The organism is Peribacillus sp. FSL R5-0717, assembly GCF_038002945.1.
Lineage (GTDB): Bacteria > Bacillota > Bacilli > Bacillales > DSM-1321 > Peribacillus > Peribacillus frigoritolerans.
In genome coordinates this window covers 1,499,458-1,730,143 of record NZ_JBBOOF010000001.1, presented here as the reverse complement: position 1 = coordinate 1,730,143, position 230,686 = coordinate 1,499,458, and the positions used below count along the sequence as shown (strand labels likewise).

The window sequence follows — 230,686 nt, the reverse complement described above, 5'->3', positions numbered from 1 at the left end:
TTTTCAAAAGCTGGACGGTCTTTTGTTGATACTGAGTTAAATTAGTAGTTTTCCAGTGACTTATCCAGGCCTCTTTCTAATGTTAAAATATGATTACTATAATTAAACATTAATTCCTTTTATTTGAAGGGTAATCATGCTATAATGAAAGTCCAATAGCTTTATATAATATAGAAGCGCTTCCTTATTCAAGGAAGTGCCCTTTTTATGTTTTCACTTACTTATTAACATAACAATGCTAGAAACACCTGAAATAGAAATAAGTATACGTGTAAACTCCTGAAATCCGTCATCTCAGCTCCTGCCACTTCAATTTCTTGATGATACAACAAACAGCCCCTGCAATGATATTTTCTACATCAGCGAATGGCAAAATCTATCGAGGGTACTATTTTCTTTTTAAAAAACTCTTCTGGTCATATCCATTCCCACTTAAGAATGATCAGTGGTTTAATAAATAAAAGTTAAAAAGCCCTTGCCTTCTTTTATTTCTTGTTGAAGGTGAGAGCCTTTCATTGTTCCCATATCAATTTATCAATGTAAGCATCTTTAGTACATGTATCATAATACTCTACAAAAATCCCTTCAGAACAAAACCTGAAGGGATTTTCATGTCATATAACCTAGATTATTAGAAGTTGAGGATTTTAAACTAATATCCTCATCAACAGATGAATATAATAATCGTGAATTTAGCATGTGGAAAATTTTTTTTTGAAAGGGGATTTTTCATGAGTTCGGAAAAACGAAGAAGATTATGTCAGGAATTTGCAAGAATATTAGGCGGAGACGGAATGATTACTCCAGAAGGAGTATGCTTGGTGCAAAAGTTTCGTAATATTAGATTCACAATACTTGATCGCAGAACGCAATCTCCACTAGTCAATCCGCAATTTTTTACGTTTGAAAATGTTGATAGTAGGGGGAATGCGTTAAATTTAGGGGAAACAGTTCTTTTACAAGAAGAAGTTAACCCGTTATTAACTGAACTTAGAAAAAGGGACCTTTTAGTTACTTCTCTTCATAATCACTGGTTATTTGAAGAACCTCGGGCAATGTATATGCACTTTGAATCGATTGAACCACCACTAGATTTTGCTAAAAAAGTTAGAGATGCATTTAGAGTATTAAAAGTGTAGTCAGACTATAAGAGGCAAGCCTTACATCAGTGAGATTATCAATCCCACTGATGTTTTCTTTTTTGTATATCATGTCTTTTATTTTTCCTTGGAGCAGGCCGCATGGCATCTTGTGTAGTTTCTAAGTTACCGGATTAGGGATATCAAAAGTACATATTAGAACATCATTACTAGCATGTCTGAGCCTTTTTAGCTTAATTTGAAGAATTTCCAAATTTTCAAAGGTATTCAATTTATTATGTCCTGAAATAATAAGAAAAAATGCAGGAGAGGCCAAATGAAAAACAATACATTATATCAAGTAATTATCGCTATTTTTATATTTGTCTTAATGGTCGATCAGTCGGTCTATGCAATGGAATGGGAAGATGAAGAAGGACCTATAAGTTTTAAAATTGAGATGTTACCTTGGGAGATTGTAAATAACATTATTCCTGATAAAACAAATTTTACCATAATCGATATTGAAACTGGTTTATCATTTAAGGTACAACGAAGGGCAGGCAGCCATCATGCCGATGTACAGCCATTAACCAAAGAAGATACTCAAATCATGAAGAAAATTTATAATAATAAATGGAGTTGGAACAGAAGAGCCATTATTGTATTAATCAATAATCAAATGATTGCTGCATCCATGCACGGAATGCCACATGGTGCTGGTGCACTCCCAAATGGTTTTTCAGGTCATTTTTGTGTTCATTTCTCTGGAAGTATTACGCATCGTTTGAAAAACGAAGATCTTTCTCATAAATTAATGATATTGAAAGCCGCTGGTAAGCTTGATGATTATATACAAACCGTGAATCCTTATGAACTTATACGTATTTTTACCATTGCCATTAATCAAGGAAATCAGGAATTATTAGCAATGACCTTATCAAATCCGAGTCACCCTAACCGTGTCAATAAACTTGTTAAAGATATTACATATTTTGGTGTAATTGACCCTTTAAGACAACCGCCTGAACAGCTAAATGGTCTATTTCTCGTGGATGTACCCGTTCAAGTAGCTATTTATAAGAAGAAAGATGGCAAAGAAAAAAAGGTTATGCATTTTATGATCCGTAAGGAGAGTTTGCCTGATCGTTGGTTTATTGATCAAGATGCAATTTATGAAGACTTGAGGTGAAAATTAACCAACCCAGGAGGTGCATTAAATGAGATTAACATGGATTGCCGGACTTTTGCTATTCGTTCAACCAGTGAATATTTCAGAAAGCTTATTGATAACCCACCAAGGACAAACGATTTCCAGTGTCAACCATCCGGATATTACGATGCCCTATCTGGATGTTCCTATGGTGGACGAGGATAAATACAATCAATTTGTCAAAAAAATAGACCGGCAAGTTTACCAAAAACCTGTAAATGCCACAATGGACAAACAAGGTAATATTCTACCTGGGCGGGTAGGTTACAAGCTATACCATCAAGCCTTTAAAGAACAATTTCATTCCTTTTTGTACAGTAGTAGATCATACAAACTAGAAGTACCTTTGCTTGCTATTCATCCAAAGGTTGACAGCGAAATGCTTGCGGAAATTCGTGAAAAAAAGATAGGTGAATATAGAACCTATTTTAATGTGAACAATAAAAATCGTTCAAATAATATCTCACTTGCTACTGAAGCCATTAATAATTATGTCGTGTTTCCAGGAGAGGTCTTTTCTTTTAACCAAGTTGTTGGCAAGAGGTCAGTAGAAAAAGGATATTTGCTCGCTCGGGTTATCGTTAAAGGAGAGTTTTCTGAAGGGATTGGCGGAGGGATTTGCCAGGTTTCATCCACCTTGTTTAATGCTATCGACAATGCAGGGTTGCAAACGGTTCAACGCTATTCCCATACAAGGAGCGTTCCGTATGTTCCATCTGGCCGCGATGCTACAGTAAGCTGGTATGGGCCTGATTTTAGTTTTAAAAACAAATACAATCAACCGATCTTGATCCGGGCTACAATCCAAGGAGGAATGGTGAGTATCAAGGTTTACTCTTCAGATATGATCAATTATAAAATACGAAAGATTCCCGATGCTTCAAAGCAGATATCCAAAGAACAAATTATTCGTTCGTAAAAGTACACGTATACGACTGGGGGCACCTTAGGCAAATTTGGTTTATATTATAGAAGAAACTCGTAAAAACGGCCTTTGCTCATTGGAGCAAAGGCTTGTTTAGAGATGGGGGAGGAAACAGCTTTTTCTTTTTCGGGACAGATTACTTGAACAAGCCAATTCATGTCCATGCTACAATCATTACAAGCATGACCATAATATAAGTTGATGTTTAGGAGATCACTATGGGGAAAATAAAAATAGCTTTACTGCACCTATTGCCCATCGCTGGTGATGTGGAGCATAACCAAAAACTAATTGAACAAGCCATTTATAGTGCATCAAATAAAAATGCCGAATGGATTATAACACCCGAACTATGTGTCAGCGGACTTCAATTCAATCATAAGATTGGGACTGGATGGATTAACAAGCAACCTGATGCTTGGATGAATAATTTGGGCAGTAAACTAAAGAATTTGAAAAGCACTGTATTTTTGGGCTGCCCTGAAAAAGGCAGTGACGGAGAGTTGTATAATTCTGTGTTTGTCATAGATAAAAAAGGTCATTTAATAGGTAGACAGAGAAAAATCAGTGTTATTGATGATTGGTCAGCATCAGGGGAAGTATTGGAGCCAATAAAAACAGACAATGTTGAGGTTGGTATTATGATTTGTGCAGACGCATATAACAAAGATATTGCTTGCACCTTATCTGAAAAAGGAGCAGAAATATTACTTGCACCGTCTTCTTGGGGTCCCGGATTTCATGGTCCGGAGGGAGAATGGGAACAAAGGTCACTAGAAACAGGGCTGCCCGTAATAGTCTGTAATCGTACTGGCGAAGACGAAACGGTCCGTTTTTGGGATGCAGAAAGCATGATCATAAAAAATGGTGTACCCCTCCTGACTCATAAATCAAAACAATCAGCCATACTTACCTTTGAATGGGATTTACAAAGCATGGATTTACTATCGACTCATTTCGAGATCGATTACATATAATGAGAACTACACGAACTCTTGTTGAAAGATAGGGTGCGCCAGCTGAAGAAACGGAGCTGTCATTAAGGCAGCTTTTTCTTATTGCTAGAGGCAGGTTAGTCCAACAGTGCGTTTGAACTTTGTTCAACAATTGGGACATTTTCTTGAATAAGAGAAGGGTTTATTCGTAAGTAAATCGAAGTTAATCAAAGGAATAAATGTTCAACCACTTTTGATGAAATATCCACCTGCACTGACATACTGTTGTCAGCATAGACGCTATCGGAACAGCAAATAGGAAATCACCCGGTGACCCTAAATATTGAAGTATAGTTACTTACTCAACATTGAGGAGGAAATCGATTATGAGCGAAACAAAGACATTAAGAGGACTCACCACCGTCAGTTTTTGGGCGGCTGATCTAGTGGCGGCAAAGAAGTGGTACGCAGAGCTGCTGGGTATCGACCCATACTTCGAACGCCCGGGATATGCCGAGTTTCGCCTCGGGGACTACCAGCACGAGCTGGGCCTAATCGATAGCCGCTACGCGCCTGGTGGTTCGTCGACCGGCTCGGCCGGTGGTGCTGTCGTGTACTGGCACGTCGACGATGTGACAGCAACTTTCGAGAAGCTGCTGTCCATGGGAGCGAAAGAACACGAGGCACCCACAGTTCGCGGTCAGGGGTTCATTACTGCATCCGTGATTGATCCCTTTGGGAATATCCTAGGAATTATGTACAATCAGCATTATTTGGAGGTTCTGGATTCGAACAGAAAAGCGTGATCCGCGCTCCCGGCATCCAAAGCATGTCCAGTTTGTACTATTCGAATGACTAGTTTGTTTATACAATTTATAGAATCGTTTACTGATCGGAGCTGTCATTTAAGGCAGCTTTTTCTCATGGAAATATACATAAGGAGATAATAAATGGATGGTACTCTTGCGTTATCTCCATCGAAAAAAAGTATCTCTTGTGAGGGGCTTTTTGATTTGTAAAAGGAATATAAAGCTAAATAAATGTAAGCCGCATTCCTCCGATGAAAAATGCGGCTGTTTGAAATATTATTTAAGGGTTTAATACCCTCGATTCCGATCTACCATTCCACTTAAAGGTTGTTCACTTGAAAATCGCCTTAAATTTTCTATGAAAAAGCTGCTCACTTCGTTAATCGTACTTGGTCCTGACAGGTGGGAAGTGACAAACACATTCGGCATGGACCAGAAGGCATGTTCTTTTGGCAGCGGTTCTTTCTCAAATACATCGAGGACTGCTCCCTGTAGATGTCCTGCTCGCATGACAGATAGTAAATCCCCTTCATCTATCAATGCTCCGCGGCCAACGTTGATAAGGTAAGCGTTGGGCTTCATCGCTAAAAGAAGGTCCTGGTTAATGATATGATAAGTGGAATCCGTTAAAGGAAGCGTCAGGACCAAATAATCCAGATCTTTTACAAATTCATCCCATTGATCTGGAGTAAAGTGGAGATCCACGAGTGTTGCTTGTTTTCCACTAAAGCTTAACCCATGCACATTCATATCAAATGCCCGGGCTTTACGAACAAGTTCAGCGCCAATCGATCCAAGTCCAGCCACCCCGATTGTTTTCCCCTTTAGAGTTTCAGAAATGAAAGGATCCCATCTCCGCTCCAATTGCGATTGTCTCATCCGAGGACCGTCTTTCACTATGTCCAAGAGAAACGAAAATACATATTCAGAGATGTAAGCACCAAATTGGTCAATAATTCGAGTTATTGTAATGTTTTGAGGTATCGATTTGTCTGCAATCAAATCATTGACCCCGGCTCCCATTGATTGAAACCAGCGAACAGATGAGGCAACTGGTTTACTTAGTAATTGCGTCGGGAAATTCCATCCCAAAATAACTTCAGTGCCGGGTAAATATTTTTCTGCTTCCTCCAAAGTTTTCGCTGTCTTTACCGATATAAACCCACTATTTCGGATATGATCAGCATAAGCATCGACCTCTGACTGAATAGAACTAAATACAAGAATGTTTGGTTTGTGTGTACCCCCCATTGGCTCTCTCCTTATTGATTCTTTAAATATAGTATAAATTCTTTCTCCTGAGTCATACATGGATAAAAAAACAGTGCATTTCTTTCGAGTATGCACTGCTTTTTAAAATTTCTCCAGAATCATTAGTTTTATTTATTTAATAAAATGGCTTCTGCGTTACTAGGCTGTAGAACTATTTGCAGTGCTCTTTCTTCTTCATCGTTTAAAGGGATCAATGGTAAACGGACACCTCCAACATGTACCCCCCGCATATTTAATGCAGATTTTACTGGTCCCGGGCTTGGTGCAGCAAATAATGCTTTCATGATTGGAAGAAGTGTACGATGTGCAGCGGCAGCGCCAAGGACATCACCATTTTTAAAGCTATTGATCATTTCTTGCATTTCATTACCAATTATGTGTGAAGAAACCGAAACAACGCCTGTTCCACCGATGGCTAAAACTGGTAATGTCAACCCATCATCGCCGCTGTACAAAGTAAAATCACTAGTTGTTTTGCTTATGATTTGTGCCATGGCATCCAAGTCACCGCTTGCTTCTTTTACTGCCACGATATTCTTGATTTTTGAGAGGCTGACAATCGTCTCCACTGACATGTTTACAACACTTCGTCCTGGAATATTATAAAGCATTACCGGTAATGATGTTGAATGGGCTATAGCGCTAAAGTGCTGAAATAATCCTTCTTGAGAAGGCTTGTTATAGTAGGGGGTGACGAGCATGATTCCGTCGACTCCTGCTGCCTCTGCTTGCTTTGTTAAGCTGATGGAAGCTCTCGTGTTATTTGAGCCGGTTCCAGCTATGACTGGAACTCTTCCATCAACAACATCTACAACAAATTTGAATAAATCTATTTTCTCTTCTTGAGTTAAGGTAGGGGATTCTCCAGTTGTACCAGCTATTACTAATCCATCAGAACCATTAGCAATCAAATGGTTTACTAAAGTTCTCGTAGCATTAAAATCAACCTCTTCATTATGATTGAACGGGGTAACCATTGCGGTTAAAACTTGGCCAAAATTCATAACTTCACACCCTTTTGTATAATTTTTAAAAATATTCAGAGGTGGTTAGGGCCATTCAGGAGTAAACGCAAAAAAGCAACAACGAGGATTCGCTGCTGCAGTAGAAACAATATTTACCAAAAAATGTTTCCGCGCATAAGATAGCCCTCCATATAGTTTCCTATATGACAGTCCTGTATTTATTCAATAGCAGAACCAGCTTCAAGAACATGAGATTCTTTCCGCTTCGGCAAATTCCCCTTTCCACAATAGTCATAGGATCTCATTCTCCTCAAAATGTGTACTAATGGTCTTTGCTCCTCTATCCTCACTTCAAAAAATTTCGAAGTAAGAAAATATTTAATTGATTGTAATATAACAGGGAATCCATTCTGTTGCAAGCCTAATTATGAAGTTTTTTAAGAATGCTAGAAATCTATGGGGATGGCTAGAGTATTGGGGTGGATTCATCTTTATTCGTTATAGGCTGAACAAATATTCAATGGACGAGGGAGTAGTAGACAATACAACTCCCTTTAATGATTCTTTTTCATTTATCCGATTAAAACTCACTAATAAATATATTGAAAAATTACAGTTGGCCGCTAATTTTAATCAGTTATTTCAACTAAGTATTCGTGCGTATAAAATCCTACCATTCGTTAATAATATCCATATCTTACAATCAAAGGAGTGGAGTCTATTGAAAAGATATTCATTCTTTAAAAAGCAAGAAAATCATAAATCTACAGACTTCACTGATGTACTCGAACATCTGCAAAAGTCCAAGGACTTCACAAGCTTTACACTCAATTTTGAAAATGAAATATACTGTGTATCTTTTTTCGATACATTAATTGATAAAGATATAATGCATAGAGACCTCCTTCCTTTTTTACATACAAATTCTTCAACTCTGGAGGAGCTTGTACACAACTTGCCAATAGAGGGGCTTGTTTTTACAAAAAATCCTGCTGAACTACAAAGTCAGCTGTTAATGGGTTATATAGCCATAACATTAAATAAATCTGATCAGGCAGTTTTAGTTAAAGCAGCAAATAACACTTCGAGGCAAGTTACACTGCCAGAGGTAGAGTTCAGTGTTGTCGGTCCGAAAGAGGCACTGGTCGAATCACTTGATACGAATTTATATTTAATCCGAAAACGGCTTCCAATTGCAGAACTTGCTGTTGAAGAAATTATTGTTGGGAAGTTATCCAAAACAAGAGTAGCTGTGCTTCATATAGAAGGAATTGCAAATAGCGAGAATGTAGAAACCGTCATACAGCGCATATCTGATTTAAGGGTTAACCAAATAATTGATAGCTCCTATATTTCACAAATGATTGAAGATAATAAAAATTCTCCTTTTCCTCAATTTATCGATACGGAACGACCTGATCGATTGGCTGCGGTACTAGGAGAAGGCAAAGTAGTGATCTTGGTGGATGGAGCTCCACATGGCTTACTTGGGCCCTCCACATTCTTTGAATACTTTGCGGCATTCGAAGATTATTTTCTCAACTGGACGATTGCCTCATTCTTTAGGCTTATTCGTTTTTTTGCTGTATTGTTTTCCATCCTAATGACCCCCATATATGTCGCAGTTCTCACTTATCATTATGAGTTGATCCCAAAGGATTTAGTCAGTACGCTTGTGATTTCTCGTAGCGGAATTCCATTTCCACCGATTTTAGAAGCATTAATCTTGGAATTAGCCATCGAACTTCTCAGGGAGGCAGGAGCTAGACTGCCGACTAAAGTAGGTCAAACAATAGGTATCGTAGGTGGTATTGTAATTGGGACGGCATCTGTTGAAGCAGGGCTAACGAGTAATGTATTATTAATTCTTGTTGCATTGTCGGCTCTTGGTTCTTTTACTACACCTGTTTATCAAATGGGTAATACCATTCGCTTAATTCGATTTCCTCTCCTACTCATGGCTTATTTTTTAGGATTATTGGGTATAGCTATCAGTTTTTGTTTTTTGCTTGTGCATTTACTGAGGATAAGTTCCTTAGGGAGGCCATTTCTTGAACCATTATATCCGCCAAGGATTTATGATATGCGGGATGCCTTGATTCGTTTACCATTTTTTCTTCAGGCTAAACGTCCAATTGAGGTTCAGACGGAAGACACTGTTCGGTTAGAACCCAAGGAAGATTCTAAAGACTAAGTGAGAGTGGGGGTTTCTTACATGAACGATAAAAGTGATCAAATCTCACCATTTCTAGTCTATTTTTTAATCGTTAAAATTCAGATAGGTGTAGGGGTCCTGGGATTTCAAAGGATAATTATTCAATCTGCTGGCCATGATGCTTGGATGGCGGTCATTATAAGTGGTGTAGTCTTTTCTTTGGGTATTTGGGGTATGTACAAGCTATTAAATCGCCACGATATGGACTTAATAGGCATACAGAAACGACTTTTTGGAAAGTGGCTTGGCGGTTTACTAAATATCATCTGGATACTGTATTGGCTGATGGTGGGTATTTCTGTTTTAAGATCCTATCTTGAAATCGTTCAATCATGGGTATTCCCCCAAATTAACACATGGATGGTGACCTCCATATTTGCTTTATTAATTTATTATGTGGTTTTAGGTGGGTTTAGAGTGGTCGCCGGTATTTGCTTTTTAGGGATCAGTATCCCTTCTTATTTAATTCTAACTTTTTATTTCCCGCTGGAATTCACACATTTTCGCAACCTATTACCCATTTGGAATCATTCTCTTAAAGACATGGCCCTTGCATCTAAGCAAATGTCATATAGCTATTTAGGCGTTTCCACTTTAATGATGTATTATCCATTAGTTAAGCATCGTAAAAGTACACAAAAGTGGGCGCAACTAGGAAATCTTACTTCTGTTTTCCTTTATTTATGCCTAACGATCCTGACAATAGGGTATTACAGTGAAGACCAAATCAGTAGATATATTTGGGCAACTTTGTCCTTTTGGGGAATCGTACAAATGCCTTTCGTTGAACGGTTTGAGTACATAGGAATCGCTACATGGGTCTTAGTTTTAGTACCTAGTGTATGTCTCTATATGTGGGTTTCGGCAAGGGGGATTTCACAATACTTTAAAATGAAGCAGAAAACAATTTATGCTCTACTATTAATTTTATTGGTTGTGATGACAAATCTGATTAAAGGCAGGGGAATGATTAATCAATATGTGGATTACATTTCAAATTTAGGATTCGTTTTGGAAATTCCTTATGTCTTATTTCTGGTTTGTTTATCCACTGTCATGTCAAATAAAAAGGAAGATAAGAAATGAGAGTTTTATTCGCGAAATTGGCCCTGATACTTCTTTTAATTAGTGTTCTCTCAGGCTGCATGGGGGTGGATAGCAAAGTTCTCGATGAAATAAATTTGGCAACAGCCATCGGATATGATTATGTCGATAAGACTCATTTCGAAGCTATCGCTGTAACACCTCTTTATTATCCTGATAAAACCATTAAAAATATTACCTATAGTTCGAAATCATCACTTAGTAAAGACGTGCGAGATGAGATGAATCAGCAATCTGAAAGACCCATCTTTAGTGGGAAATTAGAGGTGGTCTTATACGAAAAAAGGCTTGCGAAACAAGGGATATTCTATCTAATCGATACATTAATCAGAGACCCTTCAATTGGAACCACTTTAAAACTCGGCATTGTCGAAGGAAGTTCAAAGGATGTGTTAAGCCCCCAGTTTGGCAACATAGATAAAGGAATTTATTTATCTAATACAATTGAGCAAAATATAAAAATGGGTATGCTGCCTAGAACTAACCTCCATCTTTTTTTGTATGCTCATTACTCTGAAGGAATGGACCCATTCTTACCTATCGTAAAAGCATTGGATGGGAAAGTTTATATTAAAGGAAATGCCATGTTTAATAGTAAAGGGGAATACGTGTATCAGACTACGAGCCGTGAAAATGTTATTTTCAAAATGCTATATGAAAATACAACAAGCAAGGAAGGGTTCTCTACAAAAATTGAAGGGAGAGAATTTGCTTCCGTCAACAATATAAAAACAAAAAGGTCTTATAAGATTTCAAAGCCGATGACAGATACTCCTATAACGATCGATCTCGAGATAAAGGCAATATTGCGAGAATATACCGGTGATGAAGTAACTCCTAAAATGATTAAAATTATAGAAGATAAAATGTCCAAAGATGTGAAGGAACGCTCGGAAAAATTAGTGAGGAATTTTCAAAAACTACATGTTGATCCCCTGGGGATTGGCGAACAAGTACGAACGAGGACTAGAAGCTGGGATAAGAAAAAATGGGATGAAATTTATACTTCTATCCCGATAAATGTGAATGCTAAAGTTGAAATTTTAGAATCGGGCGTTGTGGAATAGGAGTAAACGGAGTTGCGGTTTAATAGGGAAAATAAAGCGGCAGGAGTTCTTCTTAATAGGGAGTTGATTTTTAAAATATCAACATCATTTACAGAATGCTTTTTTTTGTGCTGAAAATTATTTTATAAATTTCCATCTGCAGTCTATGTATCTAATTATTCTAAAAATCCCTTGAACCACCACTAGATTTTGCTGAAAAAGTAAGACGCAAATAGAGTATTAAAAGTGAAGTCAATGGCAGCCTCCATGTTACGAACCAAATGATTCGGTGGCACCAGTTGGTCTAAAGTAATCCTTTCAAGTTGATCTCGCTGAATAGAATCATGTTTAGAAAGCATCCTCATCACCCCAAGTTTTAATACTTCTATTTTAAAACAAAAATGACTCAAGGCAAAAGTGTTCTATCTAAAAGGTAAGACAAAGTTGATTGGAGCGGGTGTACGAGACTCCTGCTTAGAAAAGCGCGTCTAGGGGAGACCCCGCGGGCGAAAGCCGAGGGCCGACCGCCCGCGGAAAGCGAGTGCCCTACGTTCCAATCAACGTCCAAATTGTACAAGCCATAAAAATAGACAAACTCGATTTTCATCGGGTTTGTCTACAGTCTGAGACAATTAATAAATTAATTGCCTTTTTATACCCTGCTTGGAATAGAGAAGAATATGAAGGAGTCATTCAGAACTTCATGACCCCCGTCTCCCTTAGGGGAGGTTTAAATTCTTTTCCCAATCCTTTAAAAAGTCTTAAGCATTAAACATCGGTTGCGTTGTAACGGGGCAAATAGTTTTAACGGAACAAATAGATGAAAGGCTAATAGTGAAATTACCCATTGCTCTGTCAGTAACTATCACTTGTCCTGTAACAGGATCAAAACTTCGTAACTCTACAAATATAGGTTTAAATGGTTCAGCGGTTGTAGTGAATCCAATGATTGAACCTATGGTAGAAGCCCTTAAAAACTCACTTATTTGTTGTCGGGTCTGACATGCTTGTCCGATTGACGGGAATCTTTTTTGTTTATGCCCTTTGTCCTTTGCTTTATCACAGCAGGATGACTTATCACAGCAAGATGACTTATCACAGCAGGATGACTTATCACAGCAAGATGATTTATCATGGCTGGATGAATTATGACCGCAGAATGGATTATGACGGCATAAAAAATCATTACTTAAATTCATAAATATCACTCCTTTTTCTACTATATATATGAGGTAAAACAAAACATGCTTGTACAAATTTACTAAATTCCCTGCCTTTATCGTATCCGTCCTTGAATATTTCTAAGTAATGTTTCGTAAGTCGTAAAGAGTTAAGAATGTCATTAAAAATCGGTGCGTAAGCTGAAGGTCGGAACTGACAGTTTAGTTGAACAAACAGGAATTGTTGTACGTGTTATAGAAAGTCATATTAGGGAGGGATCCATGGATGTCAAACCTTGATAATGAAGAAATGCTAACAGGAGGGAATGTTTCTGAAGTTTATCGTTCAGGAGATACTGTTCGACGGGAATTAAAGCCTGATAGTCCCAAAATTCATAAGCTATTAAAGCATTTGGAGAATAAAGGTTTCAGTTATGCACCAAAGTTTTTAGGTATTGATGAAAAAAGAAGAGAAATATTATCATTTATTGAAGGAGAAGCTGGTAATTATCCTTTAAAGGAATACATGTGGTCAGATGATGTCTTAATGGAAATAGCGAAAATGCTCCGTCTTTATCATGATTCTGTCAGTGATTTTTCATTTGGTGACAGCTGGCAACCGATAGATAACACCCCCCAACAACCTGAGGTGCTATGCCATAATGATTTTGCGATGTACAACATTATTTTTAACCATAAAAAACCAATGGGTATTATTGATTTTGATGTTGCTGGACCCGGTCCAAGACTTTGGGACATAGCTTACACACTTTATACTTGCGTTCCCTTAAGCAGATTTCATCTTTCTGAAGCAGGTGAGAAAGTTTATTACCATTCATTACAGCATGGTACCCGTATAAAACAAAGAATCAGATTGTTTCTTGAATCTTACGGTGAGGGAATAGAAGCAGACTATTTGGAAATGGTATTACTGCGGTTAGAAGGGTTATGTAAAACAATCACAAGAAAAGCCAGTGAAGGGGAGATTGCTTTTCAAAAGATGATAGAGGAAGGGCATCTTGAACATTATCAAAACGATATTAACTTCATTCGGGAACATGGAAAGGATTGGATGTAAGGGTGGGTTTTTGGTTTCAAACCTACAGCATAGGCGAATAAAACCCCTTGGCCGCCAAGGGGTTTTATTTTTGATGGTTTTTTAAAGAGTGATTATACCAATAATATTATGGATCAAGAATCCTTTTTTACAATAAAATAAAAAAAACAAGATATGGAAAAGATTAAAAGTAAAAGAAGAAAATTTACTATAGTCAATTTATATTCACCTGTTTCTTAATTTTTTTAGGTTGCATCGACTCTTTACCGATAACTGGATTTGCTAAAAAGATCATTCTAAGCTTTTTATATTCAAATAATAGAAGGGAAATACTCATAAGTGTCAGTACAGAACTAATGCCGAGCGCTGGTATGCCAAAACAGTAATTAAGGATAGTGATATTTACTGTTATAGGCAGGTAAATAATATTCCCTAATGTTGCTGTTCTTGGAATTAATAATAACAAGGCTGCTGTTAACTCTCCGAATGCTATAAATAAATTATAAGTATGGGAGTAACCAAAGAAATGCCAAGCTAATAGCATAGCAGAATCCTTGGTGGAATCAAAAATAAAATCCCCAGTGGGAAATTGTCCTGGATATATCTTGGCCGTCCCATAGATGAAAAAGGTTAAAGCTAAATACCATCTAAACGCAGTAATCGTACTCATTTTAAGTTTCTTAAGGGAACTTTTCTTATTCATTATTTATCTATCCTACTTTCCATTTTAGTTATTCAATAAATCTGTTTTTTATATCTTGTGTCGGTATCATACAAGCACTTTTTTTACCAAACCAGGTATAACGGTTTTTTGCAATGAAACGGTAACCTTTATCCCGAATCAATTTAGGTATCACCCATAATGGAATGAGGCATTTTATAGGTCCTTTAAGTTTATTTAGAATGTGTAAGATAGCCGTAGATTCAGTGAATATTTGATCCTTATCCATTAAGATAATAGAATCCAACTCTTTATTAGTTAGATTGTGGCTTTCCATAATTGAGCGTGCTAACTCTGATTGAAGTGACAAAAATTTAAATATGCCATTTGGATCCCTTTTTATCACAAATTGAATCCAATGATTACACAAGTTACAAATACCATCAAACATAATTATGGGATGATTGTCTTTTTGGGCTCTCATAACATTTCCTCTCTTTAAGTATTTGTAAATATTATCTATAAAAATTATAATGTGGAAGTTAATAAAGTTCACCTAACAATATTGTGAGATATGCTAACAATTTTGTTAGGTGAACTTCAAATGTTTTAAGAAGAGTACCTAAATAAAGTCTAATCGCTTATAAACATGATAAACCGAAAATCACTACTTTCTTGAATAGGAGAGAAGGGATTATTTGTAAGTGGGTCGAAGTTAATAACATTAAAGAGAAAGAAAAATTATAAAGAAAGTGGGAGATCTATTGGATACAAAAGAGGTATTGAAGCGATTCGAACAGGTGGCTGCATACTATATTGAAGAGTTAAGTAAATATTCGCTGGATGAGTTTACGAGGAAGCCTTCTGAGGATGAATGGTCATTAGGACAAATGTACAATCATTTAATAAAGAGTACCCTTAGTCTCCATTTGAAAGCCATTGAGCAATGTGTTAATGGCACTACTTCCGATGGCGGTGAAAAAACAGAAATAGGCGAATCGATTTTCAAAGAAGGGACGTTTCCTCCAATCAGGTTAAAAGGTCCGGATACACCGGATTTCACACCGCCAAATCCTACAGGAAAAGAAGAAGTAAAGGAAGGACTGCTTCAAATCGTTGAGAAAATGCAAGAGATCGAGAGAAAGCTCTCTGACATTCCGGCCAGTCAGAAAGTTCAGCACCGGAGAATGGGATATTTAAATGCAAAGGAATATTTTCAGCTAATCGAAATGCACTTCCGTCACCACTTCCGGCAAAAAGAACGTATTGATCAGTTTCTTTTAAAAGTAAGTAAGTAATCTTTATTGTTGAAGCATTTATTGACCGTCGAGATATCAGCAGGAGCCCAGTGAGGGAGTTCCAAAGAGCTGAGAGGGTGCCATTCAAGTTAAACCAAGCAGTTTACAACGAACGAAGGTTGATTATGAAACTGTTGAATGACGAATAGAATTATTCCGTTAAGAGTAACGAAAAAAGCCAATTTCTCAATTTTAATGCTGAGAAATTGGCTTTTTAATATCGGAATTTTCCTTAACGTTATAAATACCTCTTATAGAACTAAAGGGGTAGGATAGTTCAAGAAAAATACGGAATGTGAAATGAATTATTTTTTTAGCTTTTAGGAAAACTAATTTAAAGGAATTTCATCATTAATTATTTTTTGCTTTATAGCCATTGGAGTAACTTCAAATGTAGTTGCAGAGTCAGACGAGCACTTTAAACCTCCTACTAACATATTGCAATCTGGTCAATGGAAAATCGAAATAACAAAGGGGAAAGAAACGACAAAAACTACTAAGACGTATAACGTTGTTATCAAAAATATTGGTAAAGATCTAGATAATGTAGAATTCAACACTTACAGGAATGAACCAAATACAGAAACAAAATACGGATTAAGTCTTAATGACTTTCAATATGAAAAATTTAAACAGGGACAGGTCTTTGAATTTCCAAATTTCCCTATGTCGGTTAAAGCCAATGAACTTGAATTTGAATTAAGTTGGCACGGAAAACCACACAGTAAAGAAGTTCAGGGCAGAAAATACAAGGAAACCTTTTACTTATACACTGACTAAATGAAAGATGTGAATCTTGGGCACTTTTTAGTGCCTTTTTTACCGTACAGTTTGTGTCAACTCTAAAATAAGTCTTAATGAACTATAGTTCATTAAGCGTAGGCCGGATTGAGTTGCATTCCATAATATTATTAATCTTGAACAATCGGGCGCAATTTTAAAGTAACGAAAGCTGAATTTCTCAGTGAGAAAATCGGCTTTTAATCAGCATTAAGATAATTTAACTGGCTTCTTTGCGAGGAACTAGCAGTCCTGAATCTTCTAAGATATAGATACGTAAATAATCACCAAAGAGATCGGAATAAAGCTCAATCTTAGAGGTAACTATATAACTAAAAGAAGAAAAGAGGCTAAATGATGATTAACATGCCACATCAAATTATGATCAACACGTCACCTGAGAAAGTATACAAAGCTATTACTACAACAGAAGGATTTAAGGGTTGGTGGACAACAGATGCTAAAGCTGAACCTCAAGTAGGAAGCATTGCTGAATTTGGCTTTTACAATCGTCAAGCTGTATTCCAAATGCATATTGATCAGCTAGTACCAGGTAGGCTGGTGGAATGGACGGCTCAGCATGATATGCCAGGATGGAAAGGTACCAAAATTCGTTTCGAGTTGAATTCTAATGAAAACGGAGCGACGATAGTCAACTTTAATCATTCAGGATTGGAGTCTATGGAGGGTCCATATGCGATGATTAATACAACTTGGGGTACACTTATGTACTTTCTGAAGCAATATGTGGAAGGCAACAACCCAGATGTATGGCATCAGGGATAATTAAGATATGGTTAACGTTTTAACGGATATAAAAATAAAATGTACCCGTAACAGAGTTGCAGAGTACGCTGCAAACCCTGATAATGCTCCAGAATGGTATGTAAATATCGATTCGGCAGAATGGCAAACTCAAAAACCTTTATCAATCGGTTCTCGAATCGCATTCAAAGCACAATTTTTAGGACGACAACTTGCGTATATATACGAAATCGTAGAATTTATTCCAGAACAAAAACTTGTAATGAGAACAGCTAATGGACCTTTCCCAATGGAAACAACCTACACATGGGAAACTATTGACAACAATTTAACAAGAATGACACTGCAAAACAAAGGTATTCCAAGTGGATTTTCAAAGTTGCTTACTCCGTTAATGTCTTTATTGATGAAAAGAGCAAACAAGAAAGACCTGAAAAAAATAAAAGATATATTAGAGAAACGATCACAAAGTCCAAGGAGTATAACTTAATAATAAAAGGAGACTCTATTGAAACATTTATCTAATGCTGGTCGGTGTTCAAAGTGCATTCGCAGTGAGCTTAGGTAAGAAGGACGTTTTGTGTAAAGGAAACACACAAAAAAAGAGATTAAGACATGAAGAATTGAAAAGCAATCCAACGGGGAATATGAACGATGCTTTTAATAGAGTGGAACAGGGAAATCTCGCTGATTTAGTTGGCAGCTTAGGTTTAAAAGGGGCGGGAATTCTTATTCTTGTAATCATAATTGGTTTTATTTTTGTATCACTCTTCTTCAAGTAACAGGTGCAATAGTTCTTTAATGAGTTGTGACGATCAGCTCTTTTTTTTATTCAACTATCTGGGCAGGATAGTTGAATAAGAAAACTCAAGCATTGCATAATGATGTACATGTGGGAACTTCACTGAAACTAACGGGTGCGTTAGCTGAAAATCGGAGCTGTCTTTAAGGCAGCTTTTTCTGCATTTAAAGTGGGAAGATAATTCGATAATAAAAAAATACATATATAACGAGATTTGGTAAAATTAATTGGAGGAGAAGGGTGCTTTAATCATCTTGGTTATTTGTTTCTTTTCTGGAAATATAGAACAAGTGATTGACCCTGGAATAACACCTTTTCGTGTATTGCTGATATGTGGAATCATTATATCTTTCTCTTAGTGAGTAAGGACTTTGGAGAAAATTAGCTTTAGGTCTTAATATATTTAATGGTTTAGTTTACTTTATGGCTGTTGAATTAATGAGAATAATATTCCAGGGTAATGGATTTTAAATTGTTTATTCAACAAACAGGTGCGTACTTCATTACCAGGAGCTGATCAACAGCTCCTTTTTCTTATGGGGGTACCCTATAGTTTTCACATGTCACTGCAAAATTCTATATACTAAAATTAATTAAACTAGAATACACGAAGAAACTTTAAAAAGAAGTGTAATACGAGGGGGATCATATATGCTTATTACGGAACGGCATCAATTAATATTAAAGCTATTAAAAGAAAAGGGGAATGTTAAGATTCATGAGCTAGTAGAATTAACAAATACTTCAGAATCTACTTTGCGTCGTGATCTAGATCAATTAGAAAAGCAGAACTACTTAAAACGTGTACATGGTGGAGCTTCACTTTTACATAGTAAACGAGACGAACCAAGTGTGTTTGAGAAAATAACGCAGAACCTTGAGGAAAAAGCTAAGATAGCAAAATATGCGGCAGAACTAATTTTGGACGGCGACTGTGTTTATCTTGATGCTGGAACAACAACGTATCAGATGATCAAACATTTAAGACAAAAAGATATCGTTGTCATTACAAACGGAATTGATCATTTAGATGCATTACTTGAAAATGAAATATGTACATATTTTATTGGTGGGTTTGTTAAAAGGATTACCAAAGCAACAGTTGGACGATATGCATACGAAAGTATAAAAAAATACAGATTTGATAAGTGTTTTATGGGTGCGAACGCTATTCATTATAATTTTGGATTGACTACCCCAGATCCTGAAGAGGCGCAAATAAAAGAAAGAGCCATCTTTTTGTCACGTGAGGCATTTGTATTAGCAGATCATACAAAATTTGGAGAAGTATCATTTTCTAAGTTTGCAGATTTAAACCAGACGAAAGTTATTACGAATGAAGAAGGTACAATAACGCTAGGAAAATATAAGGAGAAAACGGAGATAATTATTGTGAGGAACTAAAAACTAAATTTGCTATCGTTGAAGGAAAGCTGGTATTCAAAATGTCTGATTCAGACATTTTGAATACCAGCTTTTTTGAAAATTCTGAAATTATTTTATTGAAAATTTTCCTCCTTGTTTTATCAATATAATAAAGAATGCTTGATTTATTGTTATGTGGCCAATTAACAATGAGGGAAAATCTGCTCCATGTATTAAATATTCCATTTAAAACGTTTAATATTTTATGTTATCAATATATTTTTTGTAATAATTGGAACCGTTGACAATTACAAACAGCTCTAATATAATCAAAATCAATCAAAAACAACCAAAATCAATCAATTATAATTCTAATGTGTAAAGGGGAATCATATTGTTTTACAAAGTATGAAAGCGTTGTCAATAAATAGTCAATGTGAAAAACTATCAAAATCAACCATATTTCCATTATTTCAACCAAAAATATTCATTTAAGGAGGTGATCTAGTTTAAGAGATTGAGAGCGTTAACAATTTCTCGTTCTGCAGCTAATTATTTTCATCTTCAAAAACTAGGGGGGACTAATATGGTGAAATATTTAAAAGTAATAGGAATGCTAGTTTTGGCGTTTGTAATTGCCGCGATGACGGCATGTAGTGGGGCTAGTGAATCATCAAATGGATCAACAGACGGTAACGAAGGACAAAAAGGTAACAAACAATTAACGATCGGTGTAGCGGTAGGTAGTTTAGCAAACCCTTTCTTCGTCTCCATGGCTAAAGGTGCTGAAGAAGCAGGAAAAGAATTAGGTGCTGAAGTTCTAGTTGAAAGCGCTGAATATGATTTAGCCAAACAAGCAGCTCAAATTGAAAACTTTATTACGAAAAAGGTAGATATCATTCTTTTAAATGCTGTTGATACAAAAGGAATTGCGGCAGCTGTTCAACAGGCCAAAGCTGCTGATATTCCAGTAGTTGCTGTAGATACCAATGCTGAAGGTGGTGTCGATGCCACTGTTACTTCAGACAACTATCAAGCTGGTAAACTGGCCGGAGAATATGTGATTGAAAAATTAGATGGAAAAGGAAAAATAGTCATTATTGATGGACCTCCTGTTTCGGCTGTATCTGATCGTATTCAAGGATTTGAAGATGCAATAAAGGATTCCGAAATTAAAGTTATTGCGAAGCAAAATGGAGAAGGGAATCGCGAGAAGGCATTAACGGTGATGGAAAGCATTTTACAAGCTAATTCATCAGGCTCTATTGACGCTGTATTTGCGATTAATGATCCAGAAGCAATTGGTGTTGAAATTGCTCAAGAGCAAGCGAATCGTAAAGATGAATTTTTCATTGTTGGAGTGGACGGTGCTCCTGAAGCCACAGAAGCAATGGCAAAGGAAGGAAGTACAATTGCCGCAACTTCAGCTCAGTCACCTAGTAACATGATCAAAAAAGCTGTTGAAATCGGAATGAAAGTGAAAACTGGTGAAGAGGTTGAGGAGCTTATTAAAGTTCCAGTTGAGATTGTAACTCAAGATACATTAGATTCTTACCAAGGTTGGTAAGAATCTTTCAATAAATAGGCTGATAAGGATTCCTCCTTTAATCAGCCTATTCAAATCAATATAAGGGGTGAGATAAAGGTATGGCTGTGAATGAAATGTCCCTTAAAAGCCAACAAAGTCTAAAAAAGCCAGTGTTGTATATGGAAGGGATTGGTAAGACGTTCTCGAGTGTAACCGTATTGAACAATGTGAGAATTGAACTTTATCCAGGTGAAGTACATGCATTAATGGGAGAGAATGGCGCTGGAAAGTCAACTTTCATGAAAATCCTCGCAGGCATTCATACACCTGATGACAATGGTGGGAAAATCTACTTGAAAGGTCAACCAATTTTATGGAAGGACCCTACTGATGCAAGGAACAAAGGAATTAGTGTTATTCATCAGGAGTTAAACCTTTCTCCTAATTTAACAATAAGTGAAAATATCTTAATGGGCTCAACCTTTCCTAGAAATGGTTTAGGAATGGTGAAATGGGATAAGGTCCATGAACGTGCCCAAGAGGTGTTAGATTCAATGGGGTCGAATCTAAATCCACGCCAATTGGTTTCGACCTTAAGTGTTGCTCAACAACAAATAGTCGAGATCGCCCGAGCATTATCCTTTAATGCAGAGGTACTCATAATGGATGAACCCACCGCCTCTTTAACAGATAAAGAAATAAAAAAGCTGTTTGAAATTATTGATGATTTGAAAAAGCAGGGAGTTGCCATTGTATATATCTCTCACAGAATGGAAGAAATCTTTAAAATTTCTAATAGGTTCACTGTATTACGTGACGGCGAATGGATTGCAAGTGGGCCGATTGAAGAGACAAATCCTGATCATCTCGTAAAGCTGATGGTAGGACGGGATTTAAAGGACTTGTTTAATCGGTCAAAAGCCTTTGGCACAAAAAATCCAAAGGAAGTTTCACCTGTACTTGAATTGAAAAATGTTTCTGATAACACAATTGTAAAGAATGTATCTTTAAAAATTTACCCAGGTGAAATTGTTGGTTTAGCGGGGCTTGTTGGTGCTGGCAGAACAGAATTGGTTAGGGCCATTTTCGGTTTGTCCGAGTTGAAAAGTGGCGAAATATTGGTTGATGGTCAATCTGTTAGAATCAAATCCTCAATAGATGCTATTGCTAATAGGATTGCACATGTACCTGAAAGCAGGAAAGAACAAGGGTTATTTTTATCAATGTCCGTAAAAGAGAACATCATAATGGCTGAATTGAAAAAACACGCTAAAGCAGGAATTGTTAGTTGGAAGCAAGCAAATGAAAGCGCTAACCAATATATTGAAGACTTAAATATAAAAATAGCTTCCCCAGAACAGCAAGTATCAAACTTAAGTGGTGGGAATCAACAAAAGGTAGTGATCGCTAGGTGGCTATCAATTGCACCAAAGGTATTACTACTTGATGAGCCAACACGAGGGGTTGATATAGGTGCCAAGACTGAAATCCACAAGATTGTTTCAAAGCTTGCAGATGAAGGATTGGCCGTTTTAATGATATCATCTGAACTTCCTGAAGTATTGGGGGTAAGTGATCGAATACTTGTCATGAGTGAAGGAAGGTTAACAGGCGAGCTTTCGAAGGAAGAAGCTACACAGGAAACTATTATGCGTTTAGCTACCATAGGGGGGAGAGAGAAATGAGAGGGAATACGCAAACTATTACACATTCACAACGCCTAAATATAGGAAATGTCCTTTATTCTTTATGGAATAGGCTTGGCATGATCATGATTTTATTATTATTGTGTGTAGTACTTTCATTTACAGCACCAAATTTTTTAGATACAGCCAATTTATTGAATGTATTAAAACAAGTTTCCATTATTGCTATTTTAGCTGCTGGGATGACAATCGTTATTTTAACTGGTGGTATTGATTTATCAGTTGGTGCAACAGTTGCTCTATCTGGCGTTATCTCAGTCATGGTCTCTTCTGCAGGAGTTAATCCTATAATTGCGATGTTATCAGGCGTACTAGTAGGGTATGCAGTAGGACTGATTAATGGGTTTCTTACAGCCAAAGCAAAGTTACCAGCATTTATTGTTACACTAGGCAGCTTCACATATGTTCGTGGACTCGCTTATGTCATTAGTGGCGGTTATCCAATTGTTTTACAAAACGAAACATTTAAATTCATCGGTGGTGGAAGTATTTTCGGAATTCCCACTCCTATTTATATCATGTCTTTAGTATATGTTGTGATGTTTTTTGTTCTTAAATATACGATGTTCGGTCGTCATATTTATGCGATTGGTGGCAATGAAGAGGCAGCTCGGTTAACTGGAATTAAGGTTGAAAAGTCTTTAATCAATGTGTATTCGATTAGTGGCTTACTAGCTGGTTTAGGAGGAGTCGTTTTAGCGGGAAGGTTGTTTTCTGGACAGCCAACTGCTGGTCAAATGTATGAATTAGACGCAATTGCTGCTGTTATTCTAGGAGGAACAAGTTTAACAGGTGGAAAAGGGAAAATAATAGGAACAATTATTGGGGTTTTAATTATGGGGGTAATCAGTAATGGGTTAACTCTAATGGATGTCAACTATTATTGGCAGTTAGTTGTAAAAGGTGGAGTCATTGTAGCAGCCGTTCTATTAGATCGATTGCGCGGAAATAGTCCAGCATAACGATCACATGTCATTTTAGATTTTAAAAAAGGGATGTGAAATAAAGGTGAAGAGGATAATTAGTACTTTACTAATATGTTCAACTGTCACTTGTTTACCATTTAATAGTGCATATGCAGAAGATCCTGGGTATTATAATGAACCATACCGTAATCAATTTCACTTTTCTCCTGAAGCTAACTGGATGAATGACCCGAATGGTATGGTTTTTTATAAAGGTGAATATCATTTGTTTTATCAATATCATCCGTATGGAACGACATGGGGACCGATGCATTGGGGGCATGCTGTCAGTAAAGATCTTGTTAATTGGGAGCATTTGCCGATTGCTTTATCGCCGGATGAAAACGGCCAGATTTTCTCGGGGAGTGCTGTTATTGATTGGAACAATACAGCCGGCTTTGGAAAAGAAGCAATGGTCGCCATCTTTACGCATTCAGGGGATAAGCAAGTCCAAAGTATAGCGTATAGCTTAGATAAAGGTAGAACTTGGGAAAAGTATAAAGGGAATCCCGTAATGCCAGACCCTCCTTTACAAGATTGGCGCGATCCTAAAGTATTTTGGCATGAAGAATCAAACCAATGGGTTATGTCGTTAGCGGCTAAGGATAAGATCATGTTTTATACCTCACCTAATTTAAAAGAGTGGGAGTATGCAAGTGAATTCGGCGAAGATGGTGGAATACAAGCAAATAGCTTAGACAGAACTTCTTATACCATGTCATCCCAGACAGGTGAATCATTTAGCTATGAGGGAGATATTACCCTTAATGAAAAGAATGGGAGAGAAGGGGCAGGCGGTTTAGTTTTTCGGTCAGATAGGCGTGCAAAGAACGGCTATGTTGCGAGCTTAGATGCCAAAAACGATGTCATAACATTAAGTAAGAATGTAGATGGAACAAACGAGGAAATTGCGAGAAAACCTTTTACCCTCAAAACCTCAACTACCTACCATGTGAAGGTGGAAACAGATGGGGATCAAATTCAAGTCTCTGTAAACGATCAATCCGTTATAAAAAAAACAGATATAGAATTCGATTATGGATACTATGGATTGTCAGCGTGGAATTCAACGGCTGCCTTTCGAAATGTGGAGTTCAAGAATACATCTAACTTTGAAACCAATTTATCAAAATGGACAGATGTAAACGGTAGCTGGGAGAACACAATGGATGGAAAAAGTGGAACCTCTACGGAGGATGCGTTTGTAATGAGCGGTCAAACAGGGGATAACTTTTTTTATGAAGCAAACATTGAGATATCTGGGGAAAAAGGTGGCAATGGAGCAGGCTCGCTCGTTTTTCGTGCAGATCCTAATGCAACAAACGGTTATATGGCGAATATCGATGCTTTAAACGATACAATAAAAATCATGAAAATCGAAAATGGAGACATATCCATTCTAGCTGAAAAAACAATAAATCTAGATACAGATAAAAGGTACCATTTAAAAGCAAGCACCCATGGAAAAAATATTAAAATTTCTTTAGATGGTAATCTCATTCATGATGTAAATGATTCAACTTTTTCATCAGGGCATTTTGGCTTAAATGTTTGGAAGTCATCCACGTTATTCCAAGATGTTCAAGTTGGTAAGAACATCATGACAGATGAGAAGGAAATTATTAATCATGATTTTGAGACAGGTGATCTAACTGGGTGGAGTACAATCGAAGGTAATGCTTTCACAAAAGATCATGTGACAAATGTACCATCATACTGGGGAGGGGATTTCGGCCACCAAGGAAACTACCACTTATGGGGGTTTACTGATCTACAAAAGGGAGATGACGCAACAGGTGAACTGCACTCCTCATATTTTAAACTAGGTGGCTCTGGAGAAATCAACTTTCTGTTGGGTGGTGGTAATGATATCAACACCCGCTATGTTTCGTTAGTGAGAGCCTCTGATGATCAAGAATTAATTCGACAAGCCAATACCAAATTTAAAGATGAAAAATATCAAAAATACGTCTGGGATGCGTCTAAATACATTGGAGAAGTGTTATATATTAAAGCTGTAGACCAAGCTACAGGTGGTTGGGGTCATATAAACATGGATGATGTTAATGTTTATAATGAAGGGGCCATGCCAAATGAAGTAGACCAAGTTGCCAAAGAGCCTGAGAAAGGCGATTCGAAAGAAAGCGGCATCCTTACAGACTGGTCTGCTGTTTCTGGAGAGTGGATACCTTCTACTCATGGCAGTAACGGAGGGATTTGGGAATGTCCTACTCTCATCGAATTACCAATTGATGGTGACCCTTCAAAAACAAAATGGGTACTACAGGTAAGCATTAATGATGGCGCTCCTGCAGGCGGATCAGGTATGCAATATTTTGTAGGTACCTTTGACGGGAAAACGTTTAAAAATGAAAACCCTTCCAATCAAGTGTTATGGACTGACTACGGGGCAGATTATTATGCCGCAGTTGATTGGAGCGGAATTGAAGGGAAGAATGGCGAAAAATATTGGATTGGCTGGATGAGTAATTGGCAATATGCAAATCATACACCAACTTCGACTTGGAGAAGTTCAACGACATTGCCAAGAAAGATGGAGCTAACTCAGACAGAAGAAGGTTTACGTTTAAAACAAACACCAGTTTCTTTAAAAACCATTCGAGATAAGAGTGAAAAAATTTCATATAAAAATAAAGTCATATCTGGTGAAAGTAATCTCCTATCTAAACTATCAGAAGATACATTTGAAATGATAGCTGAGTTTGATGTAGATGATATAAAAGCAACTGAATTCGGCTTTCAAGTTCGTAAAGGAGCAACTGAATATACGACTATTGGCTATGATGTTGCCACCAAACAATTATTCGTAGACCGTTCAAATTCAGGAAGCTTTGATTATGGGAACAATGTAGTCGGTAAGCATGACGGACCGTTAAATACATTAAATGGGACTGTGAAAATGCATATTTTCATTGACCGATCTGCTGTAGAAGTGTTTGGAAACAAAGGTGAAACGGTTATTTCTGATCAAATTTTCCCGGATCCATCAAGTAAAGGATTACAAATTTATAGCAAGGGTGGAGAAGTTACATTAAAGTCTTTGAAAATATACCCTTTAAAGAGTATATGGAAAAGATAAAGACTAAATTTCAATCCTATTAAAGATGGGTTGATAGTGAGAGTTTATGAAGGCTATCGAAAATGATCGATAGCCTTTCATTTTACCTAAATCACAAGAATGGAGATGTAATGTAAATGAATAAAACAAACCGCGCAGTCATATGCGTTGGGGAGCTTTTGATCGATTTTTATTGTACAGATATTGATGTTAATTTAATGGAAGGTAATCATTTTCTAAAGAAAGCCGGGGGTGCACCAGCGAATGTCGCAGCTGCTATTTCAAGGCTAGGTGGGGAAGCAAGTCTTATTGGAAAAGTAGGAAATGACCCATTTGGATTATTTTTAATAGAAACGATAAAAGAGGTGGGGGTTGATACATCGATGATTGTTACTGATGATTTAGCACCAACTACTTTAGCATTTGTTTCTTTACAAGCAAATGGTGAAAGGGATTTTGTATTCAATAGAGGAGCGGATCGAAATTTAACAGAGGATAACTTATACCTAGATAGATTAAGTGGTGCAAAGATCATTCACTTTGGATCTGCAACTGCATTTCTGGAAGACCCTTTTAAAACAACTTATTTAAAGGCAATGGAATTTGCACAAAATAGGGGGATATTTCTTTCGTTTGACCCTAACTTCCGACATGATTTATGGAAAAATAGAGTGGCTGAATTTATTAGTTTAGCCAGAAAGGGTATATCAATGGCTGACTTTGTAAAAGTAAGCGAAGTAGAGCTTGAAATAATCACGGGAAAAATGGATAAATATGATGGAATAGCAATGCTCCATCATTTAGGGGCAAGAATAGTGGCTGTTACCCTTGGATGGGAAGGTACTCTTCTTTCAAATGGAAGTGGAATGAGTGTAATAAACAGTGTCGAAGTAAATTCAATTGACTCAACTGGTGCTGGTGATGCATTTGTCGGTGCTGCTTTATTTCAATTTGCAAACCTTGAGTCCTATGACACAATTCTTAGTGATTTTAATAAACTTAAAGAGATCATTCTTTTTGCAAATAAAGTGGGTGCTGCCGTGTGTACAAAGGTAGGAGCGATTTCTTCTCTACCAAACGAAGAAGATATATATAAGATTTAGTCTACATCGTATTGTTTCGGATTGTGAAAAAATTGCGGTAGGAGGTCTAGGTGCATCGCGATTTTTAGAAGTATTCGGAGAGGAACTGCTGCTCATTACAGATACAGTTCATCCTCCAATAGCTTCTTCTATCAAAGAAATTCAAATAAGGACGTTGCTTGTATTTCATTCAGGATGTGCTTATCGTGAAAAGTTTGAACAATGGCTATCAGAGGAGATGATACCCAATAAGATAATGGAATATGGCATATAGATGGAATCATCGGTTGTGTGCAGCTGGTCTAGGTATAAGTATGCTTCCACAAAGTGTGATTACAAAGCATTACAAGACGGAATCATTAGACAGCATTCAATACCGAATCTATTGCAGCATCAATAAGGTAATACACAAAATAAGTAAAAGGAATATCCTCTAATGTTTTAGTGCCAGCTGATTGCGAAGTATACGCATTTTAAGATAAAATCGGACAGAATAAAAATTATTTCTGTCCGTTTTTATCTTACTTAGGAACTTAAAGTTTTTACCAAAACCCAATTTGAATGCAATATTCACTCGTTTAATTTATTAAGTATCTTTATACCAACTTCTGTAATCTCTGTTCCCTGTTTTCTAATTCCGACTTTAATGCAATTAGCTTTATTTAATATTGATAATCGATGGCGCAATTTGGAATCTGACAAAAAATAAGGGAGCATTTCTTGTATCACACCTCTACCCACGTTCTTTCCTCTCTTTTTACAATTCCATAGTATTTGTAATATCGATTTATAATCTTCTAAAAAACTTCCCGTTTTTAAGAAGAGGAGTGTCTCATCAATCTCTGATAATGAATTATCAGAGGAGCTAACAGTCTCTTGTGATAGTAAAATCTGATCTGGTAGATGAATTTTAGTGACTACATTCCCTTCAACAGTGACCATTAAATAATGGAAAAAATTTTCAAGTTCTCGTATATTACCTGGCCAATTATAATTCATTAAAAGTTTTTTTACATTTGATTCAAACATTAGATTTTTCTTATTTGATTTTAAAAAGAAATCTATAAATACAAATAAATCCTGCTTCCTTTCTCTAAGTGAAGGGATTTGCAATGGTAGAACATTTAGACGATAATATAAATCTTCTCGAAACGCACCTTCTCGAATCATTTGATGTAAGTTTTGATTGGTAGCTGCAATAACTCGTACATTTATCGGTATTATTTTATTGCCACCTACACGCATAACTTGACGTTCTTGAAGAACGCGTAGAAGGGATGCTTGAAGACTTAGGGAAGCATCCCCAATTTCATCCATGAAAATAGTTCCATTATGGGCTAATTCAAATAAGCCCATTTTTCCTTCTTTTCTAGCTCCTGTAAATGCCCCACCTTCATATCCAAATAATTCACTTTCTATTAGCGTTTCGCTTAGTCCTGCAAAATTAACAGCCACAAATGGACCATCTTTTCTTTCGGAACTATTATGTATAGCTTGAGCAAAGACTTCTTTTCCAGTACCATTCTCTCCAGTAATTAACACTGTATAATCACTTTTAGCTAATTGAACTGATTTTTGTTTTGCAGATAAAATCAAAGAACTTTCCCCAATAATATTGTCAAATGAATATTTTGTGGTTAAACCTAACTCTGTACTTTTCCGTCTAATTTCTTGCTCCATTCTTTGAACCCTTGTAACATCTTGAAATGTGATGACAAGGCCTACTAGTTGTTTGTTCAAGATTAAAGGAACTTTCGATACTAGCAAAGAGCGATTGTTTATTTGAAATAAGTTATCAAGTTGTTCTTTTTGATCTAAATATGTCTCATTAATCTGAAAATCAGGTAGAATTTCTCTATAATGCTTTCCAATAAAATTTATAGAAGGGAGTTGTAGAATTTGATATGCATCTTCATTTATCAATGTAATAATGCCTTTTTCATCTAGCCCTATAATCCCTTCATGTACTGCATTTAAAATCGATTCTAATTTTTGTGTTAATTGTTTTTCATTTTGAATGGCTAATGATAAATTCCTTCCCATATTCACAAAATCTTTAAAGAATTCTGCCGTATAGAAATGCGCCTTTTCTAAGGAAAGGTTTAAAAGACGAGCAATATCAAGCATAGTTGTTAAATCAATTGGTCGGTTTTCTAAATTGATAGTGCTTTTGATATGTTTCGGCACTAGTTCAGCTTGTCCAAACGTAATAGCCAAGTCTAGGTTCTCTGTCTGCTCGACGCTTGTAAGACCAGGAATATAAGGAATTAACATTAAATGTCCAAATCCAAAGGCGTGTAGAACATCAATAGAGTCTCTAGCCCCTTCCATAGAGGTAGTAACTAATAAAATTTTTGTTTTAGCAGGCAAATCCAAAAGCTGTTCTAACTTTGCAATTTGAACAGAACGTCGAGCAACCATAAGAGGAATATGTAAATTCAATTCTCTAAAAGCTTCTTCTAGCACTGGGCTAGACAGTAAAATTAAATCAGCTTTATGGATAACCTTCTCATTTAATGGCAATGTTTCATAACATGTATCAATGTCAATTTTTGAACCAAAAAACATTTGAAGATTTTCTTCAAATGTTTTGATTACTGTTTTAGTGCTAGTTACAAGAAGTATAGTAGGCTTTTTCATCTTCTTCTCCTTACCACACAATTACATTTTTGCTCTTATTCTAATAAATTTTAAGGTAACTTAAAAAGGCCCCCATTTAATTAATACACCAATTGTTAAGAAAATGGCTGCTAAGATTGCCCATAAGATCGTTAAAGGAATCATAAATTTAAGCCATTTGCCATATGAAATACCACTAGTAGCCAATATTGCCATTAACACACCTGAGGTTGGATTAATACAGTTCACTACGCCTTCCCCAAATAAAACAGATTGTACAGCTACTTGACGAGTAATATGCAACAAATCAGCAAGTGGCACCAATATGGGCATTAACATAGCTGATTCTCCTGAACCAGAAGAAATTAAAAAATGAAGAGCTGCACTTCCTAAAAACATACCTAAGGTTCCTGTAACAGGAGAAAGTGGAGCCAAAAGAGTCGCAAGGTGGTATATAATGGTATCGAGAAGTTGGCCGTGTTCAAGCACAACAATTACAGCTCGGGCCATTCCTACAATTAATGCACCGTATACAAGTTTCTGACATCCGGCCATAAATGTTTTAGCGATATCATTCACATTCATTCGAGAGATAAGCCCAGCACCTATAGCTATAAAAATAAATAAACCTGCCATTTCGCTTTCAGTCCATTTTAAAATGAGTGTGCAAATAATAAATGTTAGTAAAGATCCACCTGAAAATAATAAAACAAGCTTATGTTGTAATGTTAATTTCTGTGTTTGTATTTTGTCCTCGCTGACACCTAAAGAATTAGGAAATCTTTCTAAACCTAAAATACTTTGCCCAGTGTTCTGAACTTTACGTGCATATCGATATATATATAATATTGTACATAGTAAGAAAGTTAGATAAATGACAATACGGAAACCCATTCCAGATAATAATGGAAGCTCAGCAATACGCTGTGATAAGCCTAATGTTTGTGGGCTTATCACAGAAACATTCCACCCTGCATAAGTACCTAGATAAGTGATAGCTACTCCAAAAATAGCGTCTAATTTTAATTTGCGAGCAATCATTACACCTATAGGGATAAAGGCAATAACGGAGTTCACGATAATTCCGGTAGTACCAAGTATAGAAAACATGAAACAAATAGGAATAATGAGTAGAAGTACCTTCCCCTTACATAAATTAATAATACTCCGAATGAAAGTATCAATCGCTCCCGTTTTATCAATAACTGCCAATGCACCACCAGTAAATAAAATAAGAAAAATTAAAGGAGCACCGGCGACCATTCCACTTTGAATTGCAGTAAAAATTTCAAGAAAATTAACAGGAGTGGATTTTACTACATGATAACTTCCAGGGACAGTCATCGTAATATCACCTTTTTTAATTCGATCGAATACTCCGGCCGGTACAAGATATGTCGCAATGGTGCAGGCAATTAAAATATAAAACAAAAGAACATAAGCATCAGGTTGTTTAAATGTTTTACTTTTAATAGGTTTAGGAACCAGTTTTCGAGCCGTAGATTGCATAAATATATTTCCCCCTTATTATTATAGCATTTCAATGATAAAGCTTGAAAGTCTCTCCTCCTCTGCTTGTATTTCCTTTATTTTGAACTAAGATTCGAGTACGAATACTCACAATTAAACATAATGCAAAAAGCATGCCAATTCTGTGAGGAAAGGAATAGCTTCTACAAAGCGGCTTATATTAAATAAGCGGATCATTTATAGGCTGTTTTATAGGTATTAACAACTTAAAAAATAACCTATAAATAACACTAAGAAACAAAGGTAGTTGATTTTATAAAGAAAAAAAATGGCATAATTCTTGCAAATACATTAATTGAAAGATAAAAATGTACAGAAGTGTTTTAGGGGAGGAATTATTTTGAGTAAGTTACTAATCGAAAATGACGTTTCTAGCTATCTCGAAGTTCATAAACAAGATATGTTGGATGATTTGATTGAATTTGTAAAAAAAGAATCACCTTCATACAATAAAGAATTAGTTGATGAGTGCGGTACATATTTAAGCCAGCTCTTTCAAAAGCGATTGGATGTAGAATACGAATTAATAGAAGAAAAAAAAGTGGGGAATCACCTGAAATTTACAATCGGAGAAGGTAAACCACAAATTTTGATCATAGGTCATTTCGATACAGTTTGGAAAGAAGGCAGACTTAGCCTTAGAAAGGAAGGAAATAAACTGTATGGCCCTGGTATTTTAGATATGAAAGGTGGTATTATCCAATCTTTATGGGCAATCAAAGCCATTCAAGAGCTAAATCTTCCGTTAAATAAAAAAGTCGTTTTTCTTTGCAATTCAGATGAAGAAATTGGTTCAGGCGCTTCTAAGAAATACATTGAAGAAGAAGCACAAAAAAGTGAGGCTGTATTAGTGGCTGAACCTGCTGTAGCTGGATCAGGAGCTTTAAAAACAGCTCGCAAAGGAACAGGATCTTTCGTTATAAAAATATGGGGACGGGCTGCCCATGCTGGTAATCATCATGAAGAAGGCATCAATGCTATTGAAGAACTAGCTCGGCAAGTAATTGTACTGCAAGAATTGACCAATTACGAAAAAGGAACAACTGTCAATGTAGGAACGTTTACTGGAGGAAGTGGGAGAAACGTGGTTCCCGAATACGCAGAAGCTCATGTTGACTTACGTGTCTCAACAGAAGAAGAAGCAAGACGAGTGACGAATATTATTTTGAATTTAAAACCAGTTATAAAAGGAATCAAATTAGAAATAACCGGTGGCTTGAATCGACCACCAATGGTGAAATCTGAGCAAACAAGAGAACTGTTTGAATGTGCTCAATCTATTGCATCCGAACTTGGCATGAAATTAGAAGAAGCATCTGTTGGTGGAGGAAGTGATGGGAATTTTACAGCAGCTATTGGTGTTCCAACTCTTGACGGTTTAGGTTCGTGTGGAAAAGGAATTCATGCAGAATATGAACATATTCAAATTGATACACTCCCTGAACGGGCTTCTTTATTTGCTAATTTGTTATTGAGACTGTAGCTGATTAAAGCTTTAGCGCTAGTTAAAAAAGCTACGGCTCTCGCCAATATGGATCTGAAACGTTCATATGAAGGACTTGGGGATGTAATTATTGAAGCTACAGATGAGATCATTGTCGATCCTATCCAAGGGGGGCTGGTACATCAATAAATATGAATAAATTATAAATGAAATCATTGCTAACCGTGCTCTGGAGTTACTTGGACATGAAAAAGGCTGCAGATCCGCAGCCTTTGATAATCCACTTTCTTTAAAATCTTGGATGTGAGCTTCCCATTCTTTCTTTATAAGACGTTTTTTCATAAAAAAACCAACACATGTATGATGTAAGGAGATTATCTCACCGAGCAGTAAGTTAGTTAAATGTATAACTGAAATAAAAGAAAGCCCCTTCCTTACATAACAAGGATCGTAGGCTTTCTTCATTCTTATAGGTGTTTAATTTCCATATCGACTTTTTTAATAGGATTACTTTTTAGGTTTTTTATTTAAAATAGTGCGCAGTTCATTGATATCATCATCAGATAGGGTATCTTCGTGAATGAATTGGACAAGCATGGATTTCATGGTCCCTCCATAGATACGTTTGATAAATGATTCGGTCTCGGCACGCTGGCACTCTTCCTGTGAATAAAGCGGGTAAAAGGTGTAAACTCTTTGATCTTTATTGACACCTACTACATCTTTTTGAACCAATCGATCGAGAAGGGTCCGTATGGTTTTCGGTTTCCAATCGGTACTTTCCTGTAAGGAAAGTATGATGTCATTCGCTGTTTGAGGGGCTTTATCCCAAAGTACGTTCATGATTTCCCATTCTGATTCTGATATACTAGGAATGTTTTTCTCCATATTTCTCCCCTTCATTTTCATTTATAGATTCCTAAATCTTTTAAAATTGATAAAGTGATTTCTCCCGCTTTGCTTCCGGATGAATCATCTTCATTTTGTATATTGGTAGCAAAGAAATAAGTGTTGTTCTTCGTCTCTACATACCCGATAAACCAACCATTGATGTTTTTTCCATTCACTGCTCCTGTGCCTGTTTTTCCTGATAGGCGAGCTTCTTCATTCTTTTCTAAGAGTAGTGCTTCCTTCACGGCTTGGATATGCCTTTCCTTATATCCAAATTGATTGTTATAAAAGGCTTGCAGCAGTTGGACTTGTTCGACAGGAGAAATTTTTAATGAGGATTCGTTCCAGAATTCACTAAATTCCCCAGATACATCGGAATTCCCATAGTTTATCTCTTGTAGATTGGATTGAATTGTTTCAAATCCTGTTCGACGATCTAATTCTTGAAAATACCAGTTTACAGATTTTTGTAAAGCAGATGAGACATCCTGATCCATATTCCAAGCTTCATAGGGTTGCTCCGTCCCATCCCATGAAAGTTTGGATTCTTCGGGTGATATCACATTTGATTCTAGAGCAAATAAGGCACTATAGATTTTGTATGTGGAATCAGGTGATACTCGCAAAGTGCTTTTCTCTTCATTAAAAATGCGATATTGCTGTGCGTTATGATCAAATAAAACAAAGCTTCCATCATACCCTTTAAAGAATTGCTGTAAATCCTCATAAACTACTCCGTCATTTTTAAAATAGTATCGGTCGTTTTCCGTCGCAAATGCGGAAACGAAAGGTAATTGGATTGTCAAAATGATACTGGCCAACACATAAATGAAGACGCTTTTTCTTAATGATTTTTTTGCGGAATGCTTATAGGCAGAAATTTGTTCAATTCGTTTTTTGATTTGAAGCTTCGAACCGTTTAATTGTGTCACCAACTGTAGATTACTTGACCGTTTTGAAAGATCCAAAAAATTAATGATAGTATTTCCATATTCACTAATGGAATGATCATCCAGTAACTGTAAAACAGATGTATCACATGCGATTTCCCGATCCAATCTCATTTCTCTAAAAGCAAGCCAAACAAGGGGATTAAACCAATAAATGATTTGATAGAACAATATCACGTAATTTGTCAGCAAATCCTTGTTTTTATAGTGATTCAGTTCATGAAGAAAGATATACTCGTAATTTTTCAAGCTAAGCCAGTTTTCATGCTGAGAAGGTAAGACGATATATGTTTGAAAAAGCCCGAATATCATTGGAGATTGGACTCTATTCGAAATAACAATCTCTATTGGTTTTTTTATCTGCAGTCTTTTCTTGCATTCTTCGAAAAGCACGAGAACTTCTTGATTGGAAAACGGAGAAGAATAATTCTTTATCCTTCTGATTGTGAGCCATCCACGAACCATGGTAAAGGTAAATAAAAGCATCCCTGACATCCATAAACCCATCACTCCCCTATTAAGTAAGGACAGGTCCGGCCGATTGACCGATACAGAAAAGTCTTGTATGAGGTGTAGGCCCTGCATCATATCGGTCCCGTTTTTTTCCATATTAGAGCTGGGTACATTAATCTGATTTATATCCCCGCTGCTAAAGAGAGAACTAAAATTATATAAATCAGTAGGTATGAAAGGAAGTGCTAAAGCCATAAAAAGAAACATCCACAAATGATAGTGCCATTTTGCTGTTAATTGTCTTCCAAACCATCTTCGTATAAGGAGGATAACAGTAACGGAAAATGAAGACACCAATAGACCTATTATAAAGTAGCTTAAAAACATGTCCTTCAATACCACCTCTCTTGACTTTTAAATTTATAAAACAGGTTTATAGCAAATTTATAGTGGCTTGATGGTAAAAAAATAAAGAATTGACTTTCTTTGATTACATATGTAATACTATACTACAGATGTAATCAGACTACAAACGTAATCTGTTAAAATTCCTTGCATGAGGTTGTTTTTTCAATTCGTACATAAGAGTCTAATCAAATAATTAGGAGGTTTACATGATGAACAAAAGATGGTTTTATCAAATACTGGCACCAATAGGCTTGGTGCTTATGGTTGCAGGCTGCTCAGATGAGGAAAAACAGGTTGTACAACAGTCGGAAACAGAACAAACCGGGGGAACTAACCAAACATCGGAAAATAATACGGCAAAAGAAGCCACAATCAAGAAATTTGAACAACTTGAGAAGGAATATGATGCAAAGCTTGGGGTCTATGCCATTGATACAGGAACGAAAAAAACCGTGGAATTTCATGAGAACGAACGATTTGCGTTTACATCTACCCATAAGGCTCTGGCTGTAGGGGCACTTCTACACCAGAAATCAATAGAAGACCTTAATCAAAGAATTACCTATACAAGTGAGGATCTTGTTAATTATAATCCGATTACCGAAAAGCATGTTGATACGGGGATGACCCTAAAGGAGCTTTCTGATGCTTCGCTTCGATACAGTGACAATACTGCTGGAAACCTTATCCTTGAACAACTGGGGGGACCGGCTGGATTTAAAAAAGTACTGGAGGGAATTGGAGATAATGTTACCAACCCTGAGCGAATTGAGCCAGATTTAAATGTAGTTAATCCTGGTGAAACGCATGATACGAGTACACCAATAGCACTTGCTACTAGTCTTCAGGCTTTTACATTGGGAGATGCACTTCCAACTGAGAAACGTGAACTTTTAATAGATTGGATGAAGAGAAATACTACTGGAGATGCGTTAATTCGTGCTGGAGTGCCGAAAGGTTGGGTAGTGGCTGATAAGACTGGAGCGGGATCATATGGTACGCGGAATGATATTGCGATCATTTGGCCATCAAAAGGAGATCCTATTGTTCTTGCTGTACTTTCAAGTCGTGATGAAAAAGATGCTGATTATAACGACGAGCTTATTGCTGAGGCAACAGAAGAAGTAATTAAGGCCCTTAAAGTCAAAGGTAAATAGAAAATGATTGTGCTAAAAAAGGTTACGTTAAGTAGCCTTTTTTAGTAGATTAATTCCTATAATGATCGTTATGGTGACCCTTCTTCAAAGCCCATTAACGAAAGCCTTTCATCATCTGTATTGCTATGAAGACATAACGAAGCGACGCTTTTTTTATAGAGCCAAAGGGGCAGGATGGTGGAGGGAAATAATGGTATGATATGGTATGTAGACTAAGGAGGTTATTATATGAGTTATAAGAACACACTTATTACCATTTCAGAGGATTCAAAAGTTTCTTCAGCAAAGGTCCCTGTCATCAGAAACGAAAAACCGACCATTGCTTATATTGAGCATGATTTGATTAACAATAACCCCTATAAATTTACACAAGAAGACGTAAAATTCAAAACATATTTAATCAAAAATCAAATGGAAGCGGAAAATGCAGCTGAACTTCGAGAACAGTTCTTTTCAAAATCCAAGGCTTGTTTCAGGGCTTCTCCTTTAGTGAAAAATTATGGTTGGGGAATTCATTATAATAATCAAGGGAAAATTGCCATATATGATGTTAACAGTGAAATGTATAACCTGTTGCTTAAGCAAGATGACATTACAAAACTTAAAGGCATGCGCTCCAAAAGAAAATAAATGCAGGATTTTTCAAAACGTAGTGACTGGAACTGTAAAGCGATGAAGATGACGAAACGAAAACATGTTTGAAGCTAAGAAGGTATAGTCATTTTTAATCATTTTAATAATCAGTTTATTCTGATATTATAAAAGGGATAAAATGGGAGGAGGAAATAACATTAAAAACTTATTTGCAATCTTAAGTACCTTTGTGTTAGTTCTGGTAGGTGGGATGGTATTAGGCAATTCTTCCGCACAAGCAAGTGTTCCTCAGTATTCTTTTCAAACAGAAGATGGAAAATGGGATGGTGAAATTGGAAATCCTAACAGAGGTAGTGACTTACAGGTAGAACTGGTTTCCCCAATCTATTTAAAGACTTCTTCTGGAAGTAAGTTGTTGACTAATTATAGTAACATATGGACCCGTCTCTGCAATGCCAGTACTGGAAAGTGCACAGGCTATCATAGCTTAGCTGGTGGAAAGACCTTATTCACAGATATGAGAATAGGTAAATTTTATGTAGATGTTAAAGATGGATACTCTTCCGGAAGTGTATCTGGAAAACTGCAAATTGTTTTCAAATAACATGTAATACTAGCTACCCACTCTTAATGGGTAGCTTTTTATCATGAAAAAAAATCGAGATCGGACTGGAAAGGCTTTTGTGGATTGTTTGGTGGCAATATACAAAAAGGTACACTTTAAACTGAGTGCACCTTTTTGTTTTATGAATTATATATTTCTCTGTTCATATACACGATATCTTTATTTGCGAGGGGGAAGTTAGAAGCTGATAGCTTCTCTATTACCTTATCCCGCAGGAATGGGGCTTTTTCTTTATTTGCTTTTTCCAATGCTTTTGTTAGTTCTTCTTTTGTTAGTTCTGTGCAGTATGCAGGAGTTCCCGGCTGTTGTCTCCACGAATCACTTAAAGAACCACTATCCACTGTGTCGAAGCCTAGCTGGTTTACTACGTCCATGATTATTTGTTTTTGTGATACGTCATTACCAGCAATCGCCATGGCAATGCGTCCACTAGTACCTTCGGGGGTTCCCTCATTTTCTAAAGTATAGGCTAACAAGTTGTTGAAAGCTTTGATGATAGGTTTACCTAATTGATTGGAAACCCAATCACTTTCAACCATCCCGTTCTCAATTTCTGCAATTTTATTGTCTCTGCTAGGGTAATAATTTGAAGTATCTACGACGATTACTTCCTCCCCAACTTGCTCGATAATGTTCCGAATGCTTGGCAGTGCTGTTAAAGGGAGAGATATTATAAGAACTTCAATATTGGTCATTACATCTTCTATAAGGACAGGTGTTCCAGCAAGCTCTTTTCCTTCTAAATGTTCAATTCCTCGTGCATCTGCAATTTTTACATCATGTCCATTCTTAACTAATTTTTTAGAAATGATCGACCCGATTGTTCCAGCACCTATAATTCCAAATTTCATCATTTCTCCTCCTAAAGAATTTGTATATCAAAGAGTTGTTCTGCTTAAAGTTAACATTGATATTTTTATCTGAATGAATATCACCACTTTATCAATCCGTAAACATATCTCATTAGATATTAAAAATATTGAGTGTTTTTATTACATATACTAGAATATAACCAATTCTCATTTCTTTGAAGAAGGCAATAAAAATTGCCATAGTACATTTTTTTGTACCTAACAGTAGAAAGCAGGTGAATGGGTGTCTAGAATATGTAAGGATGGATTTGACAAAAAGTGTATAAAGGAACAGAGAGAAGTATATGGCATTGCCTATACCCAAAATATACTATCTGGACGTTGGAAATATCTCATTCTTTGGTTTATAAAGTCCAAAGAGCGCCGTTATAGTGAAATCAAAGCTTTTTTAGGGGATATTTCACAAGGTTCTCTTACAAAACAACTTCGAGAACTAGAAACAGCTGGTTTAATTAATCGCAAAATTTATCCAGAGGTTCCTCCTCGTGTTGAGTATTCATTATCCTCAAAAGGGGAAGAACTCATTCCTATTATTGATTTAATGGAAGAATTCGGGAAGAAGTTTGGGGAGCAGGTAAACTAACCAAAGCTAACACATCCATCGTTAACCCCAGAATTCAAAAACTAAATGGTAGATAAAGTAAAAGTTGCGGGAGAGAAAACGTTCTAACGCAGCTTTTTCTTTTACCATAAAAATTTGACTAAAAGTAATCAAGAGCTGATCAGAAGCTCTTTTTCTTATGGCACTAACGGGGCAGGATATTGAAGAGTGCTCTTTGCCTTTCTTCAACAAGAAGGTTATTTTCTGTTTTTAGAGAATTAGAATGTAAGAATACAGGATATTGCAAAATAACAGGAACAAAGGAGGTATGAAATATGAAGATCCACAGAATAGATCATGTAGGTGTAATCGTAAATGATCTCTCTGCTGCTAAAGAGTTTTTTCTCGATTTTGGACTTGAAGTGCAAGGGGAATGGGAAATGGAAGGAGATTTGATGGATCGGATGAGTGGGCTTAATGACGTTAAAGTAGCATGTGTAGGATTGGGGAAGCCAGACGGTCAGGCATGGATAGAGCTAATTAAATTTTATACGCCGTCAGATGAAAAAGATAGTCAGCAACCTTTTGCAAATACCCTGGGCATCCGGCATATTGCATTTGCTGTTGAAGATATAGAAGCTCTTGTTGCCAAATTGAAAAAGAAAGGTACGGAAATCTTTAGTGAGATACAACAATATGAAGATAGTTATAAGTTATGCTACTGTCGTGGACCAGAGGGAATTATTTTAGAGTTGGCGGAGCAAATCAAATAAATTAAGGGTAATTAATGGTTTTTGTACTTATAAAATCATGCATAAATGGTAAAAAACGAACAGATGCCAAACCTTTTATCTGGATATATATGGCTATACATCACCCGGAATTGTTTCAATTTGCAACTGAAATTGAATGAATGAATAAGGACTTCTTTATTGCAAAGGGGTTCTTTTTTTGTTCATTTCTCTTGTTGAACTATGGGGGCAGGTCAGTTTAGTTCAGTAAGGGTTATGAAATGGTCTGTTACTAGCAAATTATTTCCCCGAATTAATTCACGGTATATACACTTACAATAACTAATTCGAAGGCTACCACCATTACTTCGTGGTCAAAACGGTGCGACTTCTTTAACTTACATAAAACAATTACGCTAAGAGTGAATAAGTATATTATTTACTTTCTTTGTTGACGATAGTTAAGAGTGTTAACAGTTTTAGAATTTAGGAGGGCCCTACATTTATGAAGGCTGTAACTTATCAAGGACCAAATCATGTACAGGTTAACCAAGTAGAGGATGCAAAATTAGAAAAAAAAGACGATATTATAGTTAAGATTACTTCTACTGCTATTTGTGGATCTGATTTGCATTTATATCAAGGTAACATGCCATTGCCCCCAGGATATATTATTGGCCACGAACCAATGGGGATTGTAGAAGAAGTTGGACCTGAAGTGACAAAAGTAAAAAAGGGAGACCGTGTTGTCGTTCCCTTTAATGTTTCATGCGGACATTGCTTTTATTGCCAACATGAAATGGAAAGCCAATGCGATAACTCAAACCCTCATTATGATTCTGGAGGATACTTTGGTTATACTGAGAAGTTCGGTAACCATCCAGGTGGTCAGGCTGAATATTTAAAAGTCCCTTTTGGAAACTTCACTCCCTTTGTTATCCCCGAGTCATGCGAATTGGAGGATGAGTCACTGCTCTTTTTATCGGATGTTCTGCCAACAGCTTATTGGAGTGTAAAAAATGCAGGTGTAAAATCAGGCGATACAGTTATTGTTCTTGGATGCGGACCTGTTGGGTTGATGGTACAAAAATTTGCCTGGATGGAAGGTGCAAAGCGTGTAATAGCAGTTGATTACTTGGATTACCGAATCAATCATGCGAAAAAGATGAACAATGTTGAGGTATTTGAGTTCACAAAATACCCTGATATGGGGGAACATTTAAAAGAGATCACACATGGTGGGGCAGATGTCGTCATCGATTGTGTTGGTATGGATGGAAAGAAATCACCCCTAGAGTTTCTGGAACAAAAATTCAAACTGCAGGGCGGAACCCTTGGGCCTATTCAAATTTCTACTAAAGCTGTCCGAAAGTATGGGACAGTGCAAATGACTGGAGTTTACGGAGGTAACTATAATTTATTCCCATTAGGTGCATTTTGGGTTAGAAATATTAATCTTAGAATGGGACAGGCTCCAGTCATTCATTTTATGCCAGAATTGTTTAAAAAAATAACAAATAACGAATTTGACCCAAGAGAAATTATCACACACAAAATGTCCCTTGAAGAAGCAAGTCATGGTTATCGAATTTTTAATAATCGTGAGGATGAATGTATAAAAGTCGTTTTAAAACCGTAATACTCTTCTCTTTCCAAAAGGCTGTTTTCACATACTTTGTTGCTATTTACCAGGTAGTGAGTTGTGGTTGATTTCCCCTCCAGATGCTCGCTTTCCGCGGGGCGGGCGGTGAGCCTCCTCGACGTAAACGCCTGTGGGGTCTCACCTGTCCCGCTGCTCCCGCAGGAGTCTCGCACTTCCGCTCCAATCAACCTTAAATAGTTTCGTTTTAAAAACATCAATCTTTACGAAAAGAGCCTTCCAAAAAGACTTCATACTGTGTATGGAAGTCTTTTTTTTGTAAAATTTTTTATGGATAGGCGAAAAGTGGAAGTCTGAGTCCTATCTTTGACATTGGCAGGAGTCATTCATCATTAAGTATATCAATCTTTAACTAGGTGCAAATAAGGTAGGTTGCTGCTGCAACTCTTTTTCTTAAGGCACTAACGGGGCAGGTTGATTCAAGAGTAGTGTTTGGTCTTTGTTCAACAATTGGACCATTTTGTGGAAGATCAGCAGAAACTTTTGAGGTCTTCATCAAAATAGTAATTAATCTATGGAAGTTGTAAAATAAAGGTAAGAATAGTTCTGGGGGGATTTATATCAATTATAATGCTATTAATCTTAGCGAGAAACTGTCCAAATTCAGTGAACACTGGTCGCCCAAAGTCATTGGTGAAATGAATGACTATCAGTTTAAGTTAGTTAAGATTCAGGGGGATTTTGTATGGCACGATCATAAAGACACCGATGAGGCATTCATCGTGATAGACGGCGAGATGTCCATCGCATTCCGCGATGGAGAGGTTAAACTTTCCAAAGGAGAAATGTATGTGATACCAAAAGGTGTGGAGCATAAGCCTTATGCTGAAAAGGAATGCCATATAATGCTGGTAGAGCCTAAAGGTGTAGTCAACACGGGTGAAACTAATTTAAAACTAACTGCTGAAAATAATATATGGATTTAAACCGATAATTTTCCTGTTACTATCTTTGGATCAACATATAAAAGGAAGTTACATATTTTCCGCAACGGGAGCGATTCTTTAATAAGAATCGCTTTTCTTAATGAACGAACGGGTGCGTTAGCAGAAGATCGGAGTTGTCTTTAAGTCAGCTTTTTCTTCTTGAACTATCGAGGCAGGATAGTTCAAGAAGAATTAACACAAGAAGGTCGTCAATGAAGACAATCCTCTTGTGTCAATTTTTTTTTAGAATAAGGGATTTATAATTGGAATATTATGTTAAAGTTAAAGCGAACAGAGCAGTTTTTATGGTATTGATGGTGAGCGTAATGGGGGAAATGATTATCTTCGAGAAAAGTCCTATGATTCATTAAAACTAAAACAGTTTAAATGATAATTCTTAAGGGGTGTTTATTTATAGTTATAAATAGAAATAAACATGAGAGTTTAATTGGGAGCGCTCTGTTCATTGTAGAGGTAGAGATTTACGAACTCACTGGTCTGGCTGCCGAGGTGACCTCATGACAGAAATGAAAAAGCAGCCAATTTCACATTTGATGAAGAAGCGTAGATTTTGGGGGTATGGTGCCGCTATAGCGGTAATGCCTTATCTGTTAATCAAAATAGCCTGGACGTTCGGTCTCTTCATGCCGACCGAACAAATGGGCGACCCAAGTTGGCGCACTGCAAACGCAGTAACAATGGTTCTAGCTGCAGTTGGTATCCTGTTAGCATTGGCGTTTAGCATGACATGGGGTGAGCGACTGCCCGCCTGGTTGGTTGCCTTGCCCGTCTGGGTAGGTACTGGTTTACTTATTCCCATGCTGTTGCTGGCACCTGTGCTTGGTCCTGCTGCTATGATACGCGATCAGCAGGCAGGTGCTGCTAACGTTTGGGTATATGAGCAGATCTTCGTGATGGTGTCACTGGTTGGAGTCGGCATCTGCCTACCTTTCGCCTTAGCTGGATACGCTAAAGCGCGTTGGCCAGAGGCATTTGCTGATCCAATCGACATTGAATTACTCCCGGGCAACAGCCAGAAACTGCATATCACCTTGGCTAGGCTTGTCGCGGCTGGCTGTATCCTGCTTGGATTTATTAAGCTATTCTGGGCGGTTGGTGGAACTATTGGCATCAACCCAGCCATGTTGGATAACCGCGATTTATGGTGGCACCTATTGTCGTTGAGTACCGGTGTGTGGGCCTTCGCGGGGGCGTGGGGTTTGTTGGTATTGACCACCCGCCGCGGGTCGAAGCGGTTCCTCCCTCCTATGGCAGCAGCATGGATCTCGTCGGGAATGCTGTTCTCTTATAACCTCTTTAACCGCTTGGCCGCCACTCGCCCCGATGCACAACCTGCTCTAGAGAACCCGCTTGCATATGTACTGACCACCGAGTTAGGTAGCGTCTTGGGAGTGATGATGGGAATAATCATCCTGATGGTACTGCACGACCGCCGGAGAGCAATGCGTAGTTTTAAAAGTAATTAACGTTCCTAATATTGAATTATATATTTATAAAAAGAAAATAAATTAAATGAAAAGGCCCCCAATAGGGCCTTTTAAATGTACGATTCTTTACATTATCATACATTAAAATCAAGAAAAAAATTCCCTTGTTCAGCTAAAGTGTGCGTCGTACTAGAAAATGGTCACTGATGAGACCGGGATCTAGGTGAGCGAGCCAAAAAATGAAGGCATCCTTATAAGAGGAGAAGAAGTCGTGTCACAAAATAAATAATTCCCAATCAAAAAACCACACATCATGGTGTGGTTTTCATTTTTCTTCCTTTTATGCTTCTTTTACATCCATTCCCTTCATCATCGAACGGTCTTGGAGGCTTTCGGAACGCATGCTATATGCCACGAGCTTCTTCTTGTCCTGTTTTACGACATCCACATGGTCACCGTACACGAACATCAATAACCGAATATCCTTTTTGCCTTTTTTCGTATCGATGACCAAAGGCTTAACACCGCTCTCTGGGTGTAAAAACAAGGAATCGTTTCCAGGGAATATATGATTTTTCTTCAAAACTATCGCCTGGTTAACATCCTGAATCACTTGGTTCTTCTCTTCCCCTTCCAATCGTTTTCCGTCCATCGTGATCACGGTATTCCCGTCACTAAGTGTTGGATGCAACTTAAATTTATTTAAAAGCCAATTGACGACATCGGTTGGAAGGCAGGTAACAACTAGTTTAAATATCGTTAAAATAATGGTCAAAATCAAAACGGGTCCTGTCATTTTTTCATCATCTCCGTATGTTATAACTGCCTCATTATAAACAGCTGCCTCTATATTACCAAAAGAATGGCCATTTTTTCTTTCGAAAATATGTCCATTCTCGTAACGTTTTCCTTTTGGGGAGTGCGGTATAAACTAACGGTCAGGGGGTTGCTTCCGCAGCTCCTTTCATATTGCAAAGGGAAGATTAGTAATAAAGATGTTTAAACCAGTAAATACGTTGCTCCATATATTGATATTGTTTAATCATGGAACATACAAACAGTTATAGCTTAAATTTCATTTTGCTCTCTTGATTTCTGGACATTTCTTATTATTGTATAAGCTCTCTTCCGTTCAACAAAAGGTGTTGACATAACATTTAAATTTCTATAAAATCAATTACTATAAAACTTAAAAGAACATGTCGTTTTATTACTTTTAAATAGATTTAGCGTTGAAAAGGAGTAGTAAAAGAGAACATTAACGTTTAGAGATCCGTTCCATTGGCTGAGAGAACGGTCGTTAGTTCTTTTTGAAAGTCGCCTTGGAGCTTTGCTTGCGAAATGGTTATTTTAATATCCACAGTAGTGAGTAACGGTTAGTCTCGTTAACAGACTCAAGTCTAATTTAATTAGACTTATTAAGCTTGTTTTCCGTGAGGAAGATAGGGAAGCTGAGTGGTACCGTGTGTTTTCGCCTCAGCAATTGTCCAGATTTTGTAAAAATTAACCGGACAATTGCTGAGGCGATTTTTATTTTAATATACTAGCGTTGAAAAGGAGTAGTAAAAGAGAACTTTAACGTCCAGAGATCCGTTCCATTGGCTGAGAGAACGGTCGTTAATTCTTTTTGAAAGTCGCCTTGGAGCTTTGCTTGCGAAATGGTTATTTTAATATCCACAGTAGTGAGTAACGGTTAGTCTCGTTAACAGACTCAAGTCTAATTTAATTAGACTTATTAAGCTTGTTTTCCGTGAGGAAGATAGGGAAGCTGAGTGGTACCGTGTGTTTTCGCCTCAGCAATTGTCCGGATTTTGTAAAAATTAACCGGACAATTGCTGAGGCGATTTTTATTTTAATATACTAGCGTTGAAAAGGAGTAGTAAAAGAGAACTTTAACGTCCAGAGATCCGTTCCATTGGCTGAGAGAACGGTCGTTAATTCTTTTTGAAAGTCGCCTTGGAGCTTTGCTTGCGAAATGGTTATTTTAATATCCACAGTAGTGAGTAACGGTTAGTCTCGTTAACAGACTCAAGTCTAATTTAATTAGACTTATTAAGCTTGTTTTCCGTGAGGAAGATAGGGAAGCTGAGTGGTACCGTGTGTTTTCGCCTCAGCAATTGTCCGGATTTTGTAAAAATTAACCGGACAATTGCTGAGGCGATTTTTATTTTAATATACTAGTGTTGAAAAGGAGTAGTAAAAGAGAACTTTAACGTCCAGAGATCCGTTCCATTGGCTGAGAGAACGGTCGTTAATTCTTTTTGAAGGTCGCCTTGGAGCTTTGCTTGCGAAATGGTTATTTTAATATCCACAGTAGTGAGTAACGGTTAGTCTCGTTAACAGACTCAAGTCTAATTTAATTAGACTTATTGAGCCTGTTTTCCGTGAGGAAGATAGGAAAGCTGAGTGGTACCGCGATACTCTCGCCTCAGAAATCAAACGCGTAATGCGTATTTGATTCTGAGGTGAGAGTTTTTTGTGTAATAAACAGGAAATAAATCAGAAGAAAAATACATTTTAAAAAGGAGAAAACATGAAGAAGACCATTAGGATTTTAGCTAATAATCAACCTGGTTTTTTACTGCAAGTAACCGACTTGCTCTTAAAACATAGAGTGAAAATTAAAAATTTTATATCCATGTTACCGAAGAGCCAGGAAGGATATTGATCACTATCACTATATGTTTAGATGAAATGACATTTGAACAATTGGTACAGCGATTGTTTAAGAGGTATGACGTCGTAGAGATTTGAGAAAATATCGAATGAAAAAAATTCTATATATGTTAAAAGCTTTGATCTAATTACAATTACAAAGATGACATTGGGAGGAAGAAATGATGAAAGATCTTTCAATAAAAGACACTGTATATACTGGTTTAATGTTATTTGCTTTATTTTTTGGGGCAGGGAACCTTATTTTCCCACCATCTCTAGGACATGCATCAGGGGTGAATTTTGGGGAGGCAATGGTTGGATTTCTTATTACATCAGTTGGTCTACCTGTATTGGCCATAACTGCTATTGCTAAATCAGGAGATTTACAAACACTAACGAACCGTGTGCATCCAATTTTTTCTGTTCTTTTCACACTTATAACTTACTTGTGTCTTGGCCCTTTCTTGGTAATTCCGCGAGCAGGAAGCGTAGCTTTTGAAATGGGAGCGGCCCCATTCCTTCCTGATGAACTAAAGAACCAGGAGTTACCTCTTTTTATATATACAATTATTTATTTTTCTTTTAACTATTGGCTATGTCTAAACCCTTCAAAACTCTTTGAAAGGATCGGTAAAACCTTAACCCCAATTATATTAGGGCTTATTGCTATTATATTTACTCAAAGCATGTTTCACCCGATTGGAGAATATGGAACACCTTCTCCAGCCTATCAGGATGCCGCAGCATTCAAAGGAATTATGGATGGCTATTTGACAATGGATGCACTAGCAGCTCTTTTATTTGGAAGTGTTGTTATTGCAGCAATTAAAAAAAGAGGTATACTTGAATCAAAAAAGCTAACTAATATTACTGTAAAAGCGGGTATAATTGCAGGTGTTTGTTTGGCAATTATTTATCTTATGTTAGGTCATTTAGGTGCTACTAGCCATTCCTTGCTTAAGTCACCTGAAAATGGTGGAGCGATTTTAACAGCTGTCACTACTCATTTATTTGGAAACTCAGGAAGTATGCTACTAGGGGTAATTTTTACCCTTGCCTGTTCAACAACATCTGTAGGACTTATCATTTCTTGTGGCCAATATTTCTCTAGAATTATTCCACATTTTTCTTATAAAAGGTGGATTGGTATTCTATGCTTAGTTAGTATGGCTATTGCTAATTTAGGCTTAACTCAAATTATCTTGATTTCTGTTCCTATTTTAACTGCTATTTATCCATTAACTATCGTTTTAATTATTTTATCTTTCTATCATAGGTACTTTAAAGGATATCCCTCTGTATATGTAGGTGGTTTGATAGGTACAGCCTTGATTAGCATCGTTGATAGTTTGAAGCAAAGTAAATTCCAATTGGATTTTATTACAAATCTCTATAGTCATATCCCGTTATATACAGAAGGAGTGGGATGGATTTTACCTGCAATCTTTGGATCTATCATTGGCTATTCTTATTCATTTGCTATAAAGAGATATAGCGAATCCAATGTAAAAAGTAATACCAATAAATAGCTTAATGATTATGGATCTTCACATTGCACATTAGCTTCATAATTGGAGGCTGTGTAACTTTACTGAAAGGACATCTATATATTTAGTTGATCTTCCGCAATAAGGCGCAGCTGTTGAATAATTAAATCCCAATTTCTCATTTATATCACTGAGGGATTGGGATTTTTAATACTGGAATATTCTTAACGTTGTAAATCCGCGTTTTGCTGGCGGTATCCCTTATAGCCTACGCACCATACGCCAATCGGTGCACATTCACCATGCATACCATTCCACTCAAAACGTACAATGCAGGATGCGACTGACTACCACAATAGAATGAGTGAATTAGGGGTAGCATCATGACGGTACCCCTATTAGGACAAAATAACTGAGAATAATCTAGGTAATTATACATATTTTTACATTATTTTATTATAGTGGTATTTTTTGTTAGTTAACAATGATACTCTTATATTGCTATAAGAAAAGGGGGAAAACAAGTGAAGAAAAAGAGAAATCTCTTTATACTAGCATTTTTATTTTTATTGACAACCGCTTTATTACCGAACGGTGCGTATGCTGACACGAATGTTATCAACTATGAGAAAGATGGTAGAGTTAAGCCTGTGGAAAATGCTGAGTTATTATCTGAAAATCAATTGGATAGTGTACTAGATGCCATTGGCTTGGAAGAAGAAAACTTGGATGATATGTCGAAGAAAGAAAAGGTCTATATGGCCAGCCAAGGCGGTAAGGTCGTTGATGAAGTAGAAGTGGAAGAGAAGTCTTATTATGTTTCACTCGATGGTACAAAAACGGAATACACTGAAGAGAATGAAGAACTCATAACGCAAAAAAAGATTGAAGATCTAAAAACCTACAATGAAGCAACAGGAGAGTCTTTAGAAATAGAGAATGTTTATCCGTCAAAAGTGAAACAAAATTCTGGAATCTCTTTAATGGCTGCTTTGCCGAAAGACGGAATTAAAACAAAAATTAAGGGCGATTTGGAGCTAACCCAACAAGTGATTTATCTTGGTTCCACTAGTACTCAGTATAAATACTCATTCGTTTCAAATGCTCATTGGAATGATACACCATTAAGCACTAAGACCGATATTTTAGGGTCCGCTTGGAGTGAGGAAGCTGTTGCTAAAGCTGACACATTTTCAGGTTTTTGGGATCAAGGAAAAGAGATTGCTGACGGCAAAGGCGGTACAACTTGGACTTTTGATGACAAAAAATTGAGTATGAAAAGCCCGAAAGCCTACGGTCAATATGTGACTGTATCATTAGGTGGCGGCGACTATCAAAATATTAATATGAGTAGAGAAGTGCGGGTGGGTAAATCCAAAAAAGGAGAACCTGCTTACGTACAAACAACTTATTTCCATACATATACCAATATTTCAGGTTTAAGTGCGTCAATCGGGCCGGTTTCTGTGGATATTCCAAGCAAGTGGTTACAATCTGGAGATGAAATCTATGTTGAATATAGTTTCACCTTCGGTAACACCTAATTTTGCTTAGAAAGGATAGTTTATGCTATCCTTTCTTTATCTTTGTTATATAAGGGGTTGCTTCTATGAACATATTCTTAGACTTTTTTGGATTTTTAACTACACCAGTATGGTGTATTATTTTATGTCTAAATTTCATTTCTATACTACAAAAAATTAAATTAAATAAGGAAGATTATACGAAGAACACTTTTTGGTTTACCTTATCTTTCACATTCCTTATCTCTATATTATTCTACTATGTAGCAGCTTATTAGTCTGAACGGTTAAAGGCCAGTTCCGACCACTAAATTGAAAAATGGCACTCAGAGGAGTGCTTTTTTTGTGTGTTTGAACAAGTGGTAGCTTAGTAAAAAATAAAAGAGGAATACAGTCATCAGATTTTTTTAATAAAGAGCCTTAATCTAATGTAGCAAGACTCTCATAACTTTTCTACTGAATTCACTCTACAACGAATAAAACCTTTGTACCATCGGGATAGTCACTTAATTGATGAGATACCCACGAGCCAGCACCACGATTGTCTGATGGGGTTATATACTCAATATCTGCTCCCGCTCCCCCTTCTTCACACATGGCCATTGGGTATTCATCACGATCATATCCCATTCTAGTTTGAATATTTTCCAAAGATTCATCACGATTCTCGTCTGCTCCATTTCTATCAATGGTACAAATATTGGAACTTCCATCAGCAATGGCATCTTCTATATGCTCAGCTGTCTCCGGGTACTTTTCTGACGGAAAGTTAATTACAACATTATAACTTTCCTCAGATAAACACTCCTTTACTTTGATATTAAATTAAAACGATAGACGTAAAATACGGCTATCGTTTTTTGGAATCAATTATCTTGAAAGAGTTTGAGAGCGTTTCTTATCTTTGTCGTTATTCTGCTCTTGTTCTTTAATTTTTCTAGCTATTTCTTGAACACCCTTCACTTAAAAGACTTTAGGTGATTGTACCTTATCGACTTGTTTTTCTTTAGTTAAGTTATTTGCAACTGTTCTCACTTCATCCATATCAATTTTTACTTTTGGGGGTACCATGCCCATCAAGCTAAGAAAATAGGTCCCCCAAAAAAAACGATAAATTGAGCTTATAAGTTACAAGAAAGTCCAAAATTTCATTCTGGGGGTACTACAAAACTTTAACTTGATGGCAATGGGGTAGCATCAGGAAAAAGAGTATTTACAACGAAATTATGAACTTTATTTTGTAGGGATTGGATTGTGTCTAAAAAGGCTCTACACTATTGAGATTGTGAAAGAATGTACTTAAACTAAAGGGCAGTTTAGTTGAAGAACAATAAGTATCAGTTACTACAAGAATCAGAGACGACTATGTTCTTGGGTATTGCCGACTTAATCGTAGGCGAAGGCAACATCCCACACGTAACCCATCCCATTTACGATGAAAGTAGTAAGGAGAGAAGTAGCTGACCATTGGTGTGTACTACGTAAAGTTAAAATTGTGTTGTTTTATCAGCGAGTTTATCCCATACAAAAAGCTCTCAAACGAATATATTAAAATAAGATTAAAATTACTTTTTTAATCTAAAAAATTTTAATAGAAGGGAGTTTTTTTCGGTAATGAAATTACGAAATGACTTTCTCTACATTGGTGACGGCTCAGACAACACCGTGAAGACTTTCGATGCAGAAACGGGGAGGTTTCTTGGCAGTTTTGTTGCATCCGGCAGCAATGGCTTAAGCGGTCCTCGAGGACTGATTTTCGACCATGTGGGTAATCTCCTAGTCACGAACCAAAACGTTGGACAACCTCAGAATGGTGACGTTTTGAAGTATAATGGACAGACCGGTGCGTTTCTGGGTGAACTTGTCAAATCGAATGCACCAGGCGCCCCGTTTGCACCGCGCGGCATCGTTCTGTCGAAGAAAAATGTCCTGTTTGTGGCGGACATGGGTGACGTAGACGTGCCGGGAGAAGTACGGTTGTATAATGGCACCACAGGGGTGTTTCTTGGAAACCTCGACCACTCCGGCTTCACTGGACAGTTCCATCCTCGTGCTTTGGTCATTGGTCCCGACGGCGTGCTGTATGTATCCGTACGCAATCTGCCACAGCCGGAAGGTGGCGCTGTTCTGCGATTTAATCCAAAAACTGGGGAGTTCCTTGGAGTATTCATTGAGAGCAACACTGTTAACGACCTCAACCGTCCAGAAGGCTTAGTCTTCGGTCCCGACGACAACCTCTATATCACCAGTTTCAGAAGGGACGCGAGTGACACGGACAAAATTCTGATTTTCGACGGTGAAACGGGCAAGTTTCTCGACAAGATTAACCTTGATTTCGTCGGGCAGCCACGAGCCTTTGCGCAGGCAATTCTATTTGGTCCTGATGGAAAACTGTTTGTGCCAATTAATGGTGACGGTCCCGACACAGGTTCGGTGCGGCGATACAACCTCCATCATCATCATAAAACGTTCGATGTGTTCGTGCCACCGGCTTCAGCGGGTGGACCGTTAGGGATGCCGTGGTATCTAACATTTGGCAATACAAACCCCGGTACACTAGCTTACCAGCATGACCAGGAAGAGAGCAGCGACCATCATCACCATCATGTTGACGAGAGTAGTTAATATTTGAATATATAAGGAAAGAACGTTCTAACATTTAGACCGGTCTTTTTTGGGCAAGGTGTAACCCTTCTAAAAGGTTATATTTACCATTTCTATGATTTGTTAAACAATATTCCTTATTGAGCTAACGGGTGCTTTAGCTGAAGATCGGAGCTGCCCGTCCTTTAAGGCAGCTTTTTCTTTATGCAACTATCGGGGCAGGTTACTTGAAGAAGAGCTATGTTAAAAGTACAATCACGTTTACTAATTAATGGTAACATTAAATTAATGAATTTTATTAGGAGAGCTAAAATTATGGGTATTATACTTTCAATTTTTTACGGCTTTGTTGGTTTAGTTATTCTATTTTTTATTGTTCAATATGCCATAAGTATTGTGATTGACAATTCTAAAAAAGCTAAGGCTTTAAGGTCCGAACTTAAAGAAATAAAAAATCAACTCAAAGATTTAGGTGGAAAATAAACACATAAGAATTTTTCTTATTCGTTAGGTGGTAATTGGAGCTGTCTTTAAGGCAGATTTTTTCTTAATGAACTAACGGGGCAGGGTAGTTCATTAAGAAAATAATATACTAAAAGAGCCATTTCGCTAATAAATCCAGTTTAAGCAACTTATTTCACAATAATTACAAATTATAAAACCAAATTCTATCTTTTTAATGTAGAAAAAGGACTGAAGAATAACAAGAATCGACTTCCTTCAGCCCCATTAGTTAAAAGTATTTATGCATTATTCGAACTTAACATCTTTCTCCTTTTATTTCCTTTTTCTTTCTATTTCTTTTATAAATGATTCTCCTTCAATATCTAAATTTGGTAGTAGTTTTTCTAACCACTTTGGCAAGTACCAAGAAGCTTCTCCCATTATGATCATCACTGCTGGTACAATAGCCATTCTTACTACAAAAGCATCAAATAGAACGCCAAATGTGAGAGAAAAGCCCATTGCTTTAATTATTGGATCTGGAGCTAACATGAATCCAGTAAATACTGAAATCATAATCAACCCAGCAGCTGTTACTACTCCACCACTATCTCTCATTCCTGCTAAAACAGCTTCGCGTGCATCCCCAGTATGTGTAAATACTTCACGCATTCTACTAACTAGAAAGACCTCATAATCCATTGCTAACCCAAATAAAATCCCTATCACAATGACTGGTAAGAAGCTTAATACAGGATTAACAATGGGAAATCCAAATAAATCAATTAAATTTCCATCTTGTATAACAAATACAGTGAATCCTAATGTTGCACCTAATGAAAGTAAAAATCCTAGAACTGCTTTTAATGGAACTAGAATAGACCTGAATACTAGTACTAATAAAATGAATGAAAATCCAATAATTAATAAAGCGAATATTGGCAATGCATCACTCAATTTCTGTGATATATCAATGTTTACCGCCGTAGTACCTGTAACCATTAATTTTAACTGTTCGGATTTTTCCAAGGTCTTTGCCTTTTCTCTAATATCGTCTACAAGATCTTTTGTTTCTGAATCAGATGCTCCTGTCTCTGGAGTTATAGAAATAAGATACCATTCTCCTGAAGGTCCAGGAATTGCTGGACTAACATTTTTTACATTTGATAATCCACTTAACTCTTCTATAGTATCACTTAATGCTACTTGTGGATTGGTTGTTTCGCTTGATGTTTTAGCGGCTACAATTAATGTTGCATGATGGCCTGGGCCATAAGCTTTGCTAAGTAAATCATATGCTTTTCTTTCTGTTGTCTCTTCATTTTTTGAACCGTTATCTGGTAATGCGAGTTCCATATGGGAAATAGGGATAGCAATTATAGAAAGAAGTATAATTCCAATAACTGCTACCCTCCACGGGCGTTTTGCTACAAAATTTCCCCATCTATCGGAAGTAGTTTGTTTTTTATCGCTTTTAATAATTTTGCTTAAATAGGTATTTTTTCTATCTGGTCCCACTTTATGTCCCATCAGACCTAAAAAAGCTGGAACCACAATTATTGCAATAAATATTGCTAATAATACGCATAGAGCGGCAGATAGACCCATCATTGTTAAAAATGGTATTTTTGCAACAGATAAACCTAAGAGGGCAATGATGACTGTTATGCCAGCAAACACTACAGCACTCCCGGCTGTTCCATTTGCAATTGCTACAGACTCTTGAACAGAATATCCTTCTTTTCTTTGTTGTCTAAAACGAGTCATAATAAAGAGAGCATAATCAATGCCTACTGCCAGTCCCAACATTGCTGCTAACGTTATCGAAACAGAGGTAATTTCCAAATAATTTGTTCCAATCACAATTAATAAAATTCCTATAGCTAGTCCAATAACCGCCGTAATAATTGGCAACCCGGAGGCTAAGAAGGAAATAAAAGTAATTGCCAATATAACATAAGCAATAACTACCCCAATTACTTCTGTGATTCCTCCAATTTCCATTTCAGAAAATAAAACATCACCAGCTAATTCTGTTTGAATACCTGCATCACGTGTATTTTCAATGTTTTCAATAATATTTTCCTTTGATTTTTCCGATACCTTGTCTGCTGCTACATTATAAGTAACAATTGCATAACCTATTTTCTTATCTTTACTTAAATTCCCTAACTCTAATGGGCTTGCTACAGAATCAATATGTTCATCTTTTTCTTTTATCACTCTCAATGTATCCGTAATTACTTTATTAATCTCTTCAGAATCTAAGGTTTTATTTTCAGGTGCTTTTAATACTAACTGTACTTGGCCTCCGGTATTAGAGGGAAATTCCTTTTTAATGAGTTGAAGGGCTTTTTCTGATTCTGATCCAGGTATAGACATGTCTTCAGAAAAATTTGGTCCCAGATTCATTGCAATAATTGCTATCGCAAGGAGAACTGTTAATGAGCCTCCAATTAATTTTTTACTATTGTTTGCCGCCCATTCTCCTAATTTATAAAGATACTTTGCCATCAACAGTTTCCTTTCATCCTAATATTACATACAACACATTAAAACAACTAGTTATTATTTAAACGTTAAGTTATTAATTAAACACTTTGTTGATTTAATGGCATGGACATAGTATATTAAAGCAAATTGAAGGTAACAATAAGCAAAATGAAAATATGTGTTATTAAATAGTCATTTATTAATGTTTTGTTCACTTAAAAACATATTGATGTGATTTGGTTAATAAGTAGGAGGGAAAAACGTGGTTGGTACACCAGGAAACCGAAGAACATTGTATAGTAAAAAGGTAATTATAGAGGCTTTTTTACTGCTACTACAAGAAAAAAACTTAAATAAAATTACTGTTACGGATATTTGCAAAGAAGCAGATATTAATCGCGGCACTTTTTATTCTTATTACAATGATCCGTTTGATTTAATGAGAAGTATTGAAGAAGAAATGATAGAGAAAATGATGAGTACAATTAATAATTCAGGAGAACAAAATATACTAAATGAACTTTTAAATTTGATACTTATAAATAAGGAGCTCTGTAAAATCATTTTTAATGAAAAAAATAGCTCTCATGTACTAAATACAGTTTTGAATTCTGCTCATGATATAACAATTGCAGAAATAAAAAAACAGTTACCAAATGCTAATGAGACTCATTTAGAATATTTTTTCACTTATTCGACAGGAGGAATCATTGAAGTAATTCGAAAATGGATAAATGATGATATGAAAATTCCAACTGAAGAAGTTGTACAAATCTTAGAAAGTATGAACGTTACCTAATTTCAATAAACAGTAATTTAATATTATGAATAATTGTCATTAATAGGTACAGAGATTCACTATAAAAAAAGACCATTATCATTGAGTAATTTGCTTAAAATTATTCTATATCTAATTAGCTAAAGAGATAGTAAACTTCTCGGGAAAATATGAAGAGTTTCACTTAAACTAACGGGTGCGTTAGCTGAAGAGCAGAGCTGTCTTTAAGGCAGCTTTTTCTTATGGAACTATCGGGGCAGGATAGTTCATCAAGCATATTGTATTCGAACTATGCAATAAATAATAAACCATGAGAATAGAAAAATGACATTTAAATCTAATTATTTGGTTTTATGGTAAAATTATGTAAAAGGAATGGCGCAATTCCTTATAAAAAAAGAACATTGAAAATCAATATGAGAATGATGAGTATCAAGATGAAGACGAGGATAGTCATTTTATGCAAAGTATAGCTGTGTGATTCATATGGAACAACAAGCAACCACCCATACAATATTAATAGAAAGAGAGGAATGCCTTATGAAAATACGTAGTCAAATTACATTTGCAAGTCTGGCCCTATTAATAACTGGAAGTTCCCTGCTATACACATCGCCACCCTCAATTGCAAAAGTAGAGCCTACTCAAAATGTATCTAGTTCGTTACAAACAAGCACTCAACGAGGTCATAATTCCGTCAAGCAAGCAATGCGGGATACATTGCAACTTGGATTCCCTGGGATACTTGCTAAAACTTCCGAGGGTGGAAAAACGTGGGGTTATGCCGCTGGGTTAGCGAATCTGAGCACCAAGGAACCAATGAAAACAGATTTTCGCTTTCGCATTGGCAGCGTGACGAAGACGTTCATCGCAACGGTTGTACTTCAATTAGCTGGCGAGAACCGCTTGAATCTAGACGACTCCATCGAAAAATGGTTGCCTGGTGTCATTCAAGGAAACGGATATAATGGTAAAAAGATTACCATCCGGCAGATATTGAACCATACAAGTGGTATCGCCGAATACTCAAGGTCAAAAGACACTGATTTTATGGATACAAAAAAATCTTATACGGCTGAAGAATTAGTGAAGATGGGGATTTCGCTGCCCCCAGACTTTGACCCAGGAAAGGGCTGGTCTTATTCAAACACAGGATACGTATTACTGGGTATTCTTATTGAAAAAGTAACCGGAAACAGTTACGCGGAAGAGATTGAAAATCGGATTATTGAACCGCTTGATTTGTCGGATACATTCCTACCTGGCAATTCAAGCGTTATTCCAGGCACCAAGCATGCTCGGGGATATTCCCAACCAGACGAAGCAAGTGACATTAAAGACGTTACTTATTATAACCCAAGTGTAGCTAGCTCGGCTGGAGATATGATTTCTACTGCTGACGATTTAAATAAATTCTTCTCTTCCTTGCTCGGTGGCAAAATACTGAAGGAACAGCAACTAAAACAAATGCTTATTACAGTTCCTACAGGAAGAGCAGGAATTGATGGATGGGGTCTTGGAATCTTTGAAACTAAGCTTCCAAACGGTGCCTCGATATGGGGACACACAGGTGGCATTCTAGGGTTTTCTACTCTTGCTGGAGGTACACTTGGAGGCAAGCATACGTTGGTCGTCAGTTTGAACAGTATGGGTAGAGATAACAGTCCTAATCCTTTTAAAAATATTTTACTTGCTGAATTTAGCAAGTAGGCAAAAAGGAAAAAAAGATTGTACTTAAACTAACGGGTGCGTTAGCTGAAGATCAGAGCTGTCTTAAAGACAGCTTTTTCTTATGCAACTATCGGGCAGGTTAGTTGAAAAAAGGAAAGATGGTCCAATGTTTCGCATAAGACACATATTGCGAAACTAGCTCAGCAATTCATCCAGGGAGAAATTTAATCCGGAACAAGTCGGAACGCTGGTAAAAGCTATATTTTCTATTTAGTTACAACTATATGGACAAATAGTCGCGCAATATTAAAAAACAAAAATATATTATTTAGAAGGAGGTGAATTTTATGTCATCTAATTCTAATTTTTGCTGTCCTTTCTGTTTTAATAGGATCTGTTGTTGTCCCCCTGTTCATCAAGGACCTCCAGGACCTCCAGGTCTCCAAGGAGTTCCAGGAATTCCAGGGCCCCGAGGACTACGAGGACCTCAGGGACCTCAAGGACCCCAAGGGCTTCCAGGACCTCAAGGACCTCCAGGAGAAGATGCAGGTTGTCTATGTGATTGCTGTGTTTTTCCTATGCAGAACGTTTTACAACAACTTGTTGGGCAAACTGTAATTCTTGGCACTATTGCAGACGCACCAAATGTACCTCCTCTCTTTTTTTTATTCACTATTATTGAAGTGAATGATTTTTTAGTTACTGTTACAGATGGAGCGACAACCTTTGTGGTAAATATTTCTGATGTAACAGGGGTAGGATTTTTACCTCCAGGACCAACTATCAATTTGTTGCCACCTGTTGATTCTGGGTGCGAATGTGAGTGTCGTGAACGACCAATTAGACAATTGCTGGATACACTTATCGGTTCTACAGTGAATCTTTTAGCAAGTAATGGTTCTATTGCAGCAGATTTTAACGTGGAACAAACAGGTCTTGGCATAGTGTTAGGTACTTTACCAATAAGTCCTGAAACAATTGTTAGATTTGCAATTTCGACTTGCAAAATTACGGCTGTAGGGCAGTAGTTGAATAAGGAATGTTGTTTAAAACAAATATTTAGTGAGAAAGTAGTTATTAAAAATTAGTTTTTTTGTAGTTTTATTAAGCTTATTTCCACGTGTGACTGTTCAATATTTATTATTTTTGTAATTTGGCTTTTAAAAAGAAATATATTAATTTGAACTAACGGGTGCGTTAGCTTACGATCGGAGCTGTCTTTAAGGCAGCTTTTTCTTATGGAACTAAAGGGGCAGGATAGTCCATTTAAAGTATAATATTGGTAGACGCCGTAACAAGGAATGAGGAGTGATTGGATGATTTTTGATTTAAGAGGCGAGCCAGAAATGGACACTGTTACAGGAATTCTTTACTCCATGGTGGACGGAAATTATAAACGGTTAAAATCCATCGTTGCTAATATGTCACAAGAGGAAATAGATTATAAAGGTCCTGACCAGAAATGCAACAGTACAGCCCAATTGCTAAAGCATTTAGCTTACGTGGACCTCACCTGGGTGTATAGAATAAAGGACGAGGTTATGCCATTAGATCTTGAAGAGAAATATGGACCGATGTTAGATGAAAACAACCAGTTACCACAACTTAAAGGCATTTCCCTGGAGGTGCTCCTAAATGATTATGACGATGTTATAAATATGATTAAATCTTTATGCTACCAGTTAACAGATAAACAATTAAATCAACTAGTTGAATATAAAAATGGTAACGAAGCCACCATTAAATGGGGGATTTGGCACATAGCAGACCATAATAGGTATCATCAAGCTCATATCATCCAATTGCGTAAATGGTTTAGCCAAAGTTGAGATGTTCGTTATCTTTTTTAACGAACGGGTGCATGACCAGAAACTGATAAGCAGCTCCTTTTCTTATGCAACAAACGAGTTGTTTGATTGAGTGCCGGCTCATGTTATAATGAATAACTTACGAAAATTACTATTTTTGAACGGATGCCTAGAAAAGCCTCCGATAGCGATTAAATATGGAGGTGTAAGAGAATGAATAAACAATGGACGATTGGTCAAATTAAAGAATTTGTTGAGAAGAATTCGGAAAGTAAGTTGCTGACGACGGAATATCATGGTTTTTCTCAAAAGTTACTATTTAAATGTACATGTGGAAGCAACTTTGAAAAAACATTTAAGAAATTTAAAAATAATAACCAACGTAAATGTGATGTGTGCCAACCGCCTAAAGCGACTCGATAACGTATACAAAGAAACGAAGTGCTGAATTTCTATTAAAGAGAAGTTGGCACTTTTTCTTATGGCACTAACAAGGCAGGTGGCTGAAAAGGGACGAATTACCAGTACAAAAGTTTTGATATTTTGAGATAATCAATAAGCAATAAGTCTTTAATAGACTGGATTTGTTTAGAAAATATTATACAAGTTTGGGTGTAAACATTTCATGGGGAATGTACTACTGGGGCTGCCAATCGGAATATGTATTGCAGCCTATATAAGGAAATGCACAGATAAAATTATAAAAAATGATAGGTTCCATAAAATACATAGTTAAATAATTTTCTTATTGAACTAAAGGTCGGTTTAGTAGAAGATGGAGTCGCGACGAGAGCTCTTTTTTCCCGTAAAAGAACAGGCATGTTATAGTATAGTAGAACCGGATTTTATAATATCTGTGGTAATCTTAATCATCAAAGGAGTTTATTCATAATGCATGTGCTACAAAAAACACAAAAAATAGTTCGCTATCAGAATCAACAGGGCAATATACATTACGGTATTGTTGAGGATGACATGATATTACAACTGTCTAGCAGTTTTGCTGAACTTGTCAACAAGGAAATAAAGTATGACGGGGTCGAGCTGAAATATAGTGACGTGAAAATCTTGGAACCTGTAAAACCTTCGAAAGTGGTTAATTTCGGCTGGACATATGCAGGTCATGCGAAGGAAACGGGTGGAGAGGCAAACCTTGTTGAACCATTCCTATTTTTAAAGCCATTATCTTCGCTTATTGCAGACAAGGAGAATATTATCCTTCCTCCAAACGAGCTATCCAATCAAGTGGAACTTGAAGGGGAAGTGGCCCTTGTCATTGGAAAGCGCGGAAAAAACATTAAAGAAGAAGATGCGCTTGATTATGTATTCGGCTGCACGATATTTAATGACGTGACAGCAAGAGATCTTACAAAAAAAGATCCACAGTTTACGCGGGGCAAAGGATTTGATACATTCGGACCTTTGGGACCATGCATCGTTACCGGGGTAGATCCTACAAACTTAAGGATTGTGACCACTTTAAACGGCCGCGTTGTCCAAGACGGAAATACCAATGAAATGTCTCTAAGCATTCCATTTTTAATCAGCTGGCTTTCACAGGTAATGACACTGGAGCCCGGCGATATTTTGGCCACGGGTTCACCATCTGGCAGCTGCATGATCAAGTCGGGTGATGAAGTCGTTGTTGAAGTCGAGAATATCGGTCGGTTATGTAATGGTGTCCAGTAGGATTTGCTGGAATTCTTAATACATTAAAAAAGATCAGAGCTGCCTTTAAGGCAGCTTTTTCTTTAATTAAGGACATAATGGATGATAATTTGTTGAGTATTTAAATGGAGGAATTACGATCAGTCTTTTCAGTGTAGTAATCATAAATGGTATGTAAATATTTTTTAGTTAACATGGCTTGTTATACGAATAAAATTTAATATGTTTTTACGCCTGAAGTATTCGTTGAAATCACTAATTCAATGTATTATCCCAACCAAACCAAAATAGAAATCTGTTATTAAACTACCATTAAATAAACATCCCTACCTCCAAAAAATGACAATACCAAAGAAGAATCACGGGTGTAAATTGAATAACGAAAGAGCTGTCTTGATTGACAGCTCCTAACTTCAAAAATGTCGTGGGCGTAATGCGATTGGGCGATACCCTCCAAAAGAAAGACATCGCCAGGCTCAAATGGTTAAAACCACATTTACACAAAAATATTTATATCCCATGGTTCTCTTTTTGATGCTATCTTTTTTTCGGGCCTTTTTTCCCTTTGGGTCCTTTGGGGCCCTTGCCATGTTTCCCATCACCGGTTCCCGCTGAATCTCCTCCATCATGAGGACCTTCATCGCCTTTAGGTTCCGAGAGCTCCTCGGTTTGCACTGACTCGGTGGAGGCTGTGCCATCTTTCGGGCCTTTTTTCCCTTTGGCGCCTTTTTCCTTTTTTACGTCACCGGTTCCCGCTGAATCTCCTCCATCATGAGGACCTTTATCGCCTTTAGGTTCAGAGAGCTCCTGGGTTTGGACTGACTCGGTGGAGGATGTACCATCTTTCGGTCCTTTTTTCCCTTTGGCGCCTTTGTCCTTTTTCACGTCACCGGTTCCCGCTGAATCTCCTCCATCATGAGGACCTTTATCGCCTTTAGGTTCCGAAAGCTCCTCGGTTTGCACTGACTCGGTGGAGGCTGTGCCATCTTTCGGCCCTTTTTTCCCTTTGGGTCCTTTGCCATGCTTCCCCTCACCGGCTCCCGCTGAGTCTCCTCCTTCATGAGGACCTTTATCGCCTTTAGGTTCAGAGAGCTCCTCGGTTTGCACTGACTCGGTGGAGGATGTACCATCTTTCGGTCCTTTTTTCCCTTTGGCGCCTTTGCCATGTTTCCCCTCACCGGCTCCCGCTGAGTCTCCTCCTTCATGAGGACCTTTATCGCCTTTAGGTTCCGAGAGCTCCTCGGTTTGCACTGACTCGGTGGAGGCTGTACCATCTTTCGGTCCTTTTTTTCCTTTGGCGCCTTTGCCATGTTTCCCTTCACCGGCTCCCGCTGAGTCTCCTCCTTCATGAGGACCTTTATGGCCTTTAGGCTCCGAAAGCTCCTCGGTTTGTACTGACTCGGTGGAGGCTGTACTATCTTTCGCTCCTTTTTTTTCTTTGACGTTTTTTCCTTCTGTTACATCTTGAGTTGCAGGTACTGGCTGATCTTTTTTATTAGATTTTTTCTTCATTTTTTCACCATCTTATTAAATTTATTTTCTTGTTTAACTTATGAAAAAAATCCGAAACTTGATTAGACTCCAACACATTTATTTTTGCTAAGATTTTTGATCCATATCTAAAAGAGTAATTTCAGTCGCGAAACTTCCTCATCCTATTTAGCAAACAACCATCTGTATTTTCATTTTCCCCTGTCACAAAATCCGTCATGTAATAGGTCAAATATTGAGCATAATGATTGTTTGTAGTTAACAATAACTCGTCCACATAATACACACCGTTAGGTATTTGGTCCAGCAAAAGTACGGTTAATGAAGCATAGATACCGCACGCTACCTGAAAATAAGTCGCATTGGTTTTATATTCTGAAAATACCACATCATTGCTTAATATATTGTACATATATCGCTCCTTGTCTTTAAACACAAGAAGCACCCCCACCAAGTCTTCCCCTTCCATTGGCGCCTCAAGCGGATCAAGAACCTTCATTTCATGGTTCCATAATTCATCAACGTCATCCAGATGGGAACGGATCAACTCGGTGGTATGTTCATTTACTTTATATAAAAAGCCACCTTCCAAATCATACAACTGACATAACGTATATACTTCTTCATGAGGCATCAAACAACCATAAAACTGGTTTCCGCCTAAATTCACTTTGAATTCAAGGTTATAAACTTGCTCGTATAAGAAGAGTGGTGTGTGGTGCTGAATAAACATCGGGTAGCTCATAATCGCTTCATCAAGGAAACATTCTGGTGACCAGGTTGTGTAGATAACGTTCTTTTTTGCCAATTTCTTATCTTTAAAAAAAGAAGTGTCTTGTTCAATAATATAGCAGGCAATTGGGGATTCTTGGGCGTATTTGTTGAGAAGCTCTATCGCCATCCATTGAACGACTCCTGGATTCATCCCGGAGCAAACAATAGCGGACGTATTGGTGAAACCTTTTTTGAATTTTTCAAAGTATCTAATTATCTCAATCAAAGGGAATCCCGCATACAATTCTTCATTTTCGTCAATCATAGTGTTCTCCAAGGCAGAATTAACATATTTCACACCGAATTCATTGCAGCATTTTAGCATCTCCACTGTGTCAGCATAGGAAAGATCAACCACAATATCTGTTTTTGTATTCTCCAGATGTTTTTTAAATGTCATCGTATCCATTAAATCAAATTCGTGTAGCAAAAGCTTATTGACTAAATTAGGGAAAAGATTATGGTAATAATCTAGTTCTTTTTGTTTCACATCGATTAAGTGTATTTTGTCATTAAAAATGGTATCGTAAATCGGGTCTTTTTTATCAAGTATCGATTTATTTAATATAGCGAGTAATGACTTTGCCACACCGCCAGCGCTTCCGACAATGGAGATCACTGTATTTTTGGCCTTCATATTCATATCTCGTCCAAATCCTTTTTTATATAACTTATGTAAAAGCAATACGAAATGTTATGGACAGGTTCCATAACACTCCAAAGTGAGTAGTAACTATTTTATGGAAATGGTACAAACCATTTAGCTTATTGAACATAAAATAGCTATACAAGCATGGTGGTAACAGTTCCTCTCTTTCATAAACTGTATAACTCCATACATTACCTAAAAAGGAAGTGGAATAGTTGGATTCATATGGACAGCATTTCATTATAGATGCTAAGGAATGCAAGGCGGAAATTCTAAATGATGCGAAGTTGTTGGAAAAATTATTAACTAAAGCGGTGTCTGATTTAGGAATGGAGATTTTAAATACTCATTTCCATTCATTTTTGCCTCACGGGGTAACGGGTGCCATCATTCTCTCAACTTCACATTTTTCGATTCATACATGGCCGGAACACCGTTATGCAGCTTTAGATTTATATACGTGCGGAAATCAGGAATTATGGCCAGTATTAGAAGAGCTTCTTATCGAAATGAAAGCGGGTTCCGCTTGTGTTTATGAACTTTCACGCGGACATGAATCAAAAAATGAACCTGCCATAAAAGATCTTATTTTCACTCATGATGGCAGTAAAAAGAAAGATAGTGAAAGGATTGTAGAATTACGGGATGACCGCGGAAATGCATATGATAGTATACAGTTAAAAGAACTTGTGGAAGGACAACATAATATTCTCTATCATGGTTCCAGTCAATTTCAAGATATTACTTTAGTTGAGGCCAATGACTTGCGGTTATATTTAGATCAAGAGTTACAATTTTCTTCATTGGATGAAAGGCATTATCATGAAGCATTAGTATTCCCTGCGATGGAGATGGCTTCTGATCATGAACGAGTTCTCATATTAGGAGGTGGAGATGGACTTGCTTTACGTGAAGTTCTTAAATATCCCAACGTAAAACATGTCGATCTTGTTGATATTGATCCTCAGGTGATTGAACTTGCAAAGACAAATCCAAAATTAATAACTCAAAATAATCGTTCTCTATTGGACGAAAGGGTAAATATTCATTTTGAAGATGCAAAGAAATTTATTTTAAGGGAATTGCAGCCCTACAACGTAATAATTATTGATTTTCCAGATCCCGTTGACCCAGTCATTAGCTCATTATATACAATTGAATTGTTTAGTCAAACAGCAAAAATATTATCCAAACAAGGTGTGTTAGTTTGTCAGTCTAATTCACCAGAAGATACACCAACAGTATTTTGGAGTATTGGTAAAACTATTAATAAGGCCGGTCTTAATACACTTGAATACAATGTTATTGTCCCCTCTTTTGGCTTATGGGGATTTCATTTAGCAGCACATTTCAAGCTTCCAAGAATTATTCCGAGTATTTCTGTCCAACATCAAGCTCTGACTTCAGATATGTCGAATTTGTTTACTATTCATTCGTCAATTAAGGAGCAGCGGGGAAAAGCAGTTATGAATGGCATCAAAAATCTAAACTTACACAAGTTGTATAAAAATGAAATAGAAAAATGGTGACAAAACACCAGGTTTTTAGAGTCCATAAAAACACTTTTTAGTTTTGCTGCTTAAAATGACTCCGGTTATGCGCCGGGGTCTTTTTTTTGTAACTCTCTGGGTACATTCGCTGCGATCCACCCTCTTTACCCTCTTGTATTCAATATACTTCAGCTATTTTAAAAGGCGTTCTTGCTTCGAATAAAGTGCTTTTTTAACTATCCATTATTCTGGACATAGAGTTCCTTCAGTATTTTCCGTCATGTAACCCCAGGAAATTCAAAAGGTTAGTGCATATACACATTTTTGATGGATTTCAGTGTTATGGATAGAAGTTGGACATTTACCACGACACAATGTCATTCCATGACACATATACATACAGGGTAAATGATTATATAGGAGGCGCAACATTATGAATAAGGAATGGTTAACTAATTTGGTTGGGAAAGTTCTAAAGGTAGATAGAGGAGGGCCTGAATCTCGGACAGGATTATTATTAGGGGTATATGATGACCACTTATCGATTTTAACTGAACAAGAAGGTGTTATCTACTATAAAACCGACCATATAAAAAGTATTACTGAGAATGTAAAGAAGGGGTTCCAATTTCAATTGGAAATTCCCGAAGATTTTACTTTTAAAACAGCTGCAACTTTTAAAGGCTTACTAGATGACCTTAGAAATCAATGGGTAAATATTAACCGAGGCGGTCCTGAGAAGCTTGAAGGCGTACTTCATGATATTAATGATGAATTTGTAACGTTAATACTAAACGAAGAAGTTATTCGCCTGTCAATGTTCCATATCCGCAGTATCAGTTACGGGGCAAGAGTAGAGAAACAAAAAGAAGATGAAAAATCGGAAAAAAATAAAAATAATAAAGACGATGGAAAATCGGATAAAAATAAAGATAATAAAGACGATGGAAAATCGGAAAAAAATAAAGATAATAAAGCTGAAGAAAAAGAAAAATAGTATATCCCATAAATGATGTGTCGCTTCTGAACAGAAGCGACCATCCAATTAATAAGGGGGGGGCTCATCAGATGAAAAAACAAAATTTTCAAGAGGCACTTCATTCACTGATAGGTTTTAATGTAAGTATCATTTCCGATGATAAAACCGTTCATGATGGGGTGGTACTGGATGTGAAAAGTGACTTTATTGTCATTCAAATGAATCCAGATAAACCATGTTATTTTAACTTAAATCAGGTTTATGCCTTATCAAAAAACACCAAAGAATTCCAGGCCCAAATGATTGACCACGAGCCAACACAAAAACAAAGTTTTACAGAATTAATAAATGAACTCAAAGGTAATTGGGTGACAGTAAAAAGGGATAATAATTTAACCTTTGACGGATTTTTAAGTACCGTAACTAATAATTATATCGTTTTATTAAATAAGGATAAGCAACTTTATGTCCAATTATCAAATATACTTTATATTTTCAATGGGATAGAGAATAAGGAATCATCTGAGAACAAACAGCAGGAAAATAAGGACGAAAAAACTGAAAGTAAACAGGCAGAAGGAGATCAAGCTAAGGAAAGTGATTCCAAGCTGATGGAAGACACTGAAGTTAATTCTAAAGAGAAGGAAGAGCCGGTTGAACAGAAACAAGAACAAGACATTTTAACCATTGGAAAAGAAGATCAAGTTTCACCAACTGAAATAAGTGCACTTCCGGAAGTTTTATCTTTCGTGAAAGAAGAGCCGGTTGAACAGAAACAAGAACAAGACATTTTAACCATTGGAAAAGAAGAGCAAGTTTCACCAACTGAAATAAGTGCACTTCCGGAAATTTTATCTTTCGTGAAGGAAGAGCCGGTTGAACAGAAACAAGAACAGGGCATTTTAACTATTGGAAAAGAAGGACCAGCTTCACCAACTGAAAGAAGTGCACATGCAGAAGTTTTATCCGATGTAAGAGAAGAACCGACTGTTCAATCTTCAGTAAATGAAGTGAACAAAAATCAATCCAATGTAAAGAAAAGTACTAATAAATATAAGAAACAAAAATCCACTGAAAAAAAGAAAAAAAGTAAGAAGGAAAAAGCTTCAGAAACTAATCCTGAAATAAGTGCACACCCGGAAGTTTTATCTAACGTGAGAGAAGAACCCACTTTTCAATCTACAGTAAATGAAGTGAACAAAGATCAGTCCAATGTAATAAAAAAAAGTGCGGATAAAAAATATAAGAAACAAAAATCCCGTGAAAAGAAGAAAAAAGAAGGTAAGAAGGAAATGCCTTCAGAAACTAATAAAAAAAATATCCAAGGGGCAATCCAAGAAAACCTGACTGAAGTATTCAGGGAATCAAGCCCTCAAGAAATGAACGAACAATCCGCGAAGAAAAATGATTTAAAAGAAAAAAGAAAACTGATAGATAAGAAGTGTTACGAATTAATGAAGTCCACTGAAAAAATGAATACAGACAACGGAAATCAAAAAAACGAATATTATTCATTAACGAAATTTGCTGAAAGAATGCAGGGGAAATTGAAGGCAAAACGGTCAAAGCCTTAAGATACAATTCAAGGCTAATTGAAAGGAGGACATGGAATGATGATTTTGTTTTTTTCTGTAATTGGGGGAGTCTTCTATTCTTTTTTTGTAAAACCTCAAAATCAAACCACTCCTGATACCGTAAAAATTACACCATCCAAAAACAAGGCGGCGGAGGTAAATGCTTAGTTCACAAATTGTCTTGATGACAATAATTTTTACTTTAACAATTATTCTCATGTTATGGAGACCATTTGGGATTAACGAAACGATACCTACTACAATAGGTGCCTTGACTGTATTAGTTGCAGGTATTGTTCCTTGGATGGATGTTTTAAATATATTTGATATTATCAGGGGCGCTTCTTTAACCATATTATCCACCATTATGATGTCTATTGTACTTGAGAGCATTGGTTTTTTTAGGTGGATTGCTTTGAATATCATCATCCGGTCTAAGGGTTCAGGGGTTAGATTATTCGTTTACACTAATCTCCTATGTTTTTTCATGACCATGTTTTTCAATAACGATGGAAGTATCCTTATCACAACACCTATCATTATTCACATTGTAACGTTACTAAAGATTAAACCTCACCAAAAAATCCCCTTTCTAATATCAGGAGCTCTAATTGCAACGGCAGCGAGTGCCCCAATAGCAGTAAGCAATATTTCCAATTTGATTGCACTAAAAATTGTAGGACTGAGCCTTAATAGTTATATCAATATGATGTTTGTTCCTTCAATGATAGGGATTTTAACAATCGGGTTATTACTTTATCTCTATTTTAAGAAGGACCTTCCAAGGAAAATTCCCAGTGTACCTGTAAAATGGGATAATACCTTTTCACGCTATGTACAAACTCATCCACTCGATGTAAAACAACAATCCGAAGATAATGATTGGAAATTGTTTAAAATGAGTTTTGCAATCGTCATTTTAACTCGGGCGAGCTTCTTCGCACTTACACCATTTGGAGTTCCCTTGGAATTGATCGGTATGGTGGGAGCGTTCCTTTTAATAATACTGAGATGGTATAAAACCAAAACTGGTCTTAGCGATATTGTAAAGAAAACACCGTGGCATGTTCTTTTATTTGCTTTCAATATGTACGTGCTGGTATATGGTTTGAAGAATGTTGGCTTGAATGATTATATCGTCAGCAATTTAAAACCCTTAATAATGGACAGCCCATTCAACGCTACCATGATCATGGGCATATTATTAACGATCCTATCCAATTTATTTAACAATCTTCCTGCAGTCATGATAGGGACTTTGTCGATAACAGAGATGGGATTGGATCCTCACCTTGTACAAATTGCTTATCTTGCTAACGTGATTGGAAGCGATATAGGTGCTTTGTTAACGCCTGTTGGTACGCTGGCTACATTAATTTGGATGTATATATTGAAGAAACACTCCATCAATATCTCCTGGGGAAAGTATCTTAGGGTTACCTTTTTGATAATCCCTATAGGGTTAATCGTAAGTTTAATCTCGCTGTATTTTTGGACCACTTGGTTATTAAAGTAGGAAGGAGGAGTGATTATGAATAAAATCTTACAAAATCTCAGAGGAAAAACAATTAAAATAGAAATTTCCGGAAAAAAAATCTTTTTCGGTACACTGGTTGATACTGGTATTGATGTAGTGGTTATCTTTAATGGACAAGATTTTGTGTATCTTCCAATAATTCATATTCAAAATTGCAAAGTAAATACTACGGAAAACGAGGAGATTTTCCTTCCTGTAGATTCACATGGAATTGATTCTGAGGAAGAATTATCACTACGAAAAACTCTTTTATCCGCGAAAGGGATGTTCACGGAAGTATACGTGACTGGTAACCAGCCTTTACATGGTTATATAACAAGGGTGATGAATAATTACTTTGAATTCTATTCACCAGTTTACAAGACTATGTATATACCTTTAAATCATTTAAAGTGGATTATCCCATATACGGACAATCAAACTCCTTATGGTTTAAGTAACAAGGATCTTCCTGTACATCCATCAAAACATTCAATGGCAAGAACCTTTGACGTACAAATGGAAAAACTGATCGGTAGCTTAATTATTTTTAATATAGGAGAAAATTCCAATTTAATTGGACAAATTAATAAGTTAGAAGATAATTTTGTTGAACTTATTACGGCTAGGGAGGAACCTGTATATTTAAATCTTCATCATATTAAGACAGTTCACCTACCCTGAATGAAAGGCAGCAAATATGCTGCCTTTTGTTTTTTCTTCTCTAAAGTGTAAACAAGGTGAGAGTACTTTAGAAAAAACCCACATCTTACATATGAATATTTTTGTGGAAAATAGGTATTTTGAGAGTTGGAAACCATAATGCAGAGAGCAAAAGTTTAGGGATTTTTTAATGATTAACTTTCTGCATTTAGCTGTCGCTTTTTGAGAAAGAACACCTGAAGTCACCCCTTAAAATTCATATTGAATGCCAAAACTAAAAACTGATAGAGCCGCTCAAATGGTTGGCGGATTTTTTAAAATTTCGAACAGTCATCTTGGAGAAGATGATAACTGAGAAGGGAGAAATAAAAACGTTTTTCACGATCTGTCTTTAAGGTATTTTTATCTTATTGAACTAAATGAATTTTTCTTGAAGTAGAAAATATGCTTTGAATGAAGAACAAGAGGGGCGACCTGGCCTATTGGTTTTTTAAAAGCAGACGGTACAGCGGGAATCTTAGAGGTTTTCACTGTACCGTCTATAATTAAGCGGAGTGAAAAATAAAAATCTTCAAGTTTTTTTGTGTATATGAGAGTTTTCTTTGGGATACGCCTGTATATAGAATCCATCCGTTTCTGACCATTCTCCATATAGGATATCCTCAATTTTTTTATAATTCCTCTTCTGAAGCCCTTCCAGAAGCCATTCTTTTGATTTTTTCACGGATCGGAGTTCTTCCTCTTTTATTTGGCCTTCTTCAATTACTAAGATAGAAGGTGCTTCATCCCTAGGATTGAGGTCAAGCATTTCTGGTGTGACGCTCCCCGCCTTAGAATGAAGCTTTACACTGATGTCCCCGCCAGGCTCAAGATATAAATCTCGCACTTCCCGGAGAGTGAACACCCCCTGTTTCCGCAGCATGGTTCGAACCTGTTCAATTTCCAGGTGATTTTTTTTCATTTGTTTTATATCCAATTTGCCATTACGAATAATCAAAGAAGGATGTCCTTTGAGCAATTTTTTCATGCGATCACTTTTTTGAGCGCAAATCTCAATGATATAAACGGAAATCCCCCAAAGGCAAATGGCATATAGAATCTGCCAAATCGACACTTTTTTATCGTAAATGCCTTCTTCCAGAATGCCGCCTAATACTAAAGCGTAAATAAAATCAAAGGGGGTCACTTGAGACATTTCTATTTTTCCAAGAAGTCTTGTCACTGCCAGGAGTCCAGCCAGCCCAATCACCAGCTTCGTTGCTATTTCCAGATAAATCATTTTATCACCTCACCTTTTTTTCCCTTTCTCCCTTTTAACAATCATTTAAACCAAATTGCACCTGGTATTTATATCACACGGCAGAGTACCGTTTTCTGCAATTCTATTAAATAAGAATACCCAACATCAGAGGCGGTATTTTCCTATTAAATAAAAGAAGACGGTACAGCGAGAATCTATAGAGATTTTCACCGTACCGCCTATTTTAAATGAACATAAAGTTGTTAAAGTGCCTATTCATTACCAATCATTTTTCAAAACAATTTTTCCTATCGCCTTGCCTGACTCCAAGTACTCATGAGCTTTTGAGACTTCATCAAACGTAAACATGTTTGGATCCACAAGCGGGCGCAGCTTACCTTCTTCAACCACCTTGGCAACCTTCTTCAAAATCTCTCCATATTGCTTATGCATGTCCTTATTTAATATCTTCAACAACATAAAGGTAACATGGAGGGAAAGTCCCTTTGAATGCACTGGGGAGAGGTCATGAGTCGAACGGGCAGCAATGGCTGCCACCGTTCCATGTACCGCAGCCGCCTCAAAAGAGCGATCAAGGTTTTCTCCCCCTACCGTGTCAAACACAACGTCAAATCCTTTTCCGTCTGTATACTTTTGTACATAGTCGTGAACGCTTTCTTCTCGATAATTGATCGTTACATCTGCCCCAAGGCGCGTGCCAATCTCCAGCTTCTCTTGCGAAGAGGCAGTTGTATAGACTGTCGCGCCTTGCCATTTGGCCAGTTGAATGGCAATGTGGCCTACACCGCCGGTTGCTGCATGGATCAGTATATCCTGACCAGGGACTAGATGTGCCCGATTGAATAATGCTTCCCAAGCGGTAATGGCAACCAGTGGTAAAGCAGCGGCTTCTTCCATCGTTAAATTCTTCGGCTTGTGAGCAAGTAAATCAGCATCTGCAAGCATGAACTCTGCAAGTGCACCGCCAGTCCCTTTAAAACCACCAGCACATCCAAACACTTCATCGCCAACTTTAAACTCAGTCACTCTTTCTCCCACTGCAGATACCAAACCTGCGACATCACCATGTAAAACGGCTGGAAACTCGGGGGCAACGGCTGGAACTGCACCAGCACGGACTTTCGTATCAATAGGATTTACACTTGAAGCCTTGACTTGAATAAGAACATGTCCAGGTTTTAATTCGGGTTTTGAAACCTCTTCAAGCTGAAATACGGATGGATCGCCAAAAGATTGAATGATTTGTGCTTTCACTTTAGTCCCTCCTATTTATTTTTATGGGGAATTTCTCATTGCCTATACCTGTTAAGGATCTCAGGGAATAGAATGAAATGTAAGAATATTTAGTCTTTTGTTGTAAAATCAATGATACTTTATCCATTATAAAATTAAAAGTTACGCACATTTTTTAAAGGGAATTTAAGAGAAGTCTAATTAAATCATTAAAATATAATATGATTAAGGACTATCAAGGTATTTGGCGAAGTTTCAGTAATATGTGGAATTGTAATTTTATCGTATGAAAAGTTAATGAACTAACGGGGTATGTTAATTATTGAATGAATTCATGAAAATGGCCTTAATGATTAAGGGGGAGAAGGATGGAAATTCGTTCAGTGAAAGGGTCAGATTACTATGCCATATCGCCGCTAATCAATGAATGGTGGGGAGGAAGGCAAATGTCTGATATGCTACCGAAATTATTCTTTGATCATTTTACAAATACAAGTTTCATAGCCGAAAAGGAAGGGAGCATAGTCGGTTTCCTAATAGGGATTCTATCTCAATCTCAGCCTGATGAGGCATATATTCACTTTGTCGGAGTGCATCCTGAATACAGAAAAAATGATATCGGCAGACAGTTATATAATCAATTTTTCGATGCCGTTTATCAAAATGGCCGCAATGTTGTCCGTTGTGTAACGTCTCCGGTCAACAAATCTTCAATCGCCTATCATACCAAGATGGGATTTGAAATGGAAGAGGGAGATACATTCATTGATGGTGTTTCAGTCCACTCTGACTATGACGGACATAATCAAGATAGAGTTTTATTCGTGAAACAGTTATCAATGAACTAAGGTCGACCAGTAAAAATCCGGTCGACCTTTTTCTTAAAGAATCCACTAAGGCAGGACTGGACTGTCAGCTAAAGCGGGTTTTATTCATTGCTAATGCTGCCTGGAATAGCATATTTCTCTTTAGAACCTCATAATTATCTAATCTGCTCATTGTATGCCCCCTTCATTTCTTCTTCTTAGGCAGCTCTTCTTTTATGGTCCTATAGGGACAGGATAGTTCAACAAGGATAAGATATAATTTGGATTAATATACTAAATTTTTATGAAAATAGAAAGGAAGCATGAATATGACAGAAATGATACCACTGACATCGGAGAATTTGGAGCTATGCATCGAACTCTACATGAACGTTTTTAATCGTGAACCATGGAATGAAAGATGGACCTATGAAACGGCTAAAGAGAGACTTTCCGACTTATTGCACACACCTAAATTTCTTGGGTTTTTATTTCATATTGATCATAAACCAGTTGGTTTCATTGCTGGAAATAGTAAAGTGTCTGATCAAGGTTTAACGTATTATTTGGCAGAACTTTGTGTGAATAATCAAATGCAAGGCAAAGGGCATGGCTCAAAAATGCTTCGAGCTTTAGAAGCTGAACTGCAGAATAGAGAGATTAAAAGTCTATATCTATTAACGGCCAATGACGGGCTTGCAGAAGCATTTTATCTGAAGAATGATTATGTTGTAAACGAAGATAGGGTGGTCATGAAGAAAATTTTTTTGAAAAATAGTCAAGGGACGTGATGGAATTGTCGAAATCTGTAAAGTTGTATCAATTAAGCCGAAAAGTACATAAATGGACTGGATTGGTTTTATCCATTTTTTTCATGTTCATTGCAGTCACGGGCCTCGTGCTTGTTTATATGATTCCACTCGGAGTGGCTGATGAGTTAAGGACGGGGAAAGAGGCAAGTCCAGATCAAGCGATACCCATGGAGAAGGTCGTGTCCATTGCAGTGTCGCAGGGTCTACCAGGTGCAGATTCGGTTGAAGATATCTTTAGAATCGAATATAGGCCAAGTGCAAATGTGTACCAGGTTCGCTTTAATAACGGTCAAGGTGTTCAAATGGATGTGAGTACGGGAAAAGTGTTATCCAAAAATCCAGATTACTCGACTTTCCTCATTACATTGCATGATGGAACCTTCTTTGGTGATTGGTATAGATACAGTATCCTCACAATGACGGGTTTATCCTTAATCCTGCTCTCGTTTTCCGGGTATTACATGTTCGGGTATCCTCTCTATAAGCGTTTAATGGCGAATAAAAGGAAATCTTAATATGAGGTGGTAATGTGTCTATAAAAGGTTTGAATCACTTTTTATTTTCAGTTTCTGATTTAGACAGTTCCATAGATTTTTATCAAAAGGTTTTTGATGCGAAATTATTAGTTAAGGGCCGAACCACAGCCTATTTTGATTTGAATGGAATGTGGATTGCCCTGAATGAAGAAAAAGATATTCCCCGTAATGAAATAAGCCAATCATACACACATATCGCCTTTTCCATAGAAGAAGCCGACTTCATGAACATGTACGAGAAAATGATCGGATTGAATGTAAACATCCTGTCAGGACGTCCAAGAGATGAAAAAGATAAGAAGTCCATTTATTTCACTGATCCAGATGGTCATAAGTTTGAGTTTCATACAGGGACTTTACAAAATAGAATAGATTACTACAAACAAGAAAAAGCCCATATGGAGTTTTTCGACTGATAAGTAAGCCATCTTCAAATGAAAAGGGGAATGTTCATGAAAACTATTGGCCTTATTGGCGGCATGAGCTGGGAGTCATCGTTGGAATATTATCGAATCATCAATGAAGAGGTAAAAGCCAAATTAGGAGGATTGCATTCAGCCAAGTGCATTTTATATAGCGTGGACTTTGAGGAAATCGAACGCTGCCAAGCTGAAGGGAATTGGGAAAGCTCCGGCAAATTATTAGGCGATGCAGCTCTGTCTTTGGAAAAGGCAGGTGCCGAAATGATTCTAATTTGTACAAATACGATGCATAAAGTGATTGGATATATTGAAGAAAAAGTAAGTTTACCGATTTTGCACATTGCTGATTCAACGGCAAAACAAATTCAAAAGTCCAAAATCAGTACGGTTGGTTTACTTGGCACTAAATATACGATGGAGCAAGACTTTTATAAAACACGAATTGAGACTAATGGTATCAAGGTCCTGATACCAAGCGAAGAGGATAGAAAAGTCATCAATAAAGTGATTTATGAAGAATTATGTTTAGGTGAAATTCAACAATCATCAAGGGATTATTACAAAAAGGTTATCAAGGGGTTAGTTGATGATGGAGCGGAAGGAATAATACTAGGCTGCACAGAAATTGGATTACTAGTAAAACCAGAGGATTCCAAAGTGCCATTATTCGATACAGCTGTCATACATGCCATCGAATCCGTTAATATGGCATTGGAAAAATGAAGTGATCACATTGTGCTTTAAAAAGGAAGGTTGCTGCGGCAGCCTTTTTTTGAGTAAAAGATAAAGGGATCAAGGATGTATAAAATGCTGTATAAACATAGAAAAAACTACTGCCTCCTGTAAAGTACAGTAGTTTTTTTGTTGCGTAACAAGACATTAAAGTTAGGCATATTACTTTACGTAACTTGAGTTAGGTTAAAGTAAACATTCTGTAAACCCTTATAAATTAATATAAAGATTTTTTCCATCTATAAGATGTTTTGTTTTTTATAAGTTACCTTCCTATATGAATAAAGGCAGCTTTCAGTTTCTTGCTGAAAGCTGCCTTGTTAATATTTTATATCTACATTAGCCTAACTATCATAGCTCTTTGCTTGGACTTTTCCGAGACCAAACAACTACAGGAATAAGCACTAGTGACAGAATGGCTCCAGAGAGTGATAATGCTGCAAAACTAGAATGAGCGACTACCATTCCTGATAACCCACCACCAGCTGCTCCTGACAGTGCAAATAGTACATCAACTGATCCTTGTGTTTTTGCACGTACAGATGGGTGTGTTGAATCTATAATGAGAGCAGTCCCGCTTATTAAACCAAAGTTCCAGCCCAAACCTAGCAGTACTAACGCCAGGGTAAGCAGTGGCATTGAACCTACGGGTGCAAAAGCTGCCACCAATCCAGAGGTTAGGAGTGTAGCACCAGAAGCAACAGCCATAGTAATACGGCCAAGCTTATCTACCAGTATACCTGTCAATGGTGAAGGAAGATACATAGCTGCTATATGGAAACCTATAACTAATCCTACTTCTCCCAACCCATGACCATGATGTCCCATATGAATTGGTGTCATTGTCATAATGGCTGCCATGACAAATTGAGTCAAAATCATAATTAAAGCCCCTACAACAACACCCTTTTTGTTTATGGTAGCATTCTTTAAGTTTGTTCCTGTCTGTACGCTATCGCTTTTTTTCTTAGCATTCGCAATAGCTGTAGACACAACCAAAGGGTCTGGACGAAGTAAAATTAAGATAAATAATCCGGCAATAATAAAAGCAGCTGCTGACAAGATAAAGGGGCCAGCCAAGGTTGGAACACCAATTGAATCAGCAAATTCCCCCATTCTATTGACCAAGTTAGGACCAACAACGGCACCCAAGGTAGTGGAAACCATGGCCATGCTTGCAGCAGTTGCCCTTTGTTTATCTGTTGCAAGGTCTGTCCCTGCATATCGCGCTTGTAGATTAGACGCTGTACCAGCTCCATAAATAAAAAGAGAAATAAATAAAAGTGGGATGCTGTTGGTTAAAGCTGCAATTATAACACCAATGGCACCTAACCCACCTGCAAGGAAACCACCTGCAAGTCCTGCTCTGCGGCCAAAACGTTGTGAAGACCGGCCAATAAGCAGGGCAGCTCCTGCAGAACCTAAAGTAAATAGGGCAGTTGGAATTCCTGCTGCATTTTCAGTCCCTAGCATGTCTTGTGCAAGAAGTGCTCCTACTGTTATACCGGCTCCAAGTCCTGCTCCCCCAAAGATTTGTGAAAGAATCAAAATTCTTAATGTTTTTTTAAAAAGGTGTATTTGTCTTTCTGGTGAATCAATATATTCTTGCATCCATATAGGCTGGGGTGTTGAGGCATTTGTATCTTTTGCTGACATTGTCATGAACTTTACCTCCTAACGAAATATCCTTGTAGCTTTTCATGTTTGGATGTCATCCTTGGAACATTTCATATCGTCATTAGAAGAAGCTCATAATTAAATTTCGATAATTATGAGCTTCTTTTATTTCTTATTTTTAAATGGGAACGTGACACTATTTGTCGGTGTTCATATTAAAATTTGTAGGATTCACCATCTTCTGGTACTAACATATTACTTGAGAATCCTTTTTCTTTACTAAAGTTTTTTAATTCTTCTCTATATAGTGTCCAATGGTTAACAGCTTCCATATGAACAGAAATAACCTTAGCATTAGGAGCCGCCTTGTGTACTTCATAGATGTCTTCTTTTCCCATAATGAGAGAACCATATTCTATCAATTGATTATCTCCGCCATTGACAACAATAATATCTGGTTTATGGGTATCCAATTCTTCCTGTACACCTTCATACCAGACTGTATCACCAGCTACGTACAATGTTTTTTCACTTGGATGTTTAAAGACAACGCCACATACTTCCCCCATACGCTTTAATAGTTCTTCTCCTCTTCCATGCTCGCCTCTTGTTTTAACTAATTGGATGCCTTCAAAGACAGTGTCCTTTGTTAATACCTCTACATTGTGGAACCCGGTATTTTGGACTTCCTTTGCATCTTCTTCATTTTGAACGAACATTTTAATATCTTTTCGTAATAGTCTTTGCGCTGCTTCGTCAAAATGGTCTAAATGTAAATGAGTCACAATGACTGCATCAACGCCACTAATAATATCGTCAGCAGAGGTTGGTAAACTCACTGAAGGATTGTTTTGATCTTGCCTAATCGTACCAGGGAAAGACGGGTACGTACCTTTCTCTGCTAACATAGGATCAATTAAAAACTTTTTATTTGAATATTCTACAACTATCGTTGCATTTCGAATTTGTGTAATCTTCATCTTTACAACTCCCTTTCTTTTCATGTGTTCCTTAACAGTGTTAAGTGTATAATATGAGCAGTATTCAAATACACAGATAAATTAAAGTGTTTTAGGCGTTTGACTTTATTTTTGAAAGGAGTTGACGTTCAGATGGATCAAACAGATAAGCGAATTATAGAGGAGTTATGTAGCAATAGCCGGATTACGATGAAAGAATTAGGGGAGAGAGTTCACTTAACAGGACCGGCAGCCGCAGCTAGAGTGGAGAAATTAGAGGACAATGGGGTTATTGAGGGTTATAGCATTAAAGTGAATCAAGCGAAATTAGGGTGCTTTACGTATGCCTTTATCAATATCTATATAGAAGGTACACATCATCAACCTTATCTCTCATTTATCCAAACAAAGGAGGGGTATGTCATCAATAATTATAAAATCAGTGGAGATAGCTGTTATCTTTTGGAGTGCAGGTTTCCAAGTAATGAAGCGTTAAATCAATTTTTATTAGAGTTAAACAAGTATGCAAACTATAAATTATCGATTGTTATAAGTAAATAGGGCATGAATGAACATGGATATTTGTGAATAGTCACATTTAAACTTTAGGGGGACTTGAATTGAACAACGAAGGCAGCAGGGACACCTCTTTTTCTTATTCACAAGTTAGTATATGAAGAACTGTACTTAAACTAATGGGTGGATTAGCTGAAGATCGGAGCTGTCTTTAAGGCAGCTTTTTCTTATGGAACTATAGGACAGGTTAGTTGAAGAAGAAAACGAATTGATTGGTGTTGAATTAAATGCCTCACTAAATTTTTTATACAAGGTGTAACTGCTAGGCAGGAAAAATATTTAGACATTTGGTCAGAATATATTGAATAAGTAAAAAGAGTCGGCAAAGCGACCCTCCTCTAAGATTCTCCGTATTCAACATATTAAGTATTTATTCAACGCTTGTTGTAAAGTTCCTAATGTTTGTGCTTTTTCATTTAATCTCATTCCTAAGCGTATCATATTGCTAGCCACTTCAGCTCTTAACCCGGTAATCACAGTGGTACATCCCATTAATGAAGTGCCGTCAATAATCCTCATTAAATGATCAATTACCTCAGTCTCCATTTCCATAATTCCAGATAAGTCCATAATCAATGTTTGAATACGTAATTTTCCAATCTCTATTAAAACTTTTTCCTCTAGAATATTCGTTCGGTAAAGATCAACCGCACCAATTAAAGGCAAAATACATATAGTGGGTGTTATTGGGATTATTGGCACAGAAAGATTTTCGACCAATTCTCTTTGAGCCATTATCAATGAATCTTTGTATTGAGAATATGTGATAAAAAAAACATTTAAAAACCTGTCTACTTGATTATTTATTTGTTTTTCTACCGAAAAAAAATCTTCATTTATAACGTGATTCGTTACCTCGTTATATCCTTGTAGGAACTTCCACAAAGTTCTTCGAATGGCTTGCACCCACTCTAATTTGAAAGTTAATGGTATTTCGTGTGTCGCCCAAGCTATACCTTCCTGTTTAGCAAATGATTGAAGCTCTTGTTCTTCACCCTCAATAATGTATCGAACCAGCTTACGGGCATTATTTATCAGGTCAATATTACCGACCATTAATATTTCTTCAATTTTGTCTTTCACATTAGATGCTTCGTTTAATAATGAATCTTCAAAATCCTCGTTATTTTCTTCGATGAATTTCATTAATTTATATATATCAAGTGACAAATCCATAATTTAATCTCCTTTTTTTAAATCTGCCAAATCATAAATACCCTATTATTTTAATTACTAAACCCATTTACACAAAAAACTTCTAATTTAAAGGAAAATGGATCATATTTATGTTAATTAATATTGTGAAGATTTCTACTTAGACTAACGGGTGCTTTACTTCAATAAGGAAGGTTGCTGAGGCAGCCTTTTTCGTATGGCACTAAAGGGGCAGGTTGTTCAGTTAAAGAAATGTACATTGGCATATTTTCCTTACATTAGTAGAGAGTTTAGTTGAAGAAGAACTGAATAAATAAAAACAGCCAGGTTCTGGCTGTTTTTATTGTAAAAAATGCGAATGCTTGAAATAAAAACCAAAATTCAATCAGATTTATGGGATAACTTTATTAATTCCAGTTTTTCTCTATAAATTGAACTGCAGGATTTAAATTTGTTTTGTTAGCAATTGAAATGAGAGCTGGAACCACAGAAGGGTCCGTTTTGGAGAAATTAGGGATCCGTGGATTTAACCGAAAAAAACGATTTCCTAGAAGCTGAGAACTGACCATGGATTCATAGTAACCGGATCCACTAGCGACAATCTGAAGAAATGGCAGTAAGGGTTCATTGGGAGATCGGTCCAAAAGAACTCCCCAATTTGGGGGAAGGTTCTTCATATTTTCGGGACGTATGTTATCTGCACTTACCATCCCCCACCCCTTCGTATCTCTTCTTAATCGAGTCGGCTCTTCACCTGTTCCAATGGATAATACCGCAATTTGATCCAACGGCTGTTTGGCTTTCCCCACTGCAAATGCGATACTGGCTGTACTGGGGTTGGTTGCTACTGTATACCCATCCACGTAGTTTTGATAGGCTCGTTGCGTCGCGGGAGCACCACTGCTCCGTAGTATTACATCACTCGCTTTCTCATTTAAATAGGGAGAGCCAGGAAAGTTGTGGAATAACACAGGAGTCCAACGATTCAGCTCCGGTGAGAATAAATGAAATGCAGGTACAACAATTCGTCATCGCAGAAAAGATTAAATTATATTTAACAGAAGAACAATATAATGCTGAAATCGCTAACCGGAAATTTCAAATTCCAGAATTGGTATCCAAACAAATTAATAAAAGTATAGAAGTACAAGATGTGAAACTTGAAGAACAAAGAAAAAATGGTGATGGCAAAATAGATTACTTATATACAACAACATTTAAAGTTTATGACGAGAACTCATCTGAAATTTATGAAAAAGAAGGAGAATTAACCATATCCACCATAAATAATGAATTAAAAATCGATCGTGATTGGAGTAGTGGGGTAAAAATTGACGGTTTAGATGGTGGACTTTAAGAGCTTATAAATGAAGAGTCATATTATGCAAGTGTGCTCTCGTTTTATTTAATTAAAGCGCCCTGTTTGTTGAGGACTATAAAGATTTAACGCATTGGATTTTGCACTAAATCAATTCATTAAAGTAAGGAATGGAAAATATATTTCATAATGGTTGTTGCAGCACCTTTTCTATAAAAACTCCACAACAATGAAATGTAAAAATTTGGAACTGGATATTTTGTATTCCTGAGGAAGGTGAACGAAGTTGATGCAATGTTGTTTTATACCTAAATGACTCTTTAACACAGAAAAAGTTTTACTCTCGTTTATGTTATAATTTCGATTGAAGAATATCGATTTATACTATGACTATAGATTGGTTGTTGAAGATGAAAAGGAAAAAAAACAAGAAAAACGAATCAAATACAATTAATATGACATTTGGAAAGAATTCTTATGTTAAGGACGATGAAACAGATTTTATATTTGCGTGGCTACATCCTATTATTTCGTGTAGGTTATGTATCAAGTATTTTATAAAATGGATGACGTCTGTGGATTCTTCTTTAGCACCTAATGTTCATCGTTACTACATTTTATTCTTTACATTGATATTGAGGTCATTTTTGTGGATTTATATTGGAATGGGAATTGGAGTAATCTCAAATGATGAGTCAGATGGTATGAGGTTAGTGACAGAGATTCCAATGGCTTTCGGGATGTCATTTTTATCTATCTTTGGACTGTTGCTGGTTATACGGATTGTCATTTCTTTCTTTGAACTGATCAGACTATTTAAAAAAGATAACTTATTTTTGTATGGTTTGGGAGTTACCGTTGTATATGGATTTATTGGCATGATTATGTTGGGAAGTGCAATGAGGTAGTTTAAACAATGTTATTCTGCAGGTAACGGGGTGCGTTAGCTGAAGATCGGAGCTGTCTTTAAGGCAGCTTTTTCTTACGGAACTATCGGAGCAGAATATTGATAGAAGTAATTTCCATTTTTTATACAAACGACAAGGTGTTAAATGGTATGATTGGAAAAGAATTTAATTTTTAGGGGGAAATATATTTTTGAAAGTGGTTAGAACTATTTTAGCGATAGTGGTTATTGTTCTATCAGGTTATAGTCTAATAACTCAAACCTTTGAGTTAATGCCCTATTATATGTTTATCCTTGGGGCGCTTATTTTGGTGTCAGGATTTGTCGAACTTCAAAAAGACAGAAAAGGATTTTGGGGATATATGAATATTGTTATCTCTTTATTTATTTTGATTTTTTACATACCGTATTTCTTATAGAACTAACAGGGGCGTTAGCTGAAGATCGGAGCTGTCTTTAAAGGCAGCTTTTTCTTATGGAACCATAGGGGCAGGATAGTTCCTTGATCATCATGAGCTTAGAGCATGATTTTCACCTTATTTCTAAGACAACTGATAAACATCAGTTCTATAAAAACAAAAAGATCTCTAATCTAAACTTTTAGAGATTTTTTTTTACGCAAAAACACAACTTTTATTTAGTTAGTACGTCTAAGTATTGAAAATTTAAGAAAAGGAGGGGTGGAGACTTGTCGGAGTACAGAAAATTAGAAATTGCAGATTGGTATGACCAACATAGTAAATCCATTTTAAGCTTTATTTTATTGATGGTTAAGGATTATCAACAAGCAGAGGATTTGACCCACGATACCTTTGTAAAAGCGTACTTATATCATAATTCATTTAAACAGCATTCCAGTGAAAGAACATGGCTTTTCAGTATCGCTCACAACTTAACGGTTGATTTTTTAAGAAAACGGAAACCCAGCAGGTTCTTTAAAGAAGTGTTTCTTTTGCAAAAGGACAATACCTCATTGCCTGAAGAAATCATTCGAATAAAAGAGGAATCATCTGAACTATATAAAGCGTTAGGGGAAATCAAAGATACATATCGAAAGGTGATCGTTTTAAGAAAAATCAAAGGTTTTTCGATTGAGGATACAGCAATGATATTGAGCTGGTCTGAGAGTAAAGTTAAATCAACTCTTTTTAGAGCTATCCCAGCATTAAAAAAACAACTAATAAAGGAGGGGTATTTGGATGAAAAAACAATATGAAGATACTGATTTAGATATCTCCTTAAAGATGTTAAATGCCGATCTACTGTGGAAAACCAAACAAAAACAAGAACTGAAAAAACGAATCATTTCTGATATTGAAAAGCTGGAGTCCCAAGAGAAAAGTAAGAATCCTATCCTATCAACTCGTATCAGAAATATAAGTCTGATTAGGAAGTTAGCATACTCTGGAATCGCGTTGATCATATTATTGGGTTTATTTATTTGCTCAGCTTTTATCTCTCCAGCAATGGCAGAGGTTGTATCAAAAGTCTCTTTCATAAATCAAATTGTGCAAAGCTTGAAGGAAACGGATGACAGGAGAGGAAAGCTAGATGCTTTATATGACGAGATATCTAAAAAGTTAAACGAGAATAAGGAGTATGAAGGAAAACTAGAAGTTGGAATGTCATGGCTTTTTTCCTCCGAGCCTCCTTCATTCACTGTTTGGGTAGTGGATGAAGTTTTTAAACAAGAACATGAGGATGAAATTAAAGATATTATTTTAAAATGTGCTAAGTCTTATAAAATTGATGGAGTTGAGGTTGTACTAGAAGTACGGGATAATGTTGAACCAAGTGAAAAAAATAAAGAATTAGAGAAACTTACAGATGAAATACTTACAATAACGCAAGAGGTTGTAGAAGAAAAGGGTTATACCATTTTAGCTAGTGGAGTATCTACGAACCCCAAAAAGGTTACCGTTAAAGTGGGGATTGAAGGAACAGAGCAACATTACAAAAAAGTGAAGAGTCAAATAGAAAAACATGTACATGATGTAATATATGCAAAAAAGCATGAGAAGTTTAAAGTTGAAGTCAAAAGAGAAAGTGAAGACGAAATTAAGGGTCAGAATTGGCAGCCTATTTTTACAGCAGTCATGGAAGAAACACATAAAAAGTTTAAAGAAACAAATGGTTTTGCCTACTCCTTTCATCCAAAACCTCTTGAAATCATTTTAAAGACTTCATTATCCAAAGGAGAGGAGACTGAAGAGCAAGCTGAAAGAATTGAAGAGTATGCAAGACAGGTAGTTGAAGTAAAAAGGAAGGAATTATCCGTTGAAGCAATACCATATAAAGTCATTATACGTGATAAAGATCATAAGAAATTGTATGAGGAATTGCACAATTAAAATATATTGCTTCTTCGCTAACAGGTACTTTACTTCTCTATGGAGCTGGAAATAGCTTCTTTTCTTATGCAACTATCGGGGTAGGTTAGTTGAACACGAATGTAGGTTTTAATGGTGGAATTAACCTGATTAGATTTATTAAGTAGTTTACCTGCAATATAGAGAATAAATTAGGAGTTGTTTTTATGTTTGACATTACTTTGATTTTGATTATAGCTTCTGCTGGGGAGTTATTGTTATTACCGGCTTCCTCGTTATATTAGGTCGAAGAATTTTAGAACCTAAGAAAGAACTTCAACAAAAAATCGATACTAGAAGAAGAGGTTCAAATATTAAAAAATCACAAATAAAAACTAGCTTTAACGAACTAACGGGTGCGTTAGCTGACGAAGAGCTATGCAATTATCGGGGCAGATTAGTTTAACAAGGAAAAAGTTCATTTATTGTTATAATCATAAAAAAATAGCGGATGTTTAGTTGGATTGCCAGCCAAAGAATAGGAGTGGTTTGAATTTATGGCAATAACAAAGAAAAGATTCTTCATTATTTGTATAGTGGGTATCATACTCAAGTATCTTGCAAGCTCTGGTTGCAATACTTCAGGGGACAAACGATACATTGGTTAGGGAATGTAGCATACGCATTCTATTTCGTAGCATTTCTTTCACTTTTATTATTTGGAGATTCTGGTTTGAAAAAAGCTGATCATTAATACAGTGATTAGCTCAGGCTGTTGAGAAACCCTCGACAGCCTTTAATGAACTAACAGGTGTTACTGTTTAATGAGAACTCTACTAATCTAGTATAATAGTTATTCTTTTGACTATACTGTCTATTAATACGGTATAGATTGGAGAGAAACAGGTATGATCTTAACTGATGTATGGGGTTTATATAAGGCAGATAAGCAAATCCAATTTATCGAGAATAACGGGATAGTATATCCATTAGTTCTTGCTTGGCTGTTTCTACACTTTCTTTTTGGAAATGTTTGTATTGCACTCGGATCTTGGATTCATCCATTCCTGCTGCACTTTCCAAAAAACCAGAAAGTCCTCTTGCTTTTCTATCCACTTCGATGAATAAATCTACGGATTGAGCGTCCGCGACGAATCCGATTTCAACCTCATCAAGGCTTCTTTGGAATGGACCGCCCTTTGGCTTGTATTCGAATTCCTGAAAGACACCCGTTTTGCTACGTTTGAAGGGTACATTTTTCACTTTGTTCAGGTAAAACCCTAATGATTCGATTGCTTTTAGGAAGCTACTGACTGTTTCATTTCCAAATACGTTTATATAATCGTTATCTTTAGGGTCCAATGCGAACGTCACATCCATTTCCGTCTTCATCCACACAGACACGTCCCCTATCGTGATTGGCGTTTCGTACGGAAGTTGCAAGGAAAACGGAATCACCTTTTCTTCGCCTTTTTCAATGACGAATGCATCCGAAACCTTTATTTTGTAAAGGGTAACATCATCTAAATACTTACGGTCATCCTGTTCCCTCAAAACCTGTGTCATTACATGGATGTACAGCCCATTGATTTCCTGTTGGGTGTTTCCGCCAAGGACAAACACGTTCCCTTTTACCGTTTCTCCTTGTTTGTATGAATCTTTTTCTAATTTTGTATCCACTTTCGCCGCACCGATTCCGATGCTTGCTTTCATTTTATCAAAAAATGACATGTACATAATTCCCCCTTTGTAAGTCTATAAATAGCATAGCATAATAGGTTCATGGGCGCCTCTAGAAGGGGGCCATGAAAAAGTGAAACCACAAAAATTTATGCATATCTAACACACGTATAGGCGTTTGTATTAGAGTTCATCCGCATGACTTAAGTGGCTATCTTAAAGCTTGGAAAGAATGGAGAGTGTATCTTTCTTCTATTTAAATTTATAATGGTAAAATGTCAAAATGACTATGATGCAAAATCATAAGATTGGACTCCAGAAGATCGTCATTAGTGGCGATCTTTTTCTTTTCACCTATTTGAACGCGCACTGTAACCAAATTAATAGTAATAATATTTTATGAATTAGAAAAAGATAGGGTAAGGGAAGGAGGGATTGCGAATGTCAGTGAAAAAGTGGGTAACGGGATTGGTCGTTGCGCTTGCAACGGTTGTAGTTGTGACAACTCTAGGATCATTCGGCGTATCTGCCGAATCCCGTGTTGTAGCTCAGCCTGCGGTGAAATCGATTGAGGTCGAGTTGAACGATGATTTCTTTAATCCGGAAGCCATCACTATTCCGAATGGAACAGCCACAACGTTGATTTTGAAAAACAAAGGTAAGAAAGAGCACACCTTCACAGTGGAAAAGCTCGGAATTGACGCAGAGGTCCAGGCAGGTAAAGAAAAAACCATTACCGTGCAACCGAAACAGTCGGGTACATATGACCTGATATGCCGGTACCATTTCCAGGAAGGAATGGTTGGGAAAGTGATCGTCGAATAAAAGGCAGGGCCAATATGGCCTTGTTTTTTTATTAGGCAAAGGAAAATCCTTTTTCATTTAAGGATATGGATGTTGGATCATTAATAATTGTTCCACCTCTAATGAATGGCAAATATAATGTAGGGTAACGTATAAACCATTTAGAATGAGGTGGAAATGTGTATTTTTTTAAACCTATTTCTGATGAGGTTCGTTTATCTCAAATCCTATTCAATAAACATAATAGAACGATGAAGCTCATTTTAGTGTCCATTTTTGCTTGCATTGCTGCCATACTTCAGGCTGCTCCAGGCTTTTTACCAGGTATCGGATATTTTATAAGTCCCCTAGCCACTTCACCCATTCTGTTAGGTTCCATGTTTTCAATACCATTTGGAGTGGTGACCTACCTTTTGACAATTATGTTGTTATTCATCCTACAGCCAACTGAACTCATTGTATTTCCTTTTACAACAGGATTGTTGGGACTTGGCATAGGGGCATCTTTTTCTTTTTTAAGAAAGAGATTAAGTGTTATTGCTGTTGGTGCCATTCTTTTAAAGTCAGGAATTATGAGTCTACTATTTATTTTTCACTTTCCGGTTTTAGGTCCAGCCGTGCCTGTTTCCTTTTCAATTCTTATAACTGGCTTTTTATTAGCTTTCATTTATAGCTGGTTTTGGGTTGAAGTTGCTTTGATCATTTATAAAAGATTAAAAACGATTATAGTTTAGTGAGTCTCCATCACTCGTTTTTAATTTCAATTCATTCATGATTAAGTAGAATTTTATAGTGAGGGTTCAACGATTTCAAAAATCGTACCTTGGTTAAAATCAGTCACCTTCATAGAGCCATAAACCCCTAAATATAGTCTGGTTTGATCCAGGTTCGTTCCCAAATTAACATAATAAGCTGATTGAGACCCAAAATCATAATCGGTCTGTATCACACTAAAATCATTTTGTTCACCATTTGGTCTTACGGTGGTATAAGCTAAAGCCCCTCTTACCTGAGGTTGAGATTCTTTCCGGGCAAGATCGGTAAACACAACGCTTCCTGTTAAAGCAGGGATTCTTTCCCCCATATAGGCTTGCACCCCTGTAAGTGCAGTTCCTCCAAACTTATCGGGTCTGGAATCTTCATGAAAATAACTAGTCAAAGGCTGAAGACGGCTCCCTGAAAGCGCAGCTGCTTCATTGTAATAAGCAATGGTTTTCTCATCCAATGCCGGATTATCCGTGCACCTTCTGATAATCGATGCAGGAAAAGCACCTTCCCAGCCTCGCCAGCCCAAGTTAATAAACCCTTCTTTGTCAGGCTGAGAATTCATGAAAGGAGCTTGAACAAGCTCAGTAACCGGTATTGGTTTATACTGAACGAATGAAAAAATCGACTCGACCAAATTCTGGCCGACATTTCCCGCATATTTAATATACTGATTATAAAACCTTTGAAATGAAATGCCTGGTATATTGCGCACCCCTTTGGCCATTACCATGAGCGTTTCCTGAATAGTTGTGGGAAGTTCATTAAAACGAGTAACAATGGGTGGATTATTGTAGGATATATTCTTATCTACATCAATTTCAATTATCTTACCGGCGATTTCCAGATCGTCCTGGCTTAAGTTAAATGGATCATAGCCTGATCCACCATCCCCGGTTGTTAATACAAGTTTTCCTGTTTCAGGTGAAAAGTTTAAACTATTGACCCCATTATGATTTAAAAATGGTCTTCTTAAGTTAAGTAAAGTCCGTCGTTTTTTGGGTTGACCATTCGCTTGTAAAATCCATTCTTCAATTGTATCAATATGGTCATATTTAGTTTCTCTATTCATCCACCTTAGGTTTAATGTTTTGGGATCACACGGGTTAGGCTTGAAAGATTCAGAAAGAGCACCTGGTCCTTGTGTTCCGGCCACTGAATAATGAAGATAAAACAGACCGTTATAATAAAATTCGGGATGAAACGCCAGCCCCAGCAATCCCCGTTCATCATATCCGCCACCAGAAGCACCTAGTTTTAGGATTCGCGGGCGAATATCTAAAAAAGTCCTTATCTCTCTGTTTCCTATGTAAAAAATCTCTCCTACCTGGGTAGCAATAAATAATCTTTCAATGGAGTCACCCGGAAGTATAGCCGTTTTCAAAACAGTAGGTAAATTTATCTTACTTACAATGGGCCGTAAACCAACCTTCACTTTTATCAATTGATTTTGCCCCCTTCTTATTGTTTTCTTTAATAAGAATATGATTAGAACTGTCCGTTAGTACCAATTTAGGCAGGGGGAATCTGATAAGGTAATGCACCACTTTCCGCAGGAGCGTAAGGAATCTGATGGAGTGCGTTACTTAACGGGGCTGTTTAAGATGAAAAACTAAAACCAATACTTAAATTGTATGCAATTATTGGAGATGAATGGGTGTTGGGGTTATTCATGATTGAGCCTGATGATGGAAATAATAGATCAACATATGTTTTTTTTGGCTTTCCCGTTCAGGAATAGGTGCTATTGATAAGCAACCATACAGTTGCTTATACTCGTTGACATGCAACCATGGAGTTGCTTATAATCGATGTATGTGGGATAAAGACGCTATATTCAAAGCACTCGGCGATTCGACTCGGCGGCTGATATTGGACGAACTATCTGAACGCAACGAGCTGACGTTGTATGAACTTACGGTACGTCTCATTACAAAGCACGGCCTTGCCATTTCGCGACAGGCGATCGCTAAACATCTAGCTGCATTGGAAGATGCAGGACTCGTAAAATCAAAACGAAAGGGAAAATATCGAGTACTAATGTTCAACAACGAACCACTTAAAGACTTGTTGAAAGGATGGATAGAGTAATTTTATAAAATCGGAACAGGACTTCTGAAGAATGTGTGGGTTTTTCGGATTGGAGCCAGATTGTTTGCAGAGCACCAGCGTGGTAAATATTAAAGGAGGCAAAAGGTTATGAAAATCATTGTTACCAGTTTATTCGTACAAGACCAAGACAAGGCACTGGAATTTTATTCTGAAAAGCTGGGATTTGTAAAAAAGCATGACGTTCCCATGGGGAAATTCAGGTGGATTACGCTTGTTTCTCCCGATGATCATGACGGTACCGAGCTTTTACTCGAACCGAATGAGCATCCTGCCGCAAAGGAATATCAAAAGAAGATAGTAGCCGAAGGCATCCCAGCAACAATGTTTGGCGTTGCAGATATTCATAATGAGTACAAACGACTATTGGAAAACGGCGTGAAGTTTACGATGGAGCCGACAAAAATGGGAGAAAGCACTATAGCGGTCTTCGATGATACATGCGGCAACCTTATTCAGATAGTGCAGCAGTAATTTTATGTGAAATAGTTTTATTGTAATGTTTTTAAGTTGGAGGAAGTGTGTTCATCTTAAACAACTTTAAGTTAACCCTGTCCTGATTTTAGGACAGGGTTTTATATTTTTGGAGTGTAAAAATGACATTGTTGTCATTCTCCAATAGAAATGTAACATTTAAAAAAGTTTATAAATCGAAAAAATAACCCCGAAAGATCGGGGTTATTTTTTATTTACTTGACGTCCACTTTTTTTTGAGCTCTGTGAACTTGTGTTTCCAATTTGAAATTCATTACCTAGTTCAACATCGTTTCTTTTATCCTGTTTCTCGATTTGCTTTCTCGTTTGATCCTTGTTTTGCATCCCTTGTTTAGACAATACGTATCCATCTCGCTTTCAATATTATTGTTTTTAATATGCGCAAGTATAAGGAAAATACGTATTATTATTTAAAAAATAATTCTTTTAATAACTTACTAATAGTTCTTATTATATTAGGTGTTTTTTCGTTCTTCTTCGGTGTCTAACTTGAAGGGAGTTGCAGCGGATTTAGCTGCTAATCGGCAGCTTCTTTTATCAAAAAAGAAGAAATTAGTTTAAGTCTGTTAATTATTGTACTTAAACTAAAGGGGGTGCTTTAGCGCCATAGAGGGCCGCCAATTGGCGGCCTTTTGAATGTACGGTCATTAACAAAATCATACATTTGGTGTAAAAACAAATTAGGTCCTTCAGCAAAGGAATTATAACAAAAATGCGTTTGCAAAAAAAATCTTGAATTTCCTGCAATTGACGATTTTCCTTGTCATGTCCTGGATTTAATTAGATCACCCTAACTCCAGACATTATGGCAGGCAGAAACTAATATGCTCTTAATGGAGGTGGTTTAATGGGCGGGATTTCAATTAGTTTATGCATGATTGTAAAGGATGAAGAAGCTTCCCTTCCTAACTGTCTTGCTTCTGTTAGGGAACTAGTCGATGAAATGATTATCATTGATACAGGATCAAAAGATAACACGAAACAAATTGCCTCAGCCTTCACTGATCATGTTTATGATTTTGAATGGATCGATGATTTTTCGGCTGCGAGAAACTTCGCTTTTTCTAAAGCGACAAAAGAATATATACTCTGGCTTGATGCGGATGATATTTTAACAGAAGAGAATAAGGAGAAATTTTCAACGCTGAAAAAAGAGCTTCCTCCTCACTTCGATTCTGTCATGATGTTTTATCATCTTTCTTTTGATGGGAATGGGAACCCCAGCTTCAGTTCCAGGCGGAACCGGCTCGTAAAACGGGAAAAGAACTTCCAATGGATAGGATTCGTTCATGAGTATCTTGAAGTAACCGGACTCACATTTCAATCGGATATTGCCATACATCATAAAAAGGAAAAAAGCTTTAATGATCGTAATTTGAGAATTTACAAGAAGGCCCTTAAACCAGGAATTGATTTTTCACCGCGCGACAAATATTACTATGCGAATGAATGCAATGACCATGGTTTATATGATGATGCCATCAAGTGGTATCGAAAATTTCTTGATGAGGGTAAAGGATGGAGCGAGGATAATATTCAAGCCTGCGGCAAGTTGGCGGACTGCCATATTCAATTAAAAGATTGGGGTTCAGCAGTCCAGAGCTGTTTAAAGTCTTTCGAGTACGATACACCTAGAGGGGAAATCTGCTGTCGGCTCGGTTACATCCATTTGGAGCAACATGAATATGAACGATCTATATTCTGGTACAATCTGGCAACGAAAATAGAAATACCAGAAACAAAAAGCCCTTTTATCGAGCGGAATTGTTACACATGGCTGCCGCACATTCAGCTTTGCGTATGTTTTGACCGCATCGGCAAGCTAGAGGAATCAAAAAGACATAATGAGTTAGCTGCTGAATACTTTCCAGATCACCCTTCCATCGACTATAACCGCAGCTACTTTCAGATGCATTTTATATAAAAAAGAAGGTGAAACAAAATATGCCAGAATTCTTTGATGGAAGAACATCTCAAAATGCTTCCTATGCCAACTCCATTAACATTCCCACTTCGTCTGCTTACCAACTTTTTGGGCAAGTTGGCATTAATGTTAACGAAGCAAATCCCACTTCAATGATTCGTGTTCAATTTGACGGGATTATTACCTTAAAAGTAAATCCAGCAGCTAATGTTTTTGAAAATTCTGTTGAAATTAAAATTGTAAGAGGGACCAATCCTAATGCTAATACAATTTTTACCGGTATTAAGACTATTGTTCTTAATGGTTCTGAGGCCGGACCTCAAGAGTACGCTTTTTCAGCTTCAGATTACAATGTCCCCAAAGGTTCAGGGTTTTTAGTATATACAGCTTTTGTTCGTAACATTACTGGTTCTGTTGATACAGATGTAACGCGTGTTGGTCCAGAGAGCTTTAATGCGTCAGCTATTGGAAATACAGGAGCCTCAGGAGTAACGGGCGCCACAGGGCCAACGGGAGCAACAGGAGTCGCGGGAGCCACGGGAGCCACCGGAGCAACAGGGGCCACGGGAGCCACGGGAGATCCCGGCGCCACCGGAGCCACGGGAGCAACAGGGGCCACGGGAGCCACAGGGGCCGCAGGAGCCACGGGAGCCACCGGAGCAACAGGAGATCCCGGAGCCACGGGAGCCGCGGGAGCAACAGGAGCCACGGGAGCAACAGGAGCCACGGGAGTCGCCGGAGCCACGGGAGATCCGGGAGCCGCGGGAGCCACCGGAGCCACAGGAGCGACGGGTGTCGCTGGAGCCACGGGAGTCGCTGGAGCCACGGGAGTCGCTGGAGCCACAGGGGCCACGGGAGCCACCGGAGTTACCGGAGCCACAGGGGCAACAGGAGCAACAGGAGATCCCGGAGCCACGGGAACAACGGGGGCAACAGGAGATCCCGGAGCCACGGGAGCCGCGGGAGCAACAGGGGCCACGGGAGCCACGGGAGCCACCGGAGCAACAGGAGATCCCGGAGCCACGGGAGCCACAGGGGCAACAGGAGATCCCGGAGCCACGGGAGTCACGGGAGTCGCTGGAGCCACGGGAGTCACGGGAGTCGCCGGAGCCACGGGAGATCCGGGAGCCGCAGGAGCCACGGGAGTCGCCGGAGCCACGGGAGCAACAGGAGCCACGGGAGCAACAGGGGCCACGGGAGCCACGGGAGCCACCGGAGCAACAGGAGATCCCGGAGCCACGGGAGCCACAGGGGCAACAGGAGATCCCGGAGCCACGGGAGCAACAGGAGCGACGGGAGAACCAGGAGCCACAGGGGCAACAGGAGCAGCAGGAGATCCCGGAGCCACGGGAGCCACAGGGGCAACAGGAGATCCCGGCGCCACGGGAGTCACGGGAGTCGCCGGAGCCACGGGAGTCACGGGAGTCGCCGGAGCCACGGGAGATCCGGGAGCCGCAGGAGCCACGGGAGTCGCCGGAGCCACGGGAGCCACAGGAGCCACGGGAGCGACGGGTGTCGCTGGAGCAACAGGGGCCACGGGAGCAACAGGAGCGACGGGAGATCCAGGTGTCACAGGGGCAACAGGAGCCATGGGAGCAACAGGCGTAACAGGAGCGACGGGAGATCCAGGTGTCACCGGAGCCACGGGAAATGCAGGAGCGACCGGTGCAACAGGAGCCACAGGAGAACCAGGAGCCACGGGAGCCACGGGAGTCGCCGGAGTGACAGGAGCTACGGGAGCTACGGGAGCCACGGGAGCCACAGGAGCTACAGGAGCCACGGGAGTCGCCGGAGTGACAGGAGCTACGGGAGCCGCTGGAGCAACAGGGGCCACGGGAGTCGCCGGAGCCACGGGAGCAACAGGAGCGACGGGAGCCACAGGGGTAACAGGTGTCGCCGGAGTGACAGGAGCCACGGGAAATGCAGGAGCGACCGGTGCAACAGGAGCCACAGGAGAACCAGGAGCCACGGGAGCCACGGGAGTCGCCGGAGTGACAGGAGCTACGGGAGCCGCTGGAGCAACAGGGGCCACGGGAGTCGCCGGAGCCACGGGAGCAACAGGAGCGACGGGCGCCACAGGGGTAACAGGAGTCGCCGGAGTGACAGGAGCCACGGGAGCAACAGGAGATTCGGGAGCAACAGGGGCCACGGGAGCCACGGGAGCCACAGGCGTAACTCCTCAATTATTCTCAGCAGAAGCGGCTGGTCCAATCGCTCTCACAACTACTGGAACCGAAACAACAGTGGTTACAATGAATGTACCAACTACTGTTGACCAGAGCATTAAAGTGGACTATGCGGTATCAATTGATGTGGTCACAACGGCCAACTCAAATTTCACCTTTCAAACTAGGCTATATCGTAATGGTATTTTAATAGATACACGTTCCGTTCAAAGAAGTGTAAGTGCTGCAGGTACATCAAGATTTCCTGTTGCATCTACTAATGTAAATATTGCTGCCATCACTGGAACTTCAACATATGAAATTAGAATCGCTTATACAGTAGCAACAAATGTAACCTCCTCAAGTGCTATTAATGTCGATATTAACGCAATACGCTTTCCGTAATGAAAGTAACTCCATATCACCAGCCATATCCTTTGAAGAAGGGTATGGCCTTTTTTGTAGGACATTAGAATAAGAAATAGTGATGCTTAATGCCTTATGGAATTAACGGGGCAGTATCGTAAAAGAAAGTAATCTCTGTAGGTTGATTTTAGTCTGGGAATATTTAATAATGTTGGGGTATGAATTCGTTTATAAAAGGATGACTGTCATGAAAAAAGCAGAGGAAATAGCCTCCTAAATCAATAAAACACATTAGGAGGCGTTGTATATGAAATTCAATATAATTGATCGTGAAAATTGGGTTCGAAAAGAGTATTTTGAACACTATTTACAACAACAAACAACATTCAGTATAACGAATGAAATGAATATTACTGTTCTTATGGAAAACTTAAAGAAGAAAAATTATAAGTTATATCCCGCGTTTATTTTCATGGTTACAAAAATAGTTAATTCCCATCGAGAATTTAGAACCAGCTTTAACCAAGAAGGGAATTTAGGTTATTGGTCAGAAGTTTTGCCTTCTTATACAATTTTCGATAAGAAGACATACACATTTTCTAGCATCTGGTCACCAAATGCAAGTAGGTTTTCTGAATTCCATTCCCAGTATGAAAAAGATGTAGAAGAATACAATGGTACGGGTAGTTTATTTCCAAAGACCCCTATACCAGATAATCATATTCCGATATCCATGATCCCTTGGAGTTCTTTTACAGCATTTAATTTAAATATTAATAATGGTGGCGATTTTCTCTTACCCATTATAACTGGGGGGAAATATTCACAAATAAAAGATGAATTGTTCTTGCCTGTTTCGTTGCAAATTCATCATGCAGTTTGTGATGGGTATCATGCAAGTGTTTTTATGAATGACTTCCAAAGGTTTGCTGATGAAAGTGCAGACTGGCTCTAGTTGTTCATCGGGAAAATATCTAAAAGGGAATTGTGAAAATCGAGTTTGTCTACATTTTTTTGTTTGTACAAATTTGGACGTTGATTGGAACGTAGGGCATTCGCTTTCCGCGGGCGGTCCGGGAGCCTCCTCGGCGCACTTGCGCCTGTGGGGTCTCCCTTGGACTCGCTATTCCCGCAGGAGTCTCGCACACCCGCTCCAATCAAATATGTTTAAAAATTTGGATAGAACTCCTTTTGCCTAAAGTCTTGGGAACTGTGAAAGCAGTTCCTTTTTTTATAGAATTAAAAAAAGGTTTATGTACCGTTAGTTCAATAAGTAGATGTTTTTGGCGCGGTATTATATAGATGTGAGAATGACTTACATAATTTAAAGGGAGATGATTTAATGTCATTTAATATTTTGATACCAATTATTATAATGGGTCTCATAATTCTTTGCGGCTTTGGAATTTTCAAGATTGCCAAACTCATAAAAAGGTGAGGCTAGCCGGCGGCCATTACTTATGAAACTAAAGGGGCAGGATAATTCCATAACACAAATTGGAAAATGCATATTTACTTGGACTAGAATTTGTAATTAAGCGATAAAACAAAAAATCCCTGCAATTAAGCAGGGGATGAATTTTAACTGGTGAGTTGTGTTAATTAGAATATGGCTTCACGCATTTTATGTGTTTCCGTTTTTTATATTTCAGGCATATAGCCTTTATTGTTATGGATATATTTTTCTTAATTACTGTTCGGGCTTGTACTTTTAAATAAGCTACTTCTTTATATTTTCTAATGCTCTATATGCATTTGCTTCTCCTGAACCAAATAAAGCATCTTGTCCTTTCTTTCCATAGTCAAGAGTTGTTTGCTTAATGCGAGCTGTTACTTGGGCTGGTTTATACTCCGGATGAGATGCCTTAATAACCCCTGCAATTCCAGCTACTTGAGGAGTGGCCATGGAAGTACCAGCATTAAACTCATATGAAGTACCTAAATAGGTAGGCCAAGTACTAAGGATTAAGTTACTTGGATCAGCCGCCGCAGGGTCATTGGTTTCTGCATATTCAGGCCCGAAATCCCCTCCGGGAGCTGCCACGTCAATGGCACTGTTTCCATAATTAGAGTAGAAAGCAAGCTGTTGAGTTGACCATTTTGTGGAGGCAGACACATTAATGACTCCTGGCAGCTGTGCCGGTACCACGGTTGCAGGCCCTTTCACGCTCATACCATATGGTTCATACAATTTATTTAAAAATTCGTTAACTTCCTTCTTATCATCTAAATTTAAACTTTCATTACCACTGCCGGCCACTACAGTTACTCCATTCTTTACTGCATATTGAATGGCTCTCTTCCAAAGTAACGTTTCGGCGATTGATTTATAACTTTCTCCTTCAATTGTCATTTTGTTATTATTATAGAAACGTAGAGACATATTAATAACATCTACCTTGTCATTTGTTGCTGCAATGATTCCATCTATAATCCAAGTTGGTAATCCAAGGGCTTGCTCTGAGTATAATGCGCGATAGGCCCTGATTCCTAAATCTGGTCCTACACCCTTTGTCTTACCATTTGCCCCAATGATCCCGGCAACGTGAGTACCGTGCCCATTGCGATCTTTTATATCAGCAGGATCACCTGTTTCAGATTCATCCATTCCAGCAGGAACAAGATTACGTCCGCCTAATATATTATTCTTTAAGTCAGGATGAGACTCATCAATTCCGGTATCAATCACTCCCACCACTGCTTTATGAGTAATGCTTCCATCTTTATTTTTATATCCGCCTGTTTCTAAATCATATGATTTCCCGTCGTTGGTCACCCTTTGTATATCCCATTGGGAGTCCCAATAACTCTCAGAATTTTGCTGGCTGATGATACTGGATCCATAGTTATAAGGGCTGACTGCTGTTTTGTCTAAGGTTAGGGGAATTTCTCTGTTAGCAGCTTCTATTGAAGAATGAGCTTTTAGGTTTTTAAGAAAAGAAGGCTCGTCAGATTGAGCTTCTATTCCTCCAACCTCGGGAAGGACTTTGGTTATTTTACCACCGGCTTTCCGTATTACCTCTTGGTAATTCTCTGGTAATCCACCTTTAAAAGCTATTGCGTATGAGTCATTCAGCTCCTGATTTTGACTCATAGCTTGGGCAGGAACATCACCAGCGGAAAGTATCCCTGCTCCTACAGCAATCGAAAGTACAGTATGTAGAATTCTCTTTTTCATATGTCTCCTCCTATATAATGGAAAATATTAACCGTATACTATCTTAATATACAACAACTTAAATTCCAAGTTTTTCTAATGAGTCTATTATTGAAATAGGCAGCTCTTTTTATTTATGAAATGATCGGGGCGGTTAGTTGAAGAAGGGAATATGTTAAGAAGCAATTTGAATCGTCTAACTTTAAGAGAAGTATTAAAAAAACAAAAAAATCTTTTCTTTTCATACAATTTTAACTATTATCAATAAGGGCACCAAAAAATAAAAAGAGGTGCTACAATGTACGGAATCATTAATTACGAGGTATTTTTACTAACAGGAATCCTATTAAATCTCATTCCTGGTGCAGACACAATGTATATTGTGGGAAGAAGTATTTCACAAGGAAGACAAGCAGGTGTTTATTCTGTTTTTGGCATTATTACAGGATCTTTAATCCATACGTTATTTGTTGCTTTGGGTTTATCAATCATCCTTACAAAATCTGTTATTTTATTTAATGCAATTAAAATTGTTGGTGTTATTTATTTGATGTACTTGGGAATTAGAATGTTGATTGATAAAACAAATGCAAATTTTGATATTGCTCCATCCAGTAAATTAAACATCAGAAAGTTATATATACAAGGACTTTTAACAAGTCTTACGAATCCAAAAGTTTCTTTATTTTTTATTGCATTTCTCCCGCAATTTATAGATACAAAGGTTTCAGGTCCTATTCCTTTTATCATTTTAGGACTTACTTTTACATTCACTGGATTTCTATGGTGTCTATTTATTGCAATTTTCTCTTCGCATGCTACAAAAAAACTAAGAGGAAACCAAAAGGTAGGAATGATTTTAAACAAAATAACAGGAATAATTTTTATTGGCATGGGGTTAAAGTTGCTGCAAACAAAAGCTCCTCAATAACATTTAAAAAGCATTGCCCCCCTCATATATGTTATTAAAGGTTAAATCGGCATATGTAATAAACCCCTTTAGAATATACCCTAAAGGGGTTTTTGCCTTTATAGAACTAACAGGTGAATTAGTTGATGAAGGAAAATGTTTTTTTGTCTAGAATATGTCTAGTGGGAACTGTGAAAGGTGTAAAAATCCTGTGTCGCCAAAAGGTTTATATATCAATGCAATTCAGTATCAATCAATATGAGGAGGGTTCAAATGGATAAAAGAGTTCAATTTGACTTTGAAATCAAGTTTACTAATGGCGGTGGGCTTCAAGGGCAGGAATTCCGCCTTGATATTGATGGAGATGACATCACTGACCAAGAGTTAGCCAAGTATATTGTAGAGGATATGAGGTTACTAATGGTTGGAGAAGTTAAGATATTTAATAAAAAGATCATTAATGAAAAACATAAACGAAAACCGGTTGATGAGAACTCCGGAAAGTAACCTGCTTCTTCAGCTAACAAGTGTGTTAGCTGAAGATCGGAGCTGCCTTTAAGGCAGCTTTTTTTTATGGAACTATTGGGGCAGTATAGTTGAAGAACGATTTAAGATGTTTCAATTAAGTTGGATATTTGAATGAGAATAAAAGTAGGGGGAAAAGAGGGGCATCGTACCCAATTATGTACATTGCTTTTATTTTTCGCTAAAATAAAGGGTATAATGAATGCTTATATAGTTTATTGATGATAAAAGATAATGAGGTAGAAAAAAATGATTGCAAAAACAGAAGATGATTTTAATGGTTTGAAGGAAATTGGCAAAATTATTGCCTCCATTAGAGATGAATTGGTACAAAGAACAATTCCGGGCATAACGACCAAAGAACTTGATGATATAGCCGGGGAACGTTTAGAAAAAGCGGGTGCAGTTTCAGCTCCAAAAGGTGAATATGATTTTCCTGGCTATACTTGCATCAGCCTAAATGATGAAGTGGCACATGGCATTCCGGGTGATCGGGTTATTCGTGAAGGGGATATAGTAAATATAGATGTATCCGCTTCAAAGAACGGTTATTTCGCAGATACAGGAATCTCATTTGTAGTAGGCGAAGGAGAAGAAGTATTAACGAAATTATGCGACGTCGCCAAAAAGGCATTTGAAGCGGGTCTTAAGAAAGCAAAACCCGGTTCCAAAAAAAGCAGAATCGGAAAAGCGGTGTTCGAAACAGCGAGACAGCATGGATTCACGGTTATCAAAAACCTTACAGGACATGGTGTTGGACGTAGAATACACGAAGCACCTGACCATATTTGTAATTATTATGATCCATGGGATAATGAAATATTAAAGGAAGGGATGGTTATCGCATTCGAACCATTCATCTCAACCTTTGAAGAAGAAGTATTCCAAAAAGAAGACGGTTGGACCTATGCTACTGAAAAAAGCTTTGTAGCTCAAGTGGAACATACGATTATCCTTACTAAAAATGGACCGATCATTGTCACGCTTTAATTCAAGCATAGACGGAAAAGGCGCGTATTCATATAAGTTGTTCCTGAAGTAACATATAAATTCGTAACATTTTTAAAAAATGTTTCTCGCATCTAAAGGAGTTGCTTTTGCAGCTCCTTTTTCTTATGAAACTATAGGGGCAGGTTAAGCAAAGTTTCTTCGGATTTTTTTTCTAACAGATAATTTATTCACCTTGTAATCGTTACTCCATATAATGAAAGTAGATAGGACAACTCTCTCCTGTCCTATTTATTCCCATCCGGTTCATTTGAAGTAACTATTCTTAGCGGCGAATAGTTACTTTTTTAGTTACAAAGAATCTTCGCCAAACAAGTCAATTAGCTGATTTCTCTACCCGTTTTTTTATTAAGGATCATCCACTCCACTATGACAAAGTTGAGAACGAGTCCTGCCCAAATGTTCACATTCAATACTTCCTCGATCATCTTATCTCTTCCTTCTGGAAGCATAAATCCATTAAAAGTGTAATAAGTAATGAGAAGAACGGGTACTAGTACACGTGCACTGACTGCTACTAGAGTTATACCAAAACTACGCATCATCCATATTCGGTGTGTATGAAAATGCCCTTTAGCAGCTGTACGGTAACCCTTCCAACATGTGAATAACCACAGAATGGCCAGAGTAAGAAAAGCTGCTGCTTTTGTGAAACTTTCTATATAGAAGACAACTGCAAGAGCAAGAATTCCACTAATAAAAACACTGACAACATAAATCCTCCCCATATAGCGATGAACCTTTGGATTTTTCAAACGAATACGATCCATAAACTGAAGAAAGCCTGTTATTAAGGCAATAAAGGCGCAACCAATATGTGTAACAAGTATAGAATATTGTGTTGTCGAAGTAATATCTACACGGCTGTTAGCAGGATTTAAAGTTAGATAGGGGATCATGAAAGGAATCATAATCCCAACCGAGACTATAACTAAAATCCACCAACCTTTTTTTTGCATTATACCTTTTTTAACTCCTTTATTATGTTTGTACGTAACAAGCAGAATTTTAGGTGGTTTTAGAGTCATTCGATAATTTTTTCCCTAATGGTGTCAGAATGCCATCAATGGTGGAGGAGTTCTTTTCACGCAAATAATTTTCCAGTTCAGCTTCACCCTTTTTCATGTTGGACCGATTCAATGTTTCACGTTCATTGGAGTAGGTCATGAAGGGGACACTATATCCGCAAGAGGTTTGGACTTTATGAATTTTAGCTAAAATGATTTGTCTTGCACCGGGCATCATTTCAAAATGACCTATCATCCGATCCCATTCTTCTGTTTCAGGCAGAATCACTTTGCCTGAACCATATAAGCGCAAGATCATCGGCGGACCTTCAAATGCACAAAACATAAAGGTGATCCGAGCATTTTCATTAATATGTCCGCTTGTTTCGTTACCACTCCCGGTTAGATCCAAATACGCAATTTCGGTAGATGATAGGATGCGAAGGGTATCATACCCTTTTGGAGAAAGGTTAACATGCCCAGCCGCATCCAAAGGTGCCGTCGCAATAAAAAACAAATGCTGTTTCTTTATGAAGTTTTGATGCTCAGCTAACATTTTCGGAAAATACTTTGCCATCATTATTCCCTCCAAAGAAATCCATTTTAAAATATAAGTTCTCTATTAATGAGTGGATTACCTTTTTCAGCTATACTACCCTGATGAAAAAAGCGATAGCTGCATACAGCGCTCGTTTTCCCTTTGAGAATCCGGCTGACCTTTATGAACGATATTAATTTTAGATTACAAGGGTGATTAAGAATTTGAGATTTTCCAGTATTGTACTATGATAAATTTATATTGTTTGAATTTGGAAGGGTATGGGGGAATAACCATACTTTTACATAATCATTTAAGGAGTGGTAGAATGGCACGTGTTTTATTTATTAATGCTGGATCAGAAGGACATATCAATCCAACTATTGGAGTTGTGCAAGAGCTTATTTCGCGTGGAGAAGAGGTAGTGTATCTTACGATAGAGTCTTTTCGGGAACGTATAGAGAGGACGGGAGCTACTGTACGAACAATTGACGGTGAAAAATTTATAGAAGCTTTTCTCTCAGGGGGAAGAAATTATTTACTCGAAAGAATCAACGGTCTTTTACATACGGTAGATATCGTCATACCTAGCGTGCTTGAACAGATCAAAGGAGAGCATTTCGATTACATCATCCATGACTCCATGTTTGGCTGTGGCCGTATGCTTGCCCAAATCCTTAAGCTTCCCGCAATCAATTCTTGTACTTCTTTTGCGCAGACAAAAGCATCATTCGATAAAATGCTGGAACAGCTTTCTAAAGAAATCACTCCAGAAATAGGTAAACCTATACAAGATGAATTTCAAAGACTGACGGCAATGGTGAAGGAAAAATATGATGTGGAGATCCATTCTGCTTACGAAGTTTTTTGTAATCCTGCACCACTTTCAATCGTTTATACAACTAGGGAGTTTCAACCTTTTAAAGAAGCATTCGACCAAACTTACAAATTTGTAGGTCCGTCCATCTCTTCACGAATAAAGCAGGATAACTTTGACCTTGCTGATATCAAAGGAAAAAGTCCCCTTTACATTTCGCTTGGGACGGTTTTTAACCGGTCTCTTGATTTTTATAAGCTTTGTTTTGAAGCATTTGGAAATAGCGATCACACGGTGGTCATGTCGGTCGGTCAACAAATCCCGCTAATTGAATTAGGAGAGATCCCCAAAAACTTCATTGTGAAAAAATATGTTCCACAAACGGACGTGCTAAAATACACTAAATTATTTATCACACATGGCGGAATGAATAGTACCAATGAGGGTCTCTACTATGGAGTTCCGCTAATTGTCATCCCGCAAAGCGCGGATCAGCCGATGATTGCAGGGCAAGTTGCCAATATCGGAGCCGGTATTACATTACAAATGCAAAGCTTGACTGCAAATCAGCTGCGTGAGGCCGCAGATCATGTGTTAAACGACCCAACCTTCCATAAAACTGTTTCAAAATTAAAAGAATCCTTTCAAAAATCGGGTGGATATCACCAAGCTGTTGATGAGATTTTTGAATTTAAAAGACAATACGATATTTAAAAATGTATGATCGGCGGCATTTTTTTAGTGGCAATTCTTTTTTATTGTAAATGAAGGAATGAATCATATTTTTGAAAGATGTAAAAGTGGTCTGCTATTTATATGGTTAACCTGAGAATAATGGATATGGTATATTTTTTTGAATCTGAGAATGCCGGCTATATGCTTAATATTAAGGATGATTTAAAATTTCGAATAGACAGAAACGACAATGTCGTTATAGGCAAGGGTTTAATTGAGGGTTGCTGCGGCAGCCTTTTTTTGTTGAGCTAAAGGGTCATTAATATTAAAAAAGATCAACCAGCGATTTTTACTGGTTGATCTTTGAAAAGAATGATGTAAACGGATACATTTTTTAAATAATCATGATGTAGCTATTTCATGGTCATCTTTTTCTATCGCTAGTTTAGTCTTTTCCATTGGTTCAATGATCGTAAAGAGGAGGATAAAGGTCATTAAAGAGCTGACTGATAAAAACATGAATACCATTTTCCAATTAAATGAATCTAAAATCAATCCTACTACGAATGGAGCAAATGCACCGCCTAACGATCCTCCAGTATTAACAATTGAAGCGGCAAGGGGCAATTTTTTTTTGGATGTAATCCCCATAGGATATGCTAAAAACGCTGAATATCCCAAATTCAACAAAATACCCGTAATAAGAAGAACGATACTTAAAAACATTGGGTCATTTGGGGCGTACAACAATGCATACATGCTGAAAATTGTCGATGCTGCAGTCACTATCATAAGAGGTTTTCGACGTTTGTTAAAGATGTTATCCGAAACCCAACCGCCTATTAGATTACCTAACATGGCCCCTATCCACGGAGAGGAGGCAACAAATCCCATTTCCATAATGGAATACTTTTTGACGTTAACCAAATAAGTAGGTATCCATGTCATAATGGCATAAACAATACCGACCATGAAAAAGTACCCCAACGTACATCCCCATATATTCCATGAAAGAAAAACCTTCCTATTTGTATCAAGGAAATCTACTTTCTTGGTACGAATAATTTTGTCTACCCATTTCATCGAATATTTTTTCTTATTTCCTTTGATTTTCTCATCGATGGTCGAAGGCTTTTCTGATTTGATATAATCTATTTCCTCTTTTGAGCAATGTGGACTTTCTTCCGGATTATCCTTTACTAGCCAGAGCCAAAATAAAGCGAAGATAAAGCCCGGAATGGCAAATATATAGAAAACTTCACGCCAGCCGAAAGCATAAATAATGTAAGCACACAGCGGAGGAACTATGGCAGGAGCGAACTTGATTGCTGACATATAAATTCCTGTCGCAGTTCCCTTTTCCTTTCCAGGGAACCATCGGTTAATCGTGGAAATAATTCCGACTGGAAGTGGTCCCTCTGCAACACCTAGTAATATTCTGCCAATTTTAAGTTGAAGGGCAGAACTAGCCGTTCCGATAAATAATGTTGCAGCCGAAGTAACAATCATAGAGAAGGTGAATATTTTTCGTGTCCCAAACTTACTATAGATGAACCCAGCTGGAATCTGGATAATTGCATATCCGATGTAAAAAAGACTGGCCATTGCACCAATATCAGTGTTACTCAATTCAAATTCTTTTTGAAAATATGGAATGACTACACTGATATTTGCCCTGTCTGCACCAGCGATCATATAAGTTAGAAAAATTAATAACATGACTACCCAACGAAATCGAGTCTTTTTTTGTAATGAATTCTGCATTAGATTTCTTCCCCTCCTCATAAATAATTTGGCACAGTAACGATTTCCTTCTTTTGTCATTTAAATTGTAAGTAGGTATAGTGTCTAAAGGAATGGAGAACTCCAGTCTAATTTCCAAACACCATTATAAATGTCTGGAAAATTCCAGAGTAATCCACAGAAGAGGGTTACCGTCGTATCAACCTGTATAACAACACACAACTTAACGAGTTACCGTGAGAATATGCTAAGTTACAAGAACTTTAACATACACCATAGTTAGTCTCGATTACCTGTAATCAATTCTTTTACTTTGGATGATTTATTTTTAATTTCACAGCCCCGGTCTTGAAGACTTTTATCAACCCAAGTTCGATCCCACGCCATATTCATGATATCATCCATTTCCTGGTGTTCCCTGAGGAACTTAGCTTTCGATTTTTCTATTAACTCATCCGTATCTTGCGGGTTAATGACAACAATACCATCATCATCGCCGACTACAATGTCTCCAGGATGAACCACTACTCCGCCACAAGAAATAGGAACATTAATTTCCCCAGGTCCGTCTTTATATGGACCCCGTGGATTGACACCTGCTGCGTAGATTGGGATATCCATCTTTCTTAAGGCTCCAACATCACGAATGGCACCATCGATTATAAACCCGCCTAATCCTCTTTTTTGAGCCCACAATACCATTAGTTCGCCCATGATTGCATTTGTTAAATCCCCCTGAGCATCAACAACTAATATATCGCCGGGTAGAGCAAGATCAAGTGCTTTATGAAGCATGAGGTTGTCACCGGGACGTGTTTTAATTGTAAAAGCTGGCCCAAGTAATGGCTTATCATTAATTGGACGAATTTTGGGATTCATGCAAAACATACGGTTCATATTATCAGCAATTACAGATACGGGTAACCCTTTAAACTCGTTTACTGCTTCTTTAGTTGGACGATTAATGTTTGAATACACACGCATTCCAATATTAGACATAATGTAAGTCCTCTTTTCTTTTTTTACATTCAATTTTTAGAGTTAAACAGATGCTGAAGTCAATTTCACTAAATTATCAGGCATGTTCCCATCTTCTACTTTTCTTATATTTTCAAAGGATAAGCGCAGTACAGTTTCCAACACATCCCTAGTCCCCCCTGCAATATGAGGAGTAGCAAGTATATTATCAAGTTTTAATAATGGATTATCTGAATTTATGGGTTCAGATGACCAGGTATCAATGGCTGCGCCAAGTAAACGATTACATTTTAATGCTTCGGCGAGTGATTTTTCATCAATGATATTACCTCGGGCTACATTAACTAAAATTGCTGAAGACTTCATAAGTTTCAATTCCTTTTCACCAATCAAGTTCCTTGTGGCTGGTATTAAAGGAATATGGAGGCTTATAATATCCGACTGTGATAATAAATCATTAAAAGGTACATAAGTTAATCCTAATTTTTTCTCCTCTTCCATTGATAATCTTTTCACATCATAATAAACAACGTTAGTTCCAAAAGCCTTTGACAATGCTGCAACTTTTTTTCCTATGTTTCCTATACCGATTATCCCATGGGTTTTACCGTTCACTTCGAACATTGATGGGCGGTATTCCCACATTTTCCATTCACCACTTTTTGTTACTCGATCTAAGAAATGAAGTTTTCTGTACAGGCTTATCATCATGCCGATGGTCAATTCCACAACACTGTTTGAATTTGCTCCTGGTGTACTGGCAACATGGATTCCCATCTCACTAGCAGCATTCAAATCAATATTATCAACACCACTTCCGGTTTTTTGAATCAATTTAACATTGGGTGCTTTTTCTAATAACTCTCTCGTAATAGGATAAGATGCTGTAATTAAATAGTTTGCTTCATGTAATGCTTGTTCTTTTTTTACTTCATCCAAATCAATCCAGTATTTAACCTCCATATCCAAACTTTTGAATGTATTTATTATTTCATGTGTTGCTGTGAATACTTTTTCAAAATAAATAACTTTACAACTCAAGATACATTCCTCCAATTCAATTAGACAAAATAATTAATTAACTTTATATTAAATATAGAAAATGAGATTGTAAAACGAATTAATTAGCTATTTAATAACATAAATATTGCTATTTGGAGGCGGAATAATGGATTTTCATTCTATTGATACTTTTCTCGCAGTCGTTCGAACAAAAACCATTAGCGGTGCAGCAGAAGAATTACATTTAGCGCAAACTACCGTAAGTCAACGAATAAAGGTAATAGAAAAAGAAATTGGGGTTCAATTAATTGAACGCGGGAAAGGAATAAAACAAATCATTTTAACTCCTCTGGGTGAGGAATTTTATAAATTAGCGAAAGAATGGAGTCGTTTAGGACAAGAAGCGAAGCTATTAAAAACGCAAGGCCCACAATTACCCTTGATTGTTGGTGGTGTTGATAGTGTTAATACATTTGTTTTACCAAAAGTCTTTAAAAAACTAAGTAACCATCATCCTCCAATTAAACTTCAAATCCGAACCTTACATTCCGATAATCTATACTCTGAAGTTGAAAATAGACATATTGATGTGGCTTATTCCCTTAGAAAAAGAGTCCATCCAAATGTAAAAGTTAAAAAGTGCTTTACATCACCTATGGTTGTTCTTCAAACTTCAGATATAAGTTGTTATAGTTCGGAAAAGCTCCACCCTAAAGAATTAGATTCTGATTACGAACTATTCATGCCTTGGGGAGTTGAATATCAATCTTGGCATTCTTATTGGTGGGATCCATTATCGATTTCACGAATAAAACTGGACAGTACTCATTTGCTTCTACATCTTCTTCAAGATCCATTACAGTGGGCTATTGTTCCTAAATGGATAGCTGATGAAGCAATTAAACGTGGAAGTTACAAAATTTATGAACTTACAGATTCACCCCCGGATTATACAGTTTATGAACTTACTCATATAAAACAAACAACGCTTAAGCAAAAGGCTATAGAAATTATTAATCACTACTTTCAGGAAGAATTCTATTAAACGTTCCTATCACTACTTGTGGTGGTGTCTACAATTCTTAAATGTGCTTTACTTCAAGTAGGAAGGTTGCTGTGGCAGCCTTTTTTTGTTGAGCTACGGGGGCAATTTAGCTGCAAAGCGGTGTCTTATAAAGGTATTGTCTTTTTTACATAGAATATTTTAAGAGAATAGCATGTGAATGAATGGGGGACATATATGGAAATTTGTTTGATTGGTGGCGGAAATCACACGAATAATGAATTACGTGAAGTGTTCCTGGAACCTTCAAAAATGATTAAACCTGAAGCTAAGATTTTAATAATCCCTTTTGCAACCGACAATTCCAGGTATGAAAGTTGGATGGCAAGTATTACACAAGCTTTTTCAATCATGGAGAATGTAAGTATTGAATTATTAAATGAAGACCTTTCAGGCAAAGAAATGAAAAAGTCTATAATGGAACATGATATTCTCTATTTTATAGGTGGAAAGCCAGAAAGGTTAATCCATGTAATTGAAGAAAAGGGACTTACCGCAACTATCAAAAACTTTCAAGGTTTAATCATTGGATATAGTGCGGGTTCATTAGCTTTCGGCCATGATTGCATAATCACAAAAGATAAAGACTATCCAGAAACGATAGTGATCAAGGGCTTAGGATTAGTGGGGTTTAGCGTTGAGGTCCATTACGAGGATAATGTAGATGGAGAATTATTTCCCTTATCAAATGAAAGAAAGATATATGCAATACCAAATGGAAGTGCAGTTTTCTCCAAGAACGGGGAACTATATAAAGGTAAAAATGATATCTATTCCTTTCAATATATGAAAAAGGAAATAGTGAATTCCAAAGTCTTATAAAACTGTCAGGCGCTTTATCCCAATTGGAGCAAGGTAGCATGACGCTAAGGATAGAGAAAAGGAGACTGCAATGAAAGTAAATTTAATGATCTTCATTACATCAATAAAAGAACAAGAAAAGAATAGGTTAATGATGAAAACATTTGAATCTGATATTCGTCCTGTTACAGGGGATATAATCGATGATCCGGGGTTCGATCCACGATTTCATAATGGATATGAAGTTGTAAAGGTTACGATAAATTATGCTTCGGATGAATGTTTGGTATCCCTGCACCCGCTTGCGATCGAAATCGAGGAAATCAGGATGGAAACTTATTTGGAGAAACTGGAAGCACACGGTTGGCGTGCTGTCTCAAAAGAAGAATTGAAAAGTATGTAAAAATGATATAAGGAGGGAGTATGTAAATGGAAAAATACTCGACAACCACTTTAAAGATGATTAGAAATTTTGATGTAATGCCTGAAAGGGTATTTGATGCATGGGTGGACCCCGGGATGATGAGAAAATGGCTTTTTACATTGGAGGGGACAAATAAAGTGGCACAAAATGATCCTCAAGTGGGAGGAACTTGGGAGATTATTGATCATCGCGATGGAAAAGATTATCGGGCGATAGGGGAGTACCTTGAATTGGACCGTCCCAATAAATTAGTGTTCACTTTTAAAATGCCGCAATTCAGTGAAGCGGCAGATACAATTACAGTTGAGCTGAAAGAACTTCAAAAGGGCTGTGAAATGACATTTTCACAAAACATCACCGTTCCTCATGAAGAAAATTGGACACAATCCGATATCGAAAAAGCACTCGGAGAGTATCACGATGGATCTGAACACGGCTGGAATTTAATGTTTATGGGACTGAAAGAATTGGTTGAAACTGGACAAGTCAGCTATAAAGGCTAATAGTCGTTGGCCACAGTTTTTAGACAATAGGAAATCGGAATCGCATCCCGAACCATGAAGGTTGGAATGGATTGAGGAAATTTGCGAAACTCCTGCCGAATAACTGGCTAGCCGAGACCCCACGGACGTTTGCGCCGAGGAGGCTTGGCAGACAATCGGCGGTAATGGAGCGGATTTCCTGAAAGCAGCTGATGTTTTCTTGAAGAAACTATAGGCTGATCTCACACCGAATTATGTATAAGACTAGGTCCTTTAAGTTTTTTTCCTGTACTCCTTATTGGATGGAAGAAATTTGCGACACTCCTGCCGAAAAACTGGCTAGCCGAGACCCCGCAGGCGCTTGCGGTGAGGAGGCTCGGCAGACAGTTGGCGGAAAGGGAGCGGATTTTTGAAATCGACTGGAATGTATTCGAACTCAATTACCGGGTTTGTGCTAATAGCCGTTTGCCAATGAAAAGCTCTCCAAATTAACTGGAGGGCTTTTCGGAATGTAGTTTGATATATTGACAATCCCCTTTTAATTGGTAATATTTACTTTATTATTACATATGTGATTTTTAATAGAAGGCGGTTTAATTATGGATGGGAAAATCAGTTACGACGAGTTTCATAAATTGATAGAAAGTGGGCAATATCATAAATTGGTCATGTTATTATGACTAACTTTATGTACATATTTTGTTTATTAGTATGGGGTCTTAATTTTATTGCCGTTAAGATTCAAGGTACACCTGTGAGTTTAGAATTATCTTTAACCTATCGTTTAGGTTTGACGGCCATCCTATTTTTCATTTTATTGTGCATGCTTAGACCTAAAGGAAAACCTGAGAAAAAGGATGTTCCATTCATTATTGTGTTTGGAATTTGTAATTTTGCTTTAAGCTATTTATGCCTTTATTACGCCACTATCTTAAGTTCAGCAGCAATGGTTACGTTAATTTTTTCATTGAAAGTCATTTTAACGCCCATTGCCCTTCGTGTTTTTTTGAAGGAACCATTGCATTCACGTATCATAATTGGCGGGATAATTGGTGTGCTGGCTGTTTGTATTGTTATTTATCCGAGTTTACATGATATTCATGGATTCAATGATATAAAGGGCATCATGATGGCTGTTCTTGGTACCACCCTTACTGCATTGGGCGATGCAAGCTCGGCTAGAAATGCCAGGGAGAAAGTGAACCCAATCTATGCCAATGTACTTGGATTTGCAGCAGGAGGAATTCTTTTGGCGGCCATTGTGTTCATCCAAGGACAAGCAGTCACTATACCGACATCCATTACATATTTATCTGCTTTGTTCTATTTAACTATATTCGCTTCCTTTGGAGCTTGGCTATTTTACCTCAAGCTTGTAGAAAAGATAGGCGGGGCGAAAAGTGGATACATGGTTGCCCTTTTTCCGGCAATTGGAGGTATAGCTTCAGTGATGATTGGTGAATCAGATCCAACCATTTTCTTGGGAGCTGGCTGTCTTTTCAGTTGTTTAGGTGCGGCGATTGCTTTAGGTTTTGGCATGAATATTGGTAAAAGTAATTTGAAAAAAGAAATGTAATTCGATTTACAGAGAGGGATGGGACAATGGAAAGTAAATGGCCAACTGAAATGAAAGTAGCGCAGATCCGGGTTGCACGTCCTACTGATCAACTAAAAAAGGTAGTAAACTTCTATTGTGAAGGATTAGGATTGAAAAAAATCGGTTCTTTCGAAGGGCACGAGGGATATGACGGCATCATGATCGGGCTTCCGGATTCCAGCTATCATCTGGAGTTTACCCAACATAAGGATGGCAGTCCTTGTCCTGCCCCATCAAAAGATAATCTGCTTGTCTTTTATATTCCTGAATGTAAGACCATTGAGGAAATCACGAATAGGTTGAAAGGTATGGGCTATGAACCGGTTTCTCCGGAAAATCCATATTGGGAAAAATCAGGTGTTACCGTTGAAGATCCGGATGGTTGGAGAATTGTATTGATGAATTCGCCCGGCATAGGAAATTAAATTTCACAAAGGAAACGACCGAAAAGCACCATGCTTTTCGGTCGTTTTAGAGTTATGAGGACATCGTGATCCCGCCATTGATATGAATGCACTGTCCTGTTATATAAGCACCTTCATCAGATACTAGCAGCACATAGGCGCCTGCATGATCTTCCGGCTGCCCAGGGCGGCCAAGCGGTGCCTCTGTACCGAACTCGGCAACGGATGGTTCGTCGAACGTCGCCGGGATCAGCGGGGTCCAAGCATTCAGCTTTTTTTTGTGCCATTTTATGGAGTGAATGTAAGACAGAATAGATCAATATAAAATAAACTCACGAGTAAAAGCGTGAAACTCACGAGTAAATCGGCTAAACTCACGAGTAAAAGTGTGAAACTCACGAGTAAATGGCTAAAACTCACGAGTAAACGCCGATTCGACAAATAAAAGCGTGAAAAATTCACGAGTATATGCCCAATTCACGCATAATAGCCCGAAACTTACTGGAAATGCTCCAAAACTGGTTTGTTTCAATGCAATTGGCTGTATAAAGGTGTAAAGGAGATTGAAAAGGCAATGATTTTCCTTACGTAAGCAGCTATTGGTTTTGGCGGATTTTGTTTATCGTAATCAGTTTATTCATCATTTTTACGACTGTTAATTCATTCTTTCGCTGAAAAACCCCAATTTTTGTAATGATTTATTTAGCCTTGGACATACTTAATGAAGATATCAATAACTAACATTCAATTAAGGAGGAAACCCAATGGCTAACGAAAATATCCAAATGAAAATGGAACATATTTGGCAGGATACATGTGGATCATGGGAAAATTGTACGGAAACCACAATTCAGTCATTTTTGGCAAAATCTGAAGAAAGCAATATTGACCCGCAATATTGCATGAGCTGGGTGGAACAACATAAAGCCCAAATACCTGAATGGGATGCCGTTTCAAAAGTATCGCTCGACTGGGTAAATCAACATACCTCAACGGGTTCACCCATTTCAATCAAGGATGATTATTGAAAAGATATATCCTTTCTGCTTATGAATGGTTCGAACTCCACTATGGTTAAGAGGTGAAAATAGTTGTCAAATAATGAGGAACAAAACGGGAAATCAAATCGTCGGGATCAAGATTACAGAGTTAATGAGTGGGATGAAATGAATGGTGAAGATAAATTTGTACAATCAGCCATCCAAGAGGAATTCAATAATCCGGTAATCGAAGAAACGATCTTGAAGTTCAATAAAATAGCGAATGAAGAAGAAAAGGATACTTGATTTTGGACGCCCCTATAGGGCGTTTTTTTTTTTGAGAAAGACGAAGGAGCCGTTAATAAATGATTATGCAAAAGAACATATCTTTACTTTTTAGATTTATAAAATACAAATAAAGGGAAATGGCATCTTGGTATCGTATATAAAGCATAGTATAAATCGTTTTCATTAATAATGTTGGCAATGGGAGTGAAGATCATGGAAGCAGCGGTAGAACGAATTTTTTCTAATGAATTGGTGAAATTGGCGGGGGATTTTTTTCAAGTGAATGCTGGGAATCCGGTTAAACTTGGAGATGCAGAGAACTACGTATTTGAGGTTTACAGGGATGGAACGCCATATATCTTAAGAATGACCCATCAATCACATCGTACAAAAGATCAAGTGCTTGCTGAGCTAAAGTGGATTGAGCATTTACAGAATAATGGGAGTGAAATTCCTAAAGTTCTCTTTTCGAAAGAAAAAAATTTAGTTGAAATTGTAAAGGGCTTGGATGGTACGGAATTTTATTGTTGCCTGTTTGAAAAAGCTCCTGGTGTTAGGATGAAAGTCACTGATGAAAATTTCGATGGACCTTTATTTTTTGAATGGGGAAGAACCATTGGCCAAATGCATAAACAAACAAAAAGTTATAAGCCTGAAGCGAAATATAAACGGCTGGATTGGCATGAAGAGGAATTATTGAATGTCCAGCTCTATCAATCCGATGTACCGGAGCAAGTGATCCGCCAACAAGAAATAATCAACAAGCATTTAAATGCCCTTTCCGTTCATCAAGATAATTTTGGCTTGATTCATTCTGATATACATAACGGCAATTTCCACTATCATGAGGGGCGGATTCATGTTTTTGACTTTGATGACTGTTCATATCACTGGTTTGCCAGCGATTTGGCGATCCCTCTGTACTATCTGATGTGGAGTTTGGAACGTGAAGGGATAAAAGGGCTCGATGAATATGCTGCCAAGTTCATGAGGGAATTCATAAAAGGGTATGAGACGGAAAATATTCTGGCACCTGTGGAATACGAAACGATTCCTCTATTTTTAAAGCTAAGGGATTTAACGTTATATAACTTTTTTCATAAAAAGTATGATTTGAAGAATGCGGATCGTTCATTATCCAATACCGTTCAAAAAATTGAACAAAGAATCATGGAAGGCCGGACTATTGTTCACTTCGATCCGAACATGGTTCATTAAGGGGGATTGGAATGCCAGGAATGAAAAATAATCGGCTTGCATATATGATCCGGACTGGTGTATTGGAAGATGCGGAAGCGGTTTTGGATGTACAGAATTCCGTTATCTCTGAAGGCGAGTATTTTATTGCCTTATCGGAGGAGTTCAATAAAACACCTGAACAGCAACGAGATTGGATACGAAGGTTATTGGAAAATGAACGGGAAACCATCATCGTGGCCGAAATGAATGATGAAGTGGTTGGATGGATAGCCTTTCAATCGGAAAATAGGAAGAGAATGTTCCACAAGGGCTCATTTGGGGTGATGATCAGAAAAAATTTCAGAGGGATGGGAATCGGAAAAGAGCTTATTGAGGCGTTATTGGATTGGGCAGAAGCCAATCCGTTGATTGAAAAGGTGAGTTTGGGGGTTTTTTCAACGAATCATCGGGCAATATCATTGTATAAACGGCTGGGGTTTGTTGAAGAAGGCCGTAAAATCAAAGAATTCAAGATGAGCGAAAGTGAATACGTTGATGACATTATCATGTACAAATTGGTTTAAACAGAACGAAAGAGCATGAATGGATTCCATACATGCTCTTTGCGGTTTGGTTATGTATCTATTTTTATAGTAAATCGATATTTATGTCATGCATTATCTAATGACTCTTACCTTCACTTGCTTTCTTCCCCACGTTAGAGCATCCGCTTCTTTCGCGATGAATACATCGATTCTGTTTCCTTTGATCGCACCGCCCGTGTCTGCAGCGATGGCTTGTCCGTAGCCTTCGACTTCCACGATGGAGCCTAGCGGAATCACGTTCGGATCGACTGCTATCAGTTTGGCATCATCATATTTTTCTAAATCGACACCCATTCTTGTAGTGCCTGAACATCCTTCGCAGCTTGCTGTATAAGCTGTACTTGTAACCGTCAGTTCTTTAACGGCTGAGCTTGCTGAACTGGCTCTTTCTTCTAATTTACTGAAGGTCCGTGCACCGGCTATACCGTCAGCGGATAATCCCTTTTGGTTTTGAAAGTTCATGACTGCTTGTTTTGTACCTGATCCATAAATGCCATCGACCGTTGATGAGTAAACATCCCAGGCTTTCAATAGCCTTTGCAGTTCAGCTACAGGTCTTCCCATATCCCCGCTTTTCAGTACCTGTATTTTCTGATTCGTTTGTGTTCCTGATATTCCATCGACTTTCAGCCCTGATTTTTCCTGAAACTTCTTTACGGATTCCTTTGTAATCGGGCCGTAGTAACCTGTTGCTTCATGATAGGGAAAAACCCCTTTTGTCAGTAATAATTCTTGTAATTCTTTAACATCACTATTACTCATTCCAAATGAAAGTGTGCGATCCAAAGCAGCGGCTTCGCCTTTAGTTGGCATGCAAACTCCTAGAATGAATACAGAAGCCGTTAGGATCGTTAATAAAATTTTCTTCATGTTTATCCTCCTCGTTGTTTCCTGCAATTAAACCATTCGTTAAACTATCACTCTTTTAGGCGCAGTTAAGGAAAAACACCGCGAAGGCACTAAGTAATTGTTAAAACATGTAACATAAAGAAAAGAAATGAGGCGGACATCGGGTTACCATATCCTTATCAATTGTAGAATTATGGGAAAAAATCAAGTTTCATATGAAACTAACGGAACCATTTGGTTGAACAGGGGCATTCATTCATGTACGTTTAAGTTATATAAATTCTATTGTAAGGTTAAAGGAGGGAATCATATGATTAAGGCAGTTATTTTCGACTTTGATGGCTTAATTTTAGACACGGAAACGGTTTGGTATGAGGCCTATAAAGAAACGATGGCTTTTTATGAATCTGATTTGCCTCTCGAACATTTTGTTACATGTATCGGAACCGATAATACTGAACTAAATCAGTACTTCAAAGATCGGCTGGGGGAAAGGTGTAATATTGAAGAAATTGAATCCAGAGCAAAAAGCCTCCATGAAGTAAAGATGAAAACAGCACAGGCACGTGAAGGTGTGAAGGATTATCTAGAAGAAGCAAAAAGAAATGGATATAAAATCGCCCTCGCTTCAAGCTCGACAAAAGAGTGGGTCACTCATCATTTGGGGGAACTCGGACTGTTACACTATTTTGAAGTTATGATCACGGGGGAAGATGTTGATAAAGTTAAACCAGCGCCCGATTTGTATGTAAAGGCAATTGAAGTCCTAGGCATTCAGCCTGCAGAAGCCGTAGCATTTGAAGATTCGTTAAATGGGCTTCAAGCGGCCCTGACTGCTGGGTTGAAGTGTGTAATCGTACCAAATCCCGTGACGGACGCTTTAGCTTTTGAAAATCATCATTTACGCCTCCGATCCATGGCGGATAAGAGCTTGTCTGACGTTATCAAGCATATTGAGCAATAACAGTTCAACGGTAATTATAGTAAGATGAAAGAATGAAACCGCGCCGAAGATGGCAGAGTCTTCGGTTTTTCTGGTTTTAATGAATGTTATATATTGGTGTGGGGGATGAGTTTATGGGATTGCAAACAAATGACGAAGGAGTCCGCCTGCGGGAGGTCAAGAAGAGTGATCTTCCTATCTTTTTCGAGCAGCAATTGGATCCTGCCGCAAACTATATGGCTGCTTTCACATCTAATGATCCATCGGACAAGACGGCTTTTTTGACACACTGGAAGAACATCTTATCGAACCGGGATATTCAAAAAATGACCATACTCTGCAACGGGTGTGTGGCAGGCAGCATTCTCAAGTTTGAACAGTTTGGTAACCCGGAAGTGAGTTATTGGATCGGGAAGCAATTTTGGGGTAAAGGGATCGCTACATGTGCACTGCTCCATTTTTTGCCGAAAATAAAAGTCCGCCCTCTTTATGCCCGTGCAGCCAAGGATAACCTTGCATCCATCCGGGTGCTGGAAAAATGCGGATTTGAAAGAGACGATGAGGACAAAGGATATTCCCATGCAAGAGGCAAAGAGGTTGAAGAATTCATTTTGAAACTTGAAAGTTAAGATAATAATAACAATATCGTTTAGCCTATGAGGAAACGGGTGACATTCAATGGGATATAAGATTTTTTCCATCATTTTTATTTTATGCGGTCTTTTTATAATGTGGTTCGCCATATTTGGCAAAAAGAAAGAAATCAAAGAGTTCGGCTCCGGAGTACCCACAAATTTCATCGATGTAATTTTAATGATGATATATAAGCTCTTACCTTCCATTATTAGAAAAATCCTTCTATTTGCATTGGGTCTGGCCATTTCTATCGGATTTATCTATATATTGTATAAATTATAGTGAATTTTCCTTATCAGATAAAATAATCCTGAAACTTTCTCCTTACGTAATCGTATAAAATGGTAACGATATATAGGGGTTGTTGCTATTTCGAAGAAAAAAAGTGAAGGAAGTGTTTAGGACAATGGGGGCGGGAAGTTGACGCCGGCGGAGGCATTGGTTCAATATACCTAATTAGAAGAATATCAGTATAGTAATAATATGCATAATATGGTAATGTTGAATTTGTGTGATTTTGGAAATTCATAATAAAGGAAGGTATTATATGTCTGAATCGGTTCTTAAGGTTCAATCCTTAACTAAAAAAATTGGAAAAGCAACCATCGTAGACAATGTTAGCTTTGAAATAAAAAGCAATGAAATATTTGGTTTACTTGGTCCGAATGGTGCTGGGAAGACCACGATCATCCGTATGATCACAGGTCTCATCAATCGTACGGGCGGTACGGTCATGATCAATGGCAGTGACCTCGATCATGATTTCGAAGGTGCGATGCATGAATTAGGGGCCATTGTTGAAAATCCGGAGTTCTATAAATATATGACAGGCAGAAAGAATATCCTGCATTATGCCCGGATGTCATCCAATGACATATCCAATGAGAGAATAGAAGAGGTCATTAAGCTTGTCAAACTGGATCATGCCATCGATAAGAAGGTTAAAACCTATTCATTGGGAATGCGCCAGCGCCTTGGCGTGGCACAGGCCATTTTACATAAACCGTCGTTATTGATTTTTGATGAACCGACGAATGGCTTGGATCCGCAAGGGATTCGCGAGTTTCGTGATTATTTGAAAGTACTGGCAAGTGAAGGCGTCGGGATATTGATTTCATCACATTTACTATCGGAAATGCAATTGATGTGTGATAGTTTTGCCGTTATCGAAAAGGGAAAACTGATCCATACGAAAGAACATATTGTTGATGAAAAAAACGAAACGATCAATGAAGTGTCATTCACCGTCAGTGATGGGAAGCTAGCTAAAAAAATCCTTCAAGAACAGTTTGCGGATATTACGATCCTAAAAAATGGTGCGAAGAAAATCTCCGTATCGGCCACCAGAGAACAAACAGCCCATATAAACAGGAGTTTTAATGCAAATGATCTGGATGTCTTTGAAATTGGCATAACCAGAAAATCGCTGGAAGATAAATTCTTCGAAATCACTGAGCAGGAAATGAGGGAGTCTGTATGATGTCCTTAGTAAAAAATGAATGGATGAAAATCTTTTCAAAAGTATCAACTTATATATTCATCGCTTTTTTATTATTGGCAGCATTAGGGGCTGCGGTCATCGATTATAAACTAAGTCCTGACGAAACGAATAAAGATTGGAAGCAAGAGATAAACGCCGATATCCAAGAACAGGAAAGGGCTTTGGAAGCTAAGGAAATCAGTGAAGAAGAAAAAGCCGCCATCATGGAAGAAATTACTTACAACAAGCAACTGTTGGCTGATAATATAAACCCTGACTTAAACACGAATTGGACCTATATGGCTGAATGGACTACATCATTAACATCATTTGTCACTTTATTCGTCGTTATTGTTTGCAGCTCGCTCGTTTCATCGGAATTTTCCGATGGGACCATTAAACAACTGTTGATCAGGCCTTATAAACGTTGGAAGATCCTGCTTTCCAAATATATTACTTCCTTGTTATTTGCAGCGTTACTACTTGCGAGCCTGCTTATATTCAGTTATCTAATCGGAATCATATTCTTTGGCAATGGTTCGTATTCAGACAAAATCATGGATCCTGCATCTTTCGAATTCAGTCCGGTGGTAGTCGGCGAATATTTCGTGGACATGATCGTTTACTGGATACCAGGATTCCTAGTCATCACGACCATCGCTTTCATGTTAAGCACATTATTTAAAAACCAAGCACTTGCAGTAGGTATATCCATTTTCATCCTATTTGCCTCTTCGACATTAAATATGGTCATTCAATCATTCATCGGAAAATACGAGTGGTTAAAATTCGTCCTATTCCCCCATCTCGATTTAAGGGGCTATATTTCCGGAACGATAGACATGTTCGATGGAGCTACACTTGGATTCTCGATGGGTGTACTTGGAATCTATTATCTTATCTTTTTAGCGCTAACTTTCTTCTTCTTCCAGAAAAAAGATATCACTAATTAAATAGAGCGAAAAACCGAAATCAGTGGCTGATTTCGGTTTTTCTTATGCAACAGGAATGTTGCTGCTTTGAATCTGGCATAAAGTGAAACCTTTATCCAAAATTATCCGTATAAGATAATATGAGGATATTCAGTTGGGCTTAGGGGTGAAAAATGAATAAAAACAAGGTTCTATTAATTGGACATATAGGATTTTCTTTATTTCTAATGGGCATGGTGATATCACAATGGACAGTTGCTGGCGTAGTGGCCGGGATAGGCGGAGGGCTCGTAATGGGGATCAGTTCCTACCTGTTTGCTAGTCAGTAGCTCCATATACATATGAACAATACACTAGTTAATTGCGGACTTGCGGAAATAATCTGATAGAGATGGAGCAGATTTAAAGATGGGGAAAATGCATTATAAACGAAAGTTAGTCATTGTATTTATAATTATTGGAACAGCATTAGGGCTCTACGTGTACTCGGCATTCTCTCAAAAATTGACAAAATCAACAGATTTGTCTGATGAATCTATCGGGGGATTTAAAGTGTTTGATAACATATCGAGTCCGGAATTCATCAGGGAATATGGAGAACCCATCGATCAAGATAATAATAACGCTTATGATTATTATTATTGGAAGGGCGGGTTGAAAACGGCCTCTATCAATACAGACGAGGATAAAGGGGAAATCATGCGGTTGATCATTTCAAGTAGGGACGACGACCAATTTGAAAACTCCCTTCAAACAAGCAAAGGCATTAAATTAGGAAGTAAGAAAGCGGACGTCCTTTCGAAGTACGGAGATCATTATTATAAAAGTTATGAACAGGGAGCTGATATTATTGGATACATTGACCATAAACGAAATATTACCTTGGAATTCTGGTGTGTACCAGGTGGAAGGGTCGCAGAAATACGATTGGATGATGCAGATGTCATTTAATGATTTTTCACCAGTGTCCCCGATTATCGATTTTGGCTGTTTAAGTGAATAAGAAAGCGATGCGATAAAATAATATATTCATAAAAAATTTCATCTATCATTACATCATTTATCCGATCACTTTTGTTGGGGTATATGCATTATTTGCTATTTTTAAGCTTGATGATACCCCCGTTCCTATAAGTGATGCTATGCATATGATTTTAATCTATTATTTTGCAATTAGTGTGTATAATGCTTTACCTACCATAAAATCTAACCGTAATAAAAAAGGCAGCCAATAAAACAGTACTCATTGGAATTTACATATTTTAGCATGAATTCCGAAACCATTTATCCAGGTTAGCCGTATATGTAATTATGAACGGTGCCGGGAAGCTCCGGTATTTATGAGCATTTATCATTTTAATAAATTTGGGAGATGAAGGATCATGAGCGAAAAGGGTTGTATGAAATGCGGAAGCAATGATGCTGCCAAGAAGGATGTAGCCATGACAGGAACAGGCTTGTCAAAAATGTTCGATGTCCAGAATAATCAATTTACGGTTGTGTATTGCAAGCAGTGCGGTTATTCGGAGTTTTACAATAGGCAATCATCTGCTGGCAGTAATCTGCTGGATCTATTCTTGGGATGATCATCGGCACGACAAGAATCCCCTTTTACATGAAAAGGGGATTCTTGTTTTTTTTTATACTGCCCATTACCCGATGAAGTGATCTTGAACGACTTTTGTAAATTCCTTGGCGACTGGTGATAGGTGTTTAGCTGATTTCATGACCAATCCGATCTCCCGGGAAAGTTCCGGGTTCAAGGGCAGGCTTTTGATGCGTTCGGGTTTTTCCGGTAAAGCCAGGTCTGGCATAATCGTGATGCCTAATTTTCCTGCTACCATTGAGAGTACCGTTTGATTGTCTTTAATGTCGTATGAAATGTTTGGTTTTATCTTGGCTTCCATGAATCTATCTTCTATGAGTGTTTCACAGCCAGATCTCAGCATGATGAATGGTTGATCAACGAAGTCTTCCAGGTTCAATGAGGTTTTCCCTGAAAGCGGATGGCCTTCGTACACGACAGCTGATAGAGGATCTGTTAGCAGAGGGATGAATTCCACGTTCTTTACTGGTTTTGCTGCAAAGCCGATGTCCACTGTTCCTTCTTCGATCCATGTTAAGATTTCCTCATATCCACCTTCATGAATCAGCAAATCGATATTAGGGTATTTTTCTTTAAAGATGGAGAATAGCTTAGGTATGAATCTGGCAGTGAAGCTTGGAAAACTGCCAATCGTTATTTTACCGATTTCCATTCCATTCACAGCTGCAATCTTTTGTTCAATATGTGCAAGGTTGGCAGCAATGGCCCGCATATGTGGAATGACTTGTTCTCCCGCAGTCGTGAGTGTTATACCTTTTCGGTCACGCTTCAATAAAGTCACACCAAGTTCCGTTTCAAGTGCTGTAATGTTATGGCTCACGCCTGATTGAGTCAGTCCGATCCGGTCTCCCGCTTTCGTAAAACTTCCGTGTTCAACAACATGTAAAAAGACTTCCAGTTGAAAAAAATTCAAATGCCCCACACCCTTCTTCTATGAATTATACATGAGAAACTCTAATCTAAGTAATGAAAAACATTCATTTTACTTATGATGTGGTCGAGAATACAATAAAATTACAAATTAAAATACGAATGGGTGATGGAAAATGATGAAACGGAAATACGGGCAAATTTTTTCACCGTACACGCTTTCTAATGGAACGGTTCTTAAAAACAGGATTGTAGTTGCGCCGATGACCACTTATTCAGGTCAAGAGGATGGCTTGGTTTCTGACGAGGAATTAGCCTACTATAAAAGAAGGGCAGATGGACCTGCCATGTTCATTACTGCTGCTGCCGCCATTTCCCCTGTTGCGACAAGCTTTCCCCGGCAAATGAAAGTATATGATGAACAAAGCATCGCTGGACTCACTGAGCTTTCAAAAACCATCAAATCCAAAGGTGCAAAAGCCATTCTCCAGCTTCATCATGGCGGAAGCGAGAGCCTTCCAAGCTGTACAGGCGGAGAAAAAATGGTTAGTCCGAGCGGAATCATTGCAAGCGTTTATAAAGGAATGGGCGAAGAGTACATTCCAAGGTCAATGAGCCACACTGAGATTCTATCCACTATTCAAGACTTTGGAAGAGCCACCCGCCATGCCATTCGTTCAGGATTCGATGGTGTGGAAATCCATGGAGCGAATGGCTATCTCCTGCAGCAGTTTTTCTCACCCCACTCTAACAGACGGAGAGATCATTGGGGAGGGAGTTTGAAGAATAGAATGCATTTTCCACTTGCCGTCATCGCGGAGGTGAAGCGGATCCGTGATCTTTATGCAGATAAGGAATTCGTTATTGGGTATCGCTTCTCCCCCGAAGAACCGGAAGAAGGCGGATTGAAAATGGATGATACAGTTGCTTGGGTAGATGAATTGGCAACTCAGGGGCTTTCCTATTTACATCTTTCTGTTAAAAATGTCTGGTCCATGCCTAGAAGCGGATTGAACAGGGGATTGACAAGGACCGAAATTCTCCGCGATGTCATTGCTGGCAGGACCAGTTTCATATCACTTGGATCGATTCATACTCCAGAGGAAGCAAATGCTGTGCTTGAGAAAAATATACCGCTTTTCGCTTTAGGAAGGGAATTGCTGATGGAACCGGACTGGGCCGCCAAAATAAAGGAAGGCAGGGAAGACGAGATCATGACAGCCTTGCCGCGCGATAGCAGGTGTACATTAATGATTCCGGATCAAATGTGGGCGAATATCATTACTCGTGACGGCATGCCCGAGAAATGATAGTATAAATGTAAAAAATGGAAATTTCATGAGGGGAAATTAAATGAATAAAATAGCACTTCTTCAACTGTCTCTAGCCATGACAATCTTCGGTTCTGTCGGTTTCTTTTCGGAACTATCAGGACTTCCTGCATTGGAACTGGTTTTTGTTCGCTGCATTTGTGCTGCCGTTTTCTTATGTGCAGCCTGGATGATTACCGGACATTTCAAGAACGAAATATGGAATGGCAGGGAGGTAATGCTGATCATTTTCTGCGCGGTGGCCAACTTGTTAAACTGGATATTCCTCTTTAAATCTTTTGAGCTGATATCGGTGACAATCGCCATTTCGCTTTATCATTTAGCGCCGATCCTTGTACTTATTATAGGGAGCCTCATTTTTAGGGAGAAAATGAATGTATTCTCCATCTTGGCCATTTCCCTTTGCTTCATTGGCACATTACTCATTATGGGAACAGATGGATTTCGATCATCATCCCCTGAATGGGAGGGCATCGTGTATGGAATCATTGCTGCCTTTTTCTATGCGGCAACCATGCTTTTAGGAAAGAGCATTACAAAGACCAGTGTATATGCGACCACATTTCTGCAAATGTTCATTGGATTTCTATTACTGATTCCTTTTGTCGATTATTCCGTATATACAACGTTAAAATCTTCCGAATGGTTTTATACGGTGCTTACCGGCATCATCCATACAGGCGTCGTGTATTTGCTGTTTTTTAATAGTATTCGCCATTTGCCTACAAATGTAGTATCTTTCATGATTTTTGTCGATCCGGCAGTTGCCATCCTTTTGGATATTCTGCTTTCAGGATTTAAACCGGACGGGATTCAAATTCTTGGTATTTCCCTGATATTTATTGGGGTGGTCTATTCACTTAAAACGACTAGACCGACTGAAAATGATGTCATGCAAAAAAGGCCGCACACAATGTGAGGCCTTTTTCCTTTATGCATGTATCTATTGATTAAATTGATAGACATCCCAAATGTCAGGGGTTTCTGATCCAATGTACCAAGCAGCTGCACCGCCTAGATGATTTTGTTTAACCAGGTCAATGCGGAGCTTCATCGATTTTTTATCTTCTATCCAAATTTGATGCTTTTTCCCTTTGGAAGTATACACCACGTAATTTTGTTGCATATTTTTATCCCATACCTTTTTAAGTTTTTGAGTTGAAATGATTTTGTTGACCTCAGCCATGGTACGGTCATGACTTTTCACTTTTTTGGTCGACAAATCAGTCACCCATTCTCTCGTATAAAATGGTACAGCCAATATGATCTTATGAGCAGGAACTTCTTTCATTAAAAGCTTGGTTCCTTCTTTGATCCAAGGTAACGAGGAAACGGACCCGGCTACTGGGCTCCCTCCCCAATGCTCGTCATAACCCATTATGATTATATAGTCCGCTACTTTGCCAAGTGCTTTCCTATCTAAGCTTTTTGACCAATAAGGGTCTTCATTTTCCCGGGTGACATCCACAGATACTTTAATTCCATGCGGTTTTAGTGCCTTTTTCAGTTCGCCTATGAAAAGTACAAAGTGCTTCTTATTTTTTGGATCGATGTTTTCAAAATCTACATTTATTCCATCACTTTTCGTTTTAACAAGTGAATCGCGTAAAGCTGAGACTAATTTCTGGCGTTTTTTTGTATTGCCTAGTACAGAACTAGTTAATACAGGGTCAAATTTATTCCCGATAAGCTGCCAAACTTGTTTTCCTTGTTTATGGGCAGCTTGGATGTATTTTGTATCTACAGAAACGGAAACGTAATTACCGGTATCCGTCAGCGTATAAGAACGGGGAGATACTACATTCAAATTGGGGTGTTTAAGTTGCTGGGTATAGTTTTCTTTCGATCCATTATGCTTCCAGCCCATGACGATACGATTTTGCGCCTTATTTTGAAGTTGGGATTTCTTTATCCAGCCCTTTTTTCCGCCAAGCAATTGAACCTGGTAGTAATAATCAGGAACCTTCAATTTTTGGCCCACTTTAAGGGTAACCGTACGTAAGTTATTTAATTTCGTCAAATCATTTGTTGTTACCTTGTATTTAGTAGAAATCTTCCACAATGTATCGCCTGATACAACCTTATGGATCTTATACTTCTGGGGAATCTTCAGGCTTTGGCCAACAGTTATTTCGGAAGAAGTTAATTTATTTACTTTTTGCAGCTCACTAACTGAAACACCATATTGATTTGCTATTTTCCATAGTGTGTTTCCAGACTTCACTTTATGAATGATGGGCCCCGCGGAATCCCCAACGGAAGAAGAAATGATGGGAAATTCTTCGCCCTTTTTTAAGGTTTTTAATAGAGTGGAACCTAATTTAGGAGAACTAAAAACTTTTGTATTGTCCACTTTAACAAAACCTATGGATTGGGTTTTACTTGATGAATGACCACTGGTTGGAAAGAGACACATACAAAGAAGGCTTAACATAATAAAACATCCAAAGAATTTTTTCACAATGATTTTATTCCCCTTTGTAAAATTTAACTTTACTAGTTTACTATGGAGAATAGCCATATAAATAGAGGTACATTGTGGAAAGGCATTTCTAACCATCGTGTGGGACGAATTATTCCGTAAGAAGGACAAGTGATTTGTAAGTAGAAGGGGAGGGTTTATATGTCAAATTTTGCATTACAGTTTTATGATTACAACATATGGGCAAATAATCAGATTTTCAACCGTTTAAAAGAGCTTCCAAAGGATGTTTACCATCAAGAAGTTCAAAGTGTGTTTTCATCGATATCGAGTGTGATGGCCCATGTATATCTTTCCGATCTGGGATGGGCGGAGGTTTTTTCCGGTAAAAGCATGAAACATGCATTGGAACTGGCTGAACAACGGAAGGAACAAATGGAGTCAAAGGAATTAGAGGAAATGGAGGCCATGTTTATTGAGTTGTCCGAGCGGTACAAATCGCTGCTTGGCCAAAAAGAAAATGTACATGAACCTCTAATGATTGAGAATCCAGCTGGCGGACAAATGAAAACAAGTGCAGCCGAATTGGTACCGCATGTCGTGAATCATGGAACCTATCATCGCGGCAATATCACGGCCATGTTGCGACAAATGGGTTATGCCTCAACTTCGACGGATTATGGGCTGTATTTATTTTTAAAAGGAGGGTAACGGGACTTCATTTGCTTACTGATGGGACTGTAAGCATTGACAGTCCTGTTCTTAAAGTAAGGCCGCCTGTTATTTTGAAGATAACGAAATCCTATATATGTGTACAGGTTAACCGGTTCTTCCTGGTTGGCCTTTTTTACGTTTGTCACTGGAAATGACTTGTATATGACATTTGTCATCTTCTAGTCATGACACCTGGTACTAATAAAATCAGGTTGGATTCTTTATACTATGGATAACGACAAATAAAAGGAAGTGCAATTGAAATATGACCTTGCAAAATACGAAATCCTTGAAAAAACAAATTGCTCCTTTTGAACAATCAACGACAAAGCAAAGTATATGGCAGATCATCAATACCTTGGGGCCGTTCATCATTTTATGGTACCTAGCATATATAAGTCTTTCCGTTTCTTATTGGTTAGCTTTAATCCCAGCTGTGTTTGCTGCTGGATTCTTGACGAGAATATTCATCATTTTTCATGATTGTACGCATCATTCATTTTTCAAAGACCGCCGTGCGAATAGAATCGTCGGTACGATCATGGGTGTTTTGACTTTATTCCCGTTTGATCAATGGGGACATGAGCATTCTGTGCATCACGCAACAAGCGGTAATTTGGATAAGCGGGGTACAGGTGATATTTGGACCCTTACGGTAGATGAGTATTTGGCTGCACCGTTTAAACTTCGTTTTGCTTATCGTTTTTATCGTAATCCATTGGTCATGTTTGGTTTGGGGCCGATTTATGTTTTCCTTCTTAAAAATAGATTTAACCGTAAAGGTGCTAGAAAGAAGGAAAAAAATAATACGTATTTGACGAATGTATTAATCGTCGTTTTTGCGGCATTGCTTTGCCTGGCAGTAGGCTGGCAGTCGTTCCTTCTGGTACAAGGTTCCATTTTCATGATTTCCGGTTCAATCGGCATTTGGCTGTTTTACGTCCAGCACACATTCGAGGACTCTTATTTTGAAGAAAATGAAGAGTGGGAATATGTATTGGCAGCAGTGGAGGGAAGTTCTTTTTATAAGCTTCCAAAACTGATGCAGTTCCTTACTGGCAATATCGGTTACCATCATGTTCACCATTTAAGTCCAAGGGTGCCTAACTATAAATTGGAAATGGCGCATAATAATACGCAGCCTTTAGAGAACGTTCCGACGATCACTCTTGCGACAAGCTTGCGTTCACTCCGTTTCCGTTTATGGGATGAGGAATCCAAGAATTTCGTCAGTTTCAAGGACATAAAATATTTAACGAAAAAAAGTGTTCCCACTCAAATGAAATCTGAACTGTAACGTTCATGTATCATTCCAGACTCCCTTAATAATCCTCGGATTTGGGGAGTCTTTGTTTCATATAAAGAACTCGATAAAGGAGAGAACTTAAAAATGATTCGAATTGTCATTGCAGAAAATCAGCAAATGCTATTAGAGGCAATAAGTTCTCTACTCAATCTTGAAGAAGATATAGAAATTGTCGGGCAAGCCAGTAACGGAGAAGAAGCGATGGCTCTTGTACACCAATTACGGCCTGATGTGTGTATCATGGATATGGAGATGCCTGTAATTAGCGGACTTGAGGCAGCGGAAGCATTAAGGTCAGTTGAATGCAAAGTGGTCATTTTAACGACATTTCGAAGGACTGGTTATTTTCAACTCGCATTAAAGGCTGATGTAAGTGGTTATTTATTGAAGGATAACCCGGGTGAAGAGTTAGCCTGCTCGATTCGCAGCATAATGGATGGCAAGCGAATATACTCCCCGGAGCTTATTGATGGGCCTTCCAGCCATAATGGCCGGGAAATGGGAGTGTTAGGTCTGTTAGCCGATGATCCATCAAATATTGAGCAATCCATTCAAAGCGGCACAATGGGGACAGTACGGAAGTATTTTACGACGATCAAGGATAAAATGAAGTTACCGGCTGGTTAGGATTTGTTTCTTAAATTGTGTTGACACGTTTTTTTAAATTGTGTACGATGGATTAAATTATAATATTGAAAATTCTGTGATGAAGAGAGTAGTTCATTTTGAAATGGAAAGCGAGTTAGGGATGGTGGGAGCCTAATGCAGGTCGGATGAATGAAGCGCACTTTGGAGAAATTTCTTGAAACGTTCAGTAGGGAATATCGGGGAGTCACCTCGTTAACAATGGAAAGTGGCCGCAATTTGTGGCAACTAGAGTGGTACCACGGGAATTCATGCTCTCGTCTCTTATTTAGAGGCGGGGGCTTTTTTGTTTAGGAGGGAAAATGTCGATGAATAAACCAATTGCAGAATTGATTTCAACTGCTTTGAATAATGAAATGCCAGCAAGTGAAATAGAAAAATTAATGGAAAAGCCGAAATTGATGGAGTTAGGTGATGTCGCCTTTCCGTGCTTTACTCTTGCGAAAAAATTCAAAAAATCGCCTCAGGTGATTGCGTCGGAAATAGCTCAACAACTAAACAGTACGTTGATTCAAGAAGTGAACGTAGTGGGAGGTTATCTGAATATCTTCGTCAATCAACAGATGGTGACGGAAAACGTGCTGCAAACGATATTAAGGGAAAAGGATCAGTATGGTTCGATGCAGCCTGGACAGGGTAATGTCGTGATTGATTATTCCTCCCCGAATATTGCCAAGCCTTTTTCCATGGGGCACTTACGCTCTACGGTCATAGGGAATGCACTGGCCAACATTGCCGAAAAAAACGGCTATAATGCCGTTCGTATCAATCATTTAGGAGATTGGGGCACGCAATTCGGTAAGTTGATTGTTGCGTATAAGCTGTGGGGAGACAAAGAGGCAATCGAAGCTTCTCCGATTCAGGAATTATTGAAAATCTATGTGAAGTTCCATGAAAGAGCAGAAACCGATGAATCGTTGAATGAACAAGCACGCGCAAGCTTCAAGTCGCTTGAAGACGGGGACGAGGAAGCACTGGCATTGTGGAAATGGTTCAGGGATGCGTCTTTAAAAGAATTCGAGACGATTTATGATTTATTGGGCATCCGTTTTGATTCCTATGCCGGTGAAGCATTTTACAATGACAAAATGGATGCGGTTGTCGGGGAACTAAAAGAAAAAGGCCTGCTTGCCCTTTCAGAAGGTGCCTATGTCGTGCAATTGGAAGATATGCCGCCTTGTTTGATTACGAAAACCGATGGTGCGACACTTTATGCCACACGTGATTTAGCTGCTGCCATGTATCGTAAAAAACAGTATGAGGCAAAGAAAACATTTTATGTGGTCGGAAATGAACAATCCCTGCACTTTAAACAGCTCTTTAACGTCATTGAAAAAATGGGGTATGAGTGGTCAAAAGAATTACAGCACGTAGCATTTGGCATGATGCTAAAAGACGGTAAGAAAATGTCGACCCGTAAAGGGAAAGTCGTGCTGCTTGCGGATGTATTGGCAGAGGCGATCGAAACTGCAAAGCGCAATATTGAAGAAAAAAATCAAGCGCTTGAACAGAAAGAACTGGTTGCAAGACAAGTCGGTGTCGGAGCGGTAATCTTTAATGATTTAAAAAATAACCGCATGAACGATATTGATTTTTCATTAGAGCAAATGATGAATTTTGAGGGAGAAACGGGCCCATATGTACAGTACACATATGCGCGAATTTCCTCCTTGCTTGAAAAAGGTGATTTTAAAGAGCAGGCGATCCAATATGAAGCTTTAGGCGAATATGCGTGGCCAGTCATCCAGCTGCTGGAGCAATACCCGATCATTGTCCAAAAATCATTTGAACAAGCCGATCCTTCACAAATCGCGAAATTCAGCTTGCATGTATCGCGTGCATTCAATAAGTATTATGCACATTCGAAAATCTTAGTGGAAGATGAATGGAAACAAATGAAGCTCTCATTCGCTTTTTCCGTTGCGATCGTATTGAAGGATGCGCTAAGTTTATTGGGAATTTCAACGCCGAATAAAATGTAATCCATGTCTATAAAAGGAGCCATTTTGTTTCAAAATGGCTCCATAATTTATCAGATATATCCTTGCATGAACGTATGCTCTTTTATTTTAGAAGAAATGAACGGTGTATTTCACAAAATGGACGGCGGGGTAACGGATGTGCTCCTAAAAAATTTACGGACCGACACCAGGATCTTCATCGTTGGTGAAGGCAGATCGGGCTTCATGGCCAAAGCCTTTGCGATGAGATTGATGCACCTTGGCTTAAACGTCTATGCAGTCGGGGAAACGATTACCCCTTCTATTTCGAAAGGCGATCTGATCATAGCCATTAGCGGGAGCGGCTCGACCAAAAGTGTGATATCAGTTGCAGCAAAAGGCAGGGAAGTGGGATGCAAGGTATTTTCGATCACGACGAATGACCAATCGGAATTGGCGAATGTCTCTCATGAGGTCTTGGTGATACCGGCAGCAACGAAAAATCGCTTGGAACATGAAACGAAAAGCGTCCAGCCGTTAAGTTCTTTGTTTGATCAATGTGTACATGTTTTATGTGATGCAGTATGCTTGGACTATTCATTAAACGAGTCCATCAGCCACGAGCTTACTTATTCCAAACATAGTAATGTAGAGTGAAATATGGCGGGACCCCTTCAGCGGGTGCCCGCCTTTTTTGATATGAAAAATGCCCTTACTCCCAAACGAGAATAAAGGGCATGCACCGTGAACATGTCACGGTGATCATGAATTAATAAGCCAGGCTGAATAGGGCTTTGATGTGTGATAGGTAACGAACATTACTTGCTTCTTTCATCAATGTAGCCGGCAGACCTTTAAGGGACGTGTTATTGGCCCCAACGGTTGCCACTGCATCCTTACGGCCAAGGCTCGCAAGTGTACCTGAGTTTACAGGTGAGAATTCTTCAAGTTTCTTGCCTTCAAATGCTGCATATAGGTTGTATCCAACGAGCTCACCCATTTGCCAAGCATTTTGTGCAGTAGGAGCATATGGACGGCCGCCTTCTGGAGGGAAAGCAACGGCACTGTCGCCGACAACGAATACGTCTTTATGGGATTTGGATTGCAAATACTCATTGACGGTTGCTTTGCCGCGATCCACTTCAAGGCCTGATTCACCTACGATAGGAAGAGCCGCAACTCCGCCTGTCCAAACAAGCGTATTGGCCGTTATCGTTTGTCCGTCTTTCAATTCGATTTGATTTCCTTTAACACCCGTTACAGGCAGACCTGTCAGGAATTCAACGCCGCGTGCTTCCAAGCTTGTCATGGCACGTTCGATTAAGTGATCAGGCAGGACCGGAAGGATTTTTGGACCAGCTTCCACAAGCTTGATTTTCAAGTCCTTGAAGTCCACTCCGAACTTTTTGGCGATTTTAGGGAAATGATCCACGATTTCACCGATTAACTCAACGCCCGTCAATCCGCCGCCGCCAATCACGATGGTTGCGTCCGCTTCATTATTCGTTTGAGAATATTCGCGGATGCGATCTTCGATATGTTTGTAAATCTTGTTAGCATCATTAACGGATTTCAAGACCATGCTGTTTTCCTCAAGTCCTGGAATGCCGAAGAATCCTGTTTGGCTTCCCAAAGCAACAACCAGGGCATCATAAGATAATGTGGAACCATTGGCAAGTTTCACTTCTTTATTATCGACCGAGAATGACTCCACTTTGGAAATGACAAGGTCGATATCTTTTCCTTTGAATAGCTTTTCCAAAGGAATGGAAACGGCTTGTTCAGAAATGGATCCGCCTGCAAGACGGTGCAATTCGGTGATGATTTGGTGCGTTGGAAATTGGTTCACCACTGTAACCTGCACTTCATCCTTTTTGTAATATTCACGTACGGATAAGGCAGATAGTAATCCTGCGTAACCTGCACCTAAGATGACGATTTGTTTTGACATAGTTAATCCCCCGTCCTTACTGATTGAAAGTTCATCAAATTATTTTTGGTTTTTACGTTCTGCAGAGACTTCAAGAAATGCTTGGGCGAAACGGAAAAGCTTTTGTGCTTGCGGATCTTTCATCATCCTTAACAGACCAAAAAGACCGATCACATCATTATTCGCTTCTGCACGATCCTTAGCCTCGATGGCATTAGCAGCAAGCCCTTTCACTGAATGGACTACAGGTGTCGCGATCTCCGAAATGGCGCTGACCGTATCATTTTTCAACACATCATCAGTCGCAACCGATTGAGCGAAATCATAAGACTTTGTTAAAATATTCACTAACTCAGTTAGTTTTGGTAACTGCTCGACTAAAGTGTTCAATGATTCCTGAACCTCAGGCTTTAATAATTGGTCCAGTACATCTAATTGTTTTTGGCGGTCATTAAGTTGTTCAGTTTGTGATTGGGTAATCGTTTCTGACATATCCAATTCTCCTTTGCAATAAGCATTTTGTTGATGTAATTAGAAAAACTTGTAAAATATTACACAATGTGAGACCAGAAAAAATACTAACAAAAATGTAATAAAAGCTAAACTATAGTATATCCCTTTAGTGGCTTGAAAACAGCTGATTTTTTAAAAAAGATTCATAAAATCATCTTTTCCTGCTTATTTGAAGTACAGATATTAATGAAAGTTACCTGTTTTTACCTAAAGTGTACTGTGAGAGGGTGTCTGCCATCGACGCCTGTCGTACATATTTCCATCTTGATTTGCCATCCTAAATGATGGAGGTGAAAAAATGTGACTGATTCAGAATCTAAACTTACAGAAGAGAATAATGATAAGAAGCTTCATAAACTGGTTGGCAGTATGGAATATACTAAAGCGCAACTAATGGAAGGTATGAATGGAATTTCTGAAGTTTACCTCAAAAACAGCGAGGAAGGCACATCGGAAACACCTGATAAATAATATTGTTGTGTAAGCATAACCAAACAGTTATGCTTACTTATTTTTGTAATAAATCGACTCTTCATTCTTAAAGTGTAGTTATTTAAATATTCTAAAAATATCCTTGACTTTATCATGAATTGACGTAAGATAAGGTATATAGCCATGGTGTAAACAGGTAGTTTTCTACTCTGCCATCGCCTAAAATGGACTCGGTGACTTAAAAGATGAATCTATAAATAACTGTCGAATCTAATAGACTTCGCTGGCCAGCGAAGCTAATCCTAGATCAAAAACCAGTTATATCAATTATTTCTTATTGATATGACTGGTTTTTTTTATTTCATCATTCACCTTGTCCCGTTTTTGGCCTGAGAAAATCCAGTGGCTGGCTGCTACTCATTCACACAGTTGTATTTAGCGATGCAAATGGCACGAGGCAATGTCAAAAGGTATAAAGTATTTTAAATCTTGTAGCAGGGGTGGGAATTATATGATAGGTACGAAGCAAACTAGGCTCGCAATTGATGTAGGCGGAACATTTACGGATGTTTTCGTTTTTGATGAAAGCACGAAGGAAATTTCCATTACGAAAACGTCGTCGACTCCTCTGAATCCAGAGGTCGGTATTTTGGATGGAATTGCGAAAGCGGAAATCGATTGTGAAAATATAAAAGTTTTTTCCCATGGTACAACAGTGGGCACCAATGCCTTGATTGAAAGGAAATTGCCAAAGACAGCATTGATCACATCCGCTGGATTTCGGGATGTATCGGAAATCCGCCGAGGAACCAAGCTTGAGTTATGGGATACATATGATGATGTAGCCAAACCGTATATTCAAAGAAGAGACCGTTTTGAAGTGGAAGAGCGCATCGATTTTGCAGGGAATGTCTTGACGGAAATCAATGAAGAGGAAGTACGGTCACTGGCAAGGAAATTAAAACGACGCGGTACCGAATCCATTGCGGTTTGCTTCATGAACTCGTATGTAAATGGAAGCAATGAAGCGAAAGTGAAACGAATCATCCAGGAGGAACTCCCGGATGTCTATATATGCATTTCAAGTGAAGTCCTTCCTGAGATTTTTGAGCATGAGCGCATGAGTACGACGATCGTCAATGCCGTTTTGGGACCGACTGTCAGCAACTATATTAAAACCCTTGAAGGTGAAATGAATAAACGGGGATATGAAGATGACATATTAGTGCTTCACTCAGGCGGAGGGGTGATGACATCCCAAACCGTTCCCCGTTATGCGGCAAGACTTGCAAGCTCCGGAATCGCTGCAGGTGCGATTGCCAGTAAACATATCGCCCAGCTTTGCGGCTTTAATAATGCCATTGGTCTGGATATGGGAGGTACGAGCACCGATATTTCCTTGATGCATGAAGGAGATTTACGGATTACTAAAGATTGGTATATCGAGTATGGATATCCGATTGGGTTCCCAAGTATCGAGATCTTGACGATAGGAGCAGGAGGCGGAAGCTTAGCTTGGGTGGATGAAGGCGGTTCTTTACGCAATGGCCCTCAAAGTGCAGGCGCGGTTCCTGGACCTGCTTGCTATAGCAGGGGAGGCGTGGAACCGACCAATTCCGATGCCAATATTGTTTTGGGACGACTTGGCACAAAGCTACTGGATGGACAAATGGAACTGGATAAACAAAAAGCGATTGAAGCCGTGGATAAGATCGCCAAGAAATTCGATTATACGATTGAAGAAGCGGCGAATGCTATCACACGTGTGGCCAATGCCAATATGTGTGATGCGCTAAGGCTGATTTCTGTCAGAAGGGGATACGACCCCCGCGACTTTGCACTTGTTGCTTTCGGTGGGGCTGGACCTTTGCATGGGGCATACTTGGCCAAGGAAATGGAAATCCCGACTGTCATCATCCCGCCGCATCCGGGTGTAGCCGCAGCAATGGGATGCTTGCTGGTCGATGTTCGTCATGATATATCCAAAACCTATGTCAAGAACGTCAAGGATGTATCGGTAAAGGATTTAGAGAAAGAATTCATCGAAATGGAAAAAGAGGCCGCTGAGTTATTGCAGGAAGAAGGGGTCGCTAAAGAAGCTTCTACATTGATGCGCTATATTGACATGAGGTATATGGGACAGTGGCGTTCATTGGCGATAGAAGTCGATTGCCCGATTTCTTCATTGGAAGAGACCCTTGACCGTTTCCATCAAGAGCATGAACGCGAATTTTCGTTCTCCGATAAAGAACAGACCGTGGAAATCTACGGGCTGCTCGTTACCGCTATCGGAACTGTGCCAAAACCTGAATTTCCGACTTATGAACCTGGGGGGACACTTGCTGATGCCTTGAAGGAAACGCGTGATGTCTATTTCGAAGAGGAAGGGTATGTTAATACGAACGTGTATAACCGGGAACTCATTCCGGCCTTTTCGGAAATCAAGGGCCCTGCCATCGTGGACCAGCTTGATACAACGACTGTCATTCCACCAAATTTCACGGCTAAAGTTGATAAATACAGAAACTTGATTCTTTCCCAAAATAAATAAAAAGAGGTGGATTTCATTGTCGAATAAACAATTGATTGACCAATCTGGAGTTGGAACAGGTTTAGATCCGGTGACATTTGAAGTGATAAAAAATGGCTTCGTTAACCTTGTAGATCAGATGGCTGAACAAATCCTTCGGACATGCTATTCCTTCGTCATTTATAATCGGGATTTCAGCTGTGCGCTTTGTGATGCAGAAGGAAATACAGTCATGCAAGGAACGCAGGATATTTCGGTCCATGTAGGCACACTGCATCTAACGGCAAAGGCGGTGCTAGAGGACTTCGAGGGTGATATCCACCCTGGGGACGTTTTCTTGGTCAATGATCCGTATCGGGGAGGTACTCATTTCAATGACACCCGGGTTCTCTTGCCTGTTTTTCATGAGAACAAGCTCATTGCGTTCATGCAGACGAATGGCCACTGGGCTGACATGGGCGGCTCGACACCCGGCTCCTTTGATATAAATGCCAAGGAACATTTCGGCGAGGGAGTAAGGATTCCGCCGCTCAGGATATATAGTAAAGGAACATTTTTAAAAGATGTGGTCAATGTGCTTGTTTCGAACATGCGCGTTCCTGAAGAACGTGTCGGCGATCTGCGTGCTCAAGTGGAAGCGGCCAAGGTAGGCGAGCGCCAGTTGTTTGCCATCATCGAGAAGTATGGAATCGATACGACTTTGTCTGCCTTTGCGGAAGTGCAGAATTATGTGGAGCGTTTGGCAAGGGCCAAGGTTGCAGCTTTACCGAATGGAACATGGGAGACCGTTGATTATATTGATATGGACCCGGAAGCCGGAGACGGTCTGATCCCGATCCGGGTTAAGATGACCATCACGGAAGACGAGATCCTTTATGATCTTTCTGGATCGCATTCTTATATCGGCTGCTTTTTGAATGCTGGTTTCGGAGCTTCTCTATCAGCGGCATACTCAGGAACCAAGACATTCTTTCCTGAAATACCCCTGAACTCCGGTTTTTATAGAGTGGTCAAGATCGAACTGCCGGAAAACTCCGTCGTCAATGCCCCGGCACCGATTGCCGTAACCGGTTTTTGTTCAGGGGCCTATGAAAAAATCATGAGTGCGTGCTTCGAACTCTGGTCTAACATCATGCCGGAAAGAGCGATCGCATGCTCATTTAACCTGGAGTATTTACTGATCGGCGGGTGGGACCAACGCCAGGAGCAGGATAAATACTTCATGTGGTACGACTGGATGGCAGGCGGACATGGAGGCCGCTATGATCGGGACGGTGTGAACGCCACTTCGCCGACATTCGGCTTGGGGCTCAGCGTACAGCCCTGCGAAGGGCAAGAAAGATTGTCGCCTGTAGTGACGATGAAGCATGAAATCATTACCGACTCTGCCGGGCCGGGTAAATACCGCGGCGGGTGCGGTGTAGAAAAGGGCGGTACACTCACGAATGTCAAAAACACCGTCATGTCCTATTGCTGTGACCGTTCCCGTTCAATAACATGGGGGATTTTTGGAGGGCTTCCTTCATCCCCGCATGGAGCATGGCTGAATCCGGGCAAGGAAGACGAACGATATTTAGGTGCGATTTTCTCCAATGTAAAAGTACAGCAAGGAGATTCCTTTGTACGACCATCAGCTGGGGGCGGGGGACTGGGAGATCCGCTTGAAAGAAGTCCCGAAGCTGTTTTAGAAGATGTTATCGATGAATATGTTTCAATCGAGCGGGCCAAAAAAGATTATGGAGTCGTGATCAAGGAAATCGATAAGGATCTTGATTTATTCGAAATAGATTTGGAAGCAACGGAACAAGCTAGGTCTTATATCAGGAACAATCGCAAACAATGGCTTGAGGAAAACATACAAAGCGTGGAAGATAAATTCGCCAATGGCGAGCTGGATAGTCTCGATGTCATTCGCCGGTACGGTGTCATAATCGATTATGCAACGAATAAAGCCTTGCCGGAATCAACAAAACAGTTCCGTGCATCCATGAAAACCCGTTCATTGGCTTATTGGAAATAACGTGAAACAGGTTCCGAATTCACTCGGAACCCCAGACTGCAGATCAACTCGAAAAAAAACGAGTTTGCCTGCAGTTTTTTTGTGGAAAAAAGATCCGGTTGATCCCAGAAAAATCCGCTCCCTTTCCGCCGACTGTCTGCCAAGCCTCCTCACCGCAAGCGGCTGCAGGGTCTCGGCTAGCCAGTTATTCGGCAGGAGTGTCGCAAATTTCTTCAATCTTTTAAGGGTTTCATTTGTATAAAATAGTAAAAAACATAACCAAAGGTTTCTTTTAAAATCATGGTTTGGAATTAGACCATTCCCTACCTCTTTTTGCCGCTACTTTCATGGTCCGTTGTACTTCATAATTGCTTTGATATCTTCCATGTTTCAAGTTTTCATCCTTCTATTTTAAAAAGACTGTAGGAGAAAGAGTTCGGAAAACGTATTTAAATAATGTTCTTGAACAAACTGACCTAAAGTATTACCTTCGACTCCAAGTATGATTTCCATCTGTATTTTGTAACAAAGTGCGACTCCCCGACCGCCCGCGGATAAGCGAGTGCCTGGAGCGGAAATCAACATCTCAATCGTGACATTCTTAATGGAAACCCATCAATTCCTTCACATGTTTACAATTATCTAGTGAAGTGAGCATTTCCAAGAGCGTAAAGGCAACATCGAATGCTGTGGATGGATTGTAGGATGTAATGATATTGTCCGTGACTACAATCGGTTCGTTCACGACAATAGCCCCAAAATCTTTTAGCTGCTCCTGTCTCTTACTGGTTGGGTGGTTGTATGTTGTGGCTTTTCTTCCATTCAATATCCCGCTTTTTCCTAGTGGGAGGGAACCTACACAAATGGTTGCGATGATTTTGTTCTTATTATGAAAATGCTTGATCACATCAAGAAACCTCTGATCATAGGCATCTTCATAGAAACCGGCTTCTTCAAAACCTCCTGGAATGGCCAGAGCATCGTAGTCATCAAGGTTCACTTGATCGAGGGTCAGTTCGGGCTGCACGATGAAATTCCAGGTGCATTTCAATCGTTCGTGAAGTCCCACCGTAACCAGGTCAGTGGTGCCATCACCCTCTAATTTATTCCACCCCAATACATCTGTAAACACACTTGCTTCAACCGCTTCGAATCCATTGGATAGCAGCATCAATACTTTTTTCATAACAGCATCCCCCTTATTTATATTTGAATTAATTATATAAAAAGTAAATTCCTTTATACATGTGATTAATTACGTATTCATCTCATTTCTTTTTATTTTATAATGTATTTGAAAGGATTCTGTTAATTATAAAAAGTGGGGGCGATTGAGATGGATCGAACGGATAAAAAAATACTTTCCTTGCTTGAGAATAATGGGCGCATGTCCATGAAAGAACTGGCGCAAGAAGTGTCCTTAACGGCACCAGCAACGAAAGAACGTGTGAATAAATTAGAGGAAAGCGGAGTGATAAAGGGGTATAAAACGGAAATATCACTTGAAAAACTTGATAGGAGCATTACGGCATTCATATTATTCGAAACGGATAGATGCAAAGATTTTTATCAATTTAGCTTGAGTCACCCGGAAGTACTGGAATGCCACCGGTTAGCCGGTCAATACAGTTATCTTATTAAAATAAGTACATATTCAATGGAAACGCTGGAGGACTTTGTCGATGAAGCCATTAAATACGGGAAATCCTCCACCCATCTGATTTTTTCTTCCGCATCGAAAAATGTTTTTTCAGGAGAGGAGATTTAACCAGCTTCAACACCTACTCTTTAATATATGAGCAATTAGCAGGAAAAAACTCCACACATATAGAAAGTAAATAGTAACAAAAATCACAGTTGGATGTTCAAAAAGGGAGTGGAGAAGAGTGAGTTTTGTTTATGATGAAGATAAAATAATGGAATTCCTTTTGCAGAATAAAAGTGAGTTTGAAGAATATCTTTTATCAGCAGCGGTCAATGTCAGGGATAAAATCGAAGAAATCCTTCTGATTGGAAATGTCGACCTTTTGAATAATGCACATAAGCTCGTCCGTTATATAGTGGAGCAGAATGAAACGGATTTGATTGCCTTTGCTGAACAAGAGGGAGTTACGTGGGCAACCCACTCCTTGACGCTTTCATTCAAGCTGGAATGGATTCAGGCCCTCCGCAGGACGCTTTGGACCTTTCTTTATAAGTTCGAACAAGAAAAGAAAGCGTTTATTGAGGATTCCAAGGTCTTTTTTGATTTAGAAAAAATAGTGAATGAAAAGGTTGATGAATTTCTTAAATCCTTTTTCGTCAGTTACTCCGATTACAAAGACAAATTGATTATCGCTCAGCAAAACTTGGTGGAAAATCTATCCGTCCCGATCATTCCCATCACTTCCACCACCTGTGTCCTTCCGTTAATTGGGACAATCGATTATTCACGAATACAGATAATAGAAGAAAAGGTATTGATGGAGATAGGTAAACTTCGGATACAAACCTTGATCTTGGATTTGTCTGGTATCATCGAAATCGAAGTTGAAATGATCACTGATTTGATGAAAATCCTCGATGGAACGGCAATGATGGGGTGTAAAGCTGTGGTGACTGGATTACGCCCAGAGGTTGTTACGAAAATGATCCGTTCAGGGATTCAGCTCGATAATAAAGCAGAAACAAAGGGTACGCTGCAGCAGGCATTGAAGGACTATCTTGTAGTCACCTAAATCGTGAAGGGGAGTCGCCATGTTTTGGTGACTTTTTTTTGTAGGTAATTTGGAATATAAAGGAATACATTTTGCAATTTTATCCTACTAAAATAAGTAAATGGAATGGGGGAAGGATGCTCCGGACAGAACCGAATCTTGGTACCGGAAATTCGCACCCTTTCCGCCGACTGACTATTATAGGTAGGAGTGTCGCGAATTTCTTCAGGTGCAACCTTCCAAAGAAGTTGGTTTCACTTCAGCAAGGAATAGACATATGTATCATGAGGGATCCCGTTTTGGTAAATATAACTCCTTAATACTCCTTCCTGGATGAAACCCAGCTTAAGCAAGAGCTCACTTGATGGTTGATTTTCCAAAAAAACGACCGCGCCGATACGGGTTAAATCAAGGTCGGTGAAACCGTAGGCTATAGCTTTCTTAAGCGCTTCTGACGCAAATCCTTTGCGCCAATGTGCTGGATGGATTTCATAACCGATTTCCGCCCGTCTGTATTTGGGACTGTGGGCATGAAAACCGATGGTGCCAATCAATTCCTGTGTATCTTTTCTTTCAATTCCCCATCGAATGGCTCGTTTTTCATGATAGTTTTTCGCAAAGGCTGCTACAATATCCTTGGCCTGTTCGACATTTTCCAATGAATCCTGTCCATAAAAGCGGGTGACTTCATCTTTTGATAAGCATTGGAAAAGAGCTTCCGCATCACTTTCACGAATTTCCCGTAAGCGTAACCTTTCCGTGTTCAATACAGGAAACATTTTTTTCCCTCCTCATAAATCAGTTTTCTATCTATTCGGTCTCGATAAAGGTTTTTCCTTTATTATGAAGTGCTTATTTTACCGGTATTATCGGTGGTAATCGGACAAGCTAACATTAGTTCAACTAAAAAAACATTGGATGAAGGGGAGATAGATCATGGGAAAAAAACATCGCAACCGCATCGCTTCACCAAAAAAGAATAACCATATACCGAAAGCGGATATCATTGCAGAACATGAAGCACACGGTAAGGAATATTCTGCAAATAAACGAAAGAACGGTCCTGGTTCCAATACAGATTGAGTAAACATAGTGACCGCTCCTGCCTTTAATGGCTGGGCGGTCTTTTGTGTTTCTTGCCATCAAAGGGTCCATCCTATATCTTAAAGAATGAAGAAACATTGAAGGGAGTTAGGATGATGAAAGCACTTGTCTTTGATGATTTCGGCGGGCCGGAAGTTCTGTCTGTAAGGGAAATTGCAGAACCTGAACGTTCAAAATCAGCCGTGATCGTTCGAATGAAAGCAATTGGGTTGAATTTTGCTGATGTATATAGAAGGAAAGGGAATTATCATTTGGTGGGTGATCCCCCCTTCATTCTAGGGTATGAAGGGGCAGGGGTCATCGAATATGCCGGGGAAGATGTCCATCATGTGAAAGCAGGAGATCGTGTCGGGTTCGCTGATGTTCCCCATGCCAATGCGGAGCTGGTTTCAGTTCCAGCTGAAAAACTATTGCCGCTGCCTGAGGGCATTACCTTTGAAACGGCCGCTTCCGTTTTACTTCAAGGATTGACTGCCCAATATTTAACGCATGACAGCCATCGAGTTAAAGAAGGGGAAACCATTCTGGTCCATGCCGCTGCAGGCGGAGTCGGTCAATTACTGACACAGATGATCAAGATGAAGGGCGGTCAGGTCATTGGCTTGACCTCATCAAATGATAAAGCGGCTGTTGCCAAACAAATGGATGCGGATCATGTTTTCCTTTACGGATCGGACTGGGTGGAGTCCATTAAGGATGTTACCGGCGGTAAAGGCGTTGATGTCGTTTATGAATCAGTGGGCCAAACCTTGATGGATAGTTTCCGTGCGACCAAGACTGGAGGAACTGTCGTATTCTTTGGGATGGCAGGCGGTGATCCTGAGAAAATCGATCCCAGGATGTTAATGGATACATCCAAGGCATTAATAGGCGGAGACCTTTGGAACGTCCTGACTACCCATGAAGAACGGACAAGAAGAACAGCAGAGCTGTTCCAATGGATTCTGTCAGGGGAAATCCACATCAAAGAACCGACTCTTTTTTCGTTGGAAAATGGGGCGGGTGCACATCGACTTCTTGAAAGCAGGAAAAGTTCGGGGAAACTATTATTAATACCATAACAAATCATGAGGGCTTTCCATTCTAAATGGGGGCCTGTTTGTCTGCCGAGATTCAACCCCTTATTCATACTGATGATTAAAACCTTTTTCAGTTCCTTTATATAAACCCATGCTTAGACCCTTGGAATAACTCCATAATAAATGCCCCTGCCATTACAAGTGTTATGGCCTGCAGTCAAAACAACTTGCTTCCTAAGTCCCCCTATCCACAAAAGCCATATGCAATACACGAGTCCAGAGGAGAAATCCACAGTGCGCCAATCACCAAACCACAATCGTCATTCTGCAATTCACAGTCGGCATTTGTTACAAGCAAAAAAAAGAGAACGGATCCGTTCTCTTGGAAAACATATTCATTTTAAGACGAAATGGAGAGAACATCGAGACGCTCCTTTTGGATCGCGAAATAGGATTGGAGGGTTTCCTTTTTCTTTGTGAGAGGGAAGTTCCGGACGTCCGGGGCCACTGCATGATTGCCGAATTGGAGAAGCAAGGTCAACAGCCTGTCCAGCTGGCCATATGCATCGTTTCTAATGCGGGCCATATATTCGGCCGCGACCTGTTTATTTTCGGTATTTTTCCCTTTTCCTTCCGCACGGAATTCATCGGTCACTGTCTTTACACGGGAAATGAGCCATGTTTCGCACCAGTCGTTTAGCACATGGCGGATGAAGTCCGCTTGATGGTATTTACGGAGAATGGGCTCGATATGTTCATCCATTTCCAAATCATTCACTTCCCGGCGGAGAGCTTTCTCGGAGATGTTTCTATGAAAATGGTCGCGTTCAAGCAGGCTTTTGATGGATTCTGCCTGGTGGGCATACTTGACCATCTGTTCCAATGCTTCATTGTACATGATTTTGCTTAAATAAGCAGAGGCTTGTTTTGGGGCAAGAAGCAACTGCTTATTGGCAGGTAGAGCCTGGCCAAATTTCTTAAGGGAATGAGAATAGATGAAACGGGCTAACTTCTGCAGTTCCTTTTGGATATCATGGGAGATGTTCGCCGCTTCTTGCAGAAATGAACGGAAAATATATTTGCCGACCCGTTCCAATTCCCTGCATACAGAATCATTGATATGCCCAAGGTAGCCAGAGTTAAAAATCGTTCTCCGCAACAATGTCCGTTCCGCCCTATTTTCCTTATACTCATCCAAGACGCCTTCGGTAAAGTTGAATACCAGAACTTCTTTTTTTGAAAAAGCCCTGCTCGCAAAAGAAATCTTTACGATATGGCCTAAAGCGTCATGGATTGCAGCGACTGCATCCAATAAGCGCTGCCTTGTGAATGTCGAGCGGGAATCAGGAACGATTTCATGATAATCGAACAGTACTTCTTCAGACTTCAAAACGGACATCCGGAAGGCACCCATAAGCAGCAGCCGTTTTCCATGAATCGTTAGGGCTTTGAAAGCAGGACTATAAAAGAAACGGTACTTTTTGCAATAACGGTCCGTCTTCCTGTTATAGCCAAGATTACTTGCAGGACCAAGGTTAAACTTGTACAAAACATCTTCACCTAGATGAACAGGCACAAACACTTTTTTTAGTGATCCTTGTGGTGCGGTGAATTTATGGATGATCTGCCTTAAGTACTTTTCTGTCGTTCCGACTCCCCGGGCCATCATATGAAGCGGGCTCTGAATGACCCCATCCCAATCACTGTGGAGCAAGGCGTACAAACACGTATCGAATTCAGTGGAGGATACATTTCTTAATAGGTATCGGTATGTTTCTTCATAAATCATAAGGCTTAGCCCCCTTTGGCATCGATTCTTTTCTAGAGTCTATATAAACATTGAATCGGAAAAAGTAGCATCGGTGGAGCAAATAGTTTTGACGTAATTTCGCTAGATTTAAAAATAGTAAATTAGTTGCACAAAAGTGGTAAAATGGGTAAATAGGAACATACATGACAAGGAGAGATTTTTCAAACCATGATACTTTCACTACTCGGTTTCATCTTAAAAGGAATTTTAATGAAAATACCATTTGCCATATTGGGACTTTCCTTGATTCCGCAGAGATGGACGAATGCCATCACCAAAAAAGATATACCTTTTTTCGTAGAACAAGTGCTGAGACTTTTAGTTTCTGCTGCGATATTGTTTTTCGTTATCGATATCATGCTGCTGGATCTTACTGCCGCTGCATTCTTTTCAAGTTTTGCCATTATTCTCGGGCTTATTCTCATCATCGATTCAAGCATGTATATGTACAGGGCCACTGAATCTTCAAGCACCCGACGGAATCGGAGGGGAAATGAAGCGGCAAAGCAGCCAAAAACACCTTGGAACGTACATTTCAACAGTTTGATGGGTGTCGTGTTGATTGCCGCATGGGTCAGCATGCTGTTTTACCCGCTCACTTTTGCCGCAGATCTGCATGGATTGGCGAAGGTCGATAAGAAAAAAGAGCTGGAAGAAGTTCAAGATATAAAAACCATGCCGCTCGTTACAGTGAAAATGGCTGACGCAAAAGGCGATGCAGCGATTAATAAAATAGAAAATGCATCATATTTCACTGAAGGCGAATACCGTCTGACCAATATCAATGATGAATTGGCTTATACATCACCCATTGAAATGGACGGGTTTTTAAAAGCCGGGAAAGCGGAATACACGCCAGGTTATAATCTGATTTCCGCCATATCGACGGATAAAGGGGCAAGTACTGTCAAAGGGAAGATGCTGTATGCTCCCTCACAGTACCTTGTTCACGATTTGGAAAGGACCATCCGCAAGGCATATCCGAATAAAATCATCCATGATTCATATTTGGAACCGAACGAAGATGGAAAGCCCTTCTTCGTAGCTTCAGTCGGACATTATTTGAAATACCGCAGCGGTCCCGTGGTGGACGGGGTGGTATTGGTGAATCCGGAAACGGGTGACACGAAATACTATCCAAAAGGAAAAGAACCTAAATGGGTAGATCGGACATTCACATTGGAAACAGCCCTGGAATATTGGACTTACTGGGGAAAATATGTTCACGGTTGGAAAAACCAGTCCCTGATTGGGCCGAAGAAAGATGTCCTGATTCCTAATGAGGATAATATGCAGGTTACGTTTAACGAAAAAGGAGAATTGATTTATGTAGTGGACTTTACCCGGGCTAAATCAAAAGGCAACTCCAAAACCCTTGTAGGTTATGGTGTTTTCAATGCCAAAACCGGTGAAATGACGTACTACAAAGGCGTCACGTCCGTTCTGACCGGAAAGGAAGCAAAATCCAACGCCAATGCGAGTGAGTTTTTGTCCAAATATCCAGGCTGGAAAGCCACTAATGGAATTTTCTATACGATCTACGGTGCTCCCACATATGTGATTCCGGTTACAAAGGGCAGCAAGTTCCAAGGTGTGGCGATCGTTTACGCCAATAGCGATAATCCCCAAGTGGTCTTTGGGAAAACGAAAGACGAAGCTTTCCGCAATTATAAAAAGCTGATTGCCTCATTAGGGAAAGTAAGCGGTGTAACGCCTCAAAAAGGATTTGAGATGAAAGAAATAAAGGGGAAGGTAATGAGGATCAATGATGCCAATCTCTCGAATGGATACGTATTCCATTTAATCGTCGAAGGCAATGCCAAGAGGTTCTCGGTGGACCCAGGTGTCAATGCGCTATCTGATGTGGTGTTGACGAATGTAGGGGACCGGGTTGTGCTGAAGGTGATGGATATGGAAGAAGGCATCGTTCCAGTCGATGAATTCACTAATCTGGATTTGCCAAAGAAATGATAATGGACCGTGGACATATACACTTTCCATCTCCAATATAAGCATGAAAAAAAGCATTGTTATCCACAATGCTTTTTTCATGCTTTCGAATGATTGTCATGATAAGTCCGATAAATTGAATGAATGGATGGATTCCATATAATATCCCTTTTGAATGACGGCTTTTATGGCAAAGTGCCCATTTAACCGTTTCCGCACGCGATACAGAAGTGAAGCGATTTCCTCTGCCGTCACAATTTGCTCGGGATCCCCGACCCGCTCTGGCCAGACTTGCTGGACAATTTCTTCCTTTGAAATAAGGTTGTCCAAATTTTCATATAGCAGTTTAAAGCAATTGAATTCCTTGGTCGGCATTTTAATGGGTGCTTCTTCATTGATGATCACGGTCTGAAGGTGCTCATTGATAGCGACGGTTTGCAGGAATTCGGCGGGGTTCACCGGCGTGAAATCCATTGTTAAATCGTTGTCGATGGAGATTATGAATTCAATCAATCCATTGACCAACGTAATCGAATCCCCCGGTTCAATGTGACAGGGATTGCCCGGTACAAGCGGCATCTGGTTCACGGAGGTGCCGTGTTTGCTTGCCAAATCTTCAATGAGGAGCTGCCCTTCCTCCATATAAATCCGGCAATGTTCCCTGGAAACAAAGTCATTGTAAAGCCTGAAATCAGCTTTGGAGTGCTGGCTTGCCCGGCCTATCAGCAGGCTTTTCCCTTCATATACATAGGCGAATTCCTCGGTTTGGCCTTTGTGCATGGTCCTCAATACAACCTTGAAAGTTTTATAGATCATTCACTTCATACCCCTTAAAAAATCTGAAAATTTAAATTATTTTCATGAATTTATCATTTTGGCTACATGGCTGTTTAGTGGGTTCAATTTTATAATTATAAATTATCAGTCGCTTACTTACTAACGAAAAATGAAAAAAATCCAATTAGGCACACAGCCATTATAACAAAGAGGAACGAAGGATGAAGAAGAAACTCTATTTTTGCTGATGTTCGCTTTGACTGTGGGAGAAGTGGTTCCTCAAAGCCGGCCAGGCAGCACCGGAAGAAGTTTGCGATGAAAATGTACCTTACGCTTGTGGAAAAGGAGTTGACCAAAGGTGAGTATGTGGAGAGATAGGATAAATGCCTTCAGCATCCTGCTGATGATCATCAGTATGATCGTATATATTATTTTTCCCCAGCCCTTTACCCTCATTCTGTACTGTATATTTGGCATTGCCTTTATCAGCCTGACTTTACTGAATTAAGCATATCCTTGAATGGGTGGAGGATGGAACCAATAAGAGGAGAAGAAACTAGCCTGCCGAATCAATGGCAGGCTTTTTTGATGCATAATGTTTCATAATGGAATTGTAACTATTTGCATCTTAGGAAAAGAAGCAGGAACCTAGAGGGTGCCTACTTGAGTTTATAGGCAAATGGAATAAAATTGATTGGAACGGAAGGCGCGAGACTTCTGCGGGATAAGCGTCGAGGGAAGGCACCGCAGGAGTAAAGCGAGTGCCTGGAGTTGAATGATTTTCATCGGATTTGTCTGCAGTATGAAGCAGGAACCCATTAAGGGTACCTGCTTTATTTCATTCTAAGGAACCGCAATCGGTTTATGAAATCCCGGTACGTAATGGATTTAACACGACTTTAAAAGAGCCATTTTTATGCAAAAAAGGTATAATTAATTGTTAGAAGCAGACATTAAAAAATGGACTGCAACTTAGTTTTATCGCGTGTTTTAACTGAATCTTGAGCGAAATATCTTTTATAAAAAAGTCAAAATAAGAAAAGGAGAAACCATGACTAATGAAACAGGATGGAATTTAGACAATAGCTATGCACGTCTACCGGAAAAGTTTTTCACGAGCACGAACCCGACTCCTGTACGTTCACCGGAGTTGATCATTCTCAATGAGGGTTTGGCGGATTCTCTTGGTTTGGACGTGAAGTCGCTGCAAAGCGAAGATGGTGTGGCGGTGTTTGCCGGAAACGAGATCCCGCAAGGTGCTTCGCCTCTTGCGCAAGCATATGCTGGGCATCAATTCGGTCATTTTAACATGTTAGGGGACGGCCGGGCGATATTGCTTGGCGAGCAGGTGTTGCCAGAAGGCGGGAGGGTCGATATCCAGCTGAAGGGTCCTGGAAGAACGCCATATTCCCGCGGGGGCGATGGCCGGGCTGCACTTGGACCGATGCTGCGCGAATACATCATCAGCGAGGCGATGCACGGGCTCGGCATTCCTACCACCCGAAGTCTGGCAGTGGTGACGACCGGTGAAACGGTGATCCGTGAAACAGGGCTGCCTGGTGCCATCATGACCCGTGTGGCTTCGAGTCATCTTCGTGTCGGAACTTTTCAATTTGCTGCAAAATGGGGCACGATCGAGGAACTACGGACACTTGCCGATTATGCCATTGAGCGTCATTTTCCAGACATTGCAGCAGATGAAAGCCGTTATCTTTCACTGCTGCAGGAAGTGGTCAAGCGTCAGGCTGAGCTCATTGCCCAATGGCAGCTGGTCGGCTTCATTCATGGAGTGATGAACACCGACAATATGACGATCAGCGGGGAAACCATTGATTATGGCCCTTGCGCCTTCATGGATGCCTATGACCCTGCAACCGTATTCAGTTCAATTGATAGGCAAGGCCGCTATGCCTATGGTAACCAGCCGGTAATTGGGGGCTGGAATCTTGCACGGTTCGCTGAATCCCTATTGCCGCTGTTGCATGATGACGAGGATCAGGCCGTTACACTGGCCCAGGATAAGATTTCCGTTTTTAATGATCTGTATCACTCCAATTGGTTAGCGGGAATGAGGGCGAAACTGGGGATATTCAACGAAGAGACTCAGGATGAAGCCCTTATTAATGGCATCCTCAGTATGATGAAGAAGCATGGTGCCGACTATACCAATACTTTCCGAGCTCTGACCTTTGATAAAAAGGAGGATACGGTCCTTTTCGGGACACCGGAATTCGCCCAGTGGCAGGAGCTTTGGCAGGCGAGGCTAGGGAGGCAGAAGGAATCGAAAGAGTCTTCGAATCAGTTGATGCTGAACAGCAATCCTGCAGTGATTCCGCGGAACCACCGGGTGGAAGAGGCGTTGGAGGCGGCAGTGGAACAAGAGGACTACAGCGTGATGGAACGGCTGTTGGATGTTCTTGCAAATCCTTATGCACACTGCGAAAAACAAGCAGAATACGCCGCTCTGCCTGAGTCAACAAAACCTTACCGGACTTTTTGCGGTACCTGATCATAAAACATGCATGGAGATAATGTAAGAGCTCCCGCGATTGAAGTCGATTCTTCGTCAACTTCAATTGCGGGAGCCCTTTTTGTGTTCATCAGTAAAAAAGTTTTGTTTGAAGAATGTCCAGGGCACGGTCAATCTCCGCTAAATCTTCCTTTGATGCATGTTGCAGCCGGCTTTGAAAACGGGATTCCACGATTGCAAAAGCCTCGTTCATCATCATTTCCCCTTCTTTGGAGAGGCGGATGTATTGTTTCCGTCTATCTTCCGAATCACTTATTTTTTCAATTAAATTCTTTTCGCTTAATTTTTTCAGTTCACGGCTCGTGTTAGGCATGGAGATATGATGACAGTCACTGATTTCACTTGGTGTGACAGGCTGACTGACGGTTATATATTCAAGGATTTTATATTGTACCGGCGTGATGGAATCGGATTTGGCGTTTTGTGTCAATTCGTGTGTCACTTGATGTAAGGAAGTTGTAAATGTGACCATTTTTTCAAAAAGAGCTTTTTTGTCCATAACTTTCACCTCTTACTGAGAAGATATCAAAAACATTATCAAATTACAATTATCATTTGACAACAAAAAAGATGGTGTTATATGATTGTTATCAAATGATAAGTAAATAGGGGGTACGTCATGAACATGCTGGTCATCTACACATATCCAAATCATAAAAGCCTAAGCCATGCTTTTTTAGAAAAAGTCGTCAAGGGAAGTAAGGAGAACCCGAACATAAAGGGGCTGCAGGTCTTGGATTTATATGAAGAGGGCTTCAATCCGCTCTTGGAGTTCAATGAGCATAAACGAAGGCGTGAAATGCATCGTGATCCTCAGTTTGAAAAATATAGAAATCAAATTAATTGGGCCGACAAGATTGTCTTTGTTTATCCGATCTGGTGGGGGAGGCCACCGGCCATGCTGATGGGATACATCGATCAATTATTTTCTGCAAATTTTGCCTACAGGGATAAAAAGGGCTTGTTCCCGGAAGGCCTTCTGAATGGAAAGTCGGTCGTATGTGTGTCCACGATGAAGGGACCTGCAAAGTATCCGCTTCTCTGGTTGAATGATGCGCATAAAATATTGATGAAAAGAGCACTATTCAATTTTGTCGGGATCAAGAAAGTGAAGTTTTTCGAATTCGGTAATATGGAAAGCCCAAAGGGGAAACAAACGCAAAAGCTAGAAAAGGTTTATCGGTATTTCAGGAAGGTGGCTAGCTAAGTTTTTACGGGATTAAAGAAGAACCCCATTCATGCATAATGAATGGGGGGTGGCCGTATTCATGGTTTTGTTTTCACGATCCTCCATTTGTTCTTGATGAGGGTAAGGATCGTACAAATCAACAGGATCGTCAATGAAGCCAATCCGCTGAACCATATGCTTTGGAATTCACTTACATGAGGCTGGATGATGTATGAAGCCACAATCGCCAGGACCGCGCTTATCGGTATGTAATCAGCGACTTTTCCTTTACTGAATACGATAACCAGGATTGGAGCCAGCAAAGCCGAATATATATTGCCTGAATAAAATAAGAGCTCCAATAGGTTTGGGGAATAGAAGAGTGTAGCAACGAAAACCAATCCTCCAATACAGATCGAAAGCAGGCAGGCCATCCTTATTTTTTGCTGGTCGCTTTTTTCTGTTTGTAATGGTTCAAGAATATTGGCTACGATCAGGCTTACCAATGAATGCAGGCAGGCACCGAATGTTGAGGTGATTGCACTGATGGCGCAGAGCACAAAAAGGATGAAAAAGAATGGTGTCGTTATTTTATTTGCCAATCCAGCCAGAATCGAGTGTATATCAGTGAAGCCGCCCGTAAAGATTACCATGATGAACAGGGATGAAAAGGAGAGCGGGAATATGATCCATATAAGGCCGGATAAAGAGAATGTCAATCGAACCTTTTTCATTTCTATCATGAATAATCGCTGCCACGAAGTCAGGTCAAAGAAAAACTGGCCGAACCCGACAAGAAGTCCTGCAAAAAGAAAACTCCATAGATCATACTTATTGATTACGAGCATGTATGGATGGTATAAACGAATCCCATCATAAACAGGCTGAATCCCTTCCTTGACGAAAAAGTATAAAGGAATCAAGATAACTGCGGCAAACATGGATATGACCTGAAAAGCGGCGAATCCATGAATGAGCTTTAACCCGCCGAATCCAGCATAAAGGACACAGAAAGCGAAAAAAAAGAACAGCCCGACATAGAGGGGCGTATCGAAAAGAAACTGACATAGGGTGGACGCGGCCATTCCCTGAATGAATAAAATGTGTAAGCTGGTTATGACCAGGATCACGATCAATATCCAATATCCGAGGGGATGGAGCCGGGCTTTTAAATAGTCCCCGATGGTCAAGCCCTCGGGGAAATCCTGCCGGACCCTCTTCCCGATGAGGCTGAACATGAACAGGGCGATCGCTCCCATCAGGGCGTATCCGATCCCTCCGAAAACTCCATACTTCACCATCGATTCAGGGGAGGATAATATTGTGGTGCCTGTCACCCAGCGTGCCAGGAGGGAGATGATCCCCAAGCCCATCCCGATTTGAATGGGACCTTGTACGTATTCTTGAAATGTACGTGATCGCAATGTTCATTTTCCTTTCTCGCGGAACTCCTTGGGCGTGATTCCCTCTATCTTCCGGAATAAAGTGCTGAAATAATGCTGGCTATTGAAACCCGATTTTTCAGCGACGTCTGATATGCTCCAGCTGGTGTTATTGGTCAAGGCCCTTTTTGCGGCCTTTATTCTATAGTGCATTAAATATTCCGAAAACGAAGTGCCGACTTCTTCATGGAATTTCCTGCTTAAATAAGTCGGATTGGTATGCACTTCACGGGCGATGTCCGAAAGGGAGAGTTTTTCGGCATAGTTTTCATGAATGAATGAAAGCGAATGGTGAATAAGTGTTGAATAGTTATGTGAAGATTCCCTTTTGTCATACTTGGCAAGGACTTTATGCAAATCACTTTCGATTACAGGTTTCGTTAAATAATCAACCACGCCTATCCTGATGGATTGCTGGGCATAATCGAAACTTTGATGCGCGGTCACCATGATGATTTCGACTTCTTTGTTCAGTGCCCTTAGGTCTTCACCAAATTCAAGACCCGATCGCCCCGGCAGATTAATATCCAGGAAAGCGAGGTTGATTTTATGATTTTGGTTGAGGGTCAGTGCCTGACAGGCATCAGCAGCTTTGTGAAATTTCCAAAAAGGGTATATGGACTGAATCATATATTCCATTTGTTCAAGGACCAATGGTTCGTCATCAACTAATAATACATTCATTCCTCCGCCTCCTCCATTTTCCTATCAAAAACCAGCGGCCATGATACCTCTACCTTTGTTCCCGATTCATTGGAAGCTATATGCAATTGTGCACGGTCATTGAAATACAAATATAAACGTTTTTGGATATTATCGAGGCCATGGCCGCCATCGTCCGTAACGGAAGATTCATTTCCCATCAATCCATTATCCGCCACTTCCAGATACACCATCTGCGATTCCAGATAGAACCGAATATGCAGCAGGGCTTCACCCACTTTTTTTTCCAACCCGTGTTTAAATGAATTCTCCACCAAGGTCTGGAGAATGAAGGGGGGGACCAGTGCGGTTGATAACGGTTCCGGGCACTCCATATCAATCTTGAGCCGATCGCCGAAGCGAAGGGTCTGGATGTCGAGATAATGCTGGGTATACTGGATTTCCTGGGAAAGGGGGATCAATGGTTCCGATGCTTTATACTTGAATTTCAGGAATTGCGAAAAAGCCTCTAAGGCCCGTATCAATTCTGCCGTCCTGTTCAGGCGGGCCAAGCCCAGAATGACATTCAGTGTATTAAACAAAAAGTGCGGCTGGATCTGCTGGTTCAATTTATTATATTGCGCTTCTTGCAGTGCTTGCTCCAGGCGGATCTCCTTGTTTTTATTTTCAAGAAGATCGATCCTTTTCTCGAATATGAATAGAAATAAAAGAGCGATAGCTCCCATGATGGGAGCTAAAATGAAGAGCATGATAATTAACGTGAATCCCTCGTAACTTAGCATGGAGAACCTCTGCTTGTTATATTTTTAAATAACTTGAATGATTCTGTTTATTAGTATCATACTAAAGACCCCTCCGGAAATCTACAGCTTAAGACACAATGTGACAAGCCACTTGATGGTTTTGTGCCGATCGTTTCAGTTCGGGCAGCTGTGTTTTGCAGATATCCTGTACAAACGGGCACCGTGTATGGAAGCGGCAGCCGTTTGGCGGGTCGATGGGTGACGGGACATCACCCGTCAATAGGATCCGTTCCCTTTCATGAACAGGATTCGGTACTGGGATGGCTGATAGCAATGCCCTTGTATATGGATGCTGCGGCTGTTCGAAAATGGACTTTTTATCGGCTATTTCGACTATCTTTCCGAGATACATGACCATGACCCGATCCGAGATATGCCTGACCACACCTAAATCATGCGAAATGAAAAGAAAGGTAAGATCGAACTGGCGCTGCAAGGATTTTAATAAATTCAGCACTTGCGCTTGAATGGAGACATCCAGTGCAGATACAGCTTCGTCACATATGATCAATTTGGGGTCCACGGCCAGGGCACGCGCAATCCCGATCCGCTGTCTTTGGCCGCCGCTGAATTCGTGCGGGTATCTTTCCATGGATTCAGGTCTCAGCCCGACATGTCCCAATAATTCTTCAATCCGGCTCTTCCGGTTTTCTTTAGGGACTACATTTTGGATCGCCAAAGCTTCCCCGAGAATTTTGCCGATCGTCTGTCTTGGGTTGAGGGAGGCAAAGGGGTCTTGAAAAATAACCTGCAGATCCTTCCTGGTACGCCGCATTTCTTTTTTGCCTAAACTCAGTAAATCCCTATCCTGAAAGTGAATGCTCCCGCTCGTCGGTTCATCCAATCGAAGGATGGCCCTTCCGGTAGTCGATTTCCCGCAGCCGGATTCGCCGACGATGCTTAAGGTTTCACCCTGCTTGATATCGAAGGTAATGTCATCAACGGCTTTTACATGATTGATGGTCCTTCCGAAAAATCCACCCTTGATCGGAAAATATTGCTTCAATTGATCCACTTTAAGCAGAACCTTTTTCTCTGCAGCTGGTACACCCATCATTAAATCCCCACCTTCTCTTGAGCTTCATATGCCTTCTCCCATTGGGGGGTGAACATCCAGCAGCTGACCTCCGTGCTTGGGCCGATGGCCTGGAGATCCGGTACGGCTTGTTCACAAATGCTCTTCGCATGTGCACAGCGGGGAGCGAAGCTGCATCCCTTGGGCATGTTGTAAGGGCTTGGAACGGTCCCGGGAATTGTGGTCAGTTCTTCCTGGTCCATGTCCAGACGGGGAAGGGAGTTCAATAAACCAATGGTGTAAGGATGTTTAGGGTTCGTGAATATTTCCTTGGCCAGGGTGTATTCAACGATTTTCCCTGCGTACATGACAGCGACCCGATCACAGGTTTCGTATACGACACCCAAATCATGTGTAATCAAAATGACAGCCGTCCCGAAATCCTTTTGCAGCGTCTTGATCAGTTCGAGGATTTGGGCTTGGATCGTCACATCCAGTGCTGTTGTAGGTTCATCGGCTATTAAAACTTCAGGGTGGCAGGCAAGTGCCATGGCAATCATGACCCTTTGCCTCATTCCGCCGCTTAGCTCATGCGGCTCCTGTTTTGCCCTCTTTTCAGGTGAAGGGATCCCGACGAGCCGAAGCATGTCGACGGCTTTATCCCATGCTTCCTTTTTTCCCAGCTTTTGATGGAGCCGGATCGCTTCCGCAATTTGCTCGCCCGCTGAATATACGGGATTCAATGACGTCATCGGCTCCTGAAAAATCATCGAAATTTCATTCCCGCGTATGGACCGCATCTGTTTTTCAGACTTCGTAAGCAGATCCTCCCCTTTAAAAAGGATGCTGCCGCCGGCAATCTTGCCGGGTGGCGATGGAATGAGCCTTAACAATGAGAGCGATGTTATGCTTTTCCCGCTTCCCGACTCCCCGACGATTCCGAGCGTTTCCCCTTTATTGAGGGAGAAACTAATCCCATTGACTGCTTTACTCGTTCCTTCATCAGTGAAAAAGTGGGTCTGCAGATTTTTTACCTCCAGTATTTTATCAGCATCCTGATTCATCATCATACCTCCTTAGTTCAAGTCTATTCTTTTGTTAAAGTAACGATAGAGGACATCCACTGCCAAGTTCATGAATACGAAGATAACGGAAGCGATGAGGACCCCGCCTTGGACCATCGGCAAATCCCTCGTCCTGATTGCATCGACTATCAATCTTCCAAGTCCATTGATGGCAAAAACGGACTCTGTCAATACCGTGCCTCCAAGGAGTGCACCGAACTGGAGGCCAACGACGGTAATGACGGGGATGAGTGCATTTTTCAGGCCGTGTTTATAAATGATGATATATTCTTTCAATCCCTTGGCTCTCGCGGTCCGGATATAGTCCTGGCGAACGACTTCAAGCATGCTCGACCTGGTCATCCTGGCAACGATGGCCGCTCCGCCGGCCCCAAGGGTTATGGCAGGGAGAATCATGTGGCTGAAGGTTCCCCAACCTGAAACCGGAAACAAATGAAGGTTCACGGAAAAGAAGTAGATAAGCATGAGACCCAGCCAAAAGCTAGGTAACGAGATTCCCAATAAAGCAACGATCATGATGGAAATGTCAGCTGCCGAGTATTGCTTGGTGGCCGAGATGATTCCTGCGATCATTCCAAGTACAACGGTTATGAATATGCTGGCAAGTGCCAGTTCAAGGGTGATGGGCAAGCGGACCATGATTTCGTCCAAAACTGGGCGGCTGCTTCGGAGTGATTCCCCAAAGTCACCCTGAACGGCATGAAGGACATAGTCAACATATTGATAGAGGATTGGACGATCCAAGCCAAGCTCATGCCGCAGCGATTCAATCGTTTCCTTGGTCGCTCCTTCACCTGCAAGCAGTGTTGCCGGATCTCCCGGGACCATTTGCATGATGAGGAAAACAACAAGACTTACTCCCAGTAATACCGGTATCGTTTGAAGTACCCGCCGGATAATGAATACGAACATTTTCTCTCCTCCTTATTTTTTCATTCTTGGATCCAGGGCATCTCTAAGTCCGTCCCCGAAGATGTTGAAACCAAGTACCAGTGTTGATATCGCTATCCCCGGAAACAAAGCGATGTGGGGGGCACTGAACAAATAATCCCGTCCGCTGCTCAGCATAGCTCCCCATTCTGGTGAGGGCGGCTGGGCTCCCAGTCCCAGGAAGGACAATCCGGCTGCCGACAGAATGGCCGTTGCCAGACGTAATGTAGCTTGTACGATGACCGGTGATAAAATATTCGGAAAAATATGTTTGCATATGATCGTGAAGTCAGTCGCTCCCAAAGCACGAATGGCATCGATATATTCCAGCTTCCTGACTGAAAGTGTGGAACCCCGTACAATCCGGGCAAACATCGGTATCGAAAAGACGCCGACCGCTACCATTACATTGATCAAGCTCGGACCAAGGGCACTAATGATGGCAAGAGCAAGCAGTATTCCCGGGAAAGCCAGCAGCACATCGACAATTCTCATAATGACGGTATCGATCCATTTCCCGTAATAACCAGCTGCTAACCCGAGGAGTATGCCAATGAACGCCCCGAAGAAAACAGAGACAAACCCAACCGTTAATGAAAGCCGTGTTCCATATAACAATCTGCTTAAAATATCCCTTCCCTTATCATCCGTACCCATCCAATGTTCGGCTGATGGAGTCTGGAGTTTGTTGACCAAATCAATTTCATAGGGATCCTGCGGTGAGATCAAAGGGGCAAAGATAGCCAATAAAATATAAAAAAGTACGATGTACCCGCCTACCAATGCCAATTTATTTCGCTTGAATTTTTTATAAAAGGCTTTCCAGTGTCTTAGTTTCGGAGATTTTCTTTCTTTTACATTCAATTCGGTATTATTGATGACGACCTCTGGCTTCATTGGATTTCCTCCTTTTCTTTCATTCAATTTATTCAAAAAAAGGATTGAAGTAAATATGATGCGGAAAAGCAGTAAAGATAATTAAAAAAAGAGTAAAGATTCTGAAAATATAAAATTCGGTTTTTTTTTATAATTTACAGTAAGCCCGATGTACTCATAGCTGTAAGTTACTTGGAGAAACAAAGGCAGGTTAAAAAGGGAGGAAATAGAATGAGAAAAGGTATGATTGGGTTGCTTTTTGCTTCTTTATTAGGCATCTCATCCGTTTTATCAGGGTGTGCAACAGAAGAAACCGGCAGTAAGGAAACAGTAGAAAAAGCGAAAGAAGGAGGTACGCTGATCGTCGCGCGCCTATCAGACGCGACCACACTTGACCCCCATTTCATAACAGACATTCCATCTGCAAACGTCATTTATGAAAAGGTTTATCAAACATTGGTCGTTCCTGACAAGAACATGGATCCTAAACCGCTGCTCGCAAAAGAGTGGAAACAACTGGATGATGTCACTTGGGAGTTCAAATTGCAGGAGGGAGTCAAATTCCATGATGGAGCCCCATTCAATGCCGAAGCGGTGAAAACCAATTTCGACAGGATACTGGATCCGGCAACAGCTTCTCCGCAGGCTGGTAAATTGGAAATGATCAAGGAAATTAAAGTGATTGACGAAACGACCGTACAATTCAAGCTGAAATATCCTTATGCTCCGCTGTTATCGATTTTAGTGAGTAATGAAGGAAGCATCATCAGCCCTAAAGCGATTAAGGAAAATAGTGACAAACTGGGGCAAAACCCTGTTGGGACAGGTCCATTCGTTTTTAAATCGTGGAAGCCTGGTGAAGAAATCGCCCTTTCGAAAAACAAGGACTATTGGGGGGATAAGCCTAAGATTGATGGGGTTGTATTCAAGGTGGTCCCTGAAGATGCCACGAGGATTGCGATGATTGAAACGGGTGAAGCGCATGTGACCGATCAAGTGCCAGTGACGGAGATTGATAGGATCGAAGCGTCGGGCACGATGGATTTATATCGCACGGAGGGACTTGCCGTTGAATACTTAAGCTTCAATGTTAAGAAAAAGCCCTTTGATGATGTAAGGGTCCGTAAGGCGGTCGCTCATGCCATCGAGGTCGATTCCATCATCAAAGGGGTTTATAACGACGTTGGCACGAGGGCAAATTCAACAATGAGTCCAAAGGTGTTTGGTTATGATCCGGATATAAAAGGCTATGACTATGATATTAATGAATCGAAAAAGCTCTTGACTGAAGCGGGGGTCAAGGATGGTTTGGAGTTTACCCTGACGACGAGTGACCGTAAGGAAAGGATCAATATGGCCGAGGTGATTCAATCCCAGTTAAAAGGAATTGGCATTAAGGTCAAGATTCAAGTCCTTGAGTATGGGGCTTACATTGACGCGACAGCCAAGGGCGAGCACCAGGTATCGATAGGCGGCTGGGGCAATGCTACCGGGGATGGAGATTATAATCAATTTAACCTTTTCAATAGCAAATCCCAAGGTGCTGCGGGAAATAGTTCATTCTATAGCAATCCGGAAGTGGATAAATTGATTGAAAATGCACGTAAAGAATCGAATGGCGATAAACGTAAGGAACTATATTCGAAGGCACAGGCAATTGAAAGAGAAGAAGTTCCATATGTTCCTATCCGTAACTATGAACACTTGGCCGTGTATGGCGGGACAGTTAAAGGGCTTTGGCTGAATCCGGCAAATTATTTAATGCTTGATGACGTAACCGTGAAGTAGGAATTCATCACAAAAGGAAGGCAGCATAAGGATGTTATGCTGTCTTCTCAATTAGGAGGGAAAGTATGATAGATTTACTGCTAATCCATGGGACCGTCATTACCATGGATCAAAACAGGAGAATTCTGCAAGATGGCGCCGTCGCCATACATCAAGGAAGGATTTTAGCTGTAGATGCGACCGAAAAACTTAAATGGAAGTATGAGGCAGTAAAAGTCATCGATTGCAGCCATCAGTGCATATTGCCCGGATTGATAGATGTTCATGGGCATGGGGGACATTCCATGTTCAAAACGATTGCCATGGAGAATATTGATTTTTGGATGCCGATCATGACGAATACGTACAAGCATTTTGTAACGGATGAGTTTTGGTATTACGAAGGAAAGCTATCCGCCCTTGAGAGATTGAAGGCTGGCGTGACGACTGGGGTGAGCGTGTTAGGTTCCATGCCGCGGTCCGATGAACCGATTTTCGCCATCAATCATGCAAAAGCATACGCCGAAGTGGGAATCAGGGAAGTGGTATGCACGGGTCCTTGCAATCCTCCATGGCCCCATTCATTCAGCCGATGGATCGACGGAAAGAGAGTGGTAAAGGAAGTTACCTATGAAGAAGTATTACAGGGGGCCGAAGCGGTGATCGAGGCGCTGAACCATGCAAATGAGGACCGTACGAGAGCCTTCATTACACCATTTGTCATCGTTACATCGGTGGATCCCTCCAATCCGACATCTCCTGACAGGCTTTATGGGCTGACTGATCATGACCTGTATCAAGCGAAGAAAATAAGGGAGATTGCCAGGAAATATAACACACGCATTCACTCAGATGCCTTTGGCGGGATGATCCATTTAGCGATACAGGATAAGGAAAATGCCCTATTGGGTCCGGATGTCCATTTACAGCACTGTCGGGGCATTTCCTTCGATGAGGCAAGAATACTGGCAGAAACAGGTACCAACGTCAGTGCATCACCTGGATTTGGCCAGGTTCATGCCCGTACCCCGATAACTGAATTATTGGAGATGGGTGCAACTGTCGCAATCTCCACGGATGGGACGTCCCCTTCGACAAGTTTCGATATGTTCCAGGTAATGAGGAAAACACAGTTCGTTCACCAGGCCGCCCTTAGGGACTACTATTATTTACCGCCAGGCAAGCTGTTGGAAATGATCACGATAGATGCTGCGAAATGCATTGGCTGGGATGATGAAATAGGCTCCCTTGAGATCGGGAAAAAAGCGGATGTCATTACGGTCAATCTTCATCAGCCTCACCTGACCCCTGAATTCATGCATGTTCACCGGCTTGTATTTCAAGCTGTGGCGAATGATGTGGAGCATGTCATCGTGGATGGAAAATTGATCATGGAAGGCAGGAATGTACGGACGGTCCATGAAAGTACAGTGCTTGATGAAGCGAATGAGGAGGCCTTTTCAACGATAAAGCGTGCAGGGCTCGAAAAGTATATGCAGCCGACTAAATATTTCTGGGGCCATGCCAGGGCCTATGTGGATGAAAAGCGATATGACGAACGCGAAGACGCTGCCGCGATGGTGAAAGGGGAATAAGATGAAAACCAAACTTAAAGGAAGATATGTAATCGGGTATGATGGGTGCGATCATGTCATTTTGGAAAACGCGGAGATCGTTTATGAAAAAGACACGATTTTGTATGTCGGAAAAAATTATCCAGAAGAAGTGGACGAGGTAATGGATGCCGGTAATGCGATTATCAGTCCCGGGTTCATAGATTTAAATGCATTAGGGGACATTGACCATGATATTTTACATTTTGAAGCCGGTGCCGACAGACAGAAAAACCTTCTTTGGTCGGAGAATTATATAAAAAGCGGACATCCCGAATTAATGACCGAGGAAGAAGAAGCGTTTAAATCACTATATGCTTATTCACAGCTCATACTGCATGGCGTGACGACGGCGATGCCCATTACTTCCGTCTTTTATAAAAGCTGGGCTGAAACCTATGATGAATTGGCAGCTGCCGCAGAACATGCCGCTCGATTGGGATTAAGGATTTACCTTGGCCCGAGTTTCCAATCAGGAATGAGATCCGTCCAGCCTGACGGGAAAATCAAACTGCATTGGGATGAAAAAGCCGGTGAAGCGGGGTTACGGAAAGCGGTCGAGTTTGTGGAAAAGTTCGATGGAGCCCATGAAGGCATGGTCAGGGGGATGCTTGCTCCAGAACGAATTGAGTCTCAAACGGCCGATCAATTAAAACGGATTAAATATTACAGCGAAAAATTGAATGTACCCATAAAGCTTCATGCTGCACAAGGAAGTTTTGAATTCAGCGCCATCTGGGAAGCGCATCATGTTACACCGATCAGATATTTGTATGACCTTGGCTTTCTCGGTCCAAGAACAGGGATCCCGCACGCCCACTTTATTTCAGGATACAGCAAAGCGAAATATGGCCAGGGTGATGACTTGGCGCTGCTTGCGGAAACGAATACAACGGTGATCCATTGCCCGCTGATCATCGGGAGGCATGGTGAGGCGTTAGAATCCTTTGCCAAATATAAACGGGCTGGGATCAATATAGCCCTTGGAACGGACACATTCCCTCCGGATATGTTCCAGAACGTCAGGACAGGCAGTATGCTCTCACGGCTGGCGTCAGGAGAAACGGAAGGCTCTGTCTATGCCGATTTCTTTCGGTCAGCCACACTGGATGCGGCCGCTTTTCTTGGCAGGAACGATCTAGGACGCATCGCTGCGGGGGCCAAGGCGGATATCATCGCGATTGACCTGGACGGTTTCCATATGGGGGTAATCGATGATCCGATTCGAACCATGTTCGCAAGCGGATCCGGTAGGGACGTTAAATTATCGATCATCGATGGAAAGGTGGTCATGAAGGATCAAAAAATCCCCGATCTTGATTTAACGGAAATCAAATATAAGGGGCAGCAATATTTCAATAAGATGAGAAGAGGCTATATGGAAAGGGACTATCAGGAGCTTCCCGAGAATGAATTGTTTAAGCCATCATTCAAGGTCGTTGAATCGGTAAGCGCTACAGAAGCCATTTGTGAAAACAAGTAAAGAAAATGAAAAACATAGTAAAGATATTCGAAAAAAATAGTCAGAATATTTCCTATAATTAGATAAATGTTCGAAAAATGAAATTGGGAGGTAGAAGACCATGGGGGTAAAACGTGGGGCAGGAAAGCTTTTTCTAGTCATGATCATGGCTATCATCATTACGGGCTGTTCTTCTAACAATGACGTAAGCACAACAGAAAGTGATCCGAACAGAGCATCAAACGGAGGGGGTACATTGGTCATTGCCCGCCTATCTGACGCTGAGAATTTGGATCAGCAGTTCATGTCCACGATTAACGCCGCTAGCGTCACTCACCATAAAATCTATGAAGGTCTTGTAAAGCGGGATGAGAATAGTGAGATACAGCCAATGCTAGCAGAAAAATGGAAGCAAATAAATGACACGACCTGGGAATTCAAGCTTAGGGAAGATGTAAAGTTCCATGATGGCACACCATTTAATGCAGATGCGGTAAAGAAGACGTTTGATCGACTATTGGATCCGGCGGTCGCTTCTCCCAGAGCGGTAGTATTCGATATGGTGAAAGAGGTGAAACCGGTTGATGAATTTACCGTGCAATTCATCCTGAAGGAGCCTTTTTCCCCTCTCCTTTCCATATTGGCGAATCACGAAGGCGGAATCATCAGTCCGAAAACGATTGAAAAGTACGGCAAAAAGATTATCCAGGAACCGAATGGAACCGGTCCTTTCGCTTTTGATTCATGGTCCCCAGGCCAGGAAATCACATTGACGAAAAACGACAGCTATTGGGGAGACGAGCCAAAAGTGGACAAGGTCATCTTCAAGGTCGTCCCGGAAGACTCCACGAGGATATCGATGATAGAAACCGGTGAAGCGCATATCGCCGAGCCGCTTCCTGTAGCGGTCATGGACCAGGTGGAATCATCACCGGCAATGGATGTTTACCGCAGTGAAGGGTATGGTACCGAATATTTAGGCTTTAATGTCAATAAAGAACCGTTCAATGATGAAAGGGTCCGTAAAGCCATTGCCCATGCCATTGAGATGGACTCGATTATCAAGGGTGTCTTCAATAATGTGGGAGTAAAGGCGAACTCCTTGATGGGCTCTAAAGTATTCGGGTACAACGAAGATCTCGAAGCCTATGATTACAACTTAAAGGAAGCAAAGAAACTGATGGCCGAAGCAGGATATTCAAAAGGCTTGGATGCGACCATCCTGACAATGGACAGTAAAGAAAGAGTCAACTTGGCTGAGGTCCTGCAATCCCAACTGAAAGGGATCGGGATTAATTTGAAGGTACAGGTCATGGAGTACGGTTCATTCGTGGAACAAGTGAATAAAGGACAATCGGAAATGTTCATCATCAGTTGGAGAAACGCGACCGGGGATGCTGATTATAATCAATATAACCTTTTTCATACGGAATCACAGGGAGCAGCAGGTAACACATTCTTTTACAGCAATCAAAAGGTTGATCGTTTAATAGATGCCGCCAGGAAGGAAAAAGAAGAAGGGAAACGCAAAGAACTATACGCAGAGGCACAGGAAATCGAAATGGCTGACACCCCGTACATTCCTGTAAGGGTCATAGAAAATGTTGCTGCAGTAGCCAAAGAAGTAAAAGGATTTTCAATCAGCCCTTCAGGCTACCTGGAGATAAATGACGTAACGATCAAGTGATGCAGTGTGTAGAGGAAAGGGGTTAGGAGTCCGAAGAATGATTCTTTCTTGTAATCCTCATTGGAAGAGATTTGCGAAACTCCTGCCGAATTACTAGCTGGCCGAAACCCCACAGGCGGAAAGGGATTTTAAAGCAAAGTTGATTGGAACGGAAGGTACGAGACTCCTGCGGGAAAAGCGCGTCCAAGGGAGACCCCCACAGGCGCAAACGCCGAGGGCGGACCGCCCGCGGAAAGCGAGTGCCTGAAGTGGAAATCAACGTCTATAAAAGAAAGGGAGCGGATATCTTCAATCAATTGAACTTTTTAAAAAACTGCAGGCAAACTGAGTTTTCATCGAGTTGTCTTCAGTCTGAAGGGTTCATCCATTAGGGTGAGCCTTTTTCTTTGGCACAATAAGTAAAAATAACATAAAAACGAGTAAAAATACTGAAATTATTTGTTGATTTTTAAAACTATAATGAAAGTGATGCATAGTCAATCTGGAATGAAAGGGTGAGTGTAATGTCTCAATCGTATTGGTTAACGAATGTCCGCTTGGAAAATGGTTTTATTTATAATGAAAATGAAACGATCACCGGCACTGAAACCGGCAATTACCATATCAAGATTGAAAGTGGGAAAATTTCTTCCATTTTATCGGCGAAGGAATCGATAACGGATCAGGATCCGCAGCATGATGTTCACGGTCTCCTGATGGTTCCCTCGTTTAAGGAAATGCATATCCACATTGATAAAACGTATTATGGCGGTCCGTGGAAGGCTTGCATGCCTGCCATTAATGGCGTGAAAACCCGGATAGAGGAAGAGCAGGTCTTGCTGCCCGAATTATTGCCTACCGCTAAAGTTAGAGCAGAGAAAATGCTCGATTTATTATTGAACTTCGGATCTACCCATATACGCACACATTGCAACATCGACCCCGTCATCGGACTGAAGAACTTGGAAGCGACCATTCAGGCACTGGAAGGCTATAAGGATAAATTGACATATGAAATCGTCGCATTCCCACAGCATGGACTTTTACGCAGCGATTCCGTTCGGTTAATAAGGGAGGCCATGAAGAATGGGGCGAATCTGGTAGGAGGTGTGGACCCCGCCACCATTGATGAAAACATAGAGCGATCCTTAGAAACGATCATGGATATCGCGGTTGAATCCAATTCCGATATCGATGTCCATTTACATGATCCGGATCAACTTGGTCTCTTCACCATGCAGCGACTTGCTTCACTGACGGAAGACGCAGGCTGGCAAGGAAGGGTCACGGTTAGCCACGCCAGCGGGTTGGCAGATCTTTCAGTCCCGGAGGCTACGGGCATAGCCGAAAGGTTTTCGGAAACAGGAATATCGATTACATCCACAGTGCCCATCTTCAGAACGATCCCCATCCCCCTGCTTCATGAAAAAGGGGTGAAAGTGGAATTGGGTAATGACAGCATCACTGATCATTGGACACCATTTGGGATTGGGGACAATCTGGAAAAGGCCGGTCGCCTTGCAGAGAGGTTTCGCATGATTGATGAACGTTCCTTAGCGAAAAGCCTGCAATTCATAACAGGAGGGAAGACCTCATTAAACCAAGACGGGGTCAAGGCATGGCCTAATGTCGGGGATGAGGCGAATATCGTTTTGCTTGAAGCCAGCTGTTCAGCGGAAGCGGTGGCTAGAAGGGCGAAGCGTGCTGCTGTCATCTTCAGGGGCAATGTTGTTAGCGGATCCATTTCATCTTTTGAGACGACAGGTGTTTAATCTTTTAATAAAGAGAGTGATTGGATGAATGAAGCATACTGGCTTACAAACGTTACGCTTGATAGTGGATTTGTTTTTGAGAATGAACGAATTGATCGGACGAAAACAGCTACATACAACATGTATATAAAAAATGGGATCATAGAGGATTTGCAATTGGCTTCAACTATGCCTTTGAAAACGGATGGTCCTGTTCACGACGCGAGAAAGCTGCTTGCACTTCCTCCTTTTAAAGAGATGCATAACCATCTGGACAAGACGTATTTAGGACTGCCATGGAAATCATGCACTCCGGTTCCGAACTTAATCGAACGCTTAAAATTAGAAGCAAAAGAGCTTGCAGAACTGGCTGAAACTGGACAGCTCCGGGCTGAACGGATGCTTCAACTATTGTTAAGCGGCGGGGCAACGCATGTAAGGACGCATGTAAATATCGATCCATACATTGGTATGAAGAACTTGGAAGAGATTCAACGTGCCCTATATCGTTTCAAAGGGAAAATGACATACGAGATCGTGGCTTTCCCGCAGCACGGACTGCTAAGAACGAATTCAAAAGGGTTGATGAGACAAGCAATGAAAGAAGGGGCGTCCTTGGTGGGCGGCCTGGATCCTGGCGGGGTGGATAATAATATAGAAGCTTCCCTGTATGAAATGGTAGATTTGGCTGTTGAATTTGATGCAGATATTGATATTCATATACATGATCCCGGTCATCTTGGTTTATATACGATCAAAAAACTGGCTTCTTTGATCGATGAAGCAGGGTGGAAGAACAGAGCGGCCATCAGTCATGCTTTTGCACTTGGTGATGTTTCAATAGGAGAATCGAATGAACTGGCCAGTGAATTATCAAACCTGGGGATAGCGATCATGTCTACAGTTCCGATCAACCGGGTCATGCCCCCGATTGATTCACTGCATGAGAAAGGTGTCCATGTTGCTCTCGGTTGCGATGGCTTTTACGACTCCTGGTCCCCATTCGGTACTGGGGATATGCTGGAAAAGGCAGGCCGATTGGCTGAGAGGTACAACTGGAAGGACGAGTATGCATTGTCTCAATCGCTCCAATTCATTACGGGCGGAGTCAAGACATTGGACGATGAAGGAAATCGTTTATGGCCGAAAGCGGGAAATGACGCAACTATGGTTTTTGTGGATGCATCATGTGCTGCCGAGGCAATTACCAGGAGATCGACGCGGGCTGCGGTCATGGTCGATGGAAACCTGGTTTACGGCGGACTTGATCGCGAATCTGCCTTGAAGTCGAATTGAAGATATGGTTCAAGAAGGGAGAAGATCATGAATAGAATCTATTGGTTAAAGAATGTTCGTTTGGAATGTGGTTATCGGAAAGAGAATGAAAGAGTTACAGGAACGATCACCGGGTTATTTCATCTGTTGATGGAGGATGGCAGGATCACGAAGATTGTCAAAGATGGGGAAGCCATACGTGATGATTTACCAGTGGAAGATGCAAAAGGATTGCTGGCGCTTCCATCCTTCATTGAAAAGCATGTCCATCTTGATAAGACGCTGATGGGGGATGTTTGGAGAGCGTGCACTCCTTCTTCAAGTGTCATTGAACGCTTTGAAAATGAGAAGAGGGTTCTGCCTTCCATTGCAACAAGTACATGTAAACGTGCAGAATCCTTACTGGAAATCCTGTTAGCTTCCGGATCTACACATATTCGGACTCATGTTGATATCTATCCGGAAGCGGGCTTGCAAAACTTAGAGCAAGTACAGCAGGCGCTTGCTGGCTATTCCAATCGACTCAGTTCAGAAATCGTCGCATTTGCGCAGCACGGTTTGCTGCGGTCCGGCTCTGTCAAGCTTGTCAGGGAGGCATTGCGAAACGGAGCAGGAATCGTCGGGGCGGTGGATCCGGCCACAGTCGATAACAATATTGAAGCATCGCTCGTGCAATTGATGGATTTAGCAGTGGAAGCTAATGCTGATGTGGACTTGCATTTACATGATCCCGGCCATCTGGGCACGTTCACCATGAAACGTTTGGCAGCTCTGACCAAGCAAGCGGGCTGGGAAGGAAGGGTTGCATTAAGCCATGCGTTCGGCATCGGGGACGTATCCAGGGAGGAAGCCTATGAACTGGCAGACATTCTTAGGGAGGCGGGGATTTCCATCGTCACCAGTATCCCGATCAACAGGCAGATGCCCCCTGTTGATTTATTACATGAAAGAGGGGTTGAAGTATCAGTAGGAAATGATAATATCTTTGATGTATGGTCACCTCTTGGGAATGGTGACATCTTGGAGAGGGCAGGAAGGCTCGCAGAACGTTTCAAATGGATTGATGAAGTCTCGCTTTCCCGGACACTCGGATATATAACTGGCGGAAAAACCCCATTGGATGATAAGGGTAACCAGGCATGGCCGAAAGTTGGGGATGCCGGAAGTCTGGTGTTAATTGACGCAAGCTGTTCTGCAGAGGCAGTTGCCAGGCGTTCGGAACGTAAAGCGGTCATTTACAAGGGGAACTTGGTTTCCGGTTCACTATATAAGCGAAAGCAGTCCATTGAACGGTAGGACTGAACCAAAAAAGGATTTCTGGATATTTCCGGATTTCCTTTTTCGTTTTTGGCGGCTTCCGTGTACTTTTATTTACATATGTTATATGCTGTGGAAGTGATTTTTTTTGGCTATATGAATTAGCCCCCAGTCTTTATCATTATTATATTTTAAAGCGCTCTGCTTGCCTGCCTTGCATCCTTTATCCAAGCAAACAAATTAGCGGGGAGCCGCAGTCTTTGTTACTATTAATGGGAACGTTATCATTTCTCATGCATCTGCAAAGGTCATATGACATAAATCATGTGTCCAGCAATGCAGCAGCGGACCATTCGGGACCGCGTCTATTAACATGGTGCTGTCCTTTCGCCATTTTCAAGGGAAGGACAAGTGAAATTCACCATGAGTTTGAAAAGTATCATGTTCAAAGGAGATGGAATCTATGAAAAGTTGGAGATCTTCTGTGACTCTATTTTCTTCTTTTCAATGGTTGTTTTTTATTTTTGCAAATACGGTAGTTGTGCCCATATCGATTGGCGCAGCTTTTGATCTTCCTCCCAATGTTACGGAAATGACCATGAGAAGCTCGCTCATTTTCACGGGGATCGCTTGCGTGTTTCAGGGGTGGAAGGGGCATAAGTATCCGCTTATGGAAGGTCACTCCGGTCTATTGTGGGGAGTGATGCTTAATTTAGGTTTATCTGCACCATCCATAGGGCTCGGTTATGCTGAGATAGGAGGGGGCATAGCTACTGGCCTCATTGCTGCGGGTGTCGTGACCCTCATTATTTCTGCCTTCAACCTGATATCTCATGTCCAGAAGATTTTCACTCCCATGGTCATGACGGTTTATTTATTCCTTTTGACGTTCCAGCTCATTTTTGTCTTCTTTAAGGGGATGCTGGGGATTACGGAGAATGGCGAAATCAACATCCCGGTCAGTTTCCTATCAGTGGGGATTGTACTTCTAGTCAGTATATTAAAAATAAAAGGACCAAGGACAATAAGCAATTTCTCCATATTGATCGGGATTATAGTGGGATGGATTTTTTACGAGCTGCTATTTCCGGAGGCCGGGGGAGAAATGGGATCGACGGGTGCCGCTTTTTCATTTTTCCCATTAGGTGCTCCAAACCTTCAATTCGGGATCATAGCGATTTCCTTTTTTGCAGGATTGCTGAATTTGTGCAACACGTTCGCTTCCATTCAGGCTGCATCGGAATTAATCGGTGATGAAGCTGAACACAAGCAGTATCGAAATTCTTTATTCATGACTGGCGGATTTACCATTTTCGCTCCGCTGCTTGGCCTTGTTCCATATACACCTTTTACTTCATCGATTGGATTTTTGCAGAGTACCCAAATCTATGAGCGGAAGCCCTTCTTGCTTGGAGGCATGTTATTGACCATAATCGGGCTCATTCCCCCTTTCATCTCTTTCCTGGCCACGATGCCGATAACAGTCGGGAATGCAGTATTGTTCGTTGCGTACCTTCAGCTGTTCGGTACGGCTTTCAACAGCGTCAAGGGTCAGAATTTCACTTCAGACACGATATTCAGGCTTGCCGTACCAGTATTGATTGGCGTGAGTTTGATGAATGTCCTGCCTACTGCATTTTCGAACCTGCCCGCGCTATTACAGCCCTTTTTGACGAATGGGCTCATAATGGGAGTATTGATATCAATCGTGCTGGAAAAATCGGTCAACTGGACTCGTTATGAACAACTGCATAACTAATGGGACTTTGATTGAAAAGGCTATACATAAAGGGAAACGACAATGCTAATTGAAGAGGCGATCATGAAAACCGGAAGGGTATTACCCTTCCGGTTTTCTGTTTTTTCATTGGTCTTTTAATGTGAAATGGGCCTTTTAATCAGTAGCAATACCCACTCCCTTTACATATTTTGTTGGAGGGAATACTTGACGTGGTGTTAATTCCCTGACCATTTCGTTTTGGCTTCCCTTTCTAATCTAAGCTCTACCTTATAAATAATAAACGGAGGTTATATAAAATGTATGAATTTCAAAATCAATTGCAAAACCTGAATGTAGATGATTTCCAGGTGACTCAGCCAGTTCCTTGGGAACAAAACCAGTACAATTTGGATGATTCGTCTCGGCAATTCATTGGTGTGGGCGGTTGCTTTGGTTGTTTTGGCTGTTTCTTGTGCTTCGGTTGCTTTGGTTGCGGCGGTCGCTGTGGACGCTGTGGACGCTGTGGTGGATGCGGACGTTGCGGAGGGTGCGCCGGTCGTTGCGGACGTTGCGGCGGTTAAGGTTTCAGGTCTTCTAAAGAAAGGTCCCTGCGGTGCAGGGACTTTTCTTTATTGCATTAGACATAAGAGACAAATTGTCGTACATAGGATGATAGTGAAGTGATGAAGCAGAACTTAGAATGCTTCGGGTTAGGAGGAGCGGAATGGTGAATTTGACCCCTTCTATGCGTTTGAAAGTGAAAAGGGATACGTTTTTTCTTCCGGAACCAAACAGAGGTGTGTATTTCAGGAATAACATAAGTTCGTTCCGTATGGAGGGCACCTCGATCGTTCAGTGGATTGAAAAGTTATTACCGATGTTCAACGGGAACCATACATTAAGCGAGTTGACGGATGGATTGCCTGACCCATACCGGAAACGGGTGATGGAAATTGCCGAGGTTTTGTACGGGAATGGGTTTGTTCGGGATGTAAGTCAGGACAGTCCCCATCAATTAAGGGAACAAGTTCTTGAAAGGTATGCTTCGCAAATCGAATTCCTGGAAAGCTGCGGCGATTCGGGGGCTCACCGTTTTGAAACTTATCGAAAGCAAAAGGCGTTGGCAATAGGCTCTGGCCCGCTGTTCCTTTCATTGGTGTCCTCCCTGATCGAATCCGGATTGCCTGCTTTCCATATCTTCATTACGGACACAGTACCGACCAATAGAAAAAGATTGAACGAGATCGTGGCACATGCGCGTAAGACAGACGACGAGGTTGCCATAGAGGAGGTCATGCTTGAAAAGGGAACAGAGATTGAATGGCGGGAGATCGTGCGGCCTTTTGACTCGATCTTATATGTGTCACAGGAGGGTGATATAGAGGAATTAAGAGAACTTCATTCGGTTTGCAAGCAAGGGGAAAAGATCCTGTTTCCTGCGTTGATCATCAATCAAGTAGGCATGGCTGGACCGCTCGTCCATCCGGATTCCAAGGGGTGCTGGGAGTCAGCGTGGCATCGTTTACATCAAGCTGAGCTGGAAAAGAATCAGGCATCATCATCTTTTTCCGCCACAGCCGGAGCGATGTTAGCCAATATAATGGTATTCGAATGGTTTAAAGACGCTGCAGGCGTTACGACAGCAGAACAAGCCAATCAATTTTATCTGTTGGATATGGATACATTGGAGGGAAAATGGCATCCGTTCATTCCCCACCATGGCGTGACGGGTAAAGGGACTGCTGCATGGGTTGAAGATTTTGAACGGCGGCTTGAACAGAATTCCGACCCGGTTGAACCGGGGAAAGTATTTATGTATTTCACCCGGTTGACATCCGCGGAATCCGGTATCTTTCATCGTTGGGATGAGGGGGATTTAAAACAGCTGCCGCTGGCTCAATGCCGCGTTCAGGTCGTGGATCCGCTATCGTCCGGTCCGGCCGGACTCCTGCCTGAAATCATCCGTTCAGATCTGACGCATGAGGAAGCGAGGAGGGAAACCGGTCTTGCAGGAGTTGAAGCATATGCATCCAGAACACTCAGCCAGCTCGTTGCGACTCTTCCTCCGCTTCAGGGAGCAGATGAAATAAAGGAATCGATCGGTGTCGGAGCAGGGGAAACATTTGCTGAATGTGTCTGCCGTGGACTGCAAAGCAGTTTGGATACAGAGTTTTTAAATAAGCGGTTCAACCAAGAGAAACTTGTGACGGTGCAATTGGCTCAAGTGGAAGATGAGCGCTGCAGGTATTATCTACAAGCGTTGACCCGGCTGCAGGGAGATCCGATCATCGCCTTGGGTGAGGGAGTGTCAGGCTTCCCGGTAGTTTGGGCAGGAACGAGCGATGGCTGGTCCGGCGCTGTCGGTTTGAATGTAACGATCGCATTACGGAACGCATTGCAAAAGGCCGTCATGAAAGTCCAAAACCAGACCGTTTGCTTAACAGCTCCAGGTTTAGTGGCATCACCTGTTCTTGAAGAAGAAAAGGTGGATCTTGTGATTCCTTCATGCGGGGTGAAAGGGAATTCCGAACTGGTACAGTCCGCCATTCAAGTTTTGAAGAAGAACAGTAAGCGAATTCACGTTTTCGAAATGGATCTGGAACCTTTCTTGAAGGAAGAAATGGCAGGTGTGTTCGGGGTGTTTTTGCGAGAGGAGGAATCAGGGTGAAAACTGACGTATTGGTTGTCGGGGAAGGAGTGTTGGCCGACCATGTTCATGGGGACCTGTCCGGCCAATATCAGGTGAATCGCCAAACCGATTTCGAGGCAGGAATCCCGCAAACGACGGCGATGGTCCTTCTGCTGCAAGATGCTTGGAATCCCGCTGCCCATATAAAGGCCGAAGAGGTGATAAGGCAAGCGGGCATTCCATGGCTGAGGGGGTTCGTATCATTTGGAGAGGGAGTGGTAGGGCCGTTGGTGCACCCTGGTGTTCCTGGCTGTACACAGTGTGCGGACCAAAGGCATCTCATGGCCGGGCGTGATCGAAAAGAAATGTGGGGAATCCGCCAACAGCTTGAGGAAAAGGGGGGGATGGAGCGTGATCCGGCGGCATCCCGCACAGGCCTTTTACAGATGGCCCACTTGATTTGTGCAGAAGTAAGGAAGGTGATGAAAGGAGAAAGCGCCCGGTCGGAAGGGCATGTATCATTAATCAGCCTGAAGACGCTGAATGGTTCGTGGCACTCGTTTTTACCAGATCCATTGTGTCCGGTTTGCTCAACATTACCTGATGACTCGAAGGAGCGTGCAAGAATTTCGTTGCAGCCAAGTCCGAAAATCAGTCCCGACAGTTACCGAACCCGTTCAATGGATGAGCTGAATGAAGTGCTGGCCAAGGATTACTTGGACCACCGCACAGGATTCCTGAATAATAAAATGATAGACCTTGTACCGCCATTTGCCGATGTAAGTGTTAATTTGCCTTTGTTCATAGGTGATGAGGGGGCGGCTGGCCGGACTCTATCATATGCGGTCAGTGAGATGACGGCCATATTGGAGGGATTGGAAAGGTATTGCGGAATGGAGCCCCGCGGTAAACGGACAGTCATACATGACAGCTACAACAACCTGAAAGATTCTGCGCTCGACCCCACCAGGATCGGAGTGCACTCGAAGGAAAACTATGCACAGCATGATTTCCCGTTTCAACCATTTAATCCCGACCGCTCGATAGATTGGGTATGGGGCCACTCATTCTTGCAAGAGAGACCGATCTTGGTCCCGGAATTGCTTTCCTATTACAGCTTGGGCTGCGGTCATGGATTTGTCTATGAAACTTCCAATGGCTGTGCTTTAGGGGGAAGTTTGGAGGAGGCCATTTTCTACGGCATCATGGAAGTGGTCGAACGTGATTCGTTCCTGCTGACCTGGTATGCGCAGCTGCCACTCACACGCCTTGACCCTTATTCTGCAAATGACAAAGAACTTGAGCTGATGATTGACAGGGCGAGGGCGGCAGCGGGATATGACATCCATTTGTTTAATGCGACAATGGAACATGGTATACCGAGCGTATGGGCGCTGGCGAAAAACAGGAAACAAAAAGGATTGAATATCATCTGTGCGGCAGGGGCCCATCTCGACCCGGTCCGGGCTGTGAAAAGCGCGGTCTTTGAGTTGGCCGGCATGATGCTGACACTTGACGATAAATTGGAAGAGAACCGGGATGAGGTTGAGAAAATGCTGCAGAATTCCTCACTGGTACGGAAAATGGATGATCATGGCATGCTGTACGGTTTACCGCAAGCCGAAGAGCGACTGCAGTTTCTGCTGGATGATGACCGCCCGATGCGAACCTTCGCTGAAGAATATGGGGAAAAGGTGAACCATCCGGACTTGACGGAAGATTTGCAGGAAATCCTTCAGCAGTTTCGCCGATTGCAACTCGAGGTGATTGTAGTGGATCAGACGACACCTGAGATTGCACGGAATGGATTACATTGCGTGAAAGTCCTGATCCCGGGGATGCTGCCGATGACATTCGGCCATCATCTTACCCGCATAACGGGGCTTGAGAGAATACTGAGGGTTCCGATGGAACTTGGATATGCTGAACGGCCGCTTGATTTCGAACAGCTCAATCCGCATCCGCATCCTTTTCCATAAGCGGTGACGTAGGAGGTTGGAGGATGAGTCTAGAGGCATTTTTGCACAATTTACATTTTGATATCGAAAAGGCAAGTCCGCCGGATTGGGAAGTGGATTGGGATGATGCACCGCTAACGTATAAGCTTTACCGTGACTTGCCTGTTTTTCCGCTATCACTGGAGGTGCCGCTGACGCTCGAGGGGGGAAGCGGGCCTTCAAAGCAGGACCTCGAAGGAATCGGTCATTTCCTCTGGTATGCCTATGGCCTGACCCAAGTCAGTCAGGTACCGAGATCCTCGGAATCTGAGGACCTCATGCAGTCATTCCGGCGTTTTCCGCCATCAGGGGGAGCTTTGTATCCAAGCGAATTGTACGTATACTTGAAGATCGAGGGATTACCTGCTGGCGTATACCATTATGATGCGGCACACCACCGGCTGGTTTTGCTGCGGGAAGGAAATTTCGATTCATATGTAACAAAGGCTCTTGGTGGAACCATTGATATCTCCGCTTGCTTTGGCACGGTTTTCGTATCGACGATGTTTTGGAAAAACTTCTACAAATATAATAACTTTTCATACCGTCTGCAAGGTCTTGATGCAGGAGTGCTTCTTGGACAGTTGCTCGAAGTGGCGAAACGCTTTGGAATCGCAGCCGGGGTGTGCTTCCAATTCCTTGATCGGGCCATCAATCATCTGCTCGGGCTTTCGGAGGACGAAGAGAGCACGTATGCGGCGATCCCCTTATCATCAGAGCCTTCTTGGAGATTTAGGGAAGAAAGGAGTATGGACCGACCTGTCACTTCGACGGAATTATTGCTGGAATTGAAGGGAATTCAGCCTGAGCACTATGTTCGGTCGCAAAGGATCAGGGAATTTCCGATGCTGACTAAAATGAATGAAGCATCCATGATCGAATCCACCCAATCATTCCGGCGGATCCATCCAAAGAATGGGACGGAATCAGAAGGGAAAATTATAGCCCTTCCTATCGTGAAACGGTTGTCCTATGACTTGGCATCAGTTTGCCGGAAGCGCTTCTCACCTGAAATGGACTTTGTACTCGGGAAAGTCAGTCAATCGCAACTGGCCGCTCTCCTGCAGGAGGCAACCGCTTCGTTCTCCTATCGAAATGACTTGCATGGAACAAACGGGAACAACGGAAATCGCGTTTCCCTCTATGCTTGTTTATATAATGTGGAAGACATACAAGATGGTGCCTACCATTATGACAGCACCACACATTCATTACGGCAGATACAACCAGGAGATCATCGGCTCATATTGCAATACGGAATGTCCCTCGATATCATGAACTTTCAGCAAGTGCCGATCTGTATACATGTAGTTGGTGAGCGGGACCATTCCAAAACGCAACTTGGATATAGAGGATACCGCATCCAGCAAATGGAGGCGGGGATGCTCGTTCAGAAATTACTGCTGGCATCGTCAGCCCTTGGAATGAATGGGCACCCGCTGCTCGGCTTTGATGTGAATATGTGTGATGAGCTTTATAAGATAGACGGTCCGCAAAGGAAAACGAGCCTGATTCAAATCCCTATCGGACACTTTCTGAATCGCCCTTGGCTGAAGGGGAGTCTGCATAGTTGAAGAAGATGAAACGAAAGTCTCCATTTCATTTAAGGAATGGAGGCTTTCATTTTTATATTGCAGTTTGGCAGAGTGCAATAATCGCTGCTGAAGATTATACTGAATGAATAGTAGATAAAGTTATTAATGCAGTACGCTTTTAACTAAACATTTTAAAGGATGTAGCTTATGGAATGGAAAACGGACAGAAAATCCAAGAAGCCTTTATATAAACAAATAGCCGCTTACATCGAGAGTGGCATAGCTGATGGAACGTTCCTATTGGATAAGCCGTTACCGTCTGAACGCTTCCTGGCAAGTGAACTGGGAGTTAACAGAAGCACAGTTGTTGCGGCTTATGATGAATTGGAAGCGAATGGGCTGGTTGAACGAAAAAAAGGAAGCGGAACGATGATCAGCAAAGATATCTGGGGAATTACCCGAAAACGTATCCCTAGCTGGAATAGATATATCGAAGCGGGTTCTTTTTTACCCAATATGCCAGTAACCCAAAAAATACGTAAAGAGACGGAAGGGCATAACCTTATTAACTTAGCTAGCGGGGAGCTTTCAGAAGACTTATTTCCAGTCCAATCCTTACGTGAGATCATTTCCAATAGATCCTTCATTGGTAGCTTAGGTTATGATCACCCTCAAGGCAATGCGGTTCTAAGGGAAACGATAGCCAATCATGTTAAACAGTATAGGAGAATTGACACGGATCCATCTTCTATACTCATTACTTCTGGTGCACAGCAAGCCCTGCATCTGGTGGTCCAATGCTTGTTAAAGCCAGGGGATGCCGTTGTATTGGAAGATCCATCATATAGTTACAACCTTCCCATCTTTCAATCCGCGGGGCTAAGAACCTTTCCTTTGCAGGTTGATAAAGATGGCATCAACCCAGAGGATTTACTGGAACTCCATAAAAAACATCGGATCAGGATGATTTTTTTGAACCCTATATTTCAAAACCCTACAGGAACTGTCCTTCATATCAACCGCCGTAAAAGGATTCTTGAGCTTTCATCCGAATATGGAATACCGGTCATAGAAGACGATCCTTATAGTTTAACGTCCTTTGCTGGGGAAGAAATATCCACTCTTAAATCGATGGACAACAACGGAAATGTTTTATACATAAGCTCTTTGTCAAAAATTGTTGCTTCCGGTTTAAGAATTGGGTGGATCATTGGTCCGAAATCAGTCATAAATAGACTATCGGATGCTAAGCAGCAGGTTGACTTCGGTCATGGCTCATTCACTCAATGGATAGCGAATGACTTTTTGGATTCATATTATTTTCCTGCCCATCTTTCCGGCTTAAGGGGGCAACTGGAAAAAAGAAGGGATGCAATGGTTTCGAGTCTTCAACAATTCCTGCAAAAGGAAGTAGATTATCATTCGCCAAATGGCGGAATTCATTTGTGGTGTAAGCTGAAAGTGCCATTGAACGAAATAAAGTTACTGGAGGAATCCATTAAAAGAGGAGTCATATATGTTCCGGGTTCAACGCTAGGTACAAATAAGGAATACGTACGCTTTACATTTGGAAGGGAAAATGAGGATTCCATTCACGAAGGCATCAAAAGGTTTGCAGAGGCGGTAAAAAGTTTATAATCATATGATTCCAGACTGTAGACAAACTTGAACTGCCCCGTAAATGTTAGACACCAAACTAACATTTACGGGGTGTTTTTTATGGCTAATTTTTCTGCCGAACAGAAAATATTCATTACACGACTTTACCTTGAAGGAAAGCACAGCTATATGGATCTTCAAAAAATATTTGAAGTTTCGTATCAAATGATTCAAGGATGGGTTCGTTTATACCAAATTCAAGGAGTCGATGGATTTAAGAAATCCTATACAAGTTATTCTACGGAGTTTAAAATGGATGTACTTAATTATATGAATGAAACGGGTATATCTTCTTACGACGCAGCCGCAAGGTTTAATATTTCATCTCCAGCGCTAATTCGGACATGGAGAATAAATGTTAATGCCTATGGATTAGATGCCCTAATTTCTAAGAAAAAGGGGAGACCATCCATGAAAAAAGATATCAATCCATCCAAACAAATTGAAGGTTCGGTTAAAGAGCTTGAAGAACGAATTAAACAACTGGAAATGGAGAATGCGTATTTAAAAAAGTTAAATACTTTAGTTCAAATGCAGGAAAAATTACAACCCAAATCAAAGCGCAAGTAATTTATGAACTAAAGTCCATTTATGAGGTTGTGGCCTTAATTAAAGTCGCTGATATTCCACGTAGCACGTACTATTATTGGGAAAAACGCTTGAATCGAGAAGATAAGTATTCGAAGGTAAAAGCCACTATTCAGTCTATCTATCATGAACATAAAGGACGTTACGGTTATCGTCGTATCACAAAAGAGTTAAAAAAATATGGGTTTTCTCACAATCCAAAGACCATCAACCGCCTCATGAATGAAATGGGCGTAAAATGTTTAGTCCGTATGAAAAAGTATCGTTCGTATAAGGGGCGTGTTGGTCGAATTGCCCCCCATATTTTACAACGTGATTTTCAAGCTGAGAAAATGAATCAAAAATGGGTAACAGACGTAACGGAATTTCATTTATTTGGGGAGAAACGTTACCTATCCCCTATCCTTGATTTATGTAATGGTGAAATTATTGCCTACAAAGTGATGAAACGCCCTGTTTATAAACTTGTTGGAGATATGTTAGATGAGGCGATTAAACACCTAAAACCAGAAGATACGGTCATCCTCCATTCGGATCAAGGGTGGCATTATCAAATGAAGAAGTATCAAAAAACCTTAAAAGATTCCCGCATTATACAAAGCATGTCCCGTAAGGGAAATTGTTTAGATAACGCAGTCATTGAAAACTTTTTTGGCTTGTTAAAGTCTGAATTGCTTTATCTCCAAGAGTTTGAAAGTATGGAGCACTTTGAAAAGGAATTAGATGATTATATTCATTACTATAACCACAAACGAATGAAGGTAAAATTAAAAGACCTGAGTCCGATAGAATACCGAACTCAGGTCTTAGAAGCTGCTTAAATTATATGTCTAACTTTATTGGGTCAGATCAACTTGATGAAATATCAGTTTGCCTGCAGTTTTTTTTATTAAAAAATTTCCGTTGATTTCAGAAATCCGCTCCCTTTCCGCCGACTGTCTGCCAAGCCTCCTCGACGCAAGCGTCTGTGGGGTCTCGGCTAGCCAGTAATTCGGCAGGAGTGTCGCAAATTTCTTCAATTTAATGAGGGTTCCATCCATATGAAAAGTAAAAAAACATGAAGGATAACCTGGTCTTCTTTAAAATCATGGTTCAGAATGAGACCATATCGAACCATGATTTTAAAACAAAGTTGATTGGAAACGGAAGGTACGAGACTCCTGCGGGGAAAGCGCGTCGAAGGGAGACCCCGCAGGAGCTTGCGCAGAGGGCGGACCGCCCGCGGAAAGCGAGTGCCTGAAGTGGAAATCAATATCTAAAAATTGTAACCATACCCGAGGGGTTGAAGGTCTTTTTCGAGGATGCAAGTTAGGCATAAGTTCCTGCAATCCGCGGTATCTTAGCGATTTCTTCAGTGGCGCTTTGCGCTTTTCTATGGGTATTAACGAAAGAATTCAACAAGTGGATGGTGGAAATTTTACTGAATTGGATGGTCCTAAAAATGGTTGTTCTTTTATTATAGAGGGGAAGGGTTTTACTAATATATTTACTCAGTAAACACAAAGAGCGATCTACATGTAATTTTGCGATCTCTTTTTGTAGTTACACTGCGAAATGCGATGAGAAGCGGAAGGATTTTAAATGGTTCAAGGAAATAGAAAATAATATTGGGAGGCGTTGATTCATGACGGTAAGTATAATAGCAGTGGTCGTCATTTGTTTAGTTGCCCTGGTCGGCACCCTTTCATTAACGGGGAAAAGTGATAGTGATTATTCTGCAGCAACGAGAGGGAATTTATTGAACCTTAGTTATATTTATATCGGTCTCGCCCTAATATTAACTGTGGGCATCATCTACTTCGTAATAAAATCAGCCTAAGATACCATGAATGATTATATAATAGCCTATCAAAATGAATGGAAATGTGAATTTGTTCACAAATGTGACGGAAATATGAACGGAAAGAATCTGATCGATACCTGGAAACAATACCTTTGTAAGCTGAGTGAACAATCCTTTCGACATAATTATGGATGAAAAATATATAGATGAATCATTAAATAATAGAGTAGCGGAGATGATCAAATATGACATGGCCTGTATTGATTTTGACAATTATCTTAAGTTTGCTTAAATTATTAGTTACCTGTCTTCCAACCGATGCCGTGAATTGGATTATGAGTAAATTTAAAATACATTCTGAAATTAGTGACGCGGATGCAATCGTGACCTTTGATGGAAAGCGTTTGGAAGGTGAAGATAAAGTTCAAGTGCTTAATTATTTTAACGAAGCTAAGTTTTTGAAAAAAAATCATATATTTCCCGGGAACGAGAAATTGTTTTTACATCCAGAGAACAGCGGGACTCCCATTATAATGGATGTAAAAAGAGGAAAAAACGATGTTAGATTATATGTGCACATTTACAACGACCATGTGGATGTTGTCAAACAGTACAAGAATAAAGTAGTGGCGTATAGTCTTCTTTCCGAGAGCCTCCAAGAACGTTCCATGCCAGTAATAAGGAATTTAGTTTAAAAGGAATAAAAGTGAACTGCACCCCAATTGGAGATGCAGTTTTTTTATGAAGAATAACGACAAGGTCTATTGCACAAGGTTCAGTTAAGCAAGCAAACTGATAACTTTCAGATGCCGAAAGTCAGTCGGTCTCGGTTAATACCTTTAAAGTCTTTTCCCTGATGCTTATCCGGTTTTTATAATCTTTAGCTACCAACTCTGTATATAATAAATCAAAAAGCAAAAGGAGCGGAAGCAATGGAGAGATGTTTTGTCCCATATGCATGCTGTTTTTGCTTGTGACCAATAGTGTTAGGTCGCCAAGCTGGGAGAGTGCGGAATTCTTATCTCCAGTAAAGACCAAGATGCATGCGCCTTGCTTCTTTGCGATTTTAACTGCAGAAATCACTTCTTTCGTCGTTCCGGAAATGGAAATGCCGATGACAACACTATTCTCATTACTTAAAGCTGCATCCATCATGGACTGATGGGGGTCTGTAATGGCTTCGACAGTTAAGCCGATACGAAAGAACTTGGACTTGAACTCCTGGGCCGCTATACCGGAACTCCCTATTCCATATACATGAATCTTATTTGCCTTTGTAAGGAAAGAGACAGCTTTTTGGATATTGTCATATGTCGTTATATGAAAGGTATTATCAATGATACCCAAGTGATCTTGATACAGTTTAGCGAAATAATCCACCTGCTTGATGTTCTTCATGTTTTTCGGCGTATTTCGGAGATCCACGAACCTTTTTAACTCATGCCTGAACTCATTAAACCCAGAAAAGGCTAATTTCTGGCAGAAACGCGTAATGGTTGCAGGTGAAATATGAAGCTTTTTAGCTATTTGACTGATCGTTAACTGACTTACTTCTTCAGGGCGCTGCAGAATATAATGGGCCAATTCTTCCTCTGTTTTGGTGAACTTGTCCATGCTGCATTCTATGCCATATATGAGGTTTTCTGCTAGGTATTCCATTTGATCACCCATTTCGGATTTCTTATCTGTATTTATAGTTTAATGTATCCAGCAGGGACGTCAATAACCGGAGGAACGGAAACAGGAATGAAAAAGAAAAGACCCAAACTGTTGTTGCCAGTCTGGGTCTTTTCATTACTATGTGTCATTTTCTATTCTTGGATAGCGTCCACGAATCTTTTGGTGATTTGCTGCGGCCTGGTAATGGCACCGCCCACCACTACTGCATGGACGTTCATATCCAATACAGAGCGGGCGATTTCTGGTGTGATGACATTTCCTTCCGCGATCACTTTCGCTTTGTTCACTGCTTTTACTATTTGTTTGAGTACAGCATAGTCATCCTGATATATTTTCTCGCCGAGAGTTTCGTTCGTATAGCCGTATAAAGTGGGCGCCACAATATCGAATCCTAAATCGTCAGCGTATTTGGCTTCCTCAATGGTGGATACATCCGCCATTAGCAGGACATCCGGATATTTTGCTCTTATTTCACCATAAAACTGCTTTAATGTTTTACCGTCCGGCCTTACCCGGGCTGTAGCATCCGTCGCAATGATTTCCGCTTTGGTTTCCATCAATGCATCGATTTCGGCCATGGTGGGAGTGATATAGACATCGTTTTGTCCATACACCTGTTTAATGATCCCTATGACTGGAAGGTCCACATTTTTCTTGATTTCCATTATGTCAGCTACAGAGTTTGCGCGAATGCACTTCGCACCGCCTTCTTTGGCAGCAATGGCCATGCGTCCCATAATAAATGAACTGTGCAGCGGCTCATTCTCCAATGCTTGACATGATACGATTAAGCCCTTGTGAATTTTATCCAGCACCTGTTGCATGTTTAACACGTCCTTATCGTTGTCTATATTCTCAATGTCCCAAGAATTCTTCCACTTCATTTTTGATGATCGTCACTTGGGGACCGTAAACTATTTGAATGCCGTTTCCTTTTTTTACGACACCTTTTGAACCGGTTTGTTTTATGACGTCTTCTTTCACCAATGTTTCATCCTTTACCGTGACACGGAGACGGGTTGCACAGCAATCGACGATCTCGATATTTTCCTGTCCGCCCAATCCGTTAACGATGGTCTGGGTTCTCTCTGATGCCGTTACTTGTGTAACAGCGGCCTGTTCATCATCTTCACGGCCAACCACTTTCAAATTCTTCTTCCTGATCAAGAATTTAAAAGTAAAGTAGTATAGGAAAAACCATGGAATTCCGACGAAAAGTACATAAATCCAGTTTGTTTTACTGATGCCCTGTAGTATCCCGAATAAAGTGAAATCAATAAATCCTCCAGAAAAGGTTTGACCGATCGTGATATTGAATATATCTGCCATCATGAAGGCAAGTCCGTCAAACAAGGCATGAAAAACATAAAGGATCGGTGCGACAAATAAGAAACTGAATTCAAGCGGTTCGGTGATGCCTGTTAAGAAAGAGGTCAAGGCAGCTGAAAGCAGCAAACCGGCCACGACTTTCTTATTTTTAGGTTTAGCGCAATGGTATATGGCCAATGCCGCGCCAGGCAGACCGAACATCATCGTGATGAACCGCCCCGACATGAACCGGGAAACACCCTCATAATACTTGACGGTAGTTGGGTCGGCCAATTGTGCAAAGAAGATGTTCTGGGTCCCGCTGACAAGCTGCCCTTTAATCTCCATCGTTCCGCCTAAAGCTGTCTGCCAGAAGGGAAGGTAGAAAATATGGTGCAGCCCTAACGGCCCGAGCATCCGTAATATGAATCCGTAAAAGAAAGTCCCGATCGTACCTGTGCTCGTTACCAGCGCACCTAATTGGTTTATGAAAAGTTGGAAATAAGGCCATACGATAAAAAGCACGGCTCCAACCAAGATGGATGCGAAGGAAACGATGATGGGAATGAAACGTGAACCCCCGAAAAATCCTAACACTTGCGGAAGCTGAATTTTATTATATTTATTGTGCAAAAGTGCGGCAACGATCCCTACTACGATACCGCCAAACACACCGGTCTCCAGTGTCTGGATCCCGACCGCCATTCCTTGTCCGGCACCTGCCAAATTCTCTTTGGCAAGTTCCCCGGTTATTTGAAGCAGTGCATTTATTGAACTGTTCATGACGAAATAGCCGATCATGGCTGCCAATGCAGCGGTCCCTTTATCCGAACGTGCCAATCCTACTGCAACACCTACGGCAAAAATAACCGGCAAGTTGCCGAATACGATGCTTCCTGCAGAACTCATGATCGTGAAAATGGCCTGCAGCCAAGCAAAGTCTAAAAATGGATAAGCCTCAACTGTATTTGGATTGGAAAGAGCACCGCCAATTCCCAGCAATAAACCGGCCGCTGGCAAAACGGCAATCGGGAGCATAAAAGATTTACCGAATTGTTGCGCTTTCTCGAAAGCTTTCTTCATAAATATTCCTCCCTCATTTAACGAGCCTTTGATACTCTTTATTTTTTATCGCTATATACTAGCTATATTAAATCCCTTTGAGAGCGTTTTCAATGCGATGCAAGGTTATATCAACTGTTTTCAATCTTGTGCCTATTTCACTGAAAAAGTTTTCAATAATAGAAGGTGCTGGATTGGATAAAAAGTTATATGAATATATTGAAATCTTTATTGCCTATTTTTATAATTCGTGTATTGGTGAGTAAATGTACTATTTAATAAGAAAAAACTTTTTTTTTATCCAAAATCCGAATATTATCTTGTGCAATCAAAAAAAAGTATATATAATTACCTCAAACGATAGTTTGGCAGGTGATAGTCATCTTACCGATAAACGCTAACGAAACGAAGAAATTGCTTTCTCATATGTATAATGAGGTATCGAAGGAATTGTTCGGCTTTGGTACGACGCTGCTGAAGGTTACTGTTGAGCAGAATGTGATTACATTTCAGGCCAAACATCGACGTGCCCCGCGCTCTGAAGCTTTAGAAGGGGAAGTTCCCAGCCTGAAGCAGGAGGTTGACTTCCATATGTCCCTGCTTTATAAAAAGAAACTGAAACAAAAGCTGGAAACGCAAACGAGTTGGGATATCGAAGCTGTCCTGAGGGATTATGACTCAGCGACGCAGCTGGCATTCACCAATATAGTATTGAAGGAAAAAATTATTTAATCATATAAGTGGATTTCCCTTCGGATTTATCTGGAGGGGACGCCACTAGAGAACCAAATGATAAGTTTTATCTTTGTTTACAAAGAAAAGACAATCTTGGGTAGAATTTCAATTCTATTTAAGATTGTCTTTTTTTACATGTAAATCAGTAAAAAGGAAATTTTAAACAATATGAACTTGGAGGTTTGGATGATGAAAAAAATATTGATGATGTTATCACTGTTCACATTAGTTTTAGCTGCATGCTCTTCAAAGGACGATGGAAAGGAAAAACCAGCCAAATTGGTCGTTTCCACTTGGGGATTCGCCGATGATTTCTTCCGTCCTGAAGTTTATGAGCCATTTGAAAAGAAGCATAATGTCGAGATTGTCGTTGATTCAGGAAATAATGCAGATCGATTGAACAAAGTGCGCCAAGCGAATAGCGATGTGGATGTTATCTATTTATCCGACTACTATGCACAGCAGGGAATCGATGAAGGGTTATTTGAGAAAGTTGACCATAGCAAAATTCCGAATATTGATCATATCTACGACAAAGCAAAAGCGCCGAATGGTGCTGAGTATGGACCAGCCTATACCATTGCACAATTTGGGATTGCCTATAATCCCGATGAATTGAGTAAACCAATCACCTCTTGGAAGGATCTTTGGAGCAAGGATATGGCAGGGAAGATCACGATCCCATCCATCACTTCGACAACTGGACCGATGTTTTTGGATGCCGCTTCAAAAGTTAGCGGAAGTGAAGAGTTCAATGAGGATAAAGCCTTCGATCAAATGAAAAAGATCATGCCGAATGCGGTGAAGGAATATGGGCAAACATCAGAGTTCGTCAACATGTTCTCGCAAGGGGAAATCGCTGCAGGCCCGATCATGGAAATGTATTTTGGCGATTTACAGGAAGCCGTTCCTAATGCTAAGTTCATTTCCCCAGAAGAAGGCGGCTACGCAGTGATGAATACGGTGAACATTGTTAAAGCCAGCGATCAAAAAGAATTGGCCGGCGAATTCATGAATTACATCTTAAGCAAGGAAGTTCAGGAAAAATCAGCAAAAGCGAAAGTGGATTCTCCTGTCAATACGGAAGTCAAGCTCTCTAAAACGGAAGCGAAAGGCTTAACCTATGGAGATGAAGTCATTAACAGCCTGCGTGTATTGGATATGAAATTTGTTAATGAAAACTCGAAACAATGGATCGATCGTTGGAATCGTGAGCTTACACACTAAGGAAAGAAATGAGGTGTGCTTGATGAAGAAAAAAATGATTCTTGATGTGGATACTGGAATAGATGATGCGATCGGGATCATTCTTGCTGTTAAAAGCCGTCAATTCGACATATTGGCGGTAACAACAGTCAACGGGAATGTATCACTTGATACGGCCACATTGAATACATGCAAAATATTGGATTTATTGAATGAACAGGACATTTCAGTCATAAAGGGGGCAGATAGCCCAATTATCAGGAGTCCCTTTTTTGAACACCGGATCCATGGCGAAGACGGGATTGGCGGAGCCTTGAAGGATGTGCCGGTCAAAAAGCAGCCTGATGATGGATTTGCTTCTGATTTCATCATCAATTCCATTTTGAATTTTCCTGGTGAAGTGACGCTTGTCATGACGGGACCTCTTACGAATTTGGCATTGGCGGTGAAAAAATGTCCGCAAATCACCAAGCTCGTTAAAGAAGTCATTTTCATGGGCGGAGTTGTTCAAGGGGTTGGCAATGTCACGCCAACCTCTGAATATAACACGTATGTCGATCCAGAAGCAGCTAAAATCGTATTACAGGCGGGTTTCGCATCCATCACACAAGTTGGTCTTGATGTCACGAGAAAGGTTCTATTGGGTGAAGAGCATATTCAATTGATTCAAAACCATGAACTTGCTGACTATATAAGGCAAAGTACATCAGATTATCGGAAAAGGTATTTTGAACGTAACGGCATATGGGCATGTGCGATGCATGATCCATTAGCTGTAGCCATCGCATTGCAAGAAGATCTTGTCACCAGAGAAGAATATTATGTGGATGTTGAAACAAAAAGCGAGCTTTGTGACGGACAGATGGTTTGCGACTTTCAAAATAGGCTGATGAAGCAGCCGAATGCGCAAGTTTGTCTGGACGTCGATGCGGAAGCGTTTTTCGACCTGTTCATTCGCATAATCAATTCATAAATAATACGAACAGGGGGTTCCGAGGTGAAGAAACGCTATCTATACCTGTTGTTGTTACCAGGCGTTCTATTTTTAACGATTTTCATGATCATTCCGATCCTAATGACGATTGGCACGACCTTTTTTCATGAAGGCAGCGGTTTTTCCATACAAGGATATCTCGACTTTTTCCAAGACCGATACTTTATTGAAATTCTGCTGACGACACTTAGGGTGAGTCTGTTCACGACAATCATTTGCATACTATTGGGATTTCCAGCAGCTTATTATATTTCAAAACTGAAACAACGAAAAAAAGCCATCATGCTTTTGCTGACGATCTTCCCGCTATTAACAAGCCCTGTTGTCCGCTCATTCAGCTGGATGGTGATCATCGGTAAAAACGGTGTCGTGAATAAATTGCTGATGGGCATGGGCTTGATTGAAAAGCCGCTTGATATATTGTACACACCCACTGCCATCATCATCGGATTGGTCCATTTATTCCTGCCATTGATCATCGTGACGCTGGTGGGTGTGATGGAGAACATCGAGACGGACTTATTAAAAGCGGCGGAGAGCCTTGGAGCATCAAGATTGGCCGTATTCTCAAAAGTGATCATTCCGCTTTCGGTTCCAGGTTTGGTCATTGGCAGCATCCTTGTTTTCGTAGGAAGCTTCACGGCTTATACTACGCCTGCTTTATTAGGCGGGAAACAGCGGGTCATTTCGACCTTTCTTTATCAAAACGCGATTACATTGAACGAATGGCAAGTGGCATCGATTGTCGCTACGATAATGATTGCCGTGACAGTCCTTATCATATCGATCATGAATGGTTTGGCAAAAAAATTAAATCCAAAGGGGTAGAGGTGTATGCAGGAAAAAAATCGAGGATTGGCCCTGTTTACATTCCTGGTGTTCCTTTTTTTACTAGGGCCTTTGCTTATCATATCCGTTACGTCATTTGAAGGCGGAAATATTTTGAAGTTCCCGCCAGAAGAGTTTTCTTTCAGATGGTACGAAAATATTTTTAATGTGGACATGTTTTTGGTCGCTTTTAAAACGTCCATCCTTGTTTCACTAGGTGGCAATCTTTTGGCACTGTTACTGGGAGTGCCGGCAGCCTATGCATTAAGCCGGTTTGATTTCAAAGGGAAAAGCGTGATAAATGCCTTTTTCGTTTCTCCGATATTGATACCGGGAATTGTGCTGGGCTTTGCGTTTTTACGTTACATCGTGGGGACTTATCAGCTTCCGATATATGGGGCCCTGTTTGTGGGACATACTGTTATCATGCTGCCTTTTATCATCCGTGTGATTTCTTCAAGCTTATCAAACTTTGACTTTTCCATTGAAGAAGCGGCCGAGAGTCTCGGAGCGAGTAAATTGGGCACATTCTTTACAGTCGTCCTCCCGAATATAAAATCAGGAATTCTGGCGGCAGTCATGATCGCCTTCTTGGAATCCTTCAATAATGTAGACATTTCAGTTTATATGACAGGCCCTGGGGTAAGTACGTTTCCGATTCAGATGCTGACGTATGTGGAGAACTACTTCGATCCCACCATTTCGGCCATTTCCGTATTGCTCATGTTCATAACCGCTTTCTTCATGTTTATAGTGGAACGGATCATGGGATTGTCTTATTTCACAAAACGATAAAGGAGGTAATGATGGGTGGCTTTATTCACTTTACAAGATATATCTGTAGCCTATAACAAACAGAATATATTAAAGGATTTCAATCTTGAGATTGAAAAAGGGAAACTGGTATCCCTTCTTGGCCCGAGCGGCTGTGGGAAAACGACGACCCTGCGTTTAATTGCCGGGTTTTTACAGGCGAATGAAGGGAAGTTTTTATTCAAGGAAAAGGACTATACGAAAGTGCCCGTCAACAAGCGGAATTTTGGCTTTGTGTTCCAAAACTATGCATTATTTCCGCATTTGTCTATATTCGATAATATTGCATTCGGTCTCCGTCTGAGAAAGAATGCTAAAAGTGAAATCGAAAAAAAAGTAATGAATGTACTCGAGATCGTTAATTTGAAAGGTTTTGAAAAACGATATCCCCAAGAGCTTTCCGGAGGGCAAAAGCAGCGGGTCGCGATTGCCAGGGCGCTGGTGATTGAGCCGGACATCCTCTTATTTGACGAGCCATTGAGTAATCTTGATGCCAACTTAAGGGTGAATATGAGAGTCGAGATTCGCCGTATCCAACAAGAGCTGGGGATTACAACGGTATATGTTTCCCATGACCAGGAAGAATGTTTTTCGATATCCGACCAGGTGGCGATCATGAATAAAGGGATCATCGAACAGCTTAGTGACCCTGCGACCATTTACAAATATCCTGAAACCAAATTTGTCGCGGACTTCATCGGCTTCAAGAACTTCATTGACTTCGATAAGCGGACAGATCATGACGGTAAAATCGAACTGAACAAATCTGGATACTCATTTGTGCTGCACAAGGATCCGCAGATGAGCAATTCAACGGGAAAAATAGGCGCCATCAGGCCGGACGATCTGTTGATCAGGGAAAAAGATAACACGGGAGCTGTTCAGGAAAATAGTTTACCTGGCCGGGTCAAGGTAAGTACGTATCTTGGAAGAAGCTATCAATATGTCGTTGAAACCCCAATAGGGGATTTCACTGTGAACAAGGAAATGGCGGAACCCTACCGGACGGGTCAGGAAATCATCCTTGAAATTCCGAGAAACCAGATGGTGCTTGTTGACTAGCTTAGGGGGGAAGTTATGCGAATGGATATGCTTATAAGGGATATCAACGTGTTTAACAGCTATTTTAAAAGATTCATTAAAGGGAATGCAGCCATCAAGGATGGAAAGTTCTATTATATTGGAGAACGTGAATTGGATGCCTTCGAGCCGGATCGAGTTGTCGATGGACAGGGGAAGTATATGGTTCCAGGTCTGATCGATATCCATCTCCACATTGAAAGTACGATGGTGACGCCTGCGACTTTTTCCTACGGGCTAATCAAAAATGGCGTGACCACAATCGTGCCGGAACCGCATGAAATGGCCAATGTTTTCGGCATTTCCGGTGTGAAGGAAATGATCAAAGCAAGTCAAGATTGCGTAGCGGATATGTTTTATGCCATCCCGAGTTCCGTTCCAGCCACATCGATGGAAACAACAGGCGGTTCGATCGAAATAGATGATATTGACGAATTGATGCAAACCGAGGACATTATATGTCTCGGCGAGATCATGAATTACCATGAGGTCATAACCGACCCGGATTGCAAAACGAATAAGATCTTGTCCCATATCCGTTCCCGTTATCCAGATTTGATCATAGAGGGGCACGTTCCAAAGCTGCTCGACTTGGACTTGCAAAAGATTATTAATGCCGGAGTGAATTCAGATCATACACACCAGACCGTGGAAGGGATGGATGCGAGGATCGCTGCCGGGATGTTCATTGAGATTCAAGAGAAATCAATGACTGAAGAAGTGATAGATTACTTGAAGGAAAATCAGGTGGATGAACATTTCTGCTTTGTCACCGATGATGTCATGACCGACTCTTTCCAAAACAGGGGACATCTGAACGTCCTTTTAAAGAAAGCCGTTCAAATGGGGATGACTCCGGAAAAAGCCATTTATGCATGCACCTATACACCTGCACAGAGGATGCGGATGTATGACCGCGGTGCCATTGCACCTGGGAAAACAGCAGACTTCCTGCTGCTATCGGACTTGGAAACATTTGAAATTGAACAAGTTTACAAAAAAGGTGAGCTAGTTTATGAATCTGCACGGCCATATGTCCAAGAAATGAAGGAAGAACAATTTCCTGAGCATTTCTATCAAAGTGTGAAGCTTGCGGAACTTACCGAAAACGATTTTAACATCACGATCCCGGAGAGTCTTGAAAGCAGCAAGTGCCGGATCATAAACGTGCAGAACGGTTCTACTTTCACATCTGAAACTCATGATCGTATCGAAGGGAAGGATGGTCAATTAAGCTGGGAAGAAAGCCCTTATGGTTTAATCGCCACATTCGAACGATACGGGAAAAACGGTAATCGGGCGCACGGGTTGATCACCGGCGATGTATTAAAGCGTGGAGCTGTCGCCACAACCTATTCGCATGATAACCATAATCTTCTGGTGATAGGCCATAATAAGCAGGATATGATGATTGCCGCTAACGAAGTGATAAGGAAGCAAGGCGGTGTCTGCTGCGTACACGATGGCAAGGTCCTATCGATGATTCCACTTCCGGTTGGAGGGATTCTTTCAGAAGAGCCGATGGACATCGTATCAAAGCAAGTTCAGCACCTGACAGATGCACTTAAGTCGTTAGGCTACGAACATTATAATGTCATCATGTCATTAAGCACCTTATCGCTTCCTGTCAGCCCGGCTCTGAAAATAACCGACCATGGATTGATAAACGTGAACGAAGGGAAAACAGTCCCTCTCATGATGAGTGATGAAGCTTAAACCGAAAAGGGGATTATCCAATGGATAATCCCCTTTCTTAATGCGCCAAATGTTAGCTGGATTTGTTTATTTTCATATAATTACCATTAAGGTAAAAATATGATAAAATAGAGGAACAACTGAGGATAGAGTGGTAGGTCACGCTTTGCTTTTCCATCTAATGATAGATTGGAAAGGAGGTGACCGCTTGATTCATTTCTTATTGAACTTGATTACAGATATGGGTAAAGAGATATTTGTTGCTGTAGCAACCAGTCTTATCCTGTCTATGTTCGCCAAGAAACGGAAAAAGAACCACTCATCCTCCCAAGATGGCAATGGTTCTTCTTCTGACGATTAATTAAGTTAGTTGTGACCAACCACTCTTGCTAGTTGTCAGCCTCATGTTAGCGCATGAGGCTGTTTTTAGTTTATGTCAATATAAGGATAACATACCCCGATTTTAAAGTAAATATTCAGACAATGAAAAGGGGAGCACCATGGGCTTGGCTGCATTTTTTTCTTGAATCTTTTAATGAAACTTTGGAAAATCGCAAAAAACGAATTGACTCTTTCTTACTGATATGGTATGTTAATTCCAATCTAAGAAAAGGTGTGGTGTTTTATGTCGGGAGTAGGTATCAACTAATTTAGTTGAATAAGGTATTTAATCACTGATTTGTCAGTGGATTACGTATGCCTTTTTTCACAGTGCAATTTTGCATTGTGAATACCTACCTTAAGACTGCTTCCTTTTCCATAATTCGTGTAACATGCAGGTGTTACGGCGAAAAGCATGGTGGGATTTGTCCTATCATGCTTTTTTGTGTACGCAGGTCTATTCGAGCTGCCCTATTTGTTATCGATTTCAGGTACTTATCCATGGATAAGGCCGATGCCCGCAGGAGCTTTCTACTCAAATGGCTTGTTCATTTGTAAAGGTAGGGGGACCATTGCGGGCATTTTTTGGATTCGGGAATTTTTTAATCACTCACTCATTCAAGGAGGATCATTAGATGAATACAATGACTTATGAAAAATTACAATATATCCAACTCAAGGAAATGGTTAAAAACCATTGCGTAAGCGGTTTAGGAAAAGCGTTATTGGATCGGCTTAAGCCGAGCGGCACCTTGAAAGTCGTTAAAAGTCGTTTGAACGAGACCACGGAGGCAAGGAACTTACTGAATGCGGAAAGCCATATTCCCTTAAAAGGCATTTCACATATTGGCCTCCATATCGACAAACTGGAAAAAGGAATGATTTTGGAGCCGTCAGAGTTAGTGGCGATAGCAGACTTCTTAAGAGGCTGCAGGAATATCAAGAAATTCATGACCGATAAAGAGTTCTTTGCACCGACACTGCATTCCTACGCCCGCTCCATGACTGAATTCCGGAGCATTGAAGAAGAAATCCAATTCACCATAAAGGGAAATGCTGTCGTTTCCGAAGCAAGCAAGGACCTGAAACGGATCAGGAACCAAATCATCAAGACAGAAAGTAAAATAGAGGACCGGCTGAATAAGTTCTTGAAGAGCGGAGCCAATAAAGAGTTCATTCAGGAATTTTTCATCAGTAAAAAGGATGATCGCTACACCATCCCGATTAAAGCCTCCTATAAAAATCAAGTGGCCGGAACGATCGTGGAAGTATCGGCAAAAGGGGCTACCGTGTTCATTGAACCTGCCTCTGTTACGAAATTGAATGCAGAATTGGCAAGCTTAAAGGCGGAGGAATCGATGGAAGAGTATCAACTTTTGGCCACATTATCCGGAACGGTTTTCGAACAACTGAAACCGATCAAGATAAACATCGAGTTGATCAGTCAATATGACATGATCTTCGCAAAAGCCAAGTTCAGTAAAAGCATGGACGCCATCGAACCGAAAATCAATGATCACGGTTATATTAAATTAACGGGCTGTAAGCATCCACTATTGCCGGAAGACAGCGTACCTTTGGATTTTGAAATCGGTAAGGACTATCGCAGCTTGATTATTACAGGCCCAAATGCCGGGGGTAAAACTGTCGTACTGAAAACGATCGGCATCCTTACATTGGCTGTCATGTCAGGACTGCATGTTGCCGGGAAAGAGGGAACGGAGCTTGCCGTCTTTGACCAGGTATTCGTCGATATCGGTGATAATCAAAGCATGGAAAATGCACTGAGCACGTTTTCATCGCATATGAAAAACATCTCGGAAATCATGGGGGCAATAACCAATAACTCCTTGCTGCTGTTCGATGAAATCGGGAGCGGAACGGAACCGAATGAAGGAGCCGCATTAGCGATTAGCATCCTTGAGGAATTTTATCAAAGGGGGTGCATAACCGTTGCGACGACCCATTATGGTGAAATCAAGCGCTACTCGGAAATACACAGTGATTTCATGAATGCCGCCATGCAATTCAACAGCGAAACACTTGAGCCAAAATACAAGCTGTTGATAGGTCAATCCGGGGAAAGCAATGCCCTTTGGATAGCCAAAAAAATGAATGTCCGTGAAAAGGTTCTGCAAAAGGCAAAGCTCTATATCGAAAATAAAGACTACGACTTGGAGCGTGTCCAGGAAAGTAAAATCAAAAAAGCGAAGCCAGCGGCCGTTCCTAAAGAATCATCTTATGAATATGAAGTCGGCGACAAAGTGAAGGTAAGCGAACTGAATGGGCACGCGATCGTTTATAAGAAAAAGGACTCCTTCAATAATGTCGTCGTACTTTTCGAAGATACCTTCAAGGAGGTTCATGCCAATAAGCTCGAGCTTGATATAAAGGCCGTCGATTTATATCCTGAAGGCTATGATCTCGATTCTTTATTTGTCAGCTACAAAGAAAGGAAATTGAACCATGACTTAGAGCGGGGATCGAAAAAAGCGCTAAAGAACGTTGCAGCGGATATCCGGAAGAAGCTTGGTGAATAAAAAAATCCTGATGACTTATGAAATTGTAATATAGCGGTTGTGAAAACCGTGTTCCACCAAAAAAGTTAGACATCGGCAGGGTATGAGTTCTGTTTTAACAGGGCTCATATTTTTTTGGCTTACATTCTCGTGTGGATATACCCTTTCTAAAAAGGAATACATAATATGAGCGTACTGTTGTTTAAAAAATGTAGGTTTAGAATTATAACAAGAAAAGATTTCGGCAGTATGATCATCGTTAGGTGAGGTAAAGAAGTTTGCGGTTTTTTGCTGCTTGAGTTACAATCAATTACAGATATTAAAAGTCTATAATAGTTTTAATTATGAGGTGCATCAATGAAGTATTCAAAGGCAACCAATTATGCACTGCATACAATGGTGCATTTAACGATGGAACCAAAAGGTCATACGGTAAGCGTGGACCAGCTGGCGTGTTTGCAGGATTTGTCTCCGACGTACTTGTCGAAGATTTTGACGAAGCTTGTGAAGGCAGGATTAATTGAATCAGTGCCAGGGGCAAAAGGCGGCTACAGTATTTCACGCCGCGCGCAGGACATTTCGTTTCTGGATGTTATTGAAGCGGTGGAGGGTCAGTCGGTGCTTTTCAACTGTGTGTTTGACCATGAAGAAAGCGATTGTTTAATTGAGCGCGTGATGATCGAGGCGGAAGGCAACATGAAGAAAGAACTTGCTGGACGGACCATTCAGAGCATCGCGGAGCAGAGTAAGGAGATAAAAAAAGAAAAATAAATTTTTTTGCACAAATTAAGGATATTAAGGGTCTCTAATAGGTTTTATAAAAAAGGAGTGTTGTATGTGTTGGATTGTGTAATTATTGGCGGAGGACCTGCAGGACTGAATGCCGCATTGGTCATGGGGCGTGCTGGACGGAAAACAATTTTGTTTGATGAGGATAAACCCCGTAACCGGGTGACGCAGGAGTCGCACGGATTTATCACACAGGATGGCGTAAAGCCGTCAGAGTTCAAGAAGCGGGCAAGAACGGATGTCCAGAAATATCCGTCCGTCTCCCTTAAGAAGGAGCGGGTGGAGATTATTGAAAAAGCCAGTGGTGTGTTCCGGATTCAAACGAAAGGCGGAACGGATTACATGGCGAAAAAAGTGCTTCTCGCAACAGGCCTTCGGGATGTCTTGCCGGAGATTCCAGGCATACAGAATGTATACGGAACGAGTGTTTTCAGCTGTCCTTTTTGTGACGGCTGGGAAATGCGCGGCAAAGCATTGGCGGTGATTGCAGAAAATGAACGGGCCTTTCATATGGGAAAACTGCTGTCAAACTGGAGCGGTGATGTAATGGTGTTTACAAATGGCTATCAGGTGCTTGATGAGGAGAAGGATATTTTGGCTAGACAGCAATTGACAGTCGTGGAAGAAAAGATTGAAGATCTTAAATCGAAAGGAGGGAAGCTGACATCGATCCGGCTGCAAAACGGACAGGAAATCAAAAGGGAGGCAGGTATTGTGGTGACAGACTTGGTGCAGTCCGCTCCTTTTGCGGAACAGCTCGGCTGCGAAATCACTGCGAACGGCGGGATTAAAGTGGATTCATTTGGACGAACAACGGTTGAAGGGGTATATGCATCCGGAGATACATCACTCAGCACGCCTTCTCAGCTAGTGATTGCGGCGGCGGAGGGCAATAAAGCGGCGGCTGGAGTCATCATGGATTTAGTTGAAGCTGCATTTCTTTTGGAGGCATAAAATCCTTTTTTAAAAGAAAGAGACCATTTGTAAAGGAGAAAGAAGTATGACGGAAATCTGGGAATCAAGTTTTATAGAAAATCAAATGATGTGGGGACTTGAACCTTCAGACTCTGCAATCTTGATAAAGGATTTTTTCCTTGAAAAGAAAGTTAAGGATCTATTGATTCCTGGTATTGGTTATGGCAGAAATGCCAAGATTTTTACGGACAACGGAATACATGTAACAGGTATCGAAATTTCAAAAACAGCGATTGAATTGGCAAGGCAAAATGAGCTTAATCTTAATATTTTTCATGGTTCAGTAACCGATATGCCTTTTGATAACAAACTTTATGATGGTATATTTTGTTATGCCATTATTCACTTATTGAATAATCGTGAGAGAGATAAGTTTATTAAAGATTGCTATAATCAGTTAAAGCCAAATGGATATATGATTTTCACCACTATTTCAAAAGAGGCCCCAATGTTCGGTAAGGGCAAACAACTGGGTAAAGACTATTTCGAGATAATGGAAGGGATAAAAATGTTTTTTTATGATTCCGACTCGATTAAACAAGAATTTGGGAATTATGGACTGATAGAGTTTTCAGAAATTATTGAGCCCCATAAGAATATGGAAAATAAACCTCCATTTAAATTTATAATGGTAAAATGTCAAAAGGACTAGAATGGCTATCCACAAAAAGGGCATGTTTTGATCAATCATTTTTTCAACACATGCTCTTTTCTATTTGCTCTCGTCCGCCGACAAATTGAAGGCTGAGCTTGAATAAAGGGCCGCCGATTAAGCTTGGTGAATAGTACGATCATCAAAATGCAAAAAAGCCTCTCTAAAAGGTTTCAGTTATTAGATCTAAATTTAGTAAAGTTGATTGGAGCGGGTGTGCGAGACTCCTGCGGGAAGAGCGAGTCCAAGGGAGACCCCACAGGCGCAAGTGCGCCGAGGGCGGACCGCCCGCGGAAAGCGAGTGCCCTACGTTCAAATCAACGTCCAAATTTTTGCGTTGTATTGCCAAAAGTCCACTTTAATGAATTCTTTTCCTTCTTTCATTATACAGATTGATCAATTCTGCATTTTGCTCATTCATCTTTTTCACATTCTTATTAATCGTTGCCAATTCCCAAAGTACAGCCAATCCAAAGATTAGCATAAGCGTTAGTAAATCCATTGTTGCCCTCCTATTGATGTTGTGTACCTTTAATTAAGTGTTTCTTCTCACTTGGATTCATTTTCTCAACCCGGAAAGGCAAGTTTTTTCTTTGAAAATAATTGTTTTGAATCAAAGCATATATAACTAAAAAAGTTCCGAGTAATTCGTAGGATGATAGTGATCCTCCTTGGATGAAAACGATGGCCAACGTGGTGATTGGAACTAAATTGATAAATAGGATTCCATTGATCGGCGTTAAAAGTTTAATGCCTAAATTCCAGCTTAAAAGGGCTATGGCACCAGGGAAAATAATCATGAAAATCATCTCGCCATAAATGGATTGCATAACCTCTGCCGTAGGGACGGACAGGCCCATTGCCGTTGCGAGGAAGGTTATGATGGCTGATACGGCTGTTCCTAAAATGCATGTTAAAGTCGAATAGCGAAGTGTTGACCATCCGTTAAATTGGTTGCCGCCCATCGTATAAATAACCCACCCTATAACCCCGATAAGAATGAAAACGATAGGGATGACATTATCTTTCAATAAAAATACGAATGATAAGCTGCCATTGGTAATGACAAGAATGGCCCCTATCAAGGCAAGGAACATGCTGGCGATTGTATACTTCATGGGTCTGGCACTTTTGAAAACCCACAGAATTAAAATTGAAATCATGGGCATTAATGATTCCATGATGGAAGCAACAATCACCCCGTTATGCCCCAGTAAATCTTGACCTGCGAAAATGAGAAAATTGTAGACAGTGAACGCCATCGTCCCAAAAAACAATAATTTCTTTCCTTGCCCTTCCAGGCTAAAAGACTTCTTACCCTCTTTCATTAAAAGCAATATCCCTAAAATGACGCTAACAGCTAAATATCGCAAAAAAGCGAAATAAAAAGGATCAATATACATTAAGGCCCTTTCTGCAACTGGAAACATCGCTCCCCAAGAAATGCTGGCAGTCAAACATAAAAGTGCACCGATTAAAACTTGATTTTTTTTCATAAAAGCTTCCCCTCAAAAATAATGATTGATTTAATTCCTATACACACCTTATGATAAAGTCATTATCATGTAAAATGACTTAAAATGAATATAATCATCATTATTAATGATAGTTGAGAAAGGGGGGCACTTTTGTGGAAATGAGGGATTTGCAAATATTCCAGTGCGTCGCTAAATATGGCAGCGTAAGTAAGGCGGCTGTTGAGTTGAATTACGTCCAATCCAATGTAACGGCGAGGATTAAGCATTTAGAGCAGGAGTTACGGACGCCTTTATTCAATAGGCATAAACGTGGCATGTCACTAACTGCGGAGGCCAGAAAAATGCTGGAGTATGTAAACAAAATTTTGCTTGATGTAGAAGAACTCAAGCAAGTATTCCTGGATAGTGAAACACCTACAGGGATATTGAACATAGGTACAGTTGAAACGGTCAGCGATCTTCCCAAGATTCTAGCCTCCTATCATAAACAGTATCCAAATGTCGATTTATCCATAAAGGCGGGGTTAACGGAAGACTTAATCAAAGATGTCATTGAACACAGGCTGGATGGCGCTTTTGTTACAGGACCGATCAAACATCCGCTCATTCAGCCATACGATGTCTGTACAGAAAAACTTGTATTAGTTACAAGAAAGGAAACATTTAACCTTGAAGAAATCATAACAGAACCATTTTTAGTATTCAGTCAGGGGTGTGGCTATCGCTCCAAACTGGAACAATGGCTGAGGGAAGAAGAGGTGATGCCCAAAAGGATCATGGAGTTCAATGTATTGGAAACGATCCTAACCAGCGTAACACTCGGCCTTGGCATTACCCTCGTACCACAATCGGCGGTAAATCACCTAACAGCCAATGAAAAAGTCCACGTGCATCCAATTCCGGAAGAATACCGCAATATCTCGACAGTCTTCATTCACCGTAAAGATGCTTATATGACAAACTCCATGAAAAGCTTTCTGCACACGATTGAAGCTCATCATGAAGACCGGATCAAGCAAAATCCAGAAACAGCTCCTGAGGTGATATGAAGGGTGAGTAGCAAATCGCTTTGCGATAGAATGATAGAGGATCGTTGAAACCGATTATTTTAGGCTGCGAAACTATTCAAAAAAAGTAAAACATAAAAAACATGGCGAAACTGGGACAGTGATATAGTATGGTATGGCATTTATTATTGCTTCGGTTCCTTATGCTTGTCGTTTATTAATCATGTTACTTCTAGAAAGTATTTTGGGAATTATTTAGACAAAAAGCCGACGATTTCGTTGGCTTTTTGTCTGTAGGATCCTTTCAATTATCCATACATTCAAGTAACCTTCTTAAACTAAACTGGTAGTTTAGTTTAAGAAAAATTGTATTACTTTTCTTCGATTGGGAAAAAATATAAATAATAACAAGAAGGAGGGAACAGAGATGGAAGTAAATATGAGTGTTGAAGAAGTCGTGAATCAAATTTCCGACTTAGTAGAAAAAGAAGGGAAGCTACCTCGAAAGAAAGAGGTAAAGAAGTCAGATCCGGAGTTAATGAAGAATGCATTGTATTATTTTCCTAATTGGGATACTGCAGTAGAACATAGCATTGGATCTTAACCAAAACATATATTTTTCAATTAGTACATATAAGGCAAGGAAAGTTATGAAGGCCGCCAATTGGCGGCCTTTTGAACGTGCGATTCTTTACATTATCATACATTCAAGCACTCCTACTCAAACTATCTATTGAATAGTTTAGTTAAATAAAGATATAGACGCATCAAAGTGAATCAATCTCATATTTTCTTTTTCGGAACGAGTGGAGTATCGATCTTTTTTAGTCGATAAAGTCTGATATTTCAATGAAGCGAAGTGTAACTTTTTTCCATATGGGACCGTATAATAATTTGTTAAAACACAAGAAAAGAGGGTTCCAATGAAAAAGATATTGTTGATTTTGGCAGCCGTTTTTTTGGTAACAGGACTTAGTGCTTGTAAAGGAGTCCAGGAGGGAAATGAGGAATCTCCGCCAATCTCAGAAAAGCCAAATGATAATCCTAAGCAAACCGACGGGCAAGATGAAGATCCTCCAGGTGAATCGGTTGAAGATCCGACAAAAGGTCTGCCAAATACGAAAACGGATACGATCATATTGGAAGGTATGGAAGAACCATTCCATTTCACGCTTCATCATAGTCAGGCATTGGGATTCTCAACCTACATCGTGGATGATATGGTCGTTGAAGAGGCTAGTTCTGGTGAAGGAGATGCAATGATTGTTTTTGCAAATTTTGCAGGCAAGAGAAATGAGGATGCCAAAGTTCAGATTTTTTCCAAAAGTGAGGGTACGAATGCGACAATAGAAGAAAAGAAGGAGTTTGCGAGGGAAGCTATGATAAGCAACGGCTTTGAGATAAAACAGCCATCTGATAATTCGCCTAACCGATTTGATTGGTCTGAGGTCGAATTTGACATTAGTCAGAATGGCAGTAATTATTCTATATTGGGTACAGTGTCCGTTTTTCAACATGGCGACCGTGTTTACTATGCGATCGTTCAATTTCCGGAAGATTATGAAGAAGGCTTCATACCGCGGGTTGTAAAAATGTTTGACGATATTGTATGGTATGAAGCAACTTGATCAATGAGTATCCGAAATTGGGTACACCATTTTAACAGAGAGTGGTAATATATTTGTCCGGTAAGGAATCCTGTTGAACGGTAGGAAGCTAGTTTGTCTACAGTCTGAGCAGCTCTTTTGCTGCTCTTTTTTGTATGATAGGATTGTCTGCTTTATTCGATCTAGAAGGATAAATGATTGGGTTAGAGAATAATTAGTGATAGGTTTTCGAAAAACGAAATTGATAGAAAATAGGTGAAGCAAGTGGAGTTGGATACATTATATAAGACATATCGACCTTTTCTTTTTTCCATCGCATACCGGATGCTCGGATCGGTTACCGATGCAGAAGATATCGTTCATGATTTATTCCTGCAGCTTAAGCTTGATACCGACGAAATTAAGGACATGAAAGCATATCTTGCGAAAATGACGACAAATCGCTGTCTGAATTTTTTAAAGTCAGCCCGTAAGAGAAGAGAGGTTTACACAGGTCCTTGGCTGCCAGAACCTCGGGTAAACGAAACAGATCAGCCTCTAGATAAGGTCGTAACGGATGAAACGGTTGCATATGCCTTCCTCGTTTTGCTGGAACAGCTTTCACCTGTTGAAAGAGCGGTTTTCGTGCTTAGGGAAGCATTCACTTACAGCTATGAAGATATCGCCGAAATGCTGGAAAAGAATGAAGTGAACTGCAGAAAGATCTACAGCCGGGCTAAGCGGAAATTACAGAATGATAGGCCAGTCCATCCGGAGGATACGAAACATGTCGATCTTTTGGCAAAAAAATTCATAAAAGCATCTGCGACAGGAAACTTTGAGGAGTTTTTGGATCTTCTTACAGAAGATGTTGTCCTTGTTACTGACGGCGGAGGTAAAGTGCTTTCTGCTTTAAACCCAATAGTAACCAGACAGCGCGTATCCGCCTTTCTTAAAGGCGTTTCCGCTAAAGGAGGCTTCATAGGAGAACTTCTTCCGGTGATGGTCAATGGCCAGGAGGGAATTTTGCAAATGAAAGAAGGAAAGCCTATCAAAGTCATCTGCTTTGAATTAGATCCAAAACAAAAAAATATCCGCAAAATCTTCATTGTCACCAATCCCGATAAATTAAATCATATTCCTGTGATAGATTGAGGGGTCTTTTTTTGAATGTCACAAAACAAACCTCTATATTGTCTTATAAGTGGAACCTAAAAAGATAATGGAGGAGATAGACATGGAACAACGGATTAACTACATGAAGACAAATCGTGAAGTGGTCAAATTAATGATGGGTTTGGAGGAGTACAAGAAAACAACGGAAATCGATAGCGCATTAATCGAATTGATAAAAATTCGCGCTTCCCAAATCAATGGCTGTGCGTACTGCTTGGATATGCATACAAAGGATGCCCGGGCAATGGGTGAAACGGAACAAAGAATTTACTGTTTGAGTGCTTGGCGTGAAACACCATTCTATTCTGATTCGGAAAGGGCAGCGCTGGAATTGACGGAAGCGGTCACGGCCATTTCCGCAAACGGTGTACCCGATGAACTATATGAGAGGGTCCGCCTGCATTTTGATGAAAAACAATATATCGATCTCGTTACCATAATCATCACGATCAATGGCTGGAACCGATTGGCCATTTCAGCCCAAAACATACCAGGGCACTATAAGCCTGTAATGGAAAAATAATGTCGTTATCAAAACCCCTTGTATGATTACAAGGGGTTTTGATTGTAAAAACGTGGCTTTTAAATTATTTTTCTTTTTTATAAAAGCGTTCACCCGTATCAGGATTATAATACACCCTTGTTTTTTCTCCTGTCACGGGGTCTATATTTATTTCATCTGTCGATTGAAATCCATCTGGAACTTTTACACCGTGATTGCGTTTAAACCGTTTATCATAGATAAAGTATCCAAGTAAAATGCATAAGATAACTATAATAATTTGTAATATATAGTACCCTATGATGAATTTCATTATATTTTCTCCACAATGACGGCGGTTCCATATGCAACGATTTCGCTCATATTCGTACCGATTTCCCCAGAATCATATCTCATCATTATAATTGCGTTTGCACCCATTTCATTGGCATTTTTTATCATACGGTCCATAGCTTCTTTTCTTGAATCTTCAAGCATCGCTGTATATTGCTTGATCTCTCCGCCTACCAGGGACTTTAACCCTGCCATGATATCGCCGCCAATCCCTCTGCTTCTTACAATTAGACCGAAGGCAGGCCCTTTTACCTCTACAATTTTGTATCCTTCAATTTTTTCTGTGGTAACTACCAACACATTAATCGCCTCCGACTTATTTACTTTATTAATGAAGTTTTCCTGAACAGAAAGCATAAACAAATGAGCTTAAACATTATATGTAGTTCCTTTTTTATCAAGCGCAATAATCATTCCTTTAAATTTTAACATAATATAAGCTTTACCCCTCTTAACAATGGGTAACATATTTCGGGTAAGCATAAAAAATCCCATTTCGCAGAAAATAAATGGGATTAAATTCATCAGTGTTTTTACTGCTGTTTTTTGATTGTTATATATGTGTAAATTTATGATGCTCATTGCATACCTTCAAAAGAATTTCGCTTTTTATTTCTAAAAGTACTTTAAATTGAGGTTTTCCATCTTCACTTCATGAAGAATTTCATGCAATTTATTTTCATAATGCAAGCTGATTAATTGTGATCTGGAGGCTACGTCTAATTCTTCAAACAGTTTATTTATATGGTTACGAACTGTAGAAACGCTAATATGCAGATTATCAGCTATTTCTTTATCTTTGAGACCTTGCGTTATATTCTGGATGATTCTCAAATCAACATTATGCGGTTCCCTGGTGAATAAAGACGATCTATCTGTTTTTATTATTTCTTCAATTAATAATTTCTCACGGTAGACATGTAACTCGTAGGAGATTTGATTAGCGAGCATTTCAGAAATCATTTTGAAATTTTCACTATCATCCGTTGTGAATATACCTACATAGCCATGCAATTCCTTATTTTTAATTTCATGGAAGGGGGAAGATATAACACTAAAATCCTTTCCGGAAATTTGATTTTGCTCGAGAAAGGCAAAATTAGCTCAGGAGAATTTCTTATATTGGTCATCATATTTACGATAGGAGGTCCGATACTTAATGTACCTGCGCTACTTGTCAATTTGGAAAGCAGGATGCCTGGATTTCCTATATAATAACTACTCTCGTCAGTTGTCCGATTCCTTGAAAAACGACTCGGATAAAATGATTTCTTTCTAAGCCTTGATATTTATAGGCTTTTTTTAGATTGAATCATATTCTAGCTTTTTTCCGTTATGGTCCCTCATTTTTTCCATGTTCTTGAAATCGTAAAAACAAAATTCGACAAGGATTTCATGGCTGGTGTAAGATGAATGAAAAAGCCAGAAAAGGGATGAATGCTTTGGTTGATTTATTACCGTCGCTGTTTGAAAAAGTGGGGATCATCGTGATTGCTGCCTTCCTGCTTTCTTATATGAAACCCTTTCGGCAAATGATAGGCCATGAACATGAAATGTCGAAGAAAATCATGTTTATCGCACTTTTTGGAACATTCGGGATCATAAGTAACTATACAGGAATCGAAATCGGAACTCATGCCATGCCGGAGGGTGATTGGCATGCTGAGATTGCTCCCGATAACGCGATTGCCAACACAAGAATTATGGGCGTGGCTATCGGCGGTCTGCTGGGAGGACCTTTTGTTGGGTTGGGAGTAGGTTTGATTGCGGGGCTTCACCGTTATCTTCTCGGAGGCTTTACGGCGGGGGCTTGTGCGATCGCTGCAATTTTGGCTGGGATTTTATCGGGTCTTTTGGGGAAAAGGCGGCGAAAGCACGGGACGATCACCCCTTGGTTTGCCTTGCCCATTTGCATGGCATTGGAAGCGATCCAAATGGGCATCATCCTGGTGACGGCCAAACCCTTTGAAAGGGCGTGGGAGCTCGTACAAGTAATCGGGATTCCCATGATCATCATCAATGGATTCGGGACTTTACTTTTCATGCTCATCATTCAGTCGATCACAAGGGACGAAGACCGGACTCGGGCCGTACAAACCAATCTTGCGTTCCTGATTGCGGATCAGACTTTGCCCTTTTTCCGGCAAGGCCTGAATCAAACTTCATGCAAGAGAATAGCCCAAATCATCTTGGGGCTGACTGAAGCCGATGCCGTGGCCATTACCAATGAACATAGCGTGCTTGCCCATGTTGGTGCTGCGTCAGATCACCATGTCCCTAAGGTGGGGATAGCGACAGGCTTAACTAAGCAAGCCCTTGAACAAGGGAAAATCATCGTGGCCAAAACAAAAAAGGACATTTATTGCTTTCATGACCAATGTCCATTGCAAGCGGCCGTAGTCCTGCCGTTGCAGGTCCAACAGAAAACGGTCGGGACTTTGAAGATGTATTTCAAGCATCCGGATAAATTAAGCCAAGTGGAACAAGAGTTAGCTGAAGGATTGGCCAAACTATTCTCCACTCAATTGGAACTGGCAAAAGCGGAAATGCAAACGAAATTATTGAAAGATGCTGAAATTAAGGCCTTGCAGGCACAGGTCCATCCTCATTTTTTATTTAATGCAATCAATACGATATCCGTTCTATGCCGGACGGATGTCGAGAAGGCAAGAAGTTTATTGCAGGAGCTCAGTGCCTTCTTTCGCTCTAATTTACAAGGGGCCCGACAAATACTGGTGCCGCTAGAAAAGGAATTAGAGCATGTTAACGCATATTTATCACTGGAGCAGGCTCGTTTTCCAGATAAATATCATATCGATTATCGCATTGAGCCAAGGCTTAAGGAAGTTCTCATCCCTCCATTCACATTGCAGCCACTTGTTGAGAATGCGGTACACCATGCATTTCCACATGTGAAAAACAAAGGTCAAATCATCATCCGCGCATACATTAAAGACGATGCGATGCACATTGTTGTGGAGGATGACGGAAAAGGGATTCCGGGCGGGAGAATAGATGAATTGGGCAAGCATGCTGTAGAATCGGCTAAGGGAACAGGAACGGCCCTTCATAATATCAGTGAACGGCTGGAAGGGATCTATAAAGGTCAGGCCAGCCTCTCGATCGAAAGTGAAGCGGGACACGGAACCAAAGTGAACATATCAATACCACTCAACGAGAAAGGAGTATGGCAACGATGATGAAGGCATTTATCGTAGAGGATGAACCACTGGCTAGAGATGAATTGAAATATCTATTGAAGAGAAGCAGGCAAGTTGAAGTCGTGGGTGAGGCCGAGGGGATAGAAGATGCCATGAGGGATATCTCTTGCCTTAAACCTGAGCTTGTCTTTTTGGACATTGAGCTTGCAGATGGCAATGGTTTGCAGTTGGCTAAGCAATTGGCAGAACTTGACCCCGCACCTTCGCTCATTTTTGCGACCGCTTATGATGAGTTTGCCCTCCAAGCCTTCGAGTTATATGCATTTGATTATTTATTGAAGCCCTTTAATGAAAAAAGGATACGTCAAACATTGGATAAGCTCATGAAGCAGCGTCAAATCGGGAAAGACGAATCCGGAACAGCAGCTCCCGCCAGCCGAATGGCGGTGGAACAGACTGGTAAATTGGCTGTAGAAATAGATGATCGGATCGTTTTGATCGACCGGGATCATATTTTGTTCATAGGTCTCGTGGAAGGAAAGACGGTCATTAAAACCGGGAAAAATGAATATAAAATCGGCGACCCTCTCATCGTGCTTGAAAAGAAGCTCGATAAGCACTCATTTTTACGGGTGCATCGCAGTTTTATCGTGAATGTCATCCATATATCCGAAATACAGCCTTGGTTCAACTCGACTTACAATCTCATAATGAGTGACGGATCAAACATCCCGGTAAGCCGGACGTATGTGAAGGAGCTAAAGCAGCTGATTGGTTTTTAAAAATTTTCATAATTCTGCATTTTAGCTTCATCATAATGCAGTCCATCCCTCGATATCTGCATTATAACTTGAAAACCCATTGAATTCGCTTTCATTGTGATATCATTTTTTTACGATGTAAGTAATAGAGGGGGTTCAAATATGAATGCGGTTACAATTGTCATAGGCTCCATTTGTATATTAATGATTGCCTACCGTTTATACGGGACATTCATAGCACTCAAAGTATTAAAACTTGATGATTCCAAGCCGACTCCGGCCCATAAATTAGAAGATGGAAAAGATTATGTTCCAACAAATAAATGGGTGGCATTCGGCCACCATTTTGCAGCCATTGCAGCGGCTGGTCCTTTGGTGGGACCCATCCTTGCTGCACAATTCGGGTATTTGCCAAGTTTATTATGGCTTCTGATCGGGGCTGTAATCGGCGGAGCCGTCCATGATGCCGTCGTGCTTTTCGCGTCGATGCGTAAAGACGGCAAATCCCTTTCGGAAGTTGCGAAAGAAGAACTTGGACCTGTAGCAGGCTTCTGTACAGGACTCGCGATGCTTTTTATCATCACGATCACGATGGCAGGACTTTCAATGGTCGTTCTGCATGCTCTGGAAAACAATCCATGGGGGACGTTCGCTGTCGGGATCACCATTCCGATCGCCATGGGTGTAGGGCTTTACCATAAAAAAACCGGCAACCTGAAAGGGGCGACCATCGTCGGGTTCGGGCTCATCATGGCCGCAATTTTACTTGGGCCGAACATTCAAGGAACGGCACTTGGCGACTTATTGACACTTGAGGCGAGCACACTTGCCATCATTTTGCCGATCTATGCTTTCTTCGCTGCCGCCTTGCCTGTTTGGCTGCTGCTGGCACCTCGTGATTACCTGAGCACATTTATGAAAATCGGTGTATTTGCCGCATTGATTATCGGCGTTTTCGTAGTGAATCCAGAAATCCAGTTTCCTGCGTTTACCGAATTCATTAATGGCGGGGGCCCGATTGTAGCCGGTCCCGTTTGGCCATTCATTTCAATCACCATCGCCTGTGGCGCGATTTCAGGATTCCATGCATTTGTCGGATCAGGCACAACTCCAAAAATGTTAAACCGTTGGAGTGATATCAAATCCGTTGGTTTCGGAGCGATGCTAGTGGAATGTGTCGTTGCCATCATGGCATTGATTGCTGCGGTTTCACTGCAGCCAGGAGATTATTTTGCGATTAACTCCACACCTGAAGTATTTCAAACATTAGGTATGGAAACCGTACACCTTGACGAACTCAGTGAAGAAATCGGCATTAATCTGGAGGGACGGACAGGCGGGGCAGTTACACTTGCTGTCGGCATGACCTATATTTTCACCGAAATACCCTTCTTTGACAAACTGGCTTCGTTTTTCTTCCAATTCGTCATCATGTTCGAGGCGGTGTTCATATTAACCGCAATCGATTCAGGGACACGTGTTGCCCGTTACTTAATCCAGGACTTCTTCGGAGAGTTCTATAAACCATTAAAACGAGTCGACTGGCTGCCGGGGAACATCTTCGCCAGCGCATTAGCCTGCTTTATCTGGGGATACCTGCTTTACTCTGGGGATATCGGTTCGATCTGGGCACTCTTTGGCGTATCCAACCAGCTCATGGCTTCGATTGGACTCATAATCGGTGCGACCGTCGTATTGAAAATCGCAGACAAACGCTGGTATATCTGGACATGCCTCGTACCCCTTGCCTACTTATATGTAACAGTCAATGTAGCAGGGTACTGGATGGTGAAAAACGTATACCTGAACCCGGACTCTGCAGGATTCAGCATCTTGAACGGAATATTATCGATCACCATGTTAATCCTAGGCTTGATCATCCTGGTTGCCGCCTTGAAAAAATGGCGGGAGCTTTGGAAAATCCCTCAAGCAGAACTATTGAAAAGATCAGCATAAGCATACAAAAATCCGGGCGGAAACTGCCCGGATTTTTGTACGTCATGACGCCTGCAATTAAAATTAAGACACCAAAACCTGAAAAAGGAAAGTATCAATAACCCCAACTTTGTTAATGATAGCAAATGAGGAGGTGTGATAAGATGGCAAAAGATGTTCTATGTGAAGTGAATAATTGTAAATATTGGGATTCTGGAAACAAATGCAGTGCAGATGCTATTTATGTTGTCAGCCATAAAGGGAAACAAGCATCAAATAGCAAGGAAACGGATTGCAAAACATTTGATCCAGAAATTTAAAACATCGGGGGTAACCATCAACTGGTTACCCTTCTTTTATTTTATTATTGATAATAAAAATCATTTTCATTCAAGAATATAGAAATTCATTTTATTTTCTTCATGAAAAGGATATTTGGGTGATAATATCGTGAGTTTGACCGATTTATTCGTGATTTTGGCAGATATAAACTAAGTTTGATCGATAAAATCAAAAATTTGTTCGATATCCACGAGAATTCGTGCGATAACCCCGTGAATTCGCAATTTACTCGTGAGTTTGAGCCGTTTACTCGTGAGTTTGGGCCGTTTACTCGTGAGTTTGGGCCGTTTACTCGTGAGTTTGGGCCGTTTACTCGTGAGTTTGAGCCGTTTACTCGTGAGTTTGATCGATTACTTTTGAAAGGGTCAGCCCGTCACCGATTGGGATTAGCATGGATTCCAGTTGAGGATGTTTGGCCACGGTTTCATTGAATGCCTTCATAAAGGCAGTGTGACGTTTAGGTTCAGCATCCGGATCTGCGACACTGCCCCTTGCAAGTACGTTATCCATGACGATTAAAGCGCCTGGTTCTGCGAGTTTAATGCAATATTGCAGGTAATTTTCATAATTGTCCTTGTCAGCATCTATAAAGAAGAAATCAAATTTCTTGTTATCATGAGCGAGTTTTTCAAGGCTTAGCAGGGCTTCTCCGGTCATATAGGATACTTGATCGCCAAAGCCAGCTTTGGTTAGATTACGATAAGCTAACTTTGCGTATTCCTCCTGTAATTCAAGGGAGGTTAATTTACCTTCGCTGCCGAAACCCCTGGCAAGGCAGATCCCGCTATAGCCTCCAAGAGCGCCTATTTCCAACACATTTTTAGCTCCTGAAATAGATATGAGCATGGTAAGAAGTTTTCCAGATGAGGGAGATACCGATATGGACGGCATTCCGTTTTCTTGTATGGACGCAATGACTTCTTCCAAGAGATCATCTTTAGTATAAAATAATGAATCGATATAACTGTTAATTTGTTTCATTCATTTCCATTCCTTTCTCATTGGAAGTTTCCTTTTCTTCACTGCCCTTTTCGGCTGCTTCTTCATTTTCTTGTATTTCGAATAATTGAATGAATTCGTTGATTAACATATCAATCGCTTTTAATTCACCGACTAAGATTTTATGTAGTCGTTAGTTTAGCATAGATGATAAAGAACAGTGTTAATTCGGCTATTATCACAATATTCGGTACACTGACAAACAAATTAAAAGTAAAAAAGACGGCTAAAATCCCTAAAAATAACCCTAAATGATATATTTGCAACCGCTGGTGTTTATGTCTATATTGGTGGAAAACAAACGTTGCTGACATGAAATAGAGCAATACGGAACCAAAAACAAAATAGAGGATAAATGAATAATGGACCTCATGTAAAAACAATAACCTGATGGCTGCTGCAATCATGCTTATAGACATTAAAATAAACAGATGACCGTAAATGATGATTTGGCCGGAAGATTGTACAGACTTGTCGACTTTCTTGTCCATATTATCGAAATATTGCCACCACATGGCTATTATCAGGGCAAATGAAATGATGGAAAAGGCTACCGAATCCCAATTTCCTTGTTTAGGTTGAATGACCGCAAGCGTACTGACAAGAGCTTCCCCAAAGAGAATGATGGTAAATAGGCCAAAGCGCTCCAACAGGTGGGCCGTATTTGTAGGAACCTTTTCCAAGCACTTTCTTCCAAGGATCGGGACAATGATATCGACCAGGATGCCCAAATACAACACAGCATACCTAAGCCAAGAATCAAAAAGGACGGACAATATTGAAATGGCGATTCCAATCCAAAAATACCTTCCCAAAAAGAGTGCTGCCTTTTTTCGAAATCCCTCTTCTATCCGCTGTACAACGAGATATTGGATAGCCGTAACGGCTCTTAAACCAATATAACCAATTAAGAAAGAAAGGTAATAAGGATCAAAATCTGCAGATAAGCTTGATGTCATGATCAGGACAAAAAACATTTGCAATATCAAAAATAGCCGTTGATGAAATACATCCTTTCCAAACCGGTTAATAAATATGGTTTGCCCTACCCAAGCCCACCAGATAGGAATAAAAATCAGCACGAACTTTAATAAATACTCTGGATGGATATATCCATCTTCAACATGCAGTAAAACATGAGTTGCGCCCGCAACGGCCGCCACAAATAACAAATCATAAAAGAGCTCTAACCATGTAACTTTCTTTTCATCCATTTCTGTACTCCTCCCAACGCCTTATAGGTTATAGTATGTTGGAAACATTCAGAAAATGGAAGGGGTCCAATATAACTTTGGGGTAAGATATGAAGTTCTTTTTTTCCAATATTAAGTTAAGCAAAATTTAGTACATACAAGCTTGTAATTAAGAATAACGTCACTTTTTTACTTTTGATATATTGTGGTGCCGCATGAGATAAACAGGGAGGGAAGTAGATGACCCGAACCATCGGCCTTATTTGCGGCAGTTTACGGGAAAATCCTTATAATCGAATCATTGCTCAATCATTGATAGATATGGTTGATTCGTATCAATTAAATCCTCCATCCAGGACGTCGACGGTATCATTATCATAAGTCCTGAGTACGATTCTGAATGCCAGACGTATTAAAAAATGCATTGGACTGGGCATCAAGACCTCGTGAGCCCACCGTTCTAACCAAAAAACCAGTTGGCCTTGGCAGACAGTCGGCGGAAAGGGAGGGATTTCTGAAATCAAGCTACTTCTTCTTGGTTTTCGTAAAATATGAACGTTGATTTCCCTTTCATTTTGATTAGATGAAGCTAAGTTTATCCCTTTAAAACGCCTCATTCCACCCCCTCAACTTTCATCCCCGAATCCCCTTTAAACCTTGTCCTCATGACCTCACTTGCCTCCAAACTGCATATGTACAAACCTTCCAAATATATCCTGTATTGAAAAATGATTACATGCAGTATTGTGCACAAATGTTTAAAGAGTATATTATTGTGCAGTAACCATGACAACATTCGGACTGAGAAACGCTACATTTTTAATGAGAAGTGAGATATCGTAGAAGCAGGGAGAGGGATTGAGAATGTTTTTAGATGAAAGAAGCGCCAATTTACTAAAACTATTACAGCATTCGCCCATTTCAAAAATGAAAGAACTTGAAGCCCAAACAGGTCTGACGAGAAGGCAGATTCAATATGGATTGAGCAAAGCGAATGACTGGCTCCAATTTCATGGATATCAACCGATTCAATATAATCGTGAAATGGGCTACTCCTTTTCTGAAACAATCAGGGATGAAGAATTGAATGTAAAACTGACAAAACGCAATTATATATTTTCAGAGACAGATAGGGAAAAGGTTTTTTACCTCATGATCCTGTTAAGCCAAGAAGAATTGTCTGTCTATCATTTCCAGACGATCACCGGGGTTTCGCGAAATACGGTGCTGAAGGATTTAAAAAGACTTAAAGAGAAAAACAGGGACATATCGCTCAAGATCCAGTATTCCAAACAAGATGGCTACGTGGTGATTGGGGACAGCCGAACAAAGAGATATATCATTGAACGTCTCGTGCATGATGTACTGAACAGTTCCAATAGTGAATGGATCATGGAGTGCATATGGGGAAATCATGAAAAGCAAATCAGCTCGATCCGGTTGCAGCTTGAAAGGGCTGAACGTAAATTGGGCATCACCTTTACGGATGAACGGCTTCATGAACTGAGCTATTTATTTCTATGTACAGATCAGCTCATAGGAAAAGGGGAAGAGTTACAGGCCGACCAGAGCTGGGCGCCGTTTGTTGCGACGGAAGAATACAAACTGGTCGAGGAGATGACCAGAACGGATGCCTTTCAATCAGTATGGAGCCAAACGGAAAACTTATATGCAGCCTTACATTTATTGAGCATGAATCGAACGAAGGATATTTCCCCTCTTAAGGATGATGAAGTCATTCAACACCTTTTGCAGGAAATCGTGGAAGAGTTCGAGAGGCTGGCATTTGTTCACCTGAAAGACAAAGAGCAGCTATGCCAGCAATTATACGTTCATTTTAAACCGGCATATTATCGCCTGCGGTATGGTCTCCCGCAAATGAATCCGATGACGGGACGGGTGCAGAAGGTATATCCCGAACTGCATCATTTGACAAAGAAATCCCTGTGGGTGTTGGAGAAAGAGGTTGGCTGTCCAGTATCGGAAGAAGAAGTGGCCTATTTCACGATTTATTTTGGCGGATGGCTGCGCAGGCAAGGAACCACATTGGATGATCGAAAACGGGCGATTGTCGTATGCCCGAATGGTATCGGCATCAGCAATATCCTCATTTATACATTAAGGGAGTTATTTCCCGATATTTTGTTCCTGGATGTTTTGTCCGTTAGAAATGCGGCTGAATACCCGCTGTCGTACGATCTTGTTTTCTCGACGGTGCATATGAGAACAAATGCGGCATTATTCGTTGTACCGCCGATTTTGGAAATGCAGGACAAACATACATTGCGCCAGCAGGTCATGCAGGAATTGTATGGATATACGACGGAAAGTGTGGATGTTGCAGCTTTATTAAAGATCATTTCCAAGTATGCAACCATCCATGAACAGGATCAGCTTGAAAAGGCTTTGAAGTCGAATGTGTATACCGATACACCAAAAATAACCCAATTTTCTTTAAAGGAGGCAGAGAAGCCCGTGTTAGAAGAACTGCTCAATATGCAAACGATCCAATTACAGGAGCAAGTTTCCGATTGGAAAGAAGCGATTCAAGTCGCGGCTAAGCCTCTCGTAGACTTAGGTACCGTTGAAGAACGATATGTGGATGCCATGATCGAGGCCATAGAAACGAATGGACCATATGTAGTGATAACGCCCGGAGTGGCGATTCCCCATGCACGCCCGGAGCAGGGGGTCAGGTCTTTATCCATGAGTTTGCTGAAATTGGACGAAGCCGTGGACTTTGCTCCGGATAAACCGGTCCGCCTGATTATCATTTTGGCGGCCGTAGATAACGATTCGCATCTGCGGGCATTGATCCAGCTCACTCAATTATTGAATGATCCGGCCAATATAGAAGAAATAGTAAGCACTTCAGATAAATCGGTCCTTATGGAGTACGTTCATAAATATTCGAAGGAGGAAGCGGAATGAAAATCATGGTAGTATGCGGAAACGGATTGGGAAGCAGTTTCATCATGGAGATGAATGTGAAGAAAGCATTGACGGAAATGGGGAAGACGGCCGAGGTGGATCATACGGATCTGGCATCCGCAAAAACGGTTCAAGCTGACATTTTCCTGGGGGCAGCGGATATTGTCGGCCAGCTGGATGATGGAACCCGGACGATCGTCACACTGGAGAACATGATGAGCATCCCTGAAATCAAATCTAAATTGGAAATGCATGTAGGATAAAAAAAGGAGAGATTGATATGAAGAAAATCATGGTAGTATGCGGAAATGGATTGGGAAGCAGCTTCATCATGGAGATGAATGTGAAGAAAGCATTGACGGAAATGGGGAAGACAGCCGAGGTGGACCATACGGATCTGGCATCCGCAAAAACGGTTCAGGCTGATATTTTCCTGGGAGCGGCGGATATTGTCGGTCAGCTGGATGATGGAACCCGGACGATCGTCACACTGGAAAACATGATGAGCATTCCTGAAATCACATCGAAATTAACTTCACATCTATAAGAAGAAAACATAAAGAAGAGGGGGAGAGGCAATGCTGGAACTTATCATGAATGACATCTTGGGTACACCTTCCATACTTGTGGGGCTGTTTGCCCTCATTGGACTGCTGTTACAGCGGAAATCCAGTGCGGATGTCGTATCTGGAACGCTAAAAACCGTCATGGGCTTCATTATCATCGGAGCGGGAGCGGCAGTGCTCATTGGCGCCCTTGATATATTCAGTAAAATGTTCGATCATGCATTCAACGTACAAGGCGTCATACCGAATAACGAAGCCATTGTCGCAGCCGCCCAAAGTGATTTTGGGACTTCGACTGCACTTATCATGGTATTTGGGATGGTTGTCAATGTTTTGCTTGCTCGTTTCACGCCATTTAAATATATATTTTTAACGGGACACCATACCTTATTCATGGCTTGTTTACTTGCAGTCACCCTATCCGTCGGCGGGCTCAGCGGATTTCCGCTTATCTTGGTCGGCTCCATCTTATTAGGAGTATGTATGGTGTTGTTCCCAGCCCTCCTTCAGCCATACGTACAGAAGATTACCGGCAGCGATGATTTTGCCATCGGCCATTTTGGGACAATCGGATATTTCGTATCCGCGACTGTGGGAAAATGGTTTGGAAATAAGGAAAAAACGACAGAGCAAATCAAGGTTCCCAAGTCTTTAGGATTCCTGAGGGACACATCGGTCGCTGTATCGCTTACGATGACGATGTTCTTCGTGATCGTCGCATTGTTTGCCGGGCAGAACTATATTGAAACGGAATTATCCGGCGGTTCGAACTTCATCGTATTCTCTTTCATCCAGGCGATAACATTTGCTGCGGGAGTCTACATCATCCTTGCAGGAGTACGGATGTTAATTGCTGAAATCGTCCCTGCATTCAAAGGGATTGCCGATAAAGTGGCGCCGAATACAAAACCTGCATTGGACTGTCCGACCATCTTTCCATTCGCTCCAAATGCAGTGATCATCGGGTTTCTATTCAGTTTCCTGGCTGGACTACTATCCATGTTCCTCCTTCCGGCACTTGGATTGAAAGTAATCGTTCCTGGGCTCGTACCGCATTTCTTCACCGGAGCTGCAGCAGGTGTTTTCGGAAATGCCACGGGAGGCAGACGCGGAGCGATGCTTGGATCGTTTGCCAACGGACTCATCATCAGTTTCCTGCCGGCAATACTTCTGGTCTTCTTGGGGGATGTAGGGTTTGAAGGCACCACATTTGGTGATTCGGACTTCGGTGTGGTAGGTCTCTTGATCCTGAGTGTCATGAAACTTTTAGGATTATCCTAAACTGTTATACTGATAAGGTACAGAAATAAAAATATATGAATGAAACCAACAGCCTAAGATCTTATAGATAATGGGCTGTTGGCATTTTAACATCATTCTGATTTTTGAGGTGATTGGCATGGCCAACAAAGCAATTGTGCTTGATTTGGATGGCACGACATTGAACGAAAGAAATACTGTGAATGAGACGCTGGAACAATACATAGGCGAACTTAGGGAAAGCGGTAAGCTGATTTTCATTGCAACAGGAAGAACGCTGGAAGAGGTGAGGGACGTTTTGCCGGCCGGCATGGAGGCCGACGGAATGGTGACCGCCAATGGAATGTCCGTATTCATCGGAAAGGAACAGATTGTCGAACACGCCCTGTCGACGGAACTTGTCGAAGAATTGGTCGCCAAAGCAGGAGCGGAAGAGATTTTTTACGAAGTTCATCCGAACGAAGGAACACGGATGGCATTACTTAAAGATAAAGACTATATGGTTAAACAAGGTTTGATACCAAAACCTGGGACAGTCGATGAAAATGAATGGCTATCAAGACAGGATGCAGTCGAAGATAAAATAAGATGGTCAGAACAACTGGATATAAAGAGCGTCGCCAAAATCTACTTTTTCAGCAATGAAATGAATACGATTCGAAAATGGAAAGCGGAGTTGGGGAAAATCAAGCAGTACAATGCCTTTACCACAGCTTCCTCCACCCATCATAATGTAGAAGTGACCGTGGAAGGCATCACAAAAGCAACAGGCGTTCAACTGCTGCTGAAACATTTTCAGCTAGCACCCGAAGAGATCCTGGCAGTGGGCGATGGCGAAAATGACCTCCCGCTATTTAAACTCGCCGGACATTGCGTTGCCATGAAAAACGCCACTGACCTTGTCAAAGAACAAGCCGATGAAGTGACGGAGTATTCATATCGAGAAGATGGACTGTATCGCTTTTTAAAGGGAATGTTTCACTGAAACCTAGAAGGGCAAAGAAAATCCTATCTTTAGTTACCACAAGTTTTAATCCCTCTATTTTAAAATAGAAAAAAGACTGTCAAAAAAGTTCCATCTAAATTTAAAGCAAAGTTAATTGGAACGGAAGGTGCGACACTCCTGCCGAATAACTGGCTAGCCGAGACCCCACAGACGCTTGCTTTGATGCGGCTTGCAGACAGTCGGCGGAAAGGGAGCGGGTTTCTGGGATCAACTGAATCATTCTTATTATAAACTCCACCTCCATAAAACGCCCAAAAAAAGAAGCTACAAATGAAGAATATCCTCTTGAAGAGATGCTGATTGAAAGAAAATAGTTTCTTTGAAAAGGCAAGGCAAGGAGAGCAGACCTTAATGGGTTTGCTCTTTTTTTACTTTTTTTAAAGTTCAACTTCACGTTATCAATAAAATGCATGCAGATTGTCTTAATGGCCATAATGATTTTTATTCACAAAATTTCATTAATATTGACGGTATCAATCTATGACTTTATCATAACAGCAGGATAATGATAATCATTTTCAATTATGATTAACTCGTAAAGAAGGTATAGATGACGGGAAGGGTGCAAAATATGAGGGAATTTAGAAAAGTAAGAACGTTTGGGGGAGGAGCATTCATCCTGTTACTTGCGATTATGGTGATGTTATCAGGATGTAATAATTCTCAAAAAACAACAGAAGCAGAGAAGACTTCTGCCAAAACAAGTAATCAAGAAATAAGGACGATTAAGCATGAAATGGGAGAAACGGAAATGAAAGATACTCCTAAAAAAATCGTTACGCTTGAGTTATCTTTCGTTGATTCTTTAAATGCCCTAGGGATAAAACCTATCGGGATTTCAGATGACAACAAAAAAGATATGATTACAAAACTTGTAGGTCAAGAAATGGATTATACTTCTGTAGGGACACGTGAGCAGCCTAATTTAGAGGTGATCAGTTCTTTACAGCCCGATTTAATCATTGCAGATGCTGAGCGGCATAAAGGGATTTATAAAGATTTGCAGCAGATTGCTCCTACCATCGTTTTAAAAAGTCGGGAATCTACCTATCAAGAAAATCTGGATTCATTTAAAACGATTGCAAAGGCAGTGAATAAGGAAGATGCTGCAGAAAAAAGATTGAGTGAGCATGAAAAAACGATTAAGGAACTTAAATCAAAGCTTACTGTTGATTCAAATATGACGGTTTTACCAGCAGTTGTACGAGATACTTCATTCCAAGCCCATACTTCATCTTCTTATGATGGAGAATTGCTTGAGCGCATGGGAGTGAAAAATGCCATTCAGCAGAAACAGCCACATGCCGAGATGAACCTTGAGCAGCTTGTCGAGATCGATCCGGATGTGTTGCTTTTAGCGAACAATGAGGGTAAGTTACTTACTGATGAGTGGAAAGACAATCCACTTTGGAAAGACTTGAAAGCTGTAAAAAACGGACAAGTGTATAGTGTTGATCGGGATTTATGGACAAGATACCGTGGTGTTGTATCAGCGGAGGCCATTGCTAAAGACACTTTAAACATGCTTGGTGAAGAATAAAGGAACAAAAGCGAAGTAAGAGATTCCATTCTTACTTCGCTTTCCATTAGGTTTAAATTTAGTTAGGAAGTGTGTTGTATAGCGATGGAAACTGTAGCTAGAAGTAAACTGAAAGTGTATTGTACCGCTATCGCTGGAATCGTTTTGCTGATTTTAGGAGTCCTGACGAGTATTTCTGTGGGAGCGTCCGATATTGATGCATCAATGGTTTTGAAGTCCTTTTTTGAGGCCGACTCGTCCAAGGAACAGACTATTATAAGGACTCTTCGATTGCCACGAGCTTTAGTTGGAGCATTGGTCGGTGCCAATTTAGCGGTAGCGGGTGCTCTCATGCAGGCTATTACCCGGAATTCATTAGCTTCTCCACAAGTGTTTGGTGTTAATGCCGGTGCCTCATTTTTTATTGTGTCCGCATTCGTTTTCTTTCCTAACCTTTCTTCCGTGTCTCTAGTTTGCGTTGCATTCATTGGTGCAGCAGTGGGAGGGATGGCAGTCTATTCTTTTGCTTCGGGAGGAGGAATGACCCAAGTGAAGCTGGCATTGGCTGGAATGGCTGTTCACTTTTTTTTATCTTCTTTAACGCAAGGCATGATCATCTTTAATGAACAAGCGAAAGATGTGCTCTATTGGTTAGTTGGGTCAATTAATGGAAAAACATGGGCGCACGTGAACATGATCCTTCCTTGGTCTCTTTTCGGACTGCTTGTTGCTGCCATGTTCTCTCGATCTGTTTCCATCCTTGTCTTAGGAGAAAATATGGCGCAGGGACTTGGGCAGCGGGTGTACCGAATCCGTATTTTAGCAGGAATATTGGTGATCATTTTGGCAGGATCTTCGGTTGCCGTCGCAGGCCCAGTGGGATTTGTGGGATTGATCATTCCTCATATCGTCAGGAGGCTGGTGGGCGGGGATTATCGAAGGATCATCCCTTTTTCTGCATTATTCGGCGCTTTACTCTTAGTGTACGCAGATATTCTCGCACGTTTCATCGCTTATCCTTTTGAGTCGCCGGTAGGCATCGTAACCGCTATGATCGGTGCGCCATTCTTCCTTTATTTAGCGAAGAGAGGGAGGAATATTAAGCAATGAAACTAAAACGGACATTTGGGTTGAAATCAACTTTGCCCCCTTATGCTATTATCCTGTTGCTGACGGTTACCGTGCTGATTTTAGCAATGGTGAGCCTGGGCTTAGGAGCCATTTATATTTCACCTTTAGAAATTCTCCAAAATTTCCTTGGAAATGGCATGCAAAGTCAGTCATTCATTCTGCACAACTATCGCATACCGCGCATTCTGATTGCCGTGATAGTGGGGGCCGGATTGGCAACGGCCGGAGCCATTCTGCAAGGAGTCCTTCGAAATCCGCTGGCTTCTCCAGATGTGATTGGGGTAACAAAAGGGGCCGGATTGGCAGCAGTTATCGTCATTGTTTTATTCCCGCAATCGCCCATTATCATACTGCCTCTTTCAGCATTTATCGGAGCGGCGGTAATGGCGGCCATTTTGATGATATTTGTTTATAAAAAAGGAGCACAACCAAATACGATAGCTTTGGTCGGAATCGCTTTAGGGGCCATATGTCAAGCTGGCATAGAGTATTTCATGGTCAAGTTCCCGGATGATGTAAACACGACACTGCTGTGGTTGACTGGCAGTCTATGGGGAAGAGGATGGGATCAAGTATTCATTTTGCTACCATGTATTATGCTTGTACCGGTATTGATTGCATTAACTTCTAAAATGGATGTACTGAGCCTTGGAGACGATATGGCCACAGGTCTCGGTGAAAGGTCAAAATTACTGCGTTATATATTGTTAAGCGTTTCAGTCATATTGATCGGAATCTGTGTAGCTGCGGTTGGTTCAATCGGGTTCATTGGTTTGATCGCCCCCCATATTGCAAGGAGAGTGGTAGGGTCAAAATTCAAGGTTTTACTTCCTGCTTCAGCTCTTTTTGGTTCTATCTTTCTACTTGTTGCCGATAGCCTGGGAAGAGGATTATTCCCTCCAATAGAAATCCCCGCCGGAATTATCACTGCGGTGATTGGTGTACCATATTTTTTATATCTATTGCGCCGTGAAAGAAAAATAACATAAGGAAGGCTGAATATCATGACAACATTATCAGCAGAGCATCTTTCGCTCTCTTATGGGGCAACTCAAATCATTGATAATATCGATTTGGAAATTCCTGAAGGTAAGATCAGTATAATCATTGGTTCCAATGGTTGTGGCAAATCTACGATTCTGCGGTCTCTAGCTAGATTATTGATGCCGGAGCAAGGCACGATCTATTTAGATGGAAAGGCCATTCATCAGCAATCTTCCAAAGAAGTGGCCAAGAAATTGGCCATCTTACCCCAAGCTCCGGAAGCTCCGGAAGATATAACCGTTAAAGAACTATGCTATTATGGCAGGCATCCGCACAAAGGCTTATTTTCCAGACAAACCCCAGAAGATCATAGGATTGTCGAACGTGCCTTATCAGCAACAAAAATGACGGAGTTCGCTGATCGGACATTGGATGCATTATCTGGAGGACAAAGGCAAAGAGCATGGATTTCGATGGCCTTGGTACAAGAAACCGACCTTTTACTGTTAGATGAACCGACAACCTATCTGGATTTAGCGCACCAAATTGAAATATTGAAATTACTGCGCGATTTAAACGAAACGTATGGACGCACGATTGTCATGGTTCTGCATGATTTGAATCAAGCGGCACAGTATGCCGATCATCTGATTAGCATCAAGCAGGGAAAAATCTATAAAGAGGGACCGCCTGAAACGGTATTCACAAAAGAGATGATCAAGGACGTTTTCAGACTGGAATGCTGCATTATTGAAAACCCTGTTGATCAAACGCCTCTATGCATTCCCATTGGTTTATCTCAGGATTAGAAAAACTATTTCTAATAAAGTTAGAGATTAGAGTCTATCGATGGCAAAAAAACATCAGGGGGATTTCCCATCCCCCTGATGTTTTTTTTTCTTATTTATTTCCTGGGGCAGGTTGATCGACCCCTGTAATTCTATGTCTATGCCCATCATCTTCCGTTGTATAAAAATCATAGTAATGAACATGCATTCCATTTCCAACCGGAATGGGCGGTCCCGAATATGCCTTATAATAATGGGAATGTCCATCCTCAAATAACACATATCCTTCAGTATAATGAATATGTCCTCCCTCTTGTGCTGAAATTGGCGGGGATGTTACATCTAAACATTGATGGACATGGCCGTCCGCTATGGAAGTATAATCAACAGATCCATGATTGTGATGTGGTACAAACCCAGATACAAAATCATTTTTTCCTACCTTATTCAATCTCTTCACCCCTTGTACATAATAAGAAACGTTTTATAAAACTTATGCATGGAACAACAAGAAGATTCTTAACGACAAAATTTATGGAGGAGGGATTAAAACGTGGAAAACCAGAATTATAATATAATAATTCCACAGTTAAATGTTAAAATGGAAAGACTTATATATTAAAGGAGACTATTATTTTGGAAGCCAAATGTATTAAATTCTATGAGTTTGGGGATCCGCAAGAGGTTTTAAAGGTTGAAAATAAATGTATTCAAAGACCTTTCGAGGGTGAAGTCCTCGTCCGGATGATCACACGTCCCATTAATCCGTCTGACTTGCTGCCCATTCGCGGTGCCTATTCCCACCGAATCCCCTTGCCTTCCATACCTGGTTATGAAGGGGTCGGCATTGTTGAAGAAGTGGGTCCATCGGTTTCGAAAGAGCTGATAGGCAAGCGTGTTCTGCCTTTGCGCGGTGAAGGGACCTGGCAGGATTTTGTTAAAACATCAGCGGAGCTGGCCATCGTCATTCCGGATTCGATTGAAGACCATATAGCAGCCCAATTATATATAAACCCGGTAACCGCATGGCTAATCTGTACAGAAGTATTAACTTTGAAACCGGATGATGTATTACTCGTAAATGCTTGCGGATCTTCCATTGGCCGTATACTCGCCCAGTTATCCAAGATTCTTGGATTTAAGCTGATTGCTGTAACGAGAAACGATAAGTATACGGAAGAACTGCTTAAACTTGGTGCTTCATATGTGATCGATACATCCCGATCATCATTACAGGATACTGTGATGGAACTGACGAATGGGCGCGGTGCGAAAGCGGCCATAGATTCAGTGGGCGGCATCGATGGTTCAGAACTGGCTTTTTGTGTACGGCCTAATGGCATCTTATTGACGATTGGCCTTTTATCAGGACAGGCTGTGAATTGGGCGGAAATTTCACGAAGGACAAAAGTGGAGGTTAAAATGTTTCATCTTCGGCATTGGAATCAGCAGGCTTCCGTTCGAACTTGGCAGGAAACATTTAACCTTTTGATGGGGTTCATTGCTGATGAAAAGTTGAAGTTCATGATGCCCGATTCCCACTACAGCCTTCAAAATGTTCAAGAAGCGATTATTGTCACGAGCAATAAAGGGAAGATATTTTTAAGCAGCTGATTTCGCAATGGATAACCACTTAATTGAAGCATTCATCTTGCTGCTCTTCCAATAGGTTCCTAAGGTAAAGTGAAATGGCCCCTGATAATATGGAATTACTTGATTACCTGTAAGGTGCTAGTTTAGAATGCGGAATAGGACATGTTGATACTGATACGACTTTGGAGGAAATACTTATGAAAACAATATATGTGAATGCTACATTTTTTACGATGGACAAGGAAAACCAAATCATTGAAAACGGTATGATGATTGTACAAGATCATACCATATCCTACATCGGCCAGCATGATGAACAGCAATTGGCAGATGCAGATCATGTGGTCAACCTTGGCGGGAAATGGATCATGCCAGGCCTTGTGAATGCCCATTCGCATATTGTAATGACCCTTTTACGCGGTATCGGGGATGATATGCTGCTGAAGCCATGGCTTGAAACGAAAATATGGCCGATCGAAAGCCAGTTTACAACGGAAATCGCCACTGTAAGTTCACAGCTAGGCATTATGGAAATGATGAAATCAGGAACCACGACATTTTCGGATATGTTCAATCCTAATGGAATAGATGCCGGTGCCGTCATGGAGACGATAGGCGAAACAGGAATGCGTGGAGCCTTTTCCTATACGATTTTCAGCTTGGGTACCGAAAAAGACCAAAAAGCGAACCTCATGGGGGCTGAGCAGTTTTCAAAAAACTATAAAGCATTTGCCGATGGCCGCCTGACTACCATGGTCGCACCACATAGCCCATATGCCTGCACGCCTGAAGCGATCATGGAAAGTGCACGAATTGCGAAAGAGAATGATTTGATGGTGCACATCCACGTATCGGAAACGGACTTTGAAATCCTCGACATCGAAAAACGTTACGGATCCCGTCCTGTCGAGCACCTTCGCCGTCTAGGCCTGTTCGATCAGCCCACCGTCATGGCACATGGTGTGGTCCTTAATGATGAAGAGCGGGCGATCCTAAAACAGCATGATGTTCGCGTTGCCCATAATCCAATCAGTAACCTGAAGCTCGGATCTGGGATAGCAGATGTCGTCAGCCTTCTTGATGCAGGCATTAAAGTGGGAGTGGCAACAGATGGCGTCGCCTCCAATAACAACTTCGATATGTTCGAAGAAATGAGGACAGCCGCATTACTGCAAAAAGGAATGTATAAGGATGCCACAAAATTCCCTGCCCAAACAGCACTCGCCATGGCCACAAGAATGGGCGCCGAAGCGATAGGCATGGGTCATACAGGATCACTGGAAGCTGGTAAAAAAGCAGATTTCATCACCATTTACCCGTATAACAAAGAACATCTGCAGCCACTGAGTGAAGCCTATTCACACCTGCTCTATGCAGCACGCGGAAATGACGTATGTGATGTATACATTGATGGAAAAGTGGTAGTGAAAGATGGCCGCTGCTTAACGATCGATGAAGAAAAAGTAATCGCCGAAACCAATCGTCTGCAAGGCACCCTATCAAGATAACACTGATGGGAAAACGACCGGATGCACAAAAGAAAGGAGCTGCCATTGGCAGCTCCTTTTTTTTATGGGTTGCGGGAGTAACTATTTAGAGGTATCGAATGGCAGTAAAAAAGGAATGGCCGCTAGTATTGTGGAATAAATGTTCTTAACACTTAGAAAAATCCGTCGTGAGTCCAGTTTCTTAATAAGAAAATAGGTAGGGCAAAACGGTTAAAAAAGAAAGGCTCTTTTCGTAAAGATTGTTGTTTTTAAAACGAAACGATTTAAGGTTGATTGGAGCGGAAGTGCGAGACTCCTGCGGGAGCAGCGGGACAGGTGAGACCCCACAGGCGTTTACGCCGAGGAGGCTCACCGCCCGCCCCGCGGAAAGCGAGCATCTGGAGGGGAAATCAACCACTCTACATTACTTGGTAAATAGCAACAAAGTATGGAAAAACAGCCAAATAAAAAAAGAAAAAAATGCTGCTGACCGCAATTATAACCAAACCAACTGGATATAAAATCTTTGCCAGCATTGATCATGAACTTCACCAATAGTTGAAAAAGGAGGACAAGATGAATGGACAGGGAATCTTCATTATTAAAAGAGCATTTGTATAAGCTGGAGGAGAAATTGTTAAAATTTGAAGTTCGTACATCTCCAGAAGAGCTTTCATCATTATTGAAAGATGATTTCTTTGAGTTCGGCAGTTCGGGTAACATATGGTCAAAAAGCGATTTTATGGGGCAAGAGGGTGCCGGATCGGTGAACATGACCCTAAGTCAATTTGAGATGCATCCATTGTCTGATGATACCGTGTTAATTACATACCGGATTTTTGATGAAGATAAGCTGGAACATACCTTAAGAAGTTCAATCTGGAAATGTGCGAATGAAAGATGGCAGATGTTTTTTCATCAAGGCACAAAAACAAAAGGGCCCCTTTAAGACTTTTATTTATGAAAAAGAAAGTACTCCCTGCTTGAAAACTATTTCACTAAAATGATAGGGGTGGATGAAGTTGATCTTTCGTACCATTGATACGGACAAAGATAAAGATACTATCATTAAATTTCGGAAAGATTCCTTTGTTGTAAGTTTTGGAACTGAAGCTGGTTTTGGAGATGAACATGCCTATCTGCAACGAATGGAAGAATGGGTCCGCAAATTTCCGGATGGACAGGTGATCATTGAAAAGGACCAAGAACCGATTGGACAAATGGAACTTCAAATTCGGGAGTACGAAGGAACTGAAATTGGCTATGTGAATCTATTTTATCTTATTCCCGAATACCGCAGTAAAGGCCTTGGCAAGGAATTGGTCCGCTACGCAGAAAACTTTTTCAGGCAATTTAATGTATCCGAATATCAATTAAGGGTTTCTCCGGATAATCAAAGGGCGATTTCTTTATATACGAATTCAGGCATGGTGAAGATAAGGGAAGAAAATGAAAAATACCCTGTATGGAGAATGAGCAAATCATTATAAAAGTAGAAATATAAAATATATTAATATAATAAAAAAGTATCGATTCACTATACTATGAAACTATTTATAGCGATGAAAAATATGGTTGACTTTAGCGAAATTAGAATATATAGTGAAGGACATAATTAAATATAACGTTAATTCTTATCAAGAGATGTGGAGGGACTTGGCCCTATGATACCTCGGCAGCGGGTTTTTACTTTTGTAAAAATACTGTGCTAATTCCAACGGACGAAAGTTTGAAAGATAAGAAGGAGCTTTTCTTAGATAATTAATTTAAGAGTTTACTCTTTTTTATGTCTAAAAGAGGCCTCTTCTGTCTGATGACGGAAGAGGCCTCTTTTGTTTATTCAAAATGTATATGGTTATTTTGAGAATGGGTGCAATTACTCGTGAGTTTCGCGCAATAATCGTGAGTTTGGTGGATTTACTCGTGAATTTTGCAGACTTACTCGTGAGTTTGGTGCAGTTACTCGTGAATTTTGCAGTTTTACTCGTGAATTTCGAAAATGTAACCCTATTATTATGAAACGTTGCAAAGCTCTTCTCTCTGGATAAGGAATGCGTACAAATAAACAACAAGGGGGAGATTGGATGATTGAGTTTCAGGATGTTAAAAAGGTTTATCAAACAAAGAAACAGACTGTCGAGGCTTTGAAGGGCATTGACTTGACAGTGGAAAAGGGGGATATATTCGGGGTAGTCGGTTATAGCGGGGCCGGAAAGAGTACGTTGATCAGGTTGGTCAATTTGCTTGAACATCCTTCAGATGGTTCGGTAATTGTTGGTGGCAAGGATTTAACCAAATTAAGCCCGAAGGAATTACGGGCAGAAAAGAAAAAAATCGGGATGATCTTTCAGCATTTCAACTTACTAAACTCAAAGACTGTTTTTGATAATATTGCCATGCCGCTGGTATTATCGGGAACTCCAGCTAAGGAAATTCAAAAACGTGTAGGCGAGCTGTTGGAGTTCGTTGGCTTATCGAGCAAAGCAAAGAGTTATCCGGAACAATTATCCGGCGGGCAAAAGCAGCGGATCGGCATTGCGAGGGCATTGGCTACGAATCCATCGATCTTATTGTGTGATGAAGCTACGTCGGCATTGGATCCACAAACAACGAGTGCAGTTCTGCAGCTCTTAAAAAAAATTAATAAAGAATACAATATCACCATCCTGCTAATCACTCATGAGATGTCTGTCATTCGGGAAATTTGCAATAAGGTAGCGGTCATGGAGGGCGGCTGCGTCGTTGAACAAGGTTCGGTTTTCGAAGTTTTTGCCAAGCCGCAAACGGATATTGCAAAAAACTTCGTGAGAACGGTCATACATGACGAAATTCCACAAAGTTTCTTAAAAAGCATAGGGTCCCATATCCCGATTATTTGGAAAATTAATTTTATTGGAACTACTTCGGGTACTCCTTTACTATCAACCATCTCGAAGAAATATGATGTTCATTTAAGTGTCTTATCAGCCAATATTTCTGAAATCCAGGAAACTCCTTTCGGGAATTTGATCATCGAAGTGACAGGGAGCAAAAATGAGGTCGACAAGGCTTATCAATATATTAAAGATGAGGGGATTCTCGTCCAGGAGGTGCAAGTATAAATGGGTAATACGCTTTGGGGAATGGAAATAACGGCAGAGCAGCTGTCGACAGCTTTCGGTGACACACTTTATATGGTAGCCATCTCATTGATATTTTCCGGATTGATCGGGCTTCCGCTCGGTATCCTGCTTGTCATTACAAGAAAGGGTCACATCCTGGAGAATAAATGGATTTTTAATGTATTGAACCCGATCATCAATATCCTGCGGTCCGTTCCTTTCATCATCTTGCTTGTAGCACTCATTCCGTTTACAAGAATGATTGTCGGCAGTGCGATCGGAACGAATGCGGCCATTGTTCCGCTAATCTTTTACGCGGCTCCTTATATTGCCCGGCTTGTGGAAAACTCGCTGTTGGAAGTGGACAAAGGGATCATCGAGGCAGCTCAGGCGATGGGGGCGACAACATGGCAAATCATTTACCGCTTTTTGATTCCCGAGGGACTTAGTTCGTTGATCCTGACATTTACAACAGCGACAATCGGGCTTGTTGGATCTACGGCGATGGCAGGTGCCGTCGGTGCAGGCGGGGTCGGGGATTTAGCCTTGGCTTACGGTTACCAAAGGTTCGATACGATGACGATGATCGTCACAGTGGCGGCGCTCGTGATCATCGTTCAATTATTGCAATCCACCGGGAACTTTATTTCAAGAAAAATAAGAAGAAGATAAAACGAACAGGAGGCAGGAAAAATGAAAAAAATCTTATTAACGATCATGGTATTGGCATTGGCCATCGTGGCTGCAGCATGTGGAAACGATGAGGGTGCATCAGGAAGTTCGGATGATGTAAAAACTGTGAAAGTCGGTGTCAGCAGCGGGGATACGAGAACATGGGAATACATTGTCGATTTGGCGAAAGAGGAAGGACTTAATATCGAACTGGTCACTTTCAATGATTATATCCAACCGAACCTTGCGTTAAGCGAAGGTGAAATTGATGCCAATTCATTCCAAACCGTCGCCTATTTCGATGAATTCGTTCAAGATCAAAATCTGAAATTGGAGGCCATCGGGTCGACTGTCATTGCACCTATGGGCCTTTATTCAAAAAAACATAAAAGTCTCGAAGATCTTCCGGATGGTGCTACGATAGCCGTTCCGAATGAAGCAACAAACTTTGGCCGTGCACTGCTCCTGCTTCAGGAAGCTGGATTGATTACATTGAAAGAAGAATTCAATGGATCGGGATCATTGGAAATCATTAAGGAAAATCCGAAAAACTTGAAAATCCAGCCTGTTGCTGCCGGCAATACACCGCGTCTATTGGATGATGCCGATGCTTCAGCCATCAATAATAACTTTGCCGTCGAAGCAGGCCTTACATTAAAAGATTCTTTATTCCATGAAAGTAAAACGGCGAAACCATATATTAATATCATTGCAGTTAAAAAGGGAAATGCCGATCGTCCTGAGCT

Annotated in this window: 209 protein-coding genes, 7 pseudogenes, 2 riboswitches and 5 other annotated features (1 of these 223 cut by a window edge); of the genes and pseudogenes, 156 read left to right on the top strand and 60 right to left on the bottom strand. The window is 40.2% G+C overall.

All coding sequences use genetic code 11. The annotated features are described in order from the left end of the window. Window positions 1-731 precede the first annotated feature (731 nt). The 5 genes from NYE65_RS08360 to NYE65_RS08340 all read left to right on the top strand — a co-directional run bounded on the left by NYE65_RS08360 (window position 732) and on the right by NYE65_RS08340 (window position 4,958). A complete protein-coding gene (locus tag NYE65_RS08360; protein WP_268938147.1) occupies window positions 732-1,139 on the top strand; it encodes a DUF1259 domain-containing protein in 408 nt (135 codons plus the stop codon). Between the two features lie 277 nt (window positions 1,140-1,416). Continuing rightward, window positions 1,417-2,271, top strand: a complete 855-nt coding sequence (locus NYE65_RS08355; RefSeq protein ID WP_268938148.1) for a hypothetical protein — start codon at window positions 1,417-1,419, stop codon at window positions 2,269-2,271. A gap of 28 nt (window positions 2,272-2,299) precedes the next feature. Further along, the gene (locus NYE65_RS08350; RefSeq protein WP_340860463.1) at window positions 2,300-3,211 is read left to right on the top strand and encodes a VanW family protein; all 912 of its coding nucleotides are present in this window, start codon (window positions 2,300-2,302) and stop codon (window positions 3,209-3,211) included. A 224-nt stretch (window positions 3,212-3,435) separates the two neighbouring features. Then, entirely contained in the window at window positions 3,436-4,194 is a 759-nt protein-coding gene (locus NYE65_RS08345; protein ID WP_340860461.1) for a carbon-nitrogen hydrolase family protein, read from the top strand. Between the two features lie 344 nt (window positions 4,195-4,538). Continuing rightward, window positions 4,539-4,958, top strand: a complete 420-nt coding sequence (locus NYE65_RS08340; protein WP_268590214.1) for a VOC family protein — start codon at window positions 4,539-4,541, stop codon at window positions 4,956-4,958. 291 nt (window positions 4,959-5,249) lie between these two features. Here the strand turns inward: NYE65_RS08340 and NYE65_RS08335 are convergent, their stop codons facing one another. Together NYE65_RS08335 and dapA are read right to left on the bottom strand one after the other, a co-directional pair. After that, the gene (locus NYE65_RS08335) at window positions 5,250-6,212 is read right to left on the bottom strand and encodes a D-2-hydroxyacid dehydrogenase (protein WP_340860458.1); all 963 of its coding nucleotides are present in this window, start codon (window positions 6,210-6,212) and stop codon (window positions 5,250-5,252) included. Window positions 6,213-6,340: 128 nt separating this feature from the next. Next, window positions 6,341-7,237, bottom strand: coding sequence for a 4-hydroxy-tetrahydrodipicolinate synthase (gene dapA / locus NYE65_RS08330; protein WP_340860456.1), 897 nt, complete (start codon window positions 7,235-7,237; stop codon window positions 6,341-6,343). Between the two features lie 133 nt (window positions 7,238-7,370). Continuing rightward, window positions 7,371-7,549: riboswitch (Lysine riboswitch) on the bottom strand. Window positions 7,550-7,919: 370 nt separating this feature from the next. On the opposite strand from dapA, the gene NYE65_RS08325 reads away from it, so the two are divergent. From NYE65_RS08325 to NYE65_RS08315, 3 genes are read left to right on the top strand one after another with little or no spacing between them, the layout of a single operon-like run. Further along, window positions 7,920-9,392 carry a spore germination protein gene (locus NYE65_RS08325; protein WP_340860454.1) on the top strand — a complete coding sequence of 491 codons (1,473 nt, stop codon included), beginning with the start codon at window positions 7,920-7,922 and terminating at the stop codon, window positions 9,390-9,392. A 21-nt stretch (window positions 9,393-9,413) separates the two neighbouring features. After that, window positions 9,414-10,499 carry a GerAB/ArcD/ProY family transporter gene (locus NYE65_RS08320; RefSeq protein WP_340860453.1) on the top strand — a complete coding sequence of 362 codons (1,086 nt, stop codon included), beginning with the start codon at window positions 9,414-9,416 and terminating at the stop codon, window positions 10,497-10,499. Beyond that, window positions 10,496-11,584 carry a Ger(x)C family spore germination protein gene (locus NYE65_RS08315; RefSeq protein ID WP_328178190.1) on the top strand — a complete coding sequence of 363 codons (1,089 nt, stop codon included), beginning with the start codon at window positions 10,496-10,498 and terminating at the stop codon, window positions 11,582-11,584. The genes NYE65_RS08320 and NYE65_RS08315 overlap by 4 nt, the downstream gene beginning before the upstream one ends. A gap of 740 nt (window positions 11,585-12,324) precedes the next feature. Here NYE65_RS08315 and NYE65_RS08310 read toward each other — a convergent pair. After that, window positions 12,325-12,762, bottom strand: coding sequence for a hypothetical protein (locus NYE65_RS08310; protein WP_340860451.1), 438 nt, complete (start codon window positions 12,760-12,762; stop codon window positions 12,325-12,327). A 247-nt stretch (window positions 12,763-13,009) separates the two neighbouring features. Between NYE65_RS08310 and NYE65_RS08305 the strand changes: the two genes are divergently transcribed. Then, the gene (locus NYE65_RS08305) at window positions 13,010-13,801 is read left to right on the top strand and encodes a phosphotransferase (protein ID WP_340860449.1); all 792 of its coding nucleotides are present in this window, start codon (window positions 13,010-13,012) and stop codon (window positions 13,799-13,801) included. 193 nt (window positions 13,802-13,994) lie between these two features. On the opposite strand, the gene NYE65_RS08300 is transcribed toward NYE65_RS08305, so the two are convergent. Both NYE65_RS08300 and NYE65_RS08295 read right to left on the bottom strand, forming a co-directional pair. Next, window positions 13,995-14,483, bottom strand: a complete 489-nt coding sequence (locus NYE65_RS08300; RefSeq protein WP_340860448.1) for a hypothetical protein — start codon at window positions 14,481-14,483, stop codon at window positions 13,995-13,997. Between the two features lie 28 nt (window positions 14,484-14,511). Beyond that, on the bottom strand, window positions 14,512-14,925 hold the full coding sequence (locus tag NYE65_RS08295; RefSeq protein WP_328178194.1) for a thiol-disulfide oxidoreductase DCC family protein: 414 nt from the start codon (window positions 14,923-14,925) through the stop codon (window positions 14,512-14,514). Between the two features lie 280 nt (window positions 14,926-15,205). Here NYE65_RS08295 and NYE65_RS08290 point away from each other — a divergent pair, with 280 nt between their 5' ends. From NYE65_RS08290 to NYE65_RS08245, 11 genes and pseudogenes are all read left to right on the top strand, one after another. Continuing rightward, window positions 15,206-15,739, top strand: a complete 534-nt coding sequence (locus NYE65_RS08290) for a DinB family protein (protein WP_034304791.1) — start codon at window positions 15,206-15,208, stop codon at window positions 15,737-15,739. Between the two features lie 1,137 nt (window positions 15,740-16,876). Continuing rightward, window positions 16,877-17,305 carry an SRPBCC family protein gene (locus tag NYE65_RS08285; protein WP_328178196.1) on the top strand — a complete coding sequence of 143 codons (429 nt, stop codon included), beginning with the start codon at window positions 16,877-16,879 and terminating at the stop codon, window positions 17,303-17,305. 7 nt (window positions 17,306-17,312) lie between these two features. After that, entirely contained in the window at window positions 17,313-17,774 is a 462-nt protein-coding gene (locus NYE65_RS08280) for an SRPBCC family protein (RefSeq protein WP_252278650.1), read from the top strand. 88 nt (window positions 17,775-17,862) lie between these two features. Beyond that, window positions 17,863-18,066: a DUF6366 family protein gene (locus NYE65_RS08275; protein ID WP_328178197.1), complete on the top strand. Its 204-nt coding sequence runs from the start codon at window positions 17,863-17,865 to the stop codon at window positions 18,064-18,066. A gap of 671 nt (window positions 18,067-18,737) precedes the next feature. Beyond that, the gene (locus NYE65_RS08270; protein ID WP_328178198.1) at window positions 18,738-19,490 is read left to right on the top strand and encodes a DeoR/GlpR family DNA-binding transcription regulator; all 753 of its coding nucleotides are present in this window, start codon (window positions 18,738-18,740) and stop codon (window positions 19,488-19,490) included. 547 nt (window positions 19,491-20,037) lie between these two features. Continuing rightward, the gene (locus NYE65_RS08265) at window positions 20,038-21,018 is read left to right on the top strand and encodes a substrate-binding domain-containing protein (protein ID WP_340860445.1); all 981 of its coding nucleotides are present in this window, start codon (window positions 20,038-20,040) and stop codon (window positions 21,016-21,018) included. A gap of 80 nt (window positions 21,019-21,098) precedes the next feature. Further along, entirely contained in the window at window positions 21,099-22,664 is a 1,566-nt protein-coding gene (locus NYE65_RS08260) for a sugar ABC transporter ATP-binding protein (RefSeq protein WP_340860443.1), read from the top strand. Window positions 22,665-22,744: 80 nt separating this feature from the next. Further along, the gene (locus NYE65_RS08255; protein WP_225988884.1) at window positions 22,745-23,647 is read left to right on the top strand and encodes an ABC transporter permease; all 903 of its coding nucleotides are present in this window, start codon (window positions 22,745-22,747) and stop codon (window positions 23,645-23,647) included. Window positions 23,648-23,720: 73 nt separating this feature from the next. Beyond that, window positions 23,721-24,737 (top strand): annotated as a pseudogene (locus NYE65_RS27200) (glycoside hydrolase family 32 protein); the annotation flags it as partial. 78 nt (window positions 24,738-24,815) lie between these two features. Beyond that, window positions 24,816-26,750, top strand: coding sequence for a GH32 C-terminal domain-containing protein (locus NYE65_RS27195; RefSeq protein ID WP_445670445.1), 1,935 nt, complete (start codon window positions 24,816-24,818; stop codon window positions 26,748-26,750). 116 nt (window positions 26,751-26,866) lie between these two features. Next, window positions 26,867-27,832, top strand: a complete 966-nt coding sequence (locus tag NYE65_RS08245) for a carbohydrate kinase family protein (protein WP_340860440.1) — start codon at window positions 26,867-26,869, stop codon at window positions 27,830-27,832. Window positions 27,833-28,381: 549 nt separating this feature from the next. On the opposite strand, the gene NYE65_RS08240 is transcribed toward NYE65_RS08245, so the two are convergent. Both NYE65_RS08240 and NYE65_RS08235 read right to left on the bottom strand, forming a co-directional pair. Further along, on the bottom strand, window positions 28,382-30,451 hold the full coding sequence (locus NYE65_RS08240) for a sigma-54 interaction domain-containing protein (RefSeq protein ID WP_328178202.1): 2,070 nt from the start codon (window positions 30,449-30,451) through the stop codon (window positions 28,382-28,384). 60 nt (window positions 30,452-30,511) lie between these two features. After that, on the bottom strand, window positions 30,512-31,939 hold the full coding sequence (locus NYE65_RS08235; RefSeq protein ID WP_445670409.1) for a YfcC family protein: 1,428 nt from the start codon (window positions 31,937-31,939) through the stop codon (window positions 30,512-30,514). 361 nt (window positions 31,940-32,300) lie between these two features. On the opposite strand from NYE65_RS08235, the gene NYE65_RS08230 reads away from it, so the two are divergent. Next, window positions 32,301-33,443 (top strand): M20 family metallopeptidase, encoded by a 1,143-nt coding sequence (locus tag NYE65_RS08230; protein WP_445670408.1) that lies wholly within the window; start codon window positions 32,301-32,303, stop codon window positions 33,441-33,443. Continuing rightward, a pseudogene (locus tag NYE65_RS08225) lies at window positions 33,444-33,660 on the top strand (hypothetical protein); the annotation flags it as partial. It abuts the gene before it with no gap. 251 nt (window positions 33,661-33,911) lie between these two features. Here the strand turns inward: NYE65_RS08225 and blaI are convergent. Together blaI and NYE65_RS08215 are read right to left on the bottom strand one after the other, a co-directional pair. Continuing rightward, window positions 33,912-34,292, bottom strand: a complete 381-nt coding sequence (blaI, locus tag NYE65_RS08220; protein WP_034304552.1) for a penicillinase repressor BlaI — start codon at window positions 34,290-34,292, stop codon at window positions 33,912-33,914. A gap of 17 nt (window positions 34,293-34,309) precedes the next feature. After that, complete coding sequence (locus NYE65_RS08215; RefSeq protein WP_340860437.1) at window positions 34,310-36,085, bottom strand: BlaR1 family beta-lactam sensor/signal transducer; 1,776 nt, start codon at window positions 36,083-36,085, stop codon at window positions 34,310-34,312. 230 nt (window positions 36,086-36,315) lie between these two features. On the opposite strand from NYE65_RS08215, the gene bla reads away from it, so the two are divergent. The 3 genes from bla to NYE65_RS08200 all read left to right on the top strand — a co-directional run bounded on the left by bla (window position 36,316) and on the right by NYE65_RS08200 (window position 38,461). After that, on the top strand, window positions 36,316-37,263 hold the full coding sequence (gene bla / locus NYE65_RS08210; RefSeq protein ID WP_340860436.1) for a class A beta-lactamase: 948 nt from the start codon (window positions 36,316-36,318) through the stop codon (window positions 37,261-37,263). Between the two features lie 228 nt (window positions 37,264-37,491). After that, window positions 37,492-37,893, top strand: coding sequence for a DUF6157 family protein (locus NYE65_RS08205; RefSeq protein WP_340860435.1), 402 nt, complete (start codon window positions 37,492-37,494; stop codon window positions 37,891-37,893). Window positions 37,894-38,035: 142 nt separating this feature from the next. Further along, on the top strand, window positions 38,036-38,461 hold the full coding sequence (locus tag NYE65_RS08200; RefSeq protein ID WP_340860434.1) for a hypothetical protein: 426 nt from the start codon (window positions 38,036-38,038) through the stop codon (window positions 38,459-38,461). A gap of 140 nt (window positions 38,462-38,601) precedes the next feature. On the opposite strand, the gene NYE65_RS08195 is transcribed toward NYE65_RS08200, so the two are convergent. Then, on the bottom strand, window positions 38,602-39,333 hold the full coding sequence (locus NYE65_RS08195) for an NADPH-dependent F420 reductase (protein WP_340860432.1): 732 nt from the start codon (window positions 39,331-39,333) through the stop codon (window positions 38,602-38,604). Between the two features lie 244 nt (window positions 39,334-39,577). Here NYE65_RS08195 and NYE65_RS08190 point away from each other — a divergent pair, with 244 nt between their 5' ends. From NYE65_RS08190 to NYE65_RS08170, 5 genes are all read left to right on the top strand, one after another. Beyond that, complete coding sequence (locus NYE65_RS08190; RefSeq protein WP_340860431.1) at window positions 39,578-39,937, top strand: winged helix-turn-helix transcriptional regulator; 360 nt, start codon at window positions 39,578-39,580, stop codon at window positions 39,935-39,937. A 293-nt stretch (window positions 39,938-40,230) separates the two neighbouring features. Further along, the gene (locus tag NYE65_RS08185) at window positions 40,231-40,668 is read left to right on the top strand and encodes a VOC family protein (RefSeq protein WP_063590018.1); all 438 of its coding nucleotides are present in this window, start codon (window positions 40,231-40,233) and stop codon (window positions 40,666-40,668) included. 463 nt (window positions 40,669-41,131) lie between these two features. Beyond that, a complete protein-coding gene (locus tag NYE65_RS08180; RefSeq protein ID WP_072273612.1) occupies window positions 41,132-42,265 on the top strand; it encodes a zinc-dependent alcohol dehydrogenase in 1,134 nt (377 codons plus the stop codon). 581 nt (window positions 42,266-42,846) lie between these two features. Next, on the top strand, window positions 42,847-43,212 hold the full coding sequence (locus NYE65_RS08175; RefSeq protein ID WP_340862109.1) for a cupin domain-containing protein: 366 nt from the start codon (window positions 42,847-42,849) through the stop codon (window positions 43,210-43,212). A 518-nt stretch (window positions 43,213-43,730) separates the two neighbouring features. Beyond that, window positions 43,731-44,699 (top strand): hypothetical protein, encoded by a 969-nt coding sequence (locus NYE65_RS08170; RefSeq protein ID WP_340860428.1) that lies wholly within the window; start codon window positions 43,731-43,733, stop codon window positions 44,697-44,699. A 301-nt stretch (window positions 44,700-45,000) separates the two neighbouring features. Here the strand turns inward: NYE65_RS08170 and NYE65_RS08165 are convergent, their stop codons facing one another. Next, complete coding sequence (locus tag NYE65_RS08165) at window positions 45,001-45,456, bottom strand: YfmQ family protein (protein ID WP_340860427.1); 456 nt, start codon at window positions 45,454-45,456, stop codon at window positions 45,001-45,003. A gap of 427 nt (window positions 45,457-45,883) precedes the next feature. Then, window positions 45,884-46,142, top strand: a binding site (T-box leader). Window positions 46,143-46,200: 58 nt separating this feature from the next. Further along, window positions 46,201-46,459, top strand: a binding site (T-box leader). 58 nt (window positions 46,460-46,517) lie between these two features. Beyond that, window positions 46,518-46,776 (top strand) — a binding site (T-box leader). Window positions 46,777-46,834: 58 nt separating this feature from the next. Next, window positions 46,835-47,094: a binding site (T-box leader), on the top strand. Window positions 47,095-47,500: 406 nt separating this feature from the next. On the opposite strand from NYE65_RS08165, the gene brnQ reads away from it, so the two are divergent. Both brnQ and NYE65_RS08155 read left to right on the top strand, forming a co-directional pair. After that, a complete protein-coding gene (gene brnQ / locus NYE65_RS08160) occupies window positions 47,501-48,847 on the top strand; it encodes a branched-chain amino acid transport system II carrier protein (RefSeq protein ID WP_340862108.1) in 1,347 nt (448 codons plus the stop codon). A 482-nt stretch (window positions 48,848-49,329) separates the two neighbouring features. After that, entirely contained in the window at window positions 49,330-50,349 is a 1,020-nt protein-coding gene (locus NYE65_RS08155; RefSeq protein WP_340860425.1) for a hypothetical protein, read from the top strand. Between the two features lie 441 nt (window positions 50,350-50,790). Here the strand turns inward: NYE65_RS08155 and NYE65_RS08150 are convergent. Continuing rightward, a pseudogene (locus NYE65_RS08150) lies at window positions 50,791-51,114 on the bottom strand (NucA/NucB deoxyribonuclease domain-containing protein); the annotation flags it as partial. An 828-nt stretch (window positions 51,115-51,942) separates the two neighbouring features. On the opposite strand from NYE65_RS08150, the gene NYE65_RS08145 reads away from it, so the two are divergent. Further along, a complete protein-coding gene (locus NYE65_RS08145) occupies window positions 51,943-52,953 on the top strand; it encodes a Vgb family protein (protein WP_340860424.1) in 1,011 nt (336 codons plus the stop codon). Between the two features lie 294 nt (window positions 52,954-53,247). Next, window positions 53,248-53,415 carry a hypothetical protein gene (locus NYE65_RS08140; protein ID WP_340860422.1) on the top strand — a complete coding sequence of 56 codons (168 nt, stop codon included), beginning with the start codon at window positions 53,248-53,250 and terminating at the stop codon, window positions 53,413-53,415. 294 nt (window positions 53,416-53,709) lie between these two features. Here the strand turns inward: NYE65_RS08140 and NYE65_RS08135 are convergent, their stop codons facing one another. Next, a complete protein-coding gene (locus NYE65_RS08135; protein ID WP_340860420.1) occupies window positions 53,710-55,890 on the bottom strand; it encodes an MMPL family transporter in 2,181 nt (726 codons plus the stop codon). Between the two features lie 241 nt (window positions 55,891-56,131). On the opposite strand from NYE65_RS08135, the gene NYE65_RS08130 reads away from it, so the two are divergent. The 6 genes and pseudogenes from NYE65_RS08130 to NYE65_RS08105 all read left to right on the top strand — a co-directional run bounded on the left by NYE65_RS08130 (window position 56,132) and on the right by NYE65_RS08105 (window position 61,815). Next, the gene (locus NYE65_RS08130) at window positions 56,132-56,668 is read left to right on the top strand and encodes a TetR/AcrR family transcriptional regulator (protein WP_098177348.1); all 537 of its coding nucleotides are present in this window, start codon (window positions 56,132-56,134) and stop codon (window positions 56,666-56,668) included. A gap of 519 nt (window positions 56,669-57,187) precedes the next feature. After that, window positions 57,188-58,357: a serine hydrolase domain-containing protein gene (locus NYE65_RS08125; RefSeq protein WP_340860417.1), complete on the top strand. Its 1,170-nt coding sequence runs from the start codon at window positions 57,188-57,190 to the stop codon at window positions 58,355-58,357. A gap of 380 nt (window positions 58,358-58,737) precedes the next feature. Next, window positions 58,738-59,346, top strand: a pseudogene (locus tag NYE65_RS08120) (bclA protein); the annotation flags it as partial. Between the two features lie 288 nt (window positions 59,347-59,634). Beyond that, the gene (locus tag NYE65_RS08115) at window positions 59,635-60,147 is read left to right on the top strand and encodes a DinB family protein (protein ID WP_328175978.1); all 513 of its coding nucleotides are present in this window, start codon (window positions 59,635-59,637) and stop codon (window positions 60,145-60,147) included. 192 nt (window positions 60,148-60,339) lie between these two features. Continuing rightward, entirely contained in the window at window positions 60,340-60,549 is a 210-nt protein-coding gene (locus NYE65_RS08110) for a hypothetical protein (protein ID WP_034304456.1), read from the top strand. A gap of 468 nt (window positions 60,550-61,017) precedes the next feature. After that, on the top strand, window positions 61,018-61,815 hold the full coding sequence (locus NYE65_RS08105; RefSeq protein WP_034304454.1) for a fumarylacetoacetate hydrolase family protein: 798 nt from the start codon (window positions 61,018-61,020) through the stop codon (window positions 61,813-61,815). A gap of 516 nt (window positions 61,816-62,331) precedes the next feature. Here NYE65_RS08105 and NYE65_RS08100 read toward each other — a convergent pair. Together NYE65_RS08100 and NYE65_RS08095 are read right to left on the bottom strand one after the other, a co-directional pair. Next, window positions 62,332-63,306 (bottom strand): hypothetical protein, encoded by a 975-nt coding sequence (locus NYE65_RS08100; protein WP_340860411.1) that lies wholly within the window; start codon window positions 63,304-63,306, stop codon window positions 62,332-62,334. A 121-nt stretch (window positions 63,307-63,427) separates the two neighbouring features. Then, window positions 63,428-64,702, bottom strand: a complete 1,275-nt coding sequence (locus NYE65_RS08095) for an S-adenosylmethionine decarboxylase related protein (protein WP_445670407.1) — start codon at window positions 64,700-64,702, stop codon at window positions 63,428-63,430. A gap of 221 nt (window positions 64,703-64,923) precedes the next feature. Here NYE65_RS08095 and speD point away from each other — a divergent pair, with 221 nt between their 5' ends. The 6 genes from speD to NYE65_RS08065 all read left to right on the top strand — a co-directional run bounded on the left by speD (window position 64,924) and on the right by NYE65_RS08065 (window position 70,951). Next, window positions 64,924-66,237 carry an adenosylmethionine decarboxylase gene (speD, locus tag NYE65_RS08090; protein ID WP_340860407.1) on the top strand — a complete coding sequence of 438 codons (1,314 nt, stop codon included), beginning with the start codon at window positions 64,924-64,926 and terminating at the stop codon, window positions 66,235-66,237. A gap of 394 nt (window positions 66,238-66,631) precedes the next feature. Further along, window positions 66,632-67,195 carry a hypothetical protein gene (locus NYE65_RS08085; protein WP_336059642.1) on the top strand — a complete coding sequence of 188 codons (564 nt, stop codon included), beginning with the start codon at window positions 66,632-66,634 and terminating at the stop codon, window positions 67,193-67,195. Window positions 67,196-67,266: 71 nt separating this feature from the next. Further along, window positions 67,267-68,751: a DUF2642 domain-containing protein gene (locus NYE65_RS08080; RefSeq protein WP_340860404.1), complete on the top strand. Its 1,485-nt coding sequence runs from the start codon at window positions 67,267-67,269 to the stop codon at window positions 68,749-68,751. Between the two features lie 36 nt (window positions 68,752-68,787). Then, on the top strand, window positions 68,788-68,919 hold the full coding sequence (locus NYE65_RS08075; RefSeq protein WP_258249134.1) for a hypothetical protein: 132 nt from the start codon (window positions 68,788-68,790) through the stop codon (window positions 68,917-68,919). Continuing rightward, on the top strand, window positions 68,912-70,267 hold the full coding sequence (locus tag NYE65_RS08070) for an arsenic transporter (protein WP_328136231.1): 1,356 nt from the start codon (window positions 68,912-68,914) through the stop codon (window positions 70,265-70,267). Before NYE65_RS08075 ends, NYE65_RS08070 begins: the two co-directional genes overlap by 8 nt. Before the next feature lie 15 nt (window positions 70,268-70,282). Continuing rightward, window positions 70,283-70,951, top strand: coding sequence for a DUF2642 domain-containing protein (locus tag NYE65_RS08065; RefSeq protein ID WP_328175972.1), 669 nt, complete (start codon window positions 70,283-70,285; stop codon window positions 70,949-70,951). Window positions 70,952-71,501: 550 nt separating this feature from the next. On the opposite strand, the gene NYE65_RS08060 is transcribed toward NYE65_RS08065, so the two are convergent. After that, window positions 71,502-72,209, bottom strand: a complete 708-nt coding sequence (locus NYE65_RS08060) for a DUF421 domain-containing protein (protein WP_340860399.1) — start codon at window positions 72,207-72,209, stop codon at window positions 71,502-71,504. A gap of 240 nt (window positions 72,210-72,449) precedes the next feature. Further along, the gene (locus NYE65_RS08055) at window positions 72,450-73,445 is read right to left on the bottom strand and encodes a zinc-dependent alcohol dehydrogenase family protein (RefSeq protein ID WP_340860397.1); all 996 of its coding nucleotides are present in this window, start codon (window positions 73,443-73,445) and stop codon (window positions 72,450-72,452) included. Between the two features lie 347 nt (window positions 73,446-73,792). Here NYE65_RS08055 and NYE65_RS08050 point away from each other — a divergent pair, with 347 nt between their 5' ends. From NYE65_RS08050 to NYE65_RS08030, 5 genes are all read left to right on the top strand, one after another. Continuing rightward, complete coding sequence (locus NYE65_RS08050) at window positions 73,793-74,272, top strand: GNAT family N-acetyltransferase (protein ID WP_340860395.1); 480 nt, start codon at window positions 73,793-73,795, stop codon at window positions 74,270-74,272. Between the two features lie 287 nt (window positions 74,273-74,559). Next, on the top strand, window positions 74,560-75,021 hold the full coding sequence (locus NYE65_RS08045; RefSeq protein ID WP_340860394.1) for a GNAT family N-acetyltransferase: 462 nt from the start codon (window positions 74,560-74,562) through the stop codon (window positions 75,019-75,021). Window positions 75,022-75,026: 5 nt separating this feature from the next. Beyond that, window positions 75,027-75,557, top strand: coding sequence for a PepSY-associated TM helix domain-containing protein (locus NYE65_RS08040; RefSeq protein WP_340860392.1), 531 nt, complete (start codon window positions 75,027-75,029; stop codon window positions 75,555-75,557). Between the two features lie 14 nt (window positions 75,558-75,571). Next, on the top strand, window positions 75,572-75,994 hold the full coding sequence (gene fosM, locus NYE65_RS08035; protein ID WP_340860391.1) for a FosM family fosfomycin resistance protein: 423 nt from the start codon (window positions 75,572-75,574) through the stop codon (window positions 75,992-75,994). Between the two features lie 36 nt (window positions 75,995-76,030). Next, window positions 76,031-76,723, top strand: coding sequence for an aspartate/glutamate racemase family protein (locus NYE65_RS08030; protein WP_340860389.1), 693 nt, complete (start codon window positions 76,031-76,033; stop codon window positions 76,721-76,723). Window positions 76,724-77,083: 360 nt separating this feature from the next. Here the strand turns inward: NYE65_RS08030 and NYE65_RS08025 are convergent, their stop codons facing one another. Further along, window positions 77,084-78,394, bottom strand: a complete 1,311-nt coding sequence (locus tag NYE65_RS08025; RefSeq protein ID WP_340860387.1) for an MFS transporter — start codon at window positions 78,392-78,394, stop codon at window positions 77,084-77,086. A 170-nt stretch (window positions 78,395-78,564) separates the two neighbouring features. Then, window positions 78,565-79,329: an MBL fold metallo-hydrolase gene (locus NYE65_RS08020; protein WP_340860385.1), complete on the bottom strand. Its 765-nt coding sequence runs from the start codon at window positions 79,327-79,329 to the stop codon at window positions 78,565-78,567. Between the two features lie 132 nt (window positions 79,330-79,461). Here NYE65_RS08020 and NYE65_RS08015 point away from each other — a divergent pair, with 132 nt between their 5' ends. Then, window positions 79,462-79,869, top strand: coding sequence for an Lrp/AsnC family transcriptional regulator (locus NYE65_RS08015; RefSeq protein ID WP_034304420.1), 408 nt, complete (start codon window positions 79,462-79,464; stop codon window positions 79,867-79,869). Between the two features lie 369 nt (window positions 79,870-80,238). Here the strand turns inward: NYE65_RS08015 and NYE65_RS08010 are convergent, their stop codons facing one another. After that, complete coding sequence (locus NYE65_RS08010) at window positions 80,239-81,060, bottom strand: STAS domain-containing protein (RefSeq protein ID WP_034304417.1); 822 nt, start codon at window positions 81,058-81,060, stop codon at window positions 80,239-80,241. A 386-nt stretch (window positions 81,061-81,446) separates the two neighbouring features. After that, a pseudogene (locus NYE65_RS08005) lies at window positions 81,447-82,067 on the bottom strand (protein teg); the annotation flags it as partial. Between NYE65_RS08005 and NYE65_RS08000 the strand changes: the two are divergent. The 5 genes from NYE65_RS08000 to NYE65_RS07980 all read left to right on the top strand — a co-directional run bounded on the left by NYE65_RS08000 (window position 82,049) and on the right by NYE65_RS07980 (window position 85,615). Further along, complete coding sequence (locus NYE65_RS08000; protein WP_340862190.1) at window positions 82,049-82,396, top strand: hypothetical protein; 348 nt, start codon at window positions 82,049-82,051, stop codon at window positions 82,394-82,396. The pseudogene NYE65_RS08005 and the gene NYE65_RS08000 sit on opposite strands and share 19 nt — an antisense overlap. Before the next feature lie 536 nt (window positions 82,397-82,932). After that, a complete protein-coding gene (locus NYE65_RS07995) occupies window positions 82,933-83,265 on the top strand; it encodes a hypothetical protein (protein ID WP_340860382.1) in 333 nt (110 codons plus the stop codon). A 196-nt stretch (window positions 83,266-83,461) separates the two neighbouring features. After that, entirely contained in the window at window positions 83,462-83,683 is a 222-nt protein-coding gene (locus NYE65_RS07990) for a DUF3953 domain-containing protein (protein ID WP_340862106.1), read from the top strand. A gap of 269 nt (window positions 83,684-83,952) precedes the next feature. Continuing rightward, on the top strand, window positions 83,953-84,480 hold the full coding sequence (locus tag NYE65_RS07985; protein ID WP_340860380.1) for an RNA polymerase sigma factor: 528 nt from the start codon (window positions 83,953-83,955) through the stop codon (window positions 84,478-84,480). After that, window positions 84,464-85,615: a DUF4179 domain-containing protein gene (locus NYE65_RS07980; protein ID WP_340860379.1), complete on the top strand. Its 1,152-nt coding sequence runs from the start codon at window positions 84,464-84,466 to the stop codon at window positions 85,613-85,615. Before NYE65_RS07985 ends, NYE65_RS07980 begins: the two co-directional genes overlap by 17 nt. A 918-nt stretch (window positions 85,616-86,533) precedes the next feature. On the opposite strand, the gene NYE65_RS07975 is transcribed toward NYE65_RS07980, so the two are convergent. After that, window positions 86,534-87,304 carry a sporulation protein gene (locus NYE65_RS07975; protein WP_191929426.1) on the bottom strand — a complete coding sequence of 257 codons (771 nt, stop codon included), beginning with the start codon at window positions 87,302-87,304 and terminating at the stop codon, window positions 86,534-86,536. A gap of 390 nt (window positions 87,305-87,694) precedes the next feature. Between NYE65_RS07975 and NYE65_RS07970 the strand changes: the two genes are divergently transcribed. Both NYE65_RS07970 and NYE65_RS07965 read left to right on the top strand, forming a co-directional pair. After that, the gene (locus tag NYE65_RS07970) at window positions 87,695-88,078 is read left to right on the top strand and encodes a cupredoxin domain-containing protein (protein WP_340860378.1); all 384 of its coding nucleotides are present in this window, start codon (window positions 87,695-87,697) and stop codon (window positions 88,076-88,078) included. Between the two features lie 158 nt (window positions 88,079-88,236). After that, window positions 88,237-88,791 carry a hypothetical protein gene (locus NYE65_RS07965; RefSeq protein WP_340860377.1) on the top strand — a complete coding sequence of 185 codons (555 nt, stop codon included), beginning with the start codon at window positions 88,237-88,239 and terminating at the stop codon, window positions 88,789-88,791. Between the two features lie 53 nt (window positions 88,792-88,844). Here the strand turns inward: NYE65_RS07965 and NYE65_RS07960 are convergent, their stop codons facing one another. Next, window positions 88,845-90,266 carry a PQQ-dependent sugar dehydrogenase gene (locus NYE65_RS07960; protein ID WP_340860376.1) on the bottom strand — a complete coding sequence of 474 codons (1,422 nt, stop codon included), beginning with the start codon at window positions 90,264-90,266 and terminating at the stop codon, window positions 88,845-88,847. A gap of 371 nt (window positions 90,267-90,637) precedes the next feature. On the opposite strand from NYE65_RS07960, the gene NYE65_RS07955 reads away from it, so the two are divergent. The 5 genes from NYE65_RS07955 (at window position 90,638) to catA (ending at window position 96,836) form a co-directional block, all read left to right on the top strand. Then, a complete protein-coding gene (locus NYE65_RS07955; RefSeq protein WP_340862105.1) occupies window positions 90,638-90,913 on the top strand; it encodes an ArsR/SmtB family transcription factor in 276 nt (91 codons plus the stop codon). Between the two features lie 108 nt (window positions 90,914-91,021). Then, window positions 91,022-91,405, top strand: coding sequence for a VOC family protein (locus tag NYE65_RS07950; protein WP_264639484.1), 384 nt, complete (start codon window positions 91,022-91,024; stop codon window positions 91,403-91,405). Between the two features lie 868 nt (window positions 91,406-92,273). Further along, window positions 92,274-93,350 (top strand): tetratricopeptide repeat-containing glycosyltransferase family 2 protein, encoded by a 1,077-nt coding sequence (locus NYE65_RS07945; protein WP_340860375.1) that lies wholly within the window; start codon window positions 92,274-92,276, stop codon window positions 93,348-93,350. Between the two features lie 20 nt (window positions 93,351-93,370). Next, window positions 93,371-95,920, top strand: a complete 2,550-nt coding sequence (locus NYE65_RS07940; protein ID WP_340860374.1) for a collagen-like triple helix repeat-containing protein — start codon at window positions 93,371-93,373, stop codon at window positions 95,918-95,920. A 268-nt stretch (window positions 95,921-96,188) separates the two neighbouring features. Further along, entirely contained in the window at window positions 96,189-96,836 is a 648-nt protein-coding gene (gene catA, locus NYE65_RS07935; protein ID WP_328175955.1) for a type A chloramphenicol O-acetyltransferase, read from the top strand. Window positions 96,837-97,601: 765 nt separating this feature from the next. Here the strand turns inward: catA and NYE65_RS07930 are convergent. Beyond that, a complete protein-coding gene (locus NYE65_RS07930; RefSeq protein WP_340860372.1) occupies window positions 97,602-99,059 on the bottom strand; it encodes a S8 family serine peptidase in 1,458 nt (485 codons plus the stop codon). Window positions 99,060-99,336: 277 nt separating this feature from the next. Between NYE65_RS07930 and NYE65_RS07925 the strand changes: the two genes are divergently transcribed. From NYE65_RS07925 to map, 3 genes are all read left to right on the top strand, one after another. Continuing rightward, window positions 99,337-99,969, top strand: coding sequence for a LysE family translocator (locus tag NYE65_RS07925; protein WP_328175953.1), 633 nt, complete (start codon window positions 99,337-99,339; stop codon window positions 99,967-99,969). A gap of 252 nt (window positions 99,970-100,221) precedes the next feature. Then, the gene (locus NYE65_RS07920; protein WP_034304346.1) at window positions 100,222-100,455 is read left to right on the top strand and encodes a hypothetical protein; all 234 of its coding nucleotides are present in this window, start codon (window positions 100,222-100,224) and stop codon (window positions 100,453-100,455) included. Window positions 100,456-100,722: 267 nt separating this feature from the next. After that, window positions 100,723-101,463: a type I methionyl aminopeptidase gene (map, locus tag NYE65_RS07915; RefSeq protein WP_063575125.1), complete on the top strand. Its 741-nt coding sequence runs from the start codon at window positions 100,723-100,725 to the stop codon at window positions 101,461-101,463. A gap of 338 nt (window positions 101,464-101,801) precedes the next feature. Here map and NYE65_RS07910 read toward each other — a convergent pair whose 3' ends face one another. Together NYE65_RS07910 and NYE65_RS07905 are read right to left on the bottom strand one after the other, a co-directional pair. Beyond that, window positions 101,802-102,440, bottom strand: coding sequence for a DUF2306 domain-containing protein (locus tag NYE65_RS07910; RefSeq protein ID WP_340860369.1), 639 nt, complete (start codon window positions 102,438-102,440; stop codon window positions 101,802-101,804). Window positions 102,441-102,489: 49 nt separating this feature from the next. Next, window positions 102,490-103,065, bottom strand: a complete 576-nt coding sequence (locus tag NYE65_RS07905) for a pyridoxamine 5'-phosphate oxidase family protein (RefSeq protein WP_268589866.1) — start codon at window positions 103,063-103,065, stop codon at window positions 102,490-102,492. Between the two features lie 289 nt (window positions 103,066-103,354). Between NYE65_RS07905 and NYE65_RS07900 the strand changes: the two genes are divergently transcribed. Next, a complete protein-coding gene (locus NYE65_RS07900) occupies window positions 103,355-104,557 on the top strand; it encodes a macrolide family glycosyltransferase (RefSeq protein WP_340860367.1) in 1,203 nt (400 codons plus the stop codon). A 363-nt stretch (window positions 104,558-104,920) separates the two neighbouring features. Here NYE65_RS07900 and NYE65_RS07895 read toward each other — a convergent pair whose 3' ends face one another. From NYE65_RS07895 to NYE65_RS07885, 3 genes are all read right to left on the bottom strand, one after another. After that, on the bottom strand, window positions 104,921-106,282 hold the full coding sequence (locus tag NYE65_RS07895; RefSeq protein ID WP_340860366.1) for an MFS transporter: 1,362 nt from the start codon (window positions 106,280-106,282) through the stop codon (window positions 104,921-104,923). Window positions 106,283-106,540: 258 nt separating this feature from the next. Continuing rightward, window positions 106,541-107,260, bottom strand: a complete 720-nt coding sequence (locus tag NYE65_RS07890) for an RraA family protein (protein WP_340860365.1) — start codon at window positions 107,258-107,260, stop codon at window positions 106,541-106,543. A 42-nt stretch (window positions 107,261-107,302) separates the two neighbouring features. Continuing rightward, window positions 107,303-108,280, bottom strand: a complete 978-nt coding sequence (locus tag NYE65_RS07885; RefSeq protein ID WP_340860363.1) for a 2-hydroxyacid dehydrogenase — start codon at window positions 108,278-108,280, stop codon at window positions 107,303-107,305. Window positions 108,281-108,407: 127 nt separating this feature from the next. Here NYE65_RS07885 and NYE65_RS07880 point away from each other — a divergent pair, with 127 nt between their 5' ends. The 6 genes from NYE65_RS07880 (at window position 108,408) to NYE65_RS07855 (ending at window position 113,033) form a co-directional block, all read left to right on the top strand. Next, window positions 108,408-109,286, top strand: a complete 879-nt coding sequence (locus NYE65_RS07880) for a LysR family transcriptional regulator (RefSeq protein WP_340860362.1) — start codon at window positions 108,408-108,410, stop codon at window positions 109,284-109,286. 195 nt (window positions 109,287-109,481) lie between these two features. Beyond that, window positions 109,482-110,126 (top strand): Type 1 glutamine amidotransferase-like domain-containing protein, encoded by a 645-nt coding sequence (locus NYE65_RS07875; protein WP_340860360.1) that lies wholly within the window; start codon window positions 109,482-109,484, stop codon window positions 110,124-110,126. A 70-nt stretch (window positions 110,127-110,196) separates the two neighbouring features. Next, the gene (locus tag NYE65_RS07870; RefSeq protein ID WP_048687636.1) at window positions 110,197-110,508 is read left to right on the top strand and encodes a hypothetical protein; all 312 of its coding nucleotides are present in this window, start codon (window positions 110,197-110,199) and stop codon (window positions 110,506-110,508) included. 26 nt (window positions 110,509-110,534) lie between these two features. After that, window positions 110,535-111,032 (top strand): SRPBCC family protein, encoded by a 498-nt coding sequence (locus NYE65_RS07865; RefSeq protein WP_340860359.1) that lies wholly within the window; start codon window positions 110,535-110,537, stop codon window positions 111,030-111,032. 655 nt (window positions 111,033-111,687) lie between these two features. Further along, window positions 111,688-112,587, top strand: coding sequence for a DMT family transporter (locus tag NYE65_RS07860; RefSeq protein WP_340860357.1), 900 nt, complete (start codon window positions 111,688-111,690; stop codon window positions 112,585-112,587). Between the two features lie 26 nt (window positions 112,588-112,613). Then, complete coding sequence (locus tag NYE65_RS07855) at window positions 112,614-113,033, top strand: VOC family protein (protein WP_340860356.1); 420 nt, start codon at window positions 112,614-112,616, stop codon at window positions 113,031-113,033. Window positions 113,034-113,085: 52 nt separating this feature from the next. Here NYE65_RS07855 and NYE65_RS07850 read toward each other — a convergent pair. Beyond that, a pseudogene (locus NYE65_RS07850) lies at window positions 113,086-113,274 on the bottom strand (SDR family oxidoreductase); the annotation flags it as partial. Window positions 113,275-113,776: 502 nt separating this feature from the next. On the opposite strand from NYE65_RS07850, the gene NYE65_RS07845 reads away from it, so the two are divergent. The 4 genes from NYE65_RS07845 to NYE65_RS07830 all read left to right on the top strand — a co-directional run bounded on the left by NYE65_RS07845 (window position 113,777) and on the right by NYE65_RS07830 (window position 116,043). Continuing rightward, the gene (locus NYE65_RS07845) at window positions 113,777-114,040 is read left to right on the top strand and encodes a hypothetical protein (RefSeq protein ID WP_057276427.1); all 264 of its coding nucleotides are present in this window, start codon (window positions 113,777-113,779) and stop codon (window positions 114,038-114,040) included. 63 nt (window positions 114,041-114,103) lie between these two features. Continuing rightward, window positions 114,104-114,298 (top strand): hypothetical protein, encoded by a 195-nt coding sequence (locus tag NYE65_RS07840; RefSeq protein ID WP_340860354.1) that lies wholly within the window; start codon window positions 114,104-114,106, stop codon window positions 114,296-114,298. 195 nt (window positions 114,299-114,493) lie between these two features. Then, a complete protein-coding gene (locus NYE65_RS07835; RefSeq protein ID WP_340860353.1) occupies window positions 114,494-115,498 on the top strand; it encodes a phosphotransferase enzyme family protein in 1,005 nt (334 codons plus the stop codon). Window positions 115,499-115,509: 11 nt separating this feature from the next. Beyond that, on the top strand, window positions 115,510-116,043 hold the full coding sequence (locus NYE65_RS07830) for a GNAT family N-acetyltransferase (RefSeq protein WP_340860351.1): 534 nt from the start codon (window positions 115,510-115,512) through the stop codon (window positions 116,041-116,043). A gap of 93 nt (window positions 116,044-116,136) precedes the next feature. On the opposite strand, the gene NYE65_RS07825 is transcribed toward NYE65_RS07830, so the two are convergent. After that, window positions 116,137-116,934: a peptidoglycan-binding protein gene (locus NYE65_RS07825; protein WP_328175939.1), complete on the bottom strand. Its 798-nt coding sequence runs from the start codon at window positions 116,932-116,934 to the stop codon at window positions 116,137-116,139. 289 nt (window positions 116,935-117,223) lie between these two features. Here NYE65_RS07825 and NYE65_RS07820 point away from each other — a divergent pair, with 289 nt between their 5' ends. The 7 genes from NYE65_RS07820 to NYE65_RS07790 all read left to right on the top strand — a co-directional run bounded on the left by NYE65_RS07820 (window position 117,224) and on the right by NYE65_RS07790 (window position 122,490). After that, complete coding sequence (locus NYE65_RS07820; RefSeq protein ID WP_340860350.1) at window positions 117,224-117,877, top strand: HAD family hydrolase; 654 nt, start codon at window positions 117,224-117,226, stop codon at window positions 117,875-117,877. Between the two features lie 113 nt (window positions 117,878-117,990). Continuing rightward, window positions 117,991-118,485, top strand: a complete 495-nt coding sequence (locus NYE65_RS07815; protein ID WP_340860348.1) for a GNAT family N-acetyltransferase — start codon at window positions 117,991-117,993, stop codon at window positions 118,483-118,485. A 554-nt stretch (window positions 118,486-119,039) separates the two neighbouring features. Then, window positions 119,040-119,972, top strand: a complete 933-nt coding sequence (locus tag NYE65_RS07810) for an ABC transporter ATP-binding protein (protein WP_340860347.1) — start codon at window positions 119,040-119,042, stop codon at window positions 119,970-119,972. Next, on the top strand, window positions 119,972-120,925 hold the full coding sequence (locus tag NYE65_RS07805) for an ABC transporter permease (RefSeq protein ID WP_340860346.1): 954 nt from the start codon (window positions 119,972-119,974) through the stop codon (window positions 120,923-120,925). The genes NYE65_RS07810 and NYE65_RS07805 overlap by 1 nt, the downstream gene beginning before the upstream one ends. Window positions 120,926-121,077: 152 nt before the next feature. Continuing rightward, on the top strand, window positions 121,078-121,233 hold the full coding sequence (locus NYE65_RS07800) for a hypothetical protein (RefSeq protein WP_340860345.1): 156 nt from the start codon (window positions 121,078-121,080) through the stop codon (window positions 121,231-121,233). A gap of 79 nt (window positions 121,234-121,312) precedes the next feature. After that, the gene (locus NYE65_RS07795; protein WP_340860343.1) at window positions 121,313-121,855 is read left to right on the top strand and encodes a hypothetical protein; all 543 of its coding nucleotides are present in this window, start codon (window positions 121,313-121,315) and stop codon (window positions 121,853-121,855) included. A gap of 431 nt (window positions 121,856-122,286) precedes the next feature. After that, the gene (locus NYE65_RS07790; RefSeq protein ID WP_034304303.1) at window positions 122,287-122,490 is read left to right on the top strand and encodes a zinc ribbon domain-containing protein; all 204 of its coding nucleotides are present in this window, start codon (window positions 122,287-122,289) and stop codon (window positions 122,488-122,490) included. A 66-nt stretch (window positions 122,491-122,556) separates the two neighbouring features. Here the strand turns inward: NYE65_RS07790 and NYE65_RS07785 are convergent, their stop codons facing one another. After that, window positions 122,557-123,423, bottom strand: coding sequence for a LysR family transcriptional regulator (locus tag NYE65_RS07785; RefSeq protein WP_340860339.1), 867 nt, complete (start codon window positions 123,421-123,423; stop codon window positions 122,557-122,559). A gap of 133 nt (window positions 123,424-123,556) precedes the next feature. Between NYE65_RS07785 and NYE65_RS07780 the strand changes: the two genes are divergently transcribed. Then, the gene (locus NYE65_RS07780) at window positions 123,557-124,690 is read left to right on the top strand and encodes an NADH-dependent flavin oxidoreductase (protein ID WP_268589887.1); all 1,134 of its coding nucleotides are present in this window, start codon (window positions 123,557-123,559) and stop codon (window positions 124,688-124,690) included. Between the two features lie 43 nt (window positions 124,691-124,733). Continuing rightward, window positions 124,734-125,630 (top strand): DMT family transporter, encoded by an 897-nt coding sequence (locus tag NYE65_RS07775; RefSeq protein ID WP_328109805.1) that lies wholly within the window; start codon window positions 124,734-124,736, stop codon window positions 125,628-125,630. Window positions 125,631-125,654: 24 nt separating this feature from the next. On the opposite strand, the gene NYE65_RS07770 is transcribed toward NYE65_RS07775, so the two are convergent. Further along, complete coding sequence (locus tag NYE65_RS07770) at window positions 125,655-127,064, bottom strand: LysM peptidoglycan-binding domain-containing protein (protein WP_340860335.1); 1,410 nt, start codon at window positions 127,062-127,064, stop codon at window positions 125,655-125,657. A 270-nt stretch (window positions 127,065-127,334) separates the two neighbouring features. On the opposite strand from NYE65_RS07770, the gene NYE65_RS07765 reads away from it, so the two are divergent. The 5 genes from NYE65_RS07765 (at window position 127,335) to hxlB (ending at window position 132,395) form a co-directional block, all read left to right on the top strand. After that, window positions 127,335-127,844, top strand: a complete 510-nt coding sequence (locus NYE65_RS07765; protein WP_340860333.1) for a DinB family protein — start codon at window positions 127,335-127,337, stop codon at window positions 127,842-127,844. Between the two features lie 268 nt (window positions 127,845-128,112). Further along, the gene (locus NYE65_RS07760; RefSeq protein ID WP_340860332.1) at window positions 128,113-129,144 is read left to right on the top strand and encodes a fatty acid desaturase; all 1,032 of its coding nucleotides are present in this window, start codon (window positions 128,113-128,115) and stop codon (window positions 129,142-129,144) included. 93 nt (window positions 129,145-129,237) lie between these two features. Further along, the gene (locus NYE65_RS07755; RefSeq protein ID WP_340860331.1) at window positions 129,238-129,780 is read left to right on the top strand and encodes a response regulator; all 543 of its coding nucleotides are present in this window, start codon (window positions 129,238-129,240) and stop codon (window positions 129,778-129,780) included. Window positions 129,781-129,847: 67 nt separating this feature from the next. Beyond that, window positions 129,848-130,066 (top strand) — a binding site (T-box leader). Window positions 130,067-130,100: 34 nt separating this feature from the next. Continuing rightward, window positions 130,101-131,780, top strand: a complete 1,680-nt coding sequence (gene argS / locus NYE65_RS07750) for an arginine--tRNA ligase (RefSeq protein ID WP_445670406.1) — start codon at window positions 130,101-130,103, stop codon at window positions 131,778-131,780. 66 nt (window positions 131,781-131,846) lie between these two features. Next, a complete protein-coding gene (gene hxlB, locus NYE65_RS07745; RefSeq protein WP_340860328.1) occupies window positions 131,847-132,395 on the top strand; it encodes a 6-phospho-3-hexuloisomerase in 549 nt (182 codons plus the stop codon). A 112-nt stretch (window positions 132,396-132,507) separates the two neighbouring features. Here the strand turns inward: hxlB and NYE65_RS07740 are convergent, their stop codons facing one another. Together NYE65_RS07740 and NYE65_RS07735 are read right to left on the bottom strand one after the other, a co-directional pair. Next, entirely contained in the window at window positions 132,508-133,689 is a 1,182-nt protein-coding gene (locus tag NYE65_RS07740; RefSeq protein WP_063575153.1) for an NAD(P)/FAD-dependent oxidoreductase, read from the bottom strand. A gap of 39 nt (window positions 133,690-133,728) precedes the next feature. Then, window positions 133,729-134,160: a DUF1641 domain-containing protein gene (locus NYE65_RS07735; protein WP_340860324.1), complete on the bottom strand. Its 432-nt coding sequence runs from the start codon at window positions 134,158-134,160 to the stop codon at window positions 133,729-133,731. Window positions 134,161-134,481: 321 nt separating this feature from the next. On the opposite strand from NYE65_RS07735, the gene NYE65_RS07730 reads away from it, so the two are divergent. The 3 genes from NYE65_RS07730 (at window position 134,482) to NYE65_RS07720 (ending at window position 139,163) form a co-directional block, all read left to right on the top strand. Further along, a complete protein-coding gene (locus NYE65_RS07730) occupies window positions 134,482-134,652 on the top strand; it encodes a hypothetical protein (protein ID WP_153246157.1) in 171 nt (56 codons plus the stop codon). A gap of 472 nt (window positions 134,653-135,124) precedes the next feature. Then, window positions 135,125-137,164, top strand: a complete 2,040-nt coding sequence (locus tag NYE65_RS07725; protein WP_323602779.1) for a hydantoinase/oxoprolinase family protein — start codon at window positions 135,125-135,127, stop codon at window positions 137,162-137,164. 16 nt (window positions 137,165-137,180) lie between these two features. Beyond that, window positions 137,181-139,163 carry a hydantoinase B/oxoprolinase family protein gene (locus tag NYE65_RS07720; protein WP_328136114.1) on the top strand — a complete coding sequence of 661 codons (1,983 nt, stop codon included), beginning with the start codon at window positions 137,181-137,183 and terminating at the stop codon, window positions 139,161-139,163. A 580-nt stretch (window positions 139,164-139,743) separates the two neighbouring features. Here NYE65_RS07720 and NYE65_RS07715 read toward each other — a convergent pair. Beyond that, on the bottom strand, window positions 139,744-140,328 hold the full coding sequence (locus tag NYE65_RS07715; RefSeq protein WP_328175926.1) for a DJ-1/PfpI family protein: 585 nt from the start codon (window positions 140,326-140,328) through the stop codon (window positions 139,744-139,746). A 150-nt stretch (window positions 140,329-140,478) separates the two neighbouring features. On the opposite strand from NYE65_RS07715, the gene NYE65_RS07710 reads away from it, so the two are divergent. Then, window positions 140,479-140,910, top strand: coding sequence for an Lrp/AsnC family transcriptional regulator (locus NYE65_RS07710; protein WP_034304284.1), 432 nt, complete (start codon window positions 140,479-140,481; stop codon window positions 140,908-140,910). Between the two features lie 118 nt (window positions 140,911-141,028). Continuing rightward, on the top strand, window positions 141,029-141,859 hold the full coding sequence (locus NYE65_RS07705; RefSeq protein ID WP_445670405.1) for an STAS domain-containing protein: 831 nt from the start codon (window positions 141,029-141,031) through the stop codon (window positions 141,857-141,859). A gap of 233 nt (window positions 141,860-142,092) precedes the next feature. Here the strand turns inward: NYE65_RS07705 and NYE65_RS07700 are convergent, their stop codons facing one another. Further along, entirely contained in the window at window positions 142,093-142,617 is a 525-nt protein-coding gene (locus NYE65_RS07700; RefSeq protein ID WP_340860320.1) for a GNAT family N-acetyltransferase, read from the bottom strand. A 157-nt stretch (window positions 142,618-142,774) separates the two neighbouring features. On the opposite strand from NYE65_RS07700, the gene NYE65_RS07695 reads away from it, so the two are divergent. Further along, the gene (locus NYE65_RS07695) at window positions 142,775-142,921 is read left to right on the top strand and encodes a hypothetical protein (protein WP_100298038.1); all 147 of its coding nucleotides are present in this window, start codon (window positions 142,775-142,777) and stop codon (window positions 142,919-142,921) included. 116 nt (window positions 142,922-143,037) lie between these two features. Then, a complete protein-coding gene (locus tag NYE65_RS07690) occupies window positions 143,038-144,003 on the top strand; it encodes a quinone oxidoreductase family protein (protein WP_340860316.1) in 966 nt (321 codons plus the stop codon). Between the two features lie 358 nt (window positions 144,004-144,361). Here NYE65_RS07690 and NYE65_RS07685 read toward each other — a convergent pair whose 3' ends face one another. Continuing rightward, window positions 144,362-145,750, bottom strand: coding sequence for a hypothetical protein (locus NYE65_RS07685; protein ID WP_340860315.1), 1,389 nt, complete (start codon window positions 145,748-145,750; stop codon window positions 144,362-144,364). Between the two features lie 231 nt (window positions 145,751-145,981). On the opposite strand from NYE65_RS07685, the gene NYE65_RS07680 reads away from it, so the two are divergent. After that, on the top strand, window positions 145,982-147,742 hold the full coding sequence (locus NYE65_RS07680; RefSeq protein WP_340860314.1) for a hypothetical protein: 1,761 nt from the start codon (window positions 145,982-145,984) through the stop codon (window positions 147,740-147,742). Window positions 147,743-147,838: 96 nt separating this feature from the next. Here NYE65_RS07680 and NYE65_RS07675 read toward each other — a convergent pair whose 3' ends face one another. Beyond that, complete coding sequence (locus tag NYE65_RS07675; protein ID WP_268938455.1) at window positions 147,839-148,537, bottom strand: FHA domain-containing protein; 699 nt, start codon at window positions 148,535-148,537, stop codon at window positions 147,839-147,841. Window positions 148,538-149,549: 1,012 nt separating this feature from the next. On the opposite strand from NYE65_RS07675, the gene NYE65_RS07670 reads away from it, so the two are divergent. Then, window positions 149,550-151,007 (top strand): protein adenylyltransferase SelO, encoded by a 1,458-nt coding sequence (locus NYE65_RS07670; protein WP_340860312.1) that lies wholly within the window; start codon window positions 149,550-149,552, stop codon window positions 151,005-151,007. A gap of 91 nt (window positions 151,008-151,098) precedes the next feature. On the opposite strand, the gene NYE65_RS07665 is transcribed toward NYE65_RS07670, so the two are convergent. Further along, a complete protein-coding gene (locus NYE65_RS07665) occupies window positions 151,099-151,527 on the bottom strand; it encodes a MarR family winged helix-turn-helix transcriptional regulator (RefSeq protein ID WP_340860310.1) in 429 nt (142 codons plus the stop codon). Between the two features lie 120 nt (window positions 151,528-151,647). Between NYE65_RS07665 and NYE65_RS07660 the strand changes: the two genes are divergently transcribed. After that, a complete protein-coding gene (locus NYE65_RS07660) occupies window positions 151,648-152,235 on the top strand; it encodes an NAD(P)H-dependent oxidoreductase (protein ID WP_340860309.1) in 588 nt (195 codons plus the stop codon). 59 nt (window positions 152,236-152,294) lie between these two features. On the opposite strand, the gene NYE65_RS07655 is transcribed toward NYE65_RS07660, so the two are convergent. The 7 genes from NYE65_RS07655 to nikC all read right to left on the bottom strand — a co-directional run bounded on the left by NYE65_RS07655 (window position 152,295) and on the right by nikC (window position 159,031). After that, window positions 152,295-153,620, bottom strand: a complete 1,326-nt coding sequence (locus NYE65_RS07655; protein ID WP_340860308.1) for a transporter — start codon at window positions 153,618-153,620, stop codon at window positions 152,295-152,297. 3 nt (window positions 153,621-153,623) lie between these two features. Beyond that, complete coding sequence (locus NYE65_RS07650; protein WP_057278356.1) at window positions 153,624-154,322, bottom strand: response regulator transcription factor; 699 nt, start codon at window positions 154,320-154,322, stop codon at window positions 153,624-153,626. Continuing rightward, window positions 154,319-155,083: a sensor histidine kinase gene (locus NYE65_RS07645; RefSeq protein WP_034304264.1), complete on the bottom strand. Its 765-nt coding sequence runs from the start codon at window positions 155,081-155,083 to the stop codon at window positions 154,319-154,321. Before NYE65_RS07645 ends, NYE65_RS07650 begins: the two co-directional genes overlap by 4 nt. An 88-nt stretch (window positions 155,084-155,171) precedes the next feature. Beyond that, window positions 155,172-156,161, bottom strand: coding sequence for an ABC transporter ATP-binding protein (locus NYE65_RS07640; RefSeq protein WP_063590112.1), 990 nt, complete (start codon window positions 156,159-156,161; stop codon window positions 155,172-155,174). After that, window positions 156,161-157,183: an ABC transporter ATP-binding protein gene (locus tag NYE65_RS07635; RefSeq protein ID WP_063575164.1), complete on the bottom strand. Its 1,023-nt coding sequence runs from the start codon at window positions 157,181-157,183 to the stop codon at window positions 156,161-156,163. The genes NYE65_RS07640 and NYE65_RS07635 overlap by 1 nt, the downstream gene beginning before the upstream one ends. A gap of 12 nt (window positions 157,184-157,195) precedes the next feature. Then, window positions 157,196-158,116 (bottom strand): nickel ABC transporter permease, encoded by a 921-nt coding sequence (nikB, locus tag NYE65_RS07630; RefSeq protein WP_034304259.1) that lies wholly within the window; start codon window positions 158,114-158,116, stop codon window positions 157,196-157,198. Between the two features lie 12 nt (window positions 158,117-158,128). Then, complete coding sequence (gene nikC / locus NYE65_RS07625) at window positions 158,129-159,031, bottom strand: nickel transporter permease (protein ID WP_063575165.1); 903 nt, start codon at window positions 159,029-159,031, stop codon at window positions 158,129-158,131. A gap of 210 nt (window positions 159,032-159,241) precedes the next feature. On the opposite strand from nikC, the gene NYE65_RS07620 reads away from it, so the two are divergent. The 16 genes from NYE65_RS07620 to NYE65_RS07545 all read left to right on the top strand — a co-directional run bounded on the left by NYE65_RS07620 (window position 159,242) and on the right by NYE65_RS07545 (window position 182,407). Beyond that, window positions 159,242-160,798: a glutathione ABC transporter substrate-binding protein gene (locus tag NYE65_RS07620; protein ID WP_328109791.1), complete on the top strand. Its 1,557-nt coding sequence runs from the start codon at window positions 159,242-159,244 to the stop codon at window positions 160,796-160,798. Between the two features lie 65 nt (window positions 160,799-160,863). Further along, the gene (locus NYE65_RS07615; RefSeq protein ID WP_340860302.1) at window positions 160,864-162,372 is read left to right on the top strand and encodes an amidohydrolase family protein; all 1,509 of its coding nucleotides are present in this window, start codon (window positions 160,864-160,866) and stop codon (window positions 162,370-162,372) included. 1 nt (window position 162,373) lies between these two features. Continuing rightward, window positions 162,374-163,873 (top strand): amidohydrolase family protein, encoded by a 1,500-nt coding sequence (locus NYE65_RS07610; RefSeq protein ID WP_340860301.1) that lies wholly within the window; start codon window positions 162,374-162,376, stop codon window positions 163,871-163,873. A gap of 100 nt (window positions 163,874-163,973) precedes the next feature. Beyond that, entirely contained in the window at window positions 163,974-165,539 is a 1,566-nt protein-coding gene (locus NYE65_RS07605; protein WP_340860299.1) for a glutathione ABC transporter substrate-binding protein, read from the top strand. A gap of 503 nt (window positions 165,540-166,042) precedes the next feature. Next, entirely contained in the window at window positions 166,043-167,290 is a 1,248-nt protein-coding gene (locus NYE65_RS07600) for an amidohydrolase family protein (protein ID WP_340860298.1), read from the top strand. 24 nt (window positions 167,291-167,314) lie between these two features. Beyond that, window positions 167,315-168,565 carry an amidohydrolase family protein gene (locus tag NYE65_RS07595; RefSeq protein ID WP_340860297.1) on the top strand — a complete coding sequence of 417 codons (1,251 nt, stop codon included), beginning with the start codon at window positions 167,315-167,317 and terminating at the stop codon, window positions 168,563-168,565. Window positions 168,566-168,592: 27 nt separating this feature from the next. Then, window positions 168,593-169,840: an amidohydrolase gene (locus NYE65_RS07590; RefSeq protein ID WP_340860296.1), complete on the top strand. Its 1,248-nt coding sequence runs from the start codon at window positions 168,593-168,595 to the stop codon at window positions 169,838-169,840. Window positions 169,841-170,264: 424 nt separating this feature from the next. After that, complete coding sequence (locus NYE65_RS07585) at window positions 170,265-171,560, top strand: uracil/xanthine transporter (protein ID WP_095679052.1); 1,296 nt, start codon at window positions 170,265-170,267, stop codon at window positions 171,558-171,560. A 278-nt stretch (window positions 171,561-171,838) separates the two neighbouring features. Then, window positions 171,839-172,102 carry a heterocycloanthracin/sonorensin family bacteriocin gene (locus NYE65_RS07580; RefSeq protein WP_082854532.1) on the top strand — a complete coding sequence of 88 codons (264 nt, stop codon included), beginning with the start codon at window positions 171,839-171,841 and terminating at the stop codon, window positions 172,100-172,102. 143 nt (window positions 172,103-172,245) lie between these two features. Then, window positions 172,246-174,189, top strand: a complete 1,944-nt coding sequence (locus tag NYE65_RS07575) for a putative thiazole-containing bacteriocin maturation protein (protein WP_340860293.1) — start codon at window positions 172,246-172,248, stop codon at window positions 174,187-174,189. After that, a complete protein-coding gene (locus NYE65_RS07570) occupies window positions 174,186-176,129 on the top strand; it encodes a TOMM precursor leader peptide-binding protein (RefSeq protein ID WP_328175907.1) in 1,944 nt (647 codons plus the stop codon). The genes NYE65_RS07575 and NYE65_RS07570 overlap by 4 nt, the downstream gene beginning before the upstream one ends. Window positions 176,130-176,152: 23 nt before the next feature. Further along, window positions 176,153-177,721 carry a SagB family peptide dehydrogenase gene (locus NYE65_RS07565; RefSeq protein ID WP_340860291.1) on the top strand — a complete coding sequence of 523 codons (1,569 nt, stop codon included), beginning with the start codon at window positions 176,153-176,155 and terminating at the stop codon, window positions 177,719-177,721. 168 nt (window positions 177,722-177,889) lie between these two features. After that, window positions 177,890-179,320 carry a MocR-like pyridoxine biosynthesis transcription factor PdxR gene (gene pdxR / locus NYE65_RS07560; RefSeq protein ID WP_340860290.1) on the top strand — a complete coding sequence of 477 codons (1,431 nt, stop codon included), beginning with the start codon at window positions 177,890-177,892 and terminating at the stop codon, window positions 179,318-179,320. 81 nt (window positions 179,321-179,401) lie between these two features. Next, window positions 179,402-180,750 (top strand): IS3 family transposase gene (locus NYE65_RS07555; RefSeq protein WP_340859554.1). Its coding sequence is split into 2 segments (ribosomal slippage): window positions 179,402-179,861 and window positions 179,861-180,750, totalling 1,350 coding nucleotides; the frame shifts between segments, so codons are not numbered across the junction. Between the two features lie 803 nt (window positions 180,751-181,553). Then, window positions 181,554-181,748, top strand: a complete 195-nt coding sequence (locus NYE65_RS07550) for a hypothetical protein (protein ID WP_328175904.1) — start codon at window positions 181,554-181,556, stop codon at window positions 181,746-181,748. 209 nt (window positions 181,749-181,957) lie between these two features. Beyond that, on the top strand, window positions 181,958-182,407 hold the full coding sequence (locus NYE65_RS07545) for a YfmQ family protein (protein ID WP_328175903.1): 450 nt from the start codon (window positions 181,958-181,960) through the stop codon (window positions 182,405-182,407). 121 nt (window positions 182,408-182,528) lie between these two features. Here NYE65_RS07545 and NYE65_RS07540 read toward each other — a convergent pair whose 3' ends face one another. From NYE65_RS07540 to NYE65_RS07530, 3 genes are all read right to left on the bottom strand, one after another. Further along, window positions 182,529-183,371, bottom strand: coding sequence for a MurR/RpiR family transcriptional regulator (locus NYE65_RS07540; RefSeq protein ID WP_057278473.1), 843 nt, complete (start codon window positions 183,369-183,371; stop codon window positions 182,529-182,531). Window positions 183,372-183,523: 152 nt separating this feature from the next. Next, window positions 183,524-184,216: an N-acetylmannosamine-6-phosphate 2-epimerase gene (locus NYE65_RS07535; RefSeq protein WP_063575183.1), complete on the bottom strand. Its 693-nt coding sequence runs from the start codon at window positions 184,214-184,216 to the stop codon at window positions 183,524-183,526. Between the two features lie 31 nt (window positions 184,217-184,247). Next, window positions 184,248-185,783, bottom strand: a complete 1,536-nt coding sequence (locus NYE65_RS07530; protein WP_057278334.1) for a maltose/glucose-specific PTS transporter subunit IIC — start codon at window positions 185,781-185,783, stop codon at window positions 184,248-184,250. A 360-nt stretch (window positions 185,784-186,143) separates the two neighbouring features. Here NYE65_RS07530 and NYE65_RS07525 point away from each other — a divergent pair, with 360 nt between their 5' ends. The 12 genes from NYE65_RS07525 (at window position 186,144) to NYE65_RS07470 (ending at window position 198,429) form a co-directional block, all read left to right on the top strand. Next, window positions 186,144-186,494, top strand: a complete 351-nt coding sequence (locus NYE65_RS07525) for a DUF2294 domain-containing protein (RefSeq protein ID WP_098937524.1) — start codon at window positions 186,144-186,146, stop codon at window positions 186,492-186,494. A gap of 192 nt (window positions 186,495-186,686) precedes the next feature. Next, the gene (locus NYE65_RS07520; protein ID WP_340860287.1) at window positions 186,687-187,724 is read left to right on the top strand and encodes an ABC transporter substrate-binding protein; all 1,038 of its coding nucleotides are present in this window, start codon (window positions 186,687-186,689) and stop codon (window positions 187,722-187,724) included. Between the two features lie 22 nt (window positions 187,725-187,746). Further along, the gene (locus NYE65_RS07515) at window positions 187,747-188,676 is read left to right on the top strand and encodes a nucleoside hydrolase (protein WP_340860285.1); all 930 of its coding nucleotides are present in this window, start codon (window positions 187,747-187,749) and stop codon (window positions 188,674-188,676) included. Window positions 188,677-188,700: 24 nt separating this feature from the next. Next, the gene (locus NYE65_RS07510) at window positions 188,701-189,525 is read left to right on the top strand and encodes an ABC transporter permease (RefSeq protein WP_340860284.1); all 825 of its coding nucleotides are present in this window, start codon (window positions 188,701-188,703) and stop codon (window positions 189,523-189,525) included. Between the two features lie 6 nt (window positions 189,526-189,531). After that, window positions 189,532-190,320 (top strand): ABC transporter permease, encoded by a 789-nt coding sequence (locus tag NYE65_RS07505; protein WP_328175899.1) that lies wholly within the window; start codon window positions 189,532-189,534, stop codon window positions 190,318-190,320. Window positions 190,321-190,335: 15 nt separating this feature from the next. Beyond that, the gene (locus tag NYE65_RS07500; protein ID WP_264895580.1) at window positions 190,336-191,400 is read left to right on the top strand and encodes an ABC transporter ATP-binding protein; all 1,065 of its coding nucleotides are present in this window, start codon (window positions 190,336-190,338) and stop codon (window positions 191,398-191,400) included. A gap of 15 nt (window positions 191,401-191,415) precedes the next feature. Then, window positions 191,416-193,134 (top strand): adenine deaminase, encoded by a 1,719-nt coding sequence (locus NYE65_RS07495; RefSeq protein WP_340860281.1) that lies wholly within the window; start codon window positions 191,416-191,418, stop codon window positions 193,132-193,134. 187 nt (window positions 193,135-193,321) lie between these two features. Then, window positions 193,322-193,474, top strand: a complete 153-nt coding sequence (locus NYE65_RS07490) for a hypothetical protein (RefSeq protein WP_153246156.1) — start codon at window positions 193,322-193,324, stop codon at window positions 193,472-193,474. 655 nt (window positions 193,475-194,129) lie between these two features. Then, on the top strand, window positions 194,130-196,034 hold the full coding sequence (locus NYE65_RS07485; protein WP_340860280.1) for an endonuclease MutS2: 1,905 nt from the start codon (window positions 194,130-194,132) through the stop codon (window positions 196,032-196,034). A gap of 336 nt (window positions 196,035-196,370) precedes the next feature. Next, a complete protein-coding gene (locus NYE65_RS07480; RefSeq protein WP_268589933.1) occupies window positions 196,371-196,784 on the top strand; it encodes an RrF2 family transcriptional regulator in 414 nt (137 codons plus the stop codon). Between the two features lie 66 nt (window positions 196,785-196,850). Beyond that, window positions 196,851-197,756: an NAD(P)/FAD-dependent oxidoreductase gene (locus NYE65_RS07475; protein WP_340860279.1), complete on the top strand. Its 906-nt coding sequence runs from the start codon at window positions 196,851-196,853 to the stop codon at window positions 197,754-197,756. Window positions 197,757-197,802: 46 nt separating this feature from the next. After that, window positions 197,803-198,429 (top strand): class I SAM-dependent methyltransferase, encoded by a 627-nt coding sequence (locus NYE65_RS07470; RefSeq protein WP_340860278.1) that lies wholly within the window; start codon window positions 197,803-197,805, stop codon window positions 198,427-198,429. Window positions 198,430-198,787: 358 nt separating this feature from the next. Here NYE65_RS07470 and NYE65_RS07465 read toward each other — a convergent pair whose 3' ends face one another. Beyond that, window positions 198,788-198,931: a YrzO family protein gene (locus NYE65_RS07465; RefSeq protein WP_268589939.1), complete on the bottom strand. Its 144-nt coding sequence runs from the start codon at window positions 198,929-198,931 to the stop codon at window positions 198,788-198,790. A gap of 10 nt (window positions 198,932-198,941) precedes the next feature. After that, the gene (locus tag NYE65_RS07460) at window positions 198,942-199,925 is read right to left on the bottom strand and encodes a DMT family transporter (RefSeq protein ID WP_340860275.1); all 984 of its coding nucleotides are present in this window, start codon (window positions 199,923-199,925) and stop codon (window positions 198,942-198,944) included. A gap of 134 nt (window positions 199,926-200,059) precedes the next feature. Here NYE65_RS07460 and NYE65_RS07455 point away from each other — a divergent pair, with 134 nt between their 5' ends. The 5 genes from NYE65_RS07455 (at window position 200,060) to NYE65_RS07435 (ending at window position 204,199) form a co-directional block, all read left to right on the top strand. Continuing rightward, complete coding sequence (locus NYE65_RS07455; protein WP_340860274.1) at window positions 200,060-200,956, top strand: LysR family transcriptional regulator; 897 nt, start codon at window positions 200,060-200,062, stop codon at window positions 200,954-200,956. Window positions 200,957-201,341: 385 nt separating this feature from the next. After that, window positions 201,342-201,518: a hypothetical protein gene (locus tag NYE65_RS07450; protein ID WP_164468801.1), complete on the top strand. Its 177-nt coding sequence runs from the start codon at window positions 201,342-201,344 to the stop codon at window positions 201,516-201,518. A gap of 319 nt (window positions 201,519-201,837) precedes the next feature. Next, a complete protein-coding gene (locus tag NYE65_RS07445; protein WP_340860272.1) occupies window positions 201,838-202,542 on the top strand; it encodes an LptM family lipoprotein in 705 nt (234 codons plus the stop codon). A 243-nt stretch (window positions 202,543-202,785) separates the two neighbouring features. Continuing rightward, window positions 202,786-203,655, top strand: coding sequence for an RNA polymerase sigma-70 factor (locus NYE65_RS07440; protein WP_252267662.1), 870 nt, complete (start codon window positions 202,786-202,788; stop codon window positions 203,653-203,655). An 82-nt stretch (window positions 203,656-203,737) separates the two neighbouring features. Then, window positions 203,738-204,199, top strand: coding sequence for a carboxymuconolactone decarboxylase family protein (locus NYE65_RS07435; RefSeq protein ID WP_054399644.1), 462 nt, complete (start codon window positions 203,738-203,740; stop codon window positions 204,197-204,199). A gap of 64 nt (window positions 204,200-204,263) precedes the next feature. Here NYE65_RS07435 and NYE65_RS07430 read toward each other — a convergent pair whose 3' ends face one another. The 4 genes from NYE65_RS07430 to NYE65_RS27190 form a co-directional block, all read right to left on the bottom strand. Continuing rightward, window positions 204,264-204,491 (bottom strand): hypothetical protein, encoded by a 228-nt coding sequence (locus NYE65_RS07430; RefSeq protein ID WP_034304201.1) that lies wholly within the window; start codon window positions 204,489-204,491, stop codon window positions 204,264-204,266. After that, window positions 204,491-204,811 carry a YbjQ family protein gene (locus NYE65_RS07425; protein ID WP_034304199.1) on the bottom strand — a complete coding sequence of 107 codons (321 nt, stop codon included), beginning with the start codon at window positions 204,809-204,811 and terminating at the stop codon, window positions 204,491-204,493. The genes NYE65_RS07430 and NYE65_RS07425 overlap by 1 nt, the downstream gene beginning before the upstream one ends. 69 nt (window positions 204,812-204,880) lie before the next feature. Next, on the bottom strand, window positions 204,881-205,093 hold the full coding sequence (locus NYE65_RS07420) for a hypothetical protein (RefSeq protein WP_340860266.1): 213 nt from the start codon (window positions 205,091-205,093) through the stop codon (window positions 204,881-204,883). A 33-nt stretch (window positions 205,094-205,126) separates the two neighbouring features. Continuing rightward, window positions 205,127-205,462, bottom strand: coding sequence for a response regulator transcription factor (locus NYE65_RS27190; RefSeq protein WP_445670444.1), 336 nt, complete (start codon window positions 205,460-205,462; stop codon window positions 205,127-205,129). A 491-nt stretch (window positions 205,463-205,953) separates the two neighbouring features. Here NYE65_RS27190 and NYE65_RS07415 point away from each other — a divergent pair, with 491 nt between their 5' ends. The 4 genes from NYE65_RS07415 to NYE65_RS07400 all read left to right on the top strand — a co-directional run bounded on the left by NYE65_RS07415 (window position 205,954) and on the right by NYE65_RS07400 (window position 210,688). After that, complete coding sequence (locus tag NYE65_RS07415) at window positions 205,954-207,711, top strand: sensor histidine kinase (RefSeq protein ID WP_340862103.1); 1,758 nt, start codon at window positions 205,954-205,956, stop codon at window positions 207,709-207,711. Further along, window positions 207,708-208,454 (top strand): LytR/AlgR family response regulator transcription factor, encoded by a 747-nt coding sequence (locus tag NYE65_RS07410; protein ID WP_340860264.1) that lies wholly within the window; start codon window positions 207,708-207,710, stop codon window positions 208,452-208,454. Before NYE65_RS07415 ends, NYE65_RS07410 begins: the two co-directional genes overlap by 4 nt. Before the next feature lie 141 nt (window positions 208,455-208,595). Then, window positions 208,596-210,389, top strand: coding sequence for a carbon starvation protein CstA (gene cstA / locus NYE65_RS07405; RefSeq protein ID WP_063575196.1), 1,794 nt, complete (start codon window positions 208,596-208,598; stop codon window positions 210,387-210,389). Between the two features lie 143 nt (window positions 210,390-210,532). Beyond that, window positions 210,533-210,688 (top strand): DUF1540 domain-containing protein, encoded by a 156-nt coding sequence (locus tag NYE65_RS07400; protein WP_065421101.1) that lies wholly within the window; start codon window positions 210,533-210,535, stop codon window positions 210,686-210,688. Window positions 210,689-211,040: 352 nt separating this feature from the next. On the opposite strand, the gene NYE65_RS07395 is transcribed toward NYE65_RS07400, so the two are convergent. The 3 genes from NYE65_RS07395 to NYE65_RS07385 are packed head-to-tail and all read right to left on the bottom strand — an operon-like array spanning window position 211,041 to window position 212,923. Then, window positions 211,041-211,691, bottom strand: coding sequence for an O-methyltransferase (locus NYE65_RS07395; protein ID WP_328175889.1), 651 nt, complete (start codon window positions 211,689-211,691; stop codon window positions 211,041-211,043). Continuing rightward, entirely contained in the window at window positions 211,678-211,800 is a 123-nt protein-coding gene (locus NYE65_RS07390; RefSeq protein WP_264639418.1) for a hypothetical protein, read from the bottom strand. Before NYE65_RS07390 ends, NYE65_RS07395 begins: the two co-directional genes overlap by 14 nt. A 31-nt stretch (window positions 211,801-211,831) precedes the next feature. Then, the gene (locus NYE65_RS07385; RefSeq protein ID WP_340860261.1) at window positions 211,832-212,923 is read right to left on the bottom strand and encodes a low temperature requirement protein A; all 1,092 of its coding nucleotides are present in this window, start codon (window positions 212,921-212,923) and stop codon (window positions 211,832-211,834) included. Window positions 212,924-213,142: 219 nt separating this feature from the next. Between NYE65_RS07385 and NYE65_RS27185 the strand changes: the two are divergent. From NYE65_RS27185 to NYE65_RS07335, 10 genes and pseudogenes are all read left to right on the top strand, one after another. After that, a pseudogene (locus NYE65_RS27185) lies at window positions 213,143-213,386 on the top strand (NAD(P)H-dependent oxidoreductase); the annotation flags it as partial. 380 nt (window positions 213,387-213,766) lie between these two features. Continuing rightward, window positions 213,767-215,833, top strand: coding sequence for a BglG family transcription antiterminator (locus NYE65_RS07375; protein WP_340860258.1), 2,067 nt, complete (start codon window positions 213,767-213,769; stop codon window positions 215,831-215,833). Then, entirely contained in the window at window positions 215,830-216,096 is a 267-nt protein-coding gene (locus NYE65_RS07370) for a PTS sugar transporter subunit IIB (protein WP_048883162.1), read from the top strand. The genes NYE65_RS07375 and NYE65_RS07370 overlap by 4 nt, the downstream gene beginning before the upstream one ends. A 17-nt stretch (window positions 216,097-216,113) precedes the next feature. Beyond that, window positions 216,114-216,380, top strand: coding sequence for a PTS sugar transporter subunit IIB (locus NYE65_RS07365; RefSeq protein WP_053536259.1), 267 nt, complete (start codon window positions 216,114-216,116; stop codon window positions 216,378-216,380). A 31-nt stretch (window positions 216,381-216,411) separates the two neighbouring features. Next, entirely contained in the window at window positions 216,412-217,680 is a 1,269-nt protein-coding gene (locus tag NYE65_RS07360; RefSeq protein WP_340860254.1) for a PTS ascorbate transporter subunit IIC, read from the top strand. A gap of 118 nt (window positions 217,681-217,798) precedes the next feature. Then, complete coding sequence (locus NYE65_RS07355) at window positions 217,799-218,644, top strand: HAD family hydrolase (RefSeq protein ID WP_340860253.1); 846 nt, start codon at window positions 217,799-217,801, stop codon at window positions 218,642-218,644. 592 nt (window positions 218,645-219,236) lie between these two features. Further along, window positions 219,237-220,205: an ABC transporter substrate-binding protein gene (locus NYE65_RS07350; protein ID WP_340860251.1), complete on the top strand. Its 969-nt coding sequence runs from the start codon at window positions 219,237-219,239 to the stop codon at window positions 220,203-220,205. An 84-nt stretch (window positions 220,206-220,289) separates the two neighbouring features. Beyond that, on the top strand, window positions 220,290-221,294 hold the full coding sequence (locus tag NYE65_RS07345) for a FecCD family ABC transporter permease (RefSeq protein ID WP_340860250.1): 1,005 nt from the start codon (window positions 220,290-220,292) through the stop codon (window positions 221,292-221,294). After that, window positions 221,291-222,304: a FecCD family ABC transporter permease gene (locus NYE65_RS07340; RefSeq protein WP_340860248.1), complete on the top strand. Its 1,014-nt coding sequence runs from the start codon at window positions 221,291-221,293 to the stop codon at window positions 222,302-222,304. Before NYE65_RS07345 ends, NYE65_RS07340 begins: the two co-directional genes overlap by 4 nt. Window positions 222,305-222,319: 15 nt before the next feature. After that, window positions 222,320-223,108: an ABC transporter ATP-binding protein gene (locus NYE65_RS07335; protein WP_340860247.1), complete on the top strand. Its 789-nt coding sequence runs from the start codon at window positions 222,320-222,322 to the stop codon at window positions 223,106-223,108. A 91-nt stretch (window positions 223,109-223,199) separates the two neighbouring features. Here the strand turns inward: NYE65_RS07335 and NYE65_RS07330 are convergent, their stop codons facing one another. After that, window positions 223,200-223,538, bottom strand: a complete 339-nt coding sequence (locus NYE65_RS07330; protein WP_098863897.1) for a YmaF family protein — start codon at window positions 223,536-223,538, stop codon at window positions 223,200-223,202. A gap of 185 nt (window positions 223,539-223,723) precedes the next feature. Here NYE65_RS07330 and NYE65_RS07325 point away from each other — a divergent pair, with 185 nt between their 5' ends. The 7 genes from NYE65_RS07325 to NYE65_RS07295 form a co-directional block, all read left to right on the top strand. Next, window positions 223,724-224,701 (top strand): zinc-dependent alcohol dehydrogenase family protein, encoded by a 978-nt coding sequence (locus NYE65_RS07325; RefSeq protein WP_340860245.1) that lies wholly within the window; start codon window positions 223,724-223,726, stop codon window positions 224,699-224,701. Between the two features lie 176 nt (window positions 224,702-224,877). After that, the gene (locus tag NYE65_RS07320) at window positions 224,878-226,188 is read left to right on the top strand and encodes an amidohydrolase family protein (RefSeq protein WP_063575207.1); all 1,311 of its coding nucleotides are present in this window, start codon (window positions 224,878-224,880) and stop codon (window positions 226,186-226,188) included. Window positions 226,189-226,747: 559 nt separating this feature from the next. Continuing rightward, the gene (locus tag NYE65_RS07315) at window positions 226,748-227,116 is read left to right on the top strand and encodes a nuclear transport factor 2 family protein (protein ID WP_340860243.1); all 369 of its coding nucleotides are present in this window, start codon (window positions 226,748-226,750) and stop codon (window positions 227,114-227,116) included. A 73-nt stretch (window positions 227,117-227,189) separates the two neighbouring features. After that, window positions 227,190-227,657 carry a GNAT family N-acetyltransferase gene (locus NYE65_RS07310; RefSeq protein WP_340860242.1) on the top strand — a complete coding sequence of 156 codons (468 nt, stop codon included), beginning with the start codon at window positions 227,190-227,192 and terminating at the stop codon, window positions 227,655-227,657. A 141-nt stretch (window positions 227,658-227,798) separates the two neighbouring features. Then, window positions 227,799-227,910, top strand: a riboswitch (SAM riboswitch). 341 nt (window positions 227,911-228,251) lie between these two features. Further along, complete coding sequence (locus tag NYE65_RS07305) at window positions 228,252-229,268, top strand: methionine ABC transporter ATP-binding protein (RefSeq protein WP_106026237.1); 1,017 nt, start codon at window positions 228,252-228,254, stop codon at window positions 229,266-229,268. Window positions 229,269-229,289: 21 nt separating this feature from the next. Continuing rightward, window positions 229,290-229,940: a methionine ABC transporter permease gene (locus tag NYE65_RS07300; RefSeq protein WP_340862102.1), complete on the top strand. Its 651-nt coding sequence runs from the start codon at window positions 229,290-229,292 to the stop codon at window positions 229,938-229,940. Between the two features lie 21 nt (window positions 229,941-229,961). Then, window positions 229,962-230,686, top strand: the 5' portion of a protein-coding gene (locus tag NYE65_RS07295; RefSeq protein WP_106026236.1) for a MetQ/NlpA family ABC transporter substrate-binding protein. It continues 148 nt past the right edge of the window; only the first 725 of its 873 coding nucleotides appear in the window; its start codon is at window positions 229,962-229,964; its stop codon lies beyond the right edge, outside the window.

Excerpts from the sequence above, each read along its gene's own strand:
- NYE65_RS07680 (WP_340860314.1), top strand. The coding sequence starts at position 145,982 with ATGAAAATACCATTTGCCATATTGGGACTTTCCTTGATTCCGCAGAGA.
- NYE65_RS07725 (WP_323602779.1), top strand. The coding sequence starts at position 135,125 with ATGATAGGTACGAAGCAAACTAGGCTCGCAATTGATGTAGGCGGAACA.
- NYE65_RS07505 (WP_328175899.1), top strand. The coding sequence starts at position 189,532 with ATGCAGGAAAAAAATCGAGGATTGGCCCTGTTTACATTCCTGGTGTTC.
- NYE65_RS08030 (WP_340860389.1), top strand. The coding sequence starts at position 76,031 with ATGAAAACTATTGGCCTTATTGGCGGCATGAGCTGGGAGTCATCGTTG.
- catA (WP_328175955.1), top strand. The coding sequence starts at position 96,189 with ATGAAATTCAATATAATTGATCGTGAAAATTGGGTTCGAAAAGAGTAT.
- NYE65_RS07780 (WP_268589887.1), top strand. The coding sequence starts at position 123,557 with ATGATGAAACGGAAATACGGGCAAATTTTTTCACCGTACACGCTTTCT.
- NYE65_RS07350 (WP_340860251.1), top strand. The coding sequence starts at position 219,237 with ATGAGGGAATTTAGAAAAGTAAGAACGTTTGGGGGAGGAGCATTCATC.
- NYE65_RS07695 (WP_100298038.1), top strand. The coding sequence starts at position 142,775 with ATGGGAAAAAAACATCGCAACCGCATCGCTTCACCAAAAAAGAATAAC.
- NYE65_RS08010 (WP_034304417.1), bottom strand. The coding sequence starts at position 81,060 with ATGGATTTGTCACTTGATATATATAAATTAATGAAATTCATCGAAGAA.
- NYE65_RS07375 (WP_340860258.1), top strand. The coding sequence starts at position 213,767 with ATGTTTTTAGATGAAAGAAGCGCCAATTTACTAAAACTATTACAGCAT.
- NYE65_RS07835 (WP_340860353.1), top strand. The coding sequence starts at position 114,494 with ATGGAAGCAGCGGTAGAACGAATTTTTTCTAATGAATTGGTGAAATTG.
- NYE65_RS07580 (WP_082854532.1), top strand. The coding sequence starts at position 171,839 with ATGTATGAATTTCAAAATCAATTGCAAAACCTGAATGTAGATGATTTC.
- NYE65_RS07445 (WP_340860272.1), top strand. The coding sequence starts at position 201,838 with ATGAAAAAGATATTGTTGATTTTGGCAGCCGTTTTTTTGGTAACAGGA.
- NYE65_RS07700 (WP_340860320.1), bottom strand. The coding sequence starts at position 142,617 with ATGTTTCCTGTATTGAACACGGAAAGGTTACGCTTACGGGAAATTCGT.
- NYE65_RS07930 (WP_340860372.1), bottom strand. The coding sequence starts at position 99,059 with ATGAAAAAGAGAATTCTACATACTGTACTTTCGATTGCTGTAGGAGCA.
- NYE65_RS08045 (WP_340860394.1), top strand. The coding sequence starts at position 74,560 with ATGACAGAAATGATACCACTGACATCGGAGAATTTGGAGCTATGCATC.
- NYE65_RS07975 (WP_191929426.1), bottom strand. The coding sequence starts at position 87,304 with ATGTCATTTTTTGATAAAATGAAAGCAAGCATCGGAATCGGTGCGGCG.
- cstA (WP_063575196.1), top strand. The coding sequence starts at position 208,596 with ATGAATGCGGTTACAATTGTCATAGGCTCCATTTGTATATTAATGATT.
- NYE65_RS07300 (WP_340862102.1), top strand. The coding sequence starts at position 229,290 with ATGGAAATAACGGCAGAGCAGCTGTCGACAGCTTTCGGTGACACACTT.
- NYE65_RS08305 (WP_340860449.1), top strand. The coding sequence starts at position 13,010 with ATGTCAAACCTTGATAATGAAGAAATGCTAACAGGAGGGAATGTTTCT.
- NYE65_RS07520 (WP_340860287.1), top strand. The coding sequence starts at position 186,687 with ATGAAAAAAATATTGATGATGTTATCACTGTTCACATTAGTTTTAGCT.
- NYE65_RS07480 (WP_268589933.1), top strand. The coding sequence starts at position 196,371 with ATGAAGTATTCAAAGGCAACCAATTATGCACTGCATACAATGGTGCAT.
- NYE65_RS07645 (WP_034304264.1), bottom strand. The coding sequence starts at position 155,083 with ATGCTAAGTTACGAGGGATTCACGTTAATTATCATGCTCTTCATTTTA.
- NYE65_RS07765 (WP_340860333.1), top strand. The coding sequence starts at position 127,335 with ATGTCAAATTTTGCATTACAGTTTTATGATTACAACATATGGGCAAAT.
- NYE65_RS08110 (WP_034304456.1), top strand. The coding sequence starts at position 60,340 with ATGAATAAACAATGGACGATTGGTCAAATTAAAGAATTTGTTGAGAAG.
- NYE65_RS07860 (WP_340860357.1), top strand. The coding sequence starts at position 111,688 with ATGACTAACTTTATGTACATATTTTGTTTATTAGTATGGGGTCTTAAT.
- NYE65_RS07365 (WP_053536259.1), top strand. The coding sequence starts at position 216,114 with ATGAAGAAAATCATGGTAGTATGCGGAAATGGATTGGGAAGCAGCTTC.
- NYE65_RS08195 (WP_340860432.1), bottom strand. The coding sequence starts at position 39,333 with ATGAAATTTGGAATTATAGGTGCTGGAACAATCGGGTCGATCATTTCT.
- NYE65_RS08260 (WP_340860443.1), top strand. The coding sequence starts at position 21,099 with ATGGCTGTGAATGAAATGTCCCTTAAAAGCCAACAAAGTCTAAAAAAG.
- NYE65_RS07880 (WP_340860362.1), top strand. The coding sequence starts at position 108,408 with ATGGATTTTCATTCTATTGATACTTTTCTCGCAGTCGTTCGAACAAAA.
- NYE65_RS07775 (WP_328109805.1), top strand. The coding sequence starts at position 124,734 with ATGAATAAAATAGCACTTCTTCAACTGTCTCTAGCCATGACAATCTTC.
- NYE65_RS08200 (WP_340860434.1), top strand. The coding sequence starts at position 38,036 with ATGGGAGGAGGAAATAACATTAAAAACTTATTTGCAATCTTAAGTACC.
- brnQ (WP_340862108.1), top strand. The coding sequence starts at position 47,501 with ATGAAAGATCTTTCAATAAAAGACACTGTATATACTGGTTTAATGTTA.
- NYE65_RS07925 (WP_328175953.1), top strand. The coding sequence starts at position 99,337 with ATGTACGGAATCATTAATTACGAGGTATTTTTACTAACAGGAATCCTA.
- NYE65_RS08340 (WP_268590214.1), top strand. The coding sequence starts at position 4,539 with ATGAGCGAAACAAAGACATTAAGAGGACTCACCACCGTCAGTTTTTGG.
- NYE65_RS07735 (WP_340860324.1), bottom strand. The coding sequence starts at position 134,160 with ATGTCAGAAACGATTACCCAATCACAAACTGAACAACTTAATGACCGC.
- NYE65_RS08025 (WP_340860387.1), bottom strand. The coding sequence starts at position 78,394 with ATGACAATGTCAGCAAAAGATACAAATGCCTCAACACCCCAGCCTATA.
- NYE65_RS07515 (WP_340860285.1), top strand. The coding sequence starts at position 187,747 with ATGAAGAAAAAAATGATTCTTGATGTGGATACTGGAATAGATGATGCG.
- NYE65_RS07895 (WP_340860366.1), bottom strand. The coding sequence starts at position 106,282 with ATGCAGAATTCATTACAAAAAAAGACTCGATTTCGTTGGGTAGTCATG.
- NYE65_RS07950 (WP_264639484.1), top strand. The coding sequence starts at position 91,022 with ATGAAAATCATTGTTACCAGTTTATTCGTACAAGACCAAGACAAGGCA.
- argS (WP_445670406.1), top strand. The coding sequence starts at position 130,101 with ATGTCGATGAATAAACCAATTGCAGAATTGATTTCAACTGCTTTGAAT.
- NYE65_RS07715 (WP_328175926.1), bottom strand. The coding sequence starts at position 140,328 with ATGAAAAAAGTATTGATGCTGCTATCCAATGGATTCGAAGCGGTTGAA.
- NYE65_RS07805 (WP_340860346.1), top strand. The coding sequence starts at position 119,972 with ATGTCCTTAGTAAAAAATGAATGGATGAAAATCTTTTCAAAAGTATCA.
- NYE65_RS07685 (WP_340860315.1), bottom strand. The coding sequence starts at position 145,750 with ATGATTTATGAAGAAACATACCGATACCTATTAAGAAATGTATCCTCC.
- NYE65_RS08080 (WP_340860404.1), top strand. The coding sequence starts at position 67,267 with ATGAAAAAACAAAATTTTCAAGAGGCACTTCATTCACTGATAGGTTTT.
- NYE65_RS07875 (WP_340860360.1), top strand. The coding sequence starts at position 109,482 with ATGGAAATTTGTTTGATTGGTGGCGGAAATCACACGAATAATGAATTA.
- NYE65_RS08015 (WP_034304420.1), top strand. The coding sequence starts at position 79,462 with ATGGATCAAACAGATAAGCGAATTATAGAGGAGTTATGTAGCAATAGC.
- NYE65_RS08135 (WP_340860420.1), bottom strand. The coding sequence starts at position 55,890 with ATGGCAAAGTATCTTTATAAATTAGGAGAATGGGCGGCAAACAATAGT.
- NYE65_RS07610 (WP_340860301.1), top strand. The coding sequence starts at position 162,374 with ATGAAAACCAAACTTAAAGGAAGATATGTAATCGGGTATGATGGGTGC.
- NYE65_RS07855 (WP_340860356.1), top strand. The coding sequence starts at position 112,614 with ATGGAAAGTAAATGGCCAACTGAAATGAAAGTAGCGCAGATCCGGGTT.
- NYE65_RS08125 (WP_340860417.1), top strand. The coding sequence starts at position 57,188 with ATGAAAATACGTAGTCAAATTACATTTGCAAGTCTGGCCCTATTAATA.
- NYE65_RS08315 (WP_328178190.1), top strand. The coding sequence starts at position 10,496 with ATGAGAGTTTTATTCGCGAAATTGGCCCTGATACTTCTTTTAATTAGT.
- bla (WP_340860436.1), top strand. The coding sequence starts at position 36,316 with ATGAACAAAAGATGGTTTTATCAAATACTGGCACCAATAGGCTTGGTG.
- NYE65_RS07340 (WP_340860248.1), top strand. The coding sequence starts at position 221,291 with ATGAAACTAAAACGGACATTTGGGTTGAAATCAACTTTGCCCCCTTAT.
- NYE65_RS07665 (WP_340860310.1), bottom strand. The coding sequence starts at position 151,527 with ATGGACAAAAAAGCTCTTTTTGAAAAAATGGTCACATTTACAACTTCC.
- NYE65_RS07605 (WP_340860299.1), top strand. The coding sequence starts at position 163,974 with ATGGGGGTAAAACGTGGGGCAGGAAAGCTTTTTCTAGTCATGATCATG.
- NYE65_RS08345 (WP_340860461.1), top strand. The coding sequence starts at position 3,436 with ATGGGGAAAATAAAAATAGCTTTACTGCACCTATTGCCCATCGCTGGT.
- NYE65_RS07710 (WP_034304284.1), top strand. The coding sequence starts at position 140,479 with ATGGATCGAACGGATAAAAAAATACTTTCCTTGCTTGAGAATAATGGG.
- NYE65_RS07355 (WP_340860253.1), top strand. The coding sequence starts at position 217,799 with ATGGCCAACAAAGCAATTGTGCTTGATTTGGATGGCACGACATTGAAC.
- NYE65_RS07980 (WP_340860379.1), top strand. The coding sequence starts at position 84,464 with ATGAAAAAACAATATGAAGATACTGATTTAGATATCTCCTTAAAGATG.
- NYE65_RS07945 (WP_340860375.1), top strand. The coding sequence starts at position 92,274 with ATGGGCGGGATTTCAATTAGTTTATGCATGATTGTAAAGGATGAAGAA.
- NYE65_RS07640 (WP_063590112.1), bottom strand. The coding sequence starts at position 156,161 with ATGATGGGTGTACCAGCTGCAGAGAAAAAGGTTCTGCTTAAAGTGGAT.
- NYE65_RS08065 (WP_328175972.1), top strand. The coding sequence starts at position 70,283 with ATGAATAAAATCTTACAAAATCTCAGAGGAAAAACAATTAAAATAGAA.
- NYE65_RS08070 (WP_328136231.1), top strand. The coding sequence starts at position 68,912 with ATGCTTAGTTCACAAATTGTCTTGATGACAATAATTTTTACTTTAACA.
- NYE65_RS08320 (WP_340860453.1), top strand. The coding sequence starts at position 9,414 with ATGAACGATAAAAGTGATCAAATCTCACCATTTCTAGTCTATTTTTTA.
- NYE65_RS08295 (WP_328178194.1), bottom strand. The coding sequence starts at position 14,925 with ATGAGAGCCCAAAAAGACAATCATCCCATAATTATGTTTGATGGTATT.
- NYE65_RS07650 (WP_057278356.1), bottom strand. The coding sequence starts at position 154,322 with ATGAATGTATTATTAGTTGATGACGAACCATTGGTCCTTGAACAAATG.
- NYE65_RS27190 (WP_445670444.1), bottom strand. The coding sequence starts at position 205,462 with ATGCTCGCTAATCAAATCTCCTACGAGTTACATGTCTACCGTGAGAAA.
- nikB (WP_034304259.1), bottom strand. The coding sequence starts at position 158,116 with ATGTTCGTATTCATTATCCGGCGGGTACTTCAAACGATACCGGTATTA.
- NYE65_RS07755 (WP_340860331.1), top strand. The coding sequence starts at position 129,238 with ATGATTCGAATTGTCATTGCAGAAAATCAGCAAATGCTATTAGAGGCA.
- NYE65_RS07590 (WP_340860296.1), top strand. The coding sequence starts at position 168,593 with ATGAATAGAATCTATTGGTTAAAGAATGTTCGTTTGGAATGTGGTTAT.
- NYE65_RS27195 (WP_445670445.1), top strand. The coding sequence starts at position 24,816 with ATGGATGGAAAAAGTGGAACCTCTACGGAGGATGCGTTTGTAATGAGC.
- NYE65_RS07905 (WP_268589866.1), bottom strand. The coding sequence starts at position 103,065 with ATGGCAAAGTATTTTCCGAAAATGTTAGCTGAGCATCAAAACTTCATA.
- NYE65_RS08300 (WP_340860448.1), bottom strand. The coding sequence starts at position 14,483 with ATGAATAAGAAAAGTTCCCTTAAGAAACTTAAAATGAGTACGATTACT.
- NYE65_RS08285 (WP_328178196.1), top strand. The coding sequence starts at position 16,877 with ATGATTAACATGCCACATCAAATTATGATCAACACGTCACCTGAGAAA.
- NYE65_RS07495 (WP_340860281.1), top strand. The coding sequence starts at position 191,416 with ATGCGAATGGATATGCTTATAAGGGATATCAACGTGTTTAACAGCTAT.
- nikC (WP_063575165.1), bottom strand. The coding sequence starts at position 159,031 with ATGAAGCCAGAGGTCGTCATCAATAATACCGAATTGAATGTAAAAGAA.
- NYE65_RS07485 (WP_340860280.1), top strand. The coding sequence starts at position 194,130 with ATGAATACAATGACTTATGAAAAATTACAATATATCCAACTCAAGGAA.
- NYE65_RS07465 (WP_268589939.1), bottom strand. The coding sequence starts at position 198,931 with ATGGATTTACTAACGCTTATGCTAATCTTTGGATTGGCTGTACTTTGG.
- NYE65_RS08050 (WP_340860395.1), top strand. The coding sequence starts at position 73,793 with ATGGAAATTCGTTCAGTGAAAGGGTCAGATTACTATGCCATATCGCCG.
- NYE65_RS07385 (WP_340860261.1), bottom strand. The coding sequence starts at position 212,923 with ATGGATGAAAAGAAAGTTACATGGTTAGAGCTCTTTTATGATTTGTTA.
- NYE65_RS07870 (WP_048687636.1), top strand. The coding sequence starts at position 110,197 with ATGAAAGTAAATTTAATGATCTTCATTACATCAATAAAAGAACAAGAA.
- NYE65_RS07920 (WP_034304346.1), top strand. The coding sequence starts at position 100,222 with ATGGATAAAAGAGTTCAATTTGACTTTGAAATCAAGTTTACTAATGGC.
- NYE65_RS07890 (WP_340860365.1), bottom strand. The coding sequence starts at position 107,260 with ATGTCTAATATTGGAATGCGTGTGTATTCAAACATTAATCGTCCAACT.
- NYE65_RS08140 (WP_340860422.1), top strand. The coding sequence starts at position 53,248 with ATGGGTATTATACTTTCAATTTTTTACGGCTTTGTTGGTTTAGTTATT.
- NYE65_RS07320 (WP_063575207.1), top strand. The coding sequence starts at position 224,878 with ATGAAAACAATATATGTGAATGCTACATTTTTTACGATGGACAAGGAA.
- NYE65_RS07970 (WP_340860378.1), top strand. The coding sequence starts at position 87,695 with ATGTCAGTGAAAAAGTGGGTAACGGGATTGGTCGTTGCGCTTGCAACG.
- NYE65_RS08060 (WP_340860399.1), bottom strand. The coding sequence starts at position 72,209 with ATGATTTATCTGGAAATAGCAACGAAGCTGGTGATTGGGCTGGCTGGA.
- NYE65_RS07600 (WP_340860298.1), top strand. The coding sequence starts at position 166,043 with ATGTCTCAATCGTATTGGTTAACGAATGTCCGCTTGGAAAATGGTTTT.
- NYE65_RS07815 (WP_340860348.1), top strand. The coding sequence starts at position 117,991 with ATGGGATTGCAAACAAATGACGAAGGAGTCCGCCTGCGGGAGGTCAAG.
- NYE65_RS08335 (WP_340860458.1), bottom strand. The coding sequence starts at position 6,212 with ATGGGGGGTACACACAAACCAAACATTCTTGTATTTAGTTCTATTCAG.
- NYE65_RS07825 (WP_328175939.1), bottom strand. The coding sequence starts at position 116,934 with ATGAAGAAAATTTTATTAACGATCCTAACGGCTTCTGTATTCATTCTA.
- NYE65_RS07620 (WP_328109791.1), top strand. The coding sequence starts at position 159,242 with ATGAGAAAAGGTATGATTGGGTTGCTTTTTGCTTCTTTATTAGGCATC.
- NYE65_RS08095 (WP_445670407.1), bottom strand. The coding sequence starts at position 64,702 with ATGAATATGAAGGCCAAAAATACAGTGATCTCCATTGTCGGAAGCGCT.
- NYE65_RS07395 (WP_328175889.1), bottom strand. The coding sequence starts at position 211,691 with ATGAAACAAATTAACAGTTATATCGATTCATTATTTTATACTAAAGAT.
- NYE65_RS07410 (WP_340860264.1), top strand. The coding sequence starts at position 207,708 with ATGATGAAGGCATTTATCGTAGAGGATGAACCACTGGCTAGAGATGAA.
- NYE65_RS07420 (WP_340860266.1), bottom strand. The coding sequence starts at position 205,093 with ATGAGCATCATAAATTTACACATATATAACAATCAAAAAACAGCAGTA.
- NYE65_RS08105 (WP_034304454.1), top strand. The coding sequence starts at position 61,018 with ATGCATGTGCTACAAAAAACACAAAAAATAGTTCGCTATCAGAATCAA.
- NYE65_RS07315 (WP_340860243.1), top strand. The coding sequence starts at position 226,748 with ATGGACAGGGAATCTTCATTATTAAAAGAGCATTTGTATAAGCTGGAG.
- NYE65_RS08185 (WP_063590018.1), top strand. The coding sequence starts at position 40,231 with ATGAAGATCCACAGAATAGATCATGTAGGTGTAATCGTAAATGATCTC.
- NYE65_RS08360 (WP_268938147.1), top strand. The coding sequence starts at position 732 with ATGAGTTCGGAAAAACGAAGAAGATTATGTCAGGAATTTGCAAGAATA.
- NYE65_RS07795 (WP_340860343.1), top strand. The coding sequence starts at position 121,313 with ATGGGGAAAATGCATTATAAACGAAAGTTAGTCATTGTATTTATAATT.
- NYE65_RS08205 (WP_340860435.1), top strand. The coding sequence starts at position 37,492 with ATGAGTTATAAGAACACACTTATTACCATTTCAGAGGATTCAAAAGTT.
- NYE65_RS07615 (WP_340860302.1), top strand. The coding sequence starts at position 160,864 with ATGATAGATTTACTGCTAATCCATGGGACCGTCATTACCATGGATCAA.
- NYE65_RS07470 (WP_340860278.1), top strand. The coding sequence starts at position 197,803 with ATGACGGAAATCTGGGAATCAAGTTTTATAGAAAATCAAATGATGTGG.
- NYE65_RS07360 (WP_340860254.1), top strand. The coding sequence starts at position 216,412 with ATGCTGGAACTTATCATGAATGACATCTTGGGTACACCTTCCATACTT.
- NYE65_RS07575 (WP_340860293.1), top strand. The coding sequence starts at position 172,246 with ATGGTGAATTTGACCCCTTCTATGCGTTTGAAAGTGAAAAGGGATACG.
- blaI (WP_034304552.1), bottom strand. The coding sequence starts at position 34,292 with ATGGAGAAAAACATTCCTAGTATATCAGAATCAGAATGGGAAATCATG.
- NYE65_RS08165 (WP_340860427.1), bottom strand. The coding sequence starts at position 45,456 with ATGACAGGACCCGTTTTGATTTTGACCATTATTTTAACGATATTTAAA.
- NYE65_RS08245 (WP_340860440.1), top strand. The coding sequence starts at position 26,867 with ATGAATAAAACAAACCGCGCAGTCATATGCGTTGGGGAGCTTTTGATC.
- NYE65_RS08145 (WP_340860424.1), top strand. The coding sequence starts at position 51,943 with ATGAAATTACGAAATGACTTTCTCTACATTGGTGACGGCTCAGACAAC.
- NYE65_RS07675 (WP_268938455.1), bottom strand. The coding sequence starts at position 148,537 with ATGATCTATAAAACTTTCAAGGTTGTATTGAGGACCATGCACAAAGGC.
- NYE65_RS07820 (WP_340860350.1), top strand. The coding sequence starts at position 117,224 with ATGATTAAGGCAGTTATTTTCGACTTTGATGGCTTAATTTTAGACACG.
- NYE65_RS08100 (WP_340860411.1), bottom strand. The coding sequence starts at position 63,306 with ATGAAGAAAAAATCTAATAAAAAAGATCAGCCAGTACCTGCAACTCAA.
- NYE65_RS08255 (WP_225988884.1), top strand. The coding sequence starts at position 22,745 with ATGATCATGATTTTATTATTATTGTGTGTAGTACTTTCATTTACAGCA.
- NYE65_RS07790 (WP_034304303.1), top strand. The coding sequence starts at position 122,287 with ATGAGCGAAAAGGGTTGTATGAAATGCGGAAGCAATGATGCTGCCAAG.
- NYE65_RS08350 (WP_340860463.1), top strand. The coding sequence starts at position 2,300 with ATGAGATTAACATGGATTGCCGGACTTTTGCTATTCGTTCAACCAGTG.
- hxlB (WP_340860328.1), top strand. The coding sequence starts at position 131,847 with ATGAACGTATGCTCTTTTATTTTAGAAGAAATGAACGGTGTATTTCAC.
- NYE65_RS07335 (WP_340860247.1), top strand. The coding sequence starts at position 222,320 with ATGACAACATTATCAGCAGAGCATCTTTCGCTCTCTTATGGGGCAACT.
- NYE65_RS07760 (WP_340860332.1), top strand. The coding sequence starts at position 128,113 with ATGACCTTGCAAAATACGAAATCCTTGAAAAAACAAATTGCTCCTTTT.
- NYE65_RS08020 (WP_340860385.1), bottom strand. The coding sequence starts at position 79,329 with ATGAAGATTACACAAATTCGAAATGCAACGATAGTTGTAGAATATTCA.
- NYE65_RS07635 (WP_063575164.1), bottom strand. The coding sequence starts at position 157,183 with ATGAATCAGGATGCTGATAAAATACTGGAGGTAAAAAATCTGCAGACC.
- NYE65_RS07940 (WP_340860374.1), top strand. The coding sequence starts at position 93,371 with ATGCCAGAATTCTTTGATGGAAGAACATCTCAAAATGCTTCCTATGCC.
- NYE65_RS07830 (WP_340860351.1), top strand. The coding sequence starts at position 115,510 with ATGCCAGGAATGAAAAATAATCGGCTTGCATATATGATCCGGACTGGT.
- NYE65_RS07810 (WP_340860347.1), top strand. The coding sequence starts at position 119,040 with ATGTCTGAATCGGTTCTTAAGGTTCAATCCTTAACTAAAAAAATTGGA.
- NYE65_RS07450 (WP_164468801.1), top strand. The coding sequence starts at position 201,342 with ATGGAAGTAAATATGAGTGTTGAAGAAGTCGTGAATCAAATTTCCGAC.
- NYE65_RS08215 (WP_340860437.1), bottom strand. The coding sequence starts at position 36,085 with ATGTTTTTAAGCTACTTTATAATAGGTCTATTGGTGTCTTCATTTTCC.
- NYE65_RS07535 (WP_063575183.1), bottom strand. The coding sequence starts at position 184,216 with ATGCAACAGGTGCTGGATAAAATTCACAAGGGCTTAATCGTATCATGT.
- NYE65_RS07540 (WP_057278473.1), bottom strand. The coding sequence starts at position 183,371 with ATGGAATACCTAGCAGAAAACCTCATATATGGCATAGAATGCAGCATG.
- NYE65_RS08270 (WP_328178198.1), top strand. The coding sequence starts at position 18,738 with ATGCTTATTACGGAACGGCATCAATTAATATTAAAGCTATTAAAAGAA.
- NYE65_RS07390 (WP_264639418.1), bottom strand. The coding sequence starts at position 211,800 with ATGTTAATCAACGAATTCATTCAATTATTCGAAATACAAGAAAATGAA.
- NYE65_RS08000 (WP_340862190.1), top strand. The coding sequence starts at position 82,049 with ATGCAGGTACAACAATTCGTCATCGCAGAAAAGATTAAATTATATTTA.
- NYE65_RS07545 (WP_328175903.1), top strand. The coding sequence starts at position 181,958 with ATGACATGGCCTGTATTGATTTTGACAATTATCTTAAGTTTGCTTAAA.
- map (WP_063575125.1), top strand. The coding sequence starts at position 100,723 with ATGATTGCAAAAACAGAAGATGATTTTAATGGTTTGAAGGAAATTGGC.
- NYE65_RS07550 (WP_328175904.1), top strand. The coding sequence starts at position 181,554 with ATGACGGTAAGTATAATAGCAGTGGTCGTCATTTGTTTAGTTGCCCTG.
- NYE65_RS07370 (WP_048883162.1), top strand. The coding sequence starts at position 215,830 with ATGAAAATCATGGTAGTATGCGGAAACGGATTGGGAAGCAGTTTCATC.
- NYE65_RS08235 (WP_445670409.1), bottom strand. The coding sequence starts at position 31,939 with ATGCAATCTACGGCTCGAAAACTGGTTCCTAAACCTATTAAAAGTAAA.
- NYE65_RS07400 (WP_065421101.1), top strand. The coding sequence starts at position 210,533 with ATGGCAAAAGATGTTCTATGTGAAGTGAATAATTGTAAATATTGGGAT.
- NYE65_RS07955 (WP_340862105.1), top strand. The coding sequence starts at position 90,638 with ATGTGGGATAAAGACGCTATATTCAAAGCACTCGGCGATTCGACTCGG.
- NYE65_RS07345 (WP_340860250.1), top strand. The coding sequence starts at position 220,290 with ATGGAAACTGTAGCTAGAAGTAAACTGAAAGTGTATTGTACCGCTATC.
- NYE65_RS07900 (WP_340860367.1), top strand. The coding sequence starts at position 103,355 with ATGGCACGTGTTTTATTTATTAATGCTGGATCAGAAGGACATATCAAT.
- NYE65_RS07430 (WP_034304201.1), bottom strand. The coding sequence starts at position 204,491 with ATGAAATTCATCATAGGGTACTATATATTACAAATTATTATAGTTATC.
- NYE65_RS07585 (WP_095679052.1), top strand. The coding sequence starts at position 170,265 with ATGAAAAGTTGGAGATCTTCTGTGACTCTATTTTCTTCTTTTCAATGG.
- NYE65_RS07435 (WP_054399644.1), top strand. The coding sequence starts at position 203,738 with ATGGAACAACGGATTAACTACATGAAGACAAATCGTGAAGTGGTCAAA.
- NYE65_RS07595 (WP_340860297.1), top strand. The coding sequence starts at position 167,315 with ATGAATGAAGCATACTGGCTTACAAACGTTACGCTTGATAGTGGATTT.
- NYE65_RS08240 (WP_328178202.1), bottom strand. The coding sequence starts at position 30,451 with ATGAAAAAGCCTACTATACTTCTTGTAACTAGCACTAAAACAGTAATC.
- NYE65_RS08170 (WP_340860428.1), top strand. The coding sequence starts at position 43,731 with ATGACAGAAATGAAAAAGCAGCCAATTTCACATTTGATGAAGAAGCGT.
- NYE65_RS08085 (WP_336059642.1), top strand. The coding sequence starts at position 66,632 with ATGAATAAGGAATGGTTAACTAATTTGGTTGGGAAAGTTCTAAAGGTA.
- NYE65_RS08075 (WP_258249134.1), top strand. The coding sequence starts at position 68,788 with ATGATGATTTTGTTTTTTTCTGTAATTGGGGGAGTCTTCTATTCTTTT.
- NYE65_RS07460 (WP_340860275.1), bottom strand. The coding sequence starts at position 199,925 with ATGAAAAAAAATCAAGTTTTAATCGGTGCACTTTTATGTTTGACTGCC.
- NYE65_RS07660 (WP_340860309.1), top strand. The coding sequence starts at position 151,648 with ATGAACATGCTGGTCATCTACACATATCCAAATCATAAAAGCCTAAGC.
- NYE65_RS07740 (WP_063575153.1), bottom strand. The coding sequence starts at position 133,689 with ATGTCAAAACAAATCGTCATCTTAGGTGCAGGTTACGCAGGATTACTA.
- NYE65_RS07565 (WP_340860291.1), top strand. The coding sequence starts at position 176,153 with ATGAGTCTAGAGGCATTTTTGCACAATTTACATTTTGATATCGAAAAG.
- NYE65_RS08310 (WP_340860451.1), bottom strand. The coding sequence starts at position 12,762 with ATGAATTTAAGTAATGATTTTTTATGCCGTCATAATCCATTCTGCGGT.
- NYE65_RS07530 (WP_057278334.1), bottom strand. The coding sequence starts at position 185,783 with ATGAAGAAAGCTTTCGAGAAAGCGCAACAATTCGGTAAATCTTTTATG.
- NYE65_RS08355 (WP_268938148.1), top strand. The coding sequence starts at position 1,417 with ATGAAAAACAATACATTATATCAAGTAATTATCGCTATTTTTATATTT.
- NYE65_RS08180 (WP_072273612.1), top strand. The coding sequence starts at position 41,132 with ATGAAGGCTGTAACTTATCAAGGACCAAATCATGTACAGGTTAACCAA.
- NYE65_RS07800 (WP_340860345.1), top strand. The coding sequence starts at position 121,078 with ATGAATAAAAACAAGGTTCTATTAATTGGACATATAGGATTTTCTTTA.
- pdxR (WP_340860290.1), top strand. The coding sequence starts at position 177,890 with ATGGAATGGAAAACGGACAGAAAATCCAAGAAGCCTTTATATAAACAA.
- NYE65_RS07690 (WP_340860316.1), top strand. The coding sequence starts at position 143,038 with ATGAAAGCACTTGTCTTTGATGATTTCGGCGGGCCGGAAGTTCTGTCT.
- NYE65_RS07305 (WP_106026237.1), top strand. The coding sequence starts at position 228,252 with ATGATTGAGTTTCAGGATGTTAAAAAGGTTTATCAAACAAAGAAACAG.
- NYE65_RS08115 (WP_328175978.1), top strand. The coding sequence starts at position 59,635 with ATGATTTTTGATTTAAGAGGCGAGCCAGAAATGGACACTGTTACAGGA.
- dapA (WP_340860456.1), bottom strand. The coding sequence starts at position 7,237 with ATGAATTTTGGCCAAGTTTTAACCGCAATGGTTACCCCGTTCAATCAT.
- NYE65_RS07910 (WP_340860369.1), bottom strand. The coding sequence starts at position 102,440 with ATGCAAAAAAAAGGTTGGTGGATTTTAGTTATAGTCTCGGTTGGGATT.
- NYE65_RS08280 (WP_252278650.1), top strand. The coding sequence starts at position 17,313 with ATGGTTAACGTTTTAACGGATATAAAAATAAAATGTACCCGTAACAGA.
- NYE65_RS07670 (WP_340860312.1), top strand. The coding sequence starts at position 149,550 with ATGACTAATGAAACAGGATGGAATTTAGACAATAGCTATGCACGTCTA.
- NYE65_RS08265 (WP_340860445.1), top strand. The coding sequence starts at position 20,038 with ATGGTGAAATATTTAAAAGTAATAGGAATGCTAGTTTTGGCGTTTGTA.
- NYE65_RS07845 (WP_057276427.1), top strand. The coding sequence starts at position 113,777 with ATGGCTAACGAAAATATCCAAATGAAAATGGAACATATTTGGCAGGAT.
- NYE65_RS07865 (WP_340860359.1), top strand. The coding sequence starts at position 110,535 with ATGGAAAAATACTCGACAACCACTTTAAAGATGATTAGAAATTTTGAT.